Origin of the sequence: Rhodococcus sp. 05-340-2 (assembly GCF_002258915.1) — a bacterium.
Lineage (GTDB): Bacteria > Actinomycetota > Actinomycetes > Mycobacteriales > Mycobacteriaceae > Rhodococcoides.
Genome location: NZ_NOYU01000042.1, coordinates 344,642 through 548,660, shown reverse-complemented (window position 1 = coordinate 548,660; position 204,019 = coordinate 344,642). Strand labels below are relative to the sequence as shown.

The window sequence follows — 204,019 nt, the reverse complement described above, 5'->3', positions numbered from 1 at the left end:
CCCCTACTCCCACCCCCTCCGGCAAACGCGCGCGCATTCGCCATCCGCGCGCACAATCGCATCCCGACCTGTACCTATTCCCCGCGCACCTGACAAACGCGCGCGCATTCGCGGGCCGATGCCGACGCTGAGTCCGCATCGATGGAGACGACCGTCGACAGGAATTAGGCGTGCACGGCGACAGGATTGTCGGCGGCGACCTTCGCATCTTTCGGATTCGCGAGGACCGTCTCGGCGGAGCGTCCACGGAGGGTTACTGCATCACCGAATTCCCAAAGGTGCGCCTCGTCGTCCGCGGCACCGTCGACTGCCGTTTTGGAGGCCAGGATCGCTCCTGGAGCGTTCTTCGCCAGTTCGGACAGGCGGGCGGCCTCGTTCACCGGGTCTCCGATGACCGTGTACTCGAATCGGGACTTCGCACCGACGTTGCCGGCCACGGCGCGACCTGCTGCGACACCGACAGCGGCACTGCATTCGGGTACTTCGACCAGCAGCCGTCGGGCAATTGCTCGGGCTGCGGCCAACGCTGAGCCGCAGTGGTCGGCGATTTCGTTCGGGGCACCGAAGATGGCCAGCGCCGCGTCGCCCTCGAATTTGTTGATGAAGCCGCCGTGTTCGTCGACCTCGTCGACGACTACTGCAAAGAATCGGTTGAGTAGGTCCACGACCTCGGTGGGGGGCCGGGATGCCGCCAGCTCCGTCGAACCTACGAGGTCGATGAAGAACACAGCTATGTCGCGTTCCTGGCCTCCGAGTTCGCTGTCGGACTGCAACGCCTTCTCAGCAACTTCGTGTCCGACATGTCTGCCGAACAGGTCGCGGATCTTCTCCCGATCGCGCACTCCGTCGGCCATCCGGTTGAACCCACTCTGCAGTTCCCCGAGCTCGGTGCCGTCGTACACCGCGAGACGGACATTCATGTTGCCCTTCTCCACCTCTGCCATGCCGGCCCGCACGTTGTTGATGGGGGAGGTGGTGGCGAAGCCGCCGAGCACGGTCAATGCGAAACCGAAGACGATGGTGATTCCGCCCAGAGCGAGGATGGACACGGCGAGTTGATTGGCACTCGTCTCGGGTCGGAGGAAGCGGAAAACCGCGATCATCATGAGTCCGGAGACCGGAACGCCGGTTCCCAACAACCACGACAGGATGGAGCGACCCATGACACCGGCGATACGGATTCGACGTGGGTCACCCGCCTCGAGTGCCCGGGCCGCGATGGGGCGAAGCGCGAACTCACTGAGCAGGTAGCTGAACGCACAGACGACGGTGCCGCCCGCGGCGATCGTGAACGCAACTTTGGGTATCGCCTGAGGATCGATGATGCCGTCGATCGTGGTCAACAGAATCAACGCGCCGATCCAGAGCGCTATCTGCATGCGCGTCAGGCGCCACGGCATCGCGAGAGTCGCCACCTGCTCGGATCGAGTGGGTTGGCGATCCTCGATGCCCCACCGCAGGCTGCTCAGCGCGCTCGTGGTGCCCCAGACGACGCCGACCAGGAATGCGAGAAAGACGTACACGGGGACGACGATGAAGTTCACCCACCAATAGCGATCCATCTCCAGAACGTCTGGTCCGGGAACGACGACGCTGATCAGAACGCCCACGATGACTGCGCCGATCAGGTTCGACAGGACCAAGAAGACGGTCAGCAGCAGCTGAATTCGGATCCGTCGTCGACGTGGCGACTCGGAGGTGTCGCCGAGCAGTCGGGAACCAAGGGGAGCGGCAGATCGTCTCAATTGCGGCATGGTCGTCACAGACTAACGGGGCACCTGCCTTAAGGTGGTCGAGTGCGTCTAGTTATTGCTCGTTGCCAAGTCGACTACGTCGGCCGCCTCACCGCACACCTCCCGTCGGCTCGGCGTCTACTCCTCGTCAAGTCCGACGGATCGGTCAGCGTGCACGCGGACGACAGGGCCTACAAGCCGCTCAACTGGATGTCTCCGCCCTGCTGGACGGTCGAGACCACCGAGGGCGAGACGATCAAGTGGGTCGTCACCAACAAGGCCGGCGAGGAACTTCGCATCACCATCGACGACGTGGAGCTCGACTCGAGTCACGAGCTCGGCATCGATCCCGGTTTGGTGAAAGACGGTGTGGAGGCACATCTTCAGGAGTTGTTGGCCGAGCACGTCAGCACCTTGGGTGACGGATACACGCTCGTCCGACGCGAATACATGACGGCCATCGGTCCGGTGGACCTACTGTGCCGCAACGCCGATGGCGGAACTGTGGCCGTCGAGATCAAGCGACGTGGTGAGATCGACGGCGTCGAACAGCTGACTCGGTATCTGGAGCTGCTCAATCGTGATCCGCTGCTGGCTCCGGTCAGCGGAGTGTTCGCTGCGCAAGTCATCAAGCCTCAGGCGAAGACGTTGGCCACCGATCGCGGTATTCGTTGTCTCACACTCGACTACGACGTCCTCCGGGGAACCGACAGTACCGAGTTCCGTCTTTTCTGACGACTGTCGGCACGAATCGGACTGTTCTCTACACTGGACGGGTGCCTCGTCGTAATCAACCCCGCCGACCGACTCGGAGCGGCCCGAGTGACCTCGGTCCGGCGACCGACTCCGTGTTGGGCGGCAACCGGGTCGAGGTCGGTCCGGACGGTGACACGTACACCACGCGGATGGTTCCGGGTGCCAAGGCCGTGAAGACCTACCGATGCCCCGGCTGTGATCACGAGGTGCGGCCGGGCGTCGCACACATCGTCGCGTGGCCGTCGGACGATTTCGGCGGTGCCGACAATCGCAGACACTGGCATACCGGATGTTGGTCCGGCCGAAACACGCGAGGCCTCACCCGCAGATGGTCGTAGCGGGGGAGGCCAGGCGGGGGATCTGCTGAATCAGGATGCCGAGTCGGCCGATTCCTTCTCGGCCTCGGCTTTCGCGGCTGCCTTCTCTTCTTCCTTCTTCAGGATGGCCGTCGGGTCGGGATTGTCGAGCAGTTCGCTCTCGCGATTGACCGAGGCGAGCATCGCCGGAACCGAATCGAGCTGGCCCCGAATTCCGAGCAACTGTGCCAGTACGCGACTGCGGAGCACCCGCAGCTCCTCGGCCAGTTCTTTGGAGTGCGCGATGCGACGCTCGGCCTGCTCACTCGCGGACTGAAGCCGTCGAGCAGATTCGGTGGTTGCTTCCTCGATCCGGCGAGCAGCATCGGCCTTGCTGGACGCTTCGAGTTCCTCGAGGGCGGTGAGCACCTTGGTGCGACGCTCGGCCATCGTGATCTCGAAGTCTTCCTGGACCTTGGCTCGCTTGGCCTCGGATTCGGCAGCCAACTTGTCGCGCTCGGCCTGCGCGGCCTCGACCACTCGAGCTGCTTCGGTACGGGCCTGAGCCATGGTCTGCTGGTGTTCGGCTTCGAGTGCCGTTCGGCGCTCTTCGAGTTCGGCCACCAGTGACTCGTGCCGGCCGCGAAGCCGGGCACTCTCTTGCTGCGCAACGGAGATCATTTCCTCGGACTCCGAATGCGCCTTGGCACGTACTTCGGATGCCTCGTCCGAGGCCAGCCGCAGCATCCGTGAGATCCGATCGCTCATCCCCTCCGCTGTGGTGGGCGGAACCGACAGCCGATCGATGTCCTTGCGCAGTTCGTCGATCTCGTCACGAGCGTCGTCGAGTTGCTTGGCCAGATCACGAGCCTGGGCTGCGGCCGCATCACGGTCAGCGGTTGTCAGCCGGAGCTCGGCGTCGAACCGCTCGAAGTAATTGGTGACTTCGTCGCGATCGAACCCCTTCCGGACGATGGAAAAGGGAAGTTGCACCGTGGAAGTGCGCTCATGATCGATGGCCATGGCCGTCAATTTACCGGTGAGTCAAGTGGAGAGCCATACGGCTGATTCACAGAGTTGGATCAGTGCGCGTCGGGGTTCGGTTCGACAAGTTCGATGAGCACGCCACCGGCGTCCTTCGGATGGACGAAGTTGATCCGAGAATCGGCGGTGCCCCGGCGTGGGGCGTCGTACAGCAACCGAACGCCGCGAGCGCGCAGCTCGGTCGAGATCTCTTCGATGTCGGTGACGCGGTAGGCCAACTGCTGCAGTCCCGGGCCGTTGCGTCCGATGAACTTGGCGATGGTGGACGACTCGTCGATCGGCGCGAGCAACTGCAGTGCAGCGGACTTCTCGGTGGCTCCGGGGAAGGAGAGCATCGCCTCGCGAACGCCCTGCTCCTCGTTGATCTCCTCGTGCACCGCAACCATGCCGAGGTGGTCGGTGTACCAGGCGATAGCGGCGTCGAGATCGGGCACCGCGACACCCACGTGATCGATAGCCGTCACCAGATCGGAGCGCAGTGGAGCTCCCGTGTAAGACTGCGTGCTGGAGGTCATGGCCATGACGTTAGCGCCAGCTACGTTTCGGTGCTCCGCCCGGCCGGTATCGGCAGGGGGCGTCGGAGCGTTGATCTCGACAAGGCCGTCTTCATACTTTCGGAGGAAATCGTGACCACAACAGTCATCGTCGCCGGCGCTCGCACGCCCGTGGGACGTTTTTCGGGTGCCCTGAAGGACTTCTCGGGATCGGACCTCGGCGGAATCGCCATCAAGGGTGCACTCGACAAGGCCGGTGTCGCGCCGGATCAGGTCGACTACGTCATCATGGGCCAGGTTCTCACCGCTGGTGCCGGCCAGATTCCGGCCCGTCAGGCTGCGGTTGCTGCTGGTATCCCGATGACCGTGCCTGCACTGACGATCAACAAGGTGTGCCTGTCCGGAGTCGACGCCATCGCACTGGCCGACCAGCTGATCCGCGCCGGTGAATTCGAGATCGTCGTCGCAGGCGGTCAGGAGTCGATGACCCAGGCACCGCACATGCTCGAGAAGTCGCGGGCCGGATTCAAGTACGGCGATGTCACCATGCGTGATCACCTCGCCTACGACGGGCTGTACGACATCTTCACCGATCAGGCCATGGGTGCACTGACCGAGCAGCGCAACCAGAGCACCGAGGTCATCACTCGCGAGGAGCAGGACACCTTCGCCGCCGCGTCGCATCAGAAAGCTGCTGCGGCCTGGAAGAACGGCGTCTTCGACAACGAGGTGGTCCCGGTGTCGATTCCGCAGCGCAAGGGTGAGCCGATCCAGTTCACCGCAGACGAAGGCATTCGCGCCGACACCACCGTCGACTCCCTCGGCAAGCTCCGCCCCGCCTTCGACAAGGCAGGCACCGTCACCGCCGGCTCGGCGTCGCAGATTTCCGACGGTGCCGCCGCCGTCGTGGTGATGAGCAAGGAGAAGGCCGAGTCGCTCGGACTGACCTGGCTCGCCGAGATCGGCGCGCACGGAGTGGTGGCCGGTCCGGACTCCACACTGCAGTCGCAGCCTGCTCGCGCGATCGCCAAGGCGTGCGAGAAGGAAGGCATCGACCCGAAGGACCTCGACGTCGTCGAGATCAACGAGGCGTTCGCAGCGGTCGGAATTGCGTCGACCCGCGAACTCGGCATCGACTCCGAGATCGTCAACGTCAACGGCGGAGCGATCTCAATCGGACATCCCCTCGGCATGTCCGGCGCTCGCATCGCCTTGCATCTGGCTCTCGAGCTGCAGCGACGCGGCGGCGGAGTGGGCGCGGCCGCACTGTGCGGCGGCGGTGGACAGGGCGACGCCCTCATCGTTCGGGTACCCAAGAAATAGCGCGTCGGTGGCTCTGGTCGTTGGTGAGACCAGAGCCACTACGTTCTGTCGTAGCAAAACGGGCACAATAGCGGGCATGACCAACTTCTTCGACCTGAGCAGCACGGCCAAACGTTTCCGTTTGATCGCTGTGCTCGAAGCGTTCACCTGGCTGGGCCTGCTGATCGGGATGGCGTTCAAGTACATCCCCGCCGACGGCAACGAGATCGGCGTGAAGATCTTCGGACCGATCCACGGTGGTGTGTTCGTGGTGTATCTGGCCGTCGCCGTGTTGACGGCAGTGAAGCTCAAGTGGGACGTCAAGGCAACCTTGCTGGCGCTCGTTGCGGCGTTTCCCCCGTTCGGCACCGTCGTCTTCGAGATCTGGGCCGCGCGTACCGGCCGTCTCGCCGAGCTGAGCACCGGCCGGCCCGCCGCCGACGCGAAGGTTCTGTCCTGACCGCCCGCCAGTGGATGACGCATCGTGTTAGTGACAAACTGTAGGGCGTGACTCGACCCGGTTCCCGTCCTCCCGCCCGCCCGTCAGCCGTCGTTCCCGCATCCATTGCCGGTGCCGTCGACCTGTCCGTTCTCAAGGACCGTCCGGCACCTGCACCTGCACCTGCGGCCGAATCCGGGGGCGACGCGGGAGGTCTGGCACCGATCGTCGACGTGACTGCGGCTACGTTCGAGGCCGAGGTTCTGCAGCGGTCGACGCAGGTACCGGTGATCGTCGACCTGGGTTCGGCGCGTTCGCCGCAGTCCCAGGCGTTGACGCGTCAGCTCGGACAGCTGGCCGTGGAAGCCGCGGGTACATGGGTGCTCGCGCGGGTCGACGTGGACTCCAATCCGCAGATCGCGCAGGCGTTCGGTGTGAAAGCCATTCCGACGGTGGTTGCCGTTGCAGCCGGCCAGCCCCTCGCCGACTTCGAGGGAACGCAGTCGGACGAGCAGCTGCGTCAGTGGCTACAAGCGGTCGAGCAGGCGACTGCGGGAAAGCTCACCGGGCCTCCCGGGGCGGCCGCTGCCGAACCGGAACCCGAGATCGAGGATCCGCGGATCGTCGCAGCCGAAGAAGCCATCGACGACGGCGATTTCGACAAGGCAGAAGCTGCCTATCAGGCCATCATCGACGCCGAACCGAAGAACACCGAGGCCGTCGCGGCGCTGCGTCAGGTCAAGTTCCTGGCGCGGGTGCAGAACCTGGCACCGGACGCGATTGCAATCGCCGACGCCGACGCCGGAAACGTGCAGGCTCGGATCGATGCAGCGGACGCCGAGATGGCCGGTCAGCAACCGGAACAGGCCTTCGCTCGTCTGATCGACGGGATCAGGATCAGCGCAGGCGACGACCGCACTGCGCTGCGCACCCGTCTGCTCGAGCTGTTCGAGTTGTTCGACTCGGCCGATCCTCTTGTGGTCTCCGCGCGGCGCAAACTCGCGTCCGCCCTGTACTGACAGCGGTACTCAGCTGTAGCGCGCGTCGCACCGATCCTTGCCGCCGAGAACTCCCGAACGGAACGCATCGACTCGGGAGAAGCCGGACGGCAGCGTCGTACCGTTGACGTCGCTGGCGGCGAGGCCGTCGTTGAGCAGTCCGGACACGGCTTCGTCGAGATCGCCGGGGGAGAGCCAGACTTCGAGGTCCGTCGTTCCGCTCTCGACGCTCATCGCCGAGGTGATCACTCCGGACAGGCAGGCCGAGCGTAGGGCGGCCTGCGGATCGTCGAGCGTCTGGCCTGCTTCCTTCTGCACCGCGAGCGTGTAGCGCGAGGCGAACAGTACGTAGGCGCTGTAGTCGCCGGAAACGTTGAGCGGCAAGATGTCTCCGCGTCGGGGAGTCTCGGGCATTCCCTGCTCGGCGAGGCCCTCGACGTCGACACCGATGGTGTTGGTCGCCGGGCAGTACGACACCGGTGCGGTGGCCTCTGCGTCGGAGCATCCGGTGGCCGAACCGGAGTAGTCGACGGTCGGCGGATCGGCGACGGGCAACACCTTCTCGAAGGATCGGGTGAAGGCACCGAGGGAATCCTCGGTCACCGGTAGCTCACCGGAGTCGTCGGGGTCGCTGAACTTCTGCGGCAACGATGCTCGACGCGAATCGATTTCGGCCTCATCGATGCCGGTGCAGGCCGCCGCGCCGTCGGTGAAGCCGATCTGAACGGCGGTGACGCGCTCGAATGCCGAGCCGTGCACCGATTCGGGATCGTTGGGATCGACGTCGCGCACGGCGACCGTCGCGGCGAGTACGCCGTTGAGTCCGTCCGAGGTGTTGATCGTGAAGTGCGGCGCATCGTCTTCGGCGACGTGGCGGATGAACGCACCGGCGAAACAGTCGGCCTGTTGCTCGGCCACGATGGTCGGGGTGTCGTCGCCGACGAGCCCCGACTGATGCTGAATGGCGTGGCCGTATTCGTGGGCGATCACCATCACGACCGACATCGGTCCGAACGCGTCGACCAGAGCCGGGAGCAGAATGGTCCGATCCCACCCGATCGAATCGTCACGGGTGCAGTAGGCGGCGTTGGGGATACCGCCGGTTCGGTCTCCGCAGAATCTGATACCCGATCCCTCGTCCTCGGACGCGTCCCACGAGACGACATTCGAGACCGGGGTGAACGACCCCTTGAACAAGCTGGAGTACTGCTCGGCCCAGAACTGTTGGATGTCGTCGATCGCGTTGGTGGCGAGAATGTCCGAATCGGTGCCCTCGGCGTTCTCCACCTCGATCGTCGAATCGGGGACTCCCGGACGCGGCCCGCTCGGTCCGCTCGTGACCGGGAGTCCTGCGACGGTGAACGGGTTCTCGTAGATCGATACCGCGTTCCCGCCGACGGTCTGCGCGCACGAGGTCAGCAGGAGCAACCCTGCAGTGGCGGCCGCGGCCAGTAGTCGGGGTGTGCGGCCGCCACTCATCTATCGCTCCAGTTTTATCCAGATCGCCCCGTTGGCGGGTAGTGCGACCTGGCCTGACGCCGGTCGACCGTGCCACGAGTGCGATGTTGCCGTCACTTCACCCAGGTTGCCCACGCCGGAGCCCCCGTACTCCGTTGCGTCGGTGTTGAGGATCTCTGTCCAACGGCCGGGTTCCGGTAGTCCCACACGATAGCTGCCGTGCTCGTTTCCGGAGAAGTTGAAAATACACGCGATGACCGAACCGTCGGATCCGTACCGCAGAAAGCTCAGCACATTGTTCTCGGTGTCGTTGGCGTCGATCCACGAGTATCCACTCGGCGACGTGTCGAGCGTCCACAGTGCCGGGTGGGACTTGTACGTCGAGTTGAGATCGGACACAAGGGTTTTGACGCCGTTGTGCAGAGGTTCCTCGTCGATCTGGTACCAGTCGAGGCCACGCTCCTCGGACCACTCACGGGTCTGCCCGAACTCCTGTCCCATGAACAGCAGTTGCTTACCGGGGTGCGCCCACATGTAGGCGAGCATGCCGCGCATGCCGGCAGCCTTGGCGTAATCGTCGCCTGGCATTCGCGTCCACAATGTGCCCTTGCCGTGCACCACCTCGTCGTGGCTGATGGGGAGAAGGTAGTTCTCACTCCACGCATAGACCAGAGAAAAGGTGATCTCGTGGTGGTGGTAACTGCGATGAATGGGATCACGCCCGAGGAAGCCGAGGGTGTCGTGCATCCAGCCCATGTTCCACTTCATGTTGAACCCGAGTCCGCCGACGTTCGTCGGGCGGGTGACGCCGGGCCATGCCGTCGACTCCTCGGCCACGGTGACGACGCCGCGGTGCTTCTTGTGCACCGTTGCGTTCATCTCCTGCAGGAAGGTCACGGCCTCGAGGTTCTCGCGGCCACCGTAGATGTTCGGCGACCAGCCGCCCTCGGGGCGAGAGTAATCCAGGTACAGCATCGACGCGACGGCATCGACGCGCAGTCCGTCGATGTGGAACTCGTCGATCCAGTACAGCGCGTTCGCGACCAGGAAGTTGCGCACTTCACGGCGCCCGAAGTCGAACACCAAAGTGCCCCAGTCGAGTTGCTCGCCGCGCTGCGGGTCGCCGTGCTCGTACAGTGGGCCGCCGTCGAACCGGGCCAGGGCCCATTCGTCCTTGGGGAAGTGCGCGGGAACCCAATCGACGATGACGCCGATTCCGGCACCGTGGAGGTGGTCGACGAAGTAACGGAAATCGTCGGGGCTGCCGAAGCGCGATGTCGGTGCGTAGTACGACGTCACCTGGTAACCCCAGGACCCGCCGAACGGGTGCTCGGCGACCGGGAGCAGCTCCACGTGGGTGAAGCCGGTTTCGGTGATGTATTCGGCCAACTGCTCGGCGAGCTCGCGGTACCCCAAGCCCGGTCGCCAGGACGCCAGGTGGATCTCGTACACACTCATCGGTGCCTGCGTCGGCTCGATGCCGGCCCGGGTGTCGAGCCAGGACTCGTCGTTCCAGGTGTACGAGGACGCGGTGACGACCGAGGCCGTCGACGGTGGGATCTCGGTGGCGAAGGCCATCGGGTCGGCCTTGTCCTTGACCGAACCGTCGGCACCGTGGACGCGGAACTTGTACAGTGCGCCCGGCGCGATGTCGGGAACGAAGAGCTCCCACACACCGGTCGAGCCCAGTACGCGCATGGGCCAGCTGCGGCCGGTCCAGCCGTCGAAGTCGCCGACGAGGGTGACGCCCTGCGCTGCGGGGGCCCAGACCGCGAACGAGGTGCCGGTTACGGCACCGTCCGGAGTTGCATACGACTGTTGGTGCGCGCCGAGAATGTCCCACAGACGCTCGTGCCTGCCCTCGCCGAACAGGTGCAGATCGAGTTCGCCGAGAGTGGGCAGGAAGCGGTATCCGTCGGCGGATTCGGAGACGTGTCCGCCGGGCCACGTCACCACGAGGCGGTAGTCGATCAGGTCCTCGAACGGGAGCAGGGCCGAGAAGACTCCGTGCGCGACGTGGGTCAGTTCGTGGTCGACGCCACCGACGCGGGCGACGACCTTCTCGGCGTCGGGCTTGAGGGCGCGGATCGCCGTTCCGCCCGGCACCGGGTGGGCACCGAGGACGGAATGCGGGTTGTAGTGCCGCCCGGCAGCGATGAGGTCGAGATCGTTGTCGGACGGGGCTGCGACGGTGTCTTCGGGTGTTCTCGGATTCTCGGTCACGTTGAATCCACTCACTTTCGGTTGCCGCGGTAGGCCAGTTCGATACGAGCCGGGTACGGGATGTGGGGGAGCGTGAAGATGTGCGCCACCGACGTCCAGGGCTCGAGCCTGACGAAATTGGTGTGGCCCCAGTCGTAGTGGACGCCGCTCACTTCGTCCTTGATCGTGAGGGTGTCCTGCCAGTCGTGGCCGAGGGCAGGCATGTCCAGGTGGATGGTGCCTTCTTCGGCACCGAAGGGATTGAGGTTGATCACCACCAGGATCGAGTCACCGGTCTGCGGGTCGAACTTGGAATATCCGATCAGCGCCTCGTTGTCGATGGTGTGGAAGTGGATGTTGCGGAGCTGCTGCAACGCCGGATGCGCACGCCGAATCGCGTTCAGCGTGGTGATCCAGGGCTCGAGCGACTCGCCGCGGGCCAGCGCACCCTCGAAATCGCGTGGGCGCAACTGGTACTTCTCCGAGTCCAGGTATTCCTCGCTGCCCTCTCGCACGGCCTGGTGCTCGAACAGCTCGTAGCCCGAGTAGACGCCCCAGGTGGGTGCCATCGTCGCCGCGAGAGCTGCTCGGAGAGCGAACATTCCGGGTCCGCCGTGTTGCAGGCTCTCGTGCAGGATGTCCGGGGTGTTGACGAACAGGTTCGGCCGCGCGTCGTCGGCGCGTCGAGCATGCTCCTCGGCGAACTCGGTCAGCTCCCACTTGGCGGTACGCCAGGTGAAGTACGTGTACGACTGCGTGAAGCCGCGCTGCGCCAGCCCGTACATGCGCACCGGTCGAGTGAACGCCTCGGCGAGGAACAGCACGTCCGGATCGGTCTTCTTGACCTCGGCGATGAGCCATTCCCAGAAATCCGGCGGCTTGGTGTGTGGGTTGTCGACTCGGAAGACCTTGACCCCGAGAGAGATCCAGTATCGGACCACGCGCAGCACTTCTTCGTAGATGCCACGTCGGTCGTTGTCGAAGTTGACCGGGTAGATGTCCTGGTACTTCTTCGGCGGATTCTCGGCATAGGCGATCGTGCCGTCCGGTAAGACCGTGAACCACTCGGAATGTGTTGCAGCCCAGGGATGGTCGGGAGCAGCCTGAAGGGCGAGATCGAGGGCCACTTCCAGGTGGTGCTCCTGTGCGGCGGCGACGAACGCGCGAAAATCGTCCTCGGTGCCCAGTTCCGGATGGATGGCGTCGTGCCCGCCGTCCTCGGAGCCGATGGCCCACGGCGATCCGACGTCCTCGGGACCGGGGGTCAACGTGTTGTTCGGGCCCTTGCGGTTGATGGTGCCGATGGGGTGGATCGGCGGCAGGTAGACGATGTCGAATCCCATCCGCTCGATGCGGGGCAACTGCTCGATCGACGTCGCGAACGTGCCGTGTCGAGGAGAGCCGTCCTCGTTCCATCCACCGGTGGACCGAGGGAAGAACTCGTACCACGCACCGTTGAGGGCGAGATTGCGATCGACCCACACGTTGACCGCGCGAGAACGAGTCACCAGTTCGCGCAGCGGGTGAGCGAACAGCAACTCGGCGACCGACGACGCGAACGCGGAGGAGACCCGGGCAGGCAGCGGGCGATCGGTGTCGCGCAACGCGGCCGCGACATCGGCCAGCATCTGCCTGCTCTCGGCAGGAACACCGGTGGCAGCCCGCAGGAACAGCCGCGCCCCGATCTCGAGATCGTTCGCGAGCTCGTGAGCACTCTGGCCCACTCCGAGCTTGGCTTCGACGGCATGGCGCCAGGTGCTGATCGGATCGCTCCACGCTTCGATGCGGCAGATCCAGTAACCCGGCCGAGAGGGGACGAACACCGCGTCGAACGTGTCGGGTTCGCGGCCCGGTGTCATCGGGATGCGTTCGAGTTTGCCTCCCGGTCCGCGCACCGACAGTGTCGCGGCCACCGCGTCGTGACCCTCGCGCCAGACGTCGGCGGAGACTGGAAACGTCTCGCCCACCACCGCTTTCGCGGGGTACTTCCCGGTCGTCGTATCTGGAAGGACATTGTCGATACCAAGTCGACCTGTCACTTCACACTCCATTCTTCGCTAGAGGTATGGCTGCGCGGGCGCAACCTCTGATCGAACCGATATTGGTGTGCTTCTATTCGTCAACCGTAATGCAGCAATGCAGATGGCGCGTGCGCCGACGCATACTGCCCGTGACGGGCACCGCGGAGCAGATTTCGTGCAAGCCGCCCATCGACACAGGTGTCCGTGGGTAGGGTTCGACCCTGTGAAAGCTTTGCGCCGATTCACCGTCCGAGCCCACCTTCCCGCCCGCTTGAATGCCCTCGCCGAGCTCTCGACAAACCTCAGGTGGTCGTGGCACTCGTCGACGCAGGATCTGTTCGAGCACATCGATCCACTGTTGTGGACCGAACTCGAGCGCGATCCGGTGGCCGTACTGGGAGCCGTCGCACCGGCGCGGCTCGAGGAACTCGCGGCCGACGAGCGCTTTCTGGCCGAGCTGGACGCCGCCGAGGCGGATCTGCACGACTACCTCGCCCGTCCGCTCTGGTACCAGAACGAACTGGCCGAGGGACGTGCTCTGCCGTCGGGCATCGGGTATTTCTCGATGGAGTTCGGCGTCACCGAGGTGCTGCCCAACTACTCCGGCGGCCTCGGGATTCTGGCCGGCGACCACCTCAAGGCTGCCTCCGACCTGGGACTGCCGTTGATCGGTGTCGGGTTGCTCTACCGCTCGGGGTACTTTCGCCAATCGCTGACGGCCGACGGCTGGCAGGCCGAACGCTATCCGTCACTCGACCCGCACGGTCTGCCGCTGCGATTGCTCACCGACGACGGCGACTCACCGGTGCTCATCCACGTGTCTATGCCCGGATCTCGGGTTCTGCGGGCACGGGTGTGGATCGCCCAGGTGGGACGCGTCCCGCTGCTGCTGCTCGATTCCGACATCGCCGACAACGACCCGGAGCTGCGCGGGGTCACCGACCGGTTGTACGGCGGCGACCAGGACCACCGCATCAAGCAGGAGATACTCGCCGGTATCGGCGGCGTTCGAGCGATCCGGGCCTACACCCGTGCGCACGGACTGCCCGATCCCGAGGTGTTCCACATGAACGAGGGCCATGCCGGGTTCCTGGGCGTAGAACGCATCCGCGAACTCGTCACCTCGGGCACCCTGGACTTCGACGCGGCGCTGGCGGCGGTGCGGGCCGGCACCGTCTTCACCACCCACACCCCTGTCCCCGCCGGCATCGACCGGTTTCCGGCCGATCTGGTGCGGCACTACTTCGGTAGTGCGGACGGCGGCGCGGACTCGGCGCTGCTGCCGGGTCTGCCGATGGATCGAATCCTCGCCCTCGGCGGCGAGAGCGACGCGTCGGTGTTCAACATGGCGCACATGGGGTTGCGTCTGGGGCAACGCGCGAACGGTGTGTCGAAGCTGCACGGCATCGTCAGCCGCGAGATGTTCAACGACCTGTGGCGGGGATTCGACGCATCCGAGGTGCCTATCGGATCGGTCACCAACGGCGTCCACGCTCCGACGTGGTCTGCTCGGGAATGGGCAGAGGGGGAGCCGGGGCCGCTGTCCTCGGATCAGGTGTGGTCCACACGCAACGCCCTGCGCGCGCAACTGGTCGACGAGGTACGGCGCCGGGTACGGCGCTCGGCTCTCGAACGCGGCTCGACCGAGGCCGAGATCAGTTGGACAGCAAACGTTTTCGATCCGAACGTGCTCACCGTCGGCTTTGCGCGACGGGTGCCGACCTACAAGCGTCTGACCCTGATGCTCCGCGAACCCGAGCGACTGCGCGCCATGTTGCTGGACCCGGTTCGTCCGGTCCAGTTGGTGGTCGCGGGCAAGTCGCACCCCGCCGACGACGGTGGAAAGGCGCTGATCCAGCAGATCGTCAGGTTCGCCGATCAGGCCGACGTACGGCACCGCATCGTGTTCCTGCCCGACTACGACATGTCCATGGCGCGATTCCTGTACTGGGGATGCGATGTGTGGCTGAACAATCCGTTGCGACCGCTCGAAGCGTGCGGCACCTCGGGCATGAAGTCCGCGCTCAACGGCGGCCTGAACCTCTCGATCCGCGACGGGTGGTGGGACGAGATGTACGACGGCGAGAACGGCTGGGCCATTCCCACCGCGGACGGCGTCACCGACGACAACCGCCGCGACGATCTCGAAGCCGCTGCACTCTACGAACTACTCGAACAGGCAGTGCTACCCAAGTTCTACGACCGCGGGGACGACGGTGTGCCGAGCCGCTGGATCGAAATGGTGCGGCACACGCTCGAGCAGTTGGGCCCGAAAGTGCTGGCGTCGAGAATGGTTCAGGACTACACGCTGGGCTACTACGCGCCCGCAGCGGAATCCGCCCGCGCGGCATCGGCCGATGATCACCGCGGTGCCACGGATGTCGCGTCGTACCGCCGCCGCGTCGAACAGGCGTGGGGCGCAGTGAAAGTCACCCGCGTCGACAGTGAGGGTCTGCCGGACACTCCGGTGATCGGTGCTGAGCTCTCGCTGCGCGCCAACGTCGATCTCGGCGGCTTGGACGCGTCGGACGTGGTGGTGCAGGCGGTCGTGGGACGCGTCGACGAGGACGAGAACCTCACCGACATTCGCACGACGGCCATGACGCACGTGGGAACCGACGGCGGCGAGCACGTGTACGCGGGCGAGACGCGGCTCCCGCACAGCGGCACGGTGGGATACACGGTGCGGGTGCTACCTCATCACCACGGTCTGGCCTCGGATGCCGAGCTGGGTCTGGTGGCGACGCCCTAAGGAACAGCTACTTTCCGGCCAGACGGGTGAGGGCCTTGCGGACCACCTCCGGGTCCGAGGTCTCCCAGAACGGCGGCAGCGAGGCGCGCAGGTAGCCGCCGTAGCGGGCGGTCGCAAGGCGCGAATCGAGAACGGCGACAACACCTTTGTCGTCGACGCTACGGAGCAGCCGACCGACGCCCTGCGCCAGCAGCAGGGCCGCGTGATTGGCGGCGACCGCGAGAAAGCCGTTGCCGCCACGTGATTCAACGGCCTGCTGCCTGGCCACCAGTAGCGGATCGTCGGGCCGCGGGAACGGAATGCGGTCCAGGATCACCAGACTCAACGACGGGCCGGGGACGTCGACGCCCTGCCACAGCGACAGCGTCCCGAACAGGGAGGTGGCCTCGTCGTCGGCGAACTTCTGCACCAGTGCGCCGGTGGAATCGTCGCCCTGGCACAGGATCGGCGTATCGAGGCGCTCCCGCATCTCCTCGGCGGCGGCCTTGGCGGCGCGCATGGACGAGAAGAGTCCGAGCGTTCGGCCGCCTGCGGCGCTGACCAGCGACTCGATCTCGTCGAGGGAGGACTTCGAGAGACCGTCACGTCCGGGAGGCGACAGATGCTTGGCGATGTACATGATGCCGGCCCTGGCGTGGTCGAACGGCGACCCGACGTCGAGCGAATTCCACCTGATCGACCCGGTGTCGGACGGCGGTTCCACGCCCGATGCCATCGCGGTGTCACTGCGCGACGGCTTCTCTGCGGGAAGCCCCCAGTTGACGGCCAACCCGTCGAACGATCCGCCGACGGTCAAGGTCGCGGAGGTGAGCACCACGGTGGACTCGGCGAACAGGCGCGCTCGGAGCAGTCCGCCCACCGACAGCGGGGCGATGCGGACGGTGCGTTTGACGTTGCCGCGGAAATCGTCGACGGCATGCCAGACCACGTCCTTGCGTTTGGCCGGGTCGGGTTCGTCGAACGCCGTGAGGACGCGCACGGCACTGTCGTGCACCTCGTCGATCGCGACGAGTGCGGCGCTGCGAGCCGCGGCAGCCTCGGGATCGCTGGCCGCCATGCCCTGCTTGTTGGGGCCGATCGCGGTGCGGACCGCCCAGGCGGCGTCGCGAATGGAGGCGAGCGCGGGGCCGACGCCGTCGGGCAGAGACTGCCAGCGGCTCGGGGGTAGCTCGTCCAGAATCGCGGCCCAGTTCTCGGCGGCTCCTTCGAGCTGATCGACCGTCTCTTCTTCGATCAACTTCGCGCTACGGCGCGCCGCGGCGGTGACGGTCGCGGCCGACAGCTCCTCGGTGGCAACGCCGGTCACTCGGTCGACCAATTCGTGGGCCTCGTCGACGACCACGACATCGTGCTCGGGCAGGATCTGAATTCCGGTGATCGCGTCGATCGCGAGCAGGGCGTGATTGGTCACCACGACGTCGACCTGGGCAGCCTCGGTGCGCGCGCGCTCGGCGAAGCAGTCCTCGCCGACGGGGCAGCGGGACTTGCCCAGGCATTCGCGGGCAGTGACGCTGACCTGACGCCAGGCCTGATCGCTGACCCCGGGCACGACGTCGTCGCGGTCGCCGGTCTCGGTCTCGGACGACCACTTCGTCAGCCGTACCACCTCGCGTCCCATCCGCGAGACGGCGAACGGGTCGAACAGTTCCGCATCCGGTGCCTCTTGCGCAGCCCCGGTGTGGATCTTGTTCATGCACAGATAGTTGTTGCGGCCCTTGAGGATTGCGAACTTCGGGCGGCGGCCGACGGCCTCGGTCAAGGCGTCGGACAGGCGCGGTAGATCGCGGTCGACCAGCTGCCGCTGCAGCGCGATGGTGGCCGTGGAGACGATGACGGTCTTGCCGGATTCCACCGCGTGCCGAATGCTGGGAACGAGGTACGCGAGGGACTTGCCGGTTCCGGTGCCTGCCTGCACCGCGAGATGCTCCCCGGTATCGATCGAGTGCGCCACCGCCGAGGCCATCGTCAGCTGATTGCTGCGTTCCTTGCCTCCGAGGGAGTGCACCGCGACCTGCAGGAGAGCGGGAACGGTTGGCAACTCGGTCTTCGACGGCACCGAAGCAGACTACTGCCGATCGCCCACCCGGTTCGGTACCGACACCGCTGTCACCCCTCGACGAAGCGAGTGGGTATGGCCGGTTCGCCCTGGGACAGCTTCAAGCCCTCCCACGGGAGGCTGACCAGGCGTCGGGCCAGCAGGTCACGGCCGTCGGCGAGTGTCGGTAGGTCGGCGACTCGTTCTCCGCCGCGGACCAACGGCGTGGTCAACGTCTCCACCGTCAGATCGCTCTCGACGGTCGGGGGAGCGTCGAACGGGTGCACGATCTCCTCGACTGCGGTGCCGGTGCGGCGCGCGGTACGCAGCGCCGCCTTGGTGCCACCGCGAGACTCCTTGTGGCTGCTGCGCTTGGCGACGGGAATGCCGTCGACGGTGACCAGCTTGTAGACCATGCCCGCCGTCGGTGCGCCGGAACCGGTGACGAGCGAGGTGCCGACGCCGTAGGAGTCGACCGGCTCGGCGCGCAATGCGGCGATGGCGTATTCGTCGAGGTCACCCGAGACGACGATTTTGGTCTTCGGCGCACCGAGGGCATCCAATTGGTCGCGTACCTGCCGCGCGAGTACACCGAGGTCGCCCGAGTCGATGCGCACACCGCCGAGTTCGGGGCCGGCCACCTCGATGGCGTTGGCGACGCCCTGGGTGATGTCGTAGGTGTCGACGAGCAGGGTGGTGCCCACACCGAGCGCACGCACCTGAGCCGCGAATGCGGACCGTTCGTCCGGGCCGTCGGCGGTGGTGTGCAGCAGCGTGAAGGCGTGCGCCGACGTACCCGCTCCGGGGACGCCGTGGCGTCGGACGGCTTCGAGGTTGGACGTCGCGGTGAACCCGGCGAGGTATGCCGCGCGTGAGGCGGCGACAGCTGCTTCCTCGTGGGTGCGCCGCGATCCCATCTCGATGATCGGGCGAGATTTCGCGGAGGTGACCATCCGGGCTGCAGCGGACGCGATGGCGCTGTCGTGGTTGAGGATCGAGAGCACCACGGTCTCGAGAACGACGCACTCGGCGAACGTGCCGCGGACCGTCAGAACGGGGGAGCCGGGGAAGTACAGCTCGCCCTCGCGATAACCGTCGATGTCGCCGGTGAAGCGGTAGTTGCGCAGCCACTCGACGGTGTCTGCGTCGAGAAAATCGGCCACGATGCGTAGCTCGTCCGGGCCGAACCGAAAGCGCGCGATGGCGTCGAGTATCCGGCCGGTGCCCGCGAGAACCCCGTACCGGCGGCCTGCGGGCAACCTGCGCGCGAAGACCTCGAAGCTGCAGACACGATCTGCGTTGCCGCTGGCCAGAGCGGCCGACAGCATCGTGTACTCGTACTGATCGGTCAGCAGCGCGGTACTGACGTCGTCGGTGAAAATCGCGTGATCTGTGGTCGCGTCGTTGCTCACCTCGCCCACACTACGAGCGAAGGGGCGAGCGTGTGACGCTGGCCCGACACGCCGTACCCTGTGGACATGCCTTGGTTGACGGTGGATGGAACGCTTCTGCCCGTGGACGGCTTCTCGGCAGGTGGGGTCGTCGCCGCGTCACCGCAAGCGGTTCCGGCCCAGACCGAGGCCGTCGCTGCCGACGAATCCCACGACACCCCCTGGGTCACCATCGTGTGGGACGACCCGGTCAACCTGATGCATTACGTCACCTACGTCTTCCAGAAGCTCTTCGGTTACAGCAAGGCCAAGGCCACCGAGCTGATGATGCAGGTGCATTCCGAAGGCAAGGCCGTGGTGTCGAGCGGTGAGCGCGACGCGATGGAGAACGATGTTCGACGGCTGCACGCGGCGGGTCTGTGGGCCACCATGCAGCAGGACAAGTAGAAGCTCACCCCTCTTCGTCAGACAGGACATCAGCAACAGTGCGCACGTGGACGAGACGGAATTCGCTGTCCGGGGTCAAGATCAAGTCCGAGATCGATGCTCGTGAGGCCGCCGTACTCCGTTCGCTGGTCGGCTCGGTTCTCGGATTGCTGCGCGACCGTTCCGCCGCTGCGCCCACCGACGAACTCGCGGCGCTGACCGGTCTGCGTACCGGGCACAACAGCCCGCCCGAGGACGCCGCACTGGCTCGGCTGCTGCCGGACTTCCACCGCGCCGACCCCGGCCGCGACGAGGAGGACCCGGCAGACCTCAACGGTGCACTCCGCGGACTTCACGAGCCCGAGATCATCGACGAGAAGATGGCCGCAGGATCGACGATCCTGGCCACCCTTCCCGAGTCCGGTGGCAAGATCGTGCTCACCCAGGAGCAGGCGGATGCATGGTTGACTGGCCTCAACGACGTGAGGTTGGCGCTCGGCACGACGCTGGGGATCAGCGCGGATACACCCGATGTCCTCGACGAGGGCGATCCCCGCGCTCCACATCTCGACGTCTACCACTGGCTGACCTGGATGCAGGATTCACTCGTACAGGTCCTCATTCCCTAGGACGCGCGCGTGACCGCTGCTTTCCAGACTCCCGGACCGCGGGATTCCCTGACCGACGTGGCAGGTCTGCTGGTCGGTCATCATCACGAACGCGACGACGATGCCACCATGGGTTCCGGCTCGGCGACCGGCTGCACGGTGGTTCGTGCACTCGGAGGTGCGACGGCGGCCGTCGATGTTCGCGGCGGCGGGCCGGGGACTCGCGAGACCGATCTGCTCGATCCGAGCCATTCCGTCCAGCACGTCAACGCGATCCTGTTGACCGCGGGCAGTGCCTACGGACTCGCCGCGGCCGACGGCGTCATGCGGTGGCTCGAAGAGCACGGCCAGGGGATTCCGATGGGCAGTCCCGACCTCGTCGTACCGATCGTGCCGGCCGCGGTGATCTTCGATCTTCCGGTCGGTGAGTGGACTGCGCGGCCGACGGCGGAGTTCGGCTATCTCGCGGCGGCAGCAGCAGCGACCGACTTCGCGACGGGATCGGTCGGGGCAGGAGTCGGTGCCCGCGCCGGAGTGCTCAAGGGCGGTGTCGGTACAGCCAGCACGGTGATCGAGGGCGGGCCGGCCGACGGGGTCACGGTCGCGGCGCTGATGGTCGCCAATCCGGTGGGCGCAGTGTTCGATCCGCGTACCGGACTGCTGTGGGGTGTCGGCACGCTCGGGCCTGCGGCGTTCGGTATGCGCAAGCCCGACGTGAATCAGCTGTGGGCCGCGCTCGCCCTCGAACCCAAAGGCACGGCACTGAACACCACGATCGGGGTTGTCGCCACCGACGCTGCGTTGTCGTCTGCGTCGTGCAAGCGGATTGCCGTCGCCGGTCACGACGGCCTGGCGCGGGCCGTTCGACCGGCACACTCGCCGCTCGACGGCGACACGATCTTCGCCGTGTCCACCGGCACCAGACCCGTCACCGCAGAGTCCTCGGTTCCCGCCGCGTTCTCGACGGAACTACCGGTACTGGCCGCCGTCACCGAGGCCGCGGCGATCGTCGTCGAGCGGGCCATCGTCCGGGCCCTGCTCGACGCCACCTCGGTGGCCGGGATCCCTACCTACCGCCAGATCTTCCCGTCGGCGTTCGGTGGATCGGGAGCCTGAGCGCGGCTCACGCGATACCTCTGCCCGGTACCGTGGAGGGACCGAATCCGGAGGCGATCATGAGCGAGATCAGTAACCGTCCAGCCGAGCGTGAGCGGCCGGTCTGGATGCGGGCCGCGGTGCTGGTGGGAGCATTCACCGTGCTGCTGTGGGTCATCGAGTTCATCGATGTGGCCAGTGGGTCGAGGCTCGAACGCAACGGGATCCAGGCCCGCTCGGTCGAGGGGTTGTGGGGCATTCTGTTCGCGCCCGTGCTGCACGACGACTGGCAGCATCTGATCGCGAACACCGTGCCGATCGCCGTGCTCGGGTTTCTGGTGTTGCTCTCCGGACTGGCGCGTGGTCTGGCTGCCAGCGGGATCATCTGGGTGGTCGGAGGGTTCGGTACCTGGCTCACCGCCGGTTCCTATACGAACACGATCGGTGCGTCGATTCTGATCTTCGGTTTCATCGCATACCTGTTGGTGCGTGGCTTCTTCACCCGCAAACTGGGGCAGATCGCGATCGGCGTCGTGGTGTTCCTGCTGTACGGCAGCGCCCTGTGGGGCGTGCTCCCGAGTGAGCCGAACGTGTCGTGGCAGGGGCATCTGTTCGGCGCGGTGGGCGGAGTGGTTGCCGCTCGGCTGTTGTCCGCCGACGCGCGAGCCGAGAGGGCGCGCGCGAAATCGCTCGATCGGCTCACTCCGTAGGCGCGAGGTAACTGCAGACACACCTGTGGTCGTCGGTGAATTTCGCCGACTCGCGCTGTGAATACTGCCCGAACGTTTCTGGTGATGCGCTCGGCGTGGCAGCATGGCTTTCATGCGAATTACCGTCCTGGGATGTTCGGGCAGTGTGTCCGGACCCGATTCACCCGCGTCGGGCTACTTGTTGGAAGAAGAGGAGACCGCGCCGGTCGTCCTCGACTTCGGTCCCGGCATCCTCGGGGCGTTGCAGCGCTACGCCGATCCGGGAGATGTGAGCGTTCTGCTCTCGCATCTGCACGCCGATCACTGCCTGGACGTTCCGGGTCTGCTGGTGTGGCGTCGCTACCACCCCACTCCGCCGGAGGGGCGAGCGATCGTCTACGGACCCAAGGACACGGCGTTCCGGCTCGGAGTCGCCTCGGCCGAGTGCGGTGGGCAGATCGACGACATGTCCGACACCATCGACCTGCGTCGCTGGGTGGACGGACGCACCGTGGAGTTCGGGAAGTTGTCGATTCTGGCTCGGCAGGTGTTCCATCCGCCGGAGTCGTACGGCATGCGGGTCACCACTGCGCAGGGCCGTACGTTCGCGTACAGCGGAGACACGGGAATGTGCCAGGCAGTCCGGGATCTGGCGCACGGGGCCGACATGTTCCTGTGCGAGGCGTCGTGGACCGACAGTCCTGAGCGGCCCGAGGGTGTGCACCTGTCCGGCACCGAGGCGGGCCGAATCGCGCGCGAGGCAGGGGTAGGGGAGCTGCTGCTCACCCATATTCCACCGTGGACCTCACGGGAGGACGTCATCGCCGAGGCGAAAGCAGAGTTCAGCGGACCGGTGCACGCGGTTCTGCCAGGGGACGTCTTCACCGTCTGACGACGCGCTAGGCTTCGAGTCGTGTCCAGACGAGAAGACGGCAGGGCGGACGACGAGCTCCGCAACATCAAGATCACCCGCGGATTCACCAGCCACCCGGCAGGGTCGGTGCTGGTCGAATTCGGCAACACCAGGGTGATGTGCACGGCCAGCGTCGAGGAGGGCGTCCCGCGCTGGCGGAAGGGATCCGGCCTCGGTTGGCTCACCGCCGAGTACGCGATGCTCCCCGCTGCCACCCACACCCGCAACGGCCGCGAGTCCGTCAAGGGCAAGGTCGGTGGGCGCACCCAGGAAATTTCTCGCTTGGTCGGACGCTCACTGCGAGCATGCATCGACCTCGCTGCGATCGGCGAGAACACCATTGCCCTCGACTGCGATGTACTCCAGGCCGACGGCGGTACCCGCACCGCGGCCGTGACCGGTGCGTTCGTCGCGCTCAACGACGCGGTCACGTACCTGCGAGCAGCGGGGCGACTGGCCGATCCGCAGCCCATCTCGTGCATGATCGCCGCAGTCAGTGTCGGCGTCGTCGACGGCCGAGTGCGCCTCGATCTGCCCTACGAAGAAGATTCGCGCGCCGAGGTCGACATGAACGTCGTCGCCACCGATACCGGCACGTTGGTGGAAATCCAGGGAACCGGAGAGGGCGCGACCTTCCCTCGAACCACACTCGACAAGTTGCTCGACTCCGCATTCGTCGGCATCGAGAAGTTGTTCGAGGTGCAGAAGGAAGCACTGGCGTTGCCGTACCCCGGCGAACTGCCCGAGCCCGCGGCCGCGGAATCGAAGAAGAAGTTCGGTGCCTGACTCGAAGCTTCTGGTCGCGAGCCGGAACGCGAAGAAGTTGCGCGAACTCCGGCGGGTGCTCGACGCCGCCGGAGTGGCCGGAATCGAACTGGTCGGCCTCGACGAGGTGCCGCCGTTTCCGGAGGCCCCCGAGACCGGAGCGACCTTCGAGGAGAACGCACTCGCCAAGGCGCGTGATGGCGCGGCGGCCACCGGATTGCCTTGTGTGGCAGACGATTCCGGAATCGAAATCGATGCCCTGAACGCGATGCCCGGAGTGCTCTCGGCTCGCTGGTCCGGTACGCACGGGCAGGACGAGGCCAATACCGCACTGGTTCTGGCGCAATTGAGTGACACCCCTGACGAGCGTCGCGGAGCCGCATTCGTCTCGGCGTGCGCCCTGGTGATCCCCGGCGGTGCCGAGACGGTGGTCCGCGGCGAGTGGCGCGGTGTGGTGGGCCGAGAGCCGATGGGGGAGAACGGCTTCGGCTACGATCCCATCTTCGTTCCCGAGGGCGACGGCCGCAGCGCCGCGCAGCTCGGCCCCGAGGAGAAGGACGCCGCCTCGCATCGTGGCCGCGCGCTACGCACGCTCGTTCCCGCGCTCGAAGAACTGACGGGGCGGTAGCTCGTGCGGGCGCGTGCAGTGCTGGGGCGTACGTCGGTTGCACTCGCAGCCGGCGCGTTGTGCCTGACGGGTATCCCGGCCTCGGCCACACCCGCGGCAGGCTCGTTCGCCGAGGCCCTCGCCTACTCGATCGCGCACCCGGGAGTGACTCCTCCGGGCTCGAACGACTTCTCGTGTGTTCCGAGCGCGCACCATCCCGAGCCGGTGGTGCTGGTGCACGGATTCCTGGAGAACTCCTACGCCAACTGGGCGTCCCTGTCGCCGAAGCTGGCCGAGGCCGGATACTGCGTGTTCGCGATCGACTACGGCAACACCGGGCCGGTCCAGGCCCTCGGTGCGCTCGAACCCATCCCCGAGAGTGCTGCGGAACTGTCGACGTTCGTCGATTCCGTGCTCGCGGCGACGGGCGCGCAGAAGGTGTCGATCGTGGGCCACTCGAAGGGCGGCACGGTGCCGCGCTACTACGCCCGCTTCCTCGGTGGAGACCGCACGGTCGCGCGGATCGTGGCGTTGTCTCCGCCGAACTACCCGACGGCAGGCCCCCCGGTGCAGGACGACGTGCTCGAACGACTGAACGAGGGCAGCGATACCGTCTCGGGCATCGACTACACCACGATCGTCACGCGATACGACCAGGTCGTCGTTCCATACACGGCCTCGTTGCTCAGCGGAGCGGGAAACACGAACGTGGTGCTGCAGGACGTGTGTCCGTCCAACGCCGTCGAGCACACGGGAATCTCGTACGATCCGCTGGCTCAGCGGCTGGTGCAGAACGCATTGGATCCGAAGAACGCGCAGCCGATCGGCTGCTGACGTCAGACGCCGAAGTCGGCTTTGACCTGCTTGGTGCGCTTGTGCTCGACGTAGAAGGACAGGAACGGGATGGTCCCGGCGAGCAATGTGCCGATCGTGCGGGCGGCAGGCCACCGCACCTTGATGGCGAGATCCACCGTGAGCACGAGGTACACGAGGTAGACCCAACCGTGCACGACGGCAATCCAATTGGGCACGTTCTCGACCTTGAAAATGTACTTCGCGACCATCTCGGTCACGAGAACGAGCAGCCAGATTCCCGTGGCGTAGGCCAGAACTCGATAGCGCAGCAACGCGGATGCGATCTTCTGGGTCTTGTTCGCAGACGCCTGCGCCTTCTCCGGTGCCGAACTCACGTGGTGCTCCTGTCGATCCCGCGGGATTCGTTCAGCTCCGCGAGGTAGCTGTTGTATTCGAGTAGTTGCCTGGCTTCGGGATCGTCGAGGTCCCTTGCGTCTGCCGCCGGCGCGCTGCGCTGGGGGAGCAGGTCGAGGGGTACCTCGGTGGGTCCGTCGGGCCGAGCTGCAGCTGCTTCGTCGGAGTCCTCGTCCTCGAGACGTACGAACTTGCGGTAGGCGTAGACCACGAACACTGCGAACAGGGGCCATTGGAACGCGTATCCGAGGTTCTGACCGTTACCGCCTACTGCCTCGAAGCGTTCCCACTGCCACCAGCCGAGGCCCAGGCATACCGCCGCGGACACGATGACCAGCGCGATCAGCGCTGGCCGACGGTTCGGGCGGGATGAAGTCACTCCTCGACGGTACCGGAGGTACTACTACTGGAGGTAGTCGCGTGCTGCGGCCCGGCGGTGATTCTCACCATGAACGGTTCGGGTGCGGCTCATGCCCGACGACGGTTGGCCCGTGCCTGGGCGAGTTGCTCGGCACCGGGCCCGGTCACGTCCGCCAGAGCGCTGCTGCGTCCGGTCATAACCAGGGCCAGGGTGCCGGCCGATCCTTCGATGACCGGGCCCTCGCCGCGGCTCCAGTCGAGATCGGTCGCGCGCCACTGCAGACGAAGTTCGGGGCCCTTGAACGGTGCGGCACCGCTCGCGGGCACCAGGAAGTCGAGCATCGTGATCATGCGGTGGTCGGGAACGTGGTGCTCGATTCCCAGCGGCCTGCACACGTCGAGTCCGTGCACGATGACGTCGGACAAGGGGGCCAGCGGACCGTGGCCCGGCGGGGTGAATTTCTTGTCGGCGTGAGCGGTGAGCAAGGCAGGCAATTCGTCTTCGTGCTCGCGACGAACGCGTGTGGTCATCAGTTGATTGGCTCGGTCGAAGTTGCCTCGGGTGCGCACCATGACGAGTCCGAACTGCCAGAGCGGGACGATCAGTGGCACCACCAGATGGGCGGCGACGTCGCGGACCGTCCAGGCCTCGCACAGCGATGGGGTGTTCCATTGTTCAGGGGTGAGAGACTCGAGAGTTCTTGCGAGAGAACGTCTCTCGTCTGTGATCTCGGCGAAGATCGCGTCGTTCGCTTCCTCGGGCATTCGAACCGCCTTCACGTGTCGGTGCTTGTCGACCCTGGACCTGACCGAGCCAGGAGCATGTGAAAACCGGCCCGAACGACCGTCGTGCGCGAGGGGGGACTTGAACCCCCACGTCCTGAGACACTGGAACCTAAATCCAGCGCGTCTGCCAATTCCGCCACTCGCGCGTGCCGGTGCAGTCTACAACCGATCGATCTGTACCGGCGACGCGGTTCGTCGGCGGATCGATCTCGCATCAGCGGTCGCCCGGGCGGGGACGGTGGTCCAGAGCAGCGCCAGGATCGGCAGTACCGCTGGAAGGTAGCCGTAGCCCGAACCGAAATGCGACCAGACGGTGGGCTCGGGAAACGCCGCAGGATCGAGGTACGTCCACGATCCGACGATGAGCACCCCGATCAATTCGATTGCGAACACCCAGCGGCGCGATCTTCTGTGTCGAGGTGCGCCTGCCAACGACGCTGCTCCCAGGCAATAGGTGATCGCGGCGACAGCCGACAGTGAATAGGCAAGCGGCGCGCGTGATGCCTCGGTGGCCAATTGCACTGCACTGCGGCCTCCGGCCGCGAGTACGAACACTGCGTAGATCAGTATCAGGACTCGTTCCGGCCCAGCGGTTTTCGGGTCAGCGTTGTTCGGATCAGCCATGGGCCCATGTCGTCTGCATCCGCATGACCACAACCACGACCGCGACGAGTGCGACAGCCACCGCGGTCGACGCCCAGAACGAGGTGTCGCGACCGACCACACCGAAGGCGATGGGGATCAGCAACACCGACGACGCGGTGTAACCGAGGTGCACTGCGGGTTCGGTGGGTTCGACGCCGTCGAGCCGGGCGATCACCACGTGCAGGGCCTGCGCCAGAAGGCACAGTTCGAGCACGGCAACGGCGGTGGCGAGATGCCGGGACCGCGTTCGTGTGCGCGCGCCGTCCACCAGAACGACCACCGCCAGTGCGAGTGCGTACAGCGCGCATGCCGCAGCGAACGTCGCATTCATACGGCTGCCGCTCGTGCCGCCCTGGCTGCCTTCTTGTTCTTCGTCACTCCTCGTTTGTAGAACCACGTCGACAGGCCGGTGATCATCAGTGCCAGTGGAGTCGATCCGAAGACGAACCAGATGATGCGCCACCAGCCGTTGACGCCGAATCCGTAGTGCCCGTACGGCGTCGACCATTCGTCGAGAATGCGGTTGGACAGGGAGCTGCTGTCTCCGACCAGAAGGGCCGTGTGGGTGGCGTCGTAGCGGTCGACGGCCACATATCGGTCACCCGGATACGGTCCGTGCTCCCACGGGTCGTTGCCCTCTGCGATGTAGATGCCGAAGTACCCGGCCGGGTCGTCCGCCTCGGGTGGATACACGTTGGCGACCGGGCCGGACACAACGGATTCTGCTGCCGCGACAGCGTCGTCCACCGAGATATCGGATGCGGAGTCACCCTCGGGCACAACGGATTCGAACTCGTATCGGCTGTCGGGAACTGCTGTACCACCGGTCAGCGCGTACCAACCGTTCGCAAGCCCGGGAAACTCGAAGTTGGTTCCGGTCAATGCCCACATGAGCAGAAACGGGACGGCCACCATGCCGATCACCTGGTGCAGGTCGTAGTCGCGGGCGAACCGTCCCTTGGATGTGCGCACTCGAAACCCGTGGGTCCACCGTCGGATTCCCGGCCACCACAGCACGGCACCGGACACCGCCAGGAACAGCAACAGCAGACCACCGACGCCCAGCAGCAGCGAACTCCAGGTGATTCCGATCAGGAACGACGTCCCGAGTGTGGGAACGTCGTCGAGCAGAAATGGAATGTGCCCGGGGTATTCCTCGCACGCGAAGAAGCACTCGTGAATCTGGTTCATCAAGCCCATGAATCCACGGTTTCGGTCGAACGACCCCGTGATTCGTCCGTCGGAGGGGTCGACGCCGAAGACGGTGGGTGAACCGGTGGTGGTGCCTACCTCGTACACGCCACCGAAGACGTTGATCGTGTCTGCGCCGAGTTCCGGGTGAGCCTGCCGAACGATGTCCAGTGCCTGTCCGGCCGTCACCGTAGCGGGTGCGGCACTCGCGGAGTAGACATCCGGGTGGGTCCACCGTTGCCATTCGGGGGTGTACAGGACGATTGCGCCTGTTGTCGTGATCACCACGAGCAGGAGGCCGAGTGTCAGCGACGCCCAGCGGTGCGTCACGATGATCGAGCGCTGGACTCGCTTGCGTGGCTTGGCTCTGGTGCGTGCCGGTCGGCGAGCCACCGGAGGGACGGTCCTGGATCGGGGCGCTTCGTCGGGGGTGATCACGGACATGATCGATCTCCTCTGTGTCGCCGAAGCGAGTCGTTGCCGCGCTATGTAGGGCAGCCTTAATTAGGCAAGGCTATTCATAGTGGGAGGCGTCTCGAAAAGCAAGCGCGCGCAACGAATTTGAACAAGAGATTGCATATTCTTTAATCTCCTCGGGGGTGGCCGAGACTCGGCGCGTCGGGCATGCGCTCGTACGCCCGTCGATGGAACCGCCGAACCGGGGCACGGCGTGCGGTCGGGCACGTTTAGGCTCGCCGGGTGGCACCGAAGAAGGAGAACTCGTACGACCCAGCGCGCATTCTCGAGTTGCTCTGGCGAGTCGACGCCAAGCCGAGCCGTACCGGACTGAGCGTGGATGCGATCGTCGATGCCGCCATCGAGCTGGCCGACGCGAACGGTCTCGAGTCGGTGTCGATGCGGAACGTGGCCGAGCATCTCGGGGTCGGCGCGATGTCGCTCTACACGCATGTACCGGGCCGGGAGGAGCTGGCCGATCTGATGATCGATCGAGCGCGTGCAGACCTCTACTCGCACGTCGACGAGCCGTCCTCCGTCGTCGGCGGATGGCGTCCCGCGATGAGTTTCGTCGCCCAACGCAATTGGGCTCTGTACCAACGGCATTCGTGGCTTCTCGAAGCGGAGGGCGCACGGCCCGTGCTCGGTCCGCACACCAACGACAAGTACGAGGCCGAGGTGCGCCCACTCGACGGCATCGGCCTGGGTGACGTCGAGATCGACTCCGTTCTCACGCTGGTTCTCACGCACGTCTCCGGTACCGCGCGAGCTCTCGCCGGCGTGACGCGTGTCAAGGAGCAGTCGGGCATGTCCGACGCCCAGTGGTGGGCGGCCACCGCACCGATCCTCGGACGGGTGATGGACCGCGAACGCTTTCCGGTGTCGTCCCGGGTCGGGACGGCCGCGGCGACGTCGTACGACGCCGCCAGCGACCCCGTGCACGCCTACCGGTTCGGGCTGGAGTGCATTCTCGACGGTGTGGAGGCTCTGATGTCTCGCGGTCGGCCTGCCGATCGCAGTTGCGCTTCGGAGTGACGCTGCTTCGCCCTGCGTGATGTGTGCTGGTATCGCCACACTGCATGCTCGAGCGAGGCGAGGTCGGTGCCGAGTGCGTTCGCTGCGGCTCCGAGGATCACGGGGGAGCGGTCCTCGGCGACTCCTGCGGCGAGGTTGTGGTGCAGTGGTTCGAGCGCGTCGGCGACGAACGAGCGCAGGTGCTCGGCCGCTTTGTCGGTACGTACGCCGAGGTGCACGAGCATGCATTCCCAAGTGGTTTCGCCGAGACCGGGAATTGCGCAGAACGCGTCGAATTGCTGGTCGGTGTGCTGCTCGAAGTCGGTCGAACGGCTCAGCCCCACCGATACCAACGTCTGTGCCGCCACGGCCGCGGCCGCACCCTTGGTTCGGCTGTTCCCCGGAACCAGTTGACGGTTGGACAGAATCTCCACGAGTAGATCCGGGGTAGTGGCCAGTTCGGCGAGGGTTGTCAAATCGTCGAGTCGGTTGTCGCCGCGATGCGATCTCCATCGCTGGACCACCGCGCGGACCCCGCTGGTGGGGCCGCCGTAGGGAGCGCGCGCCGAGAAGATCGCATCCAGCAACGCCACCTCGCTCTCGCCGCGCCATCCCGGCGTCCAGTGTGGCGAACGAGATTGTGGCGCATGCGTTTCGATGTGTTCGAGCACCGCGTCGAGTTCTTCCACGGTGCAGATGTCCGTTACCGATGAATACATGAATTCCCCCCGGATTTCGTCGACCGCTCCCCTGATGTGCGGCTCGCTCGCACAAGGTAGGGGACCGCACCGACAAGGTCGCGTATCGCTTGTCTGTGCTCGAGATCACATCACGAAAAGATAACGAAAAATGCGAGGCTTTCCTCATGTTCTGGCGTCCCGGTCGATGCTCTCGCCAGCGTGGATGCGGGTTACCGGCGAGTTGGGTAAACAAAAAGTAAAGCCGCCTGGACCGACGTACTCGCTGGTAGCACTCGGACGTCCGAGCAAACCTGAGGATTTCCTCATGATTTTGTGTCAACCTTGAGCAGCGCGGAAGAGACCTGTCGACGAAGACCGGCTCACCGCTTCGACCCTGTAGCCCACGACGCACCAGGGCAGTCATCACAGCGAACGCCCCGACCCCCGAGGCGTCCACGAGAGGAATCTTCAGCCTTGACGATCAACGAGAGCACACCATCACACGGACGAGGCTCGCGAAGCTCCGGCAACGCAGACAAATCCCCTAGAAGCAATGGCGGCTCTCGGACTCTGGCAGATCGTTTCGCCGCGGGCGAGCCGTACGCACTGGCCTTCGGTGGCCAGGGTGCACCGTGGCTCAGCTCCCTCGAAGAACTGGCTCGCGACTCCGCGCTCGAACCCGAATTGACCGATCTCGTCAACGAGGCTGCAGTCACTCTCGCACCCGTTGCCGACGAGCTGCTGGTCGTCCGCTCCGTCGGCTTCGACCCGATCGGCTGGATGCTCGAACAGGACCTCGCCGACGACGACACCGCCGGCTCGTACGGACCGTCCGAGGCCGCGTTGACCTCCGCTGCCGTCTCGCTTCCCGGAGTGTTCCTCACTCAGGTCGCAGCACTGCGCGCGCTGAAGCTGCAGGGACTCGATCCCGCCCAGACCCCGCCCGTCAAGGTCGTCGGACACTCGCAGGGTCTCATCGCCGCGGAATCCGTCGCCGCCGACGGCGCACAGGACGCGAGCTTCCTCGCGATCGCCCAGCTCGTGGGCGCTGCCGCAGGTCTCGTCGGCCGCCGCCGCGGCATCATCGGTGCCGGAGACCGCGCGCCGATGGTCTCGGTTGCCAACGTCGAACCCGCACGACTGCAGGCGATCATCGCCGAACTCGCGATCGACGGAGCGCCGGAGCGATCCGCCGCCCTCGCCATCCGCAACGGCCGTCGCCGCGTCGTACTCTCGGGACCGCCGGCCCAGCTGGCCCGCGTCCAGGAGAAGTGCGAGCAGATTGCTGCCGAGGAAGAGCGCGAACGCGACGCCAAGAAGCGTGGCGGCGCGGTGTTCGCCCCGGTCTTCGAGCAGCTTCCGGTCGAGATCGGCTTCCATCACCCCGCCCTGGCAGACGCTGTCGAACTCGTCAGCGCGTGGGCACAGCGTTGTGGACTCGATGTCGAGCTCGCACGCGACCTCGCACAGAAGATCCTCGTGGACTCCGTGGATTGGGTCGACGCCATCGACGGTGTCGTCGACGCCGGTGCCGACTGGATCCTCGATCTCGGTCCGGGCGACCTGCTCACCCGTATGACCACCCCGGCTCTGCGTGGACAGGGTGTGGGCATCATCGCCGCGTCCTCGCGCGGCGGCCACCGCAATCTGCTCACCCCGGGAGCTGCTCCCGAGGTCCAGCCCGCATGGTCCGCGTTCGCTCCCACCCCGGTCACGTTGCCCGACGGCCGCGTCGTCGTCGAGACCTCGTTCACCAAGATGACCGGGCGCTCGCCGATCCTGCTCGCCGGCATGACACCGACGACGGTCGACGCGAAGATCGTTGCCGCAGCCGCCAACGCAGGCCACTGGGCCGAGCTCGCCGGTGGCGGACAGGTCACCGAGGACATCTTCACCGATCGTGTCGCCGAGCTTTCCACCCTTCTCGAGCCCGGCCGCGCAATCCAGTTCAACTCGCTCTTCCTCGATCCGTACTTGTGGAAGTTGCAGCTCGGCGGACGCCGCATCGTGCAGCGTGCCCGTGCAGCGGGTGCGGCCATCGACGGCGTCGTCGTCACCGCAGGCATCCCGGAACTCGAAGAGGCAGTGGCCCTCATCGAAGAGCTGTCCGAGGCAGGCATCAGCTACGTCTCGTTCAAGCCCGGCACCGTCGCGCAGATTCGCGCCGTCATCCGCATCGCCAACGAGGTTCCGTCCTACCAGGTCAACGTTCACATCGAGGGCGGCCGCGCAGGCGGACACCACTCGTGGGAGGACCTCGACGACCTGCTGCTGACCACCTACGCGGAGCTGCGGTCACGGCCCAACCTCGTCGTCTGCGTCGGCGGCGGCATCGGCACACCCGAGCGGGCAGCCGAGTACCTCACCGGAACCTGGTCGGCCGTGCACGGCTACCCGAAGATGCCGCTCGACGGCATCCTCGTCGGCACTGCAGCGATGGCGACCCTCGAGGCCACGACGGCTCCCGAGGTCAAGCAGCTTCTGGTCGACACACCCGGAACCCCCGACTGGGTCGGTGCCGGTACCGCGAACGGCGGAATGGCCTCGGGCCGAAGCCAGCTCGGTGCCGACATTCACGAGATCGACAATGCCGCGTCGCGGTGTGGCCGACTGCTCGACGAGGTCGCCGGCAACGCCGACGCCGTGGCCGAGCGTCGTGACGAGATCATCGCCGCGCTCGACGGCACTGCCAAGCCCTTCTTCGGCGACGTCGCCGAGATGACATACCAGCAGTGGCTCGTCCGCTACCTCGACCTGGCCATCGGAACCGACTCGCGCAGCGATTTCGATTGCGGCGGCGAGTTCACCGATGCCGTGTCCGAGGCACGCGAATCGGTGTGGCTCGATGTCACCTGGCGCACCCGCTTCCTGGAGATGCTCCAGCGCGCCGAGGCTCGGCTGCACCCGGTCGATCGCGGACCCATCCCCACGTTGTTCGCCGACGCCGAGGTTCTCGAACGCCCGCGCGCAGCACTGAAGTCGCTGCTCGCACAGTTCCCCGACGCCGCCGACGTGGTTCTGCACCCGGCCGACATCACCTTCTTCACCTCGCTGTGCCGCATGCCAGGCAAGCCGGTCAACTTCGTCCCCGTCGTAGACGGTGATGTGCGCCGCTGGTGGCGCAGTGACTCGCTGTGGCAGGCACACGACGCGCGCTACTCCGCCGACCAGGTCTGCATCATCCCCGGAACCGTCGCCGTCGCGGGCATCACCCGTGTCGACGAGCCCGTGGGCGAGCTGCTGAACCGTTTCGAGAAGGCCACCGCCGACCAGCTTCTCGCCGAGGGCGTCGAGCCCACAGCCATCGCGAGCCGTCGCCACGCCGAGATCGCGCCCGGACTGCTGGGCATCGTGCTGGCTGCTCCCGACGTCACGTGGGCCTCGCGTATGACGCAGAACCCCGTTGCACGCCTGGGTGATCCGGCCGAATGGACCGTGGAATCCGAGACGGTTGCCGCGCACCCGCAGACCGGTTCGTCGCTGACCGTGCTCGATGCCGAGCACGTGGAGCTGCTGGTTCCACTCGCCCCGGGCAAGGAAGTTCGGATCCGCCTGACGGTTCCGGCCTCCACGATCGACGGCGGCGCTCCCGTCGTCACCGCGCAGGATGCTCAGCAGGCCATGTCGGCTCTGCTCGGAGTTGCTGCAGGCCAGGAGCTTCCGGCTGTCAAGGGCGGCGTTGCCCGGCTGAACATCGCCTGGATCCCCGATCTGATCGCCGATCACGCAGGCGTCACCGGCTCCGGACTGCCGGACTCGCTGACCGTCAGCGGCAAGGCTGTTCCCGACGTTCTGGTCGGTGCCTGCTGGCCCGCCGTCTTCGCCGTCCTCGGCGCGACCCGTAACGCCGAAGGCATCGACGTCATCGAAGGCATGCTCGATCTGGTGCACCTCGATCACAGCGTGAATCTGGTCGGCGAATTGCCCACCGACACCTCGATTCTCGTGGTCAAGGCTGCGGCCGGAGAGGTGCTCGACACCGACCTCGGCCGCGTCGTCGAGGTCACCGTCGAGATCGGTGCCATGCTCGGCGAGGGCCTCGACGCTCCCGCCGTCGCAACTCTGGTGGAGCGCTTCGCCATTCGTGGACGCACCGGCAAGGGCGAGCTCGTCGACCCGGCTCGTGCAGGCGGCTCGGTGAGCGCCGACGCACAGGACACCCCGCGTCGTCGTCGCCGTCAGGCAACCATCGTCGCCCCGCGCAACATGGCTGCGTTCGCTCAGGTCTCGGGCGATCACAACCCCATCCACACCTCGGACGCCGCAGCGCTGCTCGCCGGTCTCGGCAGCCCGATCGTGCACGGCATGTGGCTCTCGGCCGCTGCGCAGCAGACGGTCACCGCAGTCGACCACGCGGACACCAAGACTCCGCCGCGTCGCCTCACCGCCTGGACCGCCCGCTTCCTCGGCATGGTTCGCCCCGGAGCCGAGATCGACGTTCGCGTCGACCGCACCGGATTCGACCAGGGTGCCGAACTGATCGAGGTCTCCTGCCGTGTCGCAGGCGAACTGGTCATGGTCGCCACCGCTCGTACCGCTCCGCCGAAGACCGTCTACGCCTTCCCGGGCCAGGGCATCCAGCGTGCGGGCATGGGCCTGGACGCACGGGCTCGCTCGAAGGCCGCACGTGAAGTGTGGGAGCGTGCCGACAAGCACACCCGCAGCGCACTCGGATTCTCCATTCTCGCTGTGGTGCGAGACAATCCGACGTCGCTCAAGGCGCGCGGTGTCACCCACAAGCACCCCGACGGTGTGCTGCACCTGACGCAGTTCACCCAGGTTGCGATGGCCGTTCTCGGCGTCGCACAGGTTGCCGAATTGCGTGAATCCGGTGCGTTCGTGGAGAACTCGATTCTCGCCGGCCACTCCGTCGGTGAGTACAACGCCCTCGCAGCCGTTGCCGGTGTGCTCCCGCTCGAAGCCGTCCTCGAGGTCGTCTTCCAGCGTGGTTCGGCCATGCACGCGCTGGTTCCGCGTGATGCCAGCGGCCGCAGTGACTACCGCATGGCAGCCATTCGCCCGTCTCAGATCGGCCTGGCCGACCAGGACGTGCAGGGCTTCGTCGCCGGTGTCGCAGAAGAATCCGGTGAGTTCCTCGAGATCGTCAACCTCAACCTGCGCGGTTCGCAGTACGCCATCGCAGGCACGGTTGCCGGCCTCGGCGAGCTGGAGAAGAAGATTGCGATCCGCCGAGCCGAGTTCGGTGGCAAGGCCGCCTACATCATGGTTCCCGGCATCGACGTGCCGTTCCACTCCACGGTGCTGCGCGGCGGAGTCGACGATTTCCGCAACCGCCTCGAGACTCTGCTCCCCGAGCAGATCGATCCGGCGATCCTGGTGGGGCGCTACATCCCGAACCTGGTGCCCAAGCCGTTCTCGCTGAATCGCGAGTTCGTCCAGGAGATCGCCGATCTGGTTCCGTCCGAGCCACTGAACACCGTTCTCGCAGAATTCGATTCGTGGGCAGCACGGCCGAGCGCTCTGTGCCGGGTGATCCTGACCGAGCTGCTGGCATGGCAGTTCGCCAGCCCGGTGCGCTGGATCGAAACCCAGGACCTGCTGTTCGCAGACGAGTCCGACGGCGGCATGGGCGTCGAGCGCTTCGTCGAGATCGGCCTGGGGGCAACCCCGACCGTGGCGAACCTCGCGTCGCAGACCCTCAAGCTGCCGGGCCGCTTCGGCCACCCGGTCGAGGTACTCAACCTCGAGCGTGAGGCTGCGATCATCTACGGCACCGACACCGACCCGGCTCCGGCCGACGAGGAAGAGTCGACTCCCGTGGAGGCCGCTGCTCCTGCGGCGGCTGCAGCTCCGGCTTCGGCTCCCGCACCGGCAGCAGCACCGTCCGGCGGACCTCGTCCGGACGACATCGCGTTCGTCGCGGCCGATGCGACCAAGATCCTCATCGGCCTGTGGACCAAGCTGCAGCTCGATCAGATCGGGCCTGCCGACACCATCGAGGCACTGTGCGACGGTGTGTCCTCACGCCGTAATCAGCTGCTCGTCGACCTCGGCTCCGAGCTCTCGCTCGGTGCCATCGACGGTGCTGCCGATGCCGACATGGGCGCGCTCTCCGGCACGGTGAACAAGCTGGCTCGTACCTACAAGCCCTTCGGCCCGGTACTCAGCGATTCGATCAACGATCACCTCCGCAAGGTCTTCGGCCCCTCGGGTCGACGCCCGGCATCGATCGCCGATCGCGTCAAGAAGACTTGGGAACTGGGCGACGGCTGGGCGCATCACGTCACCGCCGAGGTCGCACTCGGCACCCGTGACGGTGCCTCGGTCCGCGGCGGTGCACTCGGCGGCCTGGCCGACGGCGCTCTCGCCGACGGCAATGCTGTCGACAACGTCATCGATGCGGCAGTAGCTGCGGTGGCCGCACGTCGCGGCGTCGCAGTCTCGATGCCGCAGGCAGGCGGCGGAGCCGGTGGAACCGTCGACGCTGCTGCTCTCGGTGAGTTCACCGAACACATCACCGGCCGCGACGGCGTCCTCGCCTCCGCTGCCCGGCTGGTGCTCGAGCAGCTCGGACTCGCGGATGCGCCCAACGCGCTGCTGGCAGACGATCCCGATGCCGCTCTGGTGGAGCTGGTCTCGGCCGAGCTGGGATCCGACTGGCCTCGCCTCGTCGCCCCGGCGTTCGACGCCAAGCGCGCCGTCCTGATCGACGACCGGTGGGCCACCGCCCGTGAGGACCTGGCCAGGTTGTGGCTCGGTACCGCAGGCGACATCTCCGTCGAGTCCTTCGCCGGCGCGGGCAATGCCGTTGCGTCGCAGGCACAGTGGTGGAAGGCCAAGGCCGACTACGAGAACAAGGCAGTGCTGGCCGAAACCTTCGGACGCATCGCGGACATCGCGGTCGCATCCGAGGACAAGGGTCAGTGGGCCGACGAGGTCGCAGTGGTCACCGGCGGCAGCAAGGGCTCCATCGCAGCTGCGGTGACCGCCAAGCTGCTGGGCGGGGGAGCGACGGTCTTCGTCACCACCTCCAGGCTCGACGACGAGCGACTCGGCTTTTACCGCAGTCTCTACCGCGACAACGCACGCAGCGGAGCGTCGCTCTGGGTGGTTCCGGCCAACATCGCGTCGTACACCGACGTCGATGCGCTCATCGAGTGGATCGGCAGCGACTTCATCGACACTGCCGGTGGCGCAAAGACTCTGGTCAAGGCCGGCGTCACACCGACGATGCTGTTCCCGTTCGCCGCACCTCGGGTCATGGGCGAGATGTCCGACGCCGGAGCTCGCGCCGAGATGGAAATGCGCGTGCTGCTCTGGTCGGTCGAGCGCCTGATCACCGGACTGTCGAAGGTCGGCTACGACAACGACATCGACACGCACCTGCACGTGGTGCTGCCGGGATCGCCGAACCGCGGAATGTTCGGTGGGGACGGTGCCTACGGCGAATCGAAGGCTGCACTGGATGCGGTTGTCGCCAAATGGGGTTCGGAGAAGAACTGGGCCGAGCGGGTGTCCATCGCCCACGCTCACATCGGGTGGGTGCGTGGCACCGGCCTGATGGGTGGCAACGATCCCATCGTCCAGGCCGTCGAGGCCGAGGGTGTTCGCACCTGGTCGACCGATGAGATGGCGACCGAACTGCTCGAACTGTGCACGCCTACCGCTCGTCGTCAGGCCGCGCAGGAGCCGATCGTCGTCGATCTCACCGGTGGATTGGCCAGCACCAAGCTCAATCTCGTCGAACTCGCTCGGGACGCGGCTGCGGCCGCTGCCGAGAAGACCGAAGAGGCATCCGACGATTCGGTGATTGCGGCACTGCCCGCACCGCCGCGGCTGTCGACGTCGACCACCGCCCCCGCGTGGCCGACACTCGATGTCGACCCGAAGGATCTGGTCGTCATCGTCGGTGCAGGTGAGCTCGGACCGTACGGTTCGGCGCGTACCCGCTTCGAGATGGAGGTCGACGAGCAGCTCTCTGCCGCAGGCGTTCTCGAACTCGCATGGAACACCGGCCTGATTGCATGGGAGAACGATCCCAAGCCGGGTTGGTACGACATCGAGTCCGGTGACCTGGTGCCCGAGGAGGACATCGCCGACAAGTACCACGACATCGTGGTCGAGAAGTGCGGTATCCGCACCTACGGCGACGACGGCGCGATGGTCGGCAATACCGCTCCGCTGATGACCTCGATCTTCCTCGACAACGACCTGACGTTCGTGGTCGGAACCGAGATCGATGCCCGGTCGTTCGCAGCAGCGGATCCCGAGCACACGTTGATCACGCCGGTCCCGGATTCGAGCGACTGGCAGGTCACCCGCAAGGCGGGCACCGAGATTCGCGTTCCGCGCAAGATGAAGCTCACTCGCACCGTCGGTGGGCAGATTCCGACCGGATTCGATCCCACCAAGTGGGGCATCTCGCCCGACATGGCCAGCTCGGTCGACCGTGTCGCACTGTGGAACATCGTCACCACGGTCGACGCGTTCATCTCCTCGGGCTTCAATCCGTCGGAACTGATGCGCTGGGTGCACCCCACGCTGGTGGCCAACACGCAGGGCACCGGCATGGGTGGCATGGAATCGATGCGCTCGCTGTACATCGACACCTTGCTCGGCGACGCTCGTGCGAACGACATCCTGCAGGAAGCTCTGCCGAACGTCGTTGCTGCGCACGTGGTTCAGTCGTACATCGGTAGCTACGGCGCGATGGTTCACCCCGTCGCCGCCTGTGCGACCGCGGCCGTCTCCGTCGAAGAAGGCGTCGACAAGATCAAGCTGGGCAAGGCTCAGCTCGTGGTCGCCGGCGGCTTCGACGACCTGAGCACCGAAGGCATCATCGGCTTCGGTGACATGTCGGCCACCGCGGACTCGGCAGCGATGACCGCCAAGGGCATCAGCGATCGACGGTTCTCCCGGGCCAACGACCGCAGGCGCGGTGGATTCGTCGAATCCCACGGCGGCGGAACGATCCTGCTCGCCCGCGGAGACCTGGCACTCGAGATGGGCCTGCCGGTCCTCGGAGTGGTGGCCTACGCACAGTCGTACGGCGACGGAGTGCACACGTCCATCCCGGCTCCGGGACTCGGCGCGCTCAGTGCCGGTCGCGGCGGCAAGGATTCGGCGCTCGCGCTCTCGCTGAACGCCTTGGGTGTCAGTGCAGACGACGTGGCCGTGATCTCCAAGCACGACACGTCCACTGCAGCCAACGACCCGAACGAGGCGGAACTGCACACTCGCCTCGCCAAGGCCATCGGCCGTTCGGACGGCGCTCCGTTGTTCGTCGTCTCGCAGAAGAGCCTCACCGGACACTCGAAGGGTGGAGCGGCTGCCTGGCAGCTGATCGGCCTGTGCCAGGTGCTGGCCAACGGCGTCATCCCGCCGAACCGCAGCCTCGACTGCGTCGACGACAAGATGACTGCGTTCGAGCATCTGGTGTGGGCACGGGAGCCGCTGCGCTTCGGTGACTCGGTGCCGCTCAAGGCAGGTTTGCTCACCTCCCTCGGGTTCGGTCACGTGTCCGGACTCATCGCTCTGGTGCACCCGCAGGCATTCCTCGAGGCCGTTCCGGCGGAACGGCGTGCGGAGTACATCACCAAGGCGAACGAGCGCCGAATCGCCGGTCAGCGCAGGCTGATCTCCGCGATGGTGGGAGGAGACTCCCTCTACGAGCGGCCCGACGATCGACGGCTCGGACACGACGGGACGCCGGCCAAGGCGTCACGCGAACTGGAGGCAAACGTGTTGCTCAACGAGTCCGCTCGCCTCGGCGAGGGCGATGTCTACTCCTCCGGTCTGCCGGGTGCCATCTGATGGCGATCCTGGGAGTGGGTTTCGACCTGGTGACGGTGTCCGACTTCGCCGAGCAGATGGAGAAGGTCGGCACGACGATGATCCGCGACAGCTTCACCGCGGGCGAGCGGCGTCATGCCGCAACGAAGAGTTCCGACCCGACCCGCCACTACGCAGCACGGTGGGCCGCCAAGGAAGCAGTGCTGAAGGCATGGGCGACATCGCGATTCGCTCGGCCGCCGCAGATCGGTGACAACCCGTATCCGTTGATCGAGGTCGTCAACGATGCGTGGGGCCGGCCGTCCATCAAATTGCACGGGATGGCGCAGGAGTTCCTGCCGACGGTGAAGATTCACCTGTCGCTCACGCACGACGGCGACATCGCCGCCGCGGTGGCAATTCTGGAGGAGTGAGTTCGCTCCGAAAACGAGTCAGGCCCGTCCGATCCAGGTGATCGGGCGGGCCTTTCGTCTGTGCGGGCTCGGGTTGCTCAGCCTTGCTCGTTCTCGCTCGCCGAGCCACCGGAACGCCTGCTCTCTTTCTCTGCGACGAGCAGATAGGCCATCATGATGCGTTTGAGCTCGGCGACGGCGTCCTCGTGGCTCTGGCCGTCCTGCACGGAGAAGTTGAGCATCGAGTAGACGATGTGCACCAACACCTGGGCCATGAGGTTGCGGCGATGCCGAGGCGTGCGGGGAGTCAGCGGTCCGAGCATGCGCGAGACCTGCTCGGCGAACTCCCGCTCGTGAATCACCCCGGTTGCGCGCGTCGACGGTGTCGACTGCATGGCGAGCCACACTTCACGGCGAGACGGATCGGTCATCCACATGCCGGCCATGTGGTCGACGAAGTTGTTGAGGAACCGCACCCAATCCAGAGATGGGACCTCGCCGTCGAACTCGGCGAGTTCCTGTTGCACCCCCACGAGGTCCTGGCGGTTGAGCTCGCAGACGATGACGTACTTGTTGGCGAAGAACTGGTACAGCGTTCCTATCGGGAGTTCGGCGCGCGACGCGACTTCCTCGCAGGTGAACGACTCGAAACCCACGTCACTGAGCAGCTCGCGTGAGGCCTGCAGCAGCGCATCGAACTTGCGCTGGCTCCGCTCCTGGGTTGGACGTCGTCGCGGCATGAGCTCCTGAGTCTGTGCCGTCGACTCGAGCGCGGCGTCGAGACGGCGCGAGGACTGGGCACGAGCAGAGGATTCCACCCGGTCAGGCTATCCGGCGAGAGCGCTCGTTATCCACAACGGTCCGGTAGGTCACGTCCGCAGTCTCCGGTTCCGGGTCGGAGACGTGGGTTTCAGCCGGAGGTTTCGAAGAAACCTGGGGTCGACGACAATTGCTGGTTCCCATTGCTGTGACAAACTCCAAGACGGATCTGGACCAATTTAACCGTCAACAGGTATGGTTTAGGTAACAGAATCAAATTCCGTGCAGGGTGATCGTCGTTCGGATCCGCTGGATGACGTTCATGGTCGGGTGCCTCCACCCTGAGCACAGGGAGACTGCCATGGCAACCATTGGTATAGCGATCGAATCTGGCTCGATGCAGACGATTCTTGTCGAGCCGGCCTCAGGCGAGGTTCTCGCCGATCGGACGACGCCACTCGACCCAGACGCGGCCACTGTACTGACCGAAGCGATCGAGATCATGCGTGCCGAGGCCGCGACCCTCGACGCCGACGTCGACGCAGTGGGCGTGGTGTATCGAACCGAAGCCGAGCGCGCCGAGTTCGCAGCAGCCCTGGGGGACGAATCCGCAGTGCTGTCGTCCGCGTCCGAGTCGTTCCTCGGCTGGCTCGCAACCTCGAAGGAATTCGCCGACGCGAAGACCGTCCTTCTGTACTACATGGGCGAGGCGGGCGTCTCCATCTCTCTCGCCGACGCAGCCGACGCCTCGATCACTTCGGCGAAGACTGCTGCGCTGGACTCCATGTCGCCCGAGCGAATCGGCAGCACCATTCCACTGGCGTGGGAAGTGGTGGATCAATCCGGCAAGAAGCCCGAGTTCGTGGCCCTGTTCGGTGACTCGTCGAGTAGTCGAGACCTGGTCGACATCCTGTCCCTCGGGCTCGGCGTTGCCGTCGTACGCGTGGGTGCTGCGGACCAGGTCGCGGCGCGAGGAGCTGCGCTGCTGGCACATCGGGACGAGCCGGCAGTGGTGGCCGCTGCGCCGGCTGCATCGGCGATCGCCGACTCGACGCCGGTCGACGCCGTGGACGCCGAGGTCGTAGCAGCCGACGAGGCCGATGCCGAGATTGCCGACGCCGAAATTGCGGACGCCGAACCCGAGGCCGAGGAGACCGTCGAGGTAACGAAGGCTGCGGATCTCGACACGGCGGTAACGCCGCTTCCGGTGCCCGCAGTGCTTTCGGTTGCAGGCGCGAAGCCGGCCCGGTCGGCAGGATCCGGACGCAAGCTCGTGCTCGCCGCAGTGCTGCTGGCCGGGGTGCTCTCCGCAGGTGTCGCGGTCGCTGCGACGTTGCCGGGTGAATCCGAGACGACTGCAGAGCAGAGCGTCGATCGACGCGATGCCGGTGCGGATCTGGCGGGGGCAACCAGACAGGCGGATCCGACGACGTCCGATCCCGTTGCGGTGGTGGTGCCGCCGGTGCCCGCCGTTGTGCCGCCGCTCGCGACGATTCCCCCGACAGTGGACGCATCGACAGTTGTCGAGCCTGCACCGACGACCCAGGCCTGGACAACGCAGGATCCGCCGCGTCCGGCTGCCGACGCCCCGCAGCAGGCACCTGCACCGACCAGGGTGGATCCTCCGCAGTTCACCGTTCCTGTTCCCGTTCCTGAGCCGGGCAAGTCACCCGAACAGCTCGAGCAGGAAGCGTGGGACCGGCACTGGCAACAGACGGGGCAGTGGTTCGAGCAGGAGTTCTCCGGCGGCTGACGGTGACGAGTGATGACAGACTTGCTACGGCCCGTCTGTCATTTTCTCGTTTGGAGGATTCATGCCCGCCGATGCGCGACCCGTCGACGTTCGATCTGCAATCGCATCGCAGATGCCCCGAGCGAAATCGGAGTTGGCCGAGTTGGTCCGGTTCGCCTCGGTGCACGATCCCCGGCAGTTTCCGGTCGAGGAATGCACGGGTGCGGCGCAGTGGGTGCAACGGGCCTTCGTCGACGCGGGCATTCCCGACGTCCAACTGATCGAGACGATCGACGGCTCTCTGGCGGTGGTCGGTTCGCGGCCGGCTCGCGCGGGAGCGCCGACCGTTCTGCTGTACTCGCACTACGACGTTCAACCTCCGGGTGACGGATCACTCTGGGAAACCGAGCCTTTTGATCTGACCGAACGGAACGGTCGTTGGTACGGGCGGGGTTCGGCGGACTGTAAGGGCAATGTGATCATGCATCTGCTGGCGCTACGGGCGCTGGGGGAGTCGCTCGAGGTCGGCGTGCGGATCGTCTGTGAGGGTTCGGAGGAGATGGGCACCGGCGGGTTGGAAGCGCTCGTGGAGCAGCGCCCCGAACTGTTTTCGGCAGACATGGTGGTCATCGCCGATACCGGCAACGCGAAGGTGGGTCTGCCGACGGTCACCACCACGCTCCGCGGTATCGCCAACGTCGTAGTGCATGTGGAAACCCTTGCCGGAGAAGTGCACTCGGGCATGTACGGCGGGCCTGCGCCCGATGCTCTCGCCGCGTTGGTGCAGGTGCTCTCGACGTTGCGGAACGAGCAGGGCGACACCGTGGTCGACGGACTGGACGGAACGCAGACCTGGGACGGGGTCGAGTACGACGCCCAGCAGTTCCGTGCCGATGCCGGCGTGCTCGATGGCGTCGGGCTCGCGGGTTCGGGCTCGGTGGCCGAGGCGGTGTGGGCGCGGCCTGCTCTGACGATTCTGGGGATCGACTGCCCACCGGTCGTGGGTTCGGCTGCTGCGATCTCGCCTCGTGCGTCGGCACGGCTCAATTTGCGGGTGCCGCCGGGAATGGAACCGCAGCGGGCTCAGGATGCGTTGGTGGCTCACCTGGAGGCGCGTACGCCATGGAATGCGCGGGTCACCGTCGAGCGTGAGGCGATCGGGTCGCCGTTTCGGGCCAGAACCGACGGGCCGGGTTACGCGGCGCTGTCCGAGGCGTTGGAGGAGGCCTTCGGGCATACCATGGGGACGGCGGGGCAGGGCGGGTCCATTCCGCTGTGCAACGCGTTGGCTCAGGTGCTGCCGGACGCCGAAATCGTGCTGATGGGCGTCGAGGAACCTCGGTGCCGGGTCCACGCTCCCAACGAGAGCGTGGACCCGACGGAAATCGAGAAGATGGCCGTCGCGGAGGCGTTGTTCCTGCAGCGGTTGGCCGTCTCGGACGAGTGAGGTCTCAGACCGCTAGATCGCGGCGGAGCTTGGCGACGTGGCCGGTGGCACGGACGTTGTACTGCGCCACCTCGATCTTGCCTGCTTCGTCGACGAGGAACGTGGAGCGGATGACGCCCTCGTAGACCTTGCCGTAGTTCTTCTTCTCCCCGAATGCGCCCCACGCCTGCAGGGTCGTCTTCTCCTCGTCGGAGAGCAGCGGGAACGTCAGCTCTTCCTTGTCGCGGAACTTGGCGAGCTTGGCCGGCTTGTCGGGAGAGATGCCGATGACCTCGAGGCCTTCGCCGTTGAGCTCGGCGAGACTGTCGCGGAAGTCGCAGGCCTGCTTGGTGCAGCCCGGGGTGCTCGCGGCGGGGTAGAAGTACACGATCACCTTCTTGCCTGCGTAGTCGGCGAGAGAGACGTCGTTGCCGTCAGCATCGGGCAGGGTGAACGCCGGAGCGGTGTCGCCCGGCTCGAGCTTGCTGTATTCGGTCACCGCACGAGAGTATCGAAATATCGTCGTGCTCTAGGCTCGACTGCGACCGAGACTATTTGCAACAAGCTGGAGGACACGTGGCCAAGGACACCGACCGAATCGAGCGCGAGATCGAGGCCGCTCGCAATCAGCTCGCCAGCACCCTGGACGAGCTGAGCGTCCGTGCCAGCCCCAAGAACATCGTCGCCAACACCAAGCAGTCCGTGGTGGCCAAGCTCAACGAGCCGGCAGTGAAGTTCACCCTCCTCGGAGTGGGCGCAGTGGTGGCAGTTCTCGTGGTTCGCAGGATCTTCAACTGACACGACAGGCGCTCCGACCAGCCGATTTCACATCTGGCGGCATCTGCTGTTAATGTTTCTCCCGCACCGCAGAGAACACGCGGTGCGGATCGGCGCCATTAGCTCAGTTGGTTAGAGCAGCTGACTCTTAATCAGCGGGTCCGGGGTTCGAATCCCTGATGGCGCACAACGAAACGCCCGTTCATCAGAATTATCTGGTGAGCGGGCGTTTTTCGTTCGGCTGGCTGCGTCGTCGATTCATCTCGGACGTATCCACCGATGCGTGCGTGGATTCACACACCCGACCCACGGCTTCCGTCATTGTGAGAGGTCGTCACGAGTAGCGGAATGGGTGACCTGCGAAGCTATGCGGATGGCTTTCATCATCCGGCTGACAACGTTGATCGACGCGGACCCCGCAGTGGTCTTCGATCTGGAATCGGATGCTTTCGTTCACGCCGAATCTCAGGGATCGTTCGGTGAGAGCGTTCGAGTCGACTCGGGTCGAAGTGCTCTTCGCTTGGGCGATGAAATCGAAATCCATTCCAGGCACCTCGGTGTGTGGTTCACCTTGACCAGTCGCATCACGGTGTACGAGCCCTCGCGGTATTTCGTGGATGAGCAGGTTACTGGCCCCTTCGCCTCGATGCGTCACGAACATCTGTTTCTCGCACGAAGTGAACACACGCACATGGTCGACATCATGTCGGTGAAATTCCGTGGCGGACGACTCGGCGCTGTGATCTTGGACGTCCCGGGCAAGCTGTATCTTCGTCGCGTCCTGTGCGTTCGGAATGCGTACATCAAAAAGCGTGCCGAAGCGCAGCGGAAAGTTGGTGGTCGGTAGACGTTCGCAATCTGCCACCGACACAACGGTTCTCGATCTGTTCAGCGCGCCTATCAGCTGCATTCGGTCCAGAAGATGCTGAACGTGTGTCGAGAGGTACTCCGCGAGAACCACGAATCCGACGACTATCCGCATCGTTGGTCACACGATCCGGCTGGCTGGTCGACACCCGAGAACATGGCGGGCGCATGGGTTGCCGAGCATGGGAATCGCATCGTCGGACACGTCGTCGTCGACGAGCCCGGTGCGCTCGCGGTGTTCCGACTCTTCGTGCGACCGGGACACCGGGGCTCACTAGTCGGAGATTCCCTGGTGCGGCAGAAACGAATTGGAGGTGCGTCGATGTTCGACGTCATCGAGCGCTCCAGCGACGCGATCGAACTGGACGAACGCACTCGACCGAGCACAACTCGACGGGCCCAACAGTCCGGTGATCGTTGTCGATGCCCGATCAGGAGTGCACTGGGACGCTCACCCTCAGATCCGGTGCAGTCACGATTCCCAGGGCGTGTCGGTAATACCTGTCGAGGGTCGGCGCGAGGCCCGCTGTCAGACTGGCGACATGTCGATCACACTCGTCCCGATCACTCCTCGACGGTTTCCCGCATGGCTGAAACGGAGTCAGAGCGAGTACAAGACGGACCTGATCGCTACAGGTGAGACACCACGCGCCGCTGAAGAGCACTCCAGTGATGCCATCGAGCGTGCTTTCCCGGCGGGTGCTCCTACACCGGGTAACGCTGTGTTCGACCTCGTCGACGACACCGGCCAGATCGTCGGGTACCTCTGGATCGGCCGAGACAACTCGGACGACGCCAGCTCGTGGTGGGTGTGGGATGTCGTAGTCGAGCCAGAGCACCGAGGCCAGGGCTATGGGCGAGCAGCGATGCAGCTCGCCGAAGACCATGCACGTGCGGAGGGCGCGCGGACGCTGGGACTGAGCGTGTTCGGTTTCAATGCTGTCGCGCGCGGGATGTACGAGTCAGCCGGTTATGAAACCACAAGTGTGAAGATGCGCAAGCAGCTCTGAACCCCATCGATTCCTGCCTCCTGGGATGGTCGTGAGCCGGTGGAGGGTCGCGGCGACACTACAGGCCGGGAAATTCCGACTCACGGTACGGCCGCACGCAGTGTCGGGGGCAAGGAACGACGGTGCCGAAGCCGGCCTGTTCGGCCTGTAACGCAACCGTTCACGCAGCCGACCAATGGGTATGAAACCAAGCTGGCCTGCTCGCGTGTCCGTCGTCGCAGCCATCTGTATCGGGCTCGGATCATGGGTCGCGCCGTCCGCGTCCGCCGAAGTTGTCGACCTCGATATTCTGCCTGGGCTGAGCTTCGGGCCGACCACACCGTACGGCGTCGGATGCACGTACGTCGCGGTTGCGCGGACCGATCGGGTGAACGAACCCCGAACCGACATAGGGGCTTTGGACTACAACTCCATCATGCCCATCGAGGAGTTCGTCTGGCAGTTCGATCCGTACTTCAGTACTCCCGCGATCCTCGGCCACAAAGTGACCCTGTGGACGCCCCTCACCCCGGGCGAGCATTCACTCATGGGGTACCAGACCTCGGCCGGTGGACCCATCGCAACAGTGACGGTCAATCCAGCAACGGCGCTCGGACCGATCTGCCTGGTAGCGCCCTGACTCGTCGACCGACTCGAGGAACGCAATGCTGTCGTGCTGAAGGCGGGGCGGACGAGCTGCTCGGCCAGCCCGCCCCGGTGTTGCGAGCCCGAAGAGGTTGTGTTGCTGTCGAAGTCGACTGCGTGGCCACCCCTGTTGAGGATCGCGGTCGTCGTTTCGGTGACGCCTCGAAGACCGACGCACCATGCTCTCGGCCCAACCTGACTGCTTGTAGCCTCGGAAAGGGAGGACAGGATCGAGAACGTGGTAGCTGTTGACCCACACCGTGCCAGCATTGAATCCGGCGGCGATATTGTGCGCCTTGTACACAGTGGAAGCCCACACCGCTGCCGGAACTCGTGCGCCGAGCGTGAGGTGAACTGCGGAGAGTTCGATCGACTCGTGGGGTTCGAACCAGATCGACGCACGGCCCCATGAATCACAGAGTGCATATCCGCTTTCGGGGCTGCATACTGGCTCGCGACATGAGACTGCCGTTCGTCACCTTCGCCCTATCCGTTCTTGTCGGGTCCCTCGCTCTGTCGGCCGCACCCGGCTCGGCGGCTCCCGGTGCTGCTGACTTCTACAGTGCGCCCGTCCTCGGCCTCGAGGCATACGCATCCGGGTCAATCGTGCGCCGAGAACCCGTGCCGCAGCTCGACCTTCTGGGCTCGCACACCGAGCGCATTCTGTACCGCTCGGCCGATCCCCGTGATCGTGCGGTGGCGGTGTCGGGACTTCTGATTACACCAACCCCTGCGTGGAGGGGGCCCGGGCCCCGGCCCGTGATCGCTTATGCGCCCGGTAGTTACGGGATCGCCGACCGCTGCTCCGGTTCGTCCGAGCAAGGGTTGACGACCACGATGCCGGCGCTGCTGCCGTTGTTGGCGCAGGGATACCAGGTGGTCACGACGGATTACCAAGGGCTCGGAACCCCTGGCGAATACGAGTTTCTGGGCCGGGTTGCCAGCGCCCGCGCTTTGCTCGACGCGGCCCGGACGGCAGCAAGTGAAACCGACGCGCCCGTCGTGCTCTACGGATACTCGGCGGGCGGTGTTGCTTCGGCCGCCGCCGCAGAGCTCGCCTCCACCTACGCGCCCGACCTGGCCGTGGTCGGTGCCTTCGTCGGTGCTGCACCGACCGATCCTGTGCTGCGCGTCGACGGCCAGGACGGCTCCGAGTCCGCCGCGACGATGCTGTACACGATCGGCGGCCTGATCGGCGCTCACCCCGACCTGTCCGAACAGATTCGGGCACTGTTCAACGATCGCGGGCGGGCAGCTCTCGATGCGGCACAAAATTTCTGCACGGTCGACGCTCTCACCTACGGACCGTTGCGGTCCGAGGACCTGACTGCTGACGGCTCTTCCCTGGGAACACTGATGACGGGGCCCGTGCTGGGTCCGCTGACGGAGCAGAACACTATCGGGTTCACCGCGCCCGCCGTTCCCGTGATGATCGTGCACGGCGTCCACGACACCTCCGTCGAGATCGCGCAGAGCCGTCTCCTGGCGCAGCGCTGGCGCGCCGCCGAAGGTACCGACATCACCGTTCGGGAGTTCGACTTCGGAACCGATCTCGTTCCCGCAGTCGACCATACGGCCACCAACATCGCTGCTTACCCCGAGTTGCTCGAGTGGATTGCCAGGCTCGTCACCGGAGTCTGACTCGGAGAACGCTCCCACGACGGTCCCCTGCATTCGACTGTTACAGACTCCACGAACAATTGCTACGGATGCTGGACGCAACGAAGACGGTGCGAAGACATCGGCAGGCGAAATTGGGAGCGTGAAACTTTCGAGAATTACTCGTGGGAGCGTCCGAGTGGCTGTGGTCGGTTCGGTTGTCGCGGCTGGTCTGACATCGGGCGTAGCCCAGGCCGAGTCCGAATGGTCACCAGCCCCGACTCCTCGGGTCGACATGAAACCCTGCAACGACGTGATCCTGGACTTCGATTCGAAGATCGACGCACGCGGCGGAGGATCTGCGGCTCGAGAGTTGGAATGCGCAACCATCGAAGTGCCGATGGATTACGCCGTGCCCGACGGGCGAAAGATCGAATTCACGTTTTCTCGACTCCGTGCAGCGGACCCGGAAAAACGGCGAGGCGTGTTGATGACGCATCAAGGTGGACCCGGGCAGGGTTCCATCACGTATCCATTGGAGTTGGCCAACCGTCCGATACGGGAAGCGGTCCGTGAGTACGACATCGTCAGTTTCGACTACCGAGGCACTGGTGCCAGTACACCGTTGAACTGTCCGCCGACATCTGTTCCGTACCCCACAGTGACCGGTACCCAAAAGGTGGACTTCGATGCCGGCTTCGACTGGACGTCCCAGGCCAACAAGGCACTGGTCGAATGCGAGCCGGAGTATGTGCGTCAGATCACCACACCGAACATCGCCCGCGACGTCGATCGTGTTCGTGAGGCCCTCGGTGAAGAGCAGATGGCGTATTACGGCGTGTCCTACGGAACCGTCGTAGGTATGACATATCGAGCGATGTTCGACGACAAAGTCTCGCGAATGTGGCTGGATTCGATCCTGGATCCGGAGTTTCGCGACGGCTCCGACTACGTGTCCCAAGATGCGCTCAGCCGCGCATCCAATCGAAGACTCTTTGCGTACCTCGCGCAGAATCAACGGTTCTACAACCTCGGGGACACCGAGGAATCGACCCGCGCTTCGGTCGAGAAGATCGTCGACGACGCGGAATCGAGGTACAAGAGCGGAGACACCGTTCTGATGCGCAACGATATACTCTCGCTGCTGCTCGACCAGCCTGCGATGGCGGCGCGGTCTTTGCTGACGTTGCGAGACGGACAACTGCCGTCGAAACTGATTCCTGTAGAGGGAGAAAGCAATCCTCTGTTCTCGGATGACAAGATCGATTCGAAACTGTCCGGCTCGAACGAGTCGTACACTCCTGTCTTCTGTGCATTGGCCGAGGGTGGTCGTGATGCGGACGACGTGTGGAATCGATACATGGAGTGGCGTGCCGAGACACCTGCCGACAATCTGGTGATCGAGCGTGTGCCGTCCTCGATCTGCGCGGGTTGGCCGTTCTCGACAGACCGCCCGGATTGGTCCGCGGCGGGAAAGAGCAGTCCGCTTCAGATCGGAGCACACCGGTACGAATCGACAACGCCGTATGCCGGAGCCGAAAAAGCCAGAAATATCTTGAATGGCTCGTTGTTCACCACGAACGATGCTAGGCACAGTGCATCGATTTTCACCGAATGCGGTGCGAAAAGAATATCCGAATTTCTGCAGGGATCCGCTCCGTACGATTCCGAGTGCCTGGCGCGGGAGGAGAGCTAGTATGCGAACGTTCATGTTTCGGATCGTCACAGTAAGCGCGCTGGCAAGTGTTCTCGTAGGCGTGGTCGGGTGCTCTGCGAATCCGGGAGATTCAGACCCGCCGCCGACTGCCGAGGATATTTCGTACCTTGGAACGGGCACCTTCGACGGCTGTTCGGGTTCACTCGTCATCGACGATGGAATGTCCAAGGACGACAAGGCTTTGTTCTTGACCAACGGGCATTGTTCGCTCGACGACAGCGTGCTCGGGAGGGCAAATATCGACAAGCCTTTGCAGGAATCGGTCAATCTATCGGATGCGGAAGGCGCAGGTATCGCCGCCGTGCAAATCGAGAAGCGCGTCTATTGGACGATGACCGAGACGGACGTGGCACTCCTTCAGTTGAGTAAGACCTACGGTGAGATCGATGCGGATTTCGGTATCCGGGGGCGCATGTTGGATCCCGAGCCAGCTAGGGTCGGCCAAGAGATCGAGGTGGTGGCGGCGGCTGTCGGAACGTCGGTCCAATGCTCGGTGGCGCGAGTGGTCCCCACCGTGATGGAGGTCGGGCTCCAAACGAGAGACGTCATGTCCTACTCACCGGAATGCTCCTCGCAGCCTGGCGCGTCCGGTGCGGCTGTGATAGATCGGAAGACCAACAAGATAGTGGGAATCAACAACTCGCACAACACTTCCGGTGGTCAGTGTCTCATCGACGAACCCTGTGAGGTAGACCGAGATGGCAAGATCACGGTAGTGGCGGGCGCAAGTTATGCGCCACCGGTCGCGGCGTTGGCGACTTGCTTGAAGGCTGGGAAGCTCGACCTTGCAGCACGTGACTGTCTGCTGCCCAAACCGTAGTCGGCCACCACGGGATCGGACGTCGCGGTCTTCGATCTCGGGCCCTGGTCCGGTCCGTCTGTACGGTGCAGGCATGGACGGATTCGGAGTAGGCGACGGAGTCACACCGCTGAGCGGGCCCATGGCAGGTATGTACGGAACCGTGGTCTGGTTCTACGAGGAGAAGCAACAGTTGCTCGTTCGTTTCGGTGCGTCGCAGCAGATGTACTACGCGGCGGAGGAGCTGAAGCGTTGGGGAGAGTAGTCACCTGCTCGATCTCGCATCGGAATAATTGAATCTTCACCGATGCTGTTGCAAGCGACCATCCCGACTCGAAAGGTCCCACCATGCATCTGGGCGTCGACAGCTTCGTCTCTTCCGTGACCGATCCGACCGACGGCCGGGTGATCGCTCCCGAGGAGCGAATGGGTCACCTGCTGGAGGAGATCGCCCTCGCGGATCTGGTCGGGCTCTATTCTTTCGGCATCGGCGAGCATCACCGCAGTGAGTACTACGACTCGGCTCCGTCGATCATTCTCGCCGCGGCAGCCGCGCGCACCGAGAACATTCGACTCGGCAGCGCAGTCAAGGTACTCAGCGCCGACGATCCGGTTCGGGTCTTCCAGGAGTTCGCCACTCTCGACCTGATCTCCAAGGGCCGGATCGACCTGGTCGTGGGACGCGGATCCTTCACCGAGTCGTTCCCTCTGTTCGGACTCGATCTGGCCGATTACGACTCGCTCTTCGCCGAGAAGCTCGACCTCTTGCTGCAGATCCGGGACAACGTTGAGGTGACCTGGTCCGGTCGGCACCGCCCGGCGCTGAACCGTCAGGGCATCTACCCACGTCCGTTGCAAGATCCGTTACCGATCTGGGTCGGTGTCGGTGGGACTCCCGAGTCCTTCGCTCGCGCAGGGCTTCTGGGGCTCCCACTGATGATCGCCATCATCGGCGGCGAACCACGACAGTTCGCTCCGCTCGTCGATCTGTACCGGCGCGCCGGAGCCCAAGCGGGTCACCCTCCGGAGAAACTGAAGGTGGGTCTGCACGTGTTCGGCTTCGTCGCCGAGACCACACAGGCTGCGGCAGACACGATCTACCCCGGCTGGAACGAGATGTTCACCAAGATCTCGCGGGAGCGTGGATTCGCCCGACCGAGCAGGCAACAGTTCGACGCCACTTCCGGTCCGAACGGCGCGTTCTTCATGGGAGATCCGAAGACGGTGGCCGACAAGATTCTGCGAGTGAGCGAACAACTGGGCGGTGTGGACCGACTGTCGTTGCAGATGACAAATCCGCGGCTGGCCCACAGCGACCTTCTGCGCGGCATCGAACTACTCGGCACCGAAGTCGCACCTCTGGTTGCCCCGGCATAGCCGCTCCGACCCGAAGTGCCCGCAATCACGGTGGCCAAATGCCCTAGTGGGCCGTGGACGAAGCGTCGATCGTAGGAGACGACGCAGAACACCGTCTTCGGCCAACGGAGGAACGATGGACCACACGATCGCGGCAACCACATTCGACGGACCGCTCGCGGTCGTGGTCGACGGCTCGCCCACGGACAAGGGGGTGGCCGAATGGGCGGCGCATTTCGCCGGGGCGGCCTCGACATCGGTGCGCCTCGTCCACGGTGCACCGAAAGACGAGTGGAGTGCGGCCGTCGCCGCCGAGCTGAACACCACCGACTTCCCGACGCGTCTGCGGCAGGAGGGTGAAAGTGTACTCGCTCGCGCCGTCGAGGTGGTGCACGGAGTCGATCCCCAGGTGGCGGTCGAATCGGAGGTATCGGAGCTGTCGGCTGCACGTATGGCCAAGACGCTCTCCGCGGACGCGGCGATGCTCGTCGTCGGCGCATGCGAGTCGGGTCCACTGCGCGACATCGTCTTCGGGTATTCGGCGACGGCAATCGTCAACGCCGCGACCTGCCCGGTGCTGGTGTGGCACGAACGTCGCGACTCGGGATCCGAACCGGTACCCGTCGCGGTGGGGGTCGATGGATCAGAGCCGTCGAAGCGCGCACTGTCGGCAGCATTCGAGCTTGCGAGCATCCTGGATGCAGAGCTGCTCGCCGTCCACGTGGGTGCCGTGCACGAGACCGACCAACTCGATTACGGCACCTCCGTCGACTGGCAGCACCTTCGTGAGGCGGAACGACAGTGGTTGCAGGCCAACGTCGATGCCTATCGAGACAAGTATCCGTCGGTGCCGGTTCGGGCAGTGTCCGTCGGTGCCTCGGCGGCACACGAACTTCGTTCGATCTCCGCTACGTCTCAGGTGTTGGTCGTGGGTAGCCGTGGCCGAAATCGCTTCACAGCAGCGATATTGGGATCAGTGAGCCAGAACTTGGTGCATCACGCCGAATGTCCGGTGCTCGTGGTGCATTGACGGCGTCACCTAGTTCGAGGCCCATTCCATTTCGTCGACGCCTGCGACAGGCGTCAGCAGGGAACGGATCTCACCGGCGTACATGGTGCGTTTGATCTCGCCCAGAACGTCGCCACGAGTTCCGGCCAGGTCGCCTGCGCGGGCGATGGCGTCGTCGAGCAGTGAATCGGCGGCCGATACGGCATCGACCAAACCGAGTGCCATGGCGTCGCCTCCGCCGTAGCGGCGGCCGGTGGTGAGCGCCTCGTGGAAGGCGTGCGGTGCCAGCCTCGCTCGCACCATGTCGACGGTTCCCGGGCTGTAGGTCGCGCCGATGTTGACACCGGGGAAGCAGAGGAAGCCGCGATCGGACCGCATGATTCGGTGGTCGTGCGCCATCACGAAGAATGCGGCACCACCGAACGTGTGTCCCTGCATGGCCGCGACCGTCTGCATCGGAAGTGTCAGAAAGCGCACCAACATCTCTTGCACGGTGCCGATGAACCGGTTGATCTGGTCGAGGTTCTCGGCGCCCCACGACAGGTCCACTCCGGTGGAGAAGTACTTGCCCGTCGCTGTCGTGACGAGCGCAGCAGCACCGGAACTGGCCTCGACCTCGTCGAGCAGAGTGTTGATCTCGGCAACCCAATCCGGGCTGATGCGATTTTCGGTGTTGTCGACACCTCGACTTCCGAGGTTCAGGACGAAGACATCGGCAACGCGTTCGAGGTATGGCATATCCCGAACGTACCCACATCTTGTTGTTCTCACTCACAACGCCGAGGGTTCGTCGGTGGTCACGAAGACGCGGTAGCCGACTCTCGACGAATGAGTTCGCGGTGACCGTAGGTGGCGCCGAGGATGTCCTCGCGATCTGCCACGGAGGAGCCGACCGCGCCTGCCACCGTGCCCAGCGAAGCGGCAAGCCATGCCAGGGCGAAGTAGTCGCCGAGAGTCGCGTCGCGACCGATCTGCGCAGTCAGGAAGTCCGGTGAAATGACCACTGCTGCCGAGAACAGTACGACCGCGAACAGCAGCGCGTACATGCAGAGCGCACCGGTCAGGACCGTTCCGAGGGTGGCTGCGTTGTACATCCAGCGATCGATCGTCGAGCTTCGGAACGAGCGTTTTTCCCACAGCCCATTGGGAAAGATGACCCACACCGTCATGGCCATCACCGCGGTGACTCCGATCATCGCCAGTCGTCCGAGGCTCATCGACGCTGCCATCTGCCAGATGCTCGCGTAGAACACGCCGAAGGCGGACGCCGCGCTCGCGGCAGCAAGCGCACCCGACAACGTGGGAACCAATCTCCACGGGCGATTACACCGAATCATCCCTGATACCAACCTGGTTCGGCCGAACATGCTCGACGTCAGCAGAACTTCGGCACCTTCCCCGGAATCGCTCGGAGCCCAGCGAGACCGAGAGTATCTTCGCGGCTGCCGAGAGGGGTCGTCGGCTTCGATCAACTCGTGCAACACCGCGAGAGCGGCGGTGACGGCGCGTCGCCGGACCGCAAGCGTTCCGAAAGAGGGCACGTACAGCGCGCCTGTCGTGCCACCGCGAATCTCGGCGATCACCGGGCGCGACCCGAGACGGCGAGGCACTTCCGACACACACAACACGATGTCGTAGTTGTCGGTGGCTTGCACCGATGCCAGCCACTGACCGAGTGGGGCGGCACCGGTCGCGGTGGGTGGGAGCGGAACCGACGCTCCGGACACCCGTAGTTCCCGCCGGTGCCCGACGATCATCGCGTGGTCGGGCAACTTGTCGATGATGGCGGACGCGACGGTCGACGCGAAGCCGTTGTCACTGACCACGCCCACCGAGAGCGGTGCATCGTCTGCGTCGGTGGTGTCGTGGTGGCCGGTGTTGTCTCGGCCCGCAGAGGCCGATCGATCGAAGTGCATCTCGATCGCTTACCCGATGACGCTCGGTGCACACCACTCGTCTGTCGCGGAACGAGGTTTGTCGTCGTGCAGACCGGGTAGCGCATTCGATAAGTCGATGCAGTCCAGCGAGAGGAAGTTCGATGCCGGCGAAGAAGAACGAGACCGGGGACCAGCCGCAACTGAAGGATCAGGCCCTGTACGAGAAGCTTCGAGAAGAGGGCAACTCGAAGGAGAAGGCTGCTCGAATTTCGAACGCGGCCGCGAAGGAGGGCAGGGATCAGATCGGTGAGAAGGGAGGGAAGTCCGGATCCTACGAGGACTGGACCGTGGACGAATTGACCGACAGAGCCAAAGAACTGGGCCTCGAGGGTTACTCGAAACTGAAGAAGGAGGAGCTCATCGACGCGCTCCGACACCATTGATTCACTGCGGGCGCAGCGACGAATAGTACTCCTGCTGGGATGGGTAGTAGTCGTCGAAACTCGGGAGTGGGTCGCCGTTTCCGGCCGCGACAAACATGTCCAGGTAGTACTCCCACCCCGGTCCGATCTCTCCCAGACCGTCCGTGCTCGCGCAGCTGTGTACGAGCACGAGAACGGTCCCAGGGCCTCTCTCGGTCAGACGGACCTCGAGAGGCCACTGGCCCTCGCCGGTCATCCGCACTGCCAGGAGGCCCGGCGGCTCACACGCGTCGATGATCATGTCCGACGCGGGCGCATCCTCCTCGAATGCCATCGTGACGCGAACGGTGTTGTGCGAGATCCGCTCCCACGGACCGAACCACAGCGCCGTCCGGGACGATTCGGTGAGGCGTGCCCATACATCCTCACGTGGTGCCGAGATGGTTCTGCTCAAGTCGAGGGCGAAGCCGGTGTCGGTGGTTCTCAGTGTGCCCAGGGGAGTCGGTGCCATCGAGTGATTATGCGACTCCGACACCACTGCCGTCGAGCACCATCATCATCGCCGTTGCACGGGCACGGTGCTCGATGGAATCCACCGAATAGCCGACGGCCTCCGACATCTTGGCCAGTCGATGCGCAACGCTGCTGTGGTGTAGGTGCATCCGGTCGGCCGTCGCGCGTAAACTGCCCGACCCCAGATACGTGCGCAGAGTATCGATCAGCTCGATCCCGTGAGTGGTCGTGCGTAGTTCGGCTACCCGTACCAGATCGGGTATGTCGCTGGCTGTCAAGGCATTTCCCGTCTCCAGCAAATTCAGCGCGCCGAAACGATCGGCAGTCACGACGGGCTCGGACTCGCTTGCCTGGGCCAGTGCGAACCGCGCGTTTCCGAGATGCCGGTGGATGGCAGACGCAGGCATGGCCAACGAGACGCCTACACGGCCGGAACCCACCCACGGAGTCGACAGTTCACCTGGTAGGAGATGCAGAACATGGTCCTCGACGGTGATCGGCGTCGATCGTCCGGCCGTCGGCGCGTTGGTTGTCGGCGGTGAGTCGGCAGCAGCAACGGCAACTCGGACACGTGCCGTCGGCTCGATGTGCAACGCGGTCAGCGAACTGAGGAGTGCGATGTCGTCCATTGGAAACAGCACCGCTCGGGTGTGTTCGGCGGCGGACGGACTGTGCCGGGGAACCAAAATGATGGCTGCGGTCAGGGCCATCCGATCGACGAGCATGTCGTCGAGAGCGAGCGCGGGACCGGCGCGCTCGATCCACACCGAGCCCATCACGACGTCGTCGACCACGACGTCTTTGACTGCCGACCGCTCGCCCACAGCCTGAGTCAGCCAGCGGCCCTTCGGATCGCAGCGCGCGTGCTGGCGGTGTCCGCCGGACGTGCCGACGACGTCGATTCCGACTACGCAGTCGGCCAGAGCAGCGCTGGCGCGCAGCATCGCGGATGTGTCCGCGCCGTGCCTGATCAGCGCATCGAAATAATCGATCACGCGCACCAGGCCCGCGGAGTCGGCATCGAGCTCCGCGAGCCGGTACATCAGTCCTTGCATGAACCGACGCTACGAGGCGGTTACCCGAAGGCGCAAGCCCCTGCGCAGGGCGTCCAACGCCTCCGCATGTCCGCGCTTGCTCACCTCCGCGGTTGCCAGCAGCGCGGATCCGTGGAAAGTGCCGGGGAACGAATGCAGTTCGACGCTCACTCCGGCCCGCAGCAACCGCACCGCGTAGTCGATGCCCTCGTCGCGAAGCGGATCGAGCTCCATCGTCGCGACGTACGTCGGCGGCAGACCGGCAAGATCGGTGGCTCGAGCCGGGGCGGCGTAGATCGACACGTTCGGGTCGTCCGGTCCGCTGTAGGACTCGCCGAGGTAGTACTGCCACGACAGAATTGCGTTGGGACGGTGCCACATGGGTGTATCGACGAACTCGGTCATCGACACGGTGGTGAGGCGGTCGTCGAGTTCGGGGATCTCGAGCAACTGGAAGGCCACCGGAACGACGCCTTCGTCGCGAGCTCGGAGAACCGTTCCGGCTGCCAGGCCACCACCGGCGCTCTGCCCTCCGACGGCAATCCGCGTCGGGTCGACTCCCAATTCGTCCGCGTGCGAGTGGATGTACGTGAGCGCCGCGTAGCAGTCGTCGAGTGGCCCGGGAAACGGGGTCTCCGGGGCCAGCCGGTATTCGACGCTCGCCACTGCGAGTCCGAGTTCCCGGACGACATCCACGCAGTAGGGATCACTGGAAGCGGCTGTCCCAATGGCGAATCCGCCGCCGTGGATCCAGACCAGCACAGGCAACGGTCCGGCGACGTGTTCCGGCGTGAAGAATCGAACGACGACGTCCGGCGCACCGTCGAGCCCGGGGGCGGTGAGCTCGCGTAGGGATACTCCGTCCATCGACAGATCGGCGAGCATGGCATCGAGGAGTGAGTCGAACGTCGATCGCGCGGACGCAACGTCGCCGAAATCGAGACTCGGGAGCATCGTGACGGCTGCGGCGAGTTCGGGGTCGAGAGTGGGGAAGTGGGTCATGAGTTCATCATCTCCGCGAGTGTGTCCTGTGTCACTCGTTGCGTGGAGGAACTCTGGTCGCTGTCATCCGACGGGCGTCGGATGACAGCGGTGATGGACTCCAAGCGTTGGCATCGTTCATCAGGTCAAAGGGTCCGGAGCGCAGTGAGCAGCACACCGTCGTCGGTAAACCTGTCGATCCGCACGATGCGGTCGTCTCCGACGGCGGGCCGGTCAGTCGTCGAACTCGATGCGGACCGAGACCGGGTCGGTCTGGAGCGCTCGGAAGCCGGCTCCGATGATGCGTCCGAGGAGGGGATTGCCGGAGAACGACCTCGCTCTGACGGCGACGTCGTCGTCGGGTACGAATGTGGCTGTGCCGCTGCGCCACTGGTTGCCCACTCGAATCCGGATTCCCGGTATGTCCGCGATATTGGCACCCCAACCGGACCTGGTGCCGTGCTGCGATACCAGCCACGCACCGGAATCGTCGAATGCCGCCGACACCGGCACGCGACGGGCGAGCCCGGTCTTGCGTCCCACGGTCTCGAGGTCGGTCACCAGGGAGGTCGTCACTCCCAGGGACGTCAATCCGTTCACGATGGGATTGGCGAGGTACTTCCCGATCAAGCGCTCGCGGCGGAACTTCGTCACCGCAGCAGATGTGTCCGTCCGAGCGGCACCTCGGCGGTTGCGGAACGCGTCCCAGCCGTTGCGCTGCATCATCGTGGCGGCAGTCTTCCACGCCGGACGGCTGGAATTCGGCTGCCGTCCAGCGCCGATGAGCTGCAATTGGTCGGTGTGCCACTGCAGATCGAGTGCGCCGTTGATCTGCTTGAACGCGCTGGACTTCGACGGGACGCGAAGAGCCACGCGTGGCGACTCGACCCGATCCAGCGTGCCGTCGACCAGAGAGTTCGCGACGGCAGGGGCGAGGGCAGTCGGACGGCCGAGGCCGACCATGTCGCACTCACCCGACTGCACTGCCGCATTCATCACCGAGCGGGTGCGGAAGCCGCCGGTGACCGCCAGCGGCACGGTTCCTGCCGCGTCGCGCACCGTCCGCGCGTACTCCAGGAAGTACGCCTCACGATCGCGGGTGCTCGCAGTGCCCATCATCGCGGGTGATTCGTAACTGCCACCGCTGATTTCGATGAGATCGATGGATTCCCGAACGAGATGCTCGACGGTGATGCGTGATTCTTCCTCGCTGAAGCCGCCGCGTTGGAAGTCCGCGGAATTGAGTTTGATTCCCACTGCGAAACTCGGGGACACCGCTGATCTGATTGCGCGGACGACTTCGAGTACGAATCGCATCCGTCCGTCGAGGTCGCCGCCCCAGGCGTCGTCGCGTCGATTGGACAGCGGCGACAGGAACTGCGAAACCAGGTATCCGTGCGCCCCGTGGATCTGGACGCCGTCGAATCCGGCCGTCTCGGCCACGGCCGCTGCGGTGGCGAATCGGCCGATGATGTCGCGGATCTCGTTCTCGCTCAACGCCCGCGGTGCCGGAATTCCCGGGATGTTGGGGGCGACCGCGGACGGTGCCACGGGCTTGGTGCGGGTGACGATCGGGTTGGCCTGCCGGCCCGGGTGATTGAGCTGCATCCAGATGGGGGCACCGCCGTCGGACGTTGCTTTCGCCCAACGGGCCAGCGCGTCGCGGTCGCGGTCGTCCTCGATGACGACATTGCCCGGTTCGCCGAGGTGAGATCGGTCGATCATCACGTTGCCGGTCACCACCAGGCCGTAGCCGCCCGCGCCCCACTGGCGGTACAGCGTTTCGAGGCGGGAGTCCGGACCGTGCTCGGCGGTGGACAGTCCTTCGCTGAGAGCTGCCTTCATCACACGATTCGGCAAGATCTGCCCGCAGGCGAGGGTGAGCGGGCTGCTCAGGTCGATCACGTCGGTGTCAGGGGACATGGCGTTTCTCCGGTTCCTGGACTGCGGCTCAAGCTATGATGCACAACATAGATACAGAGGGACTGTAGATGTAACGAGGCGTCACGTCAATCATTGTGGTGTCCTCGGGAGGGGTTCGGATGGCGAATCGAAGCAATGCTCGGGACGACATGTTGCGCAGCGCCGCGCACCTGTTTCGTCGACGCGGCGTGGACGCCACCTCGCTGGCAGACGTCATCGATCATGCGGGCGCGCCGCGCGGGTCGATCTATCACCATTTTCCCCGCGGCAAACCTCAGTTGGTGGAAGAGGCGACCCGTACTGCGGGTGCCGCGATGAGCGCGATGATTTCGGCCGGCCTGGCTTCCGCCGGTCCGTCTGCGACCGTGCGGGCCATTCTGGAGGGATTCCGCAGCGAACTGCTGGCCACGGATTTCGTTGCGGGCTGTCCTGTCGCGCCGGCCGCGCTCGAGGGGCTGCATGCGCCGCAGGCCGTGGCCGCGGCAGGTGAGTCCTTCTCGTCCTGGGAGGACGTGATAGCGGCGTCTCTCTGGCAGCGCGGATTGACTCGCGAGCGGTCGTACGCGTTGGCGACATTCGCGATCGCCGCCATCGAAGGTGCGCTGATCATGGCCAAGGCGCAGCGCTCCACCACGGCGTTGGATCGGACCGAGGGGGAGTTGTCGGCCCTGCTCGAGGCGGTGCTGGAGGCGTCGGCCGGCCGCTGATGCCGGCCAGGATGGGGCGGCAGGTGTTGCTATAACTTCCAGTTACAGCTAACTTCCCTTCATGAACTATGCCAACCGTCATAGTGGAAGGGATTCCGATGTCGTCACCCACCACCTCCCGTCACCTGGCGGATGTGCCCCAATTCCGTCGGCGATACCTCGCGCTGATCGTGATCTGCGCAGCCGAGCTGCTCGTCGTGCTGGACAACACCGTCGTCAACGTCGCGCTGCCCTCGATGGGACTGCAGCTGCGTGCCGAGATGAGCGGATTGCAGTGGGTGGTCGACGCCTACACGCTCACGTTCGCTGGATTGCTGTTGGCGTTCGGTCACCTCGGCGATCGCTACGGTCGTAAGAAGATCATGGTCGTCGGACTGGCGGGTATCGCGGTGATGTCGGTCGGCGGCGCCGTCGCAGCCGATCTGGGCCAGGTGATCGCGGCCCGAGCGGCTATGGGAGTGTGTGCGGCCGCGGTGTTTCCGGCGACCCTTGCACTGATCATCAACATTTTCACCGACGCCAAGGAGCGAGCGCTGGCCATCGCGGCCTGGACGGCCATGGCCGGGTTCGCCATCGCCATCGGCCCGACGGCTGGTGGATTCCTGCTCGAGCACTTCTCGTGGCATTCGGTGTTCTGGATCAATGTTCCTGTGGCACTGCTCGTTCTGGTGGCTGCGCTGGCCTGCGTGCCGGAGTCCAAAGCAGAGCATGTCGGCAAGTACGACCCCCTGGGCATCGCGCTGTCGTTGGCGGGCATCACCGTGCTGGTCTGGGCGATCATCGAAGCGCCACACAACGGTTGGTTGTCTGCAACGAGCGTCGGAGCCTACCTGGCAGGATCGGCTGCCATCGTCGCTTTCGTCTGGTGGGAACTACGAACACCGTCTCCGGTGCTGGATTTGAACCTGTTTCGGAACCGGCGATTCTCACTGCCCGCGTTGGCAATTGCCGTGGCGTACTTCAGTATGTTCGGCTTCCTGTTCATGATCACCCAGTATTTCCAGGGGGTGATGGAGTTGACCCCACTGGAGTTCGGCATTCACTCGCTGCCCTTCGCTGTATCCATCGCAATCGGTGCGCCGCTGGCGACGATCGTTGCGCAACGCATCGGAACCACTGCCGTGATCGTCTTCGGGCTGATCGTGATGAGCACCGGAATGTTCATCGCAGGGCAGGTGGAAGTCGAAACGCCCTATCTGGGGCCGGTTCTCGTCTCGATGATTCTGATGGGCCTCGGCTTGGCGATCGTGCAGGGCCCTGCCACCGAGTCGATCATGTCCTCGGTGACGCTCGACGAAGCAGGTGCGGGCTCGGCGGTGAACGACACCACGCGAGAGGTCGGCGGAACGCTCGGGGTAGCCGCGCTCGGGTCGATCGTCGCATCGATCTACACCGCTCAGGTGAGTCCGAAGATCGACGCGATACCCGACGCGATCATGGAGCCGTATCAGAAGGCATTCGCGCGCGAGACGGTCGTCAGCGTGATCGAGATCGTGAAAGCGCCGACCAACCCGATCTTCGCGACACAGAAGGCCGACCTGATTTACGCGATGAAAGCTGCTTGCCTGGAGGGCTTTCAGCTCGCGTCGTTCGTCACCGTCGGAGCCGCTGTGGCATGTGCGCTTGCCGTCGCGCTGTTCCTGCCGTGGCGACGACCCGAGGGAAACGGTGTGCTGCTCGCGTGGCGCGCTGAAGCGGACGGCGACAGGATCAGTTGAAGGGCGTGCCGCCGGTGACCGCGATGGTCTCGCCGGTGATGTAGCTCGATTCGTTCGATGCCAGGAAGACATACGCCGGTGCCAGCTCTGCGGGTTGTCCAGGTCGCCCCAGCGGGACGGTCTCGCCGAACTTCTCGTACTTCTCCGCCGGCATCGTCGCGGGGATGAGCGGTGTCCAAATCGGTCCCGGCGCAACAGCATTGACGCGAATTCCACGCTCTGCAAGGTCGCCGGCAAGGCCCTTGGTGAAGGCCACGATTCCTGCCTTGGTCGTGGCGTAATCCATCAATTCCGGAGAAGGGTTCGATGCCTGAATCGAGGTGGTGTTGATGATCGTCGATCCTGCGTCCATGATCTCTGCAGCGCGTTTCGAGATCCAGAACAAGGCGTACAGGTTGGTCTTGAGCACCCGATCGAACTGCTCGGTGGTGATGTCGGCTATCCCGCCCATCTGGGCCATCTGGAATGCGGCGTTGTTGACGACGATGTCGAGCCCACCGAGTACCTCGGATGCGGTGTCGACCAATTGCACACACTGCGACTCGTCGGTGAGATCGCAGGCGATGGCTCTGCCTGCGCGGCCCGCTCCCTCGATGAGGTCGACAGTGGTCTGCGCGTCAGGACCCTCGGATTCGAGGTGTGCGATGACAACGTCGGCACCCTCGCGCGCAAAGGCAAGTGCAACGGCTCGGCCGATACCCGAGTCGCCACCGGTGATGAGTGCTCTGCGGCCGTGCAGACGATCCGATCCACGGTAGGAATCCTCACCGTGGTCGGGAACGGTGACCATGTCACGGGTCAGTCCTGGGTGCTCGAGACGTCCTTGCTCGGCCCGGTCGGGCATCGGAAACGCGGTTCTCGGGTCGGACTTGCTGAACTGGTCGGACATTGTCGATCCTTGCCTCGGTGTGCGTGAAATGCTCCACGCGGCAAGTCGAACGAGCCGCTTCGGTTCAGTGGAGACGACTCACGGTGAACGTGCCGTCCGGGGTCGCTGTCCTCCTGGGGTTTGCCGAATCGTGCGGACCGCAAACCTCCACCGGTCATGCAGCGCGCGGATCTGCCCCGATGGTCGCCGCGCCCAATGCGTCGAGAACGAGGCGTGCGGGCCGCGTCGGAGCGTAGATCTCGAGCCGGCCTGCACTGCGGGCGGCGGCATCGACGATCACGCATGCTGCCCCCGAGTACATGAAGGCGACCGCTGACAAGTCCAGCAGCACAACCGTTTCGCCGCGCAGAGCGTCGTCGAGCGCCTGCGCGAGATCGGTACGAGCCCCCAGGTCGAGATCGCCCGACGCACGGACGACAGTCAGGCGAGGGGAGTAGAACTCTGTGCCGATGGAGTAATGAGCATTGCCGCGCTCGACGGGGGCGAGGTGAGAATCGAAGTGGTCGGTGACAGTCACGGTGCGAACCTCTCAGTTCGGATGGCCTAGCGACCGACGTGCACGGGGTGAAACCCGAGGGCTACAGGTTCCGGTGCATGCCGTGCGGTAATCCTGACAGTGCAACGTCACCGAACCGAAGCTTGTCCATCACGGACCGATAGCTAGTCGGTAACGATAAGGTAACGGAAGATGAGATGCTGCTGAGTGGCGTTCAGGGCAGTGTGTGGCCTGCCGTTCGGAACAGGCGGTACCACTCCTGCCTGGTCAGGCGTAGGTCCGAACCGCCGGCAGCTTCGACGACTCGATCGGGACTCGTGGTGCCGAGCACGACCTGGATGTCGGCCGGGTGCCTGGTGATCCAGGCCGTTGCCACCGCTGACGGGGTGGATCCGTGTGCGCCGGCGATCTCGTCCAGTGCCACATTCAGTTCGGGGTAGTTCTCGCGGTCGCCCACGAACACGCCGGAGGGCGTACCGCTCTGGAACGGTGACCACGCCTGCAGGGTGATGCCGCGCGTTCGCGCGTAGTCCAGCAAGCCGTTGTCGCGGTCGATCGATTGATCCTCGGTGCCCATGTTGGCCGTCAGACCCGCCGCGATCAACGGCGAGTGCACGATGCTCAGCTGCACCTGATCGAACAGAATGGGTTGACTGGCAGCAGTTTTCAGTAACTCGATCTGGCCGGGTGTGTGATTGGAGACGCCGAAGCCCAGGACTTTGCCCGACGCGTGCAGGTGATCGAACGCTGCTGCGACCTCCTCCGGCTCGACGAGGGTGTCCGGTCGGTGCAGTAGAAGCGTGTCCAGGTACTCGACGCCGAGGGCCTCGAGTGACGCCTCGACAGTGGTGACGATGTGTTCCTTGGAGAAGTCGAACCAGCCCTCCCGAATGCCGACCTTGCTCTGAATGCTGATGTGCTCGCGTTGCGACGAAGTCAGGGTGATCGCATCGCCGAATCGCTTCTCGCACGTGTGCGGGGTACCGCCGTAGATATCGGCATGGTCGAACACCGTGACGCCTACGTCGAGAGCGGTGTCCACCAATCGTCTGATCCGTTCGTCGTCCAGATCGGTGATGCGCATGAACCCCAGCACGATGCTCGAGACGTCTGTCCCGGTGTGGGGGAGGGTGAAGGTGTGCATGTCGGTTACTCGAACTCCAGACGCATCGATTGGGTGGTTGCCTGCAGCAGCAGGGCGAAGCCGGTGAAGGAAATGACGATCGGAGCCCACAGGACCACCGCCACGAACGTGTCCACGCCGCGCTCGATCACGATATAGACCGCGACGACCGTGGTTCCGAGCAGGCAGAGAGCAATGTGTGTGGCCAACCGCCACTTGTCGAAGAAGAAGCCGGCAAGCATGCCGATCGGGATGAGGAATGCGCATTTTCCGAGCGTGACCTCGGGCGCGAAATCTGCCGTGATGGTGGCCCCGAAAATTGCGACGTTCGCGATGACGACGAAGGCGAACGCCTGCCCGAGCGTCGGCCACGGACCGAACCACCAGAACGCGCCCATGATGTATGCGGCGATCATGCACGTCCACTGCACGATCGACGGGATCGCCGTCGTGGCTCCGTAGCCGAATGCGAGCTCGAAGGTCACGACGACGGCCATGGCCAAGGCAGCAGCGGAGACGATGCGTTTGACTGCGGTGGTCAACGCGAGGCTGGTCATCACGCCGATACACCATTGATAATGCTCGTTGGATCTGGTCATGGCGCGAGTCACATCAGCCCCCATCGTTCCAATCGGGTCCCGATTGAAACACAGCCGCCTGCGCCGGGGTTCGACTTCGTTCATTTTCCCGCGCGGGTCCTCGCGCGATGGGCATGACTGTCAGCTGATGAGGCGGTGCAGCAAGGCGGGAAGTGTCTCGGCGATGTCGTGGCGGCTGGCAACTCGGTCCCTCGCGGCGTCCCCGAGAGTCCGCCGCCGATCCGAATCGGCCACCACCGTCGAAATGGCGGCCGCGAGGGCTGTGGCGTTGCCGGGCTCGACCAGTATCCCGGCACCGTCGACGAGGAATTCGTGGGTACCGCCGTGATCTGTTCCGATCACCGGCAACCCGTGCGACATCGCTTCGAGTACCGACAACGGGCCGGCCTCCGGAGACGTACTGGCCGAAATCACGACGTCCCACCTGCGGAGAGCAGACTGGGCGTCGGTGTGCCCGAGAAACTCGACCCTGCCGCCGAGGTCCGGTTCGGCCGCACGGGCGTGGAGCTCCGATACGTAGTCCCGATCGCCGGGGAAGCTGCCTCCTGCGAGCTCGACTCGGATGTCGGGAAGAGTGGCCACGGCATCGAGGAGGACTCGGTGACCCTTCCAGGGTGTCAGCAGAGCCAACATACCGACGACCGGCGGGGTGTGAAGTTCGCCGCCGAAGCGAGGCACCGGCCACGGCACTCCGTTGTGGGATACCACCACGGGAAGGCCGGCCGCGCGGAGCGGAACTGCCGTTGCTTCCGACACCGACACCGCGACACGGACGGCGGGCCGCGCGAATCGAACCACCACCCGCTGCTTGAGCGAGTTCATGGTGTCGTGAACGAGCCACGACGCACCGCGGGTGGGCCTGCACAGTCGTACGACGGGGAGCGCGAACAGCGAGTTGACGACGGTTGCGGTTCCGGGGGCACGCGCGACGGTGCGCACTGCGCGCGCGGCTCCGATCCATCTGCCGAGCAGGCGTACGGCGGCGACGACGCGTGCGGCCCCGTGCTCACCTCCGAGGCCCAGCTCGTCGATCCGGATGTGTCGGGTTGCGCTCGGCAGGCGATGCGCCAGTGGTCCCGCGGGGCAGGCGATCACAGTTCTGTGGCCGCGGCGCTCGGCCTCGTCGATCAAATTCAGCAGTACCTTCTCGGCACCGGAGACCTGTCCCGTATGGGCGAGGAAAAGCACAGTCGACTCGTCGGTCATGTGTGGGCCCGTCTGTGTGGCAAGGGTGGTTCGAGAAGTCGAACTCGTGACTCGTCATGCATGGTGCAGCAGAGCGACGGGGTCTTCGCACATCCTCTGCAGCGCCGAATCGATGACCGCGACGTCGATCATCTTGCTGCAGAACGATGCCGTGTACGTTCGCCCACCGGCAATCTCGGCGATGAGCATGGTGCAGCCGTCCGGGCCGTCCGGTTCGAGCGATGCGGCCATCTGCGGCGGTCTGCCGTCGTCGAACCAGTCGAGATGATCGAACACCCGCACTCGCCCGAGGTCGCTGACGGCCAGCCTCAGTGTTTCGGGAACCTCGACGACCGAATCGGTCTGCGCGCGAGCAGCAGGACGAACTCGCGACGCAGCATCGCGCAGCAGTGACATCGCCAATACTGCTATCGGCCAACCCGATTCGATCACCTCGCGCATTGTCGCAGTGATGCCGACGGGTGACGTACCCGACGGGAGGTGAAGTGGAATGCCGACGGCAAAGTTCCCGTGCGAATTCTGTTGCGCCGAATCGAGATAACGTCGACTGTTGAACAAGACCATGATGTGCTCGGCGACGTCGACGCCCTCGGCCCGCAGAGCCGCACTCCACAGTGCGATCGAGATCGACGCGGCGGTCGCTCCTGGCATGTGCTCGGCCGTCCAGTGTTTGAGTTCGTCCACACGGGCTCGGCTCATGTACGCGGCTCGGCTGACCTTCGCGGCTTCCCAGTTCTCGATTCTGCGACGGGGAGCGGACTCGCCGTCGGCCTCGGTTCGGTGGCGACCGCGCAGCTTCCAGAAGTCCGCCAAGGTCTTCGGATTCCGAGAATAGTGACGCCACAACGCTTTCCATGTTGCGCTCGCCGGTAGTCCCACCGCGAGCCCGGGGACCAGTGACCCGTCGGCATCGTCGCAGAATGCCGCCAACATCATCACGCCGATCTGGCCGTCCCCGATTCCGTGCGAGTAGTCGATCGCGAGATGGTCGTCGAACACGACCACGTCGAGAGGGCTGCGTTCTCCGTGTCGAGATCGAATGTCGGTGAGCATCTTGCCCAGGTCGTCCGTGGGATCGGTGCTCGCGGAGACGTTGTCACCTGCGATGCCGGTGCGGTAGCGCCACAGGCGAGCGTCCGACCGCGGTTCCAGGGCGAGGTGTGCCTCTGTACCGACCTGTTCGGCGGCCGTGAGCGTTCGTCTCGTACGTCCGACATCGAGACCACGAACGGGGCCGACCGCGGTGACAATTCGGGTATCGGCGAAGACACGATCCAGCGCAGTTGCGCGGTATCGACGCTCAGCGGACGGCATCGACGACCTCCTGCATCCGACTGCGGAAGTTTGCCCGTGAAAAGCCCTCCGCCCACGCGCGAATGCCGGCGCGGTCGTAGTCTGCGGGGTCGAAGGAGCGCATGGCCTCGGCAAATCCGGCGATCACTTCGTCGTCGGAGCCCGGAGCCACGTGCACCCCGGTCTTTCCGGGTACCACCGAGTCCATGGCACCGCCGTCGCCCAGGGCGATGACGGGTGTTCCGGTCGCCATGGACTCGACGGGGACGATGCCGAAGTCTTCGACTCCCGGCATCAGAAGGGCGCGCGTCGTCCGATGCAGTTCGAGAAGCTTCTCGTGTGAAACTCGTCCCAGGAAGGTCGTTTTCGGTCCGGCCAGTTTCCGGCAGGCGTCCATCGCACGGCCGTCTCCCGCCACCACGAGGGGAACGTCGGCCTCCGCGGCCGCGCGCACCGCGATGTCCGGACGCTTGTAGGGGACCAGGCGACCCGCGAGCAGGAAGAAGTTCTCTCGCTCGACGGACGGATCCGGCGTGAATCCCTCGGTGTCGACGGGAGGGTGGACCACCACCGCGTCGTCACGGCCCCACCAGTCCTCGATGCGACGTGCAACTGCAGTCGAATTGGCCACCACGGTGGTCAGTTTCGGTGCGGCAGCGATCTCGCATCGGCGGGCAACGGCCGACAGTGCCGTCAGGATCGCTGCTCCGGCTCTACCGCCGCCTTCGCCTGCGCGTAGTTCGGGGTCCCAGGCCCACCGTGCCGGGCTGTGCACGTAGGCGATCACCGGGGAGTCGGTGGCGAACACGGCCTGGGTTGCGAAGGCGTGGTGGCTGACCACGACTGCATCGAAACCTTCGAGCGGCATGCGCCGAAATGCCAGCGGCATCATCGGAAGGACGGGCGCGTAGGACCGCTGCCCCAACGCGTTGTACAGCCGGTTCAGGCTCGACGTGTGCACCTCGCGGCCGATCCCCGACGGGACCCCGGCCGGCCTGGAGATCGGCGCGAACACCTCGGCCGCAGGCCAGTGCAATGCGAGCTGTTCGATGACGTGCTCGGATCCGGCGATCTCGGTGAATCTTTCGTGTACGACGGCAATTCTGTCAGCTGGCATGGCTTCGGCCTTCCGGCGCGATCGTCTGCGCGGTCTGTTCCACTCGTCGGGTCGAGTTCTTGCTCTGCAGGACCAGGTGCACGGGTATGTCGAAGTCGTCGAGCCGCCGCAGCGCGGCGGTTGCTGCCTTCTTGTCCCGTCCACGGCTGGACACCAGCACCACGACGGTCTCGACTTCGCCCACTTCCGTGTGCTGCCACCACTGCTCCGACAACCCGAATTCTGCGGTGCCTCGACGATGTTCGGTTGTCCGATGCCGATCGTGAGTCGACTCCGACACGGCACCCTCGCCGACCAACAGGACGATCACGCTGTCGCCCCTGGGAGCTGCGTGTCGAGCACCCCTCGAGGCGGGTCGATCGCCGCGTTCGAGTGCTGCCATCCGCGCAGCTACGGCCGGCGGCACCGCGTCACCCGCCGTCGGGTCGAAGTGCGCTCCGTACTTGCGGGAGACCCGACGTGCCCAGGAACGAGAGGGCCTGCGTCCGAGGCGTCCTCGCAGCAACACGATCAGTTCGGCCGCGACGATGAGGGCTGCGAGAGCGGCTACGAGTGCCTCCGAGACCGGTTTCGGTGACACCGGTGTGGTGCTCTGCTCGGGGTTCGACAGCACGACCAGTCGATCTCCTCCCGCAGCGGCCTCGACTTCGCTCAGGCGGGTGCGCAGTTCGGCCAGTTCGGACACGGCCGCGGCCCGGCTCGGGTCGTCGGCGGGGAGAGCGTCCACTCGAGCCTGTTGCGCATCGATCGAGGACTGCGCTTCCTCCGTGCGCTCGCGAGAGTCGCGGATCGCGTTGGCAGTGCTGGTACTTGCCATGGTCGACACCATCGTGCGAGCCAGATCTGCGGCGAGCTCGGCAGATCGGGTCGTCACCGTGACGGTCAGCAGTGCAGGCGAGGTGCCGGGGGAGATTTCGACGCTCGACGCCAGCTCGGCAGCGTTCAGTCCGGAGTCGACCTGCGTGAGGACCTCATCGAGCACACTGCGGTCGGTCGCCAACTCGACGAACGGTGCGCGCATCTGCTCGATGAACGCGTCACCGGGAACGAGGCTTTGGGCCGGTTCGATCTCGGCCACGACCGACGCGGCGTACTGCTTGTCGGTGAGTTCGCTTCTGAGGTAGAACACGCCTGCACCGACCAGCGCAGCAATGATCACGGCGGGCAGCAGTGCCCGGCCGAGTTCACGCATGTGTCCCGCCAGATCGATAGGTGGGGGCACGTCGCCTCGGTGTACGGCATCGTGGACGGACATCAACCGCGTACCCTTCCGTCGTCGATGCGAGCGGACGTACCGCTTCGGAGATTCGTGGAGCCGACAGGCTCGATGATAGCCGGGCCCGAGTGCAGTCCGCGTAACCGTGCCGCTCGTGAATGAAACTGCACATCAACAACATTCGAAGAACAAGCACGATGGTCGGCTACATCCGCGAAACCCGACTTCGACTCCGCGGGGCACGGCCCGAATCGGGCGATGTGTCCGTTGTGTCGGTGGTCATTCGGAGTGCGCACGGTGTCGTCCCTTCTCGGCCGGCCCCGGCAGTGGAGACTCGACGAGTCCGATGGCGACGAACGCGTAGAGCACGCTCGCGACCAGCAGCGCTGCCGCGACCGAGATGAGCAGCCACAGGCCGGGATGGTGCTGCGCCAGGAACCAGCCGCCGACCGTAGTGGCCGCGGTCACCACGACTGTCACCGAAATGGACTGCACTGGAAGCAGTCTGGATACGGGCATGCTTCGCGCGATCACGATCCACAAGAGAACGAGGGTGGTGCCGATCGTCACGACGGTCGAGATCGCAGCTCCGTCGTACGACATCCGCGGGATCAGGAACAGGTTCAACCCGATGTTCAGGGCCAGACCGACCAATGCCACCACGGGGTAGTGTCGCTGCATTCCGGCCGACGCGAGCAGGAAGATTCCCAGCATCACCAACGACATCAGCGCCGCACCGATGACGAGCAGACGGGCTGCGTGAGCTCCGTCGACGAACCGTTCGCCGTACAGCAGGCCGATCAGCGGCTCGGCCGACGGCACGAACGCCGCGACAGCCATAGCGCCGAAGAGCGCGAACAGCAGTGCGGCCGAACGTGCGCGTGCTCGAAATGCTGTGGTGTCGTGAGGCCACGACGCGACGAGCAGGGTGCTGATCGGTGCAACCGCCGCCAGGACGAAGGTGTCGATCATGTCCGAGAACTTGTAGCCGATGGAATACAGTCCCACGGCCTCGAACGTGTCGAGCAGGCTGAGCATCAACATGTCGATCTTGAGCATGGCGATGGTGAGAGCGAAGCCGATGGCGAGTGGCACGGCCTCCTTCAGATAGGGCCCCCAGCGACGAATTTCGATGTGCCGCGACGGTCGCAGGCCCATGGAACGGTTACCGATGCCGAAACCCTTGGTCACCAACTTGAACACTTCGTTGGCCACGGCCGGGAGAACGAAGATCAGCAGGGTGGGGGCCAGCACGGCCGCCAGCACGGTCAACGCCAATTGGATTGCTTGCCCGGCGCTTTCGGCAACGGCCACGAGTACCAGACGGTGACGACTCTGGAAGAGCACACTCAATGCGTGACCGGGCGTTGCGAACACGACCACCAGTCCGCCCACCACCGTCGCGAGGACCACTTCGCTCGGATACTGCAGCAGCAGAACGTATGCGACGGCCAGCACGTACCCCACCAACCCGAGGACGGTACGCAGAGCGAGAAACGACGACGCCGTTCGACCGATCTCCTCGGGATCGTCGTCCATCAATTTCGCGAGCACGACGCGTCCGACCCCCAGATCGGTCACGACGGACATCAAGCCGAGCAGCGCGAAGACGAAGCTGAACTGGCCCCACTCGTCCGGTCCGAGGGACCTCGCGACGACGACGCTGCCCACCCACCCCAACGTCGCGATGATCACTCTGCTGATCAGAACGGCAATCGTCGCTTTGGCCGCGGCTTTCGGATCCGCTGCGATGGCGCGGTAGTCCGGAGGCTGCTCGGTGCCGTCGAGCGCGAGCTCCTCGGCCATCAGACCACGCCTGCGGCTCGATACGCGTCGGCGGTGAGTTCCGCCGTTCGACGCCAGCTGATCTCGCGGGTGGCAACGGCTGCCGCGTCGACAAGAGCTGCGCGGGCGTCCCCGTCGAAAGCGATGGGTTTCATCGCATGTACCCAGTCGTCCACGTTCTCCGATTCGACGAGAACGGCACCGTCGCCGACGACGTCGGGGAGGGCGCCGACGGCGCTGGCGACAACCGCGCCGCCCGACGCCATGGCCTCGACGGGCGGGAGTCCGTAGCCCTCGTACCGAGACGCGTATGCGGTGACTGTCGCGGCAGCGTAGAGGGCGGGTAGATCCTCGACATCGACGTAACCGAGTCCCCGGGAATTGCGGGGAGCGTGGGGACCGGTCGAGCCTGCCCCGGCCAGCAGACACGGAATTCCGATTTTCTCCGCTGCGTCGGCCACCAGCTGAACGTTCTTGCGAGGCTCCACCGTTCCGACCTGCATGACGAAACGGTCCGGTAAGTCGTACTTGGACCGAACGACGTCCACCCGGCTGTCGGTGGGGACGGTGGCCCAGGCTGCGGGTGCCAAGCCGACCACAGTGGCGTCGCGCCCGCTGACCGCCTTGATTCGATCGGCGGTGAACTGCGAGACCGCGATGAGCAGATCTGCGCGGCGCAGTGCGCGCCGTACCAGTCTCTGTTCGCCGAGCGCGCGAAATCGACTCGAGGCCGACGGCATGTCGATGACCGAAAGGTCGTGCACCGTCGCAACTGTGAAGGCTTTGGTGAGGAACGGCAGGTCGACGTCCAGACCGTGCACCACATCGCAACGACCGACAGGAAGGGCCCCGAGCAACGCACGAGCTGCACCGCTGGTGACAGGCCGCTCCATCGCCGTGACCGAGGGAGGGAGCTCACCGACGGCGTCGCGCTGCACCGACGCGGCGAGATCGGCATCGGGTAGGCAGTGCGGTAACTCGTTCAGGAGCTCGCGAATGTAGGTCTGTACTCCGCTTCCGCCCGGCCGGAGGGCGAGCGCCCCGAAAACGATTCGTGTTGCGCTGCTGCGCATCCCACCACTCCTAACAAGAGCCAGAAATAGACATCGATCGGAAAGATCTCGAAATACGTCGAGACGAGACTGGCGAACATGGCGGCAACGATCGAGGCACCGACACCGAGTGCCAGTGCGCCGTCTCTGCCCGGTAGCGCTCGGGACAGGCGGGTGCACCACAGCAGCGACGTCACGAGCAACGCAATCACCGCCCACAGGCCGATCGGTCCGAGTTCGAGCAGTGCCTTCACGTAGTAGTTGTCGGGCTGGTAGTTGGTGGACAGTCCCGATTGCGTGAATGCGACACCCTCGGCGGTGGAAATGCGGTCTGCCGCAGAACCACTCGATCCCAGTCCCGTCCCGAACGGATGGATCAGGATGCTGGCGATGATGTTGGCCCAGCCGTCGCCGCGTTGACCCAGACTGCTCGACGAGAAGAAGACCGACGTGATCCTGGGGACGAAGGGAACCGTGACCGCCACGGCCAGCGCTGCCAGAGCGAGCGGCGCGGCGAGGTAGCGGTAGCGCACAGCGATCAGGTAGATGGCTCCGACCGCGAGCCCCAGAATTGCTCCTCGCACGATCGAACTGGACATGGCGACGACCATCATCGGAGTCGCGCACAGGAACAACATGTTTCGTCGACGATGTGGATCGGCCAGCGCGACCGCACCACCGACGAGCAACGCCAACATCACGTACAGCCCGAACGGGAACGGCAGGTTGAACGTGCTGAACGTGCGGAGCAGTCCACCCGATGTTCGGACCTGGGTGCCGTATTCGTACCCCAACGACACCAATGCGGCGGGTCCGGCCAGGAGTTGTGCGATGCCCACCGCCGAGGTGAACACACCCATACCCATGAGAACGGAGACGAGGTGGTCGCGGTCCGTGGCGTCGAACGGTGCAAGCCACATGACGACCACCAGCAGGATGTAGAAGAAGGTCACCTTGATGCCGAACACGCCGACGATTCCGAACGTGGCGAACGCAGACACGCTGCCGAACACGACGAAGACGACGGCCGCGGGCCACCACGGCATGAACACCCGAGGCGTCGAGCCACGAACGTGTCGGGGTCGACGCAACCACGCGCACAGAACCGTGAAGACGACCAGGCCTTCCTTCCAGCCGGACACCACCCCGGGGAGGGGAACGAGAAACAGAAGGCCGTGCAGTGGAACCAATCCCGCCAACAGCAACACACCGCGTTGCGGCCGACGGTAGATGGCCGAGGCGACCGCGCAGCCCAGCGCGAGCAGCACCGCTGCGCCGAAAGCGAGCGCAACGTACGTGATCACGCGGTGACCCGAACGTGGCCGTGTTCGGCGTGGACCACGATCAGTCCTCGGCGCGCTTCAGAACGGCGAGAACCGTGAGAAACAGAATCTTGACATCGAGCCACACGGACCAGTTCTCGATGTAGAAATTGTCCCATTCGGCGCGGTCCGCGATGGATGTCTGGCCCCTCAGGCCGTGCACCTGAGCCCACCCGGTCACTCCGGCCTTGACGCGGTGCCGCTCTCCGTACCGACGGATCTGCATCTCGAAGAGATCGACGTACTCGGGGCGCTCCGGTCGCGGGCCGACCAGGCTCATGTCGCCGCGAAGTACGTTGAGCAACTGCGGAAGTTCGTCCAGCGAGGTCTGACGCATGATCTTGCCGATTCGCGTTCGTCTGTCGACTCCCTCGACACCGCCGGGCGCGTCCCCGGCCTTCCGCTCGAACTCGGCGTCGGACGCACGGGGAGGGCGCATGGAGCGAAACTTCAAGCAGTCGAACGGCAGTCCGTCGCGGCCGATTCGCTCCTGTTTGAAGAAGATCGGGCCGGGCGAACTCAGGCGCACGAGCAGTACGAGAGTCAGAAAGACAGGGGAGAGCAACAGAACACCGACTGCGGACAGGATCCGATCGAGAGCCCCCTTCACGGCGAACTGCCAGCCCTTGGGGTCGACGTGTGGAAGGACCATCAGGGGCAGTCCGCCGATGTGCTCGATGCGGGTGTGCAAACCGACGGTGTCGTACAGCCGCGGAACCACCCACACCCGCATACCGAGCCGGTGCGCAACCCTGATCGCAGCCACCAATTCTCTGTCCTGACTCGGTGCGAAGGCAACGATCAGTTCCTCGGCCCCGGTGCTGCGGGCGACTGCCTCGAAGTCGGTCGTGATCCCGAGGTGAACCAGGCTCGTCGGATCGTTGTCACTCGGGTCGAGCGTGGCTGCCGGTGCGTCGCCGACGTATCCGACGGGCGCGAGTCCGTACTCGGGGAACTGGCGCATTCGCGCGGCGAGTTGATGGGCGATGGGATCGTTGCCGACGACGATGGTCGGCGCGGCACATCCGTACTTGGAACGCATGACGCGCTGAAGCACGACCCGAGCGAGACGGGCGAGCGCTATCGTGACGGCGCTCAACAGCCACAGCCTCAGCACAATGGCGCTGGGCCGATAGACGGTGTCGGACAGGAACATCGTGACGAGCAGAGCCAGTGACGCGAAGGCGACGGCCGTTTCTGCCGGCCCGATCTCGTCGAGAAAGTTGCGGCGGAGGCTTCGTCGGTACATGGACTTGCCGGCCAGGATGCCGATCAGCAACGGTATGAACAGCCAGGGGAGCAGCCCTGAGTCGGTGAGATTTCCGGCGTGCCACAGCAACGCTCCGACCACGGCCACGATGGCAGCGAGCGAATCCAGAGCAACAGTGACCCCGGTGTGCCATGGATCGACTCGGAGTCGGTCGGCGATAGCTCGCGGTACGGCAGACGAATCGGTTGTCACCGGCCGAGGCCGAATTCGCGCTGGTTCCAATATTTGGGGCACAACCACTTCCGGGGGCTCGGATCGATTCGGATTCGGTAAAGATATCCCAATCAATTCATACCGACACGGGCGCGTGCTAACGATCGAGTCACGCAAAAAAGACCAAGAGTTTGTTGAGAGTCCCGATTACGGAACGAATATTGATTCGCGTCGTTTATCCGAGTATCCGCTCGCGAATGATCCAGGCAAGGTCCTGAAGAATCTGAATGTGACCGGTCGTCCATTGCCGTGGTCGCTGATCCCACACGCACACAGTGCCCACCGAATGACCGTCGTCGTCGGTGAGTGGGACGCTGAGGTACGAGACCAACATGTTCGCCTGTACCGAAGGATGGTCCTTGAGTACATCGTGCAATCGAACGTCCTCGACCACCAACGGCCGACCGGTGTCGATCACGTATCGGCAGATCGAACCCTCGAGGGGAACCTCCTGCGCGCCATCGAGTTCCGAGGGAAGCCCGACGGCACTCTTGAAGTACTGACGCCTGTCGTCGAGGAGCGAGAATGCAGCCGAAGGGGCACTGAGGGCGTCGGCCACCATGGCGACGACCCGGTCGTATCCGGCATCGGAGCCGGTGTCCATCAGCCCTGTTCGAGCCACTGCAGCAAGCCGATCCGGGTCGTCGATCGGGGTGCCGGACTCTCTGGTCGGCTCGGCCGGACCGGCACCGTTCTCGGTACTGTCCTCCAATGCTCTGAGAAGCGCACCGACCTCGGAATCAGGATCCTCGGACAGTTCTCGCACGATTCGATCGACAACAGCTCGCCGAATGTATGCCTCGGGAGACTGGCCTGATCTGTCCGCCTGTCGGGCGAGCACATCGTTCAGGCGGTCGTCGAAACCGGGAAATCCTGTCGTCATTGTCCAGATGGTAGTACAGGCCGAGTTGTCACACCGACGCTCGAGTCGGTGCATTCCACTATTCGTATTTCCGGGGATGTTCCGCAGCCGAGGAGTGAGACAAAGTGAGCAACAATAAAGTTTTGCCGGTACCCGTTTTCTGAATCACGGCAGTTGCTAACATCTGCCGATGAAACGGAGTTCACCGCGGCGAGCGATTGCGGCACTGACGGTCGTGTTGTTGTCGCTCTCGGCCGGGACGGTGCCCGCTGCTGCATCGGTCCTGCGGCAGCAGCAGACGCCGGGCGGTAGTCCTTCGTGTGCTCGGCAATCGGACGCGGTGCGGATCGGAATATCACCCGGAGCGACGATAGGTGCTCTGTCCGCAGCGGATCTCGATCGGGAACTCACACTCGCCCGTGACGCGGGGACGTTCGCTGTTCGTCTCGACATCGACTGGTCTGCAATCGAGCCGACCCGGGGCAAGTTCGATTGGAGCCGAACGGATCGGGTGATCGATGCCGTTGTCGCCCACGGGATGTGCGTGCACGGCATTGTCGCGTACACCCCGAGGTGGGCACGCGTGGCTGCTGCCGTCAACGATTCGCACTCCCGTCCTGCGAACCCCGCCACCTTCGCGGCGTTCGCCAAGACCGTGGTTCAGCGATACCAGAGCCGAATCAACATCTGGGAAGTGTGGAACGAGCCGAACATCGTGACGTTCTTCAAGCCCGCTCCCGACGTAACGGCGTACTCGGCGCTGCTGCGCGCGACCTACACGGTGATCAAGCAAGTGCAACCCGATTCCACCGTGCTTGCAGGCGGGATGGCACCCTCCGAGGACAAGGACGGCAACATCGCGGGTACGACGTTCCTGTCGAAGATGTACGCGCAAGGATCCAACAAGTATTTCGACGCCTTCAACGTTCACCCGTACACGTGGCCGTATCTACCCAACGACCCGGACACGGCGTCGTGGAACACCGCCATGAAGATGTGGCCGATGCGAGACACCATGGTCGCCGGTGGCGACAGTGCGAAGCAGATCTGGATCACCGAGTTCGGAGCTCCCACCGGGACGGCCCCCAACAGTGTCAGCGAGCAGACGCAATCGGACAGCATAGGAATCGTCCTCGATGCCGTCCTCGGCAACGACTGGCTCGGACCGGCCTACGTCTACAGCCTGCGCGACGCCGGTTCCAACACCGCCGACACCGAACAGAACTTCGGTTTGGTGCACAGAGACTGGACGCCCAAGATCGCCTACGGACGCGTCGACGCCTACGCCGCGGAGCATTCCGGTCGGTAGTCGACCTGTTCCACCGTCGACCGCAATGGGCTACTGTCTGCGCATGAATTCGCAGCCGGGGGGCTCGATCCCAGATCGCATCGATGTCACGTTCGATTCTCACGGAGACGTCTGCGCGGCGTGGCTCTATCTTCCGACCGGCACCGGCCCCGCTCCGGTGATGGTCATGGCGCATGGCCTCGGCGGAACTCGGGAAATGCGGCTCGACGCCTACGCGGAGCGTTTCCGCGCCGCGGGGTACGCCTGCCTGGTGTTCGACTATCGCTACTTCGGGGCCAGCGGAGGCGAGCCACGGCAGTTGCTCGACATCGAATCACAGCTGCAGGACTGGGCATCGGCCATCGACCACGCGCGTTCCCGTTCGGATGTGGACACCTCGCGAATCGTGTTGTGGGGCTCGTCGTTCGGTGGTGGTCACGTCATCGTCGCCGCTGCCCGAGACCAGAAGGTCGCGGCAGTGATCTCGCAGTGCCCGTTCACCGACGGGATTGCCTCCGGACTCGCGTCGAACACCTGGACGTCGACGAAGCTGTCCGGCCGGGCTCTCGGCGATCTGGCGGGATCGGTGATCGGGCGACCGCCGTTGATGGTGAACACGGCCGGACGACCGGGGACGACCGCACTGATGACCTCGCCCGACAGCTACGACGGGTACCTCGCGCTCGCGCCGGACGCCGACGAAACGTTCCACAACCGAGTCGCAGCCAGAGTCGCGCTGCAGATCGTGCGGCACCGGCCCGGGCGTCGGGCAAAGGACGTTCGCTGTCCCATCCTGTTCGTCGTCTGCGAGACGGATTCGGTTGCGCCGGCGAAGGCCACTCTGCGCTACGCGCGGACGGCACCGCACGGAGAGATCAAGACATACGACGCCGGCCATTTCGAGATCTACCTGGGCGAGGCGTTCGAGCGGGTCGTGGGGGACCAGATCGAGTTCCTCACCCGCACGGTTCCGCCGACTCAGTAGACGTCGCGTACGTATCGCTTCTCTGCGGCAAGGGCTTTGACATAGGCCTCGGCACTGCTCGGCGCGAGCTTGCCGTGTTGTGCCACCACGCCCTTCAGTGCGGCGTCGACGTCCTTGGCCATCCTGGACGCATCGCCGCACACGTAGAAGTGCGCACCGCGGTGAATCCAGTTCCACAGCTCTGCCCCGTGCTCACGCATTCGATCCTGGACGTAGACCTTGTCCTTCTGATCGCGCGAAAATGCGACGTCCAACCGGTTCAACGAACCGTCGCCGAGCATCGCCGTCAGTTCCTCGCGATAGTAGAAGTCCGTGTCGGCGTGCTGTTCACCGAAGAACAGCCAATTGTGGCCGGTGTGCCCGAGTGCGCGACGCTCGTGCAGGAATGCGCGGAACGGGGCGACGCCGGTACCCGGGCCCACCATGATCATCGGGGTGGTGGGATCGTCCGGCGGTTTGAAGTGCGAGGTCTTCTGCACGAATATCCCCACGTCGTGGTTCGACGCATGGTCGGCCAGGTAGGTCGAGCACACCCCGCGCCGGGGAACTCCGTGCACGTTGTACCGCACCGCCGAGACAGTCACCTGTACCTCGTTGGGGTTCTCCTTCGGACTCGACGAAATCGAGTACAGCCGTGGTTGCAAGGGTTTGAGGACTCCCAACCAGTCGTCCACCGAGGCCCGAACCGGATGTGCAGCAAGCACATCGATCGACTGGCGACCCCACATCCAGTCGGACAGCGCATGCTTGTTGTCGGGATGCAGCATCGCCTCCAGGTCGTCGTCCGCAGTTCGTCGGTGGACGAACTTCAGTAGATCCGTTGTTGCACGAACGATTTCGAGATGGCTGCTCAGCGCCGTGCGCAGCGACATCGGGCCGTATCCAGCGAGGTCGACAGCGGTGTCACGGTCCAGGCCGGTGGCCTCGAGCCACTCGTCGACGTAGGCGTCGCTGTTGCGCGGCCATACTCCGAGCGCGTCGCCGACCTCGTACTCGAGGGTCCCGTCGGGCAGATGGAATCCGAACTGGCGTACATCCTTGACGGATCCGCGTGCGGTCAGTACTCGATTGCGTACGAGAGTCGTCACCAGCGGTGACTTCTTGCTGTACCGCTCCGGCTCCGCTCGGGTCTGCGGGACGGTGCGCGCGGCCGACTCCACCCGTGCGTCGTCGGTGGTGGTGGTGGTGGAATCGGCATCGTGCCGGAGCCGATCGACCACCGCATCGAGCCACGCCGCGGCCTCGCTCTCGTAATCGGGCTCGCAGTCGACCCGCTCGAGCAGCCGTTGCGCACCCAACTCGGCGAGGCGCTCGTCGATCCTGCGGCCGTGGCCGCAGAAGTCCGCGTAGCTCGAGTCACCGAAAGCGAGTACGGCATAACGGATTTCCGGAAGCGTCGCCGCGGACTCGGCGACGAGGCTGTCCCAGAACGTCTCACCGTTGTCGGGCGCTTCGCCGTCACCGGTGGTACTGCTCACGATCAGCACGTCTGCCTCGGCGGGCAGACGATCGACGGTGAAACCGTCCATCGAGTGTTCGGCGATCGTCAGACCGGCTCCCCGTAGGTGGGAAAGGCAGGACTGGGCGTACTCCTCGGCGGTGCCGGTCTGCGAGGCCCAGAGCAGCAGCACCGGGCGTCGCCCCGCATCGGCGGTATCGGCCGAGACGCCGGGAGCAGCGCCGTCGGTGTCCGGTCTACGCGAGAACAGTCCGGCGAGAACACCGTCGAGCCATGCGTGGGTTTCGGGGGACAGGGGAGTCCGCGACGGCAGGGTGGGCGTTCCGGCTGCGCTGCGTCCGGCCTCACTGCCCAGACCTTCGAGAAATCCTGCGATGTAACGCTGTTCGACGGTGGTCAGCGGTTCCGACGGACGTGCTGGGCGGCCGACGATCGAGGCGAGCGCCTCGATCGGATCGTGGGAACGGTCGTCGCCGACGGGTGAGGGCGATCGGGCTGCAGCAACTCTGGTGAGTGTGACTGCACACGCCTTGAATTCGGGTTGTCGAGAATACGGATCGATGGCGTCGTTGGTGACGGCATTGATGGCGAGATACTCACCGAATTCGTCGTTCCAGTGGAAGGGCGCGAAGCAACCGCCCGGGAGCACTCGATCGGTGACGACGGCTGGGAGGACGGCTCGGCCTCGGCGGGACGCGACCTCGATGCTGTCGCCGTCGATCACACCGAGCCGCTCGGCGTCGAGTGGGTGCACCTCGACGAACGGGCCGGAATCGAGTTTGTTCAGCTTGGCGACCTTGCCGGTCTTGGTCATGGTGTGCCACTGGTGTGGCAGGCGTCCGGTGTTGAGTAGAAACGGGTAGTCGTCGTCGGGCATCTCCGCCGGCAGCATGCTGGGCCGGGCGAAGAACTGGGCTCGACCGCTCGGGGTGGGGAAGGACAGTGCGGGGATCGAACCGTCATCGGACACCCGTTGCCGTTGGCTGACCCCGTCGTTGAGGTAGCGGATCGGGTGCCGAGTGGTTGTCGCGTCGGGCGGACACGGCCACTGGATGGGACTTTCGCGCAACCGGTCGTAGGTGACTCCGCGAATGTCGTAGCCGGTGTTCGGGTTCCAGAACTGCTTGATCTCCTCGAACACCTCCTCGGCACTCGCATAGGTGAAGGCATCGGCATACCCGAGCGCGCACGCCATGTCGGCGATGATCTTCCAGTCCGGCAATGCACCGCCCGGTGCCTCGACCGCCGGTTGGAACAGCGTGAGGTTGCGTTCGGAATTGACCATCACTCCGTGCGCTTCCGTCCACAACGCGGCGGGCAGCATCACATCGGCGTAGTCGTTGGTTTCGGTATCGGCGAACGCATCCTGAGTGATGACCAATTCGGCGCGCTCGAGACCGTCGATCACCGTCGTTCGGTTGGCCACCGAGGCAACCGGATTGGTGCAGATGATCCAGCAGGCCTTGATCTCACCGGCAGCGAGCTTGGAGAACATCTCGATGGTTCCGCCGCCGACGTCGGTCCGCAACGTTCCGTGCGGAATTCCCCATCGGTCCTCGACGAATTCGCGGTCGGCGTCGTCGAACACCGCTCGCTGTCCCGGCAGCCCGGGGCCCATGTATCCCATTTCCCGTCCGCCCATGGCGTTCGGTTGCCCGGTCAGGGAGAACGGGCCGCTGCCGGTCTTGCAGATGGCACCCGTCGCCAGATGGAGGTTGCACAGCGCGTTGGTGTTCCAGGTTCCGTGCGTCGACTGATTCAGGCCCATCGTCCAGCAGCTCATCCAGTTCTGTGCACCGCCGATCATCGCGGCCGCGGCTCGCAGGTCTTGCTCATCGAGACCGGTTGCGGCGCAGACCTTCTCCGGGGTGTAGCCGTCGAGGAAGTCCGGCATGGCGTCCCACCCGTCGGTGAACTCCGCGATGAACTCGGGGTCGATGTCGCCGTTCTCCACGATGAGCGCGAGCAGTCCGTTGAGCAGCGCCAGGTCCGAACCCGGCTCGAGTTGCAGATGCAGGTGGGCCTTGTCGGCGGTGGCGGTGCGACGGGGGTCGACGACGATCAGCTTCGCCCCTGCCTTGACGCGGTCCATCATCCGCAGGAACAGAATGGGGTGACAGTCGGCCATGTTGGAGCCGATGACGAAGAAGACGTCTGCGTGGTCGAAGTCCTGGTACGACCCGGGCGGACCGTCGGCTCCCAGCGACTGCTTGTACCCGGTTCCTGCGCTCGCCATGCAGAGTCGGGAATTGGATTCGATCTGGTTGGTGCCGATGAATCCCTTGGCGAGTTTGTTCGACAGGTACTGGGCTTCGATCGACATCTGCCCCGACACGTACAGCGCGAGCGCATCGGGGCCGTGTTCGTCGATGATGGTTCGCAGCCGCCGGGCGGTGTCGTTGATCGCCACCGACGTGTCCGTGCTCTCCGGGCGCTCGCCGCAGCGCTGCCTGATCTGGGCCTTCTCGAGCCGTCCGGGCCCGGCGAGCATGTCCGCGGTGGTGGTTCCCTTGGTGCACAGGCGGCCGAAGTTGGCCGGGTGGGACTTGTCGCCGACGGACTTGGTGACGACAGGCCTGGTCGGGGTGGCATCGGAGGATGTGGTCGGGCCGCCGATCTCGAGCACCATGCCGCATCCCACGCCGCAGTACGCGCAGAGTGTCTTCACCGTGGTGACCATGGATTCCACAGTGCCCGGCCCAGGGTGCGCCGTCATTACACGTCAGTTAGCCGGATATGACGTTGTCCTCACCGTGCCCCGCCAGGGGCGGTGATGTCCGCTCGGGAGCTGATGAGAGGCGGATGGGAGGTAACACGAACTTCCCGGTACGCGATTGGTACTCGAACGTTACTCATCGAACGGGCTGTCGAGTGGAGTGTCCGATTTTCCGCTGGCACAATCGTCCGGGTCGGGCTCGAAGTGGGAAGTGGTGTGGTTCATGAGGGTGTATCGCGGATTCGTACTCGCCGCGGTGGGAGTGGTTGCTTCGGTGGCAGTCCTGTCGGGATGTAGTTCTGCGTCGGACATCTCCGAGCCGTCGGTTCCGATCGACTCCAACCCGATGACCGAGCTGATGAAGCCGAAGCTGACGTCGAGCGTCCTCGACGGAGCCGTCGGATTCTCGCCGGCGGACCCGGTGACCGTCTCGGTTGCCGACGGCAAGTTGTCCTCGGTGACGATGCTCAACCCGGAGGGCAAGCCCGTCTCCGGAGCCATTTCGCCCGACGGATTGTCGTGGACCAACACCGAACCGCTCGGCTACGACCGCGAATACCGCGTCCAGGCCGATGCGTACGGACTCGGGGGAGCGTCGAGCACGGTATCGAGCTTCACCACCAGCCAACCCGGCAACTTCACCAAGCCCTACGTTCTGCCGAACCCCGGCGACGTCGTCGGAATCGGTCAGCCGGTCGCGGTTCAGTTCGACGAACCAATCACCGACAAGGTCGCCGCGCAGAACGCCATCACGGTCACCACGACGCCTGCCGTCGAGGGCGCGTTCTACTGGGTCAACAACAAGGAAGTTCGCTGGCGTCCGCAGAACTACTGGGCACCGGGCACCAAGGTCGACGTGGCGGTCGACGTGTACGGGCGCGATCTCGGGGACGACATCTTCGGCCAGGAGAACGCCACGACATCGTTCACGATCGGTGACGCCGTCATCGCCACCGCCGACGACAACACCAAGCAGGTGACGTTCAACGTCAACGGCCAGGACGTCATCACCATGCCGACGTCGATGGGCAAGGACAGCACTCCCACCGACAACGGCGTCTACATCATCGGCGACCGCTTCGAGCATCTCGTGATGGATTCGTCGACCTACGGTGTGCCGGTGAATTCGTCCAGCGGATACCGCACTCCGGTCGACTGGGCCACGCGGATGTCCTACAGCGGCATCTTCTTCCACTCCGCACCGTGGTCGGTGGGACAGCAGGGCTATTCCAATGCCTCGCACGGGTGCCTGAACCTGAGTCCCACCAACGCGAAGTGGGTCTACGACAACACCAAGCGCGGCGACATCGTCGTCGTGAAGAACACCGTCGGTGGAACGCTGTCGGGTACCGACGGCCTCGGTGACTGGAACGTCCCGTGGGACGAGTGGAAAGCCGGGAACGCCACCACGGTCTGATCGGACCCGATTCGGCCGATCAGCTTCGGTCGCGAGTCTGGTACAGCGAGGGATCGATGCCCAGGGTCTTCAGGTACGCCACCGGTTCGATGCTCGAACCATTGTTGCGGACCTCGAAGTGCAGATGCGGTCCGGTCGAATTTCCGGTGCTGCCGACTGCGCCGAGAACGTCGCCCGGTGCCACTTCGTCGCCGACCGCGACGGCGATGCTGGACTGGTGGCCGTAGTACGTCTCGGTGTTGCCACTCTTGACCCGGACGAGCTTGCCGTAGCCGTCGCCTGCGTCTCCGGCCTGAACGACGGTTCCGCCGGTCACCGCGTGGATGGGGGTTCCGCTGTCTGCCGCGAAGTCCACACCCTGGTGGTACTGCGCTCCGTTGCCGGTCGGGTTGTTGCGTCCGCCGTAGCCCGAACTGATGCGGTACTTGCCTGCGTCGATGGGGAGCACTGCCCCGCCGAGCCCTACCGTCGGGGCCGCGGTCGGGAGTTCGATCTCGGGTACGTCCACTGTGCTCGGGGCGTCCGGTGAGTCCGGTGCGGTGAGTACGTCGCTGTCGAGAACGATGGCTGCCACCTGGTTGATGAGGACGCCGGTGGCGTCCAGGACAGCAGCGAGAATCGCGGCCCGTTGCTGCGCGTCGGGCTGCGGTATCGGAATCTGGGGGAGTTCGATCGTGGGTTGAGCGGTGGCCACCGCTGGGCTGAGCAAGCCGGTTGTGCCGATGCACAGTGCTGCCGACAAGATCGAACCCGCTATGACTCTGTGCATTCTGCGACCCACGAAAAGCCTCCTCGTCTGCGTCCTCCGCGCACCGTCGGATGGGTGCGAGCAGGACGTAAGAACATGTTCGGTGACGCTTCGGGGCACGCTGAACTCACGTAACAGAAAACACATGAATCACATTGGTACTTTTCTTCCCCAAAAGTGCCATTGGTAACCGTACGTCACATTAACCCCACAGGAAACCTGAAAGTTGAATTACAACAACGTAATTCGAGGTCAGGGTGGTCGCGTCGGAACCGGGAAGGCTCACGGACCGGGAGATGGACGCACAAAAAAGCCGGTCTCGCGAGGAGACCGGCCTTCTTCGTATGGGGTGAGCGACGGGACTCGAACCCGCGACATCCAGGATCACAACCTGGTGCTCTACCAGCTGAACTACGCCCACCATTGCACGCGTCCGCAGAACCTTTTTGGGCTCTGCATCAGCAGCGTCGACAATACTAGCGGGTTGAATCCGAGGTTGCTAATCCGCCCCCGATTGCGTGTCGAGTTCGGCAACAACTGCCGCGATGTCGCTGGTAGAGGGCCCCGGCGGAGCCACGAAGGCCGTCCGGCGGTAGTACTGCAACTCTTTGATCGACTCCTTGATGTCCGCCAGGGCGCGGTGCGCAAGGCCCTTGGCCGGCTGCCCGTAGTAGATCCGTGGGTACCACCGTCGGGAAAGTTCCTTGATCGAGCTGACGTCGATCATTCGGTAGTGGAGGTAGGTGTCGAGCGCGGTCATGTCGCGAGAGATGAATCCGCGATCGGTCCCGATGGAGTTTCCCGCGAGCGGGACAGTTCCGGCCACCGGGACGTGCTCCTTGATGTACGCCAGTACGCGCTGCTCGGCTTCCTCCAGCGTCACCGTCGATGCGCGCACTTCGTCGGTCAAGCCCGACTTGGCGTGCATGTCGGTGACGACGGCAGGCATGTTCGCCAACGCGTCGTCGTCGGCGTGGATGACGATGTCGACACCCTCCCCGAGGATGTTGAGCTCACTGTCGGTCACCAGCGCCGCAATTTCGATCAACTTGTCCTTGCTCAGGTCCAAGCCGGTCATTTCACAATCGATCCATACGAGTTTGTCCTGCACGCGCTCCACCCTAGTGCGAGCTGCGATGCCACTAGGGTTTGCGGTGGCGATCGAAACCAGTTCAGCATCAGCACACGTTCATGGAGGACGCGGACATGACAGTCGACCCGACGCAGCCGGCACCCACGCTCAGTCCTGCGGAGAAGGCGAAGGCCGCCAAAGCCGCCGCAGTCGAAGCCGCACGGGTGGCGGCCGAAGCGCTGGCAGCAGCGGACGCGGCCGAGGCCGAGGCGCTTGCCGCGGAACAAGGGTCGACACCGACTGCGAACGGTAAGGCTGCCGAGATCTCGGCCGGATATGCCTCTGCGGGTGCAGCTTTGGAGCTGGGAACCGTGGTTCTCGACGGCGTCACCGATCCGGCTGCTCGTATCCGAATTCCGTTGGCGACGTTGAACAGGCACGGTCTCGTTGCCGGGGCCACCGGAACCGGTAAGACCAAGACCCTGCAGGGTATTGCCGAACAACTTTCTGCGGCAGGGGTTCCCGTCGTCATGGCCGATGGCAAAGGCGATCTGTCGGGACTGTCCGCGCCGGGGGAGGACAACGAGAAGATTCGCAGCCGCGCTGCGGACACCGGTCTGACGGACTGGGCTCCGACCGGACACCCGGTGGAGTTTCTTTCTCTCGGCACCGAGGGAATCGGAGTGCCGGTCCGCGCCACCATCACGGCGTTCGGTCCGATTCTGCTGAGCAAAGTGTTGGGGCTGAACAATACTCAAGAATCGACCCTCGGTCTGATCTTCCACTGGTCCGACTCCCAGGGGCTCGCCCTGCTCGATCTCAAAGACCTGCGATCGGTGATCATGCACCTGACCAGTGACGAGGGCAAAGCCGACCTGAAAGGCATCGGCGGGGTCTCCTCGGCCACCGCAGGCGTCATTCTGCGCGCGCTGGTCAACCTCGAAGCAGACGGAGGAGACACCTTCTTCGGTGAGCCGGAACTCGAGACCGAGGATCTGCTGCGCGTCGGACCGGACGGCAGAGGGGTCATCACGCTCTTCGAGCTCGGGGCGCAGGCGTCACGTCCGGTGATGTTCTCCACCTTCCTGATGTGGGTGCTCGCCGACCTGTTCCAGACGCTTCCCGAGGTCGGTGATATCGACAAGCCCAAACTGGTCTTCATCTTCGACGAGGCACACCTGCTGTTCGCCGATGCGTCCAAGGCGTTCCTGCAGCAGGTGGAGCAGACCGTCAAGCTCATCCGATCGAAGGGCGTCGGTGTCTTCTTCTGCACGCAGCTGCCCACCGACGTTCCCAACGACGTGCTCTCACAACTGGGCGCACGTATTCAGCATGCTCTGCGCGCCTTCACGCCCGATGACCAGAAGGCGTTGAACAAGACGGTGCGCACATACCCCAAGACCGACGCGTACGACCTCGAAAAAGCACTGACGTCGTTGGGGACCGGCGAAGCCATCGTGACGGTGCTCTCGGAGAAGGGTGCCCCGACACCCGTGGCGTGGACGAAGATCCGCCCGCCGCGCTCCCTGATGGACACCATCGGCAACGACGCCATCGCGGCGGCCGCGTCGTCGAGCACGCTGTCCGCGAAGTACCGGGAGACCATCGACCGCGAGTCCGCCTACGAGCGCATGAACGCGCGGGTGGCGAACGTGCCAGCTCCGGCCGAGAAGTTCGACATCCCGCTCCTGCCTGCGGATCTGCCCGATCTGCCTCCGAGCGAGCCGGACGGGCCGTCGGCCGCGGAGCGCATCATGGGCAACCCAGCAGTCAAGAGCTTCCTACGATCGGCTGCCTCGGCGGCCGGCCGCGAGATCTCGCGCAGCATCTTCGGAACCGGACGCCGTCGACGCCGCTGAGCTTGCTCAGTCGGGAGTTGAGCCCGCGGAACGACCAGGATTCGGGTATCAGTTGCCGAGCTTCTTGTAGAAGCTGCCGATGATCGGCGCGGAGATGCTGCGCGGGCTGTACTGCCCGGCGACCGACATGCCCTTGCTCAGCAGGCCGGGCACGACGCGCATCTTGTTCTTCGCCAGGCCGTCCAGCGACAGCTTCGCGGTGTAGGCGCTGTCGATCCACAGGAAGTCGGGAACCATCTTGTCCACGATCGACGCATCGGCCGGGTCCGGTGTCTCGGTGCGAACCGGGCCCGGAGCGAGCAGTGTGACGTTGACGCCGGTGCCCGCGAGCTCACCGCGCAGTGACTCCGAGAACGTGTTGACGAAGGCCTTGGTTGCCGCGTACGTCGCATTGTTGGGGATGGCCATATTGCCGGCCGCAGATCCGGTGATGAGGATGCCGCCTGCTCCGCGACCGATCATGCCGGGCATGACCGCGAGCGTGAGATCGTGTACGGCAACGGCATTGAGCTCCACCTGATCGCGCTCGTACGCGGGATCGAGCCCGGCCACCGGTCCGAACGTCGCGATGCCTGCGTTGTTGCACAGGATCGAGATCTCACGCTCGGACAGTTCGGTGACCAGCTCCTGGCGCTGCTCGCGGTTCGACAGATCCGACTGACGCACCTCGACGGCAACGTTGTGCTCGGCCGTGAGCTTCGCGGCCAGCGCCTCGAGCAGTTCGCCGCGTCGGGCCACCACGATCAGCGAGTGACCACGGGCGGCGAGTTCGGTGGCCAGGGCTTCACCGATGCCGGAGGAGGCTCCGGTGACGACGGCGCGGGCATCGGGGCTGGGCTTGGGCAGGCTCACGGTGAGACAGGCTAGCGGACAGATCAGATCGTGGCCGCGAGCCGGGTGCCTTGCTCGATGGCCCTCTTGGCGTCCAGCTCCGCGGCGACGTCCGCACCGCCGATGATGTGCGTTGCGGTGCCCGCGGCCTTCAGTTCGTCGACCAGGTCGCGAACCGACTCCTGGCCCGCGCAGATCACGATGGTGTCCACCTCGAGAACGCGCGGACGTTCGTGCTTCTCGCCGAACGAGATGTGCAGCCCCGCGTCGTCGATCTTCTCGTAGTTGACACCCGAAAGCTGATGCACGCCTTTGGATTTCAGTGCAGCGCGATGGACCCAGCCGGTCGTCTTGGCCAGGCCTGCGCCGATGCGTCCCGGCTTGCGCTGCAGCAGATACACCTCGCGCGGTGACTGCGCGGGCACCGGTGTGGTCAACGCCCCCGGCGCGGCCTCGGGCTCGGTGACGCCCCACTCCTGCTTCCATTCCTTCAGATCCAACGTGGGGGAGGCGTCGGTGGTGAGGAACTCGGAGATGTCGATACCGATACCGCCGGCTCCGATGACCGCGACCCGATCGCCGACGGGCTTGCCGTCGCGCACCAGTTCCGCGTACGACAGCACCGACGGGTGCTCGATGCCGGGGATACGGGGAATCCGGGGGGTGACGCCGGTGGCGAGCACCACCTCGTCGAACTCGCCTGCGACGAGTTCGGCGGCGGTGACTCGGGTGCCGAGGTGAACGGCGACGTCCGCGCTACGAAGTGCGCTGGAGAAGTACCGGATCGTTTCGGCGAACTCCTCCTTGCCGGGAATCAGTCGCGCGATTCCGAACTGCCCGCCGATTTCTGCTCTGGCCTCGAACAGGCTGACGGCGTGTCCGCGCTGCGCGAGATTGAGTGCGGCGGCCAGGCCTGCGGGTCCGGCTCCGACGACCGCAACCTTCTTGGTCCTCTTGGTCGGCAGTAGCTGCAGGTCGATCTCGCGTCCGGCACGCGGGTTGACCAGGCACGAGACCTTCTTGTGGACGAAGGCGTGGTCCAGGCAGGCCTGATTGCACGCGATGCACGTGTTGATCTGGTCGGCGTTGTCGGTGGCGGCTTTCTCGACCCAGAACGGATCGGCCAGCATCGGCCTGGCCATCGCGATCAATTGCGCGTCGCCGCGAGCCAGAATGTTCTCGGCGATCTCGGGCATGTTGATGCGATTGGACGCGGCGACGGGGATGGCCACGTGCTTCTCGAGTTTGCCGGTGATGTCCGCGAATGCAGCGCGCGGCACCGAGGTGACGATGGTCGGCACCCGCGACTCGTGCCAGCCGATATCGGTGTTGATGATGTTCGCGCCCGCAGCCTCGACGTCCTCCGCCAGCGCGACGATGTCAGGCCAGCTCTGGCCCTGTTCCACGAGGTCGGCCATCGACAGCCGGAACACGATGAGGAAGTCGGGGCCGACGGCTGCCCTCGTCTGCCGCACGATCTCGACGGCAATCCGACGGCGATTCTCCGCCGAACCGCCCCACTCGTCGCGTCGCTTGTTGGTGCGTTCGGAGAGGAACTGGTTGATGAAGTAGCCCTCACCGCCCATGATCTCGACGCCGTCGTAGCCGGCGCTCTGGGCGAGCCGGGCGCAGCGTACGTAGTTGCGGATCTGCCAGCGGACGCCCCTCGATGTCAGTCGCCGCGGCCGAAAAGGATTGATGGGAGCCTTGATCGACGACGCCGACACGCTCAGCGGCTGATAGGAATAGCGTCCGGCATGCAGGATCTGCAGTGCGATCTTGCCACCTTCGCGATGGACGGCCGCGGTGATCCGGCGATGCCGACGGGCTTCGATCCGATTGGTCAGCTTGGCTCCGAACGGCAACAGCCAACCGGTGCGATTGGGGGCATAACCCCCGGTGATGATGAGTGCGACTCCGCCGCGGGCACGCTCGGCGAAATAGGCAGCCAGGCGTCCGGTGTCGCGGGCGCGATCTTCGAGGCCGGTGTGAATCGATCCCATGATCACGCGGTTCTTCAGCGTGGTTGCGCCGACATTCAACGGCGACAACAGAATCGGATACGGGCCAGCGGTCTGCTCGGTCTTCACAGCTTCTCCAATACCTCGGTGCACCACTCGGTGAATCCTTCTTCGACGCGAATTCCGCCGCGCAGCACCAGGTATTGATGCAACGCGGTGCCGGTGAGGGCAGCGGGGGCCGGAAAATCCTGCTTCTCGATCAGTCGGTAGACATCGAGGCGGGTGGCATGGACATCGCGATGGCGGGCAACTTCGGCCTTGAGGGCATCGATGTCACCGTTGGCGGCACCGCGGATCTTGACGGCGAGCTCCTCGCGTAACTGCGAGGGATCGGTCGGCGCGGCGATCCAGCGATCGAGCTCGGCGCGACCCGCAGCGCTGACGGAGTAGACCTTCTTGTCGGGTCGACCGTCCTGCGCGACTGCCTCACCGGTGATCCACCCGGCTCCGTCCATCCGCGTCAACGTCCGGTAGATCTGCTGATGCGTTGCGCTCCAGAAGAATCCGATGGACTTGTCGAAGCGGCGGGCGAGTTCGTATCCCGAGCCGCTGAGCTCGGTGAGGGAAACCAGAATCGCGTGTTCCAAAGCCACACCCGAGAGTATGTATGCAACACGGTGACTATGCAACTAGGTGCAGTAAAACCCGACGACGCCGCGGTCTAGTGTTGGCAACCATGGGAACCCAGCCGGAGGCCGCTGTCGTCGGAGTCGCCACAACGCGTAAGCAGGTCACCGCCTGGGGGTTCTGGGACTGGGGCTCGGCGGCGTTCAACGCCGTTGTTCTCACGTTCGTGTTCTCGGTGTATCTCACCGACGCCGTCGGCGACGACCTGCCCGGTTCGATCTCGGCCACCACCTGGTTCAGCTGGACGATTGCCGTGTCCAGCGTCGTCATCGCACTCCTCGCGCCGGTGTGCGGGCAATACTTCGACGCGCGCGGCAAGCGCAAGTGGCTGCTCGGGGTGTTGACCTCACTGACGGTCGTCGTCATGGCCGGCCTGTTCTTCGTCAAGGACGACTACCACTATCTGTGGCTGGGCCTGTTGCTGCTCGGTCTCGGATCGATCATGTTCGAGCTGGCCAGCATCCCGTACAACTCGATGCTGCGGCAGGTCTCCACGCCGGCGAACATCGGCCGCGTATCCGGGTTCGGTTGGTCCATGGGCTATTTCGGTGGAATCGTACTGCTGCTCCTGTGCTACGTCGGTTTCATTGCAGGGGACGGCGACACCCGCGGTGTTCTGGGTCTGAGCACCGACGGCGGACTGAACATTCGGCTCGTCGCTCTGCTCGCCGCCGTGTGGTTCGCCGTCTCGGCCATCCCGGTGATGTTCGCCGTTCCCGAGGTACCGCGGGCCGCCGCCGATCCCAAGGCCGCCGAGGCCGGATTCGCGGCCTCGTACCGGGTGCTGTTTCGCGATGTCCGTGAGCTGTGGAGCGCGGACCGCCGCGCCGTCCACTACTTGATAGCCAGTGCACTGTTCCGGGACGGACTGGCGGGCGTCTTCACCTTCGGGGCCGTGCTCGCCGTCAGCGTCTACGGCATCGGTGCGGGCGACGTCCTGCTGTTCGGCGTCGCCGCCAACGTCATCGCGGGTCTCGGAGCCATCGTCGCCGGACGGTTCGACGACAGAATCGGGCCGAAGAAAGTCATCGTCTTCTCCCTCACCTGCATGATCGCCGCCGGGACAATTCTGCTGTTCGTCTCGGGACCGACGATGTTCTGGATCTTCGGGCTGATCCTGTGCCTGTTCGTCGGACCGGCGCAGTCGTCCGCGCGCATGTTCCTGGCGCGGCTGGCTCCACCGGGACGAGAAGGTCAGTTCTTCGGGCTGTTCGCGACGACGGGACGCGCCGCGTCGTTCCTCGCGCCGTCGCTGTTCGGTCTGTTCGTGTGGATGTTCGACTCCGACCGCGCCGGTATTGCCGGGCTGATCATCGTCCTCGCTGCCGGACTGCTGGCGCTGCTGAAGGTGCGGGCTCCGGAGCGGGTCTAGACGGAGTCGATACGGGCCAGGATCTCGGCCGTCAGTTCCTCGGGCGCTTCTTCCGGGATCCAGTGCGAGATGCCGTCGAGTTCGACGAATCGGTACGGCGCATCGACGAATTCGCCGCAGCGCTCCGCTCCCGCTCGGCCGATGGCTGTGTCGCCGTTGCTCCAGACGTAGGTGGTGGGGACGGTCACCGGAGGAAGGTTCGCGAACTCCTTGGTCATCGCGGCGTACCAGCTCGATGCGGCCGTCAGCGCCCCGGGGACGGTGAGGTGCCGAACGTATTCGTCGTCGAGGCTGTCCGCACCGAACATCGCGCGCAGACGCTGTGCACCGTTCTCGACCAGAACTCGCTCGGCCTTCTCCGGTTCTCGAAGCAGGCCGAAGTACTGCGACCGCTCCTGCTGATCCGGATCCTCGCGGATGGCCCAGTTGAACGCGGCCGAGTGCGGGACCGACGCCGCCGTGAGAGTGCGGACGCGGTCCGGATGCTCGGCTGCGACATGCCAGGCGACCACCGCACCCCAGTCGTGTCCGACCAGGTGCGCCGACGGGAGATCGAGTACGTCGAGCAGGGCGAGGACGTCACCGGTGAGACGTTCGATGCGATAGTGCTCGACGCCGATCGGACGGGCACCGGGGGAGTAGCCCCGCTGGTTCGGGGCGATCACGCGACAACCTGCGCCGACCAAGCCGGGTGTCACCGCGGTCCACGATGCGTTGGTCTGCGGAAAGCCGTGCAGCGCAACCACCGGAACACCGTCCGGTGGTCCCGACATCGCAACGTCGAACACGTACTCGCCGACACTTACCTCGGTCATGAACATCCCTTCGTGGCCGTCTCGTTCTCGAACGGTCAAGCCCGTCGTGGTTCCCATCGGCTCATCCCGAGCATGATCATGCGGATCTGCTTCTCGGTCCGCTCGATCAGATCCTTCTCGTTCTGACTACCCGGTCTGTCGATTTCCAACAGGCCGACCACCGCAGTGAGCATCGTCGAGACCAGGAGATCGGCGGTCATCTCCAGATCGGCGACGTCCCACTGCTCGAGGCCGGGCATGCGGGAGAGGTCGATGGTCAGCTCGCTGACGAACAGTCGCAGCTCGGTGGCGAAGGCACGCCGGACCTCGGTGACGCCGCCGTACCGCTCGCGACTGAGAAAACGGAACTGATCCTCGTGGCTACGAACCTGGCGGACCAGGATGCCGAAGGATTCGGTGGCCGTCTTGGCGCTCGGGTTGCGTCGGGCATCGCGCAGCATCTGTCGCAGCATGCGCATGCTGTCCTCGACCAGGGCGACGCCGAGATCCTCCATGGAGGCGAAGTGCCGGTAGAACGCAGTGGGGACGATTCCGGCGGATCGAGCGACCTCCCGCAGGCTGACGCTGGCGAACGATCGCTCGCGTAGCAGATCGAGGGTGCCCTCGATCAGGGCCTGACGGGTGCGCTCCTTGCGCTCGGCGCGGGTCCCCGGTTCTGTCACAACGTCCAGTTTATGGGCGCGCATTCTGTGATCTCCCTTCCGGTTCCTCCCCGGCACCCCGCAGAACTGTCGATTCGTCCTGTAACGGCCGTCACATAAACGTTGACAGGTACCGGTGTCGCTCTGCCACACTCATGTTAGTGCACAATCGTTCACTGAATGGGTCGTAGGTTTCGATCCGGTTAGGGAGGATGGAATGACGCTTCAAGAACGTCCGTCGCGGACCTCGGGTTCGCGCAAGTTCTCACTTCTTTCCCTGTTCGAGGCCATGGCCACGCCCCACGCGCTCGATCGGTACCTCGAACTAGTCGACCCCATGACGACCGTTCGTGACCTTCGCGGCGAAGTGACCGAGATACACCGGTCCACCGAAGACTCGCTGACTCTCACCATCCGTCCCACGCGTCAGTGGAAGGGATTCAAGGCCGGCCAGTTCGTTCAGGTCGGGGTCGTCATCGACGGAGTACGGCATACCCGCTGCTACTCACCCGCGTGCTCGCAGTACCGCAAGGACGGCCGGATCGAACTGACGATCAAGGCGCATCCCGAGGGCCTGGTGTCGCAGTACCTGCACAAGAACGCGCACATCGGCCTCGTGGTCAGCCTGTCGCAAGCGGACGGCACGTTCGAGCTTCCCGAACCACGCCCGGCAAAGACGCTGCTGATCAGCGGTGGCAGCGGCATCACGCCGGTGCTGTCCATGCTCAGGTCGCTGCTGGACGAGGGGTACAGCAGCGACCTGACCTTCCTGCACTACGCGTTCACCGAGAACGACGTGGCGTACAAGAAGGATCTGGAGAAGATCGCCGCCGAGCACGAGAACGTCAACATCGTGTTCGCGTACACCGAGCAGAAGACGGGCGGTGATCTGTACGGGTTCTTCGGCCAGGAACATCTCGACGCAGTGGCCCCGTGGTTCGCCGAGGCCGACACCTTCCTGTGCGGACCTCCCGGACTGATGAAGGGCGTGACGTCGTTCTTCGACGACGCAGGTCTGGGCGAGCGGCTGCACCTCGAGGAATTCACGCCCCCGTTCGCCACCGTCAGCGACGACGTCACCGGAACCACCACGTTCTCCGGCAGCGATGTGTCCTCGGAGAACGACGGCGAGACGCTGCTCGAGCAGGCCGAATCAGCAGGGCTCTCACCGGCCAACGGCTGCCGGATGGGTATCTGCTTCACCTGCACCTCGGTGAAGAAGTCCGGCTGCACCAAGAACATCAAGACCGGTGAGACCGACACCGAATCCGACAAGAAGATCCAGTTGTGTGTGTCCGTCGCCGTGGGCGACGTCGACATCGACATCTAGATCCACCTCGAACACCGACAACCCAGACCCATCTCGACCCGATCGAATTGGAGATCATCAGATGCTCGGAACAATTCTCTCGATCCTGCCCACCGCCGTCCTGCCCTTTCGCCGCAACGAGACCCTGCCGGACCAGCCGACCGTGCTGACCTTCGAGCAGGTCGAAGAGCTCGGCCGCGAACTCGACGCACTGCGTGCCCGTACCGTCGCCAAGCTCGGCGACGAGGATCGCGAGTACATCTACAAGATCATCAAGGCGCAGCGCGGCCTCGAGATCACCGGACGCGCGTTGATGTACCTGCCCTTCCTCCCGCCTGCGTGGCTGGCAGGCGTCGGTGCACTCGGTGTGGCGAAGATCCTCGACAACATGGAGATCGGGCACAACGTCATGCACGGTCAGTACGACTGGATGCGCGAGCCCGGCCTCAACTCCGAGGTGTTCGAGTGGGACACCGTCTGCCCGGCGGATCAGTGGAAGCACTCGCACAACTACATGCATCACACCTTCACCAACATCGTCGGCATGGACCGCGACATCGGTTACGGCATCCTGCGCATGGACCAGGATCAGAAGTGGAACCCGTACTACCTCGGTAACCCGGTCTACGCGTTCCTGTTGATGACGTTCTTCGAGTGGGGCGTGATGCTGCACGACCTCGAGACCGAGAACATCGTCGCGGGCAAGCGCAAGTGGCACGACGTCAAGCCGCTGCTGCAGGGCATGTGGCGCAAGGCGGGCAAGCAGGCGCTCAAGGACTACGTGATCTTCCCCGCGCTGACCGGTCCGTTCTTCGCTTCCACCGTGGTCGGCAACGTCGCCGCGAACCTCATCCGCAACGTGTGGACCTACTCGATCATCTTCTGTGGTCACTTCCCGACCGGAGTCCAGACCTTCAGCCAGGAAGAGACTGCCGAAGAGACCCGCGGCGAGTGGTACGTGCGTCAGATGCTGGGATCCGCCAACATCGAGGGCACCCCGCTGTTCCACATCATGTCGGGCAACCTCTCGCACCAGATCGAGCATCACCTGTTCCCCGATCTGCCCGCGCATCGCTACCCGCAGATCGCGCCCGAGGTCAAGGCTCTGTGCGAGAAGTACGACCTGCCGTACAACACCGGTGGCTTCTTCCACCAGATCGGCACCGTGTGGGGCAAGATCTTCAAGCTCGCGCTGCCCAACTCGCTCACGGGATCGGCGGCTCCGGCCGGTGTTATCGTCGAGCGTAAGAAGACCAGCGCAGCGTGACGACTTCGAAGGGGGCGGTCCTGTTGGTAGGAAAGTTCGAGCGCAACAAGGACACCGTGCAGGAATTCACCGAATCGGCCGCGACTCATGTCGGCCGGATCGTGGTGATCATCGCCGGAGCCGTCCGCGACGTCACTCGTGAAATCGGCGATCTGATCACCGACGGAATCGAGATGCGTGAGGCGGCGAAGAAGGCGGAGCGTGACGCACCGCTGGGCACCGTGATCAACGGAGAGTTCGAGACCCGCGAGCGGTAGAGCAGTACCCGATCCACACAGCAGTACCAGATCCAATCAGCGCCGCCCGAGCATTGCTCGGGCGGCGCTGTTGTGTGCGGACCCACGGTCAGCGTGCGCGTAGCCGCCACAACGACGTGGTTTCGTGCGAGCGCGCCTCGTGCAGCACATCGGAGCTGTCGGTGACGCGCGAATGCGTCGGAGTGGTGTCGGTGCGGCCGACGACGGCCAGGCCTGCCGCGTCGATGGCCGTGAGAAGGTCTGCGCGAGTGACCAATTCGAGTAGCTCGGCGAGGTCGGAGACCACCAACCATGCCTCACCGTCGGGTGCCAAGTGCCCGCGAAGTCGGCTGAGGAAGGACTTGAGCATCCGCGAGCCTGGGTCGTACACCGCATGTTCGATGCCCGACGTCGGTTTCGTGGGAATCCACGGCGGATTGCACACGATCAGCCCCGCACGCCCGGACGGAAAGATGTCGGCCTGCACCACCTCGACCCGATCGGCGTACCCGAGCGCATCGATGTTGGCTCGTGCGCACGCGACCGACCGTGGATCCTTGTCGGTCGCGACCACCGAGGTCACGCCGCGGCGGGCGAGTACTGCAGCCAGAACGCCCGAGCCGGTGCCGATGTCGAACGCTCGCTCCGTATCCGGCAGTGGTGCGGCGGCGACGAGCTGAACGTACTCGCCGCGGACGGGAGAGAAGACACCGTAGTGCGGGTGGATCGAAGCGTCGAGCGCCGGAACGAAGACGCCCTTGCGTCGCCACTCGTGTGCGCCGACCATGCCGAGGAGTTCGCGCAACGAGAGCACGCACGGCGCAGCGTCAGGGCCGAGAGCTTCGGTCACCGCCGCCGATACGTCCGGTGCCCGGCCGAGATCGAGACGGACTTCCGAATCGAGTTCCACCAGAAGCATTCCCAGTACTCGTGCACGTCGTGCTTGGTACTGGCGGTGCAGATGGAATCGCTCCGCGCCCGACGCGTCCGGCATGTGTTTGGCGGCCGGTACCCGCCGGGTCATCGCCGACAACAGCTGTCGAGCATTGTTGTAATCGCCGCGCCACAGCAGGGCCTCACCGATCGTGGCCATCTTGTACGCCACGTCGGCGGTGGTCGAATCGTTCACGATCCGCACCACACGGGGCGGGGGTGCACCGTTCTCGGACTGCCAGCGGGACGTCCGCTCGCTCCCGTCATCGGTCCACGTGATGCTCGATGCTGCATTCTCGTTCATGCTGCGGTGTGCGGGTACTCCGCACTGCGGTGTTGGAACGCAAGGATATTGGGGTTCACGATGACGCCGTTCCTGATCTCGATCGATCGCTCGATGGTGGCATCACCGCTCCAGGCCGCGGGGCCGTCGAGGACGGTTCGCAGATACGGCAGCAGTGATTCGCTGATCTCCCAGGTGGCCGAGTTCCACAGATAGGAAGGACTGTGGTCGACGGCGTAGTACTTGACGTTGTCGCCGACGGTGAACATGGGATCGGTGAACGACGTGGGCCTGGCCCACTCGAAGCCCATTCCCTCGTCGCAGGAAACGTCGACCACGAGCGTGCCGGGTGCGAGAGTGGGCAGATCGTCGTTCATCAGGAACGTCAACGGTGCATTGGTGTCCTGCAGAACGCAATTGACGATCACGTCGTGGTCGGCGAGGAACTGGGAGAGTGGCACCCGTCCCTCGGGCGTGAGAGCACGGCTCTGTCTGGGATCGGCGTCGTCGAGATCGAAGTTCACGATGTTTGCCGAATGGATGGGCGAACCGACGGCAGTGACACCGCGTTGGGTCAACACGTCGACATCGTGGATGCCGTGCGCGTTCAGAGCGGTGACCGCACCGCGCGCCGTGGCTCCGAAGCCGATGACGGCGGCACGTAACCTTCGGCCGTAATCGCCGGTGGAACCGATCAGCTGCAACGCATGCAGCACCGAGCAGTAGCCGGCCAGTTCGTTGTTCTTGTGGAACACATGGAGATTGAACCAGCCGTCCGGCGTCCAGTGATTCATGGCCTCGAACGCGATCAGTGTCAGCTTGCGTTCGACGGCGATCTGGGTGAGCTGTTCGTCCTGTACGCAGTGCGGCCAGCCCCACAGCGTCTGCCCGGGTCGAAGTGCGTCGAGATCCTCGGCCTGTGGCTTGGGCAGCAGAATCACATCGCACTCGGCGATGAGCTGCTCGCGTGTGCGAATGCCCGCCACTTGGCCGGCCAAGTGCTCGTCCGAAATTCCGAACGGCTCGCCGTAGCCGGATTCGAGGAACATGCGGGCTCGGATGTCGGCATCGATGCGATCGAGATGAAGTGGATGAATCGGAAGTCGCCGCTCATTCGGCTTGCGTGAACGTGAGAGGACTCCGAGAGTGAGCTGATGCACGTGTGACCCTTCGTTACCCGAAGTCAACCACAGTGGGGCGAAGCGTCACGCGTTCGTGCTGGTCATGTTCGGTGCCCCCGGCAGGATTCGAACCTGCGACCAAGGGATTAGAAGGCCCTTGCTCTATCCCCTGAGCTACGGAGGCTGGCGCATGCGGGCGGACCCGCGCGAGCACGGTTGACGAGTGTACCTCCCTGCATACTGGGTCGGCGCAGGCATGGGTTCGCACGGAAATGGGTGGATACCGTTTGCGCGGGTAAGACTGTGAACTCGGAATCGTTCCGACCGATGCCGAAGGAGTTTCGATGCACGACATCCTGGACGAGGTACTGCACATCTGGCGGTCCGGCGACGTGGCAGCGGTCGCGACGGTGATCCGCACCTTCGATTCCGCTCCGCGTCCCGTCGGAGCGTCCATGGTCGTCGGCTCGGACGGCGCGGTTGCCGGCTCGGTCTCGGGCGGATGTGTCGAGGGTGCGGTCTACGAACTCGCACAGGACGTGCTGAATTCCGGCGCCCCGGTACTCACTCGATACGGGATATCCGACGACGATGCCTTTGCCGTCGGGCTCACGTGCGGCGGAACGCTCGACGTATTCGTGCAGGGGATCTCCCGGCGCACGTTTCCCGAATTCGAGGCTCTCGTCGCGGATGTTCGCGGCAACGTGGCCGTGGCGATGGCGACAGTCGTCGCACACGCCGATCCGGAACGGCTCGGCCGCAGGATCGTCGTCGGAGAATCGGGCACCCGAGGCTCGCTCGGCAGCGAGCGCGCCGACGCTGCCGTCGCCGACGATGCGAAAGGACTTCTCGCCGCAGGCCGTTCGGCTGTCCTGACCTACGGGCCCGACGGCCAGCGACGGGGGGAGGGGATGGAGGTGTTCGTCTCGAGCCACGCTCCGCCGCCGCGGATGCTGGTGTTCGGAGCCATCGATTTCGCTGCCGCGGTGGCGCAGCAGGGTGCCTTTCTCGGCTACCGCGTCACCGTCTGCGACGCACGGGCAGTCTTCGCCACCCCGCAGCGGTTTCCCGCCGCCGAGCAGGTCGTGGTCGCGTGGCCGCACGACTATCTGTCCGAGCAGTTCGCAGCAGGGGAAGTGGACGAACGCACCGTCGTCTGTGTGCTGACCCACGACCCCAAATTCGACGTGCCGCTGCTCGAGGTGGCGTTGCGCATTCCCTCTCTGGCGTTCGTCGGTGCGATGGGATCGCGCCGTACCCACGACGACCGCACGGCACGGTTGCGTGCGGCGGGTCTGACGGAGACAGAGCTCACTCGTCTGGCCAGTCCGATCGGGCTCGATCTCGGGGCTCGGACACCTCAGGAGACAGCGGTATCGATCGCAGCGGAGATCATCGCCCACCGTTGGGGCGGTACCGGTGAACCGCTGCGCGCCCGACACGGTCGCATTCATCACGACGTGACCGAAGCCGCGCGCACGACCGAGTACGACGCTCTGTAGGACTCGCGTTTCGAGTACCGTCGATCACCTCTTACTCTGGTGGTATGGCAACACCGGATCTCGAGAAGACCGAACCCTCGACCGCCGAACTCCGCGCGGACGATGTCCGGACGGATGATGGTTCGACGAACGAAGATCCGCGTTCGACCACGACGACGGTGTTCGTCACTGCCGGGGTCATCGCCGGTGTGGTGGCCGCGCTCATCGTGATGCTGTCGGCCTCCGACGCGCTGGTGTTGTTGGGCATTCCGGATCCGGGCCCGGCCACGACCTACGGTCTGCCTGCCCTGCGGGCAATAGGTGAGATCGCCGCCGTCATCGCCATCGGATCGTTTCTGCTGGCCGCGTTCCTCGTGCCGCCGCAGAAGAACGGCGTGCTCGACGTCGACGGCTACCGTGCCGTGCGCACCGGTTCGGTCGCCTCGATCGTCTGGGCAGTCTGTGCACTGCTCCTGGTGCCGCTGACACTGTCCGACACCTCGGGGCAGCCGTTCTCCGAAGCCATCAAGCCGGCGAACCTCTGGATCGCACTCGACCAGGTGGAGATCGCCAGTGCCTGGCGTTGGACGGCCATCATGGCCGTGGTGCTCGCCATCGCGTCACGCACGGTGTTGCGGTGGGCCTGGACGCCCGCACTGCTCGGATTCTCCCTGGCGACGCTGCTGCCCATCGCGCTGAGCGGACACTCCTCGGCGGGCGGATCGCACGACATCGCCACCAACAGCCTGATCCTGCACCTCGGGGCCGCGTCGCTGTGGGCGGGCGGACTGTTCGCGCTGCTGGCTCACGTTCGCAGGCGCGGTGCGCATGCCGATGTCGCGGCTCGCCGATTCTCCACGATCGCCGGAGTCTGTTTTGTGGTGATGGGCATCAGCGGCGTCATCAACGCCCTGGTCCGCGTCTCGATCGCAGACCTGTTCACCACCACCTACGGCCTGCTGATCGTGGGCAAGATCGTCGCCCTGATCGTGCTGGGCGGCTTCGGCTGGATGCAGCGTCGCCGCGCACTACCGGCCCTGGTCGCCGATCCCTCGGCCCGCGGGCCGCTGCTCCGCTTCGCCGGTGCCGAGGTACTCGTCCTCGCGGCGACCATCGGGCTGGCCGTCGGGCTCGGCCGCACACCGCCCCCCGCCGAGATCGACCCCGACCTCACGACCACGGAGGCGGCTCTCGGGTACAACCTGAGTGGCCCACCGACGTTCGCGCGCATGGCTCTCGACTGGCGCTTCGATCTGATCTTCGGCACCGCCGCGATCGTCATGGCCGTGGTGTATCTGATCGGAGTCCGCCGTCTGCGGCTGCGCGGCGACGCGTGGCCCGTCGGTCGTACCGTCGCCTGGGTCCTGGGCTGCCTCACGCTTCTGATCAGCACGTCCTCGGGAATCGGTCGCTACTCCACGGCCGTGTTCAGCGTGCACATGACCGGGCACATGATGCTCTCGATGCTGGCGCCGGTCCTCCTCGCGCTCGGTGGTGCGCTGACTCTGGCATTGCGGGTACTGCCTGCGGCGGGCAAGGACGGCGTGCCCGGACTGCGCGAATGGCTGCTGATCGGACTGCACAGCCGGATCTCGCAGTTCCTGACCCATCCGCTCGTCGCCTCGCTGATCTTCGTCGGCGGCTTCTACGTGCTGTACCTCGGCGGCATCTTCGGAGCGGTCCTGGACAGTCACGGCGCACACCTGCTGATGAACCTGCACTTCGTACTCAGCGGGTACCTGTTCTACTGGACCGTCATCGGCGTCGATCCGTCTCCGCGCAAGATCGCGCCCGTCACCAAACTCGCCGTCGTGTTCGGCTCGCTGCCGTTCCATGCCTTCTTCGGTGTGGCGCTGATGAGCATGAACACCGTGATGGGTGCCTGGTTCTACCGGACGCTCGGGCTGGACTGGAACTCCGACCTGCTCGGGGATCAGAAGCTCGGCGGCGGTATCGCCTGGGCCACGGGCGAGGTTCCGCTGGTGCTCGTCATGCTGGCGCTGCTGATCCAGTGGTCTCGCAGCGACGATCGCGATGCCCGCCGCGGCGACCGCGCCGCCGAGCGCGATCACGATGCCGAACTGGCCGCGCACAATGCGATGTTCGCCGAGCTCGCTCGACGTGATCGGACCGGCGAGCACTAGTCGGCGGGCGGTTCAGCCGGTCTCGGCGATCTTGCTCAACAATCGGTTCAGCTCGATGCGTTCCGCCGGCTCCAGGCCGTCGAACATTTCCGACGACACCTGACGGCGCGCGTCGTCGATTCTGTCCAGCAGCGCACGGCCGGTATCGGTCAGCTCCACCAGGACGGCTCGCCGATCGCTCGGATCCTGTTGCCGCGTCACCAGGTGCGCCGCCTCGAGGGAGTCGACGATGTCGGTGGCCGATCGCGCGACGATGCGCAGGTGCTCGGCGAGATCGCGCAGTCGCACGGACTCGGGCTCGCGCGCCAACACGTGCAGGGCACGGCTCTGCGAAGGATTGAGCCCGAACGGTTCCAACGCAGTCATGTGGCTGCGCCTGATCTGCCGCGCGACGGCCATGAACTGCTCGCTCAGGTTGGGCGAGTGTCCGGTTTCCATGTACGGGATCATAGCGACGGTTGCTCGTTACCTCATAGTGAGGTAGCCTCTGCATATTACTTCAGCTACCACGGAGGTCTACTTGGAAAGCCGACCCGAACGTTCTCTCCTCGCGTCCGACCCAGCACCCGTGCGCCGAGTCCTGGCTCTGTTCACGCCCTACCGACGCCGGATCGCAGTCGTCAGCGCGATCATCGTCGTCAGCGCGATCATCGCGCTCGCATCCCCACTGCTTCTCCGCGAACTCCTCGATCATGCGATACCCGACCGCGACGTCACACTCGTCAGCCTCATCGCACTCGGCATGATCGCAGTTGCAGTCGCCACCAACACCCTCGGTGTCGTACAGACCTGGATGTCCAACGGCGTCGGTCAACGACTCATGCACGATCTCCGCGTCCAGGTCTACTCGCACCTGCAGCGCCAATCCCTCGGATTCTTCGCGCGCACCCGCACCGGCGAGGTTCAGTCACGCATCGCCAACGACATCGGCGGCATGCAATCGGTGGTCACCAACACTGCAACGTCCATCGCGCAGAACGCGACGACCGTTGCCGCAACGGTGGTCGCACTCTTCCTGCTCGACTGGAAGCTCGCCACGTTCTCGTTGATCATCCTGCCGGTCTTCGTTCGAGTCGCCCGCCGCATCGGCGACGAGCGGCGCAAGATCTCGACGAAACGACAGAAGTTGCTCAGCGACCTGTCGGTGCAGATCGAGGAGTCGCTCTCGGTCAGCGGCATTCTGCTGGGCAAGACCACCGGTTCCGCCCAGGCGTTGACCGACAAGTTCGCCGACCGATCCCACGAGGTCGCCGGCGTCGAACTCGCGGCCATGATGGCAGGGAAGTGGCGCATGGCCACGATCCAGATCAGCTTCGCCGTCATGCCGGCCCTGGTGTACTGGTTCGCCGGCATCACCATCGGGCAGGGGAGCGCACTGACGATCGGAACCCTCGTCGCGTTCACCGCTCTGCAGACCCAATTGTTCCGGCCCACCATGCAATTGCTCAACACCGGCGTCGAGGTGCAGGCCTCGCTCGCCCTGTTCGGCCGAGTGTTCGAGTACCTCGATCTACCGATCGACGTGGCCGAGCCCACTCACCCGGTGGCGCTGCCCCGCGAGACCGTCCGCGGAGACGTCGCCTTCCGTGCCGTCGACTTCACCTACACCGCAGCAACGGTCCCGACGCTGAGCGGCATCGACCTCGAGGTACCGGCGGGCAGCACGCTCGCTCTCGTCGGCGCAACCGGCTCCGGCAAGACGACGTTGGGCTATCTCGTTGCGCGGCTGCACGATCCGACGGCCGGATCGGTGACGATCGACGGTATCGACCTGCGCGAGATGGCGTCGGAGACCATCGCCGACCTGGTCGGTGTCGTCTCGCAGGAGACGTACCTGTTCCATGCCACGATTCGGGAGAACCTGCGATTCGCCAAACCCGACGCCACCGACGAGGAGATTGTCGTGGCCGCCCGCACGGCGCAGATCCACGACTTCATCGACGGCCTCGACGACGGTTACGACACCATGGTCGGCGAACGCGGGTACCGCTTCTCGGGAGGTGAGAAGCAGCGCATCGCCATTGCGCGGACCGTGCTGCGCAACCCGCCGATCCTGGTGCTCGACGAAGCGACGAGCGCCCTCGACAATCGCACCGAACGCGCAGTGCAGACCGCGCTCGACGGCCTGATGAAAGGGCGAACGACCATCCTCATCGCGCATCGACTGTCCACGGTGCGCTCTGCGGACCGCATCGCAGTTCTCGACCACGGCGTCGTTCGCGAGGTCGGAACCCACGAGTCCCTGTTGGAGAACGACGGTATGTACGCCCAATTGGTCCGAGCCGCAGACGATGTGGTGGACAGTGTGGCTGCATGAGAGTGATCGGGTGACCCCACTTCGTACCATCGCGAGCCGCGTCGAGTGCGAGACCGAGGTCAAGAAGTCCAGGTTCGTCGCCGTCGTCGATCGCGCGTCGACCGAAGCGGAGGCGCGGGCCGTGATCGCCGCGGCTCGCAAGGCCGATCCTGCTGCCGGACATCATTGTTCGGCGTTCATCGTGGATTCCTCGGCAGGCGATCCGCTCGCCGACCCGATGCAGAGCATCGAGCGATCCAACGACGACGGTGAACCGAGCGGGACGGCAGGCACGCCCATGCTCGACATGCTGCGTGGGCATCACCTGACCAACGTCGTTGCGGTCGTCAGCAGATACTTCGGCGGAACAAAGCTGGGCACCGGAGGACTGGCCCGTGCCTACGGCGGAGCGGTGACCGAGGCGTTGTCCCGAGCGATGTTCCTGACCCGGGAGCGACGCGAGATCATGACTCTCGAACTCGACCACGCCGAGGTCGGTCGCGTGGAATCGGAATTACGCGGGCACGGAGTTCTTGTGCTCGGCACCTCGTACGGCGCGTCCGCGGTACTGACCGTCGCGGTGCCGGACGCCGATTCGACTGCGGCGCTTGTTGCTTCGCTCACTGCGGGTCGCGTGATCCCCACGCTCGACGGCCATATGTACGCCGAAATTCCCGACTAGCACACCGCCCCGACATTCTCGGGTCGCGCGGGCCCCGATTCGGGTCGTTCATCCACAGGACGGGCGGTTGTCCACATTTCGCCAACTCGTTCACCACGGACGTTCCCCGCGTAGCAGTGTCGATCTCGATCGCAATCACGCGACATCGATCGAGGGGAAGACACCATGTACGAAGCACAGTGCGCAGTTGTCGGAACGGTCATCACCAATCCCGTCAAGCGCTCCACACCTACCGGCGACGAGGTCCTCAGCTTCCGGATGGCCAGCAACGCCCGACGTCAGGACCGCAACACCGGCGAGTGGACCGACGGCGGAACCCTGTACCTGACGGTCACGTGCTGGCGTCGCCTGGTGCGCGGCGTCGGTGCGTCGCTGATGAAGGGCGACCCGATCGTTGCCTACGGGCAGCTGCGGACCAACGAGTACACCAACCGTGACGGAGTCGAACGCGCCGATCTCGAGATGCGGGCCAGTGCCGTCGGACCGGATCTCGCGCGCTGCAACGTCTCGATCCATCGGACGAAAACGGTGTCATCCGACGCTCCGACGGACGGCGATTCGGAAGCGACCGAACCTGTGGACGGGGATCGGGATCACGATCGCATCGACGACGACGTGCGCGAGTCCGTCCCTGCCTGAGGGCTCGCTGCATCCGCCGTCCACGCTGCATCGGAACCTGCGATCGAGTGTGGACGGCGGCTGCGCGTCGGGCCCCGCTCGGGCGGTGGTGCCGGAGACCCACTCGCACCGATAAGCTGGGCATCATGGCTGAATTCATTTACACCATGAAGAAGGTGCGCAAGGCGCACGGCGACAAAGTCATCCTCGACGACGTGACGATGAGCTTCTATCCGGGAGCGAAGATCGGCGTCGTCGGCCCCAACGGCGCCGGTAAGTCCAGCATCCTCAAGATCATGGCGGGAATCGATCAGCCCGGAAACGGTGAGGCGTTCCTCGCTCCCGGTGCCTCGGTCGGCATCCTCATGCAGGAACCGGTCCTCGACGACACCAAGACCGTTCGCGAGAACGTCGAGGACGGTCTCGGCGAGACGATGGTCCAGCTCAAGCGGTACAACGAGATCGCCGAGTTGATGGCCACCGACTACTCCGACGAGCTGATGGAAGAGATGGGCGAGCTGCAGGAAAAGCTCGACCACGCCGATGCCTGGGAGATCGACTCTCAGCTCGAGCAGGCGATGGACGCGCTGCGCTGCCCGCCGCCCGAGTCGCCCGTCACCAACCTCTCCGGTGGTGAGAAGCGCCGCGTGGCGCTGTGCAAGCTGCTGCTGAGCAAGCCGGATCTGCTGCTGCTCGACGAACCGACCAACCACCTCGACGCCGAGAGCGTGCTGTGGCTCGAGCAGCACCTGGCCGCATACGCAGGCGCTATCCTCGCCGTCACTCACGACCGGTACTTCCTCGACCACGTCGCGCAGTGGATTGCCGAGGTCGACCGTGGACACCTGTACCCGTACGAGGGCAACTACTCCACGTACCTGGAGAAGAAGGCCGAGCGTCTCGAGGTCTCGGGCAAGAAGGACCAGAAGCTGCAGAAGCGACTCAAGGACGAACTCGCCTGGGTTCGTTCCGGTGCCAAGGCGCGTCAGGCCAAGAGCAAGTCTCGTCTGGCTCGCTACGACGAGATGGTGGCCGAGGCCGAGAAGACCAGGAAGCTCGACTTCGACGAGATCCAGATCCCCAACCCGCCGCGCCTCGGCGACGTCGTGGTGGAGGTCAAGAGCCTGGACAAGGGCTTCGACGGCCGCGTGCTGATCAAGGACCTCTCGTTCACGTTGCCCCGCAACGGAATCGTCGGCGTCATCGGCCCCAACGGCGTCGGCAAGACGACGCTGTTCAAAACCATCGTCGGCCTCGAGGAGCCGGACGGCGGCGAGGTCAAGATCGGTCAGACCGTCAAACTCAGCTACGTCGACCAGAACCGCTCGGGCATCGACTCGAAGAAGACGGTATGGGAGACGGTGTCCGACGGCCTCGACTTCATCACCGTCGGCAGCTCCGAGTTCCCGTCCCGCGCGTACATCAGCTCGTTCGGATTCAAGGGCCACGATCAGCAGAAGCCTGCCGGAGTGCTCTCCGGTGGTGAGCGGAACCGTCTGAACCTGGCGATGACGCTCAAGCAGGGCGGCAACCTGATCCTGCTCGACGAACCGACCAACGACCTCGACGTCGAAACGCTCGGATCGCTCGAGAACGCGCTCGAGGAATTCCCCGGTTGCGCTGTGGTCATCTCGCACGACCGGTGGTTCCTGGACCGCACCTGCACCCACATCCTGGCCTGGGAAGGTGGCTTCGGCGACAACGAGGCCGCGTGGTACTGGTACGAGGGCAACTTCGAGGGCTACGAGGCCAACAAGGTCGAACGACTCGGACCCGACGCGGCCCGTCCGCATCGCGTCACGCACCGGAAGCTGACCAGGGACTGACATGCCGGCGAAAACCTTCACCTGCACACTTCAGGTGCGGTGGGGTGATTCCGACCGTCTCGGCCACGTCAACAACACCCGCTTCGTCGAATACCTCCAGGAAGGCCGCGTTCAGTTTCTGAACGCGGTCTTCGGCGGGCCGGGGGTGCGTGGCGCAGCGGTGGTACGCAAGTTGACCACCGATTTTCTGCATCCGATTCTCGACGACTCGGGTCCGCTGACGATCGAGCTGTGGATCACCCGCGTCGGGACCACCTCGTACGGCGTCCGGCACGTGGTGACCGACCGCGACGGAAAAGTCTGCGCCGATGCCGAGGCGTTGATGGTCGCCTTCGATCTCGATACCTCGTCGTCGCGTCCTCTGGACGAAAGCGAGCGCGGTCTGCTCGCCGAGTACCTCCACGTCGGATAGAGCTGTCGACCGGTTCTGACGCGCTGGGTCCGCGAGGTCACTGCGGTAACAGGGTGTTCGACACTAAGGTCGAGGAGTCATCGACGACCGGCGATCGGCGGGCGTCGGGAAAATCCTCACGAGGGAGTACTCGAACACCATGCCACGCTCGCTGGACCTGCCCGACAACGACTGGGCCGACGGCCTCGACGACCGACTCCTGGCCGAGCTGGCGACGCTGCGTACCGAGTATTTCGAGCACGTGGACACGACGGCGGTCGGGGCGTCCGCGCACACTCCCGACACCACGTCCTTTCATCGACATGTTCGGTTGGCCGCTCGGCGGCTGCCCGAGACCGCGAACGTGGCGGTCCATCGACCCAGCGAGTCGAGTTCGGCCGCCCATCAGGCCGCGGGCAGCTACCTGCAGATCGTCACCGACGACATGCCGCTTCTCGTCGAGTCGGTCATCTCGCTGCTCTCGAGACTCGGCATCGAGTACACCGACGTGGTTCATCCCATTCTGTCGGTCGCCCGCGACGCCGACGGCGAGCTGACGGGTCTGACCGCCGACGGCCGACGCGAATCCTGGATTCACGTCCAGCTGCATCCCTCCACCTCCGATGACGCCCTCGCCCGCGTCGAGTCGGAGGCGAGCCGGGTATTGGCCGATGTGCGTCAGGTGGTCGGCGACACCGATCGCATGCGTCGGGTGCAGGCCGAGGTGGCCGATCTCCTCGACGGTGCGGCCCAGCGGGCCGGTGATGCGGAGTCCGACATCGCCGTCGAACATCGCGACGCAGCCGCGTTGCTGCGTTGGCTCGGCGACGGGCACTACACGCTCCTCGGGTACCGCCGGTACCGGCTCGGCGGCGTCGACGGCGCACGGACGGCCACCGGCGACGAGTCGAGCAGCCTCGGTGTGTTGCGCGACGCGGCGCACGACGTGGACGGTTCGGAACCGCTCGGTCGGCGCGACCTCGTCGCCCTGACGCAGGGAGCGAGTCCGGCCACGGTGCACCGCGCCGTCTACCCCTACTTCGTGAGTGTCCTCGACGCCGAGAACTCCGCCGAACACCGCTTCGTCGGAGTCTTCACCGTCACCGCCCTGCACGAGAACGTGCTCGACATTCCGGTGATCGAGCGTCGGGTGCGCTCGGTGATCGCCCGGGCCGGCCATGATCTCGGGTCGTTCTCGGGTCAGGCGATGCTGGAAGTGCTGCAGTCGATGCCGCGCTCGGAACTCTTCGCCACCTCGGCAGCCTGGCTGTTCGAGACCGCGAGTACTGTTCTGGCACTGGGCCGTCGGCGCAAGGTCAAGCTGTTCGTCCGGCCCGATGCCAGCGGGTCGTTCGTCTCCGCGCTGGTGTACCTGCCGCGAGATCGCTACACCACCCGTGTTCGCCTCGCCATTCAGGATCGGTTGCTCGGCGAGCTGGGCGGTACCTCTCTCGATTACACGGCGCGCGTGACGGAATCGGACCTGGCTCTGTTGCACGTGACCGTCCGTCGCGCGCCGGGAACGGCGTCGACGGAGCTCGCTGCCGAGGACATCACCCGGATCGAGGCGGCCCTCACCGAGACCACCAGAACCTGGGAGGACTCCCTCGGCGACGCCGTCTCGCTCGACCGCACCGTCGACCCGCTGCGGATTCAGCGGTACACCGAGGCGTTCCCCGAGGCCTACAAGCAGGATTTCAGTCCGGCTCGGGCCGTGACCGACATCGCTCGCCTCGAAGCGCTCGGCGACGAGTCGATCGACATGCAGCTCTACCGCAACGAGCAGTCCGCCGTGGGCAGCTGGCGTTTCTCGCTGTACATCGGCGGCGCGGGCGTCTCGTTGTCTCAGGTGTTGCCCATCCTGCAGAGCCTCGGCGTCGAGGTCGACGACGAACGGCCGTACCCCGTGGTGCGGCCGGACGGAATGTCCTGCTGGATATACGATTTCGGGCTCTCCGCTTCACGTGAGATGCTGCGCTCGGCAATCGACGGTGACATCGACGCGGAGTTGTCCGAGGCAGGCACCGCCGATCGCGAGAGCCGAGTGCAGCACCGCTTCACCGACGCGTTCGCCGCAGTGTGGAGCGGACAGGCGGAGGCAGACCGGTTCAACGAGCTGGTCATGCGCGCCGGCCTGCACTGGCGGCAGGCAGTGGTGTTGCGCGCGTACGCGAAGTATCTGCGCCAGGCCGGTTTTCCCTACAGCCAGTTCAACATCGAAGGTGTGCTGCTGACGCATCCGCGCACTGCCCGGTTGCTGGTCGGGTTGTTCGAGGCGCAGTTCGATCCCGAGGCGAGCTCGGAGGAGAACGCGCAGTCGATCGGCACCCAGCTGGGGGAACTGATCGACGAGGTCGTCAGTCTCGACGCCGACCGAATCCTGCGCAGCATGTTCGAGCTGATCCGCGCGACCTTGCGCACCAACTACTTCGTCGTGGGAGTCGACGGCGAACATCGCGAGTACCTCTCGCTCAAGTTCGATCCGCAGTCGATCGCCGAATTGCCCAAGCCGAAGCCGAAATTCGAGATCTTCGTGTACTCGCCCCGCGTCGAAGGTGTGCACCTGCGGTTCGGGGCCGTGGCCCGTGGCGGACTGCGCTGGTCGGATCGACGTGAGGACTTCCGGACCGAAATCCTCGGACTCGCCAAGGCCCAGATGGTCAAGAACGCCGTCATCGTGCCGGTCGGAGCCAAGGGTGGATTCGTCGTCAAGCGGCCTCCCATCGTGACCGGTGACGCCGATCGAGATCGTCAGGCCCATGCCGAGGAAGGCAAGGCCTGCTACCGACTGTTCATCGCCGGGTTGCTCGACATCACCGACAATCTCGACCGCGCTACCGGAACGGTGACGGTTCCCACCGGCGTCGTACGCCGCGACGGAGACGACACCTACCTCGTCGTGGCCGCGGACAAGGGAACCGCGACATTCTCCGACATGGCCAACGACGTGGCCGCGAAGTACGGCTTCTGGCTCGGCGACGCCTTCGCCTCCGGTGGTTCGGCCGGCTACGACCACAAAGCCATGGGCATCACTGCCAAGGGCGCGTGGGAGAGCGTCAAACGACACTTCCGAGAGCTCGGAATCGACACGCAGAGCCAGGATTTCACCGTCGTCGGCGTCGGAGACATGAGCGGGGACGTGTTCGGCAACGGCATGTTGCTCAGCCGGCACATTCGCCTGCTCGCCGCCTTCGATCATCGGCACATCTTTCTCGATCCCGACCCCGAGCGTGAGTCCTCGTTCGCCGAACGGGAGCGGTTGTTCGCGCTGCCGCGGTCGTCGTGGGCGGACTACGACACCTCGCTCATCAGTGCGGGCGGCGGTGTGTGGGAGCGGACGCGCAAGTCGGTCCCGATCAGTGCGGCCGCGCGCGCAGCACTCGGGCTGGGGGATTCCGTGGACGCGCTGTCTCCGCCGGAGCTGGTGAACGCAATCCTTCGGGCTCCGGCCGACCTGCTGTGGAACGGCGGAATCGGCACGTACATCAAGGCGTCGACGGAGACCAATGCCGAGGTCGGCGACAAGGCCAACGACGCGGTGAGGGTCGACGGAATCGACGTCCGCGCTGCGGTGGTGGGGGAGGGCGGCAATCTCGGTGCCACCGCGCTGGGCCGCATCGAATACGCCGCGGCCGGAGGCAAGATCAACACCGATGCCGTCGACAACTCTGCGGGTGTCGACTGTTCCGATCACGAGGTCAACATCAAGATATTGTTGGAAACGGCCATCACCAACGGCAACCTCGCGCGCGAGGATCGGGACGAGCTGCTCGCGTCGATGACCGACGAGGTGGGCAGGCTGGTGTTGTGGGACAACATCATGCAGAACGAGCTGCTCGGCACGTCGAGGTTCGATGCACCGAGCCTGGTCACCGTGCACAGTCGAGTGATCGAGGATCTGGAAGTGCGCCGAGGGCTCGATCGTGAGCTCGAGGCACTACCGACCGAGGCCGACCTGCGCAAACGCAAGCAGGACGGCCGAGGGCTGACCTCGCCGGAACTCGCGACGTTGATGGCTCATGTGAAGTTGGCGTTGGAAGCGGAGTTGCTCGACAGTGAACTTCCCGACAGCGACGTCTTCGCTCCGCGGCTACCCAAGTATTTCCCCGAGCCGCTGCGCGAGCCGTATGCCGACGCGATCACCGCGCATCCTCTCCGGCGGCAACTGGTGGCCACGACGCTGTCCAACGAGGCCATCGACTGCGGCGGCATCACGTTCCCCTACCGATTGACCGAGGATTCGGGTGCGGCAGGCACCGATGCCATTCGCGCATTCGCTGCCGCCACCGAGATATTCGGACTCGACGAGGTGTGGAACTCGATCAGGGCAGCGGACGTGCCGACTGCAGTGTCGGCCGAACTGTTGCTCGAGTCGCGGCGCATGCTCGACCGCGTCTCGCGCTGGTTGCTCGCCAACCGTCCGCAGCCGCTGGCCGTCGGAGCCGAGATCAGCCGGTACGCCGGTCAGGTGAGGGCGCTGCAGCCGTCGGTGTCCACGTGGATCTCCGGGCATCAAGCGAGCGATCTGGACTCGCGATCGGCTGCGGCGATCGAACGCGGCGCGCCGGCGGAGCTGGCACGTCGGATCTACGGATTGCTCGATGTGTACTGCCTGCTCGACATCATCGATATCGCCGACATCGTCGACCGGGACGGAGCCGAGGTCGCCGAGCTCTACTTCGCCCTGGACGCCCACATCGGCATCGACTGGTTGCTCACCGCGGTGTCCAAGCTGGCCCGCGGCGACCGCTGGCATTCGTTGGCGCGCTTGGCGCTTCGCGACGATCTGTATTCCTCGTTGCGAGGAATCACCCAGGCGGTACTGGCGGGCGGTGAGCCGGACGAGTCGGTCGCGGAGAAGATCGCGGAATGGGAGTCGACCAACTCGTCTCGCCTGGCGAGGTCTCGTGCGGCGTTGACCGAGATCGCCGAGTCGGGAACCCTCGACCTGGCCACCCTGTCGGTCGCTGCCCGACAGGTCCGCAACATGGTGCCCTGACCTACCGCACCCCATCGCAACTGCCTACACCGCCGACACTCGACCGAGAAGAGGGAACGACCACGTGAGTGTGCCCGACGCCCATCTGTCCGACAAACGACCTGCCACCCAACGAGTGGGCTTTCATGCCACCGTCGACGTCCGGTGGTCGGATATGGACGTGTACCAACACATCAACCATGCCCGGATGGTCACGCTCCTCGAAGAGGCACGGATTCCCTGGCTGTTGGTGGACGGGAGGCCGACGGCGAATCTGCGCCACGGAGCGGTGATCGCGGATCTGCACGTGAAGTATCGGGGCCAGCTCCGGCACGAGGACGGCCCCCTCGATGTCTTCATGTGGATCGACGCCGTGCGGGCGGTGGACTTCGTCGTCGGATACGAGGTGCGGGCCCGCGGTGCCTCACTGGACACCCCTGCGGCCGTGGTGGCGTCGACGCAGATCGCGGCGTTCGATATCGATGCGCAGCGGTTGCGTCGGCTCACCCCGACCGAGCGTGAGTTTCTCCTGAGCTGGCAGCGTGTATGAGCGTGTACTGACCGTGCCCGATGCGGTCGAGCGGGAGAACCTCGCGACGTTCTGCACCAGGGCGCTGCGTCTGGACGAAGCTGCGGTGATCCGTATGCGGACCCGTGAGGGCGGCGGTGTGTCCTGCTGGGCCGCAACGGGTTTCGATGCGCTCGCGGCTCGGGTGATCACCGGAACCGTGGTGCCCGACGACACCAGCGCCGGTGCCGACGTGTTGGTCGCGGCAGTCCAGCAGGCGGTCGACGGTGTGATCGACCCGGGATTCTCGATGGATTCGGCCTGGCGCGGTGCCCTGCCGCCGGACGGCGGATTCGGCCACGTCGACGATGTGCCCGCCAGGGTGCTCGTGGAGCTCGCGCAACGGGGCGTCGCGCTGGCCAAGGAACACGGCAGCAGTCACGGACCGCCGAGTTCGTTGCTCGAACAGGAAGTTCTGCACGTCGCGGGCGACAGCGACGACGTCTCGATCTCCATGCGGACGGTATTCGCGCTCACCGCAATGGGTTTCGTTCCACACAGTGGCAACGATCCGATGACTGTCGACGTGGACCCGGATCGGATCGCGCCCGACGAGGTGGTTCGTGTGCGGGTGTCGAAGGTCTGGCTACGCCTCGATGCCCGCTACGGCTCGGTCTTCGCTCGTCGCGCGGGACAGCAGTTGTCGCTCACCGTCGAGCGTTAGACGAGCCACGCAGCAGCGTTCGCCGGAAGCCTGCCGTCCACCAGTGGAGCACTGGCCAGCAACAACTCGCCGGGAGGCAGCGGGATCGATTCCTCCGACGCGTTCAAGGCGCAGATCAGGCCGCCGCGTCGACGAAACGCCAGGCAGCCGGGAGGTGCTCCGTACCAATCGATTCCGTTGCCGGTGAACTCCGGTCGCAGAGCCCGCAGCTCGAAGGCGGTCCGGTAGAGGCTCAGCATCGAATCGACGTCTTCGAGTTGAGCCTCGGCGGTGTACCCGTCCCATTCCGGCGGCATCGGCAGCCAGGTTCGATCGGTGGCGGAGAACCCGAACGGCGGTGTGTGCCCCTCCCATGGCATCGGCACTCGGCAGCCGTCGCGGCCACGCTCGGCGTGCCCGGATCGCTCCCACACCGGATCCTGCAACGCACTGTCGGGAAGTTGCACGTTGGGCAACCCGAGTTCGGCACCGTTGTACACGAAAATCGTTCCGGGAAGCGCCAATTCCACCAGGATCATGGCGCGGGAGCGCGCCCGACCGAGCTCCCCACCGCCGTACCGGGTGACCTCGCGCTCGACGTCGTGGTTCGACAACGTCCACGTGGGAGTTCCGTCGACCAGTTCTACTGCGGCAAGGGAATTGGAGATGGCATCGCGGATGGTCGCGGCATCGAAATCGACACTGGCCAGCCGGAAGTTGAAGCCCAGGTGCAACTCGTCGGGCCTGATGTACTCGGAGAAGCGCACATTGTCCTGCACCCAGATCTCGCCCACGGTCACCGCGTGGGGGAACTCGTCCATGACTGCTCTGATGCGGCGATGCAGGTCGTGGACCCGAGGATTGTTGAACCGGGGATCGTCGTCGTCGTTCTTCATCAACGCGTTGAGTTCGAGACTCATGTCGGCCAGGTCCACCGGTTTGGCCATGCCGTGTGCCACATCGAGTCGGAAGCCGTCGACACCGCGGGAAAGCCAGAACCTCAGGGTGCGCGCGAAATCGTCGAACACCTCGGGATTGTTCCAGTTCAGATCCGGCTGTTCGGGCGCGAAGATGTGCAGGTACCACTGGCCGGGGGAGCCGTCGGCCTCGGTGATGCGAGTCCAGGCCGGTCCGCCGAAGATGCTCGGCCAGTTGTTCGGTGGCTGCGAACCGTCGTCACCACGTCCGTCTCGAAAGATGTAGCGGGCTCGCTCGGCACTACCGCGCGCTGCCGTCAGGGCCGATCGGAACCACGGGTGCTCGCTGCTGGTGTGATTGGGCACCAGATCCATCGTGACCTTGATGTCGCGCGCATGAGCTTCGTCGATCAACGCGTCGAAGATCTCCAGGTTGCCGAACAGAGGGTCGATGTCACGGGGATTGGACACGTCGTACCCGTGATCGGCCATGGGCGACCGGGTGATGGGTCCGATCCAGACTGCGTCGATGCCCAGTAGCTCGAGATAGCCGAGCTTGTCGCGAATTCCGTCGAGGTCACCGATGCCGTCGCCGTTGGAGTCCGCGAACGAGCGGGGATAGATCTGGTAGAAGACGGCATCCTGCCACCACAACAGCTCGGAGCTTTCGATCGGATCGGTCACAAGGGGCAATAGTGCCAAACGATCGGCCGCGGAACGATTCAGGGGCGTTGGGCACGATCGGAAAGCGGAATTACAGGTCAACCAACAGTAAAGCTTTGTGCTCATTCACATGACCGACTCCTGTCAGTTCGTTGGGAAAGTGTTGTATGTTCTGCTCTGGAAACCAGTAGCGGCGGAAGCCGCGCCCGACGGTGAGGACGCGACGGAAACCATGATCACTTCGACCATCGAAGCCGTACGACTCGGCGATATCGCACTCGACGACAGCCCTATCGAGCCGGCCTGGATTCTCGACGGAAACCCGCAGGCGCGGCTCGCCGAGTGGTCGAAGAGCATCGACGGCACCACCACCACCAACGTGTGGGACTGCACGGCAGGACGTTTCCGCTGGTACTTCGCCGTCGACGAGATCGTGCACATCATGGACGGTTCGGTGACCGTCTCGAGTGACGACCACGCACCGCGCACCCTGCTCCCCGGCGATGCCGCACTGTTCCGTGCGGGCACCTGGTCGGAGTGGCACGTGGAGAACTACGTACGCAAGCACGCCATCCTGCGCCAGCACCTGCCCGCGCCCGTGAGCTTCGCTCTCAAGATGGCCGGTTCCGTTCGCGCCCGCGTGGGGAAGCTCAAGGCCGCCGTCGGCGGTAAGAGCCCGCAGCGCGTCGGATCGCTGTAGCCCACTCCGCTCCGGACCGTCAGATCGCCGAGTTCATCATCGAATTGGCGGCCATCTCCATGTAGTCGATCAACTGGGCTCGGTGTGCGGAGTCCATGACCTCGGTGCCTATCGACGCGATCGCGATGTGCATGCAACGAAGCCACGCGTCTCGCTCCATCGGTCCGATCCGAAACGGGTTGTGGCGCATCCTCAATCGGGGATGACCGCGCTCGTCGGAATACGTCCGCGGACCGCCCCAGTACTGCTCGAGAAACATCCGCATCCGCCGTTCGGCCGGTGCGAGATCCTCCTCGGGATACAACGGTCGCACTATCTCGTCCTTGGCGACTTCCTCGTAGAACTTCGCCGTGAGTGACCGGAACGTCTCGGCACCGCCTACCGCGTCGTAGAACGTCTGCTGCGGTTCGGTCATCACACTCTCTCTGTTCGATCCTGGTCGGCGTCGGTCACGTTCATTGTCCCTCAGCTGCTGCGTTCGACCGCAACCCCACCCGGACGGCCCAGTGCGTACGGTGCCTTGATGTCGGCATCGTCGAATGCCTGGAGTATCTCCTGGTGGAGTCGTCTCTGTACGGCCCATTGGCGTCCGGGGCGGGTCTTGATCGTGATACGGATGGTGACCGTGTCGGCGCTGACCGCGTTGACTCCGAGCATCTCGGGCGGCTCGAGGATGTCGCTGGCGAAGTCCTTCGACTCCACCACCGCCAGTGTGGTGCGTTCGGCGACTGCGCGGGCCTCGTCGATGTTGGCCGTGTGCGAAACGGGCAGATCGAGAACGGCGACCGCGAAGCCCTGACTCATGTTGCCCACGCGCAGCACCTCGCCGTTGCGGCAGTACCAGACCGTGCCGTTGACATCCCTTATCGTCGTGACGCGAAGCCCCACGCTCTCGACCGTGCCGGTCGCTTCACCGAGGTCGACGACGTCGCCTACTCCGTACTGATCCTCGAGGAGCATGAAGATGCCCGACAGGAAGTCGCGGACCAGGTTCTGAGCACCGAAGCCCAACGCGACACCGACGATTCCGGCCGAGGCGATGAACGGAGCGACATTGACTCCCACGACATCGAGCACCGAGAGCACGAACCACGTGAGAATCATGACCGAGACGGCCGACTTGAGCACCGAGCCGATCGTGTTGGCCCGCTGTTTGCGTCGCTCGTTGAGAATCGCGCCCTTGACGGTGCTCGACGACCGGTCGCGGAGCGGACGCAGCAGCGTCGGAGCCTTCCCGACGTTGTTGCGGGTGAATCGGTCGATCAGTTTGTGCAGGACGAGGCGCAGCACGATGGCGAGGGCCAGATAGCCCAGAGCCTGCAGCGGACGATCGACCAACCAGTCGCGTCCGGTCTCCGTCAGCTCGAAAGCTCGGGTGTCGAGATCTCGCAACAGCGACGGTTCGGGAAGGGACGATGCGGACAGGAAGGTTGATACGGACACCCGAAAAGTCTACGGAGACGCAGAAATCTTGCCAGTCACGCAGCGCATGGAGCCGTCGATCGTCGATCGTGAACGCGAGGACGCGAAATGTTCACCGATCGGCAACAGAAAATGCCGAGAAAAAGGCTGTGCGTGGACGGTGCATTCGTGTTCCACTGTGACTCGTGTTCCACGCAAGCCATGCGCGGGCGCCAACTGTCTCTGGAGTAACGCATGAAGAACTCGCAACACCGCCATCGACAACTCCCGCCCACTGAGGGCCGCACCACGCACGACCAGCGTGAGACGGCCTCGGGGGCTTCTCCGCTGCGTGTGGTGCCGACGGCCCACAGTGCCACGGGCGACGACGCCGTACCGGCGTGGGTCAAGCGCCGTGTGCTGCTCCTCAATGCCACCTTCGAACCACTGACCGCGCTTCCCATGCGCCGGGCGGTGGTTCTTCTCGTTTGCGGGAAAGCCGACGTGGTGCACGACGATCCGGGAGGACCATTCATTCGCTCCGCCGACTTCTCGGTCCAGGTGCCGTCGGTGATCAGGTTGCGGACGTTCGTCCGTGTTCCGTACCGAGCGCGAGTGCCCATGACGCGCGCAGCGCTGATGCACCGCGACCGGTTTCGGTGCGCGTACTGCGGAAGCAAGGCCGAGACCGTCGACCACGTGGTGCCGCGCAGCCGTGGCGGTGGCCACTCGTGGGAGAACTGCGTCGCCTGCTGCGCCTCGTGCAACCATCGCAAGGCGGACAAGCTGCTCAGTGAGATCGGTTGGACGTTGCGCGCCCAATTGGTGCCGCCGAAGGGTCCGCACTGGCGACTGCTGGCGACGACGAAAGAGCTGGACCCCAGTTGGCTCGCGTATCTCGGTGAGGGCGCTGCCTGACGCGGGCGCGTCTGCACAATTGGGTCACAACACCGGCCCCGACGTGGTCCGACGCGCAATTGTCGACTAACGTCACACCCTGTGAGCATTTTTGAGACCACGCTGATATTCGGGGTGATTCCGGTTGCGGTGATCGGACTCATCGGCGCGTTGTCCTTCTTGACCGACAAGCAGCCCGGTATGGACGTTCCCCCCTACCGACTGACGGACGAGTGGACGCGCGAGCCATTGCTGTGGAGTGCTACGGACGAGGTGACTCCCTTCGGAGGCCACGGTTCGCACGACGCCGACACAGCCGATTCGATCGGAGGTTCTGCAAGTGGCAAGTGGTGAACTCGTCCGCAGTGACGTCAGAGAAGAAGACCTGCCCTTCGGTGCTGCGCTCACCGCGAGCGGCCGCGTCTCGGCTGCTCACGAGTTCGGGACGACCAATCCTGAGCACCTGCCGTTCGCGACGCAGGATCTGGTTGCGCTCGACGACGCACTCACGCAGGCGATCCGGCAGACCAAGATCCGGTTCAACGTCTACATCGGTGATCTCGGCGTCGATCCTGCCGCGGGTGCAGATTCGGTGTTTCCCGGCACACCCGATGCCATCCGCTCGGTCCTGATCGCCGTCGACCCCAATCGGCATGCCCTCGAGATCCGCACCGGCAAGCGAGTGTCCAACCGAGCCACCGACCGGGTTGCACAGTTGGGTGTCACCGCCGCGCTCGGCCCGTTTCGCGACGGCAACCTCATCGACGGTCTGGTCGCGTCCGTTCGGGTGATGGCCGCGTCCATCCTCAGCCCGTAGCGCTTCGGCTCCGGACCGCGCACCTACGACGAGGGCCGGTTGCTTCACCTCCAGGTGAAGCAACCGGCCCTCGTCGTCTGTGCCGTCGAGATCAGCTCGCGTCGAACTCCCGCGCAGCGAGAGCGCGGACGACGCCTGCCCTGCCCTCGATCACCAACCGTCGAAGTGCGGGCGGCAGATCGCCGTCCAGGAACCCGTCCGCGGCGGCCAGCGACTGCTCACTGATCGACCAGGACGGGTACAGCCCGATCACCACGGTCTGCGCGACCTCGCTCGATCGACGAGACCAGACACCTTCGATGGCGTCGAAGTAGCGGGCGACATACGGTTCGAGCAGCTCGCCCTGACCTGGGCCTGCGAAGCCGCCGATGATCGAGCGCGCGGTGATGTTGGGAACGGCGTCGTCGTCGACCACTGTCGTCCAGGCCTGCTCCTTGACCTCTGCGCTGGGCCGAGCGGCTCGTGCCGCCGCTGCCGACCGAGCTCCGGCGGCAGTGTTGTCTCTGCCCGCCTCGGCGTCGATCACCGGTGAGTCCGAGCCGTCGGCGTCGATCGCACCGGCACCGGCCAGCGCCGTGACGATGCGCCAGCGCAGATCGGTATCCACATCGAGACCGGCCAGAGACTGCCCCTCGACATCACCGTCGAGCAGAGCCTTCAACACGTCTGTGTGACGGTCACCGAGTTCGGTGCCGGTGAGAGCATTGACGAAGGCCAGCTGGTGATCCGAGCCTGCTTCGGCACCGCGCGCCAACTCGAGCAGCGCATCGGCGAACTCGGGCGTACCGTGCTCGGTTGCCCATGCCGGATCGGCGTAGCTGGAGATGGCGGTCTGGGCTTGCAGCAGAAGGCGTTGCACCACACCCACTTCCGTCTCACCGCCGATTCCGCGCTGGACGAGGGCCACGAAGTCTCGTGCCTTCATCTCCGCGGACCGGGTCATCTCCCAGGCGGCCGACCACGCAAGGGTGCGGGGGAGTGGCTCGGCGATGTCGCCGATTCGAGAGAGGAGGACGTCGAGCGAATCCGGGTCGAGTCGGACCGCGCAATACGTGAGGTCGTCGTCGTTGACCAGGACGAGCTTGCCGCGCGAAACACCAACCAGCGCGTCGACATTCGTCGACTCGGCAGCGTCGAGGTCGAGTTCGACGCGGTCCGTGCGCACCAGTTTGCCGTCGACGTCGTCGTAGATGCCGACCGCGATGCGGTGCACGCGATGCTCGCCTGCACCCGGGGCAGCTCCGGTCTGCAGCACGGAGAAGCGGGTGAACTTGCCGTCGGCGTCGACGTCGAAATCCGGGCTCAGCGTGTTCAGGCCGGTGGTGCGCAGCCACTGCGCGCCCCAATCGGAGAGATCGCGTCCCGACGACTTCTCCAGAGCGGCAAGCAGATCCGAGAACGTGGCGTTGGCGAAGGCATGATCGACGAAGTACGCGCGCAACCCGGCGAGGAAGTCCTCCTTACCGACGTAGGCCACCAGTTGCTTGAGCACACTCGCGCCCTTGGCGTAGGTGATGCCGTCGAAGTTGACCTCCACCGCCGCGAGATCGGGAATGTCGGCGGCGATGGGGTGCGTCGACGGCAACTGGTCCTGTCGGTAGGCCCAGGCCTTCTCGACGTTGGCGAAGGTGGTCCACGCGTTGGTGTATTCGGTTGCCTCGGATTGGCACAGCACCGACGCGAACGTCGCGAACGACTCGTTGAGCCACAGGTCGTCCCACCACGTCATGGTCACCAGGTCGCCGAACCACATGTGTGCCATCTCGTGCAGCACGGTCTCGGCGCGACGCTCGTAGGAGTAGCGCGTCACCTTGGAGCGGAAGACGTAGTCCTCCAGGAACGTGACGGCACCCGCGTTCTCCATGGCACCGGCATTGAACTCGGGAACGAAGAGCTGGTCGTACTTGCCGAAGGCGTAGGGAGTGCCGAAGTTCTCGTGGTAGAAACCGAAGCCCTGCTTGGTCTCGGTGAACAGGCGTTCCGCGTCCATGTGCTCGGCAAGTGATGCGCGGCAATAGATTCCGAGGGGAATGGTGCCGTGGTCGTCGGTGTACGAGTCGGTCCACTCCGCGTACGGTCCGGCGATCAGCGCGACGAGGTACGTGCTCATCAACGGGGTCGTGTCGAACACGTGCTCGCCCGCTGCAGGCTCGGCGCCGTGCGCGGCATTGGAGATGACGGTCCAGCTCTCCGGTGCGGTGACCTTCAGGTCGAAGGTGGCCTTGAGATCGGGCTGATCGAAGCAGGCGAACATGCGCTTGGCATCGGCGGTTTCGAACTGCGAGTAGAGGTAGACCGTGCCGTCCGACGGGTCGACGAAGCGGTGCAGTCCCTCCCCGGTGTGCGAGTAGAGGCAGTCCGCGTCGACGACGAGTTCGTTGTGCTCGGCCAGATTCTCGAGCGCCAGTCCCGTCGATTCGTCGTAGTTCGCGGTATCGAGATCGGTGCCGTTGAGCGTCGCGGAGCGGATCGTGCTCGCGATGACGTCCACGAAAGTCGACGCCCCGGCGGTGGCCGCGAACGTGATGGTGGTGAGCGAGCGGAACGTCTTCTCGCCGGGATTGCCCTCGCCGTCGGTGAGATCGAGAACGATCGCGTACTTCGTTTCCCCGATGATCGCCGAACGCTCGGAGGCTTGGTCACGCGTCAGGTTGGGAGCAACCACTTCAGTCGACACCTCTTCGTGTAGTTATGGATAGTGCCTTCCATCCCATCACGTCACGCGTACCCCGCGCTGGCCGACGGGCCGTGCGGAATGTCTGCGCGGTGGGCGGTTGTTACGCAATGAAGAGACGTTGACCTCGACTTCCAAGGAGTAGGACAGTGGCCGGTTCAGGACAGAAAGACACCGCGGATTTTTGGTTCGACCCACTGTGCCCGTGGTGCTGGATCACCTCGCGGTGGATTCTCGAGGTGCAGCAGGTGCGAGACATCGACGTGAACTTCCACGTCATGAGCCTGGCAGTGCTCAACGAGGGCCGCGATCTGCCCGAGGAGTACGCCGCAATGATGAAGAAGGCCTGGGGGCCGGTCCGCGTGGCGATCGCCGCAGCCAAGCTGAAAGGTGACGAGATCCTCGACCCGCTGTACGCGGCCATGGGAACGCGAATCCACAACGAGGGCAACAAGGATTTCGACGTCGTGATCGCGGAGTCGTTGGCCGAACTGGACCTGCCCGGTGACCTCGCGAAGGCCGCCGAGAGCACCGACTACGACGAGGACCTGCGGACCAGTCATCACGCAGGCATGGACAAGGTCGGACCCGACGTGGGCACCCCGACCATCCACGTCAACGGCGTGGCCTTCTTCGGCCCTGTGCTCTCCCGAATCCCGCGGGGCGAAGAGGCAGGCAAACTCTGGGACGCATCGGTGATCTTCGCGTCGTACCCGCACTTCTTCGAGCTCAAGCGCAGCCGCAACGAGGATCCGCAGTTCGACTGATCGCGCTACCCCTCGTGCGTCGAATATTGCGGTAGGAGTGCAACTTTCGCGCACGAGGGCGCGGGTTGATACAGCTAGGCGACGATCCGATCCGACGGGTCGGCGGTGCCGAACACTCGGTGCTCGCCGATGTGGAAGCGTCGCGCCGACCACGCCGCCGCGGCTGCGTCGAGGAAGTCGTCGACGGCGGGACCGAGTGGTAGATCGTCCAGGCCGACGTGTTCGCTCCACCGCATCAGGGTGGCGAGCCGTTGTCCGACTCCGCGGCCGGTCTTCTTCGACGAGAAGACCGTCGTCGGTGACATGACCCGGAACGAGCATTCGGGATGTACTTCGACGTACTTGTCCGGGTCGAAGTTTGCATCCCGCCACGCCTTCACGGACGGCAGGATGTGCCACGTCTGCTTACTGATGGCTTTGCCGGTGATCGCCCGCGAGATCGAACACGCCTGGTCGTACGACGCGGCGTCGAGTACGTCGACGACGGGTGTGTGGAATATCGAGCTGCGTGCCGGGCCCAGGAACGTCTTGGCCTCCAGCTCGCTGACGCGATAGCCGCGCTCGGGCAACGACAGTGACATGTCCACGCCCACCCGTGCGCAGTCCCGTGTCACCTCGAGCACCTCCGTCACCGACGCGCACTCGGTCCACGTCAAGGTCGTCCCGGTGACGAACGCGACCACCCACGCGCCTTTCGCGCCGTCCACACCGGCGAATTTCTCGGCTTCGGAGTTCACCTGTCAGACTCTAGGCATGCGCGTATACCTGGGTGCCGACCACGCCGGCCTCGAGTTCAAGAATCAGATCATCGAACACCTGACGGCGACCGGGCACGAGCCCGTCGACTGCGGTGCCTTCGACTACGACCCCGTCGACGACTACCCGGCATTCTGCATCGACGCAGCACGCCGCGTCGTCGCCGACCCGGGCAGCCGCGGCCTGGTGCTCGGCGGTTCCGGAAACGGCGAACAGATCGCTGCCAACAAGGTGCCGGGCGCACGCTGCGCGCTGGCGTGGAGCGTCGAGACCGCCAAGCTGGCCCGCGAGCACAACGACGCCCAGCTCATCGGTATCGGTGGCCGCATGCACACCCTCCCCGAAGCACTCGCCATCGTCGACGCCTTCCTGGGGACGCCGTTCTCGGGCGAGGAGCGCCACCAGCGCCGCATCGACATCCTGTCCGAGTACGAGCGCAGCGGCGAGGCACCCGTCGTGCCGGGAAAGCCCGAGTAGGTGCCCGAGGGGCACACCCTGCACCGACTGGCTCGGTTGCATCAACGACGGTTCGGCGGGGCACCGGTCCAGGCAAGCAGCCCACAGGGGCGCTTCACTTCCGGTGCCGCGCTGATCGACGGTCTCGTACTGGAGAAGGCCGAGGCCTGGGGCAAGCACCTGCTGCACCGATACGAGTCCGATCTGATCGTGCACATCCATCTCGGCCTGTACGGAAAGTTCACCGAACAGGCTGTGCCGCTCAACGATCCGGTGGGTGCCGTGCGGCTGCGCATGGTGGGGGAGACGTACGGTGCCGATCTGCGCGGACCCACGGCCTGTGAGATCTACACAGAGGAGCAGGTCGACGCCCTGGTGGCGCGCCTGGGGCCGGACCCGCTGCGCAAGGACGCCGACCCGGATGGGGCATGGGCGCGAATCTCCAAGTCGCGCACAGCAATCGGCACTTTGCTGATGGATCAGAAAGTGTTGGCCGGTGTCGGAAACGTCTACCGCGCCGAAATTCTGTTCCGCCACGAGATCAACCCGATGCGACCGGGCAAAGACCTCGACCGATCCGAGTGGGACGCGATCTGGTTCGACCTCGTCGAGCTGATGAAGATCGGTGTTCGACGCGGTCGCATCATCACCATTCGGCCCGAGGACGATCACGGCGACACCTACGGTGCACGACGGCCACGCTCGTACGTCTACCGCAGGCAGGGATATCCCTGCCGGGTGTGCGGAGCAGACATCCTGCACTCGGTGATGCAGGCGCGAAACCTGTTCTGGTGCCCCGTGTGTCAGGCGACCTAGAACCCGCCGAAGTCGCCTCCGCCGCCGAAGTCGCCGCCACCGTCGAACATGCCGCCGCCGCCGCCGTCGTCCATAGCGCCGTATTCCTCGTTGCCGCCCATGTCGTCGCCCGAACCCCCGTCCGAACCGTCGGCTCCCATGTCCCCGCCGGCTGCGGTTTCGTCGGGCACTCCGGCCATGCCGGAGAACATGGCCGAGAACAGGAACATCGAGCCCATTCCCCATGCGCCGGCGACCAGGGCCGGCCGCCACCACGGCTCGGAGTACCAGCCTGCGGGCACCGGTCGGCCCGCGACTCGGCCACCCGGGTAGTAGTTCGGGGTGCGATCGGACGGATCCGGTGACGCCGCGATCTCACGGCCCTCGAAGTCGACCTTGCGATCCTCGGTGACTCGACCCGCCTGCTGTTGGCCGTCGATGCCCTGCACCTCCGGGCCCGGGTCCATTCCCATCGCCAGGCGCGCGGCGCGGATGTAGTAGAGCCCCTCGAGCGCTGTCTGCTTGGCCAGTCGAGCCTGTTCGGGGGTAGTGGCCTGGTCGATCTGCGAACCGGCAGCGATGTTGCGCTCGGACGCGTCGGCCAGGGCCTGCTTGGACGGTGTGTCGGTGCCGATCAGGTTGTAGACCTGCCCGCCGAGGCGTTCGATCGATTGGCGGGCATCGGCCTTCGCGTCGGCCAGGGCGGTTTCGGCCGCTGCGGCCGAGTTCTTCTTGCTTCGCAGCACCAGTAGGGCCACTGCGGCGACGACGAGAACGATCAGGACTATTTCCACTGCGGGCCTTCCGCCGACGGTGCATGCCCGGTTCGTACGGACAATTCGGACACCGTCCAGGGTACGCGGACACGAAAAAGCCCCGCACTGACAGTGCGGGGCTTCTCGATGGAGCCGATGACGAGAATCGAACTCGCGTAGCCTGTTTGGAAGACAGGGGCTCTACCATTGAGCTACATCGGCGTGCAAACAACAGTCGTGGGATCGCCAGTTCCGTCGCCTGCGTTTCAAGACTGTACCCAACGCCGCTGCCGGATTCCAAACCGGCATGCCGCGCAGGTTCGGCCGAACGCCTTCGGTGGGGCGCCGATGAGGGGCTACTATCGGTTGCTGTTCAATGGTGTGGGTACGACGGGGTGTGGCGCAGCTTGGTAGCGCATCCGCTTTGGGAGCGGAGGGTCGCAGGTTCAATTCCTGTCACCCCGACAAATGAGGGCCGCAGGCACGGTTCGCCGTGTTCGCGGCGAGCGAGGTAAGACCGCAAGCCAGCACCGTAAGCACCACCAGCAAGCAAGAATTACCAGAAGGAGCATGTTCCGTGAAGAGCACCGTCGAGCAGCTGAGCCCGACGCGAGTCCGTATCAACGTTGAGGTGCCCTTCGAGGAGCTCAAGCCTGATTTCGACCGCGCGTACAAGGCTTTGGCTCAGCAGATCCGCCTCCCCGGCTTCCGTCCCGGCAAGGCTCCGGCCAAGTTGCTCGAAGCGCGCGTCGGCCGTGGGGCAGTTCTCGAGCAGGTCGTCAACGACGCTCTTCCCTCCCGTTACTCCGAGGCCGTGACCAACGAGAAGGTCAAGGTCATCGGCCAGCCCGAGATCGAGATCACCAAGATCGAGGACGGCACCGAGCTCACGTTCACCGCCGAGGTCGACGTGCGTCCCGAGATCGATCTGCCCGACTACTCGACCATCAGCGTCGTCGTCGATCCGCTCGAGATCAAGGACGAGGCCGTCGACGAGCAGCTGCAGTCGCTGCGCCAGCGCTTCGGCACCTTGACCGGTGTCGATCGCCCGGTCCAGTCCGGTGACTTCGTCTCGATCGACCTCTCGGCCACTGTCGACGGCGAGAACGTGGAAGAGGCAACCGCGAGCGGACTGTCCCACGAGGTCGGCTCCGGCCAGCTCATCGAGGGACTCGACGACGCGATCATCGGCGTCTCGGCCGACGAGTCGAAGGAGTTCACCTCCACCCTGGTCGCCGGCGAGTACGCGGGCAAGGAAGCTGTCGTCACGGTCAAGGTCGTGTCCGTCAAGGAGCGCGAGCTGCCCGAGGCCGACGACGAGTTCGCTCAGCTCGCCAGCGAGTTCGACACGTTCGACGAGTTGCTGGCCGATCTGAAGACGCGCGTCGAGCGAGTCGCGAAGGTCGAGCAGGCCGGTCAGATCCGCGACAAGGTGCTCGAGACGCTGCTCGAGACCCTCGACATCCCGGCTCCCGAGGCCGTCGTCAAGGCAGAGGTCGATTCCCAGGTGCACGAGGCCATCCACGGCCTCGACCACAACGAGGAAGCGCTCGCCGAGCTGCTCGAATCGCAGGGTTCGAGCCGCGAGGAATTCGACAAGGACGTCAAGGAAGGTGCCGAGAAGTCGGTGCGTACCCAGCTCCTTCTCGATGCGATCGCCGAGGCCGAGAACACACAGGTCGGGCAGGAAGAGCTCACCGAGCGGATCATCTTCCAGGCGCAGCGCTACGGCATGCCGCCCGAGCAGTTCATTCAGCAGGTGCAGCAGGCCAACCAGCTCGGTGCCGTCTTCGCAGACGTCAAGCGCGGTAAGGCCCTCGCATCGGTCGTCGAGCGCGTCACCGTGACCGACACCAACGGTGCGAGCGTCGACACGGCCGAGCTGTTCGGCAGCCCCGCCGATGCTCCCGACGAGGTCGAAGCAGCAGATTCTTCCGAGGGCGAACAAGAGAAGTAACGCTCACAGCGAACGACGGCGGTTCCGGGACTCCGGAGCCGCCGTCTTTCGTTAGTGTCTGTGTCAGGAACCAACGATTTGTTATGAAAAGGCAGGTACCGTGACTGTTCAGAATCCGGCGGCTTCGCACGAGCAGAGTCCCGTCATGACTTCGGCCGCAGCAGGCCTGAATCTCAGCGACTCCGTGTACGAGCGTCTGCTTCAAAACCGCATCATTTTCCTCGGTACCCAGGTCGACGATGACATCGCCAACAAGTTGTGCGCGCAGATCCTGCTGCTCTCCGCCGAGGATGCCACCCGCGACATCTCGCTGTACATCAACTCGCCCGGTGGCTCGGTCACCGCGGGTATGGCCATCTTCGACACGATGGAATTTGCCGAGTGCGACATCGCGACCTACGGAATGGGTCTGGCTGCCTCGATGGGTCAGTTCCTGCTCTCGGCCGGAGCCAAGGGCAAGCGCTACGCGCTGCCGCACGCGCGCATCATGATGCACCAGCCCTCGGCCGGAATCGGCGGCAGCGCCTCCGACATCGCCATCATGGCCGAGCAGTTCGCGCACACCAAGCGTGAGATGGCCGAGCTCATCGCTCAGCACACCGGCCAGACCGTCGAGCAGATCACCGAGGACTCCGATCGCGACCGGTGGTTCACCGCGCAAGCAGCCAAGGAATACGGGTTCGTGGACCACGTCGTCAGCCGCGCGCAGCAGGCCGGCGGAATCGGCGAGTAATTCGGCCGCTCCCGGCGACCCTCGATCACTTACATCTTGGAGAAACGATGACAAACCTGTTCGACCCCAATCAGCTGCCGTCCTCCCGATACATCCTGCCGTCCTTCGTCGAGCACTCCAGCTACGGCGTGAAGGAATCGAACCCGTACAACAAGCTGTTCGAGGAGCGCATCATCTTCCTCGGCGTCCAGGTCGACGACGCGTCCGCCAACGACGTCATGGCACAGCTGCTGGTGCTCGAGGGACTCGATCCCGACCGTGACATCACCATGTACATCAACTCGCCCGGTGGCTCGTTCACCTCGCTGATGGCGATCTACGACACGATGCAGTACGTCCGCGCCGATGTTGCGACCGTCTGCCTCGGCCAGGCCGCGTCTGCCGCCGCCGTCCTGCTCGCCGCCGGTACTCCCGGTAAGCGTGCAGCACTGCCCAACGCACGCGTGCTGATTCACCAGCCCTCGAGCGGTGGCATTCAGGGCCAGGTGTCCGACCTGGAGATCCAGGCCGCCGAGATCGAGCGCATGCGTCGACTCATGGAGACCACTCTCGGCCGCCACACCGGCAAGGATCCCGACGTCATCCGCAAGGACACCGATCGCGACAAGATCCTCACCGCAGAGCAGGCCAAGGACTACGGGATCATCGACACCGTGTTCGAGTACCGCAAGCTCTCCGCCCAGAAGTAGCAGAGCGAGTACCACCGGTCGGACCGGATCGGTCCGGCAGAAGATTCCGACGCCGGGTGTGAGTGTGAAACTCCGCCCGGCGGTCGCGATCGAGGACCCGAATGCTGCATTCGGCGAAATCGGGTGGCGAATCACCGGAAACAACCCGCCCATGTTCGGCGAACACGGGTACCGTCGCATCCAAGAACTCGGTCGACCGAAGTCGGCATGACGACAGACCGAGAAGTAGCCCACGAAGGTTTCGGCCACACCCGGTCGGCGTGGGTCGTACGCGGACAAGGAAGTAGGAACCTCCGAATGGCACGCATCGGTGACGGTGGCGATCTGCTGAAGTGCTCCTTCTGCGGCAAGAGCCAGAAGCAGGTCAAGAAGCTCATCGCTGGACCAGGGGTGTACATCTGCGACGAGTGCATCGACCTCTGCAACGAGATCATCGAAGAGGAATTGGCCGAATCGAGCGAAGTCAAGCTCGACGACCTCCCCAAGCCCTCCGAGATCAAGGACTTTCTCGAGAACTACGTGATCGGTCAGGACGCTGCCAAGCGCACGTTGGCCGTTGCGGTCTACAACCACTACAAGCGCATCCAGGCCGGTGACAAGGCGCGCGACGTGCGAGGCGAATCCGTCGAACTGGCGAAGTCGAACATCTTGATGCTCGGACCGACGGGGTGTGGAAAGACGTACCTCGCGCAGACCCTGGCCAAGATGCTCAACGTGCCCTTCGCCATCGCCGACGCCACCGCCCTCACCGAGGCCGGCTACGTGGGCGAGGATGTCGAGAACATCCTGCTCAAGCTGATCCAGGCCGCGGACTACGACGTCAAGCGCGCCGAGACCGGCATCATCTACATCGACGAGGTCGACAAGATCGCGCGCAAGAGCGAGAACCCGTCGATCACGCGCGACGTGTCCGGCGAAGGCGTGCAGCAGGCGCTGCTCAAGATCCTGGAAGGGACCCAGGCCAGCGTGCCGCCGCAGGGCGGTCGCAAGCATCCGCATCAGGAGTTCATCCAGATCGACACCACCAATGTGCTCTTCATCGTCGCTGGCGCATTCGCCGGACTCGAGAAGATCGTGTCCGATCGGGTCGGTAAGCGCGGGCTCGGCTTCGGAGCCGAAGTTCGCTCCAAGGCCGAGATCGACACGCAGGATCACTTCGCCGAGGTGATGCCCGAGGATCTGATCAAGTTCGGTCTGATTCCCGAGTTCATCGGTCGACTGCCGATGATCGCGTCGGTGACGAACCTGGACAAGGAATCGCTCGTGACGATTCTGTCCGAGCCGAAGAACGCGCTGGTCAAGCAGTACCGCCGCTTGTTCGACATGGATGGCGTCGAGCTCGAGTTCACCAGCGAGGCCCTCGAGGCAATCGCAGACCAGGCGATTCTGCGCGGAACCGGTGCTCGTGGATTGCGCGCCATCATGGAAGAAGTTCTGCTCCCGGTGATGTACGACATCCCGAGCCGCGACGACGTCGAGAAGGTCGTCGTGACTGCCGAGACCGTCAACGACAACGTGCTGCCGACCATCGTGCCGCGCAAGCCCGAGCGTCCGGAGCGCCGCGACAAGTCCGCCTGACACGCGCCGATCCATCAGCTGAACGACGAATCCCCGACCTCATCGCGAGGTCGGGGATTTGTCGTTTCTCGCTGTGTTCAGCCGATGATCACCGCGTGCGCGCCCGGTGCGTCGGGCACGGCGGGAAATCGGCGTCGAACCAGTGGATCGTGGCCTGGTACGACGATGCCGGTGCCCGCGGCGAGCTCCCGGATTCGGTCGAAGGCCCCGTACATGTCCGGCAGAGCATGCAGGATCGCGAACGGGCTGTCGTCCTCGATGTTCTCGTAGAAATGACTGGCGTCGGAGGCCAACACCACCGGGCCACGCTCGGTGTTCACCCTGACCACCTGCATGCCTGCGGTGTGTCCCCCGACCGCGTGAACGGACAGCCCGGGAAACAGGTCCAGATCGCCGTCGACGAGGTCGAGCCGAGCGCCTCGATCGGCGGATTCGATGTGTTCGGTGTCGGCTCCCGAGTGCAACCACTGTTCTCGGGTGATGCGGGCGGCCCACGGCCCGGTCCAGTATTCGAGCTCTTTGCGCTGCACCACGTATCGCGCGGTCGGAAGTTCCGCGACGACCCCGGTGTGGTCGTAGTGCAGATGGGTCAGGATGCAGGTGCCGATGTCGTTCGGTGTGAGGCCGAGTTCGCCGAGCAGGTCGATGGGTGACCCGTGATAGTCGAGCCCGTCCATCGATTCTGCTGTGGCGGGGGAAAGTCCGGCGTCGATCAGCACCGTGCGGGTGTCCGACAGGGCGAGCCACACGTAGTAGGCCACCGCCTGGTTTTCGGTGCTGCGCTCGTCACGTTGGTGAAAGAGATTGCTGCGCAATGCTGTTCGGCCGGCATACTGCAGGGCGAGCACCGTCCAGGTGCCCGCCGCTGCAGGTCGAAGTGCGTCGATCACGATCTCGGTCAGATCGACGCGACGCGTGCGCTGTCGGTGGTGCGGGTCGGGACACCGAGCTCGTCGGTGGGGGTACGGAAGGTCTCCTTCGAAGTCGCGACGATGATGACGTTGATGGTGCAGAAGACCGCGGTGACGATCGCGACGGGCAGCCACGCACCGACCTCGGCTCCGGCGATCGCCCCTGCGATGGTCGGCGCGAATCCTGCGATGGCGAAACCGATCTGGGTTCCCAGCGCGGTTCCGGTCAGGCGAACCCGGGCCGGGAACATCTCACCGTAGAACGAGGGCCAGACGCCGCCGGTGGCGCTGTGCACGAATCCGAACATCACGATGCCGAAGACGAAGATGAGGACGTAGTTGCCGCTCGAGATGGACCACAGGTAGCCGAACATCAGGATCGCGCAACCGATGGAGCCGAACAGGAACACCGGCTTGCGTCCGATGCGATCCGACAGGGCGCCGAAGAAGGGCAACGCGAAGAGTGCGACGACGTTGGCGAGAACGCCGACCCACAGCATGGGGGTGCGTTCGAGGCCGACGGTGTTCACGGCGTAGGACAGGGCGTAGACGGTGAAGATGGTGCTGACGGAGGCGATCATGGCGGCCAGCATGACGCGGACCACGGCCGGTCGATGCTCGCTGAGCAGCTCGGTCACGGGCAGGCGCTGCGGTTCGTTGGAGGCCACTTCTTCCTCGAAGACCGGGGTCTCGTCGAGCGAGCGGCGGATCACGAAGGCGGCGACGACGACGAAGGCACTGAGGAAGAACGGGATTCGCCAACCCCAGCTGAGCAGCGCTTCCTCGGGGAGCATGGCGACGGGCAGGAACACCGCGGTGGCGAGGATCTGTCCGCCCTGGGTGCCGCTGAGGGTGAAGCTGGTGAAGAACGCGCGCCTGTTGTCCGGGGCGTGTTCGAGCGTCATCGAGTTCGCTCCGGCCTGCTCACCGCCGGCAGAGAATCCCTGGCACAACCGAAGCAGCACCAGGATGATGGGCGCGGCGATGCCGATGGATTCGTAGGAGGGCAGGACGCCGACGCCCAGGGTGGCGATACCCATCAGCAGGACGGTGGCGACCATGACCTTCTTGCGTCCGTAGCGATCACCGATGTGGCCGAGGACCAGGGCACCGAGCGGACGTGCGAGGTAGCCGACGCCGAAGGTGGCCAGGGCCAGCAGGGTTCCGGTCGCCGGGTTGGAGCCCGGGAAGAACACGCGGCCGAAGACGAGTGCGGCTGCGGTGCCGTAGATGAAGAAGTCGTAGTACTCGAGGGCGCTTCCGACCCACGCGGCGGTCGCCGCTTTACGCGGGTTCGCCCCGGGGCGAAGCGGCGTCGGGTGGGTGCCAGGGTTGTGCGAATCCATCGTTCTCGTGTCTCTCTTCGTGAGGCGGGGGAGCTTAGGCGCTGGTCGACGACGCGTTCTACGGCGATCGGACCGCTAATGTACTAAACGGTTAACACCGGGTGCCTCTGAATAGTGAACGTGATCCATGCCACGTGTCAACCCCTGAAGTGACGAGACCTACCGAGACGGCGTGAATATCAGCGAGAAGGCGAGGTCAGGAACGCGATGATCATGTCCCCGAGCATCGAGCGCAGACGCTCGCGATGCTGGGGATCGGTGAGGTCGCGGCCGAAGAGGGCCTCGAAGGTGTACCGGTTCGACAGCCGGAACACGCAGAAGCTGCTGATCGTCATGTGCACGTCGAGGGCATCGACATCCGTTCGGAACACCCCGTCGGCCTGTCCTCGGGTCAGGATCCTCGACAGCAGTTCCGCAGCGGGATTGCCGAGGTTGCTCAATGCCTCGGACGTGGAGATGTGTTCGCCGCGCAGGATGTTCTCGGTGGAGACCAGGCGGATGAAGTCGGGATTCTCCTCGTGGTGGTCGAACGTCAGTGATGCGATGGCGCGAATGGCTTCGATCGGTCCGAGGCCCTCGACGTCGACGTCTCGCTCCCGCTCACGAATGCGCAGGTAGGACCGCTCGAGAACGGCCTTGTACAGGCCTTCCTTGTCGGTGAAGTAGTAGTACAACATCCGCTTGGTCGTGTGCGTGCGCTGGGCGATCTCGTCGATGCGCGCCCCTGCAAATCCTTTGTCCGCGAACTCCTCGGTGGCCACCTCGAGGATGTTGTGCCGGGTCAGGTCGCTGTTGCGTCGACGTTTGACGGTGGGTCCGCTGGTGTCGTCGGACGTGTCGGTTGCGCGCGGAGCCATGGATCAACTCTATCGGCGCCGATTCCGGCGAAAGGGTTGGGCGCGAGGCGGACGCGTAGTACCGTCGAGCTAATTCACCAATTCGTACATTAAGGCTCGAGGAGATCGACATGCCGGAATCCCTGCTCTGCGGACTGATCGGGACGGGTATCGGCAAGTCGCTCACGCCCGCGATGCACGAACGGGAGGGCGCCGAGCACGGGCTGACCTATCAGTACCGAATCATCGATCTGGACAGCCGAGGACTGACCGTCCTGGACCTGCCCCGTCTCGTCTCGACCGCCGCAGACCTCGGATTTCGAGGACTCAACATCACGCACCCGTGCAAGCAACGCGTCATCTCCACTCTCGACGCGCTCTCCGAGGACGCAGCCCGACTCGGAGCCGTCAACACCGTGGTGTTCGCCGACGGCCGAGCCGTCGGCCACAACACCGACTGGTCCGGATTCGATCGCAACTTTGGCCGAGGCCTACCCGGTGCCGACATCGGTGACGTGGTGCAACTCGGTGCCGGGGGAGCGGGTGCAGCAGTTGCCTACGCGATGGCCCGCCGCGGCGCAGGCAGGCTCACTCTCGTGGACGCCGATCCGCTTCGGGCGCAACAACTTCGTGATTCCCTGTCGGCGATGTTCCCGGACGTCGAGATCCTCTCGGCGGGCCTCGACCGGCTCGCCACCGTTCTCGACACGGCAACCGGGCTGGTGCACGCCACCCCGATCGGAATGGTGGAGCATCCCGGATCTGCTGTGCCCGAGGCACTCCTGAATCCGAGCATGTGGGTCGCCGAGGTCGTGTATCGACCCGCCGAGACCGAGTTGCTCGCTGCCGCATCACGAGCTGGATGCCGAACGCTCAGCGGAACCGGAATGGCGGTGTTCCAGGCCGCCGACGCCTTCGAGATATTCACCGGACGCACCGCCGACGCCGATCGCATGATCGCCCACATGAGCTCGCTGATCGCACTGGAGGATCGTGCGACCGCAGGTGCTCTCGCATGAAGCACATCGCCACATCGGTGGCCACGGTATCGCTCAGTGGTTCGCTGGACGAGAAGATGCGCGCCATCGCAGACGCCGGGTTCGACGGCTTCGAGGTGTTCGAGCCGGACTTGATCAGCTCACCTGACCTTCCCGAGGACATTGCGAAGAAGGCAGCCGACCTCGGTTTGACCCTCGATCTCTATCAGCCCTTTCGCGACGCCGATTCGGCCGACCCGGACCAGTTCGCCCGCAACCTCGTTCGCGCCGAACACAAATTCGACGTGATGGAACAGCTGGGGTGCGATCTGCTGTTGGTCTGCTCCTCGCCGCTGGTAGGTGCCGTCCGTGACGACGCCCTGCTGGTCGAACAGATGGCAACCCTTGCCGAGCGTGCGCATCGGCGCGGAATGCGACTCGCGTACGAGGCGTTGGCGTGGGGTGCCCACGTCAACACCTACCGCCACGCCTGGGACATCGTCCGGCAGGTCGATCATCCCGCGCTGGGAACGTGCCTGGACAGCTTCCACATCCTCTCCCGCGGTGACGATTCCGCGGGTATTCGCGAGATCCCCGGCGAGAAGATCTTCTTCCTCCAGTTGGCCGATGCCCCGCACCTGGTGATGGACGTACTGCAGTGGAGCAGGCATCACCGATGCTTCCCCGGTCAGGGCAGCTTCGATCTGGCGCGCTTCGGTGCCGATGTCGCGGCCTCCGGGTATTCCGGCCCGTGGTCACTCGAAATCTTCAACGACGTCTTCCGCCACTCCGACACCGGCCGCACGGCATCCGACGCGCATCGGTCGCTGCTGTACCTCCAGGAGCAGGTGCGCAGCGTCGAAACACCCTCTGCCGGAAACGATCTGTTCGCACCGCCACCGCCGGGCCCGATCGAGAACGTCGTCTCCCTGCGGATCGCGGCAGGGCCGGCGAAGGCAGCGCAGCTGGGCACCACACTGCGGCACCTGGGCTTCGATCTGACCGCAGCACACAGCGAACACGGACTGAGCCTGTTCACCCAGGGTCCGCTGGCCGTCGCCGTCGACACCACGGTGGACACGCTGTGGACCGCACCGGGCGTCCCGGCTCACCTACCGGCGTTGGCGCAGATCGGGATTCGCAGCGAACGACCGGATCTGTGGCTGACTCGGGCACGCGCACTGGGAGTCACCGCGTCCACCGTCTCGATGCCCGGTGTGGCAGACGCGACCGATGCAGTGGTGCGCCTGGCCGTGACCGGTGCGACGTCGCTGGACCTACGTACCCGCGACAGCGCGGGTGCCTGGCAATCGGCATTCGATCTGGTGCCGAGGGTCGTGGAGGAGAACCGGGCGTGCGTCTCCCACGTGGATCACATCGCACTCGCCGTGCCCGCCGAGAGCTGGGACGGCGTGATGCTGCTGCTGCGCTCGGTGTTCGGCATGGTGCCACACGAGGGCCAGGACGTCGTCGACGCGATCGGCCTGGTACGTAGCCGAGCACTCACACTCGTCACCGCCAACGGCACGATCAGGCTCTCGCTCAACATGGTTCCCGGCCGCCCGTCCGACTCGGACCCTCTGCCCGCGGCCCGGCGCGGAGGCGTCGGACATGTGGCGTTCGGGTGCGAGGACATCTACGCCGCCGCGCGAGCCACGACCGAACGCGGCCTCACCCCGCTCCGGATCTCGCCCAACTACTATCGCGACCTCGACGCGCGATTCGGGCTCGGCTCCGAGACGCTGGAGGCGATGCAGCGTCTCGGGATCCTGTACGACGCGGACGCGACCGGCGGTGAGTTCTTCCACTTCTTCACCGAAACCGTGGGCGACGACCTGTTCTTCGAGGTGGTCCAGCGAGTGGGTGGCTACGAGGGCTACGGGGAGACCAATTCGGCTGTGCGACTGGCGGCGCAACTGCAGTCCTGATCGATCAGCCGATTCGCTCGAACACTGCAGCAAGTCCCTGGCCGCCGCCGATGCACATCGTCTCGAGTCCGTAGCGGACCTCTCGTCGGTCCATTTCGCGCAGCAGCGTTGCCAGGATGCGGGCACCGGTGGCACCGACGGGATGGCCGAGCGAGATGCCGGAACCGTGTGGGTTCAGCCTCGGATCGTCGGACTCGATGCCCCACGACCGGGTGACGGCGAGAGCCTGAGCGGCGAACGCTTCGTTGAGTTCGATGACGCCCATGTCGTCGAGACTCAGTCCGAGCCGCCCGAGCGCCTTCTCGCTCGCCGGGACCGGTCCGATGCCCATCGTCCGTGGGGCAACGCCGGCCACGCCCCAGCCGGCCAATCGCGCCAGCGGCCGAAGGCCGAGCGCGGCAGCTCTTTCCGGGGTGGCGACGATCGCGATCGCGGCGCCGTCGTTCTGTCCGCTGGCGTTGCCTGCGGTGACGGTGGACTCCGGGTCCACCGACGCGCGGATCGCCTTCAGCTTCGCCAGTGACTCCACGGTGGTGTCTGCCCGTGGATGCTCGTCGGTGGTGACGAGCATCGGATCCGATTTGCGTTGGGGGACCGACACTCCCACGATCTCCTCCGCGAACACACCGCTGTTCTGTGCGGCCACTGCACGTCGGTGGGACTGGACTGCGAGTGCGTCTTGATCGGCGCGGCTGATGGAAAATTCCGCGCGCAGGTTCTCTGCGGTCTCGATCATGCCACCGGGTACCGGAAAGTTCTTGCCGCCCGCGGTCACTCGCGCTCGGGCGAGTCGGTCGGACAGGGCCACCGCCTCGGCCTTGACGCCCCACCGCATGCCGGTGGCGTAGAACTCGGTCTGACTCATACTCTCGACACCGCCGGCCAGAACCAGATCGTTGCCCCCGGATTGCACCTGCATGCACGCCTGCAGTACCGCTTGCAGCCCGGAGCCGCAGCGGCGGTCGACCTGCATCCCGGGGACGTCGATACCCAGATCGGCATCGAGTGCGGCGATGCGTCCGATCGCCGGTGCATCACCGTTGGGGGACGCCTGACCCAGGATGACGTCGTCGATGTCGGCACCGGAGATGCCTGTTCGGGCAACGAGCTCGGAGATGACCGTACTGGCCAGGGCCTGGGCGGAGATGTCTCGGAACTGACCGCCGAAGCGGCCGACCGGTGTTCGAAGGGGTTCGCAGATCACGGCGTCAGGCATGGGTGTTTCCTCGCTTGTCGTTGGGACCGGTGCTCACCCGGAGCAGGTCGATTTCGATCGCGCGGGTGGCGTCGAGCAGAGCCGGGAGTAGTTCGGTGCGGACTGCATCGGCGGAATGACGCGCAGCTTGAGTCGAGACGTTCGCTGCGGCGACAACCACGCCGTTGTTGTCGTGGATGGGTGCGGCGATCGACCGCAGTCCTTCTTCGAGTTCCTGATCCACCAGACAGAAGCCCTCGCTCCGCACTCGTGCGAGTTCGCGTCCGAGCGCATCGGCGGTGGTGATCGTCTTGCCGGTGAGAGGTGTCAAGCGCACCCGATCGAGGTAGGCCGCGAGTTCCTCGGCAGGCAGTCCGGCCAGCAGCACACGACCCATCGATGTCGCGAACGCGGGGAACCGGGTGCCGATGTTGATGCCGACGGTCATGATGCGGCTGACCGGAACACGGGCGACGTACACCACGTCGTCGCCGTCGAGAATCGAGACCGAGGACGACTCGCGAACCCGTTCGGCGAGAGCCTCGAGGTGTGGCCCCGAGACTTCCGGGAGCGACAGGCTGGACAGATAGCTGTAGCCGAGCTCGAGCACTCGTGGGGTGAGCCAGAACATCGAGCCGTCGGTACGGACGTAGCCGAGTTCGACGAGTGTGAGCAGGAAACGCCGGGCCGTGGCCCGGGTGAGGTCGGTTGCTCGGGCGACATCGGAGAGAGTTCGGCGCGGATGCTCGGCGTCGAAGGCTCGGATCACCGCAAGACCACGACCGAGCGACTGGACGTAGTCCGAGGACGGCGGCGGCGATTCCGCGGAGTTCACGAGGTACCCGGTTCGGTCTCGGCCGAGGTCTCGGCGATGGCCGCGTTCGCGAGACCGAATGCGCTGTTGCTGTTCGGAACTCCCGCGTACACCGCGGTGTGCAGGAACACCTCCGCGAGGGTGTCCGGCGCGGTGCCTGCTCGTAGGGCCGCCCGGATGTGCATGTCGAGTTCGTGTTGATTGCCCACGGCCGTCAGGATGGCCAGGGTCAGCAGTCTGCGGGTGTGGTGATCGAGTCCCGGGCGATTCCAGATGTCACCCCATGCGGTGCGGGTGATGAAATCCTGGAACGGTGCGGTGAAATCGGTTCGTGCGGCGATGCTGCGGTCGACGTGCGCATCGCCGAGGATGCTGCGCCGCACCGCCATTCCGGCATCGTGGGCCGCTGCGCGTCCGACGGCATACGCATCCGATCCGATGTGTGCGGCAACGGCCGCGGTGACCGGTCCGGCTTGTTCGACGTTGGCCAGATGCGCGGCCGGGTCGAGTACCCGGAACGTCGATCCGGCGACGCCGTCGGCGATGATCTTCAGGTCCGCGGGGGTGGTCGAGGGATCCTGCAGTCCCGCGATCACCAGGGTCGGAGCGGTGATTCGGCTCAGATCCGAACGAGAATCCCAGTCCGACAACGCCTCACAACATGCTGCGTAGCCCTCGTCCGAGGTATCGACGATCATTCGGCGATGCCGGTCGACGAGATCGGTGTCGCGATCGGCCAGTTCGGGGGTGAACCAGCGCGCGAGTACGGCGTCGGCCACCGACGCCGTTCCCGCCGCTCGGACAGCGGCGGCTCGTTCGAGCCATTGTGCCGGCTCGCCGAACTTCGCCGAGGTGCACAGCAATGTCAGTGTCCGCACTCGCTCCGGGCGATGGATGGCGATCCACTGCGAGACCGCGCCGCCGAGGGACAGTCCGACGATGTGCACACGGGCCAGATCGAGTGAATCCAGCAGTGCCACAACGTCTTCGGCGAGTTCGCTCACCGAATAGGGGCCGGGTGGGACCGGAGACCGTCCGTGCCCGCGAAGGTCGACGGAGAGAACGTGAACGGAGGCGGAGAGCGTTCCGATCTGTGGGTTCCACATCGATCGATCCGAGCCGAGCGATCCGATCAGCACGACGGTCTCCGCGTCGGGGCCGGGCCCCTCGGTGCGTTCGTGTGCAAGTGCGACGGTCATCGTGAATCCTTCGATTCTGTGGTGTGTTCGGTGTCGAGGGCATGCTCCGCGAGGATCGCGTCGACCAGTTCGGGTGCGTGGCCGAGATACGCGGCCGGGTCGAGTAGTTCGCGCACCGTCGACGGTGGAAGAAATGCCGTGATGGCAGGGTCGCTGTCCAGAGGGGCTCCCACCGCGCATCGCGCGGTGACTATGTCCCGGGCCTGCTCGGTGTGCGTTGCCAATGCCGCGGTGACACGTTCGGCGAGCAGAGCGCCGCCCGTTGCGTCCAGATTTCGGGCCATCTCTTCGGGATGTACGTGTAACCCGCTCAGGCTCTGCGAGAGTCGATGAGCGGCACCACCGGTGAGGCGCAGCAGATCGGTGATGGTCTCCCATTCGGCATGCCACGCTCCCGCGGCGCGCTGGTGTTCGTGGTCCATGTTCGACAGCACCGTCGCCACCGCACCCGGGACCCGCCGGGCCGCGGCGCGAGCCGTGACGGCGGCAACCGGATTGCGCTTGTGCGGCATCGCCGACGATCCACCCGGCGCGTCCTCCGAGACCTCGCCCAGCTCGGTGGCGGACATCGCCACGATGTCCGCGGCGATCTTGCCGATCGTTCCTGCCGCGATGCCCAAGGAGCACGCGATGTCGGCTATTGCGGTGCGGTCGGTGTGCCAGGGCGCGGTCTGTCGAGCCAAGCCCAGTTCGACGGCAAGCGCCGCGGCAATGGCCGGTCCGTGTGGATGCACGGCCGCGAGAGTGCCTGCAGCTCCGCCGTACTGGACGGTGCACGCGCGTCGAACGGCAGCAACCCTGGTCCGCGCACGGCACAGCCCCGAGAACCAGTTCGCAGCCACCAGGCCGAAGGTGGTGGGCAATGCCTGCTGGCCGAGAGTGCGGGCCGCCATCGGGGTGGTCCGGTGGGCCAGGGCGAGACCTCGCGCAGCGGCACTCGCAGCGTCGAGCGAGGCCTCGATGACACCGAGTGCATCGCGGCAGACGAGCATCAGTGCGGTGTCCATGACGTCCTGGCTGGTGGCCCCCGGATGTACTGCGGTGGCAGGAACCCCGGCCTCGGCCACCTCGTTCCGAAGGATCTTCACCAGCGGGATCACCGGATTGCCCCCGGCCGCCGCATCCACTCCGAGCCTCGCGATGTCCAGTTGCGCCCCGAGTTCGGCCGCAGCAGTGGTGATGACCTCGGCGTGACCGGCGTCGACGAGACCGACCGAGACTGCGGACCGGGAGAGCGCCGCCTCGACGGCGAACATCGCTGTCACCCAGGCCCGGTCGCCCACGAACGGCGCAACCTCGTCGCTACCGAACGTCGGATCGAACAGTGCCCCTCGTTCGGATTCCATCGTCCCCTTTCGCCAATCGTGTGTCACAGCGCGAAGAACGGAGTCTCGTCGCCGTCCGGATCGGTGTTCTGCAGCACGATGTCGAGGTGATATCCGCCGTGCACCGATGCTGCGACGAGTCTGGCACGCTTGTGCTCCGGCATGGCGGACAACACCGGATCGACCGCATTGGCCTCGGTTTCGTCGGGAAAATACACTCGTGTCACGGCTCGATCCAGCATTCCACGGGCAAAGACTGCGACGTCGATGTGCGGCGCTTCGACGGCACCGTTCTCGGCGGGCAGCGGCCCCGGCTTGATCGTCGTGATCGCCATCGTTCCGGTCTCGTCGGCGAACGCTCGCCCGAAGCCGCGAAAGCCTGCGGTGCGCGACGGCACTGCGCCGCGCGGATCATCGGGGTGATCGAACCGGCCGTCGCCGTCGGCCTGCCAGGTCTCGATCATGGCGTCGGACATGGGGTTTCGGGCTCCGTCGACCACGGTGAACGACACGGTGATCTCGCCGTCGGTGCCCTGCGGGACCACGCTCTCACCGTCGGGCCACAGCAATCCGATGTGAACGTACGGGCCCACTGTCTGGGACGGGGTCTGGCCGAACGGTGCGGTACCGAAGTCGGCACCTGCGTTCACCGGGTAGCGCGGGGCGAACTCGGGATCAGTCATCGTGGTCGTCCTCCTCGAAGGGGGTTGCGTTTCGGCCGCGCAGCACGATGTCGAATCGGAATCCGAGGGCCCAGTTTTCCTGTGTCGCTTCGTAATCGAACGTGCTGATCATTCGAGCACGCGAGTCCTCGGGCACGGCGTTGAAGATCGGATCCTGGAAGAACATGGGGTCGTCCGGGAAGTACATCTGAGTCACCAGTCGTTGGGTGAACGCCTGGCCGAACAAGGAGAAGTGAATGTGGGCGGGCCGCCACGCGTTGTGGTGGTTGCCCCAGGGGTACGCGCCCGGCTTGATCGTGGTGAATCGATACCTGCCCGCGGCATCGGTGAGTACACGACCGTTGCCGTTGAAGTGCGGATCGAGCGGTGCAGGCCACCGGTCACCGGCGTGCCGGTATCGGCCGCCTGCATTGGCCTGCCATACCTCGACGAGAGTGTTCGGAATCGCCTTGCCGTCGCTGTCGAGCACGCGGCCGTGCACGATGATCCGCTGCCCCTGTGCCTCACCGTTGTTCGCCAGGGTGAGGTCGGAGTCGGCGGCGGTGACGCGTCCCTCGCCCAGCACCGGTCCGGTGATCTCGGTGAGTCGCTGGGGGAGCAGGGTCAGCGGCTGAGCGGGATGCCGAAGGGCGGTGGTCCGATACTCGGGGAAGTCGAGCGGGGCATGGACCCCCGATTGATCCCGATACTCGGGCGGGAGATGAAGCATCGAAGGTTCCTCACGATTGTGGTGATCTACGCAACAGCCAGAATAGCGAGATGTTCGCATTGTGGCAACCTGTTCATATTCCGCACAATATGCGGTAACGTGCGTCTCATGTTGGACAAAGTCGTGGCCAGCGCCACCGAAGCCGTAGCGGACATTCCCGACGGATCGTCGATTGCCGTCGGCGGATTCGGATTGGTCGGAGTGCCGGAGATCCTCATCGACGCCGTACTCGCCCAGGGCGCGACCGATCTGGAAACCATCAGCAACAACTGTGGAACGGATGGATTCGGCTTGGGAGTGCTGTTGGCACACCACCGCATTCGCCGGACCATCAGTTCGTACGTCGGCTCGAACAAGGAGTTCGCGCGGCAGTATCTCTCCGGCGAACTCGAAGTCGAATTGACCCCGCAGGGCACCCTCTCCGAACGACTGCGAGCAGGCGGTGCCGGCATACCGGCGTTCTTCACGCCCGCAGGGGTCGGAACTCAGGTCGCAGACGGCGGATTGCCGCTGCGGTACGACGGCAGCGGCGGGATCGCACTGGCCAGTCCGCCCAAGGAAACCCGTGAATTCGACGGTGTCACCTACGTGATGGAACGCGGAATCGTCGCCGACTACGCGCTCGTGCACGCCTGGAAGGGCGACCGCCACGGCAACCTGGTGTTCCACGCCAGTGCCCGAAACTTCAATCCGCCTGCCGCCGCGTCGGGGCGCATCACCGTCGCGCAGGTCGAGCATCTCGTCGAGCCGGGCGAGATCGGACCCGACGAGGTGCACACCCCGGGTATTCACGTGCAGCGGGTGGTCCATGTCGGACCGGTCGAGGTCGGCATCGAGCAGAGGACGGTACGAGCATGAGCGAGAAGATGACCCGCGAACAGATGGCGGCTCGGGTGGCGCAGGAACTCAGCGACGGTCAGTACGTCAATCTCGGCATCGGCATGCCGACTCTCGTACCCAACTACATCCCCACCGACGTCTCGGTGATCCTGCATTCGGAGAACGGAGTGCTCGGCGTCGGACCGTATCCCACCGAGGACGAACTCGACGCCGAGATCATCAACGCGGGCAAGGAGACCATCACGGTCCTTCCCGGTGCGTCCTACTTCGATTCCGCACAGTCGTTCGGAATGATCCGTGGCGGTCAGGTCGACGTCGCGGTACTGGGGGCGATGCAGGTCAGCGCCACCGGTGATCTGGCGAACTGGATGATCCCCGGGCACATGGTCAAGGGGATGGGTGGCGCGATGGATCTGGTGCACGGAGCGCGACGCGTCATCGTGATGATGGAGCACGTCTCTCGCAAGGGTGAGCCGAAGATCGTCGAGCGCTGCACCCTGCCGCTCACCGGGAAGGGCTGCGTGCACAGGATCATTTCCGACATGGCCGTTCTCGACGTCACCGCGAACGGGCTGCGTCTCGTCGAGACCGCGCCCGGTGTGTCCGTGGACGAGGTCAGGAACGCGACCGCTGCCGAACTACTGGTCGACGCTGCCCTCTGAGACGAGAACGCGGTCGGCGTGTGAGTAGATGTTCATCGACCGACCGCGGAGGAAGCCGACGACCGTCAGGCCGGATTCGGTCGCGAGGTCGACCGCGAGCGAGGACGGGGCCGAGACCGCCGCGAGAATCGGTATTCCGGACATCACCGCCTTCTGAGCCAATTCGAACGAGGCGCGGCCGCTGACCATCAGCACCGTGCCCTGCAGCGGAATCCGATCGTTGGTCACCGCCCAGCCGACGACCTTGTCGACGGCGTTGTGGCGTCCGACATCCTCACGCAGAACAAGCATCTCGCCGTCTGCGGTGAACAGGGCTGCGGCATGCAGACCGCCGGTGGTGTCGAAGACCTTCTGCGCAGCGCGCAGCGTGTCGGGTAGCCCGGACAGAGTTGCCGACGTCACGACGACGGAATCGGCCACGGGGGAGTGTTGGGTGCGCAAACGAATTGCGTCCAACGACCCCTTGCCGCACACCCCGCACGAGGACGTCGTGTAGAAGTTCCGTTCGACGCCGGTCTCCGGCGGAGCGACTCCCTCGGCCAGGGTGACATCGAGGACGTTGTAGGTGTTCGCGCCCTCGTCGTCGACTCCGTCGCAGTAACGAGCCGCTGCGATGTCGGCTCCCGAGGCGATCACACCTTCGGTCAGCAGGAAGCCGTGAACGAGCTCGACGTCGTGTCCGGGAGTGCGCATGGTGACGGCCAGCGCTGCGCCGTTCACCCGCAACTCGAGCGGCTCCTCCACCACGAGGGTGTCGGGGCGTTCGACGCGGTGCTCACCTCGGAGTCGGACGACGGGCCTGCGGGTGGTGATGCGGCCCATCAGTATCGGCTCGATTCGCGGTGACTTCGGTGACTCATTCTTCGATTGTGGACCCCGGCGTTCTCGGGCCGTCGACTCGGTGGGCCATTGCGCTCACCAACGAGACCATGCGGGGGTGATCGACGAGATCGTCGACGAGCACTCGCTTGCCTTTCGCGTCGGCCAACGGGATCTTCCAGTTCTCGTACTGGGTTTCGTCGGTACCGGGCTGGTTCTGAATGCGGTGTTCTCCGACAGCGTCGACGAGAGCGACACCGATCAGCAGGGATGGACTGCGCTGGACGAGGCGATGCAGAGCTTCCACCGTGTCGTGGTTGTCGGCGTCGGCGCCGAGCAATCCGCGCTCGCGCGCCATGTCGAGAACTGCCTCACGTTTGCGCGCTTCGACCTCCTTCTCGGAATCGATATCGCGCTCGAGCAGGCCGAGACGTGATCGCAGGTCGATGTGTTCGCCGTCGAGATAACCGGCCGTGGGCGGCAGATCGTGCGTGGTCACCGACGTCAGACACAGAGTGCGGTAGTTCTCCGGCGGGATCGGCCCCGATTCGTCGGCCTCGAACCACAGGATCGAGGTGCCGAAGATGCCGCGTTCGGTGAGGTACTCCTGCACCATCGGCTCGAAGACACCGAGGTCCTCACCGACCACCACTGCGCCTGCGCGCTCGGCCTCCAGGGCCAGGATGCCGATCAGAGCCTCGTGGTCGTACTCGACATACGTTCCGCCGCCGGCATTCTCGGCCTCCTGTGGAATCCACCACAGGCGGAACAGGCCCAGGATGTGGTCGACGCGGATGCCGCCGGCATGACGAAGGATGGTGCGCAGCATGTCGCGGTAGGGGACGTACGCGAGTTCGCGGAGCCGGTCCGGATCCCACGGGGGTTGGTTCCAATTCTGGCCCTGCTGGTTGAAGTTGTCCGGCGGCGCGCCCACCGTGACTCCCGACGCCAACACGTCACCCAGAGCCCAGGCATCGGCTCCACCGCGCGCAACGCCCACGGCGAGGTCGTGCATGATGCCGATGTCCATCCCCGCATCGAGTGCCGAGCGTTGCGCGGCTGCCAACTGCTCGTCGCAGATCCACTGCAGCCACATGTGGAAGTCGATGCGCTCGGCGAGCTTGGTGCGCTGCTCGAGCACGAAGTCGGTCCGCGGGTGTGCTGCCTTGTCGGTCCAGGCCGAATTCTCGGGTCCGAACTTCTCCGCCAGGGCGCTCCACACCGCAAAATCGCGCAGTCCGGAACCCTCGCGTTCGACGAACGCGCGGAATGCGGATTCGCGCGCCGGGCTCCGTTCCACCTTGTGAACACGTTCCAGGGCACGCAGTTTCGCCGTGAAGGTCGAGTCTCTGTTCAGCTTTCCGGTTCGCTTGTTGGCCTTGTCGAACCGCTTCGCCGCTTTCTGGACCTTGCCGAACTGTTCCGGTGACAGCAGCGCGGTTTCACGAATGTTCTCCACTCGGATGTAGAGCGAGTTGAAGAACCGGCGGGTGGTCGGCAGATAGGGCGACGCCTCGACCGGTGTGGTGGGTCGGTCGGCGTGCAGCGGATTGACGAGGAGGTAGTCGAACCCGTGCTCGCGGCCGGCGATGTCGGCCATGTCCTCGAGATCGCCGAGATCGCCGATTCCCCACGATCGTCTCGACCTCACCGAGTACAACTGGGTGAGCAAACCCGTCCGCTGCCGGTCTGCCAGTTCTGCATTGGGGGACAACGACTTCGGAGTGACCACCACGACCGCGTCCGATGTTCGGACCGTGTTGTCCTCGCTGATGGTCGTCGCGGTCAGGCTGTGCCAACCGAGCGGTGCATTACCCGGAACGACGAACGTGGCGCGACCCATGAGGCGGCCGTCGACCTCCCGGGGATCGACCCAGACGTCGGCCTGGGCCACCTCGATGGTCTCACCCTCCTCGGAGACCATCGAGACCTCGACCGGATTGCCGTGTGGCACATGCACCCACACCACGGCATCGGTGCCCTGCGTGGCCACCACCACAGGCGGAAGCAAGCGCCGCCACGGCGCGTTCTCGATGTCGGCAAGAGCGCGGTCGACGTCCTCGGTGGATTCGGTTGCGTAGCCGCGTGCGGCGAGCACCTGACGCAGGGTGTCGTCGCTCACTTCGTGTTCGGTGTCGTCCCAGCCTCGGTACGAGGTCGATGTGCCGAGGCGTCGGGCGAGAGAGCGAAGTGCCTGCGAGTAGTCCACATCGATGATCGTGCCAGTTCGCTGCGCCCGCGTCATGCCGGCCGGGACGTTGTTCACCTGCCATCGGTGCGAATCGAACGATCGGCGGGCCCGGTAGCTCGACTGCCAGGATTGAAACGCCGTGCGCTGGGTAGTCTGACTCGGCGAACGGTAAGAACACTGCTCGGCGACGATGGGAAGTGCGGATGGCTGGGGTCAGCAAGATCGAAGAACTGGAGCGAGGTTCCGGTGCACCGGTCGAGCTGAGGGTGCGTGCCGAGGCCGACCAACTTCCGGTGGTTCGCGCGGTCGCCGAGACTCTCGCAGTGCTCAGCGACTTCACGCTCGACGACATCGCCGATGTGAAGCTGGTCGTGGACGAGGTGTGTTCGCAGCTGATCAAGGGCTCGGTCACCGATGCGGAGCTCTCCTGCACGTTCGCTGTGAGCGACTCCGGAATCCGGATCGTCGTCACATCCACGTTGACACCCACGTCCGTGCCCAAGAAGGACAGCTTCGGCTGGCACGTGTTGCAGACGTTGACCGACACCATCGAACTGCGCGCCGACGACGCGGTCGAGGGCCAGGCGGGTCGCGCGGTCGCGATCGACGTGGTCAAGCGGAGGAGCAAGGTCTAGTGCCTGTGCCGCACGAACGAAGCACACGGCGAGAGTCCGACGATTACAGCGACGTTGTCGCACTGATCCAGCAGATGCAGGCGCTCGACGAGAACTCTCCGCAGCGCCGAGTACTGCGCGATCGCATCATCACGCGCTGCCTCCCTCTCGCAGAACACATCGCGCGCCGCTTCGGCGGTCGCGGCGAGGCACACGAGGATCTCCTGCAGGTCTCACGTCTCGGTCTGGTGAACGCAGTCGACCGGTTCGACATCGAACGTGGATCGGATTTCGTGTCGTTCGCCGTACCCACGATCATGGGCGAGGCTCGCCGCTACTTCCGCGACGCCGGATGGTCGGTCCGGGTGCCGCGGCGCATGAAGGAACTGAACTCGATGATCTCCCAGGCGGTGGGGTCGTTGTCGCAGAAGCTCGGTCGAGCTCCGACCGCCAGCGAGATCGCCGCCGAACTCGGGATCGACGTCAAGGAAGCCTCGCAGGCATTGCTCGCGCGCAGCGCGTACCAGACCGTCTCGGTCGACTCGGTGGTCAGCGAGGATCGGTTGCCGCTGATGGACACCCTCGGTGCCGACGATCCCGAACTCGAGAAGATGGAGAGCTACCTCGCGGTGCGCCCCGCACTCGAGAAGCTGCCCGAGCGAGAGCGTCGAATCGTCGTCCTCAGATTCTTCGGGTCGATGACCCAGACGCAGATTGCCGAGAAGGTGGGGATTTCGCAGATGCACGTCTCGCGAATTCTGGCTCGCACCCTCGCTCAGTTGCGTGAGGACCTCGGCGAGGACTGAGGGCAGGAGTGGAGCCTGCGGAACGACTCGATCGGTCGACCGGAAAAGCTAGGCTCGCGGGATGAGCATGTACGACGACGTCGACGAGTACATCGGAGCCCGTCGAGTCACGGGCCTGGCGGCATCGCACGATTTCTCGCGGGCGGTGATCGCGATTGCTGCACTGGACGATTCGCGGACCGAGTACCGAACGTCGTTGTGGGAGATCGATGTCGACGGTGGTTCGCCTGCCCGACGCCTCACCCACGGCGAGTGGGGTGAGAGCGCTCCGGTGTTCACCTCGGCGGGCGATCTGTTGTTCTCGCGCCGGTCCAGCAAGGACGATCCGGCCCGGCTGTGGATTCTGCCTGCGTCGGGCGGCGAGGCGCGAGTGCTCGAGACTCGGTCGGCCGGTCTGAGCGAGGTCCGAACCGCCCGTTCCGGACTCGGGCTCGTCGGGTTCTCGCCGGTGTTCGGATCGTCGAGCACCGATGAGGACGACGACGCCCTGCGCACCGAGCGCAAGGCGAACAAGGTGGATGCAATTCTGCACACCGGGGTTCCGGTGCGTTTCTGGGATCACGACCTGGGCCCGGCGACCCCACACTTGTTCTCGGGATCGGCGGACGGTTCCACCGGACTGCGCGATCTCACCCCCGGTGCGGCCGGGGCACTCCACGAAGCGGCATTCGATGTCGTTGCCGACGGTTCTTTCGTCGTGTCCACCTGGGCCGTCCCCGGCGCTCTGGCGACCGTGCGGACCGTGCTGGTGCGCATCGACACCGCGACGGGGGAGCGCACCACGATCGTCGACGACGTCGATGCCGACCTGGGCGCGCCTGCGATCTCGCCCGACGGCGCGTCCGTGGTGTTCGTGCGTGAATCGCTCTCCACTCCCGAGGACGCGCCGCGAATGACGCTGCAGCGCTACGATTTCGAGTCTTCGTCGGTCGTCGACGTCGCGCCCGGCTGGGATCGGTGGCCGATCGACCCGGTGTGGCTGCCGGACGGGTCGGGGGTACTGGTCACCGCGGACGACGACGGCCGGTCCCCGATATTCGTCGTCCGTGACGGCGCGGAGCCGCGTCGGCTGACGAACACCGACGATGCGTACACCCACGTTCACGTGTCCCCGGACGGAACCAGGGTGCTGGCACTCGCCGCGTCCTATCTGGCCGCTCCGCATCCGGTCTCGATCGACCTGTCCGACGGCACCGTCGTCGACCTCGACACCTCCATCGACCGCTGTCCGTTGCCGGGAACTCTCACCGAGATCGACACCGTCGTCGACGACGGTGCCCGGGTGCGCGGCTGGCTGGCACTGCCCGAGGGTGCCTCGGACGCGGCGCCCGCACCACTGCTGCTGTGGGTGCACGGTGGTCCGCTCGGTTCGTGGAACACCTGGTCGTGGCGGTGGAATCCGTGGCTGATGGTGGCCCGCGGATACGCCGTGCTGCTGCCGGATCCGGCCCTGTCCACCGGGTACGGCCAGGAGTTCGTGCAGCGCGGCTGGGGAGCGTGGGGCAAGGCCCCGTTCACCGATCTGATGGCGTTGACCGATGTCGCGGCCGGGCTACCCGAGATCGACGACACCCGCACCGCGGCGATGGGCGGATCCTTCGGCGGCTACATGGCCAACTGGATCGCTGGACACACCGACCGGTTCGACGCCATCGTCACCCATGCGAGCCTGTGGGCGCTCGATCAATTCGGGCCGACCACCGATGCGCCGTACTACTGGGCCCGCGAGATGTCTCCGGAGATGGCGGTGGAGAACTCCCCGCACCTGTTCGTCGCGGACATCGCGACGCCGATGCTGGTCATCCACGGCGACAAGGACTATCGCGTGCCTATCGGCGAGGGCCTGCGGCTGTGGTACGAACTGCTCAGCGAATCCGGTCTGCCCGCCGACGACGAGGGCAACACCGAGCATCGTTTCCTCTATTTCCCGGCCGAGAACCACTGGATTCTGAGTCCCCAGCACGCCAAGGTCTGGTACGAGGTGGTGCTGGCATTCCTGGCGGAGCACGTGCTGGGCGAGAGGGTGTCGATGCCCCGAATCCTCGGCCACTAGAATCGACCGGTGACCAGTTCAGCGCCAGAGCACTCAGAGAACCCCGCCGATTCGATCGACCTGCCCAAGAGCTGGGATCCCAGTGCGGTCGAGGCGGAGCTGTACCGGTCCTGGGTCGACGCCGGGTACTTCGAAGCCGACGCCACCAGCGGCAAGCCGCCCTACTCCATAGTGCTGCCCCCGCCCAACGTCACGGGCAGCCTGCACATGGGTCACGCTCTCGACCACACGTTGATGGACGCGCTGAGTCGTCGCAAGCGGATGCTCGGGTACGAGGTGCTGTGGCTGCCGGGTATGGACCACGCGGGAATCGCCACGCAGACCTTGGTGGAGAAGCAGCTCGCCGCCGACGGAAAGACCAAGGAAGAGTTCGGCCGCGAGCTGTTCATCGACAAGGTCTGGGACTGGAAGCGTGAATCGGGCGGAACCATCGGTGGGCAGATGCGGCGCATCGGCGACGGTGTCGACTGGAGCCGAGAGCGTTTCACCATGGACGACGGCCTGTCCGAGGCCGTGCAGACCATGTTCAAGCGGATGTTCGACGACGGTTTGATCTACCGCGCCGAGCGACTGGTCAACTGGTCGCCGGTGCTGCAGACCGCCATCTCCGACATCGAGGTCAAGTTCGAGGACGTCGAGGGCGAACTCGTGTCGCTGCGATACGGCTCGCTCGACGACTCCGAACCACATGTCATCGTCGCGACAACCCGCGTCGAAACGATGCTCGGCGACACTGCAGTTGCGGTCCACCCCGACGACGAGCGGTACAAGGCTCTCGTCGGCACCACCCTCGAGCACCCGTTCACCGGACGCCGGATCCCGATCATCGCCGACGACTACGTCGACCCCGAATTCGGCACCGGCGCAGTGAAGATCACCCCGGCTCACGACCCCAACGACTTCGAGATGGGCGTGCGGCACTCGTTGCCGATGCCCTCGATCATGGACAAGGCAGGCCGGATCGCCGAGACCGGAACGCAATTCGACGGTATGGACCGCTTCGAGGCGCGTGTGAAGGTTCGTGAGGCACTGGCCGAGCAGGGCCGCGTCGTCGCCGAGAAGCGCCCCTACCTGCACAGCGTCGGCCACTCCGAGCGCAGCGGTGAGCCGATCGAGCCGCGCCTGTCGCTGCAGTGGTGGGTCAAGGTCGACACCCTGGCGAAGGCGGCCGGTGACGCAGTCCGGAACGGCGACACCGTCATTCATCCCAAGAGTCAGGAACCGCGCTGGTTCGCCTGGGTCGACAACATGCACGACTGGTGCATCTCGCGTCAGCTGTGGTGGGGTCATCGGATTCCGATCTGGTACGGACCCGACGGCGAGACCGTCTGCCTCGGACCGGGGGAGAGCGCACCGGAGGGCTGGGAGCAGGATCCCGACGTTCTCGACACCTGGTTCTCGTCCGGGCTGTGGCCCTTCTCGACGATGGGGTGGCCCGACGCCACGGCCGATCTCGAGAAGTTCTATCCCACCGGCGTTCTCGTCACCGGATACGACATCCTGTTCTTCTGGGTCGCCCGCATGATGATGTTCGGCACCTACGTCGGAGCGGACGACGCGATCACCGCAGGTAAGCAGGGGCCGCAGGTTCCGTTCCGAGATGTGTTTCTGCACGGCCTGATTCGTGACCAGTTCGGCAAGAAGATGTCGAAGTCGCGCGGCAACGGAATCGATCCTCTGGACTGGGTCGATCGTTTCGGTGCCGACGCGTTGCGCTTCACGCTCGCTCGCGGTGCGAACCCGGGTGCCGACATGTCCGTCGGCGAAGATCATGCGCAGTCGTCGCGCAACTTCGCCAACAAGTTGTTCAACGCCACCAAGTTCGCCCTGATGAACGGCGCGGCACCGGCAGATCTGCCTGCCCGTGCCGAGCTGACCGACGCCGACCGATGGATCCTCGATCGACTCGAAGAGGTTCGGGCAGAGGTGGATTCGGCGTTCGATCGCTACGAGTTCAGTAAGGCCTGCGAGGCGCTGTATCACTTCGCCTGGGACGAGGTCTGCGACTGGTACCTCGAGATCGCCAAGGTGCAATTCGCCGACGAGACCATCGCCGCCACCACGCGCGGGGTTCTCGGTAACGTCCTCGACGCTCTGCTTCGGCTGCTGCATCCGGTGATCCCGTTCGTCACCGAGACGCTGTGGAAGGTGCTCACCGGCGGCGAGTCGCTGGTGATCGCGGCGTGGCCGAGTCCGGCCGTCGAGTCTCTCGATCCCGTTGCGGCACAACGCATCGAGGATATGCAGCGACTCATCACCGAGATTCGCCGATTCCGCAGCGATCAAGGACTCAAGCCGTCCCAGAAGGTGGCGGCCCGCATCGTCGGAGTGTCCGAATCCGATCTGGACGGGCAGATTTCGGCAGTCACCGCACTGGCTCGACTGACCGAGCCCGCCGAGGACTTCGCCGCGACGGCGTCGGTCGAGGTGCGCCTGAGCAAGGCCACCGTGGTCGTCGAACTCGACACCTCGGGCACCGTCGACCTCGTCGCCGAGCGGGCCCGGCTGGTCAAGGATCTCGCCGCTGCGGAGAAGGAACTCGCGCAGACCACCGGCAAGCTCGGCAACGAAGCGTTTCTCGCGAAGGCACCGGATGCGGTGGTGGACAAGATCAGAACACGCCAGACGATCGCGGGCGAAGAGATCGCACGCATCTCGGCGCGGCTCGAATCGATGGGAAGCTAAGTGACCGAACCCGACGCCGCCCTGCCCCTACCTCCGCCGAGTCCGGTCGATCTGGCCGAGCTCGCTCTCGTGGAGGCCGAGCTCGACAAGCGTTGGCCCGAAACGAAGATCGAACCGTCGACTGCTCGAATCTCGGCGCTGATGGATCTGCTCGGCTCCCCGCAGAAGGCGTACCCGTCGATTCACGTCGCCGGCACGAACGGCAAGACCTCGGTGACCCGCATGATCGATGCGCTCCTCACCGCATTCCATCGGCGTACGGGCCGCACCACCAGTCCGCACCTGCAGATGGCGACCGAGCGGATCAGCATCGACGGGCGGCCCATCTCGCCCCGGCTCTACGTCGACACCTACAACGAGATCGCACCGTTCGTGGACATGATCGACGCGCAGTCCGAGGCTGCGGGTGGACCTCGCATGAGCAAGTTCGAGGTGGTCACGGCCATGGCGTTCGCGGCGTTCGCCGAGGCCCCGGTCGAGGTAGCCGTCATCGAGGTCGGACTCGGTGGGCGTTGGGACGCCACCAACGTCGTCGACGGTGAGGTTGCCGTCATCACCCCGATCGGCCTCGATCACGTCGAGTTCCTCGGCGACGATCTCGCGGGGATCGCGGGGGAGAAGGCTGGGATCATCAAGAAGGCACCGGAATCGCTCGTGCCGCGTGACACGGTCGCGATTCTGGCGAAGCAGCAACCCGAGGTCTCCGAGGTCCTGCTGCGGGCAGCAGTGCAGGCGGACGCCGCGGTGGCGCGGGCCGGATCGGAATTCACCGTGCTCGGCAGGCAGATCGCCGTGGGTGGCCAGCAACTGGAACTGCAGGGGCTCGGCGGGGTGTACACCGACGTCTTCCTTCCGTTGCACGGCGAGCATCAGGCGCACAACGCGTCCCTTGCACTCGCTGCGGTCGAAGCGTTCTTCGGTGCCGGGCCGGATCGCCAGCTCGATCAGGACACCGTGCGCGCTGCGTTCGCCACGATCGTCAACCCCGGTCGACTCGAGCGGGTACGCAACGCCCCGACAGTGTTCCTCGATGCCGCGCACAACCCGCACGGGGCAGCAGCGCTCGCAGCCGCCCTCACCGACGAATTCGACTTCCGCAAACTCGTCGGCGTCGTCAGCGTCATGGCGGACAAGGATGTCGGAGCGATTCTCGAGGCACTGGAACCGGTGTTCGACGACATCGTCGTCACCCACAACGGGTCGGCGCGGGCGATGGACGTGGACGCGTTGGCCGACATCGCAGTGGCCAAGTTCGGCGACGAACGGGTCGTGGTTGCGTCGACCTTGCCCGATGCCCTGGAGACTGCCATCGGCTTGGCCGAGGAAGTCGCCGAGCCGGGCGAGGCCGTGTCCGGTGCCGGAGTCGTGGTGACCGGATCCGTGGTGACCGTCGGTGCAGCTCGCACTCTGTTCGGAAAGGACCCCGCGTGAGCGAGACAGAGTTCAGACCACCCACGAACGATCCGTGGAAGGGCTTCCGCGGTGTCGCGGCGGGCACTCTCGTGCTCGAAGCCATCGTGACGCTGCTCGCGCTGCCGGTGGTGGCCACCCTCGGTGGCGGTGCGACCTGGTTCTCGACGACGTACATCGTGGCGTTGGCCGTCGTGATGATCCTGGCTGCAGGAAAGCAGGGGGAGCCATGGGCGATGAAGCTCAACCTCGTTCTCCAGGTGTTCGTTCTGGCCGGGGCCGTGTTCCACCTTTCCATCGGAGCCGTCGGCCTGATCTTCATCGCGGTCTGGCTGTATCTGCTGTACCTGCGCCGTGACATCACCGAGCGCATCCGACGAGGAATGCTGCCGGGGCAGCGCGACTGACAGGGAAGCCCGTCGGTTTCGGCGATGCGCCGCGCGCCGCATCGCCGTGTTCCATTAGTGTCGTCGACGTGACCGACCGCACCCTTGTACTGATCAAGCCCGACGGAGTTGCCCGGCGTTACGTAGGAGAGATCCTCGGCCGCGTGGAGAAGAAGGGTCTGAGCATCGTCGCACTCGAGCTCAAGACCGTCTCCCGCGAATTGGCCTCGGCTCACTATGCGGAGCACGAGAGCAAGCCGTTCTTCCCCGAACTCCTCGAGTTCATCACGTCCGGACCGGTGGTGGCCGCGGTACTCGAAGGCCCCCGCGCCATCGCTGCGTTCCGCCAGATCGCAGGCGGCACCGATCCCGTGGCCAAGGCGGTTCCCGGCACCATCCGCGGTGACCTCGCGCTGGACGGTCAGCAGAACCTGGTACACGGATCGGATTCCGTGGAATCGGCCGAGCGCGAGATCGCACTCTGGTTCCCCGGTCTCGCCTGACCGTTCCACCCTCGACAGAAAAAGCAGCGTTCTCGTCGTCACGCCGCATCCGCTCGGAACCCGATCGGTGCGGCGTGGCGAGTACGCATCACAGCGTGTGGGATACTCGACAACAGATCGACTCCACGTCGCCAGTAGGTACAGGTTTCACGCTCCACCCGAAGCCCAGGCTTCACCGAAGTTCGCTAGACCGGTGTCGTGGATTCGATCGGATGACTGTCGTCTATCCGCTGCCCGTCATCGCAGATGCTCGAACGAGAGACAGGCTCGTTCGCGTTCTTGCTTGATGATCAGGCGCTCGGATCGCCGGTACACCACCATCCAGCCAGGCACTGCACACGCTGTCGTCGACCATCGAGAACTACGAAGTGGTCATCGGCTCGGGTGCGGAGCGAGACCGAACAGCTGACGTCCAACCCGACGTGAGTACACAAGGATTGCCCTCGCGTGGCCGCGTCACACCCGAAGTCGGATGGACGCGCCCGGGGGCCCGAGGAGACTACGTGGCCGATCAAAGCCCGCCCGAAGATGTACAGAACGCAAACGCAGATCGTACGGAGCCCTCCGGCGCGGTGTCGTCTGCGGAAACCGACACGGTGTCGTCGGTACAACCCGACACCATCGAGCTGCCGACCAGGCTGCGTGTTCACGCACTGGCCAAGATTCTGGGCGTGACCAGCAAACAGTTGCTGGTCACCCTCGGTGAGCTCGGCATCGAAGCGCGCAGTGCTCAGTCGAGCCTGAGCCGTGACGTTGCGGAGTCCGTTCGCGATTCGGTCAACGCCCCCGCAGCGCCGACAGTCGATTCGTCGATTGCCGAGCCGACTTCGATGCCCGATGCCGATGAGCCCGCAGTCGAGGTTCCGTGGTCCGAGCCGCAGCTGTTCACCAACGCGCCGGCTCCGGAGCAGCAGGCTGCCGAGCCCGAGGCAACGGCCGACCAGCCCACCGCGACGACGTTCGCCACCCCACTGTTTCTGCAGCCCGCCGCCGTGGATGCCCCGGCAACGGAATCGACGGAGTCACCGACCGAGCCCCCGGCTCGGCGTCGCCGCAGCCGCAAGGCCGCGCCCAAGGACGAGGTCGCGAACACCGAAAGCAGCGCTGACACCGACAGCAGCGAGTCCGCAGTGACGCCGGAGACCGGTGCGCCGGAGCTCTCTGCCGTCTCGACCGACCGGTCCTCCTCTTCCGAGGCCGACGAGTCGGCCGCGGCCGAGAGCTCGACCGACGGTGACGGCGACGACGATCAATCTCAGCCTCGACGCCGTCGTCGTGGCCGCCGTGGCCGCGGCCGTGGTCGCGGCGAGCAGTCCTCGGACGAGAACTCGAACGACGACAACTCGAACGACGAGAACTCGAACGACGATTCAGGAGACGACTCCGACACCGAAGAGTCGACCGATGCGGACTCGAACGGCAGCGCAGACTCGGACGAGTCCTCGTCAAGTGACGAGCAGCAGTCGAACTCGGGACGACGTTCGCGTCGATCACGCACTCGCAGCCGTACCTCGGACCGGCAGAACTCCGATTCGACCGACTCCTCCGACGACACGCGCACCGCAGACTCCTCGGCCGAGGACGACGACGAGTCCGATTCGGGTGCCCAGGACAACTACGACGACTCCGACAACGGTGGTTCGGACGGGGACGGATCCAGCCGCCGTCGCCGTCGCCGTCGTCGGCGCAAGACCGGAGCCGAGGCCGCTGCCGAGGGCGCGTCGTCCGAGGACGATCCGCCAAACACGGTCGTGCACGAGCGTGAGCCGCGCAACAAGAGTCGCGCACCCCGGGACGAGGTCCAGGGAATCACCGGCTCGACGCGTCTCGAGGCCAAGCGTCAGCGCCGCCGCGACGGGCGCGATGCCGGCCGTCGTCGGCCGCCGATCCTCACCGAGTCCGAGTTCCTGGCGCGCCGCGAATCCGTGGACCGCTTCATGGTCGTGCGCGAGAAAGCGACACCGGATCACCCGCTGACCACACAGGTTGCCGTGCTCGAAGACGGCGTGTTGGTCGAGCATTTCGTCACCAGCAGTGCCACCGCGTCGATGGTCGGCAACGTCTACCTGGGCCGCGTTCAGAACGTGCTGCCCAGCATGGAAGCAGCGTTCATCGACATCGGCCGTGGCCGTAACGGTGTGCTGTACGCAGGCGAGGTCAACTGGGACGCCGCCGGTCTCGGCGGAAGCGCGCGCAAGATCGAGCAGGCCCTCAAGCCGGGCGATCAGGTTCTCGTCCAGGTCAGCAAGGACCCGGTGGGACACAAGGGTGCTCGCCTGACGACGCAGCTGTCGCTCGCCGGTCGCTTCCTCGTCTACGTGCCCGGTGGAAGCTCCACCGGCATCAGCCGCAAGCTGCCCGATACCGAGCGCAAGCGGCTCAAGGAGATCCTCCGCGACATCGTGCCTCCCGAGGCAGGCGTCATCATCCGCACCGCAGCGGAGGGCGTCAGCGAGGAAGAGCTCGCACGTGACGTGACTCGCCTGCAGGCGCAGTGGGCCAGCATCGAAGAACGCTCGGCCAACGCCGAAACCGGCAAGGGTGTGCAACCACAGACGCTGTACGAAGAGCCCGACATGCTGGTCAAGGTCATCCGAGACCTGTTCAACGAGGACTTCTCCAAGCTCGTCATCGAGGGCGACAAGGCATGGACGACGACGTCCAACTACGTCGAGACCGTGGCCCCGGACATGATGGAGCGGCTGCACCGATACGAGGCCGACGGCAGTTCGGTCGACGTCTTCGCTGCGCATCGCATCGACGAGCAGCTGGCCAAGGCTCTCGATCGCAAGGTCTGGCTGCCCTCGGGCGGCACCCTGGTGATCGATCGCACCGAGGCGATGACCGTCGTCGACGTCAACACCGGCAAGTTCACCGGTTCGGGCGGCAACCTCGAAGAGACGGTCACCCGCAATAACATCGAGGCGGCCGAGGAAGTCGTTCGCCAGATGCGTCTGCGAGACATCGGCGGCATGATCGTCGTCGACTTCATCGACATGGTGCTCGAGTCCAACCGCGATCTCGTACTGCGCCGACTCACCGAGTCCCTCGGACGCGACCGGACTCGCCATCAGGTCTCCGAGGTTACCTCGCTCGGACTGGTGCAGATGACCCGCAAGAAGCTCGGTACGGGGCTCGTCGAGGCGTTCTCCACCACGTGCGAGCACTGCCAGGGTCGCGGCATCGTCGTGCACCCGTTCCCCATCGACGCCAAGCCGGACAACGACGGCGGTCGGTCGAACTCGTCGCGTGCGGAGTCCAGCAACTCGGGGACGAGCAGCAGGCGTCGACGTGGCAAGGACAACAAGGCCGACGGCAACGACCGGACGGACGGCAACGATCGGGCTTCCTCGAACGATCGGGCAGACGGACACGATCACCCCGTGGTCGATCCGTCGATCAAACGAGCGCATCCGGTGGCACTGGCCATGGCGGCGCATCACGACGACGTGGTGGCCGACGTCAGCCCCGCCGATGTCGAGACACAGGCACCGGCCGAAGCACCCGACGGCGACGCCGTGGTGACCGTGGTCTCCGCCGATGATGTACAGGTAGCGGCCGCAGCGGTGGCCGACGCGGAGACGAACGTCACGGCAGCCGACGAGGCCACCGAGACTCGGACCGATCAGCCCTCCGACGAGCCGTCGGTGCCGGTGGCACCGAAGGCTCGACGCGGACGGCGGGTGGCACGCAAGGCTGCCGCGCCCACCGGCACTGCGCCAGACGCGGGCATGGTCATCGTCGTACCTGCCACGGAGGATTCGGTGGACACCACGTCTTCCGACCAGCCCGGGGCTGCACCCGACGAGGCGTCGGCACCGCTCACGGCGGCGGCCGATCAGCCCGTGGAGCCGGTGGACGTGCCCGCAGCACGGCCTCGCAGACGGCGCGCAGCAGCTCGGCCTGCAGGTCCTCCGGTGGACATCGATGCCTAGCAGTTCAGGCAGTTTGACCCTGGCCGTCTCTCTGCCGTAACCTTGATAAGTCGCTCCCGGTGACACCGTTCTGCTGTGCCGTAGTGGTCCTGTAGGAAACAACGGTTCTCGAGCGGGTCGAGATGATCATCATCCCGGCCGGCCGATAGGGAGCAAGCAAACACGTTTTACCAGACCAGTCGTGTTGCCATGCGTAACGCGAGCAAGTTCGAAGAAGCAAGGGGTAGCCCTCCGATGGCAACGTACGCGATCGTCAAGACCGGCGGAAAGCAGTACAAGGTCGCTGTTGGTGACCTCGTCAAGGTCGAGAAGATCGAGGGAGCGCCCGGCACTGCTGTCTCGCTTGCTCCGGTCCTCGTCGTAGACGGATCCGACCTGACCACAGATGCAGACAAGCTGGCGAAGATCTCGGTCGCCGGTGAGATCGTCGAGCACACCAAGGGCCCGAAGATCCGCATCCACAAGTTCAAGAACAAGACCGGATACCACAAGCGTCAGGGACACAGGCAGAAGCTCACTGTCCTCAAGGTCACCGGCATCAAGTAACCAGGTCTTTCCAGACCCGCGTTCTTCCAAGCTGATTCACCCCGAGGAGGGTATGCAACATGGCACATAAGAAGGGTGCATCAAGCTCCCGTAACGGTCGCGACTCGAACGCTCAGCGCCTCGGCGTCAAGCGCTTCGGCGGCCAGACCGTAGGCGCAGGCGAGATCCTGGTTCGTCAGCGCGGCACGCACTTCCACCCCGGCGTCAACGTCGGCCGTGGCGGCGACGACACCCTGTTCGCACTGGCCCCGGGCGCAGTCGAATTCGGTGCCAAGCGCGGTCGCAAGACCGTGAACATCGTTCCGGTCGCTGTAGAGGCCTAGTCCTTCTGCAGCGCTCGCGCTCACGATGGCCGACGCGACCGGGCAACTGCTCGAGTCGACCATCCAGGGCGTACGTTCACAGCTCCCGATAGGGGCGGACCAGGGTCATGAGACCGGTCCGCCCCTACCGTGTTTTTTCCCCGCTTTTTCTTTCAGAAAGGATCGAAGACAGCTATGTCACGATTCATCGACCGCGTGGTGCTGCACGTCAGCGCCGGCAAAGGTGGCAACGGCTGCTCTTCGGTTCACCGCGAAAAGTTCAAGCCTCTCGGTGGCCCGGACGGTGGTAACGGAGGACAGGGCGGCGGAGTCGTCTTCGTCGTCGACAGCAACGTCCACACCTTGCTCGACTTCCACTTCTCCAGCCATGCCAAGGCAGGCAACGGAACTCAGGGCATGGGTGGCAACCGTGAGGGTGCCAACGGCGAGGACCTGATTCTCAAGGTCCCCGACGGCACCGTCGTCCTGGACAAGAAGGGCAACGTGCTCGCCGACATGATCGGCGAGGGAACACGTTTCGATGCCGCTCCGGGCGGCCGCGGTGGCCTCGGCAACGCTGCTCTCGCATCGAAGGCTCGGCGGGCACCGGGGTTCGCGCTACTCGGCGAAGAGGGTATCGAGCGCGAGCTCGTCCTCGAACTCAAGTCCGTCGCCGATGTGGGCCTCGTCGGTTTTCCGTCGGCCGGTAAGTCGTCGCTGGTCTCGGTGCTGTCCGCAGCGAAGCCGAAGATCGCCGATTACCCCTTCACCACACTGGTGCCCAACCTCGGAGTGGTCTCCAGCGGAGACACCACCTTCACCGTCGCCGACGTTCCCGGGTTGATCCCCGGAGCGAGCCAGGGCCGAGGTCTCGGTCTCGACTTCCTGCGTCACCTCGAACGCTGTGCCGTTCTCGCACACGTCGTCGACTGCGCCACACTGGATCCCGGCCGCGATCCGATCTCCGACGTCGACGCCCTCGAAGCCGAGTTGGCCGCGTACAAGCCGGCTCTGTCCGGGGATGCCAGCCTCGGCGATCTGGCCGATCGGCCCCGCATCGTGGTGTTGAACAAGGCCGACATTCCGGAGGGTGCCGAGCTCGCAGAGATGGTCACCGCCGAGTTCGAGTCCCGTGGCTGGCCCGTGTACACCATCTCGGCGGTGACGCGTGCCGGTCTCAAGCCGCTGACGTTCGCGTTGGCGAAGCTCGTCGAGGAGTACCGCACTGCGCATCCGGCTCCCGAGCCGCGGCGTCAGGTGCTGCGCCCGGTCGCTCGGAACGACGACAGCTTCAAGGTCGTCAAGGATCCGGACATCCCGGACGGCTTCATCGTTCGCGGAACCCGACCGGAGCGGTGGGTGCGCCAGACGCAGTTCACCAACGACGAGGCCGTCGGCTACCTCGCCGACCGTCTCGCGCGGCTCGGAGTCGAGGATGCGCTGATCAAGGCCGGCGCTCAGCCCGGTGCTTCGGTCACCATCGGCGACGTGTCGTTCGACTGGGAACCGCAGACTCCGGCCGGTGTCGAGATCACGATGACAGGCCGTGGTACCGATGCCCGTCTCGATCAGGTCGAGCGCATCGGCGCATCCGAACGCAAGCATGCCCGCCAGGTACGTCGCGGGCTCGATACCGAACAGGAGTAGACGTGGTGGCGGTGCGTGAATCCGATTCGCTCGCAGAGGCTCTCACCGATACCCGTCGCACGATCGCCGACGCCAAGCGCATCGTGGTCAAGATCGGTTCCTCGGCGCTCACCAGCCTCGACACCGGTCTGGATCTGGGTCGACTCGATCTGCTCGCCGACGCCATCGAATCGCGGATGCGTAGCGGCACCGACGTGGTGGTCGTGTCCTCCGGTGCGATCGGCGCAGGGATGGCACCGCTGGGCCTGACCAAGCGTCCACGAGACCTGGCGACCAAACAGGCCGCCGCGAGCGTGGGTCAGCTCGCTCTGGTTCATGCGTGGAGCTCGTCGTTCCACCGGTACGGGCGCACGGTCGGACAGGTTCTGCTGACAGCCGAGGACATCGCGCGGCGAACCAACCATCGCAATGCTCAGCGCACCCTCGACCGGCTGCGATCGCTCGGTGCCGTGGCCATCGTCAACGAGAACGACACGGTCGCCACCGCGGAGATCCGGTTCGGCGACAACGATCGCCTGGCTGCTCTGGTTGCCCACCTCGTCGGTGCGGATGCACTGTTCCTGCTCTCGGACGTGGACGGGTTGTACGACGGTGATCCCCGCAAGGGGAAGGCGACACTGATCCCGGAGGTGACCAGCCCCGAGGATCTCGACGGCGTCGTCGCCGGTTCGGGAGGAGCACTCGGCACCGGCGGAATGGCGTCCAAGCTGTCTGCTGCGCGTCTCGCGGCGGACGCGGGTGTTCCAGTCCTGCTGGCCGCGGCATCCGATGCTGCTCATGCGCTGACGACGTCCGCGGTGGGTACCGCTTTCGCGGCCCGGCCGACGCGGTTGTCGGCGCGCAAGTTCTGGGTCCGTCATGCCGCCGATGCTGCGGGAGAACTGCACCTCGACGCGGGGGCCGTACGTGCGGTGGTGGAGCGGCGACGATCGTTGTTGTCCGCCGGCATCACCTCGGTGACGGGATCCTTCCACGGCGGCGACGTGGTCTCGTTGGTCGACCACGTCGGCGTGCTGGTGGCTCGCGGAGTCGTCGCGTACGACTCGGGCGAGCTGGCCGGGATGCTCGGGCGGTCGACAGGGGAGTTGGCCGTGGAGCTACAGCGCCCGGTGGTTCACGCCGACGATCTGGTTCCGGCCTGATCCACGTCGTCGGCCAGCGCGGTCGCCACCTCCGAGCAGCCGGCATGCACCGTGAGAGAAGCGAATTCGTCGCCGCGGGTGGTACCGCGGTTGACGATGACGATGGGCTTCGAAGTCTTGGACGCGTGCCTGACGAAACGCAAGCCCGACATCACGGTCAGCGAGGATCCGAGTACCAGCAGCGCGTCGCTTCGGTCGACGAGATCGTATGCCTCGGCCACGCGCGGTTTGGGCACGCTCTCACCGAAGTAGACGATGTCGGGTTTCAGTATCCCCGAACATGATTCGCAGTCGACCATTCGAAAGTGCTCGGTCGAGGAAATGATCGCGTCGGCATCGGGGGCGATCTCGACGCCGTCCGCAGGCGCAACCGACTCGAGGAAGCCGGGGTTGGCACGGTCGAGTCGGCGATCCAGCTCGAAACGCGAGATCAGTCGCTCGCAGCTCAGGCAGCGAACTCGGGCATAGACGCCGTGCAGGTCGATGACGTGTCGGCTGCCTGCCTTGGTGTGCAGCATGTCGACGTTCTGGGTGATGATGCCGGTGACTACGCCCGCCCGTTCGAGTCGGGCGAGTGCTCGGTGGCCCTCGTTGGGCACCGCTGCATCCATGTGTCGCCACCCGACGTGGTTGCGTGCCCAGTAGTGCCGACGGAATTCGGCGTCACCGATGAACTGTTGGAACGTCATCGGGTTGCGCGGCGGTGACTGCGGACCGCGGTAGTCGGGAATACCGGAGTCGGTGGACATGCCTGCGCCGCTGACGACGGTGACGGTCCTGCCGTCGAGCAGGGAAGTCAGTTGCTCGTACAGGGCCGCGGACACAGGGGACGCATTCACTTCGTCCAGGGTAGCGACCCGTCGCCGGATGAGCACCATACCGACGTCGACGGCCCGCACGGACGTGGAATGCGTCGGTGCGGGCCGTGAAGACGTGCTGGTGTTACGCGGGTACCTCGACGAGGGGGTACACGCCGTTCTCGTCGTGCGTCTCGTTGCCGACGACGGGAGGATTGAACACGCAGAGCATGCGCATCTGGGTACGTGGCTCGACGGTGTGCCGCTCGTGCCCGTTGAGCAGGTACATCGATCCCGCACCGAGCTCGTAGGTCTCGCCGGTCTCACGGTCGGTGAGCGTTCCCTCGCCTTCGATCAGCCAGACGGCCTCGACATGGTTGGCGTAGTGGAAGTTGTTCACCGTACCCGCTTGGATCGTGGTCTCGTGGAACGAGAATCCGACCTTGTCGCCGCCGAGAATGATTCTCTTGCTGCGCCAGTTGCCGTCTTCGCTCGAGATGTCGCGGTCGGTGCCGGTGATCTCCTGCGTGGTACGAACGATCATTCGATGTCCTCCTTCGATATCGGTGCGTGCGAACGGGTCTCTAGGACAGGACCTTCGCAACGGCACTTTCGATGATGTCCAGGCCGCGATCGAGCTCGTCGATCGTTGTGGTCAACGGGGGAAGAAGCTTGACGACCTCGTCCTTCGGTCCTGCGGTCTCGACGAGCAGACGCTCGTCGTAGCACAGCTGAGACACCTTGCCCGCCAACTCGGCATCGTCGAACACCAGGGCTTGAACCATGCCGCGACCGCGGGTCGAGATGCCGTCGAACTTTGCGCACAGCTTGATGAATCGATCCTGGATGTGCTCGCCCTTGGCGAGGGTTTCCTTCTCGAACTTGTCGTCGGACCAGTAGTGGTCGATGGCTGCCTTCGCCGTGACGAACGACGGGTTGAAGCCGCGGAAGGTGCCGTTGTGCTCGCCCGGTGCCCAGACGTCCAGCTCGGGCTTGAACAGTGTCAGCGCCAGCGGCATGCCGTAGCCGCCGATGGACTTGGACAGCGTGACGATGTCCGGGGTGATGCCGGCTTCCTCGAACGAGAAGAACTGGCCGGTGCGTCCGCAGCCCATCTGCACGTCGTCGACGATCAACAGGATCTCACGTCGCGAGCACAGCTCGGCCAACGCGCGCAACCACTCCGGGCGCGCGACGTTGATTCCGCCCTCGCCCTGGATGGTCTCCACGATCACCGCGGCCGGACGGTTGAAGCCACTGCCCGAGTCGTCGAGAACGCGCTCGAACCACTGGAAGTCCTCGGTGACGCCGCCGAAGTAGTTGTCGTACGGCATCGGAGTGGTGTGCACCAATGGGATTCCGGCGCCAGCTCGCTTCATCGAGTTGCCGGTGACCGACAACGCGCCGAGTGTCATGCCGTGGAATGCGTTGGTGAAGTTGATGATCGCCTCGCGCCCGGTGACCTTGCGAGCGAGCTTGAGCGCTGCCTCGACGGTGTTGGTGCCCGTCGGTCCGGGGAACTGAACCTTGTAGTCCAGGCCGCGGGGGTCGAGGATGTTCTTCTTGAACGACTCGAGGAACTCGCGCTTGGCGACGGTGGACATGTCGAGTCCGTGGGTGATGCCATCGCTGGTGATGTAATCGACCAGCGCGCTCTTGATCATGTCGTTGTTGTGGCCGTAGTTGAGTGCTCCTGCGCCACCGAAGAAGTCGAGGTAGTCGTTGCCGTTCTCGTCGGTGATGACCGAGTTCTTCGCGGTGGTGAACACGGCGGGCCACTGGCGGCTGTAGCTGCGCACGCCGGACTCGACGGTCTCGAATACATCGGGCTTCTCTGTTGTCACGGTGTTCTTTTCGGTCATGTTCTGCTTGTTCCTTTCGTAATTCCGCGACGCGTCGGGGCCTACTGTGTAGAGCTCCTCGGCTTCGTGGCTATCAGGGAAATCGTTGGGCGCGAACAAATCCGACCTGACGATATCGGTGCCTCGCTTGCGTGCGAGGCTCGTGAAGGTTGCGATCGACGCTTCGTTGTCCGGGCTGATCGTCGTTTCGAGATGCGTGATGCCCTGTGGCTCGAGGCGGTCGAGCAGCTCCATCAGCATGCGACCGGCAAGTCCCTTGCCACGCTGGTCCGCATCCACGGCGACCTGCCACACGAACAGTGTGCGCGGGGCGTCTTGGCGGATGTATCCGGTGACGAAACCGACTGCGCGGCCGTCGATGTCGGATACGACGGTGGTGGCCGCGAAATCACGGCACCACAACACGTACGAGTAGCTGGAATTGAGATCCAGAACTCGCGAATCTCTTGCGATCTCCCAGAGCCGGACTCCGTCGGAGATCTGTGGCTTACGAAACTTCACTGCGTCCGGCGCAGTGAGTGGGGTACCTCTCAGCAATGCGGGCTTCATAGGAAATACAAACGTAACAAGGTCGCCCAGGCATATCGAGTGCGCCGGGAAATCGACCCCGGAATCGGACATGCTTCCCCAGGTTAACCGCCGAATGTGAGGCTGGTCACGTTGTTGTTGCCCGGCAGGCTCTACCCGCAGCCGCGAAATTCAAACCACCCACTTCGGATCGACACCTATTTCGGTGTCGCCAGAGCGAACGGCAGTACCGCCTGGGCACCCGCAGATCTCAGAACCGACGTGGCGCAGGTGAATGTCCACCCGGTATCGGTCACCAGATCGATCAACAGAATCGGCCCTGTCACGGACGATACGTCCGGAACGTCCCACGAGTCCACCAGCCCGGCGACCCGAAACGCCGAATTGGCGGCCGATACCGGCGGGTGACCGGGCCTGACCTGCATCACCCCGAGATCCTGCAATTTGCCGACGGATGCCAAACGCGCGGCGATCGACCGCACCAGGAGCGGATGAGTAGGGGAGTCGAGAGCCAGAACGGCAGTGGGCCTCTGCTTCCAATCCCAGTTGGCGAGCACGTTGATGCACGCCTTCTCGAGAGCGTCCGTGGCCGGAGCATCGGGTGCATCGAGCAAGGCACGCAATCGGCTGCCCCAGCCCAGATCGGTGAGCCGGCCCAGTACGCGCCCGGGTTCGTGGGGGTCGGCAATTTTGCCCGAGAGCGAGACGCCCAGCTTCTTCATCCCGCTGGGCCACTGCTTTCTGGGCTGCAGATCTATACCCGGCCGATCCAGTCGTGCCCTCGCCGAGTCGACCGAGGCCGCATCCACCGATGCCGACAAGTGCTCACCCGTGCAGTTGTCGCACCGCCCGCATCTGTCGGACTCGCTACCGGGTGCGCCCAGATCCGGGTCGTCGAGTTGCCTCCGCAGGAACTCCATCCGGCAGCCGTCGGTGCCCTGGTAGTCGATCATGGCCTGCTGTTCGCGGTCTCTGGCCTCTTCGAGACGCTCGTAGCGGGCCGCGTCGTACGTCCATTGCTCGCCGGTCGCCATCCAACCGCCACGAACGCGTCTGACAGCGCCGTCGACGTCGAGAACCTTCAGCACCATCTCGAGCCTGCTGCGACCCAGCTCGACGAGAGGTTCCAGCGCCTGGGTCGACTGGGCCTTGTCGGTGTTCAAGGCATCGATGACCTGCCGCACCAAATGCTCGCGGGGGAATGCGACGGACGCGAAGTAGCTCCAGATCTGCCGATCCTCGTGACCGGGAAGGAGCACCACATCGGCTCGCTCGGTTGCGCGTCCGGCTCGGCCGACCTGCTGGTAGTACGAAATAGGAGACGACGGTGCCCCCATGTGCACGACGAAGCCGAGATCGGGCTTGTCGAAGCCCATGCCCAGTGCGGACGTCGCGACCAAGGCCTTGACGCGGTTGGCCAGCAGGTCACCCTCGAGCGATTCGCGCTCGGTCGGGTCCGTCTGCCCGGTGTACGACGCCACGACGTGGCCCTGGTCGGTGAGCAGCGCCGCGAGGTCCTTGGCCGCCGAGACGGTCAGCGTGTAGATGATCCCCGACCCGGGCAGCGTCTTCAGGTGATCGCCGAGCCACGCCGCCCGTTCGGTGGCGTTGTCGATCTTCACCACCGCCATGCGCAGAGAGTCGCGTGCGAGCCCACCGCGCAGTACGAGCGTGTCGCCGCCGCCGACACCCAGCTGCGCCGCGACATCGTCCACCACGCGGTCGTTCGCCGTCGCCGTGGTCGCGAGTACCGGGATACCGTCGCGCAGCTCGGCGATCAGGGTTCTGATACGTCGGTAGTCGGGTCGAAAGTCGTGGCCCCAGTCGGAGACACAGTGAGCTTCGTCGACCACGACGAGGCCGGCGTCCCCGGCCAGGGACGGCAACACCTGATCGCGGAAATCGGGATTGTTCAATCGCTCCGGACTGACCAGCAGCACGTCGAGTTCACCGGAGTTGACCTGCTGATGAATGTCGTCCCATTCGGTCATGTTTCCGGAGTTGATGGTGGCCGCTCTGACACCTGCCCGCTCGGCGGAGGCAACCTGGTTACGCATCAGCGCCAACAGTGGCGAGACGATCACGGTCGGACCCAGGCCCTGTGCGCGCAGCAGCTTCGCCGCGATGAAGTAGACCGCCGACTTGCCCCAACCGGTCCGCTGGACCACCAGCGCCCGCCGCCGGTGCACCACGAGGGCCTCGATGGCCGTCCACTGGTCTTCCCGCAGCACCGCATCGGGGCCGGCGAGTTCGCGCAACAACTCCTCGGCGCTCTCGCGCAAGTTCCCGGTCGTGGGCTCCGTGGTCGTTGTCATAGGCTCCATCGTGCAGCAAGCATCCGACATCAACCGCGGCCCGGTCGGAAACGGTCGGGCCCTGCAGCCCGAGAGGATCAGCGTTGGTCGATCCCGATTCCGATTCGATGCCGGCCGACCAGGGACCCGTGCACCGTCACCTGTGGGCACTGGCAGTGGTGTTCGCAGGCGGAGCGGTGGGTACGGCGGTCCGCTACGTGATCGAGGAGCAACTGCCGCATTCTGCATCGCAGTGGCCGACGGCAACCTTCGGGATCAACATCGCAGGCGCATTCGTGCTGGGCCTGCTGCTCGAGTCGCTGGTTCGCGGCGGGCCCGATGCAGGAGTCAGGCGCAGGCTGCGGTTGCTGCTCGGTACCGGTTTCTGCGGCGCGTTCACCACGTACAGCACCTTCGCCCTCGAGACCGTGGACGGGATTCGGGGTGGGTTCACCGGGCTCGCAATGGCCTACGCCGTGGTCAGCGTGATTCTCGGAATACTTGCGGCCTGGGCTGGAATCGCTGTGGCGGGCAAGGTGATTCGATGATCGCGCTGTGGATTGCGGCGGCCGGCGGGTTGGGATCAGTCTTTCGCTTCTTCGTCGATGCGGAAGTGAAGTCACGTCTCGCGGCACGGACGAGCTTTCCCTGGGCGACGGTCGGCATCAACGTGTCCGGCTCGTTCCTGCTGGGCGTGCTGGCCGGATGGGTGATGTTCCGAGCCGGCTCCACCGACGTTCAAGCCGTCATCGGCACCGGGTTCTGCGGCGGGTACACCACCTTCAGCACGGCGAGTGTCGAGACCGTGCGGTTGCTACAGCAGGGGCGTCGACGCGATGCCGCCGTGAACGTGACAGTCACCGTGCTCGCGTCCGTACTCGCGTGCGCAGGCGGCCTGGCGCTCGCGTCGTCGATTTAGGACGGTCGATTCGAGGACGAGTTCACGCCTGACTGACGCGCACCATGTTGCCGGCGGGGTCACGGAATGCGGCGTCGCGCGCACCCCACGGCTGACTCGTCGGCTCCTGCAGAATCTCGGCGGTGCCCGACGCGCGGATTCTCTCGAAGGCCGCGTCGAGGTCGTCGGCACGAAACAACAGGCCCGGAAGCTCACCCTTGGCGAGCAGGGCTGCGATCTGATCGCCGAGTTCCTGCGAACGGCCCGCGTGGGGCTGCGACAGTACGATCTCGATCTCGGGTTGATCGTTGGGAGACAGAGTGATCCAGCGGTAGCCGTCGTTGGCGACTTCGCTCTTGACCTCCAATCCCAGGGCATCGCGGTAGAACGCCAACGAGGCATCGGGGTCGGCGGTGTAGACGTGTACGTGGCTCAGTGAAAGATTCATGGGGAAAGGCTAGGACGCCCCGGCCGTCGACGCTTCTTCGATTCTGCTCGGTTCGGTGGCGGTGACGCTGCTGCCCCGCATCGGACGCCCCAGAATCATGGCCGTACACGTCGGGACCGCCTGACTGTCACGGTGGTCGCGGGCGCGGTACGCGCTCGGTGTCTCGCCGACGATCTCGGTGAACCGGGAACTGAACGATCCGAGACTGGTACAGCCCACCGCGAAGCACGCCTCGGTGACTGTCACATCGCCGCGGCGCAGCAGGGCCTTGGCGCGTTCGATCCGTCGAGTCATCAGATGTGCGTAGGGCGTCTCACCGTAGGCCTCGCGGAAGCGGCGACCGAAGTGGGCGGTGGACATCAGTGCCGTGCGGGCCAGAGTCGGGACGTCGAGTGGCTCGGCGAACTCGCGATCCATCCGGTCGCGCGCACGGCGCAGAAGTCGGAGCTCCTCGAGGTCGGGGGCGTTCATCCTGCGGCCGCATCTCGCAGTGCATCGATGTCGTCGCGAGTACCCGAGGACGTGCTCGCACCCGGCCTCGTCGCGGCGAAAGAGCCCGCAACGCAGGCCCATTCGACGGCCTCACGCGGGCCGTCGAACCAGGATGCGGCCAGTGCTCCGGCAAATGCGTCGCCGGCCCCGGTGGTGTCGACGGCGTCGACGCGCGGAGCGGGGACCTCGAACGACTCCGGGCCGCGGTATCGAGCGCCTCTGGCTCCGAGTGTGGTGATCACGTGCGTCACGTCGTTCACGCTGTGTCCGAGACGGGTTTCCTCGGCTTCGTTGACCACGAGCACGTCGGTGGCCGCCACCAGGGCGTCGGGCAGATCCTGAACCGGTGACGGGTTCAGCATCGTCACCACGCCCCGAGAGCGTGCGTACTCGAATGCGGTCACCACGGTGTCGAGTGGAATTTCCAACTGACACAACAGGATATCGGCGTCGGAGATGAGGGCGAGATCGTCGTCGGTGAGGTTTCGAACGCGTTCGTTGGCCCCGGGGACGACGACGATGCTGTTCTCGGCGTGATCGTCGACGGTGATGGCGGCGATTCCGCTCGAACCTGCCGCCGCGCGCAGCGCGCGGTCGTCCACGCCCGCGCTCGACAGTGTCCGTCGCAGTGTCACACCGAATTCGTCGTCGCCGACCGCTCCGATGAACGACACCGACACGCCGGCTTTGGCGGCGGCAATGGCCTGATTGGAGCCCTTGCCGCCCGGTGAGGTGGTGAACGATGTGCCCAGCACTGTTTCGCCGGGATCGGGCAGGGAGGGCGTCCGGGTGATCAGGTCCATGTTGATGCTGCCGAGAACGACGATGCGGGGGTTCGGTGCGGACACCGACGAACTGTATCGCTCCGACGGTTGCACCCGCCTCGAACTGCCAATTGCAGATTGTTGACAATCTGAATTCGGTGAGTGACGATGACAGGCATGACAGCGTCGACTCGCACTCACCTCAGCCCGGCACTCAAGCAGGCGACCCCGATCGTCGTCGATCACGGAAAGGGCAGCTGGATCATCGGCACGGACGGGCGCAAGTACCTCGACTTCACCACCGGTATCGGCGTCACCAGTACCGGGCACTGCCATCCCCGTGTGGTCGAGGCCGCCCGCGAGCAGGTGGGCAAGATCATCCACGCGCAGTACACGACCGTCATGCATCAGCCACTTCTGGCGCTGACCGACAAGCTCGGCGAGGTGCTGCCCGCGGGGCTGGACAGCGTGTTCTACGCCAATTCCGGCTCGGAGGCCGTCGAGGCATCGATTCGGTTGGCGCGCATGGCGACCGGACGGCCGAACATCATCGCGTTCCACGGGGGATTCCACGGACGCACGGTGGCCGCCGCGTCGTTGACCACCGCGGGCACCAAGTTTCGCTCCGGATTCTCACCGATCATGGGCGGTGTGCACATCGCGCCGTTCCCGTACGCCTTCCGGTACGGCTGGGACATGGAAACCGCAGTCGCTTTCGCGCTCAAGGAACTCGACTACCTGCTGATGACGATGTCCAGTCCCGCCGATACCGCTGCGTTCATCATCGAACCGGTACTCGGTGACGGTGGTTACCTGCCCACGCCTCCGGCTTTCCTCGAGGGACTCCGCGAACGCGCGGACACCCACGGGATCGTCCTCATCGTCGACGAGGTTCAGGCCGGCGTCGGACGCACCGGGAAGTTCTGGGGCCACCAGCATTCGACGATCACGCCCGACATCGTCATCACCGCAAAGGGCCTTGCCAGTGGTTTTCCGATCTCGGCTATCGCGGCATCGACCGAGCTGATGGGAAAGGCGTGGCCCGGATCGCAGGGCGGCACGTACGGCGGCAATGCCGTCGCCGCTGCGGCGGGTGTCGCGACGCTCGACGTCGTGCGTGAGGAAGGTCTGGTCGACAACGCTGCCGCGCAGGGCCGAGTTCTGCTCGACGGCCTGCTGGCACTGAAGTCCGAGCACTCTGCCATCGGTGATGCACGTGGACTCGGCTTGATGCAGGCACTCGAATTCGTCGACAGCGCAGGCAATCCCGATGCTGCGGCGGCCCTGCGCGTGCAACAGGGTGCGATCGACGAGGGGTTGTTGCTGCTCACCTGCGGCGCGCTCGGCAACGTGGTCCGGATCATTCCCGCGCTGATCGTGAACGACGACGAGATGCGGCAGGGCCTCGACGCGTTGTCGCGCACGCTGAAGAACGTGCTGTGACGTCTGCTTCCGTTCGGTCTCCCGTCTCCGCACTCGTGCAGCGAGTGCAGGAGTTGGGCATCGAGATCGACGACTCGTCCCGGCGGCTCGCCGAGTACTCCTACGACGCCTCGAACTACCGAATTCCGCCTGCGGCCGTGATCTTCCCACGCAGCGCCGACGACGTCGTCGCAGTGATGTCGCTGTGCGGGGCCGCTGGAGTCGCAGTCATCGGCCGCGGCGGCGGAACGTCCATGGCGGGCAACGCGATCGGCCGCGGAATCGTGCTCGACTTCTCCCGCCACATGAATCGCGTGATCTCGGTGGACACCGACTCGCGGACGGCGGTGGTGGAACCGGGAATCGTGATCTCGGAGTTGCAACGTGAGCTGGTGGCCCGGACGTCTGGGTCGTTCACATTCGCGCCCGACCCGTCCAGCAAGACACGCGCGACGGTAGGCGGGGCTGTCGGCAACGACGCGTGCGGCAATCACTCGGTGCGCTACGGACGAACAGCCGACCACACGGTGGCCATGGACGTGGTCACCGCCGACGGGCACCTTCTTCGCGTGACCCGTAGCGGTGTGGAGGCAGTGCATTCGGAGGATTCGGCAGCAACCGATGCCGCCGAACGTATCTCGCGCGAATTGCACTCGCTTGCGGCGGACAACCTCGCTCTCTTCAGAGTCGAACTGGGCCGCATACCGCGACAGGTGTCCGGTTTTCACCTGTCGCATCTGTTGCCCGAGAACGGATTCGACGTCGCCCGTGCACTCGTCGGAAGCGAGGGCACGTGCGCGGTGATCGTCTCGGTCACCGTTGCCGTCGTGCCCGTTCCGTCGGCTGCACTGTTGCTCTGCCTCGGCTACGACGACGTGGTCGCTGCTGCGGCCGACGTGACGGCCATACTCGAGTTCTCGCCTGCTGCGGTGGAGGGTATCGACGACAACATCGCCCAGACGATGGAGTATCGGCGCGGACCGGACTCCGTCCGCGGGCTGCCGGCCGGGAACGCGTGGCTCTACGTCGACCTCGACGGAGCCGATACCGCCGAGGTGGAGAACAAGGCCGCCCGTCTGCTCCAGGCGCTCGGTCGTCTCGGACGCGTGAAGGAAGGCCGTATCGTCACCGACCCGGCCGATCGAACAGCGCTGTGGCGAGTACGCGAAGACGGTGCAGGCCTGGCGACCCGCCTGTCGAGCGGGGTGGAGTCCTGGGGTGGCTGGGAGGACGCGGCGGTCGCACCCGAGAACCTGTCCGCCTATCTCGCCGACCTCAACGTGCTTCTGGCCGAACACGATCTGACCGGCGTGATGTACGGACACTTCGGTGCCGGCTGCATGCACGTGCGCATCACGTTCGATCAGCGCACGGACGCCGGGCGACGGGTGATGTACGACTTCCTGCGCGCCGCCGCGCGTGTGGTCGTCAAGCACGGCGGCAGCCTGTCCGGCGAGCACGGCGACGGCAGGGCTCGTTCGGAACTGCTGCCGGTGATGTACTCACCCCGCATGCTCGACGCGTTCGCGCGGTTCAAGCGCATCTGGGATCCCCGCGGGATTCTCAACCCGGGGTCGATCACCGATCCGGAACCGATGATGGACAACCTCATGCTGCAGGGCATCCCGCAGCGGGAATGGAAGACGACCTTCGATCTGCACCAGATCGGAACCCGGGCGGATCTGGATCCGTTCGTGCACGCGACTCAGTCGTGTGTCGGCGTCGGCAAGTGCCGCACAGCGTCGGGAGGCGTCATGTGCCCCAGTTTCCGCGCGACCGGCGACGAGAAGGATTCGACGCGGGGCCGGGCGCGAGTGCTGCAGGAGATGGTGCGCAGCTCGCCGACCGTTGCCGACGGATGGGCCTCGAAAGACGTGGCCGAATCGCTCGATCTGTGCCTGTCCTGCAAGGCCTGTTCGTCGGATTGTCCGGTCGGAGTGGACATGGCGACGTACAAGTCCGAGTTCCTCGATCATCACTATGCGGGGCGACTGCGACCGCTCTCGCACTATTCGCTCGGCTGGTTGCCCCGCTGGCTGAAGGTGACGCAGCGAACGGCACCGCTGCTCAACCGTCTGCTCACCCCGCGCATCGCGGCCCTGGCGGCTCGACTCGGTGGGCTGACCACCGAGCGGCCGTTGCCGCGCTTCGCGTCGGCGAAGGAACTGGCTCACGAAATCAGGATCGGCGGAGGCCGCGCCGCCGACGTGGTGTTGGTCGTCGACACGTTCACCCAGGGCTTTCGCCCCGAGGTCGCGGGCGCGGCGCAACGCGTGCTCGAGGATTCCGGTCGCAGCACCGAATGCCGGACCGACGTGTGCTGTGGTCTGACCTGGATTTCGACGGGCCAGCTGAAGGCCGCCCGCAAGCACCTCACGAAAGCCGTTGCCGCACTGGACGACGGCACCGACCGACCGATCGTGGTCACCGAACCGAGCTGCGCGGCGGCGTTCCGCAAGGACATGCCGGAGCTGGTTCCCACTGCGGCCGCGAGACGGGTCGCCGCGCGGGTACAGAGTTTCGCCGGCGCGGTGATCGATCAGGCCGCCGCCGGGTGGGTGCCCTCGGCCGAGGTTCCCGATTCGGTGACAGTACAGACCCACTGCCACGAATACGCGGTGTTCGGCAACGCCACTCAGCGCACGGCATTGGCGGCCGTCGGTATCGAGGCGGTGCGCGAGGCCACCGGGTGCTGCGGCGTGGCAGGCAATTTCGGCTTCGAGTCTCGGCACTACGAGCTCAGCATGGCCGTCGCAGAACAGGCCCTGGCGCCTGCACTGCGTGATGCCGAGCCAGACACTCCGATTCTGACCGACGGATTCTCCTGCCACATGCAGGTGCGTCAACTCACCGGTGACCTGACCAGCGATGCGTCCGTACACCTGGCGCAGATACTCGATCCACGTTCGACGAAAGGACCGCGGACATGACCGCCAGTTCGACCACCGGCCTCACTCGCCCCACTATCACTGCTCCGACCGAACTGTTCATCGGAGGCGAGTGGACAGCCGCAGCATCCGATGCCCGGTTCGATGTCATCGATCCCGCCAGCGGCGAGGTCATCGCCGGCGTCGCCGACGGCAGCATCGACGATGCCGAGAAGGCCATGGCCGCAGCGGTCGACGCCGCCGCCGACTGGGCCGCGATGCCGCCGCGTGCGCGCAGCGAAATCCTCCGCACAGCATACGAATTGATCATGGCGCGGTCGGAGGAGCTCGCTGCGATCATCACCGCGGAAATGGGAAAGCCGCTGGCCGACGCTCGTGGTGAGGTGGCGTACGGTGCCGAGTTCTTTCGCTGGTTCTCCGAGGAGGCGGTCCGCATCTCGGGCGATCACACCCTCACCGGAGACGGGAAGAACCGGATCGTGGTCACCCGCGCACCGGTGGGACCGTGCATCCTCGTCACTCCGTGGAACTTCCCGCTGGCCATGGGAACTCGCAAGATCGGCCCGGCACTGGCCGCAGGCTGCACCGTGGTGTTCAAGCCGGCCGAGCAGACGCCCCTGACAGCACTGGCTCTGGCGGGAATCCTGCACGACGCGGGGGTCCCGGCGGGAGTGGTCAATGTCGTGACCACCACCGATGCGTCGGGTGTCGTGGGCTCGTGGATGAGCAGCGGGGCGGCCCGCAAGATCAGCTTCACCGGATCGACTGCGGTGGGCAAGATTCTGCTGGAACAGGCTGCATCGACGGTGATGCGTACCTCGATGGAGCTCGGGGGCAACGCACCCTTCATCGTCATGGACGATGCAGATCTCGCACGCGCCGTGGACGGTGCGATGGTCGCCAAGATGCGCAACATGGGTGAGGCATGCACCGCCGCCAACCGATTCTTCGTACATCGAAGTGTGACAGCGCAGTTCGCGGACAAGCTCGCCGAGCGCATGGGTGCGTTGTCGGTGGGGGCCGGTAGTGCGCACGGTACCGAGGTGGGTCCGCTGATCGACGACGCAGGCCGCACCAAGGTGCAGACACTCGTCGACGACGCCCTGGGGCGCGGCGCGCGTGCGATCGTCGGGGGAGTGGCCCCGGACGGACCCGGATACTTCTACCCGCCGACGGTCCTCACGGACGTCGATTCGGCGTCGGATCTGATGACACAGGAAATCTTCGGACCGGTGGCAGCAATCGTCCCGTTCGATACCGAGGACGAGGTGATCGCCCTCGCGAACGACACCGAATGGGGACTCGTCGGATATGTCTTCACCCAGGACATCGACCGGGCTCTGCGGATGGGGGAGCGCCTCGAGGTGGGCATGGTCGGCCTCAACACGGGTCTGGTGTCCAATCCGGCTGCGCCGTTCGGTGGCGTCAAACAGTCCGGACTCGGCCGTGAGGGCGGAAAAGTCGGCATAGACGAGTTTCTGGAGTACAAATACTTCGCCATTCCCCGAGGCTGAGAGAGGTTTTCGATCATGCCCAGTTCGAGACGACTGACGCCCATCGACGCACGCAACACGTCGATGGTCATTGCCGACCAGATTCGCGACCGCATCATCGACGGGTCCTACGCCCCCGGTGAGCAGATCAACGAGGCCAACGTCGCCGCGGAACTCGAGATCTCGCGGGGACCGGTGCGGGAGGCGCTGCAGCGCCTCAATCAAGAGGGGCTGCTCGTCAGCTACCGAAACAGAGGCGTGTTCGTCGTCGAGCTGAGCAGTGAGGATGTCACCGAGATCTACGAATCCCGCGCGGCGATCGAGGTCGGTGCCGCATGGACTCTGGTGCACGGTGATCGTGCGCGCCTGGTGTCGGCCGCCGACGAGCTCTCGGCCATCGTGATGCAGATGCAGCCGTTCATCGATCGGGCGGATTGGCGAGGTCTTGCCGAACGGGATCTGGCGTTCCACACCGCACTGGTCGCGGCGACGCGCAACAGCCGAATGTCGCGGATGTACGCCACACTCGCTGCGGAGGCGCGTATCTGCATGGCCAACCTCGAAACCGCGTACTACCGGCCGGAGGCGTTGGTGGAGGAACACCAGCTGATCGTCGACCTGTTGCTCGGTTCGGATTGGGACGCACTGGAAAAGGGCGTACACGAGCACATGGACACCGCCATCCATGACCTGACTCGTGCCATGGACGAGGAGCAGGCCGAACACTCGGCACTGGCAACTCCGGGATAGTCGCCGGTCTGCAACACAGCATTTACATCCGAAGTCTTGCGAACCTCTCACGCCAGCGCCTAGCCTGATTGTCAACAATCTACTAAACCGACCTCATTGAAGGGGGTGCCCGTGAACGACTCACCCGACGCCGCCTACGTCACCGCACTCGGACCCGACGAAACCGCAGGACGGGCCGCTCCCGGCCTGGCTCGGTACCCCGATGTCCCGAACAGCACGCCGATCACGTTCACCGACGAGGAGTACGCAGCCCGGCTCGCTGCCGTCCGAGAGCGGATGGCAGCGCAGAACCTCACCGCACTCATCGTCACCGATCCCGCGAACCTCTACTACCTGCTCGGATACAACGCGCTCTCGTTCTACACCCCGCAGATGCTGTACGTCCCGCTCGAGGGAGAGATGTACTTCTTCGCCCGCGAGATGGACGCCAACGGTGCATTTCGCACGTCGTGGCTGCCGCAGGATCGGACGTTCGGCTACCCCGAAACGTTCGTGCAGCGCAAGGACACTCACCCATTCGTCTGGGTCGCCGCGAAGCTGCGCGAACTGGGGCTGGTGAACAACTTCGAGCACGGCCAGGTGGGTCTGGAGATGGACTCGTACTACTTCAGCCCCAAGGCATTCGAGGCCTTGGTGAAGTCGCTGCCCGAATACCGATTCACCGACTCCTACGAGCTCATCAACTGGGTCCGAGTGGTCAAGTCGCCCGCGGAGATCGCCCTGATGCGCGGTGCCGCGAAAGTCTGCGAGTCGGCGATGTCGGCTGCGTACCAGTCGATCTCGGTCGGTGAGCGGCAGTGCGACGCGGCCGCAGCCATCATGAACGCACAGGTGCGCGGCACCGAGGACTTCGGCGGCGACCATCCGGCCATCGTCCCGATGCTGCCCACCGGTGCCGGAGCCGACACCCCACACCTGACCTGGTCGCATCAACCCTTCGTGCGGGGCGAGACCACCGTCGTCGAACTGGCCGGAGTGTTTCGGCGCTACCACATCCCGATGGCACGCACGATCGTGCTCGGAAAGCCCAGTCCGCGTTTGGATTACCTCGCCAAGTCCACCGGGGAAGCATTGAACGACGTGCTCGCAACCGTACGGGCAGGCGTCACCGCCACCGACCTGGCGCAGGTGTGGAACACCAGCCTGGCCAAGCACGGACTGCACAAGCCGTCGCGCATCGGATACTCGATCGGCATCGCCTACGCACCCGACTGGGGTGAGCGCACCGTGAGCCTGCGCACCGACGACGAGACGGTGCTCGCCGAGAACATGACCTTCCACATCATCGGCGGAATGTGGATGGACGACTACGGATACGAGGTATCCGAGGCCGTTCGCGTCACCGACAACGGCCTCGAAACCTTCACCGCATACCCCCGAGAACTACTGACGAAGGAGTGAGCATGACCGCATCAACGAAGGGTCGTTCCGCAGGCTCCACTCCTGCCACGAAGGGTCGTTCCGCAGGCTCCACTCCTGCCACCCAAAGTCGTTCCGCAGGCTCCACTCCTGCCACACCGAGTCGTTCCGCAGGCTCCACTCCTGCCATTCCCTGGGCCCTGCGGACCGACAAACTGGTGGGATCGGTGATCGATTCCTCGACATCGCTGCTCGCTGCACAGAAGCACGACATCGTTCGATTCGCAATGGGATCTCCTGCCGCCGAGACGGTTCCGGCCGCTGCGTTCACCGACATCGCCGGCAGCGTGCTCACCGCGGACGCATTCGATTACGGTGCCACCGAGGGCGACCCGGGCTTGCTCGACGCGTTGCTCACCTATCTCGATTCGGTGGGGGAACCCACGACGGAGGAGCGGGTTGTGATCACCTCCGGCGGGATGCAGGGTCTCGACATCGCATGCAAGCTGTTCATCGATCCGGGTGACCTGGTGATCGTCGAAAGTCCCACGTACACCAACGGAACCGCCACCGTGCTCAGCTACGGAGGCGACATTCTCGAGGCCCCGATGGACAGTGACGGTCTCATCGTCGAGGCGTTGCCCGAGCTCGTCGAGCGTGCGGGTCGAGTGCCGAAGATGATCTACGTGATCCCCAACTTCCAGAACCCGTCCGGGGTCACCCTGTCGCTCGAGCGTCGTCGGCTGCTCATCGAGCTGGCGCACACGTGGGGATCGGTGATTCTGGACGACGATCCGTACGGTCTGCTCCGCTTCTCGGGTGATCCGATTCCCAGTTTCGGCACGCTCAGTCCCAACGACCCGTTGATCTTCTCGGTGCGGACCTTCTCCAAGATGATCGCCCCTGGCCTGCGAGTGGGGTGGGTGGACGCTGCCCCCGAGGCACGGCAGTTGATCGTCAACGCCAAACAGGCCATGGACACGTGCACCAATCTGCCCGGTCAGCGGATGGTGGCCGAGTACATTCGGCGAGGCCTGCTCGACGAGCATCTTCGATCGTTGGCCTCGGTGTACCTGCCCCGCAAGGTCGCGATGCAGAACAGCATCGAAAAATACTTCGGCGAGTCGATGTCGACAACGGATCCCGAGGGAGGGTTCTTTCTCTGGGCCACGTTACGCGGCAACGATGTCGACTTCTCTACGCAGGACCTGTTCGAGACGGCGCTGGCCGAGGGCGTTGCCTACATACCCGGGCCGGCGTTGTCGGTGGGTGGGAAGTTCCACGATTCGTTGCGGCTGTGCTTCGCCTCGTCGACGCCCGAACGCATCGACGAGGGAATCCGACGACTGGCTGCCGCGGTGGAGAAGTCCAAGCACCTGCTCGCCTCCGATCCCACCCGATGACCGTTTCGACTTCCGAACGCGCTCTTCTCGGTTCGATCGACGAGCACGAGATCGTCTCTCTGACTGCGGCATTGATCGACGCCGGCGGCGAGAACCCAGGAGACACGGAGGAAAATACTGCGAAGGTGCTCGCCGAGCACTGTCGGGCACTGGGATTCGACGTTCGGACCGTCGAGGTGGCTCCGGGCCGGCCCAACGTCACCGTGTCCATCGGATCCGACGAGCGGCCGGGAGTTCTGTTCGTCGGTCACTCCGACGTGGTTCCGGCGGGGTCGGGCTGGACCACCGATCCCTTCTCCGCCGTGGTTCGAGACGGCCGGATCATCGGCCGCGGGGCCTGTGACATGAAAGGCGGCCTGGCCGCAGTGGTTGCGGCGATGACCGCAGTGCACCGTGCCGGTCTCGCGGACGAGTATCCGATGACCTTGGCGTGTCTGGTCGACGAGGAGGACACCGGTCTCGGTATCCGAGCGTTCGTCGCCGCGTCGTCGCAACGGAATTACAGCTGTTGCGTGGTGGCAGAGCCGACGGACCTGGTCACCATCGTCGGATGCCGAGGCGCGACGAACCTCGAGATCGAGGTTCGTGGCCGATCCGCGCATGCGGGTCAGCCACGCAACGGAGCGAACGCCATCTCTGCTGCAGCACGCATCATCGGAATCATCGAGGGCTCCCAGGCCGAGCTGGACGCGAACCCCGACCCCGAACTGGGTCCGGCTACCTGGAATGTGGGGACGATAGCGGGAGGAACGGGCACTTCGATGGTCGCCGATCGGTGTGTCGTCACCGTCGACCGCCGTTTGTTACCCGGCGAAAGTGCCGCCGGCGTCGTCGGCGATCTGCGGGCACGCATCGAATCTGCGGAACTCACCGGGTCCGGTATCGACGTCGACATCGGTATCGCGATGGAAATGCCGGGCTTTCTGACCAGCGTGAACAACGGATTGGTCGCTACCGCAGTGCAATCGGTTATCGACAGCGGATTTGGCCGTTCCACTGACATCTGGACGGCATCGTGCGATGGTGGTTTTGTGGCACAGCAGATGGGAATACCCACCGTCGTGCTCGGTCCGGGGGAGATCGAAGAACAAGCACATCGGCCGGACGAGTCCGTCGCCGTGCGGCAATTGACCGACAGCGCAAGGACGTACGCATTGATCGCCACCAGAATTGCTGCACTACCAGGACTTTAGCGCTGCCCGAGGGGGTTGGCCGAAACTCATGTTCTGCATCGCCGTAATGTCGAACGCTGCGAAGTACCACACCGACGCTCCACTTTGTCCACAAAAGCGAGAGGTATTTCGACCGTGACCGAAAAATCAGGGTCGGCAGCATCGCCGACCGGATATCCCCCGAGCACCGACACTCTGAGCCCGGACGAGACCAAGGTTCTGCATCGCGCCATCGGCGGATCCGCTCTCGGTAACGCCGTGGAGTGGTTCGACTACGCGGTGTACGGCTACCTGGCCGTGTACATCGCCGCAAACTTCTTCCCGTCCGAGGACGGGGGAGCGAGCCTGCTCTCCACCTTCGCCGTGCTGGCCGCGTCGTTCATCATTCGTCCCATCGGCGGCATCGTGCTCGGCCCACTCGGCGACCGCATCGGGCGTCAGAAGGTCCTGGTACTGACCGTCTCGATGATGACGTTGGCCACGGCGACGATCGGTGTGCTGCCCACATTCGACACCATCGGCATCGCCGCACCGTTGCTGCTGCTCGTCTGCCGATTGGTGCAGGGCTTCTCCACCGGTGGTGAGTACGGTGGCGCAGCAGTGTTCATGGCCGAATACGCGCCCGACAAACGCCGCGGATTCTTCGGATCGTTCCTCGAATTCGGCACCCTCGCAGGAACCGTGGGCGGTGCCACCCTGTGCACCCTGCTCAACGTCGGGCTCGGCGACGAGACCATGGAGGCCTGGGGCTGGCGAATCCCGTTCCTGGTGACGCTCCCGTTGGGCATCGTTGCACTGTGGCTGCGGACCCGGCTCGAGGATTCACCGGTATTCGCCGAGGCCAAGGAAGACGGCGGCACGGTCGAAGAGGGTGCAGGCGGAGCCGTCACCTCACTCAAGGCCACCATGACGTACTGGCAGCGGATCCTGATCCTGATGGGATTCGTGTTGCTGCTCAACATCGCGTACTACACCGTGCTGACGTTCCTGCCGTCGTATCTCAGCGACACGTTGGGGCACAGCACGACTCAGTCCAACTTCACCCTCGTGGCCATCATGATCATCATGATGGCGATCATCAACCCGATCGGCGCTCTGTCCGACCGGGTGGGCCGAAAGCCGTTGCTGCTGGCTGCCTGTGTCGGGTACTTCGTGTTCAGCGTTCCGCTGTTCCTGCTGATCATCAACACCGGATTGATCGGCCAGAGCATCGGCCTCCTCGGTCTCGGAGTGTTGCTGGTCATCATGTGCTCCTGTGTGTCGTCGACCCTGCCCGCGCTGTTCCCCACTCAGGTGCGCTACGGAGCGTTCGCCATCGGATACAACGTCTCGACGGCGCTCTTCGGCGGTACTGCTCCGCTGATCCTCACGTTCCTCATCGATCGAACCGGATCGAACCTGATTCCGGGTTGGTACATGATGATCGCGGCTGCCATCGCCTTCGTGCCGATTCTGCTGATGCCGGAAACGGCTGGGCGCTCGTTGCGCGGAACCCAGTGCCCAGGCGACAACGACGACGAGGTTGCGGCGTCCGGCGTCGAGCTCGTCGGATACAAGAAGAAGTAGCAGTGACACCGGTTCTCGTCGTTCTGCACGCCGGCGATCTTCCCGACGGACTCGACTCCGTCGCGGAGGTCGCCGACGTCCGGTACGCCACCGCCGATACTCTCGGCGATGCGGTCGACGGTGCCGACGCGTTGCTGCTGTGGGATTTCTTCTCTCCCGCAGTCGAATCGGCGTGGCCGCGCTGCGGCTCGCTGAAGTGGATCCACATCGCCGCCGCAGGCGTCGACTCGTTGATGTTCGACGACCTGGTCGATTCCGATGTGATCGTGACCAATTCGCGGGGAGTGTTCGACCGACCGATCGCGGAGTTCGTGCTGGCCCAGATTCTGGCGTTCGCCAAGGACTCCGAACGGTCGCGCGCACTGCAACATTCGAAGGTCTGGCAGCACCGCGAGACCCAGCGCATCGACGGTGCCCACGCGATGATCGTGGGTACCGGTGCGATCGGCCGCGCCATCGCGAGCCTGCTGACAGCGGTGGGAATGTCCGTCTCGGGTGTGGGCAGGACGGCACGAGAGGGCGACCGAGATTTCGGCACCGTTCATGCCAGTGCCGATCTGGCGTCCGAGGTATCTCGGGCCGACTACCTGGTGCTGGTCGCCCCGCTGACCGATCTGACGAGGGGAATGGTCGACGATTCGGTGCTGGCCGCGATGAAACCCGGTTCACGCGTCGTGAACGTGGGCCGCGGTGAGTTGCTCGACACCGAGGCACTGCTGGCACACCTGGCAACCGGGCACATCGCAGGTGCCGCGCTCGATGTGTTCGAGACAGAACCGCTCTCGGCCGACCATCCGTTGTGGACGGCCGAGAACGTGATCGTCACACCGCACATGAGCGGCGATGCCTCGGGGTGGAAGCAACGGCTCGCAGAGCTGTTCGTGGACAACGCACTTCGGCATTTCCGAGGCGAACCGCTGCGCAATGTCGTGGACAAGAAACTCGGCTTCGTGCCGACCTGAGCGGAGCCTCAGTAGGCCCGCTCGTACTGCGGTGCCACGGCCGGGCGCATCTCGACACCGAGTTCGCGGGCGGCGCGCCGTGGCCAGTACGGATCACGCAGCAGCTCGCGTGCCAGCAGCACGGCCGTTGCCTCGCCCTGTGAGACGATCTCCTCGGCCTGCTTGGGTTCGGTGATCATGCCGACCGCAGCGGCGGGCATCGCGGTCTCGTTCTGGATTCGCCGTGCGAACGGAACCTGGTAGCCGGGACCGACCGGAATCTTGGCGTGCACGTTACCTCCGGTCGAGGTATCGACCAGATCCACTCCGTGTTCGGTGAGGATCTGCGACAACGCAACAGTCTGATCCGACGTCCAGCTCGGGGCCTCCAATTCGGCTGTGTACCCGGCGTTCTCGCTGTTCTCGGGCTCGTCGAGCCAATCCGTCGCCGACAGTCGTACGAAGACCGGCAGCTCTGCAGGCCACACCTCACGCACGGCGTCGACGACCTCGATCAGCAGACGTGTGCGGCCCTCGAAATCCCCGCCGTACGAGTCGGTACGGGTGTTGCTGGCAGGAGACAGGAATTGGTGCAACAGGTAGCCGTGCGCACCGTGGATCTCGGCTACCTGGAACCCTGCTTCCAGTGCGCGCTGCGCGGCAGTACGGAAGTCCTCGACGATCTTCGCGATGTCCTCGGCCGTCGCCTCTCGTGGGGTCGCGTAGTCACCGAATGCCACTGCCGACGGGCCGACGGTCTCCCAGCTTCGGGAGTCATCGGCAGGCAAGGACTTGCCACCCAACCAGGGAGCAGCGGTCGAGGCTTTGCGCCCCGCGTGAGCGAGCTGGATGCCCGGGACGGTTCCGAAGGACGAGATCTCGGCGACGATCTGCGCCAATGCATCGGCCTGGGTGTCGTTCCAGATGCCCAGGTCCGACGGGCTGATGCGGCCCTCGGGGCTCACTGCGGTGGCTTCGGTGATGATCAGTCCGGCACCGCCGATCGCCCGGCTCACCAGGTGGGTGCGATGCCAGTCGCCCGCGACGCCGACATCGTCGCCCGCCTCGTCGGCCGAGTACTGGCACATCGGTGCCATCCACACCCGGTTCGGGAAGGTGACAGTGCGCAGGGTCAGAGGCTCGAACAGGACACTCACAAGTGGTTCCTCCGGTCTTCGGGCAGCATCGACGGTCGGTCGACGATCTTCACGCTGTGCTGCAACGACGCGGCGATGCCGCTCATTCCCGGCCCCTATTAGTGTGTAGTTCATGACAGCTTCCGTCTCGGCCGAACCGGTGACCACGACTGCCGACGAGCGCGAGAACGTGCACGCCGCAGCGCGCCGAGCGCGCACCGCATCACGGGCGCTCGCACTGCTGACGACCGCAGAGAAGGACGCTGCGCTGCATGCCGCGGCCGACGCGGTCGTCGGTGCGGCAGACTCGGTACTCGCCGCGAATGCGGTCGACATCGAGAACGCGCGAGCGGCCGGTACCGATGAGGGGCTGCTGGACCGTCTACGGCTGACTGCGTCGCGCATCGACGGCATCGCGGCCGGGTTGCGGCAGGTGGCCGGGTTGCCCGATCCGATCGGCGAGATCATTCGTGGTTCGACGTTGCCCAACGGGCTCGAGATTCGGCAACTGAGAGTTCCGCTCGGCGTGGTGGGCATGGTCTACGAGGCTCGGCCCAACGTCACCGTCGACGCGTTCGGCCTCGCGTTCAAGTCCGGCAACGCGGTGCTCCTTCGCGGTTCGTCGTCGGCGGCACAGTCCAATGCGGCGTTGGTCGAGGCACTGCAGGGAGCGTTGCGCGAACACGGTCTGCCCGAGGCGGCGGTGCAGCTTCTGGGGAGTGCCGACCGTGCCACGGTCACCCACCTCATTCAGGCCCGCGGACTGGTGGACGTGGTGATCCCGCGCGGTGGAGCGGGTCTGATCGCTGCGGTCGTGCGTGACGCCACGGTCCCGACCATCGAGACCGGCGTCGGAAACTGCCACGTGTACATCCATTCCTCTGCCGATCCGGACACGGCCGAGAAGATCGTGCTCAACGCCAAGACCCGTCGAGTCAGCGTCTGCAACGCCGCCGAGACCGTGCTGGTCGACGCTGCGATCGCCGAGACCATGGTTCCGCGGTTGCTCCAGGCATTCCAGATGCACAGCGTCACGGTGCACGGGGACCTGCCCGGGCTCGTGCCTGCACACGACGAGGACTGGTCGCAGGAGTACCTCTCACTCGACATCGCGCTGAAGGTGGTGGACGGCATCGACGAGGCGATCGTGCACATCGACCGATACGGCACCGGCCACACCGAGGCGATCGTCGCCGCCGACATCCGGGCCGCGCGTGAGTTCACCCAGCGGGTCGACGCGTCCGCGGTCATGGTCAACGCCTCCACGGCGTTCACCGACGGCGAGCAGTTCGGCTTCGGAGCCGAGATCGGCATCTCGACTCAGAAGCTGCATGCGCGTGGACCCATGGGCTTGCCCGAATTGACCTCGACCAAGTGGACCGTGTGGGGCGACGGACACGTCCGAGACTGACACCCCTCGCAGTACCCGGCCAGACCCGATCATCAGGAGCTGTGACATGGATCGTGCCCTACCGACGACACCCCCGCTGTTCGCCAGCGTGGACGACGTCCAGAGGCGCCTGGCCGAGACGGGCTATCTGGCCGACAAGGCCACCGCCACCTCGGTGTTTCTCGCCGATCGCCTCGGCAAGCCGCTGCTGATCGAAGGTCCGGCGGGAGTCGGCAAGACCGAGCTGGCCCGCGCCGTCGCGCAGACGACCGGGGCCGAGCTGGTGCGTCTGCAGTGCTACGAGGGTGTCGACGAGGCCCGTGCGTTGTACGAGTGGAACCACGCCAAGCAGATCCTGCGCATCCAGTCCGGCACCGCTGCCGATTGGGACTCGACCAAGCTGGACGTGTTTTCCGAGGAGTTCCTGCTGGCGCGCCCGCTACTGCAGGCCATTCGCCGGACCGATCCGACGGTTCTGCTCATCGACGAGACCGACAAGGCCGACGTCGAGATCGAAGGACTGCTGCTCGAGGTACTCAGCGACTTCGCGATCACCATTCCAGAACTCGGCACGATCGTGGCCGAGCGGACGCCGTTCGTGGTGCTCACCTCCAACGCCACTCGTGAACTGTCCGAGGCCCTCAAGCGCCGCTGCCTGTTCCTGCACCTCGATTTTCCCGACGCCGATCTCGAGCGCCGGATTCTCGCCAGCAGGGTTCCCGAACTGCCCGAGGCCATCGCCGAGCAGATGATCAAGACCGTGCGGGTACTGCGCGCGATGCAGCTCAAGAAGTTGCCCTCGGTGGCCGAGACCATCGACTGGGGACGCACTCTGTTGGCGCTCGGTATGGACACCCTCGACGACGATGCGGTTCGCTCCACACTCGGTGTGGTGCTCAAGCATCAGTCGGACCAGGTCCGTGCAGCAGCCGAACTCCGGCTCAACTGACATGCAGGCCCCGCACGGAATTCCCGGTCACCTCATCGGTTTCGTCGACGCACTGCGTCGGCGTGGAATTTCGGTGGGGCCGTCGGAGACGGTCGATGCCGGACGCGTCCTGTCGGTTCTCGATCTGCTCGATCGAGAAGCCGTTCGCGAGGGTCTGGCCTGTGCGCTGCTGCGCCGTCCGACGCATCGCGGGGTGTTCGACGCCCTGTTCGACCTGTGGTTTCCGGTGGCATCGGGCACCAGGGACTCGGGGCAGATCGATACCGCGCTGCCCCGCACCGACGCCGGCGACGTCGACATCGATGCGCTCCGCGAGCTGTTGGTGGATCTGCTCTCCGACGATTCGGCCGAGGCCGCGGAGTTGACCCAGATGCTGGCGGCGCAGATGGTCGAGGAGCTCGGACAGTACAAGTCCTCCAACGGGCCGTCGTTCTCGGCATATCAGGCGCTGCGCGACGTTGCGCCCGAAACGTTGCTGCGCAAGATTCTCGACGGATTGCTCGGGCGCAGCGACGACGCACCCGATCGTCCCACCGACGACTACGAGTCCGAGGTTGCCAAACGCACAGCAGCGCAACGTATCGCGGACCTGCGCAAGATGATCGAGAGCGAGACGAGGCGTCGGTCGGCAGAAAAGCTGGGCCGTGAGCGAGTAGCGAGCTACGGGGTGCCCAAGCTCGCGGAGGACGTCGATTTCCTGCGGGCCTCGGACACGGAGATGGCGGCGCTGCGACGCAACGTCACACCTCTCGCCCGATTGTTGGCATCGCGACTCGCGGTGCGGCGCAGCCGAAGCAGGCACGGCTCCATCGACCTGCGTCGGACGTTGCGCAAGTCGATGTCCACCGGCGGCATCCCGATCGATCTGGTCGAACGCAAGCCTCGGCGAGCACGCCCCGAACTGGTTGTGCTGTGCGATGTATCGGGTTCGGTGGCAGGATTCAGCAATTTCACTCTGCTGTTGGTGCACGCACTGCGAGAGCAGTTCTCGCGCGTACGCATCTTCGCGTTCATCGACTCCACCGACGAGGTCACCCAATTCTTCGATTCCGGTTCCGACCTCGGAGCCGCGATGAGCCGCATCATCCGCGAGTCCGATCTCGTGACGTACGACGGACACTCGGACTACGGCCATGCACTGACGACGTTCGACGAGAAGTACGCGCATGCGGTCACCAGTCGCAGCTCGGTGCTGATTCTCGGTGACGCCCGCACCAATTACCGCGAACCGAAGCTGCCCGCGTTGGCGCACATCGTGTCGGTCGCCAAGCATGCGTACTGGCTCAATCCCGAACCGAAATCGCAGTGGGGTTCCGGCGATTCGGCGGCCAAGGTGTACTCCGACGTGATCGCGATGCACGAGTGCCGATCGGCTCAGCAGCTCGCCACCGTGGTCTCGCGTTTGCTGCCGGTGTGAGGCGTGTGACGCCCAGCGGCACCTCGGACGTAGAATCGGCGGTTGTGCAGCGCGAATCCGACTCCGGCGACGACACCGGTGGGCAGCCCGTCCGCCGTTTGGGCGTGATGGGTGGCACCTTCGACCCGATTCACCACGGGCACCTCGTCGCAGCCAGCGAAGTGGCGAACAAGTTCGGCCTGGACGAGGTCATCTTCGTTCCCACCGGAAACCCGTGGCAGAAGGAAGGCAAGTCGGTCAGTCCGGCAGAGGATCGCTACCTGATGACCGTCATCGCGACGGCGTCCAATCCGCGTTTCTCGGTCAGCCGAGTCGATGTGGATCGGGAGAAGTCGACCTACACCGTCGACACACTGCGTGATCTGCGATCGCAGCATCCCAATGCCGAGCTGTACTTCATCACCGGGGCGGACGCGCTCGAGTCGATCCTCACGTGGCAGAACTGGGAGGAGCTGTTCGAGCTCGCCAAGTTCGTCGGTGTCTCACGTCCCGGGTTCGAGCTCGGCGTCGAACATCTCGCCAACCACCTTCGATCGTTGCCCGCGGACACTCTCACATTGATGGAAATCCCGGCACTCGCGATATCGTCGACGGACTGTCGACTTCGAGCCGGTGAGAATCGGCCGGTCTGGTACCTCGTACCGGATGGCGTCGTGCAATACATCTCGAAGAGGAACCTCTACAGACCACGAGGCGCTCAGCGTCTCGACGGATCCGTCACCATGTCGGAACCAGCGCCCCAGAAGAAGCAACCGGCAGGGTCGGTCACCAGCGCAATGACCGCGAACCCGAGCCATACGAGTGGGAGTACACCGAAGTGACTGCAACAGCCGAAGCCGCCGAGATGGCGCGGATCGCCGCGCTCGCAGCCGACGACAAACTGGCCGGCGACGTGGTGATTCTCGACGTGTCCGATCAGCTCTACATCACCGATTGCTTCGTCATCGCCTCTGCGCCGAACGAGCGTCAGGTCAACGCGATCGTGGAGAACATCGAGGATCAGCTGCGTGAGGCCGGACACAAGCCGGTCCGCCGCGAGGGCACCAGAGAAGGCCGTTGGGCGCTGTTGGACTACTCCGACATCGTCGTGCACGTTCAGCACAACGAAGAGCGGAACTTCTATGCACTCGAGCGGTTGTGGAAGGACTGCCCGACCATCGAGGTTCCCGGTCTCGGCCAGCATCCGGCGGCTCCGGAATCGGAGCAATGATCAGACGGCTCATCCTGCTTCGGCACGGTCAGACGGAATACAACGCCACCGACCGCATGCAGGGTCAGCTCGACACCGATCTGTCCGAGCTCGGCCGCAGTCAGGCGAAGACGGCCGCCGCCGAACTGGCGACGCGTGAGCCGATCAAGATCGTCTCGTCGGATCTGCGGCGTGCGCTGGACACCGCGAACGCGCTCGGAGATGCAGCCGGCGTGGCGGTGTCGGTGGACGAGCGTCTGCGCGAGACCCATCTCGGTCAGTGGCAGGGACTCACGCACACCGAGGTCGACGACATCGCCCCCGGTGCACGACCGGCCTGGCGCGCCGACGCCACCATCGCCCCGCCCGGTGGGGAGAGTCGCATCGACGTCGCCCGACGCAGTGTGCCGCTGGTTCGTGAACTCGCGGCGGGCGTCCCCGAGTGGGGTGCCGACGGCAACGAGCGCCCGCTCGTCCTCGTCGCACACGGAGGTCTGATCGCGGCACTGACCGCCGCGCTGCTCGATCTGCCGACCGATCGCTGGCCGGTGCTCGGAGGCCTCGCGAACACCAGCTGGGTTCAGCTCGGTGCGCACGGACCCGGCGAGAACCCGTCCTGGCGACTGGACGTGTGGAACGCCTCGGCGCGGGTGGCCAGTGACGTCCTCTGAGACGGCGCGACCCGCGCTCCTCGTGCTCGCGGACTCGTTGAGCTACTACGGACCCGAGGGCGGCCTGCCCGTCGACGACCCGCGGCTCTGGCCCAATCTCGTTGCGGCGGAACTCGGTTGGACGGTCGAGTTGGTTGCGCGGATCGGCTGGACGAGTCGGGACGCGTGGTGGGCTCTGACCCAGGATCCGCGAGTGTGGGCAGTCATTCCCCGTGCCGGTGCCGTCGTGCTCGGAATCGGCGGCATGGATTCACTCCCGTCGCCGTTGCCGACTGCGCTACGGGAGCAGATCAGATACGTCCGACCGCCTGCCCTTCGGCGCGTGGTTCGCGCGGGATACCAAGCGGTACAACCTGTTCTGTCGCATCTCGGTTGGCCCGTGGCGCTGCCGCCACGGCTCAGCGTCGAGTATCTGGAACAGACCCGCGCGGCACTGGCGTACGTGCGTCCCGAACTTCCCGTCATCGGTACCTATCCGTCCGTGCACCGCTGCGATGCCTACGGCAAGGTGCACTCGGGTCGCGAACCAGCCGTTCGCGCGCTGCGTGCCTGGAGCGCGGACAGGAACGTCCCGATGGTCGACCTCGCCGACGCCGTACGACCGAACATCGAGTCCGAGAACGCGAACCCCGACGGCATCCACTGGGGATGGGACGCCCACATCGCGGTCGCCGACGCGATGCTGGAGGTCCTGCGACCCGTCGCCGCCGGAACGTCGACCGAATTGCCATGACCGTCGCCGTCGTCACCGACTCCTCGTCCTGCCTGCCGGCCACACTCGCCGCCGAGCGAGGCATTGCGATGGTGCCACTGCATGTGCTGGTCGACGGGATCGACCATCGCGAGGGCGTCGACGACATTCCCGAGCAGTCCACCTCGGGCAAGCCGGTGACCACCGCGGGGGCTTCTCCGGGCGAGCTGACCGAGGTCTATGCCGCGGCGCTCGAACGCAGCCGAGGTGCCGGTGTGGTGGCCTTGCACATCTCCCGGGGACTGTCGAGCACGTGGGAGGCAGCACGCCAGGCCGCAGAGCACGTGGGCTCGGCCGTCCGAGTCGTCGATTCCGCCTCGGCCGGAATGGGACTCGGCTTCGCGGTGCTGGCCGCGGCGGACACGGCCGCCGGGGGAGTAGAACTGGACGAGGTGTACCGCGACGCCGTCGCCGCGTCGACGGCGTCGAGATGCTTCATCGTCGTCGACCGACTCGACCACCTGCGACGGGGAGGCCGAATCGGCGCAGCCGCGGCCTTGCTCGGCACTGCGCTGGCCATGAAGCCGGTGCTGCACATCAGCGACGGCAAACTGGTGTTGAAGGAGAAGGCGCGGACCTCGTCCAAGGCGCTGAACAAGCTGGTCGACGCCGCCGTCGTTGCCGCGACCGAGGTCGGTGACGAATCGGGGGTTGCGCTCGCGGTGCACCACATGCAGTGCGCGGAGCGGGCCGAGGACGTAGCCGCGATGCTGGCCTCCCGAATTCCGCACTCGACCAGCATCGACGTCTACCCCTTCGGTGCCGTTCTCGGCGCTCATGTCGGCCCCGGCGCGGTCGGTGTCGTCGTGGCTCCGGGACGCCGATAACCGGGTCGAGCCCTCGGTCGATCCACAGCCTCAGGGTTTGTGCACAGGGCAATCGGCGACCTGCGTTCGTCGGTGAGTGAACCGATCGCGGGCACTAGCGTCCTCGAGCATGGGCGGCAACGACGATCGGGCGCACACGGTGGCGCGATTGAACTCCGTGCGCAGACAACACGATTCCGCCCACGATCGCGTCGGGCCCGAGGATTCGCGATCCGACGCCGGGTCCACAGAACCGGATTGGCTGCTGCCGGAAGCACAACGAACCGGCACCCCGTGGTCGACCCTGCTGCCATCGCGGTGGCGATCTGCCCGCGTCGACCCGGGGAAACAGGGGGCAGTGGCGATGGCGGCGGCCGGGGTCTTCGTCGTGCTGGTGGCGGGATTCGCGGTGTTTCGAGACGCACCGACTCCGGCGCCTGCGCCGCCGCTCGCTGTGGTCGCGACCGAGACGGTGGATACCGATGGAACGGTGGATACCGACGACGCAGTCGATTCTGTGCCGAGCGCCGAGGCCGAACTCGTGGTGAGCGTCGTCGGACTCGTGACGCGCCCCGGATTGGTTCGGCTGCAACCGGGTTCGCGAGTCGCCGACGCGGTGGCCGCGGCAGGTGGCGCAGTCGAGGGTGCGGACTTGCTGGCGCTGAACATGGCCGCGCGAGTCGCCGACGGTGATCAGATCGTCGTCGGAGTCGTGCCGCCGGAGGCAGCTCCACCGGTGAGCAGTACGACATCCGAAGTCGGCACATCGACAGGCGGTAGCGACGGCGCACCGTCCGGTGTCGGAGGTGCCGCGCCCGGCGGGACGGTGGACCTCAATGCCGCGACCGTCGCGGAACTGGACGCGTTGCCCGGGGTCGGGCCGGTCACCGCAACCTCGATCGTCGCTTGGCGAGAGACCAACGGCCGCTTCGCAACCGTGGATCAGCTGTCCGAGGTGGACGGGATCGGGCCCGGCAGATTGGCGAAGATCCGAGACCTGGTGCATGTCGGGTGACCACCGATACCGCGTCGACCGGTGCGCCGCAGACCGAGGATCGTCTGCCGTTCGATGTGCGTCTGGTTCCGGCCGCTGCGGTGTGCTGGTCGATCACCGCGATCGGAATTTTCGGAGGCCCGGGTGCTGCTCTCGCTGCTACCGCGTCTGCGGTTGCGGTGGTGCTGGTCGTCGCAGTATCACTGCACGGGTTGGCGATTCGGCACGCCTGGCCGGGGCCGAGTCGGTCCGGTGCGGTCGCGGTGATCGTGCTGGCATTGTGCTTCGGGGGAGCGACCTGGCTCCAGATGCGCTCGTTGGCAGAACATCCCGTCGCTGCGGCGGCGGAGAACCGGGCGTGGGTGACCGCGTCGGTGCGGCTGGAGGAGGACCCACGCCTGCTGTTGTCGGCCGGGCCCTCGATGGTGATGACGAAGGCCGAGATGACTCGCGTGGACGTCGGCGGTGAGGCGCTGTACGTCGGCGGACGGGTGTCGATCATCGCCCCGGAATCGAGTTGGTCGGCATTGCTGCCGGGCCAGGAGGTCACCGTGCGGGGCAGGCTCGGTGTGCCGCTTCGACCGGACATGAGCGTGGCCGTCATCCGCACTTCGGGTCCGCCCGTCACCGTGAACGAGCCCGGGGCGATCTCTGCTACCGCCGGCACCTTCCGGTCGAATCTGGCTGCGGTCGCGCAGAATTCGATGCCACCGGATCGTGCAGGTCTGCTACCCGGTCTCGTGGTCGGGGACGTTTCCAGGTTGGACGAGACGGTCACCGAGAACTTCCGGGCGGCCGGGCTGACGCATTTGACAGCTGTGTCGGGCGCAAATTTTTCCATCGTGATCGGGGCGGTTCTGTTGGTGCTGCGAGGAATCGGAATCGGGCCCCGCGCGACGGTCGCGATGGCGTTCGTCGTACTCGTGGCCTTCGTGATCGTGGCCAGGCCGTCGCCGAGTGTGGTGCGGGCGGCAGTGATGGGGTCGATCGGTCTGGTGGCGTTGGTCACCGGCCGACGAAGGCAGGCGGTTCCGGCGCTGTGCGGCGCGGTGTTGGGTCTGCTCGCGTGGTGGCCGAGGCTGGCGGTGGATGTCGGATTCGTACTGTCGGTGTTCGCCACCGCGGGGCTCGTGCTCGTCGCTCCGATCTGGGTCGACTGGCTTCGCGCACGTGGGTGGCCGAGGGCGGCAGCGGAGGTGGTGGCGGTCGCAGCGGCGGCACACGCGGTGACGGCACCGGTGGTCGCGGCCATGACCGGAACGTTCAGCGTGGTGGGCGTCGCAGCGAATGTGCTGGCGGCACCGGTCGTCGCTCCGATCACGGTGGTGGGGATCGTCACAGCAGTGATCGCCACCGTCAGCGGGTCGCTCGCGGAACTGGTGGCGCAGCTGGCGTCCGCACCACTGTGGTGGTTGATCGCGGTGGCGGAGGAGGCTGCGTCGGTGCCGGTAGCGGGCGTTGTGGTCCCCGACGGCGTCCGGGGCGCAGCGCTGGCAGCGTTGTCGACTGCCGCCCTGCTGGCGGCCCTGCGTTTCATCGTGTTCCGGTGGGTGGCCGCGGCGGTGGCCCTGGCGGCACTCGCATTGTGGACGGCGCACGTTCTGTGGTGAGTGCTCGGACTTCGAGCGGATGGTCGCAGTGTCGGCCACGCATGGCACGATCATGGTCGTGACTTCGAGTGTGGCTCCTCTGCATCTGGTTCTCGGCGACGAGGAACTTCTGATGGACCGCGCGGTAGCCGCGATCGTGGCTCAGGTGCGTGCGAATGCTGCGATTCCGGGGGAGGATCTGCCGGTCACGCGGTTGCGCACCGGTGATGCCAGTGCCCCGGAACTCGCCGAACTGCTCAGTCCCTCGCTGTTCGCCGAGGACCGTGTTCTCGTGCTCGAGGCCGCAGCCGAGGCAGGCAAGGACGCTGCCGCACTGGTACTCGACGCCGCGACCGATCCGCCCGAGGGTGCTGTGGTGGTGGTCATGCACTCCGGCGGCGGCCGGGCCAAGGCGATGGTCGGTGCACTGCAGAAATGCGGAGCACAGGTGCACGAGTGCGCCAAGCTAACCAAGCCCGCCGAACGCATCGACTTCGTCCGCGGAGAATTTCGTACCGCAGACGTCCGGGTGAGCGGCGACGTCATCGAGGCGGTCGTCGAGTCCGTCGGCAACGAACTTCGTGAACTTGCCTCGGCGTGTTCGCAATTGGTCTCCGACACCGGCGGCAAGGTAGACCTCGCCGCGGTGCGTCGCTACTACTCCGGCAAGGCCGAGGTCTCCGGATTCGACGTCGCGGACAAAGCAGTGATCGGTGACCGTGCCGGCGCTCTGGAGGCTCTACGTTGGGCGATGCACCGGGGCGTGGCGCACGTGCTGCTCGCCGACGCGTTGGCCGATGCCGTTCGCACCATTGCGCTGGTGGGCTCGGCGGGCCGCGGCGACCCCTTCCGAATGGCAGGGGAGCTGGGTATGCCGCCGTGGAAGATCAAGAAGGCGCAGGGTCAGGCGCGCGGCTGGAACGGCCGATCGATCGCACAGGCGCTGCGCGTTGTCGCGCAGCTCAATGCCGACGTCAAAGGTCAAGCAGCGGATGCTGACTACGCGGTGGAGAGAGCAGTGGCCGAGGTCGCATCACTGGGTAGGTGACGTCGGCAGAGTGCAGAGAGCACGAAAAAGCCCGCCGCATTCTGGTCGGATGCGGCGGGCTCGATCGAGCTCAGTGATGTATCAGAGCTTGTTGACTGCGAGAGCCAGTGCCGACTTCTTGTTGGCTGCCTGGTTCTTGTGGATGACGCCCTTGCTGGCTGCCTTGTCGAGCTTGCGGCCTGCATCGAGAAGAATCTCGGAAGCCTTGTCCTTGTCGCCCGCAGCCTGTGCCTCGCGGAACGAGCGGATGACGGTACGAAGCGAGGACTTCACCGACTGGTTGCGCAGGCGTGCACGCTCGTTGGTGAGAATCCGCTTCTTCTGGGACTTGATATTGGCCACGCGTAAAATCCTTGTCGTCTTCGTCGGTATTCCGGTCAGGGCGATCCATGCTGGAATGCCCGAAGTCTGCTGCTGAGCGTTGGAGCCCTGCGCCGAAGATCGAGAATACCAGCACGGTCGGCCAGAACCCAATCCGGAGTGGGGTGACGATGCGTTTCAAGAAATTAACGCTTCTACCGCGCCTAACTCCTGTCTCTGTAGCAACATGGCCAGAATGAGTCCGCGATCGGCAACGCCTGCCACCACCAAGGCCAAAGCGACCAAAACCAAGACAGCGGATCGTGTCGAACCCGAAGCCGACGGAGTGTTCGGAGGGTATTCCGACGTCGGAAAGTACAGTCTCGCCTTCGACGAGATGTTCGACGCGGACGGGCGCACCCGAACTCCGTACAAGGGCATCCACACCGCACTCGCCCCGGCGAACGCGGTGGACCTGGACGCGAGATCCGACGCGCTGGGACGAGCCTTCATCGACCAGGGCATCACGTTCTCCCTGTCCGGTCAGGAACGCCCCTTCCCGCTCGACCAGGTTCCCCGCGTCATCGCAGCAGGGGAATGGTCACGACTCGAGCGCGGCATCAAGCAGCGTGTCAAAGCCCTCGAGATGTTCCTCGCCGACATCTACGGCGACCAGGAAATTCTGCGCGACGGCGTGGTACCCAAGCGGCTGGTGACCTCCTGCGAGCATTTCCACCGCGAAGCGGTCGGCATCACGCCACCCAACGGTGTGCGCATCCACGTCGCCGGCATCGACCTCGTCCGTGACGCTCAGGGCACCTTCCGAGTGCTGGAGGACAACCTGCGGTCGCCGTCGGGCGTGTCCTACGTGATGGAGAACCGGCGCACCATGGCCCGGGTGTTCCCCGACCTGTTCGCCAGCCACCGCGTCCGCGCCGTCGGCGATTACGCCTCGCACCTGCTGCGAGCACTGCGCGCATCCGCCGCCCTCAACGAGGCCGACCCGACTGTGGTGGTTCTCACTCCAGGCGTGGCCAACTCGGCGTACTTCGAGCACTCGTTGCTCGCGCGACTGATGGGTGTCGAACTCGTCGAAGGACGAGACCTGTTCTGCCGAGACAACATCGTCTACATGCGCACCACCGAGGGCGAGCGTCAGGTCGACGTCATCTACCGACGTATCGACGACGACTACCTCGACCCCATGCAGTTCCGTCCCGACTCGGTGCTGGGAGTGGCAGGTCTGGTCAACGCCGCCCGCGCAGGCAACGTCGTCATCTCGAGTGCCGTCGGAAACGGCGTCGGCGACGACAAGCTCGTCTACACCTACGTTCCGACGATCATCGATTACTACATGGGCGAGAAGCCGTTGCTGGCCAACGTCGACACGTTCCGGTGCTGGCTCGACGACGAGTGCGAGGAAGTTCTCGACCGCATCGACGAACTGGTCATCAAGCCGGTGGAAGGCTCGGGCGGCTACGGCATCGTCTTCGGACCCGACGCTTCACCGAAGGAACTCGCGACCATCAGCAAGAAGGTTCGCGCGGATCCGCGCGGCTGGATCGCGCAGCCCGTCGTGCAGCTCTCGACGGTGCCGACCAAGATCGGCGACCGTTTGGTACCCCGCCACGTCGACCTACGGCCGTTCGCTGTCAACGACGGCGACGACGTCTGGGTGTTGCCCGGCGGTCTCACTCGGGTGGCGTTGCCGGAGGGTTCTCTGGTGGTCAACTCGAGCCAGGGCGGCGGCAGCAAGGACACCTGGGTTCTGGCCACCCGAACGTCGCAGGAGGAGCAGGAGCTCGCAGGCGAGGAGATCGTCAGCGTTCCGCCGGAGTCACCGATGGCCGAACAAGGCCCCGAGCTGACGATGGACCAGCAGATGAATCAGCAACAGCAACAGCAACAGCAGCAAGCAACGAACTCGGACTCGAACGGCGGTGGACAGTAAATGCTCGCGCGCAACGCAGAGTCGCTCTACTGGATCGGGCGGTACGTCGAGAGAGCGGACGACACGGCCCGCATTCTCGACGTCACCGTCCACCAGCTTCTCGAAGACGCCACGGTCGATCCCGACCACACCTCGCGAGTGTTGTTGCGAGTGCTCGGGTTCAAGCACGAGCCGGACGTCTCGCTCGACGTGTGGTCGCTCACCGAGGTCGTCGCCTTCAGCCGAGACGGATTGGGTTCGATCGTGGACTCACTGTCGAGCGCGCGCGAGAACGCCCGCGGTGCGCGTGAAGTCACGTCCAGTGAGATGTGGGAGTGCTTGAACACCACGTACAACGGGTTGAACGAGCGCATCAGGGCGTCCAAGCGCACCGGCCCGGCCGAGTTCTTCAGCTACATCGAAGAGCGCGCAGCGATGTTCGCCGGTCTCGCGGACTCCACCCTCAGTCACGACGACGGCTACCGCTTCCTCCTGCTCGGTCGCTCGGTCGAGCGCATCGACATGATCGTTCGGTTGTTGCTCTCGCGAGCCGGTGACCGGCCGTCGTCGCCGGCGTGGGTCACTGTGCTTCGCTCCGCCGGTGCCCACGACACCTACCTGCGCACCTACCGCGGCGCGCTCGACGCCCAGCGAGTTCTCGAATTCATGTTGTTGGACAGGCTCTTTCCGCGATCGGTGTTCTACGCACTCAACGAGGCGGAACGTTCGCTGGATCAGCTCGACCATCAGCCCAACAGTCGAGTCGGTGCGCGCGCCGAAGCGCAGCGCCTACTCGGTCGCGCTCGCAGCGAACTCGAATTCCTCCGTCCCGGGGAAATTCTCGACGATCTGCAGGAGCGCCTGCTCTCTCTGCAGGAAACCTGCCGTGAGCTCGGTGATGCGATCTCCAAGCAGTATTTCCACGCCGCTCCGTGGGTTGCGTGGACGGACGCCGGCTCCGGAACATTCGAAGATCAATTGGAAGGTGAACTGTGAGCTGGCGTATGCGTGTCGTGCACACCACGGGCTATCAGTACGACGCACCGGTGACGTCGTCGTACAACGAGGCTCGGTTGACGCCGCGAAGTGACAATCGGCAGAACGTGATTCTGAACCGAGTCGAGACCAACCCGGTGACGCGTTCCTATCGCTACACCGACTACTGGGGCACTGCGGTGACGGCGTTCGACCTGCACGCACCGCACACCGAGCTCGAGGTCACCGGATCGTCGGTGGTCGAGACCGACCCCTTCGTCTACCCGGACGAGAACGCCTCCTGGGAAGAACTCGCGAGCGATCCGGTCATCGACCGTTTCAACGAGGTCCTCGACAACACCGAGTACGTGCCGAAGAACAGGCAACTCGCGTCGGTGGCGAAAAAGCTGTCGAAGGGCCTACCGCCGCAGGAATCGGTGGTCGAGATCGCCAACTGGGTCAACCAGGAGATGTCCTACGTGCCGGGAACCACCGGCGTGCACACCTCGGCCGTGGAAGCGTGGTCGGAGAAGAAGGGCGTCTGCCAGGACTACGCCCACCTGACGCTGCTGATGCTGCGCAGCGTCGGCATCCCCAGCCGGTACGTCTCCGGCTACCTGCACCCGAAGAAACAGGCCGCGATCGGTGCGACGGTGGAAGGCCAGAGCCACGCCTGGATCGAGGCCTGGACCGGGGCGTGGTGGGGCTACGACCCGACCAACGCCATCGCCGTCAACGAGCAGCACGTGTCGGTCGGACTCGGCCGCGACTACGCCGACGTCCCCCCGCTCAAGGGCATCTTCTCCGGCGGCGGTTCGACGGCTCTCGACGTGGTCGTGGAAATCACGCGGTTGGCTTGAGCTCGGTGCGCGTTGTGCGCCCTTTCATGGGCGCACAACGCGCACACATCAGTTCCAGCCGAAGTCGCGGCGCAGTCTGTTTGCCACGGAATCGAATTGGGGCTTGCTCAGAATTGCGCCCTCGCGTCGGATACCGTCCTCGGGCACGTCGAGAACTCGATCCAGGCGAATCCAGCTCGGTCGGCCCTCGGCGTCCCAGGCCCCGGATCCGATCGACTGCCAGTCACGGTCTCCGTCGCGGCTGCTCTGGCTCGACAACATCAGGCCGAGCAGATCGTTGCCCTCGCGTCCGATGACCAACACCGGGCGGTCCTTGCCCTGGCTGGCATCCTCCTCGTACGTGACCCAGGTCCAGACGATTTCGCCGGGGTCGGCTTTGCCGTCCAGGTCGGGGGAGTACTCGATGGTGCGGGCTCGTTGTGCCGTAGGCCTGGTCTGCGACGCCACCGGACGTCCAGGACGAGGAGTCGGGGCGGATGTGCGCGTGACCGTCCCGCTGATCGCGTCCTTGCCCTTCTGCACGGCACCGGACTTCTGCAATTGACGCAGTAGCCGAGGGCCCTCGCGCATCGCGATCTTGCCCAGTTCCTTGCCGAATCTGCTCCAGTTGCCAGCCATGCGGCGAGTGTAGCGATGCAGACGCTGCTGCTCATCGCCCGAACCGCGGCGACGTGAACACCCCAGTCGGACAGCCGGGGACGGCGCACCGTTCTCGGCGTGGGACGATAGAGAAACCCGTTCGCTCATTTCGAACACGCCAGCCGAAGGATACGAGTGCCCAGCTTCGCCGACACGACGTTCACCGATCCGTCCAGGATCAGGAACTTCTGCATCATCGCCCACATCGACCACGGTAAGTCGACGCTGGCCGACCGGATGTTGCAGCTCACGGGCGTCGTCGACGACCGGTCGATGCGCGCGCAGTACTTGGACCGGATGGATATCGAGCGCGAGCGCGGCATCACCATCAAGGCGCAGAACGTGCGACTTCCGTGGGTCGTCGACGGTGACGAATTCGTCCTGCACCTCATCGACACGCCCGGCCACGTCGACTTCACCTACGAGGTATCGCGTGCACTCGAGGCCTGCGAAGGGGCAGTGCTGCTGGTCGACGCTGCGCAGGGCATCGAGGCGCAGACGCTCGCGAACCTGTACCTCGCTCTCGACAAAGAGCTCACCATCATCCCGGTGCTCAACAAGATCGACCTGCCGGCCGCCGACCCGGACCGCTACGCCGCCGAGATCGCCCACATCATCGGGTGCGAGGCCGACGACGTTCTGCGCGTGTCCGGCAAGACCGGTGTCGGCGTCGAGGAATTGCTCAACGAGGTCGTCAAGCTGGTTCCGGCCCCGGTCGGCAACCCGGACGGCCCGGCCCGCGCGATGATCTTCGACTCGGTCTACGACACCTACCGCGGGGTCGTCACGTACGTGCGAGTGGTCGACGGCGCGCTCAACCCGCGCGAGAAGGTCACGATGATGTCGACC

General features: G+C 65.1%; 180 protein-coding genes, 6 tRNA genes and 1 pseudogene (1 of these 187 only partly in view). 106 read left to right on the top strand and 81 right to left on the bottom strand.

Going from position 1 to position 204,019, the window contains the following annotated elements:
* Positions 1-164 precede the first annotated feature (164 nt).
* A complete protein-coding gene (locus tag CH271_RS27705; protein ID WP_094635685.1) occupies positions 165-1,754 on the bottom strand; it encodes an adenylate/guanylate cyclase domain-containing protein in 1,590 nt (529 codons plus the stop codon).
* A 42-nt stretch (positions 1,755-1,796) separates the two neighbouring features.
* On the opposite strand from CH271_RS27705, the gene nucS reads away from it, so the two are divergent.
* Together nucS and CH271_RS27695 are read left to right on the top strand one after the other, a co-directional pair.
* Positions 1,797-2,468, top strand: a complete 672-nt coding sequence (gene nucS / locus CH271_RS27700) for an endonuclease NucS (RefSeq protein WP_032394670.1) — start codon at positions 1,797-1,799, stop codon at positions 2,466-2,468.
* A gap of 41 nt (positions 2,469-2,509) precedes the next feature.
* Positions 2,510-2,827 carry an ATP/GTP-binding protein gene (locus CH271_RS27695; protein ID WP_094635630.1) on the top strand — a complete coding sequence of 106 codons (318 nt, stop codon included), beginning with the start codon at positions 2,510-2,512 and terminating at the stop codon, positions 2,825-2,827.
* Positions 2,828-2,857: 30 nt separating this feature from the next.
* Here the strand turns inward: CH271_RS27695 and CH271_RS27690 are convergent, their stop codons facing one another.
* Both CH271_RS27690 and mce read right to left on the bottom strand, forming a co-directional pair.
* Positions 2,858-3,808: a hypothetical protein gene (locus tag CH271_RS27690; RefSeq protein WP_037193363.1), complete on the bottom strand. Its 951-nt coding sequence runs from the start codon at positions 3,806-3,808 to the stop codon at positions 2,858-2,860.
* A 59-nt stretch (positions 3,809-3,867) separates the two neighbouring features.
* Complete coding sequence (mce, locus tag CH271_RS27685) at positions 3,868-4,350, bottom strand: methylmalonyl-CoA epimerase (RefSeq protein ID WP_373453564.1); 483 nt, start codon at positions 4,348-4,350, stop codon at positions 3,868-3,870.
* A 105-nt stretch (positions 4,351-4,455) separates the two neighbouring features.
* Here mce and CH271_RS27680 point away from each other — a divergent pair, with 105 nt between their 5' ends.
* The 3 genes from CH271_RS27680 to CH271_RS27670 all read left to right on the top strand — a co-directional run bounded on the left by CH271_RS27680 (position 4,456) and on the right by CH271_RS27670 (position 7,083).
* Positions 4,456-5,646, top strand: coding sequence for an acetyl-CoA C-acetyltransferase (locus CH271_RS27680; protein WP_037193362.1), 1,191 nt, complete (start codon positions 4,456-4,458; stop codon positions 5,644-5,646).
* 67 nt (positions 5,647-5,713) lie between these two features.
* Positions 5,714-6,085: a DUF3817 domain-containing protein gene (locus CH271_RS27675; protein WP_179274644.1), complete on the top strand. Its 372-nt coding sequence runs from the start codon at positions 5,714-5,716 to the stop codon at positions 6,083-6,085.
* A gap of 104 nt (positions 6,086-6,189) precedes the next feature.
* Positions 6,190-7,083 carry a tetratricopeptide repeat protein gene (locus tag CH271_RS27670; RefSeq protein ID WP_094635683.1) on the top strand — a complete coding sequence of 298 codons (894 nt, stop codon included), beginning with the start codon at positions 6,190-6,192 and terminating at the stop codon, positions 7,081-7,083.
* Positions 7,084-7,092: 9 nt separating this feature from the next.
* Here the strand turns inward: CH271_RS27670 and CH271_RS27665 are convergent, their stop codons facing one another.
* From CH271_RS27665 to CH271_RS27655, 3 genes are read right to left on the bottom strand one after another with little or no spacing between them, the layout of a single operon-like run.
* Positions 7,093-8,541, bottom strand: coding sequence for a metallopeptidase (locus CH271_RS27665; RefSeq protein WP_094635628.1), 1,449 nt, complete (start codon positions 8,539-8,541; stop codon positions 7,093-7,095).
* Positions 8,542-10,743 carry a 1,4-alpha-glucan branching protein GlgB gene (gene glgB, locus CH271_RS27660; RefSeq protein WP_094635682.1) on the bottom strand — a complete coding sequence of 734 codons (2,202 nt, stop codon included), beginning with the start codon at positions 10,741-10,743 and terminating at the stop codon, positions 8,542-8,544. It lies immediately after the preceding gene.
* A gap of 11 nt (positions 10,744-10,754) precedes the next feature.
* Entirely contained in the window at positions 10,755-12,761 is a 2,007-nt protein-coding gene (locus tag CH271_RS27655; protein WP_094635627.1) for an alpha-1,4-glucan--maltose-1-phosphate maltosyltransferase, read from the bottom strand.
* 205 nt (positions 12,762-12,966) lie between these two features.
* On the opposite strand from CH271_RS27655, the gene glgP reads away from it, so the two are divergent.
* Positions 12,967-15,495 carry an alpha-glucan family phosphorylase gene (glgP, locus tag CH271_RS27650; protein WP_094635626.1) on the top strand — a complete coding sequence of 843 codons (2,529 nt, stop codon included), beginning with the start codon at positions 12,967-12,969 and terminating at the stop codon, positions 15,493-15,495.
* Positions 15,496-15,502: 7 nt separating this feature from the next.
* Here glgP and CH271_RS27645 read toward each other — a convergent pair whose 3' ends face one another.
* Positions 15,503-17,551, bottom strand: a complete 2,049-nt coding sequence (locus CH271_RS27645) for an ATP-dependent DNA helicase (RefSeq protein WP_094635625.1) — start codon at positions 17,549-17,551, stop codon at positions 15,503-15,505.
* Between the two features lie 50 nt (positions 17,552-17,601).
* On the bottom strand, positions 17,602-18,858 hold the full coding sequence (locus tag CH271_RS27640) for a nicotinate phosphoribosyltransferase (protein ID WP_256986576.1): 1,257 nt from the start codon (positions 18,856-18,858) through the stop codon (positions 17,602-17,604).
* 150 nt (positions 18,859-19,008) lie between these two features.
* On the opposite strand from CH271_RS27640, the gene clpS reads away from it, so the two are divergent.
* From clpS to CH271_RS27600, 8 genes are all read left to right on the top strand, one after another.
* On the top strand, positions 19,009-19,368 hold the full coding sequence (clpS, locus tag CH271_RS27635; RefSeq protein WP_306437425.1) for an ATP-dependent Clp protease adapter ClpS: 360 nt from the start codon (positions 19,009-19,011) through the stop codon (positions 19,366-19,368).
* Between the two features lie 38 nt (positions 19,369-19,406).
* On the top strand, positions 19,407-19,976 hold the full coding sequence (gene aosR / locus CH271_RS27630) for an oxidative stress transcriptional regulator AosR (protein WP_037193352.1): 570 nt from the start codon (positions 19,407-19,409) through the stop codon (positions 19,974-19,976).
* 9 nt (positions 19,977-19,985) lie between these two features.
* Entirely contained in the window at positions 19,986-21,071 is a 1,086-nt protein-coding gene (locus tag CH271_RS27625; protein ID WP_037193350.1) for a P1 family peptidase, read from the top strand.
* 59 nt (positions 21,072-21,130) lie between these two features.
* A complete protein-coding gene (locus CH271_RS27620; RefSeq protein ID WP_094635623.1) occupies positions 21,131-21,760 on the top strand; it encodes a rhomboid family intramembrane serine protease in 630 nt (209 codons plus the stop codon).
* Between the two features lie 112 nt (positions 21,761-21,872).
* Positions 21,873-22,631, top strand: a complete 759-nt coding sequence (locus tag CH271_RS27615) for a cyclic nucleotide-degrading phosphodiesterase (protein ID WP_179274635.1) — start codon at positions 21,873-21,875, stop codon at positions 22,629-22,631.
* A 21-nt stretch (positions 22,632-22,652) separates the two neighbouring features.
* Positions 22,653-23,438 carry a ribonuclease PH gene (gene rph / locus CH271_RS27610; RefSeq protein WP_094635621.1) on the top strand — a complete coding sequence of 262 codons (786 nt, stop codon included), beginning with the start codon at positions 22,653-22,655 and terminating at the stop codon, positions 23,436-23,438.
* Positions 23,431-24,045 carry an RdgB/HAM1 family non-canonical purine NTP pyrophosphatase gene (gene rdgB / locus CH271_RS27605; RefSeq protein ID WP_094635620.1) on the top strand — a complete coding sequence of 205 codons (615 nt, stop codon included), beginning with the start codon at positions 23,431-23,433 and terminating at the stop codon, positions 24,043-24,045. The genes rph and rdgB overlap by 8 nt, the downstream gene beginning before the upstream one ends.
* Before the next feature lie 3 nt (positions 24,046-24,048).
* Positions 24,049-24,858: an esterase/lipase family protein gene (locus CH271_RS27600; protein WP_094635619.1), complete on the top strand. Its 810-nt coding sequence runs from the start codon at positions 24,049-24,051 to the stop codon at positions 24,856-24,858.
* A gap of 2 nt (positions 24,859-24,860) precedes the next feature.
* Here CH271_RS27600 and CH271_RS27595 read toward each other — a convergent pair whose 3' ends face one another.
* The 7 genes from CH271_RS27595 to CH271_RS27565 all read right to left on the bottom strand — a co-directional run bounded on the left by CH271_RS27595 (position 24,861) and on the right by CH271_RS27565 (position 28,659).
* On the bottom strand, positions 24,861-25,214 hold the full coding sequence (locus CH271_RS27595; RefSeq protein WP_037193340.1) for a DUF3817 domain-containing protein: 354 nt from the start codon (positions 25,212-25,214) through the stop codon (positions 24,861-24,863).
* Positions 25,211-25,612 (bottom strand): transcriptional regulator, encoded by a 402-nt coding sequence (locus tag CH271_RS27590; RefSeq protein ID WP_179274634.1) that lies wholly within the window; start codon positions 25,610-25,612, stop codon positions 25,211-25,213. The genes CH271_RS27595 and CH271_RS27590 overlap by 4 nt, the downstream gene beginning before the upstream one ends.
* An 89-nt stretch (positions 25,613-25,701) precedes the next feature.
* On the bottom strand, positions 25,702-26,358 hold the full coding sequence (locus CH271_RS27585; protein ID WP_094635680.1) for a maleylpyruvate isomerase family mycothiol-dependent enzyme: 657 nt from the start codon (positions 26,356-26,358) through the stop codon (positions 25,702-25,704).
* 85 nt (positions 26,359-26,443) lie between these two features.
* Positions 26,444-26,525, bottom strand: a tRNA-Leu gene (locus tag CH271_RS27580).
* A gap of 13 nt (positions 26,526-26,538) precedes the next feature.
* Positions 26,539-27,003 (bottom strand): hypothetical protein, encoded by a 465-nt coding sequence (locus CH271_RS27575; protein ID WP_218828503.1) that lies wholly within the window; start codon positions 27,001-27,003, stop codon positions 26,539-26,541.
* The gene (locus CH271_RS27570; protein WP_094635618.1) at positions 26,996-27,355 is read right to left on the bottom strand and encodes a hypothetical protein; all 360 of its coding nucleotides are present in this window, start codon (positions 27,353-27,355) and stop codon (positions 26,996-26,998) included. Before CH271_RS27570 ends, CH271_RS27575 begins: the two co-directional genes overlap by 8 nt.
* Positions 27,352-28,659, bottom strand: a complete 1,308-nt coding sequence (locus CH271_RS27565) for a PepSY-associated TM helix domain-containing protein (protein ID WP_094635617.1) — start codon at positions 28,657-28,659, stop codon at positions 27,352-27,354. The genes CH271_RS27570 and CH271_RS27565 overlap by 4 nt, the downstream gene beginning before the upstream one ends.
* A 255-nt stretch (positions 28,660-28,914) precedes the next feature.
* Here CH271_RS27565 and CH271_RS27560 point away from each other — a divergent pair, with 255 nt between their 5' ends.
* Positions 28,915-29,706: a TetR/AcrR family transcriptional regulator gene (locus tag CH271_RS27560; RefSeq protein WP_094635616.1), complete on the top strand. Its 792-nt coding sequence runs from the start codon at positions 28,915-28,917 to the stop codon at positions 29,704-29,706.
* On the opposite strand, the gene CH271_RS27555 is transcribed toward CH271_RS27560, so the two are convergent.
* The gene (locus CH271_RS27555) at positions 29,616-30,404 is read right to left on the bottom strand and encodes a hypothetical protein (RefSeq protein WP_094635615.1); all 789 of its coding nucleotides are present in this window, start codon (positions 30,402-30,404) and stop codon (positions 29,616-29,618) included. The genes CH271_RS27560 and CH271_RS27555 overlap by 91 nt on opposite strands.
* Before the next feature lie 435 nt (positions 30,405-30,839).
* Here CH271_RS27555 and CH271_RS27550 point away from each other — a divergent pair, with 435 nt between their 5' ends.
* Together CH271_RS27550 and acpS are read left to right on the top strand one after the other, a co-directional pair.
* Positions 30,840-40,139, top strand: a complete 9,300-nt coding sequence (locus CH271_RS27550; RefSeq protein ID WP_094635614.1) for a type I polyketide synthase — start codon at positions 30,840-30,842, stop codon at positions 40,137-40,139.
* A complete protein-coding gene (gene acpS, locus CH271_RS27545) occupies positions 40,139-40,531 on the top strand; it encodes a holo-ACP synthase AcpS (protein WP_008715184.1) in 393 nt (130 codons plus the stop codon). Before CH271_RS27550 ends, acpS begins: the two co-directional genes overlap by 1 nt.
* 77 nt (positions 40,532-40,608) lie before the next feature.
* Here the strand turns inward: acpS and CH271_RS27540 are convergent, their stop codons facing one another.
* Entirely contained in the window at positions 40,609-41,250 is a 642-nt protein-coding gene (locus CH271_RS27540) for a TetR/AcrR family transcriptional regulator (RefSeq protein ID WP_371828451.1), read from the bottom strand.
* A gap of 380 nt (positions 41,251-41,630) precedes the next feature.
* On the opposite strand from CH271_RS27540, the gene CH271_RS27535 reads away from it, so the two are divergent.
* Entirely contained in the window at positions 41,631-43,022 is a 1,392-nt protein-coding gene (locus tag CH271_RS27535; protein WP_256986571.1) for a hypothetical protein, read from the top strand.
* 61 nt (positions 43,023-43,083) lie between these two features.
* Positions 43,084-44,448 carry a dipeptidase gene (locus CH271_RS27530; protein WP_094635612.1) on the top strand — a complete coding sequence of 455 codons (1,365 nt, stop codon included), beginning with the start codon at positions 43,084-43,086 and terminating at the stop codon, positions 44,446-44,448.
* A gap of 4 nt (positions 44,449-44,452) precedes the next feature.
* Here the strand turns inward: CH271_RS27530 and bcp are convergent, their stop codons facing one another.
* Positions 44,453-44,926, bottom strand: a complete 474-nt coding sequence (gene bcp, locus CH271_RS27525; RefSeq protein ID WP_032375973.1) for a thioredoxin-dependent thiol peroxidase — start codon at positions 44,924-44,926, stop codon at positions 44,453-44,455.
* A 77-nt stretch (positions 44,927-45,003) separates the two neighbouring features.
* Between bcp and CH271_RS27520 the strand changes: the two genes are divergently transcribed.
* Entirely contained in the window at positions 45,004-45,225 is a 222-nt protein-coding gene (locus CH271_RS27520; RefSeq protein WP_032375974.1) for a DUF3618 domain-containing protein, read from the top strand.
* A 92-nt stretch (positions 45,226-45,317) separates the two neighbouring features.
* Positions 45,318-45,391: transfer RNA gene (locus CH271_RS27515), tRNA-Lys, on the top strand.
* Positions 45,392-45,538: 147 nt separating this feature from the next.
* Here CH271_RS27515 and CH271_RS28600 read toward each other — a convergent pair.
* Complete coding sequence (locus tag CH271_RS28600) at positions 45,539-46,069, bottom strand: hypothetical protein (protein ID WP_179277879.1); 531 nt, start codon at positions 46,067-46,069, stop codon at positions 45,539-45,541.
* Positions 46,070-46,126: 57 nt separating this feature from the next.
* Here CH271_RS28600 and CH271_RS29690 point away from each other — a divergent pair, with 57 nt between their 5' ends.
* The 3 genes from CH271_RS29690 (at position 46,127) to CH271_RS27500 (ending at position 47,700) form a co-directional block, all read left to right on the top strand.
* A complete protein-coding gene (locus CH271_RS29690) occupies positions 46,127-46,711 on the top strand; it encodes a GNAT family N-acetyltransferase (RefSeq protein ID WP_143546131.1) in 585 nt (194 codons plus the stop codon).
* Positions 46,614-47,081 carry a GNAT family N-acetyltransferase gene (locus CH271_RS27505; RefSeq protein ID WP_094635610.1) on the top strand — a complete coding sequence of 156 codons (468 nt, stop codon included), beginning with the start codon at positions 46,614-46,616 and terminating at the stop codon, positions 47,079-47,081. The genes CH271_RS29690 and CH271_RS27505 overlap by 98 nt, the downstream gene beginning before the upstream one ends.
* A 205-nt stretch (positions 47,082-47,286) precedes the next feature.
* Positions 47,287-47,700 carry a hypothetical protein gene (locus tag CH271_RS27500; protein ID WP_094635609.1) on the top strand — a complete coding sequence of 138 codons (414 nt, stop codon included), beginning with the start codon at positions 47,287-47,289 and terminating at the stop codon, positions 47,698-47,700.
* On the opposite strand, the gene CH271_RS29525 is transcribed toward CH271_RS27500, so the two are convergent.
* Positions 47,602-48,009, bottom strand: coding sequence for an aldehyde dehydrogenase family protein (locus CH271_RS29525; protein WP_306437424.1), 408 nt, complete (start codon positions 48,007-48,009; stop codon positions 47,602-47,604). The two genes, CH271_RS27500 and CH271_RS29525, sit on opposite strands and share 99 nt — an antisense overlap.
* Before the next feature lie 155 nt (positions 48,010-48,164).
* On the opposite strand from CH271_RS29525, the gene CH271_RS27490 reads away from it, so the two are divergent.
* From CH271_RS27490 to CH271_RS27470, 6 genes are all read left to right on the top strand, one after another.
* Positions 48,165-49,346, top strand: coding sequence for an alpha/beta fold hydrolase (locus CH271_RS27490; protein ID WP_179274633.1), 1,182 nt, complete (start codon positions 48,165-48,167; stop codon positions 49,344-49,346).
* 271 nt (positions 49,347-49,617) lie between these two features.
* Positions 49,618-51,000, top strand: a complete 1,383-nt coding sequence (locus CH271_RS27485) for an alpha/beta fold hydrolase (RefSeq protein ID WP_179274632.1) — start codon at positions 49,618-49,620, stop codon at positions 50,998-51,000.
* Between the two features lies 1 nt (position 51,001).
* Complete coding sequence (locus tag CH271_RS27480; RefSeq protein ID WP_179274631.1) at positions 51,002-51,841, top strand: trypsin-like peptidase domain-containing protein; 840 nt, start codon at positions 51,002-51,004, stop codon at positions 51,839-51,841.
* A 73-nt stretch (positions 51,842-51,914) separates the two neighbouring features.
* Positions 51,915-52,085, top strand: a complete 171-nt coding sequence (locus CH271_RS29060) for a hypothetical protein (RefSeq protein WP_179274613.1) — start codon at positions 51,915-51,917, stop codon at positions 52,083-52,085.
* A gap of 83 nt (positions 52,086-52,168) precedes the next feature.
* A complete protein-coding gene (locus CH271_RS27475) occupies positions 52,169-53,197 on the top strand; it encodes an LLM class flavin-dependent oxidoreductase (RefSeq protein ID WP_094635605.1) in 1,029 nt (342 codons plus the stop codon).
* Between the two features lie 115 nt (positions 53,198-53,312).
* Positions 53,313-54,206: a universal stress protein gene (locus CH271_RS27470; protein WP_094635604.1), complete on the top strand. Its 894-nt coding sequence runs from the start codon at positions 53,313-53,315 to the stop codon at positions 54,204-54,206.
* Between the two features lie 9 nt (positions 54,207-54,215).
* On the opposite strand, the gene CH271_RS27465 is transcribed toward CH271_RS27470, so the two are convergent.
* Both CH271_RS27465 and CH271_RS27460 read right to left on the bottom strand, forming a co-directional pair.
* Positions 54,216-54,923 carry an enoyl-CoA hydratase/isomerase family protein gene (locus CH271_RS27465; RefSeq protein WP_094635603.1) on the bottom strand — a complete coding sequence of 236 codons (708 nt, stop codon included), beginning with the start codon at positions 54,921-54,923 and terminating at the stop codon, positions 54,216-54,218.
* A gap of 59 nt (positions 54,924-54,982) precedes the next feature.
* Entirely contained in the window at positions 54,983-56,101 is a 1,119-nt protein-coding gene (locus CH271_RS27460; protein ID WP_256986570.1) for a hypothetical protein, read from the bottom strand.
* A 122-nt stretch (positions 56,102-56,223) separates the two neighbouring features.
* Here CH271_RS27460 and CH271_RS27455 point away from each other — a divergent pair, with 122 nt between their 5' ends.
* The gene (locus CH271_RS27455; protein WP_037193228.1) at positions 56,224-56,505 is read left to right on the top strand and encodes a DUF7218 family protein; all 282 of its coding nucleotides are present in this window, start codon (positions 56,224-56,226) and stop codon (positions 56,503-56,505) included.
* A gap of 1 nt (position 56,506) precedes the next feature.
* Here CH271_RS27455 and CH271_RS27450 read toward each other — a convergent pair whose 3' ends face one another.
* The 4 genes from CH271_RS27450 to CH271_RS27435 form a co-directional block, all read right to left on the bottom strand.
* Complete coding sequence (locus CH271_RS27450) at positions 56,507-56,995, bottom strand: SRPBCC family protein (RefSeq protein WP_094635602.1); 489 nt, start codon at positions 56,993-56,995, stop codon at positions 56,507-56,509.
* A gap of 7 nt (positions 56,996-57,002) precedes the next feature.
* A complete protein-coding gene (locus CH271_RS27445) occupies positions 57,003-58,052 on the bottom strand; it encodes a helix-turn-helix domain-containing protein (RefSeq protein WP_256986569.1) in 1,050 nt (349 codons plus the stop codon).
* Between the two features lie 9 nt (positions 58,053-58,061).
* Positions 58,062-59,033, bottom strand: coding sequence for an alpha/beta hydrolase (locus CH271_RS27440; RefSeq protein ID WP_094635601.1), 972 nt, complete (start codon positions 59,031-59,033; stop codon positions 58,062-58,064).
* A 213-nt stretch (positions 59,034-59,246) separates the two neighbouring features.
* Positions 59,247-60,935 (bottom strand): nitroreductase family deazaflavin-dependent oxidoreductase, encoded by a 1,689-nt coding sequence (locus CH271_RS27435; protein WP_094635600.1) that lies wholly within the window; start codon positions 60,933-60,935, stop codon positions 59,247-59,249.
* Between the two features lie 119 nt (positions 60,936-61,054).
* On the opposite strand from CH271_RS27435, the gene CH271_RS27430 reads away from it, so the two are divergent.
* On the top strand, positions 61,055-61,642 hold the full coding sequence (locus tag CH271_RS27430; protein WP_230596355.1) for a TetR/AcrR family transcriptional regulator: 588 nt from the start codon (positions 61,055-61,057) through the stop codon (positions 61,640-61,642).
* A 98-nt stretch (positions 61,643-61,740) separates the two neighbouring features.
* Positions 61,741-63,360 (top strand): MFS transporter, encoded by a 1,620-nt coding sequence (locus CH271_RS27425; RefSeq protein ID WP_094635599.1) that lies wholly within the window; start codon positions 61,741-61,743, stop codon positions 63,358-63,360.
* Here the strand turns inward: CH271_RS27425 and CH271_RS27420 are convergent.
* From CH271_RS27420 to CH271_RS27360, 13 genes are all read right to left on the bottom strand, one after another.
* Positions 63,353-64,249, bottom strand: a complete 897-nt coding sequence (locus tag CH271_RS27420) for an SDR family oxidoreductase (RefSeq protein WP_094635598.1) — start codon at positions 64,247-64,249, stop codon at positions 63,353-63,355. The genes CH271_RS27425 and CH271_RS27420 overlap by 8 nt on opposite strands.
* A 154-nt stretch (positions 64,250-64,403) precedes the next feature.
* Positions 64,404-64,766, bottom strand: a complete 363-nt coding sequence (locus tag CH271_RS27415; protein WP_094635597.1) for an STAS domain-containing protein — start codon at positions 64,764-64,766, stop codon at positions 64,404-64,406.
* 193 nt (positions 64,767-64,959) lie between these two features.
* Entirely contained in the window at positions 64,960-65,889 is a 930-nt protein-coding gene (locus CH271_RS27410) for an aldo/keto reductase (RefSeq protein ID WP_094635596.1), read from the bottom strand.
* Between the two features lie 5 nt (positions 65,890-65,894).
* On the bottom strand, positions 65,895-66,467 hold the full coding sequence (locus CH271_RS27405) for a giguanylate cyclase (protein WP_256986568.1): 573 nt from the start codon (positions 66,465-66,467) through the stop codon (positions 65,895-65,897).
* Between the two features lie 120 nt (positions 66,468-66,587).
* Positions 66,588-67,673 carry a glycosyltransferase family 4 protein gene (locus CH271_RS27400; protein ID WP_094635594.1) on the bottom strand — a complete coding sequence of 362 codons (1,086 nt, stop codon included), beginning with the start codon at positions 67,671-67,673 and terminating at the stop codon, positions 66,588-66,590.
* Between the two features lie 54 nt (positions 67,674-67,727).
* Positions 67,728-68,987, bottom strand: a complete 1,260-nt coding sequence (locus CH271_RS27395; protein WP_256986567.1) for a hypothetical protein — start codon at positions 68,985-68,987, stop codon at positions 67,728-67,730.
* Entirely contained in the window at positions 68,974-70,083 is a 1,110-nt protein-coding gene (locus CH271_RS27390; protein WP_037193214.1) for a glycosyltransferase, read from the bottom strand. The genes CH271_RS27395 and CH271_RS27390 overlap by 14 nt, the downstream gene beginning before the upstream one ends.
* Positions 70,073-71,305 (bottom strand): hypothetical protein, encoded by a 1,233-nt coding sequence (locus CH271_RS27385; RefSeq protein WP_094635677.1) that lies wholly within the window; start codon positions 71,303-71,305, stop codon positions 70,073-70,075. Before CH271_RS27385 ends, CH271_RS27390 begins: the two co-directional genes overlap by 11 nt.
* Positions 71,306-71,578: 273 nt before the next feature.
* Entirely contained in the window at positions 71,579-73,105 is a 1,527-nt protein-coding gene (locus tag CH271_RS27380; protein ID WP_094635593.1) for a flippase, read from the bottom strand.
* Positions 73,105-74,157: a glycosyltransferase family 4 protein gene (locus tag CH271_RS27375; protein ID WP_094635592.1), complete on the bottom strand. Its 1,053-nt coding sequence runs from the start codon at positions 74,155-74,157 to the stop codon at positions 73,105-73,107. Before CH271_RS27375 ends, CH271_RS27380 begins: the two co-directional genes overlap by 1 nt.
* The gene (locus tag CH271_RS27370; RefSeq protein WP_094635591.1) at positions 74,067-75,440 is read right to left on the bottom strand and encodes an O-antigen ligase family protein; all 1,374 of its coding nucleotides are present in this window, start codon (positions 75,438-75,440) and stop codon (positions 74,067-74,069) included. The genes CH271_RS27375 and CH271_RS27370 overlap by 91 nt, the downstream gene beginning before the upstream one ends.
* 40 nt (positions 75,441-75,480) lie before the next feature.
* Positions 75,481-76,920, bottom strand: a complete 1,440-nt coding sequence (locus tag CH271_RS27365; RefSeq protein ID WP_256986566.1) for a sugar transferase — start codon at positions 76,918-76,920, stop codon at positions 75,481-75,483.
* A gap of 196 nt (positions 76,921-77,116) precedes the next feature.
* A complete protein-coding gene (locus CH271_RS27360; RefSeq protein ID WP_094635590.1) occupies positions 77,117-77,824 on the bottom strand; it encodes a GAF domain-containing protein in 708 nt (235 codons plus the stop codon).
* Between the two features lie 169 nt (positions 77,825-77,993).
* Here CH271_RS27360 and CH271_RS27355 point away from each other — a divergent pair, with 169 nt between their 5' ends.
* Both CH271_RS27355 and CH271_RS27350 read left to right on the top strand, forming a co-directional pair.
* Positions 77,994-79,112, top strand: a complete 1,119-nt coding sequence (locus tag CH271_RS27355) for an endo-1,4-beta-xylanase (protein WP_094635589.1) — start codon at positions 77,994-77,996, stop codon at positions 79,110-79,112.
* Positions 79,113-79,155: 43 nt separating this feature from the next.
* A complete protein-coding gene (locus CH271_RS27350) occupies positions 79,156-80,076 on the top strand; it encodes an alpha/beta hydrolase (protein ID WP_094635675.1) in 921 nt (306 codons plus the stop codon).
* On the opposite strand, the gene CH271_RS27345 is transcribed toward CH271_RS27350, so the two are convergent.
* Positions 80,070-84,215 carry a bifunctional nitrate reductase/sulfite reductase flavoprotein subunit alpha gene (locus CH271_RS27345; protein WP_094635674.1) on the bottom strand — a complete coding sequence of 1,382 codons (4,146 nt, stop codon included), beginning with the start codon at positions 84,213-84,215 and terminating at the stop codon, positions 80,070-80,072. The two genes, CH271_RS27350 and CH271_RS27345, sit on opposite strands and share 7 nt — an antisense overlap.
* A 259-nt stretch (positions 84,216-84,474) precedes the next feature.
* Between CH271_RS27345 and CH271_RS27340 the strand changes: the two genes are divergently transcribed.
* Entirely contained in the window at positions 84,475-85,668 is a 1,194-nt protein-coding gene (locus CH271_RS27340) for a L,D-transpeptidase (RefSeq protein WP_037193631.1), read from the top strand.
* Positions 85,669-85,687: 19 nt separating this feature from the next.
* Here CH271_RS27340 and CH271_RS27335 read toward each other — a convergent pair whose 3' ends face one another.
* The 3 genes from CH271_RS27335 to orn all read right to left on the bottom strand — a co-directional run bounded on the left by CH271_RS27335 (position 85,688) and on the right by orn (position 87,527).
* A complete protein-coding gene (locus tag CH271_RS27335) occupies positions 85,688-86,449 on the bottom strand; it encodes a M23 family metallopeptidase (protein WP_037193207.1) in 762 nt (253 codons plus the stop codon).
* 312 nt (positions 86,450-86,761) lie between these two features.
* Positions 86,762-86,837: transfer RNA gene (locus tag CH271_RS27330), tRNA-His, on the bottom strand.
* A gap of 78 nt (positions 86,838-86,915) precedes the next feature.
* Positions 86,916-87,527, bottom strand: coding sequence for an oligoribonuclease (gene orn, locus CH271_RS27325; protein ID WP_094635673.1), 612 nt, complete (start codon positions 87,525-87,527; stop codon positions 86,916-86,918).
* Positions 87,528-87,622: 95 nt separating this feature from the next.
* Between orn and CH271_RS27320 the strand changes: the two genes are divergently transcribed.
* Positions 87,623-89,347 (top strand): helicase HerA-like domain-containing protein, encoded by a 1,725-nt coding sequence (locus CH271_RS27320; protein ID WP_094635672.1) that lies wholly within the window; start codon positions 87,623-87,625, stop codon positions 89,345-89,347.
* Between the two features lie 48 nt (positions 89,348-89,395).
* On the opposite strand, the gene cmrA is transcribed toward CH271_RS27320, so the two are convergent.
* Genes cmrA through CH271_RS27305 form a run of 3 tightly spaced genes read right to left on the bottom strand, consistent with a single transcriptional unit; the run spans position 89,396 to position 92,792 of the window.
* A complete protein-coding gene (gene cmrA / locus CH271_RS27315; protein WP_094635588.1) occupies positions 89,396-90,199 on the bottom strand; it encodes a mycolate reductase in 804 nt (267 codons plus the stop codon).
* A 23-nt stretch (positions 90,200-90,222) separates the two neighbouring features.
* Positions 90,223-92,268 (bottom strand): NADPH-dependent 2,4-dienoyl-CoA reductase, encoded by a 2,046-nt coding sequence (locus CH271_RS27310; protein ID WP_037193203.1) that lies wholly within the window; start codon positions 92,266-92,268, stop codon positions 90,223-90,225.
* Complete coding sequence (locus CH271_RS27305; RefSeq protein ID WP_094635587.1) at positions 92,265-92,792, bottom strand: PadR family transcriptional regulator; 528 nt, start codon at positions 92,790-92,792, stop codon at positions 92,265-92,267. The genes CH271_RS27310 and CH271_RS27305 overlap by 4 nt, the downstream gene beginning before the upstream one ends.
* Before the next feature lie 83 nt (positions 92,793-92,875).
* Between CH271_RS27305 and CH271_RS27300 the strand changes: the two genes are divergently transcribed.
* On the top strand, positions 92,876-94,198 hold the full coding sequence (locus CH271_RS27300) for an MFS transporter (protein WP_094635586.1): 1,323 nt from the start codon (positions 92,876-92,878) through the stop codon (positions 94,196-94,198).
* Here the strand turns inward: CH271_RS27300 and CH271_RS27295 are convergent.
* On the bottom strand, positions 94,195-95,019 hold the full coding sequence (locus tag CH271_RS27295; protein ID WP_094635585.1) for an alpha/beta fold hydrolase: 825 nt from the start codon (positions 95,017-95,019) through the stop codon (positions 94,195-94,197). The two genes, CH271_RS27300 and CH271_RS27295, sit on opposite strands and share 4 nt — an antisense overlap.
* Positions 95,020-95,048: 29 nt before the next feature.
* Complete coding sequence (locus CH271_RS27290; RefSeq protein ID WP_230592413.1) at positions 95,049-95,699, bottom strand: TetR family transcriptional regulator; 651 nt, start codon at positions 95,697-95,699, stop codon at positions 95,049-95,051.
* A 172-nt stretch (positions 95,700-95,871) separates the two neighbouring features.
* On the opposite strand from CH271_RS27290, the gene CH271_RS27285 reads away from it, so the two are divergent.
* From CH271_RS27285 to CH271_RS27275, 3 genes are all read left to right on the top strand, one after another.
* On the top strand, positions 95,872-96,984 hold the full coding sequence (locus CH271_RS27285; protein ID WP_094635584.1) for a ferredoxin reductase: 1,113 nt from the start codon (positions 95,872-95,874) through the stop codon (positions 96,982-96,984).
* Between the two features lie 61 nt (positions 96,985-97,045).
* Positions 97,046-98,230, top strand: coding sequence for a fatty acid desaturase family protein (locus tag CH271_RS27280; RefSeq protein WP_037193192.1), 1,185 nt, complete (start codon positions 97,046-97,048; stop codon positions 98,228-98,230).
* Positions 98,231-98,253: 23 nt separating this feature from the next.
* Entirely contained in the window at positions 98,254-98,487 is a 234-nt protein-coding gene (locus CH271_RS27275) for a hypothetical protein (protein WP_032394788.1), read from the top strand.
* An 88-nt stretch (positions 98,488-98,575) separates the two neighbouring features.
* On the opposite strand, the gene CH271_RS27270 is transcribed toward CH271_RS27275, so the two are convergent.
* The 3 genes from CH271_RS27270 to CH271_RS27260 form a co-directional block, all read right to left on the bottom strand.
* Positions 98,576-99,703, bottom strand: a complete 1,128-nt coding sequence (locus CH271_RS27270; RefSeq protein WP_094635583.1) for a methyltransferase — start codon at positions 99,701-99,703, stop codon at positions 98,576-98,578.
* The gene (locus tag CH271_RS27265; protein WP_037193191.1) at positions 99,700-100,842 is read right to left on the bottom strand and encodes a N(5)-(carboxyethyl)ornithine synthase; all 1,143 of its coding nucleotides are present in this window, start codon (positions 100,840-100,842) and stop codon (positions 99,700-99,702) included. The genes CH271_RS27270 and CH271_RS27265 overlap by 4 nt, the downstream gene beginning before the upstream one ends.
* Before the next feature lie 72 nt (positions 100,843-100,914).
* Positions 100,915-100,987: transfer RNA gene (locus tag CH271_RS27260), tRNA-Arg, on the bottom strand.
* Positions 100,988-101,147: 160 nt separating this feature from the next.
* On the opposite strand from CH271_RS27260, the gene CH271_RS27255 reads away from it, so the two are divergent.
* Both CH271_RS27255 and CH271_RS27250 read left to right on the top strand, forming a co-directional pair.
* A complete protein-coding gene (locus CH271_RS27255) occupies positions 101,148-102,305 on the top strand; it encodes an XdhC family protein (RefSeq protein WP_094635582.1) in 1,158 nt (385 codons plus the stop codon).
* A 44-nt stretch (positions 102,306-102,349) separates the two neighbouring features.
* Positions 102,350-104,428, top strand: a complete 2,079-nt coding sequence (locus tag CH271_RS27250) for a cytochrome c oxidase assembly protein (protein ID WP_094635581.1) — start codon at positions 102,350-102,352, stop codon at positions 104,426-104,428.
* 12 nt (positions 104,429-104,440) lie between these two features.
* On the opposite strand, the gene CH271_RS27245 is transcribed toward CH271_RS27250, so the two are convergent.
* Positions 104,441-104,866, bottom strand: coding sequence for a MarR family winged helix-turn-helix transcriptional regulator (locus CH271_RS27245; RefSeq protein WP_052047913.1), 426 nt, complete (start codon positions 104,864-104,866; stop codon positions 104,441-104,443).
* Positions 104,867-104,996: 130 nt separating this feature from the next.
* On the opposite strand from CH271_RS27245, the gene CH271_RS27240 reads away from it, so the two are divergent.
* From CH271_RS27240 to CH271_RS27205, 8 genes are all read left to right on the top strand, one after another.
* Positions 104,997-106,745, top strand: coding sequence for an ABC transporter ATP-binding protein (locus CH271_RS27240; protein ID WP_037193187.1), 1,749 nt, complete (start codon positions 104,997-104,999; stop codon positions 106,743-106,745).
* A gap of 10 nt (positions 106,746-106,755) precedes the next feature.
* On the top strand, positions 106,756-107,406 hold the full coding sequence (locus tag CH271_RS27235) for an IMPACT family protein (protein WP_256986565.1): 651 nt from the start codon (positions 106,756-106,758) through the stop codon (positions 107,404-107,406).
* A 165-nt stretch (positions 107,407-107,571) separates the two neighbouring features.
* The gene (ssb, locus tag CH271_RS27230; protein WP_094635579.1) at positions 107,572-108,045 is read left to right on the top strand and encodes a single-stranded DNA-binding protein; all 474 of its coding nucleotides are present in this window, start codon (positions 107,572-107,574) and stop codon (positions 108,043-108,045) included.
* A 125-nt stretch (positions 108,046-108,170) separates the two neighbouring features.
* On the top strand, positions 108,171-109,850 hold the full coding sequence (gene ettA, locus CH271_RS27225; protein ID WP_032402531.1) for an energy-dependent translational throttle protein EttA: 1,680 nt from the start codon (positions 108,171-108,173) through the stop codon (positions 109,848-109,850).
* 1 nt (position 109,851) lies between these two features.
* Positions 109,852-110,262 (top strand): acyl-CoA thioesterase, encoded by a 411-nt coding sequence (locus CH271_RS27220; protein WP_037193183.1) that lies wholly within the window; start codon positions 109,852-109,854, stop codon positions 110,260-110,262.
* 139 nt (positions 110,263-110,401) lie between these two features.
* On the top strand, positions 110,402-115,240 hold the full coding sequence (locus CH271_RS27215; protein WP_094635578.1) for an NAD-glutamate dehydrogenase: 4,839 nt from the start codon (positions 110,402-110,404) through the stop codon (positions 115,238-115,240).
* A gap of 64 nt (positions 115,241-115,304) precedes the next feature.
* The gene (locus CH271_RS27210) at positions 115,305-115,769 is read left to right on the top strand and encodes an acyl-CoA thioesterase (RefSeq protein ID WP_052047860.1); all 465 of its coding nucleotides are present in this window, start codon (positions 115,305-115,307) and stop codon (positions 115,767-115,769) included.
* Entirely contained in the window at positions 115,762-116,451 is a 690-nt protein-coding gene (locus tag CH271_RS27205; protein WP_094635577.1) for a hypothetical protein, read from the top strand. Before CH271_RS27210 ends, CH271_RS27205 begins: the two co-directional genes overlap by 8 nt.
* Here the strand turns inward: CH271_RS27205 and CH271_RS27200 are convergent.
* A complete protein-coding gene (locus tag CH271_RS27200) occupies positions 116,448-118,136 on the bottom strand; it encodes a glycoside hydrolase family 13 protein (RefSeq protein WP_373453563.1) in 1,689 nt (562 codons plus the stop codon). The two genes, CH271_RS27205 and CH271_RS27200, sit on opposite strands and share 4 nt — an antisense overlap.
* Positions 118,137-118,242: 106 nt before the next feature.
* Between CH271_RS27200 and CH271_RS27195 the strand changes: the two genes are divergently transcribed.
* Positions 118,243-118,710 (top strand): cupin domain-containing protein, encoded by a 468-nt coding sequence (locus CH271_RS27195; RefSeq protein ID WP_037193621.1) that lies wholly within the window; start codon positions 118,243-118,245, stop codon positions 118,708-118,710.
* 19 nt (positions 118,711-118,729) lie between these two features.
* On the opposite strand, the gene CH271_RS27190 is transcribed toward CH271_RS27195, so the two are convergent.
* Together CH271_RS27190 and CH271_RS27185 are read right to left on the bottom strand one after the other, a co-directional pair.
* The gene (locus CH271_RS27190; protein WP_037193178.1) at positions 118,730-119,125 is read right to left on the bottom strand and encodes a globin; all 396 of its coding nucleotides are present in this window, start codon (positions 119,123-119,125) and stop codon (positions 118,730-118,732) included.
* 50 nt (positions 119,126-119,175) lie between these two features.
* Positions 119,176-120,135, bottom strand: a complete 960-nt coding sequence (locus CH271_RS27185; RefSeq protein WP_052047912.1) for a mechanosensitive ion channel family protein — start codon at positions 120,133-120,135, stop codon at positions 119,176-119,178.
* A 231-nt stretch (positions 120,136-120,366) separates the two neighbouring features.
* Here CH271_RS27185 and CH271_RS27180 point away from each other — a divergent pair, with 231 nt between their 5' ends.
* The 3 genes from CH271_RS27180 to CH271_RS27170 all read left to right on the top strand — a co-directional run bounded on the left by CH271_RS27180 (position 120,367) and on the right by CH271_RS27170 (position 121,825).
* Positions 120,367-121,029 carry an HNH endonuclease gene (locus CH271_RS27180; protein WP_170945983.1) on the top strand — a complete coding sequence of 221 codons (663 nt, stop codon included), beginning with the start codon at positions 120,367-120,369 and terminating at the stop codon, positions 121,027-121,029.
* A gap of 81 nt (positions 121,030-121,110) precedes the next feature.
* The gene (gene ctaJ / locus CH271_RS27175; protein ID WP_037193173.1) at positions 121,111-121,362 is read left to right on the top strand and encodes an aa3-type cytochrome oxidase subunit CtaJ; all 252 of its coding nucleotides are present in this window, start codon (positions 121,111-121,113) and stop codon (positions 121,360-121,362) included.
* Positions 121,349-121,825: a DUF5130 family protein gene (locus CH271_RS27170; protein ID WP_037193172.1), complete on the top strand. Its 477-nt coding sequence runs from the start codon at positions 121,349-121,351 to the stop codon at positions 121,823-121,825. The genes ctaJ and CH271_RS27170 overlap by 14 nt, the downstream gene beginning before the upstream one ends.
* A 91-nt stretch (positions 121,826-121,916) precedes the next feature.
* On the opposite strand, the gene pepN is transcribed toward CH271_RS27170, so the two are convergent.
* Positions 121,917-124,490 carry an aminopeptidase N gene (pepN, locus tag CH271_RS27165; RefSeq protein WP_094635575.1) on the bottom strand — a complete coding sequence of 858 codons (2,574 nt, stop codon included), beginning with the start codon at positions 124,488-124,490 and terminating at the stop codon, positions 121,917-121,919.
* A gap of 158 nt (positions 124,491-124,648) precedes the next feature.
* Here pepN and CH271_RS27160 point away from each other — a divergent pair, with 158 nt between their 5' ends.
* Positions 124,649-125,266, top strand: coding sequence for a mycothiol-dependent nitroreductase Rv2466c family protein (locus tag CH271_RS27160; protein ID WP_037193170.1), 618 nt, complete (start codon positions 124,649-124,651; stop codon positions 125,264-125,266).
* 74 nt (positions 125,267-125,340) lie between these two features.
* Here the strand turns inward: CH271_RS27160 and CH271_RS27155 are convergent, their stop codons facing one another.
* Positions 125,341-126,003, bottom strand: a complete 663-nt coding sequence (locus CH271_RS27155) for a DUF429 domain-containing protein (protein WP_094635574.1) — start codon at positions 126,001-126,003, stop codon at positions 125,341-125,343.
* A 16-nt stretch (positions 126,004-126,019) separates the two neighbouring features.
* On the opposite strand from CH271_RS27155, the gene CH271_RS27150 reads away from it, so the two are divergent.
* Both CH271_RS27150 and CH271_RS27145 read left to right on the top strand, forming a co-directional pair.
* Positions 126,020-126,499, top strand: a complete 480-nt coding sequence (locus CH271_RS27150) for a ribose-5-phosphate isomerase (protein ID WP_037193169.1) — start codon at positions 126,020-126,022, stop codon at positions 126,497-126,499.
* Positions 126,500-127,294 carry an Fpg/Nei family DNA glycosylase gene (locus CH271_RS27145; RefSeq protein ID WP_037193168.1) on the top strand — a complete coding sequence of 265 codons (795 nt, stop codon included), beginning with the start codon at positions 126,500-126,502 and terminating at the stop codon, positions 127,292-127,294. It begins immediately after the preceding gene.
* Here the strand turns inward: CH271_RS27145 and CH271_RS27140 are convergent.
* Positions 127,291-128,067: a hypothetical protein gene (locus tag CH271_RS27140; protein ID WP_094635573.1), complete on the bottom strand. Its 777-nt coding sequence runs from the start codon at positions 128,065-128,067 to the stop codon at positions 127,291-127,293. The genes CH271_RS27145 and CH271_RS27140 overlap by 4 nt on opposite strands.
* Positions 128,068-128,176: 109 nt before the next feature.
* Positions 128,177-128,250: transfer RNA gene (locus tag CH271_RS27135), tRNA-Gly, on the bottom strand.
* 169 nt (positions 128,251-128,419) lie between these two features.
* Here CH271_RS27135 and CH271_RS27130 point away from each other — a divergent pair.
* The 6 genes from CH271_RS27130 (at position 128,420) to clpX (ending at position 132,985) form a co-directional block, all read left to right on the top strand.
* A tRNA-Pro gene (locus CH271_RS27130) sits at positions 128,420-128,493 on the top strand.
* Between the two features lie 112 nt (positions 128,494-128,605).
* The gene (tig, locus tag CH271_RS27125; protein ID WP_037193166.1) at positions 128,606-129,985 is read left to right on the top strand and encodes a trigger factor; all 1,380 of its coding nucleotides are present in this window, start codon (positions 128,606-128,608) and stop codon (positions 129,983-129,985) included.
* 100 nt (positions 129,986-130,085) lie between these two features.
* On the top strand, positions 130,086-130,718 hold the full coding sequence (locus tag CH271_RS27120; protein WP_032379221.1) for an ATP-dependent Clp protease proteolytic subunit: 633 nt from the start codon (positions 130,086-130,088) through the stop codon (positions 130,716-130,718).
* A gap of 47 nt (positions 130,719-130,765) precedes the next feature.
* Entirely contained in the window at positions 130,766-131,407 is a 642-nt protein-coding gene (locus tag CH271_RS27115) for an ATP-dependent Clp protease proteolytic subunit (protein ID WP_008715342.1), read from the top strand.
* A gap of 64 nt (positions 131,408-131,471) precedes the next feature.
* Positions 131,472-131,618, top strand: coding sequence for a hypothetical protein (locus tag CH271_RS29055; RefSeq protein ID WP_179274630.1), 147 nt, complete (start codon positions 131,472-131,474; stop codon positions 131,616-131,618).
* An 86-nt stretch (positions 131,619-131,704) separates the two neighbouring features.
* Positions 131,705-132,985, top strand: a complete 1,281-nt coding sequence (gene clpX, locus CH271_RS27110; RefSeq protein WP_027497577.1) for an ATP-dependent Clp protease ATP-binding subunit ClpX — start codon at positions 131,705-131,707, stop codon at positions 132,983-132,985.
* 77 nt (positions 132,986-133,062) lie between these two features.
* Here clpX and CH271_RS27105 read toward each other — a convergent pair whose 3' ends face one another.
* The 3 genes from CH271_RS27105 to CH271_RS27095 form a co-directional block, all read right to left on the bottom strand.
* On the bottom strand, positions 133,063-133,875 hold the full coding sequence (locus tag CH271_RS27105) for an N-acyl homoserine lactonase family protein (protein ID WP_256986564.1): 813 nt from the start codon (positions 133,873-133,875) through the stop codon (positions 133,063-133,065).
* An 8-nt stretch (positions 133,876-133,883) separates the two neighbouring features.
* Positions 133,884-135,242, bottom strand: a complete 1,359-nt coding sequence (locus CH271_RS27100; RefSeq protein ID WP_094635572.1) for an MFS transporter — start codon at positions 135,240-135,242, stop codon at positions 133,884-133,886.
* A 179-nt stretch (positions 135,243-135,421) separates the two neighbouring features.
* Positions 135,422-136,099, bottom strand: coding sequence for a TetR/AcrR family transcriptional regulator (locus CH271_RS27095; protein ID WP_052047858.1), 678 nt, complete (start codon positions 136,097-136,099; stop codon positions 135,422-135,424).
* A 110-nt stretch (positions 136,100-136,209) separates the two neighbouring features.
* Between CH271_RS27095 and CH271_RS27090 the strand changes: the two genes are divergently transcribed.
* A complete protein-coding gene (locus CH271_RS27090) occupies positions 136,210-137,097 on the top strand; it encodes a shikimate dehydrogenase (RefSeq protein ID WP_094635571.1) in 888 nt (295 codons plus the stop codon).
* A complete protein-coding gene (locus CH271_RS27085; RefSeq protein WP_094635570.1) occupies positions 137,094-138,983 on the top strand; it encodes a sugar phosphate isomerase/epimerase and 4-hydroxyphenylpyruvate domain-containing protein in 1,890 nt (629 codons plus the stop codon). The genes CH271_RS27090 and CH271_RS27085 overlap by 4 nt, the downstream gene beginning before the upstream one ends.
* 4 nt (positions 138,984-138,987) lie before the next feature.
* On the opposite strand, the gene CH271_RS27080 is transcribed toward CH271_RS27085, so the two are convergent.
* The 6 genes from CH271_RS27080 to pcaH are packed head-to-tail and all read right to left on the bottom strand — an operon-like array spanning position 138,988 to position 144,908.
* On the bottom strand, positions 138,988-140,199 hold the full coding sequence (locus CH271_RS27080; RefSeq protein WP_094635569.1) for an acetyl-CoA C-acetyltransferase: 1,212 nt from the start codon (positions 140,197-140,199) through the stop codon (positions 138,988-138,990).
* A complete protein-coding gene (locus CH271_RS27075; protein ID WP_094635568.1) occupies positions 140,192-141,013 on the bottom strand; it encodes an IclR family transcriptional regulator in 822 nt (273 codons plus the stop codon). The genes CH271_RS27080 and CH271_RS27075 overlap by 8 nt, the downstream gene beginning before the upstream one ends.
* Positions 141,010-142,191, bottom strand: a complete 1,182-nt coding sequence (pcaDC, locus tag CH271_RS27070; RefSeq protein WP_094635567.1) for a bifunctional 3-oxoadipate enol-lactonase/4-carboxymuconolactone decarboxylase PcaDC — start codon at positions 142,189-142,191, stop codon at positions 141,010-141,012. The genes CH271_RS27075 and pcaDC overlap by 4 nt, the downstream gene beginning before the upstream one ends.
* On the bottom strand, positions 142,188-143,537 hold the full coding sequence (pcaB, locus tag CH271_RS27065; RefSeq protein ID WP_094635566.1) for a 3-carboxy-cis,cis-muconate cycloisomerase: 1,350 nt from the start codon (positions 143,535-143,537) through the stop codon (positions 142,188-142,190). Before pcaB ends, pcaDC begins: the two co-directional genes overlap by 4 nt.
* Positions 143,538-143,560: 23 nt before the next feature.
* The gene (gene pcaG / locus CH271_RS27060) at positions 143,561-144,199 is read right to left on the bottom strand and encodes a protocatechuate 3,4-dioxygenase subunit alpha (protein WP_094635565.1); all 639 of its coding nucleotides are present in this window, start codon (positions 144,197-144,199) and stop codon (positions 143,561-143,563) included.
* A complete protein-coding gene (gene pcaH, locus CH271_RS27055) occupies positions 144,192-144,908 on the bottom strand; it encodes a protocatechuate 3,4-dioxygenase subunit beta (protein WP_094635564.1) in 717 nt (238 codons plus the stop codon). Before pcaH ends, pcaG begins: the two co-directional genes overlap by 8 nt.
* Positions 144,909-145,016: 108 nt before the next feature.
* Here pcaH and CH271_RS27050 point away from each other — a divergent pair, with 108 nt between their 5' ends.
* Together CH271_RS27050 and CH271_RS27045 are read left to right on the top strand one after the other, a co-directional pair.
* Positions 145,017-145,766, top strand: coding sequence for a CoA transferase subunit A (locus CH271_RS27050; RefSeq protein WP_179274629.1), 750 nt, complete (start codon positions 145,017-145,019; stop codon positions 145,764-145,766).
* Positions 145,763-146,410: a CoA transferase subunit B gene (locus CH271_RS27045; protein ID WP_037193144.1), complete on the top strand. Its 648-nt coding sequence runs from the start codon at positions 145,763-145,765 to the stop codon at positions 146,408-146,410. Before CH271_RS27050 ends, CH271_RS27045 begins: the two co-directional genes overlap by 4 nt.
* Here CH271_RS27045 and fdhD read toward each other — a convergent pair.
* Positions 146,387-147,232 carry a formate dehydrogenase accessory sulfurtransferase FdhD gene (gene fdhD / locus CH271_RS27040; RefSeq protein ID WP_094635563.1) on the bottom strand — a complete coding sequence of 282 codons (846 nt, stop codon included), beginning with the start codon at positions 147,230-147,232 and terminating at the stop codon, positions 146,387-146,389. The genes CH271_RS27045 and fdhD overlap by 24 nt on opposite strands.
* A 34-nt stretch (positions 147,233-147,266) precedes the next feature.
* On the bottom strand, positions 147,267-149,474 hold the full coding sequence (gene malQ / locus CH271_RS27035; protein WP_179274642.1) for a 4-alpha-glucanotransferase: 2,208 nt from the start codon (positions 149,472-149,474) through the stop codon (positions 147,267-147,269).
* 149 nt (positions 149,475-149,623) lie between these two features.
* Here malQ and CH271_RS27030 point away from each other — a divergent pair, with 149 nt between their 5' ends.
* The 12 genes from CH271_RS27030 (at position 149,624) to proB (ending at position 165,449) form a co-directional block, all read left to right on the top strand.
* Entirely contained in the window at positions 149,624-150,055 is a 432-nt protein-coding gene (locus CH271_RS27030) for an ATP-binding protein (RefSeq protein ID WP_037193139.1), read from the top strand.
* Complete coding sequence (locus CH271_RS27025; RefSeq protein WP_037193137.1) at positions 150,055-150,840, top strand: SigB/SigF/SigG family RNA polymerase sigma factor; 786 nt, start codon at positions 150,055-150,057, stop codon at positions 150,838-150,840. Before CH271_RS27030 ends, CH271_RS27025 begins: the two co-directional genes overlap by 1 nt.
* Before the next feature lie 61 nt (positions 150,841-150,901).
* Positions 150,902-152,893, top strand: coding sequence for a prolyl oligopeptidase family serine peptidase (locus CH271_RS27020; protein WP_094635562.1), 1,992 nt, complete (start codon positions 150,902-150,904; stop codon positions 152,891-152,893).
* Positions 152,894-152,902: 9 nt separating this feature from the next.
* Positions 152,903-155,578, top strand: a complete 2,676-nt coding sequence (locus CH271_RS27015; RefSeq protein WP_094635561.1) for a valine--tRNA ligase — start codon at positions 152,903-152,905, stop codon at positions 155,576-155,578.
* A complete protein-coding gene (folC, locus tag CH271_RS27010) occupies positions 155,579-157,009 on the top strand; it encodes a bifunctional tetrahydrofolate synthase/dihydrofolate synthase (protein ID WP_094635560.1) in 1,431 nt (476 codons plus the stop codon).
* Positions 157,006-157,395: a DUF4233 domain-containing protein gene (locus CH271_RS27005; RefSeq protein ID WP_037193130.1), complete on the top strand. Its 390-nt coding sequence runs from the start codon at positions 157,006-157,008 to the stop codon at positions 157,393-157,395. Before folC ends, CH271_RS27005 begins: the two co-directional genes overlap by 4 nt.
* A gap of 68 nt (positions 157,396-157,463) precedes the next feature.
* The gene (ndk, locus tag CH271_RS27000; RefSeq protein WP_032394582.1) at positions 157,464-157,877 is read left to right on the top strand and encodes a nucleoside-diphosphate kinase; all 414 of its coding nucleotides are present in this window, start codon (positions 157,464-157,466) and stop codon (positions 157,875-157,877) included.
* A gap of 503 nt (positions 157,878-158,380) precedes the next feature.
* A complete protein-coding gene (locus CH271_RS26995; protein WP_094635668.1) occupies positions 158,381-161,812 on the top strand; it encodes a translation initiation factor IF-2 N-terminal domain-containing protein in 3,432 nt (1,143 codons plus the stop codon).
* Positions 161,813-162,046: 234 nt separating this feature from the next.
* Complete coding sequence (gene rplU, locus CH271_RS26990; protein WP_032394581.1) at positions 162,047-162,358, top strand: 50S ribosomal protein L21; 312 nt, start codon at positions 162,047-162,049, stop codon at positions 162,356-162,358.
* A 59-nt stretch (positions 162,359-162,417) separates the two neighbouring features.
* Positions 162,418-162,681 carry a 50S ribosomal protein L27 gene (gene rpmA, locus CH271_RS26985; RefSeq protein WP_032379202.1) on the top strand — a complete coding sequence of 88 codons (264 nt, stop codon included), beginning with the start codon at positions 162,418-162,420 and terminating at the stop codon, positions 162,679-162,681.
* Positions 162,682-162,855: 174 nt separating this feature from the next.
* Positions 162,856-164,307 carry a GTPase ObgE gene (gene obgE, locus CH271_RS26980; protein ID WP_037193128.1) on the top strand — a complete coding sequence of 484 codons (1,452 nt, stop codon included), beginning with the start codon at positions 162,856-162,858 and terminating at the stop codon, positions 164,305-164,307.
* A gap of 2 nt (positions 164,308-164,309) precedes the next feature.
* Complete coding sequence (gene proB, locus CH271_RS26975) at positions 164,310-165,449, top strand: glutamate 5-kinase (protein WP_179274628.1); 1,140 nt, start codon at positions 164,310-164,312, stop codon at positions 165,447-165,449.
* Here the strand turns inward: proB and CH271_RS26970 are convergent.
* From CH271_RS26970 to CH271_RS26955, 5 genes and pseudogenes are all read right to left on the bottom strand, one after another.
* Complete coding sequence (locus CH271_RS26970) at positions 165,422-166,327, bottom strand: Sir2 family NAD-dependent protein deacetylase (RefSeq protein ID WP_373453567.1); 906 nt, start codon at positions 166,325-166,327, stop codon at positions 165,422-165,424. The genes proB and CH271_RS26970 overlap by 28 nt on opposite strands.
* Positions 166,328-166,391: 64 nt before the next feature.
* Positions 166,392-166,790, bottom strand: a complete 399-nt coding sequence (locus CH271_RS26965; protein ID WP_032379201.1) for an ectoine synthase — start codon at positions 166,788-166,790, stop codon at positions 166,392-166,394.
* 40 nt (positions 166,791-166,830) lie between these two features.
* Positions 166,831-168,108 (bottom strand): diaminobutyrate--2-oxoglutarate transaminase, encoded by a 1,278-nt coding sequence (gene ectB / locus CH271_RS26960; protein WP_052058464.1) that lies wholly within the window; start codon positions 168,106-168,108, stop codon positions 166,831-166,833.
* A gap of 48 nt (positions 168,109-168,156) precedes the next feature.
* Positions 168,157-168,657, bottom strand: a pseudogene (gene ectA, locus CH271_RS29460) (diaminobutyrate acetyltransferase); the annotation flags it as partial.
* Positions 168,658-168,833: 176 nt separating this feature from the next.
* Positions 168,834-170,951, bottom strand: coding sequence for a RecQ family ATP-dependent DNA helicase (locus tag CH271_RS26955; RefSeq protein ID WP_094635559.1), 2,118 nt, complete (start codon positions 170,949-170,951; stop codon positions 168,834-168,836).
* Between the two features lie 107 nt (positions 170,952-171,058).
* Here CH271_RS26955 and crcB (CH271_RS26950) point away from each other — a divergent pair, with 107 nt between their 5' ends.
* Positions 171,059-171,478: a fluoride efflux transporter CrcB gene (gene crcB / locus CH271_RS26950; protein ID WP_094635666.1), complete on the top strand. Its 420-nt coding sequence runs from the start codon at positions 171,059-171,061 to the stop codon at positions 171,476-171,478.
* Positions 171,475-171,849 carry a fluoride efflux transporter CrcB gene (gene crcB, locus CH271_RS26945; protein ID WP_094635558.1) on the top strand — a complete coding sequence of 125 codons (375 nt, stop codon included), beginning with the start codon at positions 171,475-171,477 and terminating at the stop codon, positions 171,847-171,849. The genes crcB (CH271_RS26950) and crcB (CH271_RS26945) overlap by 4 nt, the downstream gene beginning before the upstream one ends.
* A gap of 22 nt (positions 171,850-171,871) precedes the next feature.
* Here the strand turns inward: crcB (CH271_RS26945) and CH271_RS26940 are convergent, their stop codons facing one another.
* From CH271_RS26940 to CH271_RS26930, 3 genes are read right to left on the bottom strand one after another with little or no spacing between them, the layout of a single operon-like run.
* Positions 171,872-172,276: a VOC family protein gene (locus CH271_RS26940; protein ID WP_094635557.1), complete on the bottom strand. Its 405-nt coding sequence runs from the start codon at positions 172,274-172,276 to the stop codon at positions 171,872-171,874.
* Positions 172,277-172,285: 9 nt separating this feature from the next.
* Complete coding sequence (locus CH271_RS26935; protein ID WP_037193118.1) at positions 172,286-172,747, bottom strand: helix-turn-helix transcriptional regulator; 462 nt, start codon at positions 172,745-172,747, stop codon at positions 172,286-172,288.
* Positions 172,744-173,571: a ribokinase gene (locus CH271_RS26930; RefSeq protein ID WP_373453566.1), complete on the bottom strand. Its 828-nt coding sequence runs from the start codon at positions 173,569-173,571 to the stop codon at positions 172,744-172,746. The genes CH271_RS26935 and CH271_RS26930 overlap by 4 nt, the downstream gene beginning before the upstream one ends.
* A 138-nt stretch (positions 173,572-173,709) precedes the next feature.
* On the opposite strand from CH271_RS26930, the gene CH271_RS26925 reads away from it, so the two are divergent.
* The 9 genes from CH271_RS26925 (at position 173,710) to CH271_RS26885 (ending at position 186,547) form a co-directional block, all read left to right on the top strand.
* Positions 173,710-174,975: an aspartate aminotransferase family protein gene (locus tag CH271_RS26925; RefSeq protein WP_094635556.1), complete on the top strand. Its 1,266-nt coding sequence runs from the start codon at positions 173,710-173,712 to the stop codon at positions 174,973-174,975.
* Positions 174,972-177,884: an FAD-binding and (Fe-S)-binding domain-containing protein gene (locus CH271_RS26920; RefSeq protein ID WP_094635555.1), complete on the top strand. Its 2,913-nt coding sequence runs from the start codon at positions 174,972-174,974 to the stop codon at positions 177,882-177,884. The genes CH271_RS26925 and CH271_RS26920 overlap by 4 nt, the downstream gene beginning before the upstream one ends.
* Complete coding sequence (locus tag CH271_RS26915) at positions 177,881-179,356, top strand: NAD-dependent succinate-semialdehyde dehydrogenase (RefSeq protein WP_094635554.1); 1,476 nt, start codon at positions 177,881-177,883, stop codon at positions 179,354-179,356. Before CH271_RS26920 ends, CH271_RS26915 begins: the two co-directional genes overlap by 4 nt.
* A 15-nt stretch (positions 179,357-179,371) precedes the next feature.
* Positions 179,372-180,085, top strand: coding sequence for a GntR family transcriptional regulator (locus tag CH271_RS26910; protein ID WP_230596347.1), 714 nt, complete (start codon positions 179,372-179,374; stop codon positions 180,083-180,085).
* Between the two features lie 222 nt (positions 180,086-180,307).
* Positions 180,308-181,486 (top strand): M24 family metallopeptidase, encoded by a 1,179-nt coding sequence (locus tag CH271_RS26905; RefSeq protein WP_179274640.1) that lies wholly within the window; start codon positions 180,308-180,310, stop codon positions 181,484-181,486.
* Positions 181,487-181,488: 2 nt separating this feature from the next.
* On the top strand, positions 181,489-182,847 hold the full coding sequence (locus CH271_RS26900; protein WP_373453562.1) for an aminotransferase-like domain-containing protein: 1,359 nt from the start codon (positions 181,489-181,491) through the stop codon (positions 182,845-182,847).
* Positions 182,844-184,040, top strand: a complete 1,197-nt coding sequence (locus CH271_RS26895; RefSeq protein ID WP_094635553.1) for a M20 family metallopeptidase — start codon at positions 182,844-182,846, stop codon at positions 184,038-184,040. The genes CH271_RS26900 and CH271_RS26895 overlap by 4 nt, the downstream gene beginning before the upstream one ends.
* 114 nt (positions 184,041-184,154) lie before the next feature.
* The gene (locus CH271_RS26890) at positions 184,155-185,585 is read left to right on the top strand and encodes an MFS transporter (RefSeq protein ID WP_230596345.1); all 1,431 of its coding nucleotides are present in this window, start codon (positions 184,155-184,157) and stop codon (positions 185,583-185,585) included.
* Positions 185,586-185,587: 2 nt separating this feature from the next.
* On the top strand, positions 185,588-186,547 hold the full coding sequence (locus CH271_RS26885; protein ID WP_094635552.1) for a D-2-hydroxyacid dehydrogenase: 960 nt from the start codon (positions 185,588-185,590) through the stop codon (positions 186,545-186,547).
* An 8-nt stretch (positions 186,548-186,555) separates the two neighbouring features.
* On the opposite strand, the gene CH271_RS26880 is transcribed toward CH271_RS26885, so the two are convergent.
* Complete coding sequence (locus CH271_RS26880; protein WP_179274627.1) at positions 186,556-187,683, bottom strand: NADH:flavin oxidoreductase/NADH oxidase; 1,128 nt, start codon at positions 187,681-187,683, stop codon at positions 186,556-186,558.
* A 112-nt stretch (positions 187,684-187,795) separates the two neighbouring features.
* Between CH271_RS26880 and CH271_RS26875 the strand changes: the two genes are divergently transcribed.
* The 11 genes from CH271_RS26875 to holA all read left to right on the top strand — a co-directional run bounded on the left by CH271_RS26875 (position 187,796) and on the right by holA (position 198,466).
* Positions 187,796-189,073 (top strand): glutamate-5-semialdehyde dehydrogenase, encoded by a 1,278-nt coding sequence (locus CH271_RS26875; RefSeq protein ID WP_094635551.1) that lies wholly within the window; start codon positions 187,796-187,798, stop codon positions 189,071-189,073.
* A gap of 46 nt (positions 189,074-189,119) precedes the next feature.
* A complete protein-coding gene (locus CH271_RS26870) occupies positions 189,120-190,001 on the top strand; it encodes an AAA family ATPase (RefSeq protein ID WP_037193103.1) in 882 nt (293 codons plus the stop codon).
* A 1-nt stretch (position 190,002) separates the two neighbouring features.
* A complete protein-coding gene (locus CH271_RS26865) occupies positions 190,003-191,418 on the top strand; it encodes a vWA domain-containing protein (protein WP_094635550.1) in 1,416 nt (471 codons plus the stop codon).
* A gap of 107 nt (positions 191,419-191,525) precedes the next feature.
* Positions 191,526-192,239: a nicotinate-nucleotide adenylyltransferase gene (nadD, locus tag CH271_RS26860; RefSeq protein ID WP_052047902.1), complete on the top strand. Its 714-nt coding sequence runs from the start codon at positions 191,526-191,528 to the stop codon at positions 192,237-192,239.
* Complete coding sequence (rsfS, locus tag CH271_RS26855; RefSeq protein ID WP_037193100.1) at positions 192,236-192,628, top strand: ribosome silencing factor; 393 nt, start codon at positions 192,236-192,238, stop codon at positions 192,626-192,628. The genes nadD and rsfS overlap by 4 nt, the downstream gene beginning before the upstream one ends.
* Positions 192,625-193,278, top strand: a complete 654-nt coding sequence (locus CH271_RS26850; protein WP_037193097.1) for a histidine phosphatase family protein — start codon at positions 192,625-192,627, stop codon at positions 193,276-193,278. The genes rsfS and CH271_RS26850 overlap by 4 nt, the downstream gene beginning before the upstream one ends.
* Entirely contained in the window at positions 193,265-194,011 is a 747-nt protein-coding gene (octT, locus tag CH271_RS26845; RefSeq protein ID WP_037193095.1) for a diglucosylglycerate octanoyltransferase, read from the top strand. Before CH271_RS26850 ends, octT begins: the two co-directional genes overlap by 14 nt.
* Positions 194,008-194,856, top strand: a complete 849-nt coding sequence (locus CH271_RS26840; RefSeq protein ID WP_094635549.1) for a DegV family protein — start codon at positions 194,008-194,010, stop codon at positions 194,854-194,856. Before octT ends, CH271_RS26840 begins: the two co-directional genes overlap by 4 nt.
* A 109-nt stretch (positions 194,857-194,965) precedes the next feature.
* A complete protein-coding gene (locus CH271_RS26835) occupies positions 194,966-195,850 on the top strand; it encodes a ComEA family DNA-binding protein (protein ID WP_094635548.1) in 885 nt (294 codons plus the stop codon).
* The gene (locus tag CH271_RS26830; protein ID WP_094635547.1) at positions 195,847-197,439 is read left to right on the top strand and encodes a ComEC/Rec2 family competence protein; all 1,593 of its coding nucleotides are present in this window, start codon (positions 195,847-195,849) and stop codon (positions 197,437-197,439) included. Before CH271_RS26835 ends, CH271_RS26830 begins: the two co-directional genes overlap by 4 nt.
* Positions 197,440-197,497: 58 nt before the next feature.
* Positions 197,498-198,466, top strand: coding sequence for a DNA polymerase III subunit delta (gene holA, locus CH271_RS26825; RefSeq protein WP_037193579.1), 969 nt, complete (start codon positions 197,498-197,500; stop codon positions 198,464-198,466).
* A gap of 81 nt (positions 198,467-198,547) precedes the next feature.
* On the opposite strand, the gene rpsT is transcribed toward holA, so the two are convergent.
* Positions 198,548-198,808: a 30S ribosomal protein S20 gene (gene rpsT / locus CH271_RS26820; RefSeq protein ID WP_027497522.1), complete on the bottom strand. Its 261-nt coding sequence runs from the start codon at positions 198,806-198,808 to the stop codon at positions 198,548-198,550.
* A gap of 214 nt (positions 198,809-199,022) precedes the next feature.
* On the opposite strand from rpsT, the gene CH271_RS26815 reads away from it, so the two are divergent.
* The 3 genes from CH271_RS26815 to CH271_RS26805 are packed head-to-tail and all read left to right on the top strand — an operon-like array spanning position 199,023 to position 202,531.
* Complete coding sequence (locus tag CH271_RS26815; RefSeq protein ID WP_082323755.1) at positions 199,023-200,717, top strand: circularly permuted type 2 ATP-grasp protein; 1,695 nt, start codon at positions 199,023-199,025, stop codon at positions 200,715-200,717.
* Positions 200,718-201,692, top strand: a complete 975-nt coding sequence (locus CH271_RS26810; protein WP_032394562.1) for an alpha-E domain-containing protein — start codon at positions 200,718-200,720, stop codon at positions 201,690-201,692. It abuts the gene before it with no gap.
* Between the two features lie 8 nt (positions 201,693-201,700).
* Entirely contained in the window at positions 201,701-202,531 is an 831-nt protein-coding gene (locus tag CH271_RS26805) for a transglutaminase family protein (protein WP_094635545.1), read from the top strand.
* A gap of 48 nt (positions 202,532-202,579) precedes the next feature.
* On the opposite strand, the gene CH271_RS26800 is transcribed toward CH271_RS26805, so the two are convergent.
* Positions 202,580-203,149: a type II toxin-antitoxin system PemK/MazF family toxin gene (locus CH271_RS26800; RefSeq protein WP_094635662.1), complete on the bottom strand. Its 570-nt coding sequence runs from the start codon at positions 203,147-203,149 to the stop codon at positions 202,580-202,582.
* Between the two features lie 150 nt (positions 203,150-203,299).
* Between CH271_RS26800 and lepA the strand changes: the two genes are divergently transcribed.
* Positions 203,300-204,019: the start of a translation elongation factor 4 gene (lepA, locus tag CH271_RS26795; protein ID WP_052047853.1), read on the top strand. It continues 1,128 nt past the right edge of the window; the window shows 720 of its 1,848 coding nt (coding positions 1-720); the start codon lies at positions 203,300-203,302; its stop codon lies off the right edge, out of view.

Coding starts and splice junctions, on each gene's coding strand:
- CH271_RS27705 (WP_094635685.1), bottom strand. CDS start 1,754: ATGCCGCAATTGAGACGATCTGCCGCTCCCCTTGGTTCCCGACTGCTC.
- CH271_RS27690 (WP_037193363.1), bottom strand. CDS start 3,808: ATGGCCATCGATCATGAGCGCACTTCCACGGTGCAACTTCCCTTTTCC.
- mce (WP_373453564.1), bottom strand. CDS start 4,350: ATGGCCATGACCTCCAGCACGCAGTCTTACACGGGAGCTCCACTGCGC.
- CH271_RS27665 (WP_094635628.1), bottom strand. CDS start 8,541: ATGAGTGGCGGCCGCACACCCCGACTACTGGCCGCGGCCGCCACTGCA.
- CH271_RS27640 (WP_256986576.1), bottom strand. CDS start 18,858: ATGCTGTCGGCCGCTCTGGCCAGCGGCAACGCAGATCGTGTCTGCAGC.
- clpS (WP_306437425.1), top strand. CDS start 19,009: ATGCCTTGGTTGACGGTGGATGGAACGCTTCTGCCCGTGGACGGCTTC.
- CH271_RS27620 (WP_094635623.1), top strand. CDS start 21,131: ATGAGCGAGATCAGTAACCGTCCAGCCGAGCGTGAGCGGCCGGTCTGG.
- CH271_RS27615 (WP_179274635.1), top strand. CDS start 21,873: ATGCGAATTACCGTCCTGGGATGTTCGGGCAGTGTGTCCGGACCCGAT.
- CH271_RS27585 (WP_094635680.1), bottom strand. CDS start 26,358: ATGCCCGAGGAAGCGAACGACGCGATCTTCGCCGAGATCACAGACGAG.
- CH271_RS27575 (WP_218828503.1), bottom strand. CDS start 27,003: ATGGCTGATCCGAACAACGCTGACCCGAAAACCGCTGGGCCGGAACGA.
- CH271_RS27570 (WP_094635618.1), bottom strand. CDS start 27,355: ATGAATGCGACGTTCGCTGCGGCATGCGCGCTGTACGCACTCGCACTG.
- CH271_RS27565 (WP_094635617.1), bottom strand. CDS start 28,659: ATGTCCGTGATCACCCCCGACGAAGCGCCCCGATCCAGGACCGTCCCT.
- CH271_RS27555 (WP_094635615.1), bottom strand. CDS start 30,404: ATGTATTCATCGGTAACGGACATCTGCACCGTGGAAGAACTCGACGCG.
- acpS (WP_008715184.1), top strand. CDS start 40,139: ATGGCGATCCTGGGAGTGGGTTTCGACCTGGTGACGGTGTCCGACTTC.
- CH271_RS27540 (WP_371828451.1), bottom strand. CDS start 41,250: ATGCCGCGACGACGTCCAACCCAGGAGCGGAGCCAGCGCAAGTTCGAT.
- CH271_RS27535 (WP_256986571.1), top strand. CDS start 41,631: ATGGCAACCATTGGTATAGCGATCGAATCTGGCTCGATGCAGACGATT.
- CH271_RS27530 (WP_094635612.1), top strand. CDS start 43,084: ATGCCCGCCGATGCGCGACCCGTCGACGTTCGATCTGCAATCGCATCG.
- CH271_RS29690 (WP_143546131.1), top strand. CDS start 46,127: ATGCTGAACGTGTGTCGAGAGGTACTCCGCGAGAACCACGAATCCGAC.
- CH271_RS27505 (WP_094635610.1), top strand. CDS start 46,614: ATGTCGATCACACTCGTCCCGATCACTCCTCGACGGTTTCCCGCATGG.
- CH271_RS27490 (WP_179274633.1), top strand. CDS start 48,165: ATGAGACTGCCGTTCGTCACCTTCGCCCTATCCGTTCTTGTCGGGTCC.
- CH271_RS27480 (WP_179274631.1), top strand. CDS start 51,002: ATGCGAACGTTCATGTTTCGGATCGTCACAGTAAGCGCGCTGGCAAGT.
- CH271_RS29060 (WP_179274613.1), top strand. CDS start 51,915: ATGGACGGATTCGGAGTAGGCGACGGAGTCACACCGCTGAGCGGGCCC.
- CH271_RS27475 (WP_094635605.1), top strand. CDS start 52,169: ATGCATCTGGGCGTCGACAGCTTCGTCTCTTCCGTGACCGATCCGACC.
- CH271_RS27470 (WP_094635604.1), top strand. CDS start 53,313: ATGGACCACACGATCGCGGCAACCACATTCGACGGACCGCTCGCGGTC.
- CH271_RS27465 (WP_094635603.1), bottom strand. CDS start 54,923: ATGCCATACCTCGAACGCGTTGCCGATGTCTTCGTCCTGAACCTCGGA.
- CH271_RS27460 (WP_256986570.1), bottom strand. CDS start 56,101: ATGCACTTCGATCGATCGGCCTCTGCGGGCCGAGACAACACCGGCCAC.
- CH271_RS27455 (WP_037193228.1), top strand. CDS start 56,224: ATGCCGGCGAAGAAGAACGAGACCGGGGACCAGCCGCAACTGAAGGAT.
- CH271_RS27450 (WP_094635602.1), bottom strand. CDS start 56,995: ATGGCACCGACTCCCCTGGGCACACTGAGAACCACCGACACCGGCTTC.
- CH271_RS27445 (WP_256986569.1), bottom strand. CDS start 58,052: ATGCAAGGACTGATGTACCGGCTCGCGGAGCTCGATGCCGACTCCGCG.
- CH271_RS27440 (WP_094635601.1), bottom strand. CDS start 59,033: ATGACCCACTTCCCCACTCTCGACCCCGAACTCGCCGCAGCCGTCACG.
- CH271_RS27435 (WP_094635600.1), bottom strand. CDS start 60,935: ATGTCCCCTGACACCGACGTGATCGACCTGAGCAGCCCGCTCACCCTC.
- CH271_RS27430 (WP_230596355.1), top strand. CDS start 61,055: ATGGCGAATCGAAGCAATGCTCGGGACGACATGTTGCGCAGCGCCGCG.
- CH271_RS27425 (WP_094635599.1), top strand. CDS start 61,741: ATGTCGTCACCCACCACCTCCCGTCACCTGGCGGATGTGCCCCAATTC.
- CH271_RS27420 (WP_094635598.1), bottom strand. CDS start 64,249: ATGTCCGACCAGTTCAGCAAGTCCGACCCGAGAACCGCGTTTCCGATG.
- CH271_RS27410 (WP_094635596.1), bottom strand. CDS start 65,889: ATGCACACCTTCACCCTCCCCCACACCGGGACAGACGTCTCGAGCATC.
- CH271_RS27405 (WP_256986568.1), bottom strand. CDS start 66,467: ATGACCAGATCCAACGAGCATTATCAATGGTGTATCGGCGTGATGACC.
- CH271_RS27400 (WP_094635594.1), bottom strand. CDS start 67,673: ATGACCGACGAGTCGACTGTGCTTTTCCTCGCCCATACGGGACAGGTC.
- CH271_RS27395 (WP_256986567.1), bottom strand. CDS start 68,987: ATGCCGTCCGCTGAGCGTCGATACCGCGCAACTGCGCTGGATCGTGTC.
- CH271_RS27390 (WP_037193214.1), bottom strand. CDS start 70,083: ATGCCAGCTGACAGAATTGCCGTCGTACACGAAAGATTCACCGAGATC.
- CH271_RS27380 (WP_094635593.1), bottom strand. CDS start 73,105: ATGGCCGAGGAGCTCGCGCTCGACGGCACCGAGCAGCCTCCGGACTAC.
- CH271_RS27375 (WP_094635592.1), bottom strand. CDS start 74,157: ATGCGCAGCAGCGCAACACGAATCGTTTTCGGGGCGCTCGCCCTCCGG.
- CH271_RS27360 (WP_094635590.1), bottom strand. CDS start 77,824: ATGACGACAGGATTTCCCGGTTTCGACGACCGCCTGAACGATGTGCTC.
- CH271_RS27355 (WP_094635589.1), top strand. CDS start 77,994: ATGAAACGGAGTTCACCGCGGCGAGCGATTGCGGCACTGACGGTCGTG.
- CH271_RS27350 (WP_094635675.1), top strand. CDS start 79,156: ATGAATTCGCAGCCGGGGGGCTCGATCCCAGATCGCATCGATGTCACG.
- CH271_RS27345 (WP_094635674.1), bottom strand. CDS start 84,215: ATGGTCACCACGGTGAAGACACTCTGCGCGTACTGCGGCGTGGGATGC.
- CH271_RS27340 (WP_037193631.1), top strand. CDS start 84,475: ATGAGGGTGTATCGCGGATTCGTACTCGCCGCGGTGGGAGTGGTTGCT.
- CH271_RS27320 (WP_094635672.1), top strand. CDS start 87,623: ATGACAGTCGACCCGACGCAGCCGGCACCCACGCTCAGTCCTGCGGAG.
- CH271_RS27300 (WP_094635586.1), top strand. CDS start 92,876: ATGGGAACCCAGCCGGAGGCCGCTGTCGTCGGAGTCGCCACAACGCGT.
- CH271_RS27295 (WP_094635585.1), bottom strand. CDS start 95,019: ATGTTCATGACCGAGGTAAGTGTCGGCGAGTACGTGTTCGACGTTGCG.
- CH271_RS27290 (WP_230592413.1), bottom strand. CDS start 95,699: ATGCGCGCCCATAAACTGGACGTTGTGACAGAACCGGGGACCCGCGCC.
- CH271_RS27285 (WP_094635584.1), top strand. CDS start 95,872: ATGACGCTTCAAGAACGTCCGTCGCGGACCTCGGGTTCGCGCAAGTTC.
- CH271_RS27280 (WP_037193192.1), top strand. CDS start 97,046: ATGCTCGGAACAATTCTCTCGATCCTGCCCACCGCCGTCCTGCCCTTT.
- CH271_RS27270 (WP_094635583.1), bottom strand. CDS start 99,703: ATGAACGAGAATGCAGCATCGAGCATCACGTGGACCGATGACGGGAGC.
- CH271_RS27255 (WP_094635582.1), top strand. CDS start 101,148: ATGCACGACATCCTGGACGAGGTACTGCACATCTGGCGGTCCGGCGAC.
- CH271_RS27250 (WP_094635581.1), top strand. CDS start 102,350: ATGGCAACACCGGATCTCGAGAAGACCGAACCCTCGACCGCCGAACTC.
- CH271_RS27245 (WP_052047913.1), bottom strand. CDS start 104,866: ATGGAAACCGGACACTCGCCCAACCTGAGCGAGCAGTTCATGGCCGTC.
- ssb (WP_094635579.1), top strand. CDS start 107,572: ATGTACGAAGCACAGTGCGCAGTTGTCGGAACGGTCATCACCAATCCC.
- ettA (WP_032402531.1), top strand. CDS start 108,171: ATGGCTGAATTCATTTACACCATGAAGAAGGTGCGCAAGGCGCACGGC.
- CH271_RS27220 (WP_037193183.1), top strand. CDS start 109,852: ATGCCGGCGAAAACCTTCACCTGCACACTTCAGGTGCGGTGGGGTGAT.
- CH271_RS27215 (WP_094635578.1), top strand. CDS start 110,402: ATGCCACGCTCGCTGGACCTGCCCGACAACGACTGGGCCGACGGCCTC.
- CH271_RS27200 (WP_373453563.1), bottom strand. CDS start 118,136: ATGAGCACAAAGCTTTACTGTTGGTTGACCTGTAATTCCGCTTTCCGA.
- CH271_RS27195 (WP_037193621.1), top strand. CDS start 118,243: ATGATCACTTCGACCATCGAAGCCGTACGACTCGGCGATATCGCACTC.
- CH271_RS27190 (WP_037193178.1), bottom strand. CDS start 119,125: ATGACCGAACCGCAGCAGACGTTCTACGACGCGGTAGGCGGTGCCGAG.
- CH271_RS27180 (WP_170945983.1), top strand. CDS start 120,367: ATGAAGAACTCGCAACACCGCCATCGACAACTCCCGCCCACTGAGGGC.
- CH271_RS27150 (WP_037193169.1), top strand. CDS start 126,020: ATGCGCGTATACCTGGGTGCCGACCACGCCGGCCTCGAGTTCAAGAAT.
- CH271_RS27115 (WP_008715342.1), top strand. CDS start 130,766: ATGACAAACCTGTTCGACCCCAATCAGCTGCCGTCCTCCCGATACATC.
- clpX (WP_027497577.1), top strand. CDS start 131,705: ATGGCACGCATCGGTGACGGTGGCGATCTGCTGAAGTGCTCCTTCTGC.
- CH271_RS27100 (WP_094635572.1), bottom strand. CDS start 135,242: ATGGATTCGCACAACCCTGGCACCCACCCGACGCCGCTTCGCCCCGGG.
- CH271_RS27095 (WP_052047858.1), bottom strand. CDS start 136,099: ATGGCTCCGCGCGCAACCGACACGTCCGACGACACCAGCGGACCCACC.
- CH271_RS27090 (WP_094635571.1), top strand. CDS start 136,210: ATGCCGGAATCCCTGCTCTGCGGACTGATCGGGACGGGTATCGGCAAG.
- CH271_RS27085 (WP_094635570.1), top strand. CDS start 137,094: ATGAAGCACATCGCCACATCGGTGGCCACGGTATCGCTCAGTGGTTCG.
- CH271_RS27080 (WP_094635569.1), bottom strand. CDS start 140,199: ATGCCTGACGCCGTGATCTGCGAACCCCTTCGAACACCGGTCGGCCGC.
- pcaDC (WP_094635567.1), bottom strand. CDS start 142,191: ATGACCGTCGCACTTGCACACGAACGCACCGAGGGGCCCGGCCCCGAC.
- pcaB (WP_094635566.1), bottom strand. CDS start 143,537: ATGGAATCCGAACGAGGGGCACTGTTCGATCCGACGTTCGGTAGCGAC.
- pcaG (WP_094635565.1), bottom strand. CDS start 144,199: ATGACTGATCCCGAGTTCGCCCCGCGCTACCCGGTGAACGCAGGTGCC.
- pcaH (WP_094635564.1), bottom strand. CDS start 144,908: ATGCTTCATCTCCCGCCCGAGTATCGGGATCAATCGGGGGTCCATGCC.
- CH271_RS27050 (WP_179274629.1), top strand. CDS start 145,017: ATGTTGGACAAAGTCGTGGCCAGCGCCACCGAAGCCGTAGCGGACATT.
- CH271_RS27045 (WP_037193144.1), top strand. CDS start 145,763: ATGAGCGAGAAGATGACCCGCGAACAGATGGCGGCTCGGGTGGCGCAG.
- fdhD (WP_094635563.1), bottom strand. CDS start 147,232: ATGGGCCGCATCACCACCCGCAGGCCCGTCGTCCGACTCCGAGGTGAG.
- malQ (WP_179274642.1), bottom strand. CDS start 149,474: ATGACGCGGGCGCAGCGAACTGGCACGATCATCGATGTGGACTACTCG.
- CH271_RS27030 (WP_037193139.1), top strand. CDS start 149,624: ATGGCTGGGGTCAGCAAGATCGAAGAACTGGAGCGAGGTTCCGGTGCA.
- CH271_RS27020 (WP_094635562.1), top strand. CDS start 150,902: ATGAGCATGTACGACGACGTCGACGAGTACATCGGAGCCCGTCGAGTC.
- rplU (WP_032394581.1), top strand. CDS start 162,047: ATGGCAACGTACGCGATCGTCAAGACCGGCGGAAAGCAGTACAAGGTC.
- rpmA (WP_032379202.1), top strand. CDS start 162,418: ATGGCACATAAGAAGGGTGCATCAAGCTCCCGTAACGGTCGCGACTCG.
- obgE (WP_037193128.1), top strand. CDS start 162,856: ATGTCACGATTCATCGACCGCGTGGTGCTGCACGTCAGCGCCGGCAAA.
- CH271_RS26970 (WP_373453567.1), bottom strand. CDS start 166,327: ATGGTGCTCATCCGGCGACGGGTCGCTACCCTGGACGAAGTGAATGCG.
- CH271_RS26965 (WP_032379201.1), bottom strand. CDS start 166,790: ATGATCGTTCGTACCACGCAGGAGATCACCGGCACCGACCGCGACATC.
- ectB (WP_052058464.1), bottom strand. CDS start 168,108: ATGACCGAAAAGAACACCGTGACAACAGAGAAGCCCGATGTATTCGAG.
- CH271_RS26955 (WP_094635559.1), bottom strand. CDS start 170,951: ATGACAACGACCACGGAGCCCACGACCGGGAACTTGCGCGAGAGCGCC.
- crcB (WP_094635666.1), top strand. CDS start 171,059: ATGCCGGCCGACCAGGGACCCGTGCACCGTCACCTGTGGGCACTGGCA.
- crcB (WP_094635558.1), top strand. CDS start 171,475: ATGATCGCGCTGTGGATTGCGGCGGCCGGCGGGTTGGGATCAGTCTTT.
- CH271_RS26940 (WP_094635557.1), bottom strand. CDS start 172,276: ATGAATCTTTCACTGAGCCACGTACACGTCTACACCGCCGACCCCGAT.
- CH271_RS26935 (WP_037193118.1), bottom strand. CDS start 172,747: ATGAACGCCCCCGACCTCGAGGAGCTCCGACTTCTGCGCCGTGCGCGC.
- CH271_RS26930 (WP_373453566.1), bottom strand. CDS start 173,571: ATGGACCTGATCACCCGGACGCCCTCCCTGCCCGATCCCGGCGAAACA.
- CH271_RS26925 (WP_094635556.1), top strand. CDS start 173,710: ATGACAGCGTCGACTCGCACTCACCTCAGCCCGGCACTCAAGCAGGCG.
- CH271_RS26915 (WP_094635554.1), top strand. CDS start 177,881: ATGACCGCCAGTTCGACCACCGGCCTCACTCGCCCCACTATCACTGCT.
- CH271_RS26910 (WP_230596347.1), top strand. CDS start 179,372: ATGCCCAGTTCGAGACGACTGACGCCCATCGACGCACGCAACACGTCG.
- CH271_RS26900 (WP_373453562.1), top strand. CDS start 181,489: ATGACCGCATCAACGAAGGGTCGTTCCGCAGGCTCCACTCCTGCCACG.
- CH271_RS26895 (WP_094635553.1), top strand. CDS start 182,844: ATGACCGTTTCGACTTCCGAACGCGCTCTTCTCGGTTCGATCGACGAG.
- CH271_RS26875 (WP_094635551.1), top strand. CDS start 187,796: ATGACAGCTTCCGTCTCGGCCGAACCGGTGACCACGACTGCCGACGAG.
- CH271_RS26870 (WP_037193103.1), top strand. CDS start 189,120: ATGGATCGTGCCCTACCGACGACACCCCCGCTGTTCGCCAGCGTGGAC.
- CH271_RS26865 (WP_094635550.1), top strand. CDS start 190,003: ATGCAGGCCCCGCACGGAATTCCCGGTCACCTCATCGGTTTCGTCGAC.
- nadD (WP_052047902.1), top strand. CDS start 191,526: ATGGGTGGCACCTTCGACCCGATTCACCACGGGCACCTCGTCGCAGCC.
- CH271_RS26850 (WP_037193097.1), top strand. CDS start 192,625: ATGATCAGACGGCTCATCCTGCTTCGGCACGGTCAGACGGAATACAAC.
- CH271_RS26840 (WP_094635549.1), top strand. CDS start 194,008: ATGACCGTCGCCGTCGTCACCGACTCCTCGTCCTGCCTGCCGGCCACA.
- CH271_RS26835 (WP_094635548.1), top strand. CDS start 194,966: ATGGGCGGCAACGACGATCGGGCGCACACGGTGGCGCGATTGAACTCC.
- CH271_RS26815 (WP_082323755.1), top strand. CDS start 199,023: ATGAGTCCGCGATCGGCAACGCCTGCCACCACCAAGGCCAAAGCGACC.
- CH271_RS26810 (WP_032394562.1), top strand. CDS start 200,718: ATGCTCGCGCGCAACGCAGAGTCGCTCTACTGGATCGGGCGGTACGTC.
- CH271_RS26805 (WP_094635545.1), top strand. CDS start 201,701: ATGCGTGTCGTGCACACCACGGGCTATCAGTACGACGCACCGGTGACG.
- CH271_RS26800 (WP_094635662.1), bottom strand. CDS start 203,149: ATGGCTGGCAACTGGAGCAGATTCGGCAAGGAACTGGGCAAGATCGCG.